Genomic DNA, 230686 nt, shown 5'->3' with positions numbered 1-230686 from the left:
CTGGTGATCTATGCCGGCGTGATGGGCCTGCAGTTCAAGCAAGCCATGCACGAACAAGCCGACGCCCTGGGTCAGAGCCTGACCACCCAGACCGCCACCTCGGCCACCGAGCTGCTGGTGTCCAACGACATCCTCAGCCTCAATGTCCTGCTCAACAATCTGACCAAGAACCCGCTGGTGGCCCACGCGGCCATCTACAGCGTGGACAACCGCATCCTCGCCGAGGCCGGCCAGCGCCCCAAGAGCAGCCTGCTGGGTGAAACCGAGGGCGTGTACCAGACCAAGATCACCTTCCAGGACGTGACCGCGGGCAACCTGCGAATCAGCCTGGACATGGCGCAATTCCAGCAGCCGATGACCATCAGCCTGCAAAGCATGGGCATCCTCAGCGCCATCCTGCTGGCCCTGGCCCTGGCCTTGAGCCTGCGCCTGGGGCGGCACATCTCGACTCCGCTGCTGCAACTGCGAGTCTGGCTGCGTGACCTGGACGAACACACTCCCGCCACCCAGCGCCAGGACGAAATCGGCGATCTGGCGCGTCAGCTGCATGCCCGCCTGGTGCCGGAAAAACCCGAACCGGCACCGCAGCCCGAGGCTGAAGTGCAAGACGACGAGGACGATGAGCCGGCATTCGAAGTGCGCAACCTGCGGGACCCGAGCTTCGACGAAAGCGCTCCGGTAGCAGGCCTGAAGCCTGCACCCCGGCACCTGGTTCACGCCGAAGAAGATGAACTGGACGAGGAAGACCCCTTCGCCGACCTGCGGGACAGCTCATCGACGCCTGCTGCCAAGCCACAACCGCAACCACAGGTTCCGGCCCAGCCCCAGCACAGTGCGGTACTCGCGGTGCAACTCGGTGCCCAGGAGCAACTGCGACGCCTGCCCCGCGCCCGCCTGATGGAACTGCTGGAACGCTACCGCGATTGCCTCGACCAGGCCGCCTCGCTGTACCAGAGCGAACTGCATACCCTGAACGATGGCAGCACGCTGATGCTGTTCCACAGCGAAGACAGCGGTGACGACTACCTGACCAACGCCATCTGCTGCGGCGAGTTGCTGCGCGCCCTGGGCCATGCCCTGCAGATCGAAGTGGCGGACAGCGGCATCACCCTGCAACTGCAACTGGGCCTGACCCTGGGCGACGAACTGTTCGGCCTGAGCCAGATCGACCTGCTGCTCACCGAAACCGCTCAGGATGCCCTGGCCCTGTCCCAGCACAGCCGCAACCTGCTGCTGGTGGAGCGCAAGGTCAATGACGACCCGCTGCTGCGCCAGCGGGCACGTATTCGCCCGATCGCCAGCCCGGAAGGTGCCTGCTGCGTGGAACGCCTGATGGAGCCCTACCCGTCGATGCTGGAGCGGCAACTGGCACGCATGCATGAAACACGGGCCAAGCTGTAAGGCTGACCCGCACAAAAAGAAGCCCGCCCAGTGCGGGCTTTTTCATGAGCTTTGTGTAGCCGCTGGCGCAGCCTGCGACAAGCCCCGCAGGGGCTTCAACGCTGGTGATATCGCTGCGTGCCTGCGGCCTGCTCGCAGCCTTCGGCAGCGGCTACAGGAGATTGCGTTGGCCAGAGCCAGAAACGACAAGGCCCGCTGTTGGGCGGGCCTTGTCTCGCGGCGTGTCAACTCAGAACCTGAACACTTCCATATCCGTGCGGATCGGCGTGGCCATCGGGATCTTCGGTTGCTTTTCCTGCCCGGCAGGCTTGGGCGCAGGAGCCGGGGCCGCCTTGCGTGGCACCTCCGCCACCGCCGGCTGATTGGCCAGAGGCTTGAGGGCACCCGACAACTGTTCCGCCAGACGCTGCAACAGCACGCCCTGGGCCTGGACCTGGGACGCCGTGGTTCCCGCGTGCTGCTCCTGCAGATGAACGATGCGGTTGTCCCGCACCTGGCCACGACGGTCGATCAGGCGCCATTGCGCATCCAGCACCGCCGGCTGCGACTTGCCTGAATCCAGGCGAGTGATCGACAGCAGCACCTGGACATCCGGAGTGAAGCCGCTGGTGGCCGGAGCCAATACAACCCGCTGGCTGTCGAGATGACCGGCCACCTGGCGCAACAGCAACTGGTCGATGTCCGAAGACAGGCTGCCGGCCCAGCGACCATCAGTGGAGGCCTGCAGGCTGCCATCATCCTGACGCTGCAGGAGGGTTTCACGTTGCAGGTAGTCGGCGATCAGCACCGGCCCCAGCAATACCGACATGCCGGCACTGGCCGGCTGAGCTGGACTTCCGCTGTCCAGCTGATACAGCGACACCGGCTGGTGTACGCTGCAACCCGCCAGGCCAAGAACGCCGGCGAGCAAGAAAACAAGAGGAAGGCGCAGAGCAGTCATCATCCCATCCAGGTGGCGGCCACAAGGCTAGCCACAGTGTAAATACTCAAAAAAACCTGAATAACGCCCGGCCACGCCAGCGTTTGAAAGCGCATATCATCCGTGAATATGCGCCCTGACTCCAGTGTTGTAGCGTCGATCCTGCGCTTAAATCGCAGATCGAACGCTCTAGCCCGCCCTTAACTGAGAGGCTCTACCAACAACGCATCCACCCGCTGGAAGCCGCGAGGCAGTTTGTTGCCACGGCGCCCGCGCTCGCCTTTGTAGTGCTCCAGATCGTCAGCCTTGAGCGACAAGGTGCGCTTGCCAGCCTGCAGCACCAGGGTCGCGCCGTCCGGCAGCACCGCGATATCGGTGACGTACTCTTCGCGGCTGGCCACGCGCTCACCGGGAATGCCGATGATCTTGTTGCCCTTGCCCTTGCCCAGCTGCGGCAGGTCGCTGATCTTGAACACCAGCAGGCGCCCTTCGGTGGTCACCGAAGCCAGCCAGTTCTGTTCGCGATCGGCCACTGGCCGCGGCGCCAGCACCTTGGCATTGTTCGGCAGGCTCAACAGCGCCTTGCCCGCCTTGTTCTTGGCCTGCAGGTCCTCGCCCTTGACCACGAAGCCGTAGCCGGCGTCAGAAGCGATCACATACAAGGCATCGTCATCCGGCAGCAGCACGCATTCGAACGTCGCACCCGGCGGCGGTGTCAGACGGCCGGTCAGCGGCTCGCCCTGACCCCGGGCCGATGGCAGCGTATGGGCCGCCACCGAGTAACTGCGCCCGGTGGAGTCGATGAACACCGCGAACTGGTTGGAACGCCCGGGCGCGGCGGTCTTGTAGCCATCGCCGGCCTTGTAGGACAGACCAGTGGCGTCAATATCATGCCCCTTGGCGCAACGCACCCAGCCTTTTTCCGACAGAACGATAGTCACCGGCTCGGTAGGCATCAGCTCGTTTTCCGACAGCGCCTTGGCCTCGGCCCGGGCGACGATCGGCGAACGGCGGTCATCGCCGTAGGTTTCTGCGTCTTGCAGCAACTCGGTGCGCACCAGCTTCTTCAGTTTGGCTTCGCTGTTGAGCAAGGCTTGCAGCTTGGCCTGCTCCTTGAGCAACTCATCCTGTTCGGCCCGCAGCTTCATCTCTTCCAGACGCGCCAATTGGCGCAGGCGCGTGTCGAGGATGTAGTCGGCCTGGATTTCACTCAGGGCGAAACGCTCGATCAGCTTGGCCCGTGGATGCTCCTCGGTACGGATGATGTGGATCACTTCATCCAGGTTGAGGTAGGCAATCAGCAAACCGTCCAACAGATGCAGGCGACGCTCGACCTTGTCCAGGCGGAACTGCAGCCGGCGACGCACGGTGGTGACCCGGAACTCCAGCCACTCCACCAGCAGGGCCCGCAGGTTCTTCAACTGCGGCTTGCCGTCCAGGCCAATGATGTTGATGTTGACCCGGTAGGTGGATTCCAGCTCGGTGGTGGCGAACAGGTGCTGCATCAACTCATCGGCGTCGACCCGGTTGGAGCGCGGGATGATCACGATGCGGCACGGGTTCTCATGGTCCGACTCGTCACGCAGGTCGGCCACCATCGGCAGCTTCTTGGCCTGCATCTGGCCGGCGATCTGTTCCAGCACCTTGGCCCCGGAGACCTGGTGCGGCAGCGCGGTGACGATGATGTCGCCGTCCTCGACCCGGTACACGGCGCGCATGCGCACCGAGCCACGGCCGGTTTCGTAGATCTTCAGCAGGTCGGCACGCGGGGTGATGATCTCGGCTTCGGTGGGGTAGTCCGGCCCCTGGATATGCTCGCAGAGCTGCTCGACCGTGGCCTTGGGCTCATCCAGCAGGCGCACGCAGGCCGAAGCCACTTCCCGCAGGTTGTGCGGCGGCACGTCGGTGGCCATGCCCACGGCGATGCCGGTGGTGCCGTTGAGCAGGATGTTCGGCAGGCGTGCCGGCAGTACCAGCGGCTCCTGTAGCGTGCCGTCGAAGTTCGGCCCCCAGTCCGCAGTGCCCTGGCCCAGTTCGCTGAGCAGCACTTCGGAATAGCGCGACAGGCGCGCCTCGGTGTAACGCATGGCAGCGAAGGACTTGGGATCGTCCGGCGCACCCCAGTTGCCCTGGCCGTCCACCAGCGTGTAGCGGTAGCTGAACGGCTGGGCCATCAGCACCATGGCCTCATAACAGGCCGAATCGCCGTGCGGGTGGAACTTGCCGAGCACGTCACCCACGGTACGCGCGGATTTCTTGTGCTTGGAATCGGCATCCAGCCCCAGCTCACTCATGGCGTAGACGATACGCCGCTGTACCGGTTTCAGGCCGTCGCCGATATGCGGCAGAGCACGGTCCATGATCACGTACATGGAGTAGTTGAGGTAGGCATTTTCGGTGAAGTCAGCCAGTGACCGGCGTTCTACGCCATCCAGGCTGAGATCAAGGGAGTCGCTCATGCGGGCCTCATTGGTTCGTAGTCTGGCGCAGCAGCATGCTGCCGCCGCGCTGAGTAAATTCAAGTTTTTTCAAAGCGCTCATGCCCAGCAGAACCTGGTCGCCGTCGAGCCCCGGCGCCACCAGGGCGGCCACGTCCCGCAGCACGATATCCCCCAGCTGCAGGAGTTCGATACGGGTCCGATAACCTTCGCTGCGCCCATTGGCCGTGCTCAGGGTGACCGGCGCACCGCGCTCCAGGCCCAGACGTTCAGCGAGATCCGCAGGTACCGAGACATCGGTGGCCCCGGTGTCGAGCATGAATTGCACCAGCCGCCCGTTGATATGGCCGCTGGCGACGAAATGCCCCTGGCGATTGCCCGCCAGTTGCACTTCGATGTAACCCTCATGTTGTTGCGAACTGACGACAGTGTTGGGGTTCTCCTGGTGCGCTTCCCAGTCGGCAAAGAACCGCGTGGCCAGGAACAGCGCCGCCGCCCAGGCCATGATCAGCATCACCCGCCCGGCACTCTTGCCCGGTTGATGGCTCACGGCTTGGCACTCCAGCCGCCTTCGGGAGCTGCAAAACGCCAGACGATCGGTCGGGCCTCGCCGTCGGCGCGAGCACCGTTGTTGTTGTCCAGGCCAATCCAGGCGCCCTTGGCGTCCACCACCAGGGCTTCCGCCAACCCGTAGGGCTGTGGATAACGCCGATGCTCCACCAGTGCTTCGCCAGCATACGACCAGCACTGCTCGACCTTGGCGCTCAGCGCGTCCCGGCGACAGATCTGATAGGCGTTGCGCTCCAGGGTGAACAGCTTGCCGTCGAACAGCGACAGGTCGGCGAAGTCACGGGATACGGCCTTGGCGTTGGGCACCTGCTCAGGCTGCATTAGCGCCCCTGCTTCACTGAGCAGCACGCAACCGCCATCGCAGTCCCAGGTGGTCTGGCCACGCTTGATCAACAGCAGCCCGCGCCGCTCGCGTTCCGCCGCCAGCCAGATCCGATCCCCGGCAGGGTTGACCGCCAGCCCTTCGAACAGGGCATTGAAGTGCAGCAGCATGCCGCTGGCACGGGCTTCGCGCACCATGATCGGGGAAATCTTCAACCAGGCCGGCGCGCCTTGCGCCGGAACCTGCAGCACCGCGGCATGGGCTTCGCTGACCACATATTTGTTGCCGGCGGCATCACAGGTGATGCCCTCGAAGTCCAGGTCGCCGCCACGCACGAAGGACGCCGTCCAGGTCCGCACCTTCAAGCCCCAGGGCAAGCCGGAATCCGGCACCGCAGGCACCTCGATCCCGACGGTCTCGGCCTGCCAGACAGGGTTACGGGTATCGAGCCTGTAGATCTGCTCGTCGTCGCGATCGGAGACGGTCCAGAGCTCCTGACCACACAGCGCCAGCCCGGACAGATTGCCGCCGCGCATGCCTTCCACAGGATGCTCGGACAGCAGTTTCAGTTCGGGCGCCGGCGCGGCCACCACCGAGGTTGCCAATAGCGCCAGGGCCAGGGCAAAACCTCTGTGCATCAGGCCAGCACCTCGGCCAGGTTGCCCTTGGACTCCAGCCAGGACTTGCGATCACCGGCGCGCTTCTTGGCCAGCAGCATGTCCATGATTTCCGCGGTGGCCTCGACATCGTCCAGGGTCAACTGCACCAGACGCCGGGTGTTCGGGTCCATGGTGGTCTCGCGCAGTTGCGGCGGGTTCATTTCACCCAGCCCCTTGAATCGGGTGACCTGTGGCTTGCCGCGCTTCTTCTCGGCCACCAGGCGGTCGAGAATGCCGTCGCGCTCGGCTTCATCCAGGGCGTAGTAGATCTCCTTGCCCAGGTCGATGCGGTACAGCGGCGGCATGGCCACGTAGACGTGACCGGCATCCACCAGCGGACGGAAATGCTGGACGAACAAGGCACACAGCAAGGTAGCGATGTGCAAGCCGTCGGAGTCGGCGTCGGCGAGGATGCAGATCTTGCCGTAGCGCAGCTGGCTCATGTCCTCGGCGCCCGGATCGACCCCGATGGCCACGGCGATGTTGTGCACTTCCTGGCTGGCCAGGACTTCGCTGCCGTCCACTTCCCAGGTGTTGAGGATCTTGCCGCGCAGCGGCAGGATCGCCTGGAACTCCTTGTCCCGCGCCTGTTTGGCCGAACCACCGGCGGAGTCACCTTCCACCAGGAACAGTTCGGAACGCATCGGGTCCTGGCCGGCGCAGTCCGCCAGCTTGCCTGGCAGCGCCGGGCCCTGGGTAATGCGCTTGCGCTCGACCTTCTTGCTGGCCTTCAAGCGGCGCCCGGCGTTGCTGATGGCCAGCTCCGCCAGTTGCATGCCCAGCTCGGGATTGGCGTTGAGCCACAGGCTGAAGGCGTCCTTGACCACACCGGAAACGAACGCCGCCGCCTCGCGGGATGACAGGCGCTCCTTGGTCTGGCCGGAGAACTGCGCATCCTGCATTTTCATCGACAGGACAAAGGCAATGCGCTCCCAGACGTCTTCCGGGGCCAGCTTCAGGCCGCGGGGCAGCAGGTTGCGGAACTCGCAGAACTCGCGCATGGCATCCAGCAGGCCCTGGCGCAGGCCGTTGACATGGGTGCCGCCCTGGGCCGTGGGGATCAGGTTGACGTAGCTTTCCTGGACGCTGTCGCCGCCTTCGGGCAGCCACAACAGGGCCCAGTCCACCGCTTCCTTGTTCCCTGCCAGGCTGCCGCAGAACGGCTCGGCCGGCAGGCGTTCGAATTCACTGACCGCATCCACCAGGTAGGAGCGCAGGCCATCTTCGTAGTGCCACTCGACCTTCTCGCCGCTGGACTTGTCCTCGAAGCTCACCAGCAGCCCCGGGCAGAGTACGGCCTTGGCCTTGAGCACGTGCTTGAGACGGCTGACGGAGAATTTCGGCGAGTCGAAGTATTTTGGGTCCGGAGCGAAGTACACGCTGGTGCCGGTGTTGCGCTTGCCCACGGTGCCGACCACTTCCAGCTCGGTGGCCTTGTAGCCGTCGGCGAAAGTCATCTGGTATTCGTTGCCGTCGCGCTTGACCCGCACCCGCACCTGGTTCGACAAGGCGTTGACCACGGAGATGCCCACCCCGTGCAGACCGCCGGAGAACTGGTAGTTCTTGTTGGAGAACTTGCCGCCGGCGTGGAGCTTGGTGAGGATCAGCTCGATCCCGGACACGCCTTCTTCCGGGTGGATGTCCACGGGCATGCCGCGGCCGTCGTCGGACACTTCCAGGGAATGGTCGGCGTGCAGGATGACCTGTATCGACTTCGCATGGCCGGCCAGGGCTTCGTCGACGCTGTTGTCGATGACTTCCTGGGCCAAATGGTTGGGCCGCGTGGTGTCGGTGTACATGCCCGGGCGTTTGCGCACCGGGTCGAGTCCCGAGAGGACTTCGATGGCGTCTGCGTTATAAGAGCTAGCGCTGGGAGTGGCCATGGGTTCTCGTCGTTAGTCGTTCAATGAATATGGGGCGAAGGCTCACAGTGCAGTGAAGTCGATCGCCTGGTACTGATCGGCAGTGATGCCGGCAAAATTCAACATCGCCGGCAATTGTCCGGCAAAACCTTGGAAACTATGATCGCCGCCGGCCTGTATGCGCAAGGCACAGGCGCGGTAGTAGCGCTCGGCGCTGCGATAGTCCAGCGTCTCGTCCCCGGTCTGCAACCACACCTGATAACGCTCAGGGTCCTGGGGTGGCGCCACTTCCAGCGCTGCCAGGGCCGCGACATGGTCGTGGGTCAGCTCCCAGGTCTCGTCGGTGTACAGGTTCTTCTGCGTGCCCAGATAACCGTCGAACATCCGATGCGGGCTGACAGCAGGGTTGATCAGCAGGGCCTTCAGACCATAGCGCTCGGCAAGGTGAGTCGCATAGTAGCCGCCGAGCGAGCTGCCGACCAGCAATGGACGACCGAGTTCGGCAATCGCCTGTTCCAGCTGGCCAATGGCCTGGCGCGGATGGTGATGCAGGGCCGGCACCCGCAGTTGCCCGGCCAGGCCGAGCTGCTCCATGACCTGGCGCAACTGGGAGGCCTTGGTCGATGCCGGAGCACTGTTGAAGCCGTGGATATAGAGGATCGAACCGGACATGCGAGCTCCCTGTGCACCTGGGCAAAAGCCGCAGTTTACAGGGATGGGGCCAGGTTACGCAGCCGCTTCAGTAGCCTTCGCTACCGTAGTCGATGGTGAATTCATAGCCTTCGACCCGCTGCACGCCGGTTTCCAGCCGTCCATCGGGCAGCAGCCGCAACCAACGGTAGCCCGGCACCTGCTCCTCGACCTTGAAGTCGTCGCTCAAGGGCTCGAACTGGATGCAGGTGGAAGGTGAGGCCAATAGCCGCACGTCGCCCCGCAGGCGATCGATCTCCTGGTGAACATGCCCCCAGAGCACGGCGCGCACCTGGGGGAAAGCGTCGATCACGGCAAACAGCGCCTGGGCATTGCGCAGGCCGATGGGCTCCATCCAGGCGCAATCGATGGACACCGGATGGTGATGCAGGCAGACCAGGTGGTGCCGCTCTGGTGCTTCGCGCAGGGAGCGGGTCAGCAGTTGCAACTGCTCATCCTGCAGATAACCCGGTACCGAACCCGGCACCGCCGAGTCCAGCAGGGTGATGCGCCAGTTGCCGATGTCCACCACCGGGTCCAGCAAGTCACTGCCGCTGGCGGCCTGCTCCATGACCTGCGGTTCGTCGTGGTTGCCCGGCAGCCAGCGGCCTGGGGCGGCAATCTGTCGGGTCAGCTGACGAAAGCGCTGATAGGACTCCAGCGTGCCGTCCTGGGAGAGGTCGCCGGTGGCCAGCATCAGGTCGATCCTTGGCTGCTGCGCCAACACCAGGTCGATGACCCGTTGCAGGCTGTCGGCGGTGTTCATGCCCAAGAGCGTGCCGTCCGTCTCGGCAAACAGATGGCTATCGGACAGCTGCACCAGCAACACGGGGTCGGCGGCAGTCAGTGCGGATACGCTTGGCACGGCGTTCTCCCGGAGCAAGATCACAAAGCGTGAAGAAGGGGGCAATTATGCTGGGGGAAGTGAAAAAGAGGAAACATGGGAAGCGGACCCAGTTCACATCTAGCGCACGGCTTCGAACTCGTGGCCGCAGGCCAGGCAGTGGCTCAGCCACTCGCCGAGGAACACGTTCAGCTGGGCCTTTTCATCAGGCTGGTGCATGAAGGCATTGGGATAGGGATAGATGCTGCGAAAACGCCGGGCATGTTCGGCACTGATGACTTCCGCCATGCGCGCGTCGTGATAGACCTGCACTTCCAGCTGCGGCACAGGCAGCCAGGGCAGGCTGTGCTCCTGGCGCACCTGCAAGGTGGTGGTATACGGGCAGGCCAGTACCACCTCCAGGGCCAGTACGCCGAGCATCTGGTCGCCCTGGGTCACGGCGATGCGCCGGGCCACGGGCTGGTTGCGCATGTCGGGCAGCAGTCGCATCAGCCGGGCGTAGTTGGCCTCGCAGGAAGCTTGCAGCCCCGCGAGATCCACCCGATAGCGGTCGCGTACCTTGTTTACGACCATAACCCCCTCACTTCCGCGCGATTGAGCGCCAGCCACTGCAAGGCAATGATGCTGGCGGCATTGCAAATCCGCCCGTCGCGCATGGCCTGCAAGGCATCCTCATAGGCCATCACGCACACCCGAATGTCTTCCGCCTCTTCCTCCAGCCCATGCAGCCCACCGGCGGCGCTGCTGTCGCAACGCCCCAGGTACAGATGGACGAATTCGGTGCTGCCACCGGGCGACGGGAAGTACTGGGTCATCGGCCACAGCGCCGAGATGTCCAGGCCAGCTTCCTCCTGCGCCTCGCGGCGGGCAACCTGTTCCGGCTGCTCGTCCTTGTCGATCAGCCCGGCCACCAGTTCCACCAGCCAGGGCGAAGCCGTCTTGCCCATGGCACCGACGCGGAACTGTTCGATCAGCACCACCTCATCGCGCTGCGGGTCGTACGGCAGTACGCAGACCGCATCGTGACGGACAAAGACTTCACGATTGATTTCACGCCCCATGCCACCGGCGAACAGCTCATGACGCAGTTGCAGGCGATCGAGCCGGTAGAAACCCTGGAAACAGTTTTCGCGCCGGATAATCTCGACGGCACTCGGCGTGGAGTTGGCAAAGTCAGTCATAACAATCCTCGTGTACAGCGTGTTCAATCCGAGGATCCCCCTCGACTTCGCGCCATCCTAACGCGCTCGCAGCTGATCATGCAGCCCCTTTACCCTCAGCGGGATAGACGGCGAGGGGCTAAACCTACTCTAATTGCCTCTATTGAGCTTAGTGGCGAACCGACTGCCTCGCAGGCAGTCGAAGCCGGTAACTTTTGCCTCCCCCTGGTTTATGAAGGACGCCCATGTCGCTTGTCAAAATCGCCTCCGTGGCCTGTATCGCCCTGACCCTGGGTGCCTGCCAAAGCCTGTTTCAACCCAGCTACATGACCCCGCTGGAAACCACCCGGGACAAGTCCGAACAACTCAAGCCCGGCTGCAGCGGCGCCGACTGCCCGCTGGTCAACCTCGACACCGTGCACTTCCCCGCCGAACCGCAGCTGGATGCCATCATTGAAAAGCGCCTGCTGCAAATGACCCGCACCAGCCCCGATGCTGCGCTGCCGGCCAGCCTTGCGGCCTATCGCGAGCAGTTCCTGCGCAGCGCGCCGGACCGCCACGGCATGTACCTGCAATCCAAGCTACGCGAGCAGCATGACGGCCTGGTGATCATCGAACTGGCCAGTTACCTGGACACCGGCGCCGCCAACGGCACCCCGGGCCGTGGCTTCGTCAACTACTCACGCCAACAGCACAAGGCCCTGAACCTGGCGGACATGCTCCTGCCCGGCCAGGAAGAGATGTTCTGGAAGGCCGCGCGGGTCGCCCACAACAACTGGCTGATCAGCACTCACCTGGATCGCGAGGCCGAGTTCGTGAAGACCTGGCCCTTCCAGAAGACCCAGAACGTAGCGCTGACCCGCAACGCCGTGACCCTCAAGTACGACGTCACCACCATCGCGCCGCAGGTTTTGGGCCACATCGAACTGCAGATCCCCTACGACCGCCTCAAGGGCGTGCTCAAGCCCGAGCTGTTTCCTGGCGGTAACTGAAAGCCCGGCCCAACAGCCATTGCAGCAGCCCTGCCAGTACCAGTGACGGCAGGGTTGCGCCGATATCCGGGTACAGATTGGCCAACAGATGATAGGTGCTCACCCCACCCAGCCAGGCCAGGAGCGCCGGCCAGCGCAAGGCTGACGCCGGGTTCTGCCCCGAGCGCCGACGCAGGATGAAGTGATCCACCAGCACCACGCCAAACAGCGGCGCGAATACCGAACCGATCAGCAATAGGAAGTTCTGGTACTGGGCCAATGGCGCCAGGCAGGCGATCAGGGTGCAGAGCACGCCTATGGCCAGCGCCAGGTGCTCGACCTTGAGGCGCAGCAGGATGCCGCTGGAAACCGCCGCCGAATGGATATCGGCAAAGGCATTCTCCGATTCGTCCAGCAGAATCAGCAGCAACGGAATCCCCAGCCCGGCCCCGGCCAGCGCCAGCAACAAGGCATTCACTTCACCACTGGGAGCGAAGGCCAGGGTGTAGGCGACGCCCAGGCTCATCAACCAGAAATTGCCGATGAAAAAGCCCAGGGCCGTGCCGCCGAACACGCTCTTGGCGCGCTTGCCGAACCGCGAGTAGTCGGCGATCAGCGGCAACCAGGACAAGGGCATGGCGATGGCGATATCGAAACCCACGGCGAACGGCATCGAGCCGTCCCCGGCCTGGGCCCAGAGCGCCGCCAGGTCGGCTCGGGCGAAGAGGTTCCAGGTCAGCCACAGGCAGGCGGCCAACAACAACCAGATTCCCCATTTGCGCAGGATCTGCCGGACGAAGGTCAAGGGCCCGCTGACCGCCAGCAAGGTGGCCAGGGCACCGAAAAACAGGGTCCAGAGCAACGGGTTGGCCAGCAGGCTGCCTTCGCTGAAGGCCCGGCTGCCCAGGAGGCTCGCGGCATCGCGCATGACGATGATTTCAAACGAGCCCCAGCCCACCAGTTGTAAGAGGTTCAACAGTGCCGGCAGGCTGGCACCGCGCCGGCCCAGGCTGAGTTTGAGCGCAGCCATGGACGACAGGCCGGTGTCGCTGCCGATCACCCCCACCGCCGCCAGCAGCAGAACGCCGACCGCGGTGCCGAGCAGGATCGCCAGCAGCGAATGGGCCAGCCCCAGGCCTGGCGCCAGCAAGGCGCCGGTCTGCAGCACCATCAGGCCGATACCGAGGGAGAACCACAGGGAAAACAGATCGCGGGCGCCAAACACGCGCTTGTCGGCCGGTACCGCGAGATCGGGAGAGTAGGTACTGATTGGACTGCTCAAGGTTGATATCTCGAAGGAATAGGGTCTGCAGGAGCCGGATTGCCGGCGAAAGCGCCACCTTGTCGAGAGCGCGGCGCCCGGTTCGCGGGCAAGCCCGCTCCTACAGGAATGTTCACGGGGGCTATCTCGAACGCCCAGCCTCTGCAGGAGCCGGCTTGCCAGCGAAAGCGCCACCTTGACGAGAGCGCGGCGCCTGGTTCGCGGGCAAGCCCGCTCCTGCAGAGAGGGGTCAGACTTTCTTGTACAGCTGGCTGCCTTCCTGCTTGAAGCGCTCGGCCTGTTCCGCCAGGCCCTTGGCGACATCCACATCCACCGCTTCGATGCGCTGGTTGGCTGCGTACTCACGCACTTCCTGGGTGATCTTCATCGAGCAGAACTTCGGCCCGCACATGGAACAGAAATGCGCGACCTTGGCCGAATCCTTGGGCAGGGTCTCGTCGTGGTACGAGCGGGCGGTGTCCGGGTCCAGGCCGAGGTTGAACTGGTCTTCCCAGCGGAACTCGAAACGCGCCTTGGACAAGGCGTTGTCGCGGATCTGCGCGCCCGGATGACCTTTCGCCAGATCCGCAGCATGCGCGGCGATCTTGTAGGTGATGATCCCGGTCTTCACGTCATCCTTGTTCGGCAGGCCCAGGTGTTCCTTGGGCGTGACGTAGCAGAGCATGGCGCAGCCGAACCAGCCGATCATCGCCGCACCGATACCGGAGGTGATGTGGTCGTAGCCGGGGGCAATGTCGGTAGTCAGCGGGCCGAGGGTGTAGAACGGCGCCTCGTCGCAGCACTCCAGCTGTTTGTCCATGTTCTCCTTGATCAACTGCATCGGCACGTGGCCCGGGCCTTCGATCATGCACTGCACGTCATGCTTCCAGGCGATCTTGGTCAGCTCGCCGAGGGTTTCCAGTTCGCCGAACTGGGCTTCGTCGTTGGCGTCGGCAATCGACCCCGGGCGCAGGCCATCTCCCAGGGAGAAGCTGACGTCGTAGGCCTTCATGATTTCGCAGATTTCGTCGAAGTGGGTGTAGAGGAAGTTCTCCTTGTGGTGCGCCAGGCACCACTTGGCCATGATCGAGCCACCCCGGGACACGATGCCGGTGACCCGCTTGGCGGTCAGCGGCACGTAACGCAGCAAGACGCCTGCGTGGATGGTGAAGTAGTCCACGCCCTGCTCGGCCTGCTCGATCAGGGTGTCGCGGAACAGCTCCCAGGTCAGGTCCTCGGCCACGCCGTTGACCTTTTCCAGGGCCTGGTAGATCGGTACGGTACCGATCGGCACCGGCGAGTTGCGGATGATCCACTCGCGGGTTTCATGGATGTGCTTGCCGGTGGACAGGTCCATCACCGTGTCCGAACCCCAGCGGATGCCCCAGGTCAGTTTCGCCACTTCTTCCTCGATGGAGGAACCCAGGGCACTGTTGCCGATGTTGCCGTTGATCTTCACCAGGAAGTTGCGGCCGATGATCATCGGTTCCAGTTCGACGTGGTTGATGTTGGCCGGGATGATGGCGCGGCCACGGGCGATTTCCTCACGCACGAACTCGGCGGTGATTTCCTTGGGGATGCTGGCGCCGAAGCTGTGGCCGGCGTGTTGCTGCTTCAGCAGGCCGGCGGCACGGGCCTCTTGCAGCTTCATGTTTTCGCGGATGGCGACGTATTCCATCTCGGCGGTGATGATGCCTTTGCGCGCGTAGTGCATCTGGCTGACGTTGGCCCCGGCCTTGGCCCGGCGCGGGTTGTTGACGTGGGCGAAGCGCAGCTTGGTCAGCTCCGGGTCGGCCAGGCGCTGCTGGCCGAAGTTGGAGCTCAGGCCGGCCAGGCGCTCGGTGTCGCCACGGTCTTCGATCCAGGCCGAACGCACATCGCCCAGGCCCTTGCGCACATCGATCACCACGTTCGGATCGGTGTAGGGGCCGGAGGTGTCGTACACGGTCACCGGGGCGTTGATCTCGCCGCCGAAGTCGGTGGGGGTCACGTCCAGGGTGATTTCGCGCATGGGCACGCGGATGTCCGGGCGCGAACCCTGGACATAGACTTTTTGCGAGCGGGTAAAGGGCTGAACCGATTGTTGGTCGACTTGGGCCGACTCACTGAGGTTGCTAGCGTTTTTTAATTTTGTAGTCATCACGGGCTCTCCAGACAGCATCCAGGCAGTGGATTTTTGTCGGAGCGAACCTGTAACGGACGGACGCACCCTGGCTAGGCAACTAGTTGAGTGCAGTGCTTGGTACTCGAGGGGTGTTCGATTGTCGAACAACATCCCGGACGAAGCACAAGAGGACTCGCCGGGTGACGAGAAATCTTGTTCCCTACGCAGGCGCTAACCTGATCAGGTTCAACGGGATCCGGATTATCCGATCTCAGCCTCATAGCAAGGCACCCCGACAAGAACCGGGCCAGTCTAGACAAAGCCACAGCAGAACGCCAACCCCCGTACGATCAGCATGATGAATGGCGTAATTGCAGGATTGTTGCCACCCCCCAGCGCATCTACACTCGTTGCCCTGTGTCGAACCTTGACGCTCCGTGGGTCGCGCCTTAGCCTTGGCGCCTGAATTATTGCCGTAATATCAACTCTAGGGATCGCCGAATGCTGCGCAAACTCTCACTGGCTGTTGCCGTGTCTTGTGCGTCCAATGGAATGGCCTGGGCAGCAGAAGCGCCTTTGACCACCAAGACCGATCTGGTCAGCGTCTACCAGGAAGCGGTGGACAACAACGCCGATCTGGCCGCTGCGCGCGCCCAGTACGGTGCCCAGAAGGAAGTGGTGCCCCAGGCTCGTGCCGGGTTGCTGCCTAACCTTTCGGCCGGCGCGGACATGAACAACACCCGCACCAAGTTCGACGAACCGTCGATGACCTCTACCCGCAGCGGCAACGTCTACCAGGCGACCCTGGCCCAGCCACTGTTCCGGGCCGACCGCTGGTTCCAGCTGCAGGCGGCCAAGGACATCAACGAACAGGCTTCCCTGCAACTCTCGGCCACCGAGCAGAACCTGATCCTGCAGAGCGCAGAGAACTACTTCGCGGTGTTGCGCGCCCAGGACAACCTGGCCTCGACCAAGGCCGAGGAAGCGGCCTTCAAGCGTCAGCTGGACCAATCCAACGAACGCTTCGACGTGGGCCTGTCGGACAAGACCGACGTCCTGCAATCCCAGGCCAGCTACGATACCGCCCGGGCCAACCGGATCCTTGCCCAGCGCCAGGTGGATGATGCCTTCGAGGCCCTGATCACCCTGACCAACCGCGAGTACAACTCGATCCAGGGCATCGTCCATACCCTGCCAGTGCTGGCGCCGACCCCCAACGACGCCAAGGCCTGGGTGGACACCGCCGCCAAGCAGAACCTCAACCTGCTGGCCAGCAACTACGCAGTCAGCGCCGCCGAGGAAACCCTCAAGCAGCGCAAGGCCGGGCATGCGCCGACCCTGGACGCAGTGGCGCAGTACAAGAAAGGCGACAACGATGCTTTGGGCTTCAGCAACCCCAACCCGCTGACGCGCTATGGAAGCGACGTCGAACAGCGCTCCATCGGCCTGCAACTGAACATTCCGATCTACAGCGGCGGCCTGACCAGTTCCCAGGTGCGTGAATCCTACTCGCGCCTGAGCCAGACCGAGCAACAGCGTGAATCCCTGCGCCGCCAGGTGGTGGAAAACACCCGCAACCTGCACCGCGCGGTGAACACCGATGTCGAGCAGGTCCAGGCCCGGCGCCAGTCGATCATTTCCAACCAGAGCGCAGTGGAGGCCACGGAGATCGGCTACCAGGTGGGCACGCGCAATATCGTCGATGTGCTCGACGCCCAGCGCCAGCTGTACACCTCGGTGCGCAACTACAACAACAGCCGCTACGACTACATCCTCGACAACCTGCGCCTGAAACAGGCTGCCGGCACCCTCAACCCGGGGGACCTGCAGGACCTGTCGCGCTATCTCAAGGCCGACTACAACCCGGATCGCGACTTCCTGCCGCCAGACCTGGCCAAGGCCGCCCAGGAGCAGCTCAGGGCCCGCCCCTGAAGGTCGCAAGCATGAAAAAGGCCACCTTTGCGGGTGGCCTTTTTCATGGCGGTGTAACGGCCTTTTATGGCCACTGCGCAGCCTGCGGCAGCGGCTACAGAAGGCGACGATCAGTGCCTGCCCAGGAGGCGGCCAAGGCCATCGAGCAGCCGTTGCAAGGCGCCCTGGTTGGCCTTGAGCACCTTGAGCCCGGCATCGGCCATCTTGCGCGCATCCTGGGGTAGCTCGAACAGACGCTGCACCGCCACCGCGAGCCCCTCGGCATCGTCCACTTCCTGCAAGGCTCCGGCCTCACGCAGCATCGCGGCGATTTCCAGGAAATTGAACAGATGCGGCCCGCTGATCACCGGCTTGGCCAGGGCCGCCGGCTCCAGCAGGTTGTGCCCACCGTTGGGCACCAGGCTGCCGCCGACAAAGGCGCTGTCGGCCAGGGCATAGAGGAACAGCAATTCGCCCATGGTGTCCCCCAGCAGTACCGAGGTGGTGGCAAGCACCGGCTCGGCTGCAGAACGGCGTACCGTGGCAAAACCCTGCTGCCGGCACAGCTCATGCACCGAGTCGAAGCGCTCCGGGTGCCGCGGCACCAGGATCAGCAAGGCATTGGGGTAATTGCCCAGCAGTTGCCGGTGGGCATCGAGCACCACCGCGTCTTCGCCCTCGTGGGTACTCGCGGCGATCCACACCGGGCGCTCCATGGCCTGCCATTGCTGGCGCAGCTCAGTGGCCCGCTGCAGCAACTGCGGGTCGATGCTCAGGTCGAACTTGATCGATCCGGTCACTTGCACAGTCTCTGGCCGGGCCCCAAGCCGGAGGAAACGCTGGGCCTCGGCTTCGGTCTGCACCGCGAACAGGCTCATCTGCGCCAGCATCGGTGCGGTCAGCCGAGCAAAACGCCCATAGCCCTTGGCCGAACGCTCGGACAACCGGGCATTGGCCAGGGCTACCGGAATCCCGCGCCGGGCACACTGGTCGATATGGTTGGGCCACAGTTCGGTTTCCATGATCACCGCCAGCTTGGGCTGCACCCGATCGAGAAACCGCGCCGCGGCGCAAGGCAAGTCGTAGGGCAGGTAGCAGTGCTGGATCCGCGGCTCGTTGGCAAACAGCGCGTGGATGCGCTCGGAGCCGGTGGGAGTCATGCAGGTCACGGTAATCGGCAGCTGTGGATAACGCGCCAGCAGCGCCCGGATCATCGGCGCGGCAGCGATGCTCTCGCCCACCGACACCGCATGCACCCAGATGCCACCGGGTTGCATGCTCGGCAAGCCGAGAGAGAAACGCTCGCCAATGCGTTTGGCATAAGCCGGCGCCTTGCGCGAGCGCAGCCACAGGCGGATCGCTACCAATGGCAGCCCCAGGTAAAACAATGCGGTATAGAGAGTTCTATTCATGGCGGCGGAGTTTATCGGTTTTTTAGCCGATCGCCTTCAGGTGCACGGCAAAACGTTCTGCCAGCCAGTGCGCCGCGGGGCCCAGAGGTTCGTCACGGCGCCAGGCCAGTTCCACCACCAGTGCCGGGGGCGTCCATTGGCTGGCCAGCTCCACCATCTGGTTCTGATAGGCCGGGTACTGCACCACATGCCGTGGCAGCCAGGCCCAGCCCAGCCCGCGCATCAGCCATTCGGCCAGGACGTAGAAGCTGTCAGCCCGCCAGACCTGGGGGCTGACCTGCTCACCACCGGGGTAGCCACTGGCTTGCGGAGCGATGAGCAACTGCCGGTGTAGCGCCAGCAACTGGCGGTTGACCCTTTTTTCATGGGCCAGCGGATGCCCCACGGCGCAGACAGTGACCATCTCCACACTGCCCAGGGCCCGGCGCTCCAAAGTTTCCGGCATCTGCTCATGATGAAACAGCAACCCCAGGTCGGCCCGGCGCTCCACCAGTTTGCGCGCTACGTCGCCCTGGGCCCCGCTGGCCAGTTGCACCTCCAGGCTGGGAAAGTGTTCCGCCAAAGCCTCTAGGCTGTCGAGCACCGGCTGATAGGGCATCGCTTCGTCCTGGGCCAGGCGCAACCGCGCTTCCTGGCCGCGCATCAAGGCCAGCGCCCGGCCATTGAGGCGGTCGCACTGGCGCAGGATCTCCCGCGCTTCCTGCAACAGTGCGCTGCCCGCCTCCGTCAGCCTTGGCTGGCGGCCACTGCTGCGTTCGAACAGGCTGACTCCCAGGTCATCCTCCAGCTGGGCGATGGCACTGCTGATGGCCGATTGCGCCTTGCGCTGCTGGCGGGCCACGGCAGAAAACGAACGCAGTTCGGCGACCCCGACAAACAGGCGCAACTGCTCCAGGTTCCATTGCATGTTCATGGCACAACCTATCTATCATCCAGATAGGTAATGACTTTACCCCATCTGAACTTTCTCTAGAATGCCGACCTCACAAAGCAGTCCCAGCCCCGAGGAACCCTCCCATGAACGCTTACTACTACCTGGCTATCGCCATCTGCGCGGAAGTGATCGCCACTGTTTCAATGAAAGCGGTCAAGGGCCTGAGCACTCCGCTGCCCCTGGCATTGATCATCGTCGGCTACGGCGTGGCCTTCTGGATGCTGACCCTGGTGGTGCGTACGGTGCCGGTGGGCGTGGCCTACGCGGTATGGGCCGGCATGGGCATCGTCATGGTGAGCATCGCCGCGCTGTTTCTGTACGGCCAGAAGCTGGATATCCCGGCGATGCTGGGCATGGCGCTGATCGTCCTCGGCGTGGTGGTGATCCAGTTGTTCTCGAAAACCGCCGGGCACTAGAAAGCAGCCTCACGCCACACGCCTCAAACGGCCAGAGTGAGCGCCAAGCTTGCAGCTTGAGGCCTGAGGCTTGAAACTTGCGGCTTCGTTTTACTTACCGAGGTCGCTGCATGCCATCCGCTATTTCCACCGATGTGCTGATTGTCGGCGCAGGCGTCGCCGGTCTCTGGCTCAACGCTCGCCTGCAACGCCTGGGTTTTTCCACCGTGCTGGTGGAAAGCGCCAGCCTCGGCGGCGGACAGAGCGTGAAATCCCAGGGGATCATCCACGGCGGCGCCAAATACGCCCTGCACGGCGCCCTCACTGGCGCCTCCGAGGCCATTGCCGACATGCCACGGCGCTGGCGCGAAGCCCTGGCGGGCAATGGCGAGCTGGACCTGTCCGGCGTGCGCCTACTGTCCGAGGCCCACTACCTCTGGTCCCCCGGCACCCTGGCCGGCAACCTCACCAGCTTCTTCGCCAGCAAGGCGGTACGCGGGCGGGTCGATCAGGTCAAGGGCGAGCAACTGCCCCCGGCCCTGCAGGACAAGCGTTTCAAGGGCAAGGTTTACCGCCTCGCCGAACTGGTAGTGGATGTGCCGAGCCTGATCGAGCGCCTCGCGCACCTGGCGGGAGACAGCCTGCTGGCCGGGCAGAAGATCGAGCCCCTGCTGGAGAACGGCCAACTGCTGGGCCTGCGGGTCGACGGCCGGGAAATCCGCGCGCAACGCATTATTCTCAGCGCCGGAGCCGGCAACGCCGAGCTGCTGCAAGCGGCCGGCCTGAGCCAGCCCGCCATGCAAAGGCGACCATTGCACATGGTGCTGGTCAAGGGCCCGAGCCTGAAACCGCTGTACGCCCACTGCCTGGGCGGCGGGCCAAAACCACGGATCACCGTCACCACTCACCCGGCCGCCGACGGCCAGTGGGTCTGGTACCTGGGGGGCGATATCGCCGAAGCCGAGGGCGTGGCCCGGGAACCGGCAGCGCAGATTGCCGCAGCCCAGAAGGAACTGGGGCAACTGCTGCCCTGGATCGACCTGAGCCAGGCGCAATGGGCCACCCTGCGGGTCGACCGCGCCGAACCGGCACAGTCGGGCCTGGCCCGCCCGGACAACGCCTTCCTCGCCGAGCAGGATCGCCTGCTGGTGGGCTGGCCGACCAAGCTGGCCCTGGCACCGGACTTCGCCGACCGGGTCCTGGCTGCCCTGGAGCGCGACGGCATTCGCCCCGCCGCCGCCCAGGCCCTGCCCGAACTGCCCAAGCCGCCCCTGGCGCAACCAGCCTGGGAGCAACTGCTGCCATGAGCCAGCCAACCCTGCACGATCTGCATCGCCCCTTGGGCAGCACCGGCCTGCTGGTGTCGCCCCTGGGTCTGGGCACGGTGAAACTGGGCCGCGACCAGGGCGTGAAATACCCCAACGGCTTCCAGATCCCCGACGACCAGGAGGCCCGCATGCTGCTCAAGCTGACCCGCGACCTGGGCATCAACCTGATCGACACCGCTCCGGCCTACGGCCGCAGCGAAGAGCGCCTGGGCCCGCTACTGCGCGGCCAGCGCCAGGAATGGGTGATTGTCAGCAAGGTCGGCGAAGAGTTCGCCGATGGCCTGTCGCGGCACGATTTCAGCGCGGCCCATACCCGGATGTCCGTGGAGCGCAGCCTGCAACGCCTGGAAACCGACTTCATCGACCTGGTGCTGGTGCATTCCGACGGCAACGACCTGGCGATCCTCGAGCAGTGCGAGGTCTACCAGGCCCTGGCGCAGCTCAAGCAGGAGGGCAAGATCCGTGGCTTCGGCTTCTCCGGCAAGACCGTAGACGGCGGCCTGAAGGCCCTGGAGCAAGGCGATTGCGCCATGGTTACCTACAATCTGAACGAACAGGCCGAGCGGGCAGTCATTGACTACGCTACCGCTCACCACAAGGGCATCCTGGTGAAAAAGGCGCTTGCCAGCGGCCACGTCTGCCTGAGCCCGGGCATCGATCCCGTGCGGGCCAGCTTCGAGCTGCTGTTTGACCGGCCCGGTGTCGCCAGTGCTATTGTCGGGACCATCAATCCCTTGCACCTGGCCCATAACGTGTCGACTGTGGCGCAGGTCCTTGGCAAGAACTGATGCCGCCGACGCGGCCGACCCCGACGCAAGAAGGAGCCGAGATGTCGCGACCGCTCATTAGAAAGAACCCCAGCAACTTCAAGACCCTGCCCCTGTTCGTCGAAGCGACTCCCGAAGGCTTGAGCTACCAGAGCGTCGGAATGCCGCTGAACTTCGCCCAGACCCTGCAGCGCCGGCGCGCGGTGACGGTGGCCGACAATCAGCGCTTCGCCCTGGAGCTGGCCAACCTCGGGGTCTCGGTGCGCCTGACCCTGCACTGGCAGAACCGCGACTACTGGGTGCTGGTGCGCCAGCGCCGCCAGGATCGCGGCGATGTGGTGCTCAAGCTGATTTCCGGCTATGTCCCGGCTCACGAGCTCAACCTGCCACTGCATACCGCGATCCAGGAAATTGCCGAGGAATGCCTGCTGGAAACCCCCGAAGGCTGGCTCGGTGGGCGCTTCAACGACACCTGGCTGCCCGCGCCCTACGCCGGCGCCCTGCACTATCGCGAGGCCCTGCCCTTTCGCCTGACCCCGCTGTCCGGGGCGGCGCTGCCGGTGCGCTGTGGCAACCTGCAGTTGCTGGAGCGTCCCCGGGCCTATGTGCACCTGCCCACCGCCTCACTGCAGTTGATCTACGACCTGCGCCTGGACGTGCCGAGGGAAGCCAAGTCCCTGAGCCTGTTCCACGTCGACGAGCGCCTGGAGGGCGACCAACTGGTGGCACGGCTGGACCGCAAGCGCCCGGACCTGTACCTGATGCCCCTGGACAACGGCGAGCCCTGCGCCGAGCTCTACACCCTGAAGAAAGACCAGTTGCATCCGGCCAGCACCCGCGGCCTGTACCTGGCGGAAAGCTTCGCCCAGCAGGAAGGCTGGGTGGTGAGTGACGAGCGGATTCGCTGGAAGGACTGGCTCAGGCAGCGGGGCCTGGAGCCACCGCAAAAGGCGTCGAAGCTATCGCGGCTAACCGGCCGGGCCCGGCAGATCCTGCGCAAGATCGTCCCCGGCAAGGCCCGGCGCCAGGGCTGAGGCAAAAAAAAGGCGCCTGCAACAGGCGCCTTTTTTGCGGACCGCAAGGCCGTTACTCGGCCTTGTCGGTCTTGCGGATCTTCTCGACGATAGCCGTGGTCGAGCTGTTTTCCACCAGCCCCAGCACCTTAACGGTGCCGCCATAGGCACCGACTATATCGGCACCTACAACCTGGTCGATGGAATAGTCACCGCCCTTCACCAGCACGTCCGGCCGAACCTGGGACAGGAGGTTTTCCGGGGTGCCTTCGGGGAAACTGATCACCCAGTCCACCGCCCCCAGCCCCGCCAGCACCGCCATGCGCCGGTCGACGCTGTTGATCGGACGGCCTGGGCCCTTGAGGCGACTGACCGAAGCGTCATCGTTGATCGCCACGATCAACCGGTCGCCCTGGGCTCGCGCCTGTTCCAGGTAGGTCACGTGCCCGGCGTGCAGGATGTCAAAGCAGCCGTTGGTGAAGACGATCTTCTCGTTGTGGGCTCGGGCATCATCGATGGCCAGCAGCAACTGGTCGAGGCTCAGCACCCCGCGCTCGGAGCCTTCCTCGCGCTGGATCGCCCGGCGCAGTTCGGGAGCACTGATGGCGGCGGTACCCAGCTTGCCAACCACGATGCCGGCCGCCAGATTGGCCAGGCCCACTGCGTGGGGCAGCTCTTCGCCGGCGGCAATGGCGGCCGCCAGGGTGGAGATCACCGTATCCCCGGCACCGGTAACGTCGAACACTTCCCGGGCCCGGGCTGGCAAGTGCATGGCTGGGTGATCGGGGCGCAACAGGGTCATGCCATGTTCGCCACGGGTCACCAGCAACGCCCCCAGCTCCAGGTCATGCATCAACTGCGCGCCCTTGCTCACCAGTTCGTGCTCGTCGGCGCAGCCGCCGACGATGGTCTCGAACTCGCTGAGGTTCGGCGTGATCAGGCTGGCGCCGCGGTAGATGGAGAAATCCTTGCCCTTGGGGTCCGCCAGCACCGGAATGCCCCGGGCCCGCGCAGCGGCGATCAGCACTTGGTGATTGCGCAGTGCGCCCTTGCCGTAGTCGGACAACACCAGCACCTTGATCCCGTCGAGCAGGGCATCGACCTCGGCCGCCAGGGCCAGGGCGTCGGTGGCGAAGGGTTCTTCGAAATCGATACGCAACAACTGCTGGTGACGGCTCATGACCCGCAGCTTGACGATGGTCGGCTGGTGCTTGATGCGCTGGAACAGCGCACGCACGCCCGCGCCTTGCAGGCTGTTGGCCAGGCTGTCGGCGGCTTCATCGTCGCCGGTCACGCCCACCAGGGAGGCCGGCGCGCCGAGGGCAGCGATGTTCAGGGCAACGTTGGCGGCACCGCCGGGGCGATCCTCGATTTGCTCGACCTTGACCACCGGCACTGGCGCCTCAGGGGAAATCCGTGAGGTACCACCATGCCAGTAACGGTCGAGCATGACATCGCCGACCACCAAGACGGGGGCTTGATCGAATCGCGGCATGGACAACTTCATGGAGCATCCCACATACAAAATGAACAGGGGCGCGATATTAACACAGGGTTGGCGCCGCCTAGTTCTATGCCTTGAATGGGGCCGACGAAGAATTCTTGCCGCTTATTTACGGGGCAGGAGTTGCAGCAGGCGGCGGATCGCCTCCGGCAGTGCCACGGTCGCCGTGTCGATCTCGCAATCGGCCTGCAACGGCGCTTCATAGGGGCTGTCGAGCCCGGTGAAGTCCTTGATCCGCCCCTCCAGCGCAGCCTGGTACAACCCTTTGGGGTCACGCCGGGCACAGGTGTCAAAAGGTGTACTGACGTACACCTCGATGAATTCCCCCGGGCCGAACAGCGCGCGGGCGGCATCGCGCTCGGCGCGAAACGGCGAGATCGCCGACACTATGACCAGCAGGCCGGCGTCCACCATCAACCGCGCCACCTCGGCCATGCGGCGGATATTCTCCTTGCGCGCCTCGGCCCCCATTCCCAGGTCACTGCACAGGCCACTGCGAACGTTGTCGCCGTCGAGGACGAAGGTGTGCATACCCAACTCGTTGAGCCGCAACTCCAACAGATTGGCCAGGGTCGACTTGCCGGCCCCCGACAATCCGGTCAGCCAAAGACAGCAGGGTTGCTGCTGCTTGAGGGCGGCCCGGGCCTCGGTGGACAACGACAGGCTGTAGGGACGGATTTGCGGGCGCTCCAGCGGTACAAAGGCAAGCTTATTCATAACCGAGCATCTCGTAGTCGCGTTGATAGACCCGGCGCACCAGGCGCCGGGTGCGTACCGAACAGATATCCCTGACGGGGGTGCCATGGCGCTGCTGGGTGCTGTTGACATGGGGCAATCGGGTCTGGACCTGCAACTGCTCGCACAGCAGTTGGAAATCTCGCTGCAGGTGCTCCTGATAGCCGACGAAATCCAGGGCCAGGCGGCCCAGGGAGTCGGTGAGAAAATCGCTCTGGGCAGCAAAGTGCATCTGCTTGTGGATGGTTTCCGGGTGCAGCCAGCGGCCGATAAAGTCATCGAAGTCGCGGTAATGCCCTACCAGCGCCTGGGCTGCCTGGTCCCGTCGGCCGAGGCGATTGCCCCGCAGGAAAGCGTAGGCCGAGTAGGCGCGCTCCAGGGGGTCGCGCACGAAGGCAAACTTGAAGCTGCTGGAAAAGGCCTGGGGAAACTGCTGCTCGTACCAGTACAACGGCAGGTGCCCGGGCATCCAACCGTCGAACAATGCCGAACAGATGCTGCTGCCCGCGCACTTGGGGACATGAATGAACAGGCAGGAGTGCCGGGAGAAGGCATCAGGAAAGCGCACATTGGCCGACATGGACTTGTTCACCACTTGGCGATCCACCACCGACAGGCGCCCAAGCAGGAAATTGCGCTGGGTCTTGGGTAATAACTTCCACACAAAGCGTTGCAACATTCTGCTACCCACGCGAGAGGGATGGCCCCCTCGATCTGTTCAAAGATTCAGGCGGGAACCATAACAAGCGGGAAACGCAGAATTATTTAGGCTTGGTCAAGACTGTAAGGAAGCGGCTACAAATGATGCCGAGGTGCCTTGCACACCAAGGCCCCGAGGAGCGAGCCAGCTCGCTCCCCGGAACAGGTCAGGCGATTCCGCTGGGCGCGGGCTCTTCCAGGCCCATGGCATGCAGCCGCGAGTAGTAGCCGTTCTGTGCCAGCAGCTGGGTATGGCTGCCGCGCTCGACAATCCGCCCCTGGTCCATGACCAGGATCAGGTCGGCTTTCTCGATGGTCGACAGGCGGTGGGCAATCACCAGGGTGGTGCGGCCCTTCATGACCTTGTCCAGGGCGGCCTGGATGTGCCGCTCGGATTCGGTGTCCAGGGCCGAAGTGGCCTCGTCTAGAATCAGCAGCGGGGCGTTCTTCAGCAAGGCCCGGGCAATCGCCAGGCGCTGGCGCTGGCCACCTGAAAGCAGTACGCCGTTCTCCCCTACCTGGGTATCCAGGCCTTCGGGCAACTGGGCAATGAAGTCCATGGCATAGGCATCGGCGGCGGCCTTCTCGATGTCCTCACGCGGCGCACCGGCCAGGTCACCGTAGGCAATGTTGTTGGCCACGGTGTCACTGAACAGCGTGACGTGCTGGGTAACCTGAGCAATATGCCGACGCAGGTTCAGCAGGCGGAAGTCTTCGACCTCGGTGCCATCCAGAAGAATCTGGCCCTTGTCGTGGTGGTAGAACCGCGGAATCAGGTTGGCCAGGGTCGACTTGCCACTGCCGGAACGCCCCACCAGCGCCACCATTTTCCCGGGCTCGATACTGAAGCTGATGTCATCGAGCACCTGCCGTTCGGTTCCCGGGTAGGTGAAACTCAGGTTGCGCACCTCCAGGTGCCCATTGATGCTGGCGCGCTCGACGGTGCCGCGATCGACCTCGGGCTCGACGTCCAACTGCTCGAAGATGCTCTCCGCACCCGCCACGCCTTTCTGGATCGTTGAGCTGACTTCGGACAGTTGGCGGATCGGCTTGGGCAGCAGACCGGCCATGGTGATATAGGCCACCATTTCACCGGCAGAAGCATCACCGCGCAGATACAGCACCAGGAACATCAGCACCGCCATGGCGCTGTAGATCACCAGTTGCAACAGTGGGGTGTAGATGGCGCCGGTACGGGTCATGCGCAGTTGCTTGTCGGTGTTGCCCTGGCTGGCAGCAAGAAAACGCTGCTGCTCATAGGTCTCGCCGCCAAAGCTGCGAACCACGCGATAGCCCTGGATGGTTTCCGAGGCAACATGGGTCACATCACCCATGGCCACCTGGATCTTCTTGCTCTGCTTGCGGAATTTCTTGCTGGCGGTGCGGACCATGACCGCGATCAGCGGCAGGATGGCGATCATCACCAGGGTCAGGCGCCAGTTCATCCACAACAGCGAGGCGAACAGGAAGATCACGGTCATGCCTTCGCGGATCACCACCTTGATCGCGTCCGTCGCCGCCCCCGTGACCATGGTCACGTTGAAGGTGATACGCGAGATCAGGTGCCCGGAGTTGTGCTTGTCGAAGTAACGGTTGGGCAGGGTCAACAGGTTGTTGAACAGTTGCACCCGCAAATCGTGCACCAGCCCCAGGGATACCTTGGCCAGGAAGTAGTTGCCCAGGTAGGAGCCCAGGCCTTGCCAGGCAGCGATCAGCACGATCAGCAGCGGCACCGCTTGGAGCAACTGCATGTCGCGCAGATAAGGCACACCGGGAAACAGCACCGCCTGAGGGTTGGACAGGCCGTCGACGAAATACTTGAGGATGTAGCCGAGCATGGGCTGAGTCGAAGCGAAGATCAGGAACCCGACGATGCTGATGAGAAACAGACCAATATAGGGCCGCACATAGCCGAGCAGACGGAAGTAGATTTTCAAGCTCGAGGGGCTTGCGTCAGGACTGGAGTCGGTCATATCACGCGAATGTCGTCAAAAAGGAGGCTGACTTTAGCACAGCTTGTTCGCGGTACTGGCACTCCCATAGGCCCGAGATTGTTCAGCTGACCAACGACATCGCCAGCCATAAGTCGTTATGATTGCCAGCTTAACTTCCGGGATGAACGTTCAAGCATGCAACCCAATGCCCTTCACAACACGGCCAATCGAGTATTCGATTTCATTTGCCTGTGGATTCTGCCGATCGGTTATCTACTGCTTCTCTGTGCGATGTTCTTCCTGCCGGGGCGCAGTGGATTGCACAAGCTGTACTACGGACTGTTCAGCATCCCGACGCTTATTGCCCTGTGTACTCGCCCCAGTGAACTGAAAAGCCTTCTGCGCGAACCTGTCTTCATCGCCATGCTGCTGTTCTGCACCTGGGCCATTGTCAGCCTGGCCTGGAGCCCTCTGGTGGACAGCGTGCTGGGGGAAATCAAGACGCCTCTGCACACCCTGATGCTGTTCGCCGGCTGCATGCTACTGGTTCGCTACCGCGGCGAGGTGCTACAGCCGCTGGTCTTTTGTGCTGCGATCGTTGCTCTCATCGCCTCGATCTTCAACCTGTACGTCTTCGTTCGATACCACACCCCCGAACTGCGCATGATCGGTGCGGGCGCCTTTGACAACCCATTGCTGAGCTCCCATGTCTTTGGGTTCTTCTGTGTCTACTGGCTGTGCCTGAGCATGAACTGCCGTCGTTACCAGATACTCTGGCTGAGCGTTCCGGCGTTGGTCATCATGGTCGCCGCGCTGATCGCCACGGGCTCCAGAACGCCTCTGGTGGCATTGACCCTGGCGGCACTGTGGCTGAGCTTCATTAGTTGGAACCGTCGTTCGCTGATGCTGCTGGGCGGCATGCTGGCAGGCGGTATAGCCGTCGTTGCGCTGTTCTCGCAGATGCTTCTGGAACGGGGCAGCTCTTCGCGTTTCGATCTCTGGCGCCTGGCCCTGGAACAGATTGCCAACCACCCATGGATCGGCCACGGCTACAACGCCAGTCTGTCCCTGGACCCCGGCATCGGTTTCCTGCTGCAAGAGCCCCATAACTTCGCCCTGGGCGTGCTCTACTATGTGGGCATCATCGGCCTTCTGCCGTGGCTGTTCATGCAGGCCTGGGCCCTGTTCAAAAGCTGGCAACTGCGGGCCGAACCACTACTGATCCTGGCCTCGACCTGGCTGATGTTCGGCATTGGCGCAGGCCTGACCGAAGGCGGCGGGATTCTCTCTCGCCCCAAAGAGCACTGGTTCCTGCTGTGGATTCCCCTGGCCCTGATCGCTGCCCTGTGTATCAGCCAACGTGCGCGACGCTCACCCAGCCACAGGGTCGAGTCGCTCACCCAGGCCGACGCCGACAAGCTGATGGCCAATGCCCGGGTTATCGAAGCCGACGGCCTGGGCCCCAAGGTCCTGCGTCTTGACGACGGCAGCTTCCTCAAGCTGTTTCGCCCTCGCCGCTGGTACACCTCCGGAGGGTTCAACCCCTACTCCGCGCGGTTTGCCACCAATAGCGAGCAACTGCGCGAGCTGGGCATCACCACCCCGAAAATCCTCGGACTGTATCGTCTTGCCGACGGCAGCAACGCCGTCCGCTACCAACCGCTACCCGGCCAGACTCTGCGCCAGAGCCTGCAATTAGCCAGCTCTGGCGACGAGCGTTCCAAGTTGATCAAGCGCTTTGGCGCCTTCATGGCCAATCTGCATGAGCAAGGGGTGTATTTCCGCTCACTGCACCTGGCCAATGTGCTGGTACTGGAAAATGGCGAGTTCGGGCTGATCGATCTTGCAGACCTGCGGGTCTACCCCTCATCACTGAGAAAATCGCTGCGCCAACGCAATGTGCGCCATATGCAGCGCTATGCCGAGGATTGTGGCTGGCTGTTCCTGGAGCACCTGGACGCACTGCAGGCCGGTTACGCACTGGGCACCTCGATGCCCCTGGCCACCGGACTGTTGAAGCAGCTACCGGCGAATGACCTGCACCAGGTGGCTCGCTGATCCCTGCGCACGCACCTGTTCCATGACAGCTACACAGAGCTGCCTGGAACAGGTTCGGAAGGGATTAAACAGCGAGCGGTCAGGCTGAGCGCTGCCGGGCGTAGGCCAGGAAGCCGTCAATATCATCGCTGCAGAGCTTGTCGGCCAACCCGTGCAACTCAGCCTCCGGCCAGTCCCACCAGGCACTCTGCAAGAGTTGCTGGCGCTGCTCCTCGGGAAAGCGCCAGCGCAGGAAACGCGCCGGGTTGCCACCGACCACCGCATAAGGCTCGACGTCCTTGGTGACCAGCGCCCCCGCCGCGACAATCGCACCATGACCAATGGTCACACCGGATAACAGCGTGCTGTTGGAACACAGCCACACATCACTGCCCACCCGGACATCGCCATTGGTCCCGGCGTAGCCACTGATGTGCGCGGCCTGAGGCAGCATGGCCGGGAAGGGATAAGTGGTGACCCAATCCGCTCGGTGGTGGCCACCGAGGAATATCTGCACCCCTTCGGCAATCGAACAGTACGCCCCGATGCTCAGGGTCGAGCCCTCCTGCCAGTCATGCACCTCGGGCAAGCCATAGCTGCCACGCCCGATGCTGTAACCTGGATATCTCTGCTGGAAACGCACCACGCCGCGCTCGATTTTCGGCAACTTGCGGATCGCACGCTTGGCGCGCTTCTCCAGAAAACGTTGAATCCAGCCCATGCTCCGGCGTCTCTTCAGTCTTTTTCCAGTGGAGAAAAATAAAGGCGGCCCAATCCACGCCAGGTTTTCTTGTTCCAGGCCTTGAACGGAATCTGTGCCAGCAGCTCGCGTGCCAGTTTGCGATCCCGATTGGAGACTTTGAGGAACATCGAACTGAGGAACTTGTAGCGCACCTCGTCATACAGCGGGTGGTCGCTGAACAGGGCGTAGGAACGCAGGATGTTGTCGATCATGAACCTGTGGTTCTTGTAGGAGTTGGTGGCGTGCTTGCGATACCGCGCCATCAACACGTTCAAGCCATCGATGAAATAGCCGGCCCGGGTGATCTTCAGCTCGATCAGCAGGTCTTCAAGGCGGATATTCGGATCGAAACCGCCGACCTTTTCCAGGGCCTCACGACGAATCATCAGGGTCGGAGCCGGTGGATAGGGCTTGCGCTCAAGGAACATGTCGTCGAAGTCCAGGCGCCGGAACGGCACGTCACGGCGCTGGCGCTTCTCGGGAAACAGGTTGCCGTCGCTGTCGATCAGCTCGATATTGCCCGCGCAGATCCCCACCTCAGGCTTGCCATCCATGTAGGCCACCTGAGTCGCAATGCGCTCGGGCAGCATGATGTCGTCGGAGCCGAAAGGCACGATCAGGCTGCCCCTGGACCGTGCAATGGCACCATTGAGAGTGTTGGTCAGGCCCTGATTCTGCTGGACCCGGAAGTCGAAGCCATGCTGCTCCTGCAGGCGCCGGATACGCTCGACACTGTCATCGCTGGAACCGTCATCCACCACCAGCAGCTCGATGTTCGGATAGGTCTGGTTGAGCACACTGAGAATGCTTTGCTCAATGTAGGGCGCGTGGTTGTAGGAGGCGATAATCACCGTCACCACAGGTTGCTGGTCTGCCATTACTGCCTCTTGCCCGCTTGACTCAAGCCGGAGTCGATCAATTGCCGGTACTCCTCGCGGAACACCTCGATATCGTGTTCTTTCTGCAGATAGGCATAGGCCTGCTGGCCCTTGGCGGCCAGTTCCTCGTCGGACAGCCCGAGATAGGCATCCAGCGCGGTGACCAGCGCCGATACATTGGCCGGCTCCACGGCCAGGCCGCCAGCCCCCTCGATCAGGGGCAGCATGGCCGGCACGTTCGAGGCAATCACCGGCAACTGTCCGCTCATGCCTTCAAGCAAGGCCAGGCCCAGCCCCTCGGCCAGCGATGGCATGGTCCAGATATCGAAGGCCCGCACGTATTGCAGGGCGTTCTCCTTGAACCCCAGCAGGTGAGCCCGGCCCTGCAGCCCCAGGCGCTCGATTTCAGCACGCAGATTGGCTTCCTCGCGACCGGCACCAATGATTGCCAACTGAGTTTTCGGGTACTTGTCCTTGAGTTGAGCAAAGGCCTGCAGCAGATAGGTATGACCCTTGACCGGCACCAGGCGGCCCAAGGCACCAATCAGCCGCACATCGGGGGCCAGCCCCAGCAACTCTCGGGAGCGCTCGCGGGAATGCTGCAAGGCCTCTGCCTGTTCAATGTCGATGGCGTTGGTGATCGCCCAGGTGTTCTGGTCGGTGAAACCGCATTGGCAATCGAGCAGGTACTGCTTGACGGCCGGGGACACACCGACAAAGCGCCAATGCCGATCGATCAGACGCTGGGTCTGGCGGCGCCGGTAAAGCCGGTCGTACTCACCAAAACCGTGGGAAATTCCGATGCACAACGGCACCTTCAACCAGCGGTTGAGGGTCAGCATCATGTTCACCGGCTTGAAGCGATTGCAGATCACCACATCGAACTGTTCCTTGCGGCAGAACTGATACAGCCGCCACATGGCCCGCAGGCGCATGCCCTTGAGGGATTTGTCGGAAAACTCGAAATACACCGAATGCGCGGCGCGACTCACCGGATCGTTCGGCCCGGGGCGCCCCCGCAGGAACGCTGCGGTGACTTCGTAACGCTCAGCCGGCAAGGCCTTGACGATCTGCTCGGCGAGATCGGCGAAGTCGTGGGATTTGACGTTGTAGTCCGGCTGCAACTGCAGGACCTTGAAGCGCTGACTCATAACTATCCCCGGTGAAAACCTGTGGCATCGATGATCCAGGACGGCTCGCTGGCCAGGGCCCGAACCGACTGCGCATCAGGCTCTGGCAACTGCGACCACTCATTGCGCTTCCAGCACACAAAGTGGAAATACGGGAAACTGCGGTCGCCGTCGCGGTCATTGGTCAGATGCCCATCCTTCCAGTACCAGCGCGTCGGAAAATCACGGCTGCCGTCATGCCACTTGATGACTCCGCCCGGCGTGCTGAAGGCCTCGGTGAACTCACTGCGGCGGCGCCATGGATTGAACTTGCCCACCAGCTTGAACAGCGGCTCAGGAAAATTCTTGCGCCAGAGGAAAATCCGACTGAACGCCCCTTCATCCAGTGCGTGATGCTGCTGGTCGGTAAAGCGCGTCTGCCAATCCTTGATCTGCCTGAACAACTCAAGCTTGCGCGCAGTATTGCGTATCAGGCACAAGTGCCCGGCGACACGCCGTTCATGGGTGGAGAACAGGTCATACCCCGCCAGGCGATCCGCAGTGAAATAGGCCCGCAGGTCACCGTAGACCAGGTCGATATCGCCGAAGGCCCAGAAGTCGTAGCCCTCCAGACGATCAATATGGATGTACCCCATTGCCGGCCTGATATCACAGAGTTTGTAGGCAGCATTGGGCGCAAAGTCGATCTCCAGGCGCCGGGATACCAAAGCGCAGTACTCAGCAAAGCTCATGCTTTCTAGCTTGACGTTCGGCGGCAGATTGTCCGGGGTCCCGCAGTCGCTGAAAAAGAGCCAGTCGATATCCGGATTCCGGCGGCAGCTTTCGAGAAAAAACGGCATCCAGAATGGCCAACGCCCGAAGTAGGGCATGAGAAACAAGATTCGCGGGCGAGGATTGATCACAAAGGACTCACTGTCGGATTGGGGCTACAAAACGCCCCATGGTTATGTCGGTTTATCGCTGTTGCAATAGCCAGAACAGCTCGTGGCGTCTGACCGCCTTGCGAAAGAACTCATTCTCCCCAAGTGCTGAAGGCATCCTACTGGCCATAAGCCATTGTATCGACCTGCGCAGGCGTCGCTTGAACGGCATTTTCGGTTGCAGGTCATGCATCATGCCCAAGGCCATGGCCTTGTCATACTGCTCGCCCTGGGACAGTGACAAGCACCAGGGACGCAACACCGCCGTCGACTCGAACACCGGCGGCAACGCAATGCCTGCGCCCGAATCCCCCATGGGCCAGCGGTCGTTGTCATGCAGGTGATTGGCGTAGCCAAGGATAGTGGTCGGCTGCCAGGCCAGCCCTTCCAGGGCTTGCATGACCGCCTCGCGAGCACAGATGTGGTCGGGATGAGGGTCCAGCGTCGGGTGCGGCAGCACTATCACTTCAGGGCGCGCCTTGAGCAGCAGCTCACGCAGGTCGGCCAGGAGATTGTTCCAGGTCGGCAACCCGTCCTGGTCGGCGGGCAGCGGAAATGGATTGAACTGGCGGAACAAGCGGATATCGCTCAGTTGCGCCTCGCGAGAAGCCACCGGCTGTTCAGGGGAGGCCTGCATGGCAGGCAGCTGCAGGCAGAAATAGCCCAACTGCACGCAATGGGATTCAGGCACCCCGGCCCAGCGCGGCACAGTAATACTGTCCCAGGCCCGTAAGCGCCCCTTGATCCGCGCCGCCTCTGCCGGGTTCATGCCCATGGCCTGGTAATGCTCAGCCTCGATTTCGCCTGCGGTGAGGGTCACGATCCAGGCCTCGTCGGCCTGGCTGTACAGACCGAAGGCTGCCAACTCGGCATCGTCGGCATGGGGAGCGATCACCATCACCCTCTGGCGCCGGTAGTCGGGATCCCGCCAGGACATCAGTTGCGGCTGGATGCGGAGCCGACAGAAGCGCCCGCGCAACCTCAGCTCGCCACTGACCAGGGAACTGGCCAGGCCGCTGAGGTTGAGGTAGCGCAGGCCATTGACCCCGCGCTCGAACACCTGACGATCGGCAAGCGGACCGCCCGACACCTCAACAGCCGGGTCGAGAAAACGTCCCAGCCACGAGCTCTTGACGTGCACGCCCAGAACCAGGGTTTCATCCCCGGCCAGCGCCAGCGGCGCCTCCAGCAACAGGCGCCCCGCTTCAAGGCGCACAGCGGCCTGCTGGGCATCGCTGCCGAAGTCGTAGCAGTAATCATCCTTGGGCGAATAGAACAGATGATCGGCAAACCAGGCTTCATGGGCCAGCCAGGCCAATACCGCCAGCAATACCGGCACCCACCAGGCCACCAGGATGCCGACCACCAATAGCAGCACCAGCCCGATCAACAGAGCGATTCGTTTATTGCGCCGGTGACGCTTGAGCAGTTGTTGTTTGCGACTCATGGGCTGACTCACACCTGGAAAACCGGCACAGGATTGCACCAACGGTCCTTGTATTCACGGTCGGCACGACCGAAGGAGAAACGCAGTGGCTTGTTCAGGGCACGGGCCTGTTCCCAGGCACTCTGGGTGTTGAGAAAACTCAGCACGCTGCCAGGGCTGAACTCACGAGTCTCCGGGTCTACCCCACCGTTCACGTACTCGACGCTGATCCACTCCGGCGCTTCGACCCGGTAGATAAGTTGCACGGCAATCGGCGCGTCGTTGAGGAAGATCACCGAACCGATCAGCAGCTCGCGCAGGCGCTCCAGCACCTCGGCCATACGCTCGGCACCGGTGGCGGCAAAGCCCCAGCGGCGCTGGAACAAGTCGCAGTAGATTGCCGCCAGCTCGGGGCTGCTGAAATCACTGACCGGGCGTACAACCCCGCCCGCCTCTTCCAGCAGGCGCAGCTCACGACGCTGGTTGTAACGAAACTTCTTCGACAGCTCTTCCGGCGTCCTGGCCATGGCCAGCTGTTCGGCCTGGGGCTTGAGGCCGGTCAGGCGCCCCTCGTTCAATGCGGACAGGTAACGCCCACGATGACGCAACACCGCCTGAGCATCGGCAGCGGCGGGCAGGATCAGCTCGGCATTGCCGATATCGAACAGGCCCTTCTTGCCGGCCCGCTTGAGCACGTCCTTGGACAGCGCCAGGTCGCGCCCCCAGGTGGCAATGGCCGCCTGCAATTGGCCGTTGCGCTCCCAGGCCAGGTAGCGCACCGGGATCTGCGCCAGGTCCGCCAACTGCTCCACCACCAGGGGATGGGTTGCCACACTGCCACCGAACCGCTGCCAGGCATCGGCGTAGGTCGATGCGTCAATGACTGACCAGCCACGTTCGCGCCAGCCTTGAAATCGATTGAGCATCAGCCCCTCGCGGTCAGATCGGTGACTTGCGGCAAACGCCAGAATACGTCGCGTACAGCACGGTCGGAGAAGCGCTCACGCAGGCGATCGAGCATCAGCTCGGCACAGACCCGGCGCTGGTGATCGTCCATCGCGGCCAGATGCTGAAGCCCCTGGGCCATATGTTCAACGTCGCCCAGGGGGAAGAGGATGCCCACCCCCTCGACCACTTCCCGGGCACCGCCACAGGCGGTGGCCAGCAGCGGCACGCCGGCGGCCATGGCCTCCAGCAGGACCATGCCAAAAGGCTCGTGGTCGGAGCTCAAGGCAAACACATCGAAGGCGCGGAAATAGCGTCGGGCCTGAGGCACCTGCCCGAGGAACAGCACGCGATCGGCAATCCCCAGCTCGCGGGCCAGGGACTTCAGGTCTTTTTCCAGACGCCCGGTTCCGAGAATCGCCAGTTGGCTGTGCGGCGGCAATTGCGGCAAAGCCGCGGCAAAGCCACGCAGCAAGGTGGCCTGGTCCTTGTCCGGATGCAGGCGCCCGACGTTGCCGACAATCCAGGCATCGGCGGACAGGCCCAGCTCGCTGCGCGCCTGGGCAGCGCTCAGTTGCTCGGCCTGCAGTGCCTCAAGGTCGATACGGTTGTACAGGGTCTGAATGCGCTGCGCCGGCCATTTCGGTAGGCAGGCACGCATGTCGTCACGCACCGCATCGGACACCCCGAGCAGGCTCAGACGCTTACGGAACAGTTGGGCGAAGAGCTTGCGGCTGCCGCGCTTGTAATCGGAAAACGCATGATGGACACCGATCACCGGCAAGCCGGTACCGAGCAAGGCGATATAGATCGGCTTGAAGCGGTGAGCGATGCAGAAGCTGAAATTGCGTGACGCGGCGATCTTGCGCAGGTCGCGGATGGCGCCCAGCTTCAGGCCGCGGATGGCCTTGGAGCTGTATTCCATGAACAGCACTTCATCAGACGCGCAGCCCGCGGCGACATCGGCATCGGCGGCCCCGGTGAGAAACACCGTGGTCACTCGATAGCCGCTGCCCGCGAACAGGTTGGCGTATTGCCGGGCACAGTCCAGGAACGGCCCGTCATAGCCGTGGCAGAACTGCAGCACATGGCGTTCAGCCGAGCGTGTCATAAGGGTCCACGCCGTCTTTGACCACCAGAATGTCTTCCATGATCAGGTACTGCAGGTCGGACCCGTAGAACATGTTCAGGGCATCGGTAGGCGAACAGATCATCGGTTCGCCACGGCGGTTCAACGAGGTGTTCAGCGACACGCCGTTGCCGGTCAGTACTTCCAGGGCCTTCATCATGTCGTAGTAGCGCGGGTTGTATTCGCGCTTGAGCACCTGGGCCCGGGACGTGCCGTCCTCGTGGACCACTTCCGGCACCCGGGTCTTCCACTCTTCAGCCACTTCGAAGGTGAAGGTCATGAACGGCGCCGGGTGATCGACCTTGATCATCTGCGGGCCGACGGTGTCGAGCATCGACGGGCAGAAAGGCCTCCAGCGCTCGCGGAACTTGATCTGTTCGTTGATCCGGTCGGCCACGCCAGTGGCGCTCGGGCAACCGATGATCGAACGGCCGCCCAGGGCACGCGGACCGAACTCCATGCGGCCCTGGAACCAGGCCACCGGGTTGCCATCCACCATGATCTTGGCGATACGCTCCGGGGTGTTGTCGATCTGCCGCCAGGCTGGCTTGTTCGGGTGGCGGGCACAGGCCGCGATCACGTCTTCGTTGCTGTAGGACGGGCCGAGATAGACATGCTCCATCTTCTCTACCGGCACCCCACGGGCATGGGAAACGTAAGCCGCCGCACCAACGGCGGTACCGGCGTCGCCGGAAGCCGGCTGCACGAACAGCTCCTTGACCTCGGGACGGGCAATGATCTTCTGGTTCAGCTTGACGTTCAGCGCACAGCCGCCGGCGAAGGCCAGCTTGCCGGTTTCCTTGAGGATGTCGCCCAGGTAATGGTCGATCATCTGCAGGGCCAGCTTCTCGAACAGCGCCTGCATGCTCGCCGCGTAGTGGATGTACGGCTCGTCGGCGATGTCGCCTTCGCGCTTGGGACCCAGCCACTCGATGAGTTTTGGCGAGAAGTAGAAACCCTTGCCCTTCTCTTTGTAGCGACGCAGGCCGATGACGTTGGCGTAATCGGTGTTGATCACCAGCTCGCCGTTTTCAAAACTGGCCAGGCGCGAGAAATCGTATTTGCTGGCATCGCCGTACGGCGCCATGCCCATGACCTTGAACTCGCCGTCGAGCATCTCGAAGCCGAGGAACTCGGTGATCGCGCCATAGAGGCCGCCCAGGGAGTCCGGGTCGAAGAATTCCTTGATCTTGTGGATCTTGCCGTTTTCGCCGTAGCCGAAGAAGGTGGTGGCGTACTCACCCTTGCCGTCGATCCCGAGGATCGCGGTCTTCTCCTTGAAGCCCGAGCAGTGGTAGGCACTGGAGGCGTGGGCCAGGTGGTGCTCCACCGGCTCGATCTTGACCTTTTTCGGGTCGAAGCCCAGTTGCTCCAGGCACCAGACGATCTTATTGCGGTAGCGCTTGTAGCGACGGTTACCCATCAGGATCGCGTCCAGGGCGCGGTCCGGGGCGTACCAGTAGCGCTTGGCGTAGTGCCAGCGAGCCTTGCCGAAGAGGCTGATCGGGGCAAACGGAATCGCGACTACGTCAACGTCGGAAGGCTTGATCCCGGCCTGCTCCAGGCAGAATTTCGCCGACTCGTAGGGCATGCGGTTCTTTGCATGTTTGTCGCGCACGAAACGCTCTTCTTCAGCGGCGGCAATCAGCTTGCCGTCGATATACAGGGCCGCTGAAGGATCATGGCTAAGGGCGCCGGACAGGCCAAGAATCGTCAATGCCACAGGGGTCTAGCCTCGTTTAGTCTGCATGCGGGCGCGATGCGCCTTGAAAATGAAGTGTGCTCGCAAGGGGCGAGAAACAACGAAAGGGCGGGATTATAACGTAAAAGCAGGTGCAAGCCTCTAGCGGCGAGCGCCAAGCCTGGGTTGGCACCCGCCGCGCGCCGTGGCCGCGGCGCAGGCAGCGGCCATGGGTCGCAGGTCAGGCCTCGGTGCCCTGGGCCGTCTTGGGCAGGCGCTGGTCAATCACTTGATACAAATTGCTGTCTTGTGGCCAATTGCGCATGAATCGCGCGCGATCACGGGCATAAGCCGGGGCAAAGCTGCTCAGGCTGGAGTGCTGGCACATGGAGTCGAGGTCTATCAGCGCCCAGCGACCCTCTTGCCAGAACAGGTTGTGGCCCTTGAAGTCACCATGGCTGATGCGCTCCTTGATCAGCTCGGCAAACAGCTGGTCCAGCGCCAGCAATTCCGGCTCCGGGGCTTGCCCGCTGTCCACGAAGGGTGCAAAGCGCTCGATGATGTCCGGCCCTGGCAGATGCTCGGTCACCAGGTAGGCGCTGCGCCGCAGCCACAGGAAACGCCGCTCCAGCAAGGCCAGAGGCTTGGGCGTGGCAATGCCCAGGAACGCCAGGCGATTGCCTTCGCGCCAGGAATGCCAGGCCCGGCTCGGGCGCCAAAAGCGCTTGAGCCAGTGAGCAAAGCCCTTGATGTTGTAGCGCTTGATCACCAGCGGCCGGCCCGCAACCTCGACCCGCCCCACACTGGCCGCGCCACCGGTCTTGTACAGATGGCCCTGATCCAGCAGGGCGTCGGCCTGCTCCAGCACCGGCAGCATCGCCGCCTCTTCCTCACGGCGGATCGCGCGCAAGGCGAACGGGCCGCGCTGCACGCTGAACAGCGTGCACTCGCGGCCGACCTTGTTGAGAAAGTCCCGCAGGCGCCAGCCCCGGACCTTGTTCACCTGCTTCTGCAGGGCTTCCAGGGGCAAGGCATGCTCGGCGTTGCTCAACAGGTAGTGCACCAGCAACTCTTCGGTGAACGGCTCCAGGCTCTTGGGCAACTGGGCGAAGAATACCCCGAGGTTCTCCAGGACCTTCTGCCGGGACAGGGGCTTGCCCGCCTCTTCGACACAGATCCCCGCCCCATCGATCAAATACAGCCGGTTGTCGTGGCGCAGCAGATTGTCCAGGTGCAGGTCCGATTGCCACAGGCCCTTGGCGTGCAACTGGCCGATAGCCCCGAGGGCCTCGGCCAGTACCTCAGCCTGCTCGTCGGCCAGCACTGGCAGAGCTTCCACCTGCTTCCAGGCGTCGCCCAGGCTTTGTGCGCCCTGCAGTAACTCGAACAGCAGCCAGCCGCCCTCGCCTTCCTGCAAACCGTCCGCCAGCAGCAAGGGCGTCGTCAGCCCTTGTCCTGCCAGCAGGCGCACACCCTGCAATTCTCGCTGGAAATGCCGAGCGGCCTTGGAGCCCACCAGCAGCTTGGCCAGCACCGGACGCCCGCGCCAGACCCCGGCCCCCACGTAACGCTGCCCCGGCAGCACCCGCAGCAGGCTCAGCAACTGCAACTGTGCCGGGCCGGCGGCGTCCGCCAACTCAAGGCTCAAGGGCAGCGTCGGGCTGCGCCCGCTGTTCTTCAGTTCGGACAGACGCATCAGCGTGCCCCCTTGTGGCTGCGCCGAGCACTGAGCCGCGCCACCCAGGCATCCACCAGGGAGCTGTCCCGAGGCTGGCCCACATAGGCCGCCAGCAGGCTGCGCACCTCATCGCCGCTCCACACCGCAGCCCGGCGTAGCAAGGGCTCCAGATCCTTGACCCGATCACGCTGGCCAAACAGCAGGGGCCGGGTCTTTTCCAGGTCGATCAACTGCGCCTGATACCCATCGCCCTCGGCCCGCAGGAAAATATGCTTGGGATAGAAACAGCCATGCACCTGGCGCAAGCCGTGCAGCTGCCGGGCCAGTTGCCCGCAAGCCTGGAGCACCGCCTGCCGCTGATGCTCGCTGAGCCGGTCCCACTGCAACAGCAGCGCATCCAGGTCATCCCAGCCATCCAGGGCCCGGGTCAACAGGATCGCCCGGGACTCGCCATCGACCTTGCGCATACCGAAGAACACCGCTTGCAAGGCCGGAATGCCCAACTGCTGGTAGCGGCGGATATTGCGAAATTCACGGGCGAAACTCGGCTCGCCAAAGGGCCGGTGCAGGGTCCGGGTCAGGTAGTTGGTCTGGCGCTTGAGGTAGAACCCCTGCCCTTCCACATCCAGGCGAAACACACTGCTGCTGCCGCCACGACCGGTATTGGGTTCATCCACCGCTTCCAATTGGGTGGCCCACAGCTGGTCGAAAGTGCCGAGGCCATTGCGCTCCAGCAGCGCACGCTCCTCGGACGCCAGAAAATCAGTCATTCACGCCCCTCGAAAAATCTCACCACGTGGCGAATACGCTCCTTGTCGGCGGCACTCAAGTGATCACGCTGACGGTATTGCAGGTAGAAACGCAGGCGCTGGGTGGCCGACAGATGGTATTTGGCCACCTTATCCAGACAGGCCAGGTCCTTGGTGATCCGGTACTTGAGCCAGAAACCACGCCAGAAATCGCCGTTCGGGCAATCGATCAGGTACAACCGGTCCTGGTCGTCGACCAGCAGGTTGCGCCACTTCAAATCATTGTGGGTAAAGCGGTGGTCATGCATGACCCGGGTGTAAGCGGCCAACTGACGGCTGACGCCATCCACCCAACGACGGTCCTGCAGACGCGGGTCGTTGCGTTCGGCCAGCACCGAGAGATCCTCGGTACGCGGCAGCTCCCGAGTGATCATCGCCCCCCGGGAATAGGCCAGGCAGCGACGCTCCAGGCCCCAGGCCACCACATCGGCGGTGGGAATGCCCCATTTGGCGAAGCGCTTGAGGTTCTGCCACTCGAACTTGACCCGGGGCTTGCCCAGGTAGCGCCGCAGATTCTTGCCGGCGCCGGTATAGCGCTTGACGTAATAGTTGACGCCACCACGCTCGACGCGGATGACTTCGGACAACGGATCCCGGGTCAGGTGCTCGCCCTGCAGGGCAAACACCGCTTCCAGACTGCCGAAATCCTCCGCCAACGCCTGATAGGCCGGGTCCAGGTTCCAGCTCGCCATCAGAGTGCATCTCCGTACCGTTGCTTGCGGGCGTAGAGCTTTTCCGCCTTGCCTTCGAGCCAGGCCAGCAGCGCGCCCTCCTCGGCCAGAATCTGCCGCAACGGCTGCTGGAAGTAGCCCTTGAGAAAGCGCAGCTTGTCGCGGCGCGTCAGGCCGATATCCAGGGCCGAGAAATACAGCGCCGCCAGATCCTTGTTGCGCCAGCGCTGAGTGATCTTCGGCCGGGTCTGGGCCCGGTGCAGGTCGATCACCGAGAGCTTGAGCCCTTCGGGAGTGACAGGCCGATCGGTGTGCAGCAGGAAGTGGCAGATATAGCAGTCGCGGTGGTTGACCCCGGCGCGATGCATCATGCCGGTCATGCGCGCTACCTCGGCGATCAGCGCGCGCTTGAGCGCAGGCGCCGGCGGCTGCTTGACCCAGCCGATGCTGAAATCTTCGAGGCTGACGGTCGGCGCCAGCTCCTCGGTGACGATGAACGAATGCTGGTCTGCCGGATTGGCCCCACGCTCGCCGTAGGCCACGGCGGTCATGGTGGGCACGCCCACCTGATGCAGGCGCTCCAGGGCGCGCCATTCCTGGCCGGCGCCGAGCACCGGCAGTTTGGCGGTGACCAGGTTCTTGACGATCTCGCCCCAGCCGATCCCACGATGGATCTTCACGAAATAACCGCGGCCGTCGACTTCCGTACGCAAGGTACGGCGCGCTTCCAGCTCACGGTAGACCTGGCCCTTCAGGCCCTCGACAGCGTCGAACGCATCGCGTCCGGCCCAGAGGCTCTTGAAGGGTTCGGCAAGCATCAACTTCATCGGTGTTGCTCCGCCAGAATCACATCCGCAGCGTGCTGCGGCATGCTGTAAAGGTCGGCCGTCTCGGCGAACGCCAGGCCATTTCGGCTCCAGGTCGCGCGTGCAGCGTCGTCGGTCAACATGGTGGTGAGGTATTGATTGAGCTGCGCCTGTTCCAGCGGCTCATCCAGCACCAGGCCGCTCTGGGCCTCGGCAATGTAATGGGCATAACCGCAGACCGCGCTGACCAGCACCGGCAGGCCGGCCACCAGGGCCTCCAGCAATACGGTGCCGGTGTTTTCGTTGTAGGCCGGGTGAATCAGCAGGTCGGCGCCCAGCAGGAACCGCAGGATATCGCTGCGGCCCTTCATGAACTGCACCTGGTCGCTCAACCCCAGCGCAGCACTTTGCACCTGGAATACCTTGGGGTCGTCCTGGCCGATTACAAACAGCCGGGTGCGTTTTTTCAGCGCCGAGGGCAATGCCGCCAGGGCCTTGAGGCTGCGGTCCACACCCTTGGTCTTGAACCCGGAACCGATCTGCACCAGCAGCAGGTCGTCATCCTTGAGCTTGAATTCGCGACGAAAATCCGCCCGGATCTCGGTGGCGTTGGCCGGTGCCCGGCGGTCCTGGGCGATCCCCGGCGGCAGCAGATGGAAGCGCTCCAGCGGGGTGTCGTAGTGCTTGATGAACAGCGGCTGCTGGACCTCGGAGATCATCAGGATCTCGGTCTTGGCGTCCTTGGCAAACACCGCGCGCTCGTACTCGGCAAAGTGCCGGTAACGGCCCCAGCGCCGGTACAGGGAGTGCCGCAGGTTCTGTGCCTTGTCCTCGAAACAGCCATCGGCGGCGTAGTACACGTCCAGCCCCGGCATCTTGTTGAAACCCACCAGCCGGTCCACCGGGCGCTTGGCCAGGTCGGCCTCCATCCAGGCGCTGAGCTTTTCATTGCGACGATGGTTGAACAGCGCCTTGACCGGCGCCACCAGCACTTCGAAACCGGGAGGGACATCGCCTTCCCAGATCAGGGTGTAGACACGGATCTGATGCCCGCGCCGCTGGCACTCCAGGGCGATGCGCATGAAATCGCGCTGCAGGCCGCCGAAGGGGAAATACTTATAAAGGACAAAAGCCAATTGCATCAGCGCGGCTCCTCAGCCAGTAACAGGGTGCTCAGTCGGCTGGCGACACGCTCGGGATTCAGGCGAGTGAAGCACAGCGGCCACTCGCGTTTGAGGTCATAACGCTGCTGGTCCACAGCGGTGGGCTGATAGGTGCATTTCTTCTGCAGGCACGGTGCGCACGGGAAGTTGCTGCCCAGGTGGATCTGCACACGGCCATAGGCGCCGGTCAGCCCCGGGTTGGTCGGCCCGAACAGTGAGATGGTCGGTACATCCAGTGCCGCGGCGAGGTGGCCCAGCCCGGTGTCCACGGCCACGCAGGCCTGGGCATCGGCCAGCACCTTGGCAACCCCGGCCAGGTTCAGCTTCGGCAGCACCGTGGCGTTTTTCAGGCCGCTGGCGATGCGCTCGGCTCGAGCCTTTTCCGCGGGGTTGCCCCAGGGCAGCTTGACCTCGACGCCGAGCATGCCCATGCGTTCGGTCAGCTCGCGCCAGTAGGCCTCGGGCCAGTGCTTGGTGTCCCAGGTGGTGCCATGCAGGAACAGCACGAAAGGCTTCTTGCGCGGCAACTCCACGAGTTTTTCGACGTTCAGGCCATAGTCGCCCAGGCCCTGGGGCAGGTCGTAGCCCAAGGCCACGGCGAACAGTTGGCGCACGCGCTCCACCGCGTGCTGCCCACGGGCCACCGCCAGGCGCCGGGAATAGAAGCGTGAAGCCAGAGGCTCGCGGGCCGAGTTCTTGTCCAGCCCAGCCACCGGGGCACGCACGTAACGGGTCAGCCAGGCACTCTTGAGCAGGCCCTGGGCATCGATCACCAGGTCGTACTTGGTCGAGCGCACGCTCTGCTTGAAGCGCCGCCACTCGCCACTCTTGATGGTCTGCCAGATGTTCTTGCGCCAGCGACGGATCGCCACCGGTATCACCTTGCCCACCGCCGGATGCCAGGTGGGAATTTCGGCAAAGCCCTCTTCCACCACCCAGTCGAACTTGATCCCGGGGATCGCCCGCGCAGCATCGGTAAGGGCCGGCAATGCATGGATCACATCACCCAGGGAGGATGTCTTGATCAACAGTACCCGCAACTTATTGAACCTCGACCGGGGAGCCCTGCAAGCGCTGCAGGGCTTCATTCACCGGCTGCGGCAACAACTGGCGCAGGCAGTTGTAATGGCCGAAGCGGCAGGTGCGGTCAAAGCACGGGCTGCATTCGATCCCCAGCCGTACTACCTCGACCCGATCGGCCAGGGGCGGGGTGAAGCCCGGCGAAGTGGAGCCGTACACCGCCACCAGCGGGCGATTGAGCGCCGCAGCCACGTGCATCAACCCGGAATCGTTGGACACCACCGAATCGGCGCAGGACAGCAGATCGATGGCCTCGGCCAGGGACGTTTCGCCACTGAGGTTGCTCGATTCCTCGCGCAGGCCGGGAATCAGCCGCCCGCGAATCTCTTCACCCACGGCATGATCGTTCTTCGAACCGAACAGCCACACCTGCCAGCCCTCGCGGATCTTGGCCTCGGCGACCTGGGCGTAATGCTCGGACGGCCAGCGCTTGGCCTCGCCGAACTCCGCCCCTGGGCACAGCGCCAGCACCGGGCGGTCCAGGCTCAGGCCGAACTTGGCCAGGGCCGCGTCCCGGCTTTGCGGATCGATCTGCAGGCTCGGCCGCGGATAAGGCTTGGGCAGCTCGGCCCCCGGCTCATAGGCCAGGGCCATGAAGCGCTCGATCATCAGCGGGTAGCGCTCCTTGTCGAGCTTGCGCACGTCATTGAGCAGGCCGTAGCGGAACTCGCCGCGCCAGCCGGTGCGCTTGGGAATGCCGGCAAAAAACGGCACCAGCGCCGACTTCAGCGAGTTGGGCAGCAGGATCGCCTGATCGTACTGGCCAGCCAGGGACTTGCCGATCCGCCGGCGGGTCGCCAGTTCCAGGGCGCCATGGCCCAGGGGAAAGCTCAGGGCCCGACGCACCTGGGGCATGCGTTCGAGGATCGGCCGGCTCCACTCGGGGGCCAGCACGTCGATCTCGCATTGTGGATGACGCTGTTTCAGGCACTCGAAGAGTGTCTGCGCCATCACCATGTCACCGACCCAACTGGGCCCAACGATCAGAATATTCATGTGGTTTCCATAAACGAACCGGGGAGGCATACGCCTCCCCGCCTCGAGAATCCAGCACCGCGGCCTTCACCGCCGGTTCAGTTTGGGCGAGCCGGCAAGGCCCGCCGAATACATGGTTGGCCTTCTCAGGCCGCTTAGCTTAGCCCCAGCTCGCGCCAAATTCGTAACACTTCCCGTCGCTCGGTCACAAATTGATCGCCGGTAATGATTCCGGCCTCATTCTGCAACGCCTGCCGGTGAGCTGCGGAACGGTAGGCCTTGTAGACCTCGCGCAGCAGGCTGGCATCGCTCGCGGGCATCAGCCCGACTTGCTCCAGACCTTCCAGGATGCGGATGTTATCGGTATAGCGCAGCAGTGACGGGTGCTCTTCGGACCACGCCAGGGCCGCGTATTGCACCATAAATTCGATATCGACGATACCTCCGGCGTCCTGCTTGAGGTCGAACGGCGCCGTGGCTTCGAAGGCATTGGCTGCGGTTCCGGCGGCGGTCAGGCGGCTGCCCAGGTTGTCGCGCATCTTGGCCCGCATCTCGCTGACTTCCTGGCGCAGCTTGGGCAGGTCGCGTTTTTTCCCCAGCACCGCGGCCCTGACCTTTTCAAAGGCCTGGCCCACATCCTGGCTGCCCACCAGCACCCGCGCCCGCACCAGCGCCTGGTGCTCCCAGGTCCAGGCCTCGTTTTCCTGATAGCGGGCAAAGGCCCCCAGGGAGCTCACCAGCAACCCCGAAGCGCCGGAAGGCCGCAGGCGCATATCCACTTCATAGAGCTGGCCGGAGTTGGTCTGGGTGGTCAGCAGGTGAATGATGCGCTGCCCCAGCCGGGTGAAGAACTGCGCACCGTCTATGGGTTTGGGCCCGTCGGTTTCCGCCTGGGGGTCGCCATCATGGATGAACACCAGGTCCAGGTCGGAACCGTGGCCCAGCTCGATGCCGCCGACCTTGCCGTAACCGACAATGATGAAGCCCGGGTCGCACAAGGTGCCGTCGGTACGCAGCGGTGCACCGTGCTTGGACACCGTCTGGCGCCAGGCCAGGGCCAGCACCTGCTCCAGGATCGCTTCGGCGAGCCAGGTCAGGTAATCGCTGACTTTCATTAAAGGCAGGCTGCCGGCGATCTCCGAGGCGGCCACTCGCAGGCGGTGGGCCAGCTTGAAGTGGCGCAGGGCTTCCATCTGCTGCTCCAGGTCATCCTCGGGAATGCGCGTCAGGCGCTCGCGCAACTCGGCAGCCAGTTCCGGCGCCAGGGGCGGCTTGAACAGGCGCCCTTCGTTGAGCAGTTCATCCAGCAGCAGGGGGAAGCGGGTGATCTGCTCGGCGATCCACGGGCTGGCGGCGCACAAGGTCAGCAGACGACGTAGAGCCCCCGGGTTCTCGGTGAGCAGCACCAGATAGGCCGAACGCCGCGCCACGGCTTCCACCAGCGGCAGCACTCGCTCCAGCACCAGGTCCGGATTGGCGTGCTCCACCGCCTGGGCCAGCAACCGCGGAATAAAGGCATCCAGACGTTCGCGTCCCAGGCGCTGCATGGCACGTAGCTGCGGGCTGCCCCGCAGACCGGCCAGGGCACGCAGGGCCTTGGGCGCATCGACGAAGCCGCCCTCCTGCAACTGGCGGCAGGCGGCCTCCTCGTCCTGGGCTTCCTCCCACAACGGCAGCCATTCGCCACCCACCACCACTTCGCTTTCGGCGCCTTCATCCTCATCCGGGTCGGCGATGACCTGACGGAAGTGCCAATCTACCCGGCCGCGCCAGTGCATCAACTGTTCGTGGAAGGCGTTCCAGTCGGCAAAGCCCAGCATGAAGGCGATCCGCGCCTGATCCTGGGGATTGTCCGGAAGCATCTGCGTCTGGCGATCGGCGATGGCCTGGATCGCGTGCTCGGTATAGCGCAGGAACTCATAGCCTTCGCGCAGCTCGCTGATCACGGCAGGCGGCAGGTAGCCCTGCCCTTCCAGAGTGCCCAGCACCTTTAATAGAGGACGCTGCTGCAGGCTCAGGTCGCGTCCGCCATGGATCAGCTGGAAAGCCTGGGCGATGAACTCGACCTCGCGGATCCCCCCCGAGCCCAGCTTGATATTGTCGGCCATGCCCTTGCGCCGGACTTCCTGCTGGATCAGCTGCTTCATGGTGCGCAGCGCCTCGATGGCGGAAAAGTCCAGGTAACGGCGATAGACGAAAGGCCGCAGCATGTCCAGCAACTGCGCACCGGCGGCCTGATCCCCTGCCACCACCCGGGCCTTGATCATGGCGTAGCGTTCCCAGTCGCGCCCCTGATCCTGGTAGTACTGCTCCAGCGCATTGAAGCTCAGCACCAGGGCACCGGCAGAACCATAGGGCCGCAGGCGCATGTCGACGCGGAACACGAACCCGTCGACGGTCATCGGGTCCAGAGCCTTGATCAGGCGCTGCCCGAGGCGAATGAAGAACTCCTGATTATCCAGGGGCCGCTTGACGCCGACGGTCTCGCCGCCTTCGGGGTAGGCGAAGATCAGGTCGATGTCCGACGACAGGTTGAGTTCCACCGCCCCCAGCTTGCCCATGCCGAGGATCACCATCTGCTGCGGCTCGCCGCTACGCCCGCCGGTGGGCACGCCGAACTGCTGGGTGTGACGCAGATACAACCATTGATAGGCCTGGTCGATGCAGGCGTCGGCCAGATCGGAAAGGTCGCGGCAGGTCTGCACCAGATCCGCCTGGCGGGTCAGGTCGCGCCAGATGATCCGCACCTGCTGACGGGTGCGCTGGCGCCGCAGCACGCGCCCCAATTGATCCTCGCTCTCGGCCGCCTGCACCGCGGCGGCGATTTGCGCGCACAACTCCCCAGGCGCGAATGGGCGGTCCAGCTCGCCGCTGCGCACCAGCTCCAGCAACATCAAAGGGTCACGCAGGCTCTGTTCAATGACAAAGTCGCTGGCGGCGCCCACCCGGGCGAACTCCGCCCAGCGTTCGGCGCTCCAGTCGGCCAACCCGGGATCGCCTTCCAGGGCCGCGACGGCGCCACGCAACGACTGCTCTGCGCGGCTGACCAATGGCAAGAGAATCGCGGGGACGGGGGCAAGCGCGGGCAGGCTCATGGGCTATCCTTGATCGGCGTGGAAAATGCGGGCGGGGACGGATGTCGCGGGCAGGCCGCCTGATGGACTGTCGAACAAAAGTTAGAAATAGCTGAAAATAGGTTTTTTTTAGCAGCCGGCATTAATTTATTACCTATTCCCGTTAGTCATCGACCAACAGTAACGATTATTCTCACAACGCAGCAGGAGGCCACAAGCCGCTCTTCTGTAGTTTTACTACTCGTATATACATTCGAAAGGCTGAAATGGCCGACGATTTGTAGTAAAACTACACGCCGCTGGATCAACCTCCGGCAATCCAAGAATTTATAATCGTCTGCCCAAAAGGCCAGTCGCAAACTCAGGCAACCGATTCTGGAAGCCTTTCCGCCCTGGAGCAAGCCATGCAAGACCTCGATCCCGTCGAAACCCAGGAATGGCTGGACGCCCTGGAATCGGTTCTCGACAAAGAAGGCGAAGACCGTGCTCACTATCTGATGACCCGTATGGGCGAACTCGCGACCCGCAGCGGCTCGCAACTGCCCTACGCCATCACCACGCCGTACCGCAACACGATTCCCGTCACCCACGAAGCACGCATGCCTGGCGACCTGTTCATGGAACGCCGCATTCGCTCGCTGGTACGTTGGAACGCGTTGGCCATGGTCATGCGTACGAACCTGAAAGATTCTGACCTGGGCGGTCACATCTCCAGCTTCGCCTCCAGCGCCACCTTGTATGACATCGGCTTCAACTACTTCTTCCAGGCCCCGACCGACGAACACGGCGGCGACCTGATCTACTTCCAGGGTCACGCATCGCCTGGCGTCTACGCCCGTGCGTTCATGGAAGGCCGCATCACCGAAGACCAGATGAACAACTTCCGCCAGGAAGTCGATGGCAATGGCCTGTCGTCCTACCCGCACCCTTGGCTGATGCCTGATTTCTGGCAGTTCCCGACCGTTTCCATGGGTCTGGGCCCGATCCAGGCGATCTACCAGGCGCGCTTCATGAAGTACCTGGAAGCCCGTGGCTTCATCCCTGCCGGCAAACAGAAAGTCTGGTGCTTCATGGGCGACGGCGAGTGCGACGAGCCGGAATCCCTGGGCGCGATCTCCCTGGCCGGCCGCGAGAAGCTGGACAACCTGATCTTCGTCATCAACTGCAACCTGCAGCGCCTCGACGGCCCGGTTCGCGGCAACGGCAAGATCATCCAGGAACTCGAAGGCGTGTTCCGTGGCGCCCAGTGGAACGTCAACAAGGTGGTCTGGGGCCGTTTCTGGGACCCACTGCTGGCCAAGGACGTCGACGGCATCCTGCAGCGCCGCATGGACGAAGTCATCGACGGCGAGTACCAGAACTACAAGGCCAAGGACGGTGCGTTCGTCCGTGAGCACTTCTTCAATACCCCTGAACTCAAGGCGATGGTTGCCGATCTGTCCGACGACGAGATCTGGAAACTCAACCGTGGCGGCCACGACCCGTACAAGGTCTATGCGGCCTACCACGAGGCGGTCAACCACAAAGAGCAGCCGACCGTCATCCTGGCCAAGACCATCAAGGGTTATGGCACCGGCGCCGGCGAAGCGAAGAACACCGCGCACAACACCAAGAAAGTCGACGTCGACAGCCTGAAGCTGTTCCGCGACCGTTTCGACATTCCGGTGAAAGACGACGACATCGAGAACCTGCCGTTCTTCAAGCCAGAAGAAGGCAGCGCCGAAGCCCGCTACCTGAGCGAGCGTCGTGCCGCACTGGGCGGTTTCGTGCCGCAGCGTCGCGCCAAGAGCTTCAGCGTCCCGACTCCGCCACTGGATACCCTCAAGGCCATCCTCGACGGCTCGGGCGACCGTGAAATCTCCACCACCATGGCCTTCGTGCGGATCCTCGCGCAGCTGGTCAAGGACAAGGAAATCGGCCAGCGCATCGTGCCGATCATCCCGGACGAAGCCCGTACCTTCGGTATGGAAGGCATGTTCCGCCAGTTGGGCATCTACTCCTCCGTCGGCCAGCTCTACGAGCCAGTCGATAAAGACCAGGTGATGTTCTACCGCGAAGACAAGAAGGGCCAGATCCTCGAAGAAGGCATCAACGAAGCGGGCGCCATGAGCTCCTTCATCGCTGCCGGTACTTCGTACTCCAGCCACAACCAGCCAATGCTGCCGTTCTACATCTTCTATTCGATGTTCGGCTTCCAGCGTATCGGCGACCTGGCCTGGGCTGCCGGCGACAGCCGTACCCGCGGCTTCCTGATCGGCGGTACTGCCGGGCGCACCACCCTCAACGGGGAAGGCCTGCAGCACGAAGACGGTCACAGCCACATGCTGGCCGGGACCATCCCGAACTGCCGCACCTTTGATCCGACCTACGGCTACGAGCTGGCGGTGATCATCCAGGACGGCATGAAGAAGATGACCGAAGAGCAACAGGACGTCTTCTACTACATCACCGTGATGAACGAGTCCTACCAGCAGCCAGCCATGCCGGCCGGTGTCGAGGAAGGCATCATCAAGGGCATGTACCTGCTGGAAGAAGACACCCGCGAGGCCGCGCACCACGTGCAACTGATGGGCTCCGGCACCATCCTGCGCGAAGTTCGCGAAGCCGCGAAGATCCTGCGTGACGAGTTCAACGTCGCTGCCGACGTCTGGAGCGTGACCAGCTTCAACGAACTGCGCCGCGACGGCCTGGCCGTGGAACGCAGCAACCGCCTGCACCCTGGCCAGAAGCCGAAGCTGAGCTATGTCGAAGAGTGCCTGAACGGCCGCAAGGGTCCGGTCATCGCCTCCACCGACTACATGAAGCTGTTCGCCGAACAGATCCGCCAGTGGGTCCCATCCAAGGAGTTCAAAGTCCTGGGCACCGACGGTTTCGGCCGCAGCGACAGCCGCAAGAAACTGCGTCACTTCTTCGAAGTAGACCGTCATTTCGTGGTGTTGGCAGCCCTGGAAGCCTTGGCTGACCGTGGTGACATCGAACCTAAGGTCGTGGCTGAAGCCATCACCAAGTTCGGTATCAACCCGGAAAAACGCAACCCACTGGACTGCTGAGGAGACTTTCTGTGAGCGAACTCATTCGCGTACCTGACATCGGCAGCGGTGAAGGTGAAGTAATCGAACTGTTTGTGAAGGTCGGCGACCGTATCGAAGCCGACCAGAGCATCCTGACCCTGGAATCGGACAAGGCCAGCATGGAAGTGCCGGCCCCGAAAGCCGGCGTCATCAAGAGCCTCAAGGTGAAGCTGGGCGACCGTCTGAAAGAAGGCGACGAACTGCTCGAGCTGGAAGTCGAGGGCGCCGCTGCTGCGACCCCGGCGGCTGCTCCTGCGGCAAAAGCTGAAGCCAAACCGGCGGCTGCTCCTGCCGCAGCGCCAGCCCCAGCCGCAGCCCCTGCTGCCGCTTCGGTTCAGCAAGTGCACGTGCCGGACATCGGTTCGTCGGGCAAGGCCCAGATCATCGAGATCCAGGTCAAGGTCGGCGACAAGGTCGAGGCTGATCAATCGCTGATCACCCTGGAATCCGACAAGGCAAGCATGGAAATCCCGTCGCCTGCCGCTGGCGTGGTCAAGGCCATCAGCGTCAAGCTCAACGACGAAGTCGGCACCGGCGACCTGATCCTGGACCTGGAAGTGGCGGGTGCTGCGGCTCCTGCTGCCGCTCCGGCCCAGGCTGCTGCTCCGGCCACTGCCGCTGCGCCTGCTCCTGCAGCAGCCCCGGCTGCTCCAGTGGCTGACAGTGTTCAGGACATCCACGTTCCGGACATCGGTTCGGCCGGCAAGGCCAAGATCATCGAAGTGCTGGTCAAGGCTGGCGACAGCGTTGAAGCCGACCAGTCGCTGATTACCCTGGAATCCGACAAGGCGAGCATGGAAATTCCATCGCCTGCCGCTGGCGTGGTGGAAAGCGTTTCCATCAAACTGGACGACGAAGTCGGCACCGGCGATCTGATCCTCAAGCTGAAAGTCAAAGGCGCAGCGCCTGCTGCTGCCCCGGCTCCGGCTGCGGCGCCAAGCGCTCCGGCTCCAGCCGCCGCTGCTGCCCCGGCTGCCGCTGCACCTGCTGCCGCCCCGGCCGCCGCACCTGCCAAGCCAGGCGCGAAAGTTCATGCTGGCCCGGCTGTGCGTCAACTGGCCCGTGAATTCGGCGTCGAGCTGAGCGCTGTCGGCGCCAGCGGCCCGCACGGTCGCATCCTGAAAGAAGACGTGCAGGTCTACGTCAAGGCCATGATGCAGAAGGCCAAGGAAGCGCCAGCTGCTGGCGGCGCAACCGGTGGCGCGGGCATCCCGCCGATTCCGGTCGTGGACTTCAGCCGCTTCGGTGAAATCGAAGAAGTGCCGATGACCCGCCTGATGCAGGCCGGCGCCGCCAACCTGCACCGCAGCTGGCTGAACGTGCCACACGTGACTCAATTCGACTCGGCCGACATCACCGAGCTGGAAGCTTTCCGCGTTGCACAGAAGGCCGTGGCCGAGAAGGCCGGCGTCAAGCTGACCATCCTGCCGCTGCTGCTCAAGTCCTGTGCCCACCTGCTCAAGGAACTGCCGGACTTCAACAGCTCCCTGGCGCCAAGCGGCAAGGCGATCATCCGCAAGAAGTACGTGAACATCGGCTTCGCCGTGGACACTCCGGATGGCCTGCTGGTACCGGTGATCAAGAACGTCGACCAGAAGAGCCTGCTGCAACTGGCGGCCGAGGCAGCTTCCCTGGCAGAAAAAGCCCGCACCAAGAAGCTCTCCGCGGACGAGATGCAAGGCGCCTGCTTCACCATCTCCAGCCTCGGGCACATTGGCGGCACCGGTTTCACGCCGATCGTCAACGCGCCGGAAGTGGCGATCCTCGGTGTTTCCAAGGCCACCATCCAGCCAGTCTGGGACGGCAAGGCCTTCCAGCCGAAACTGATGCTGCCACTGTCCCTGTCCTACGATCACCGTGTGATCAACGGCGCGGCCGCCGCACGCTTCACCAAGCGCCTGAGCGACCTGCTGGCGGACATCCGCACCATTCTGCTGTAACCCGCGTACCGGCCCTCCTGTCATGGGCGGGCCGGTAACGCACGCTTTCCGAGCGCCACGCTCGTACCTCAACCCCGTCAATTTGGCGGGGCTTTTTTTGCCAGAAAAACGTCGCCAATTGCCCGTCAGTGCACGACGTTAAACAGCGAAAAAGTTACTTTGCAGAAATCCTTCTGCCTGCCGATACAGGTTTATAGCACTTAGCCTTCATCTTACTTGTCAGTCGATGCGCCATGATGCAACCTTGCCGCAGGCAACAGTAAAGAGGGCGTGAGCCCGGCGCGATCAGCAATTTCGAAGCGAGTTTCCCCATGAAAAGCCAACCCGATGCCGCCAGCCGTATGGCGGCCGAGGTAGTGACGCAGTTGCCTGTGCCCTCGCGGCTCGGCATGTTGCGTTTCGAACGGCTGAATGAAGCGAGCTGGGCGCTGCTGTTTCTCGATCCCAATTGCGAACGCCAGTTCGGCCTCCCCGCCGTCGAACTCTGCGCCCTGGTCGGCTCGCCCTATGCCAGCCTGATGGAGCCCGAAGCCCGCTATCAGTTGCACGACACCATCCAGCAGCAACTGAGCAACAGCTCCCATTACCTGATCCGCTATACCCTGCACACCGCCCAGGGGCCCTTGAGCATCCTCGAGCTGGGCGAAGCCTACAAACAGCACAACCGGCACCTGCTGCGCGGCTACCTGTTGGTGGTCGAAGGGCTGTTCAGCGATGCTTCGGCGCTGCCGGCACTGGATCTGGAAACCCAGAACACCCGCCTGCAGATCGCCCTGGAACTCAACCAGCGGGCCCAGCAGGAGCAATTGCAGCACCTGGAACGGGTGCGTGCGCAGCAGGATTTGATCCTGCTCCTGACCCGCCAGCGCTACAGCACCGGCAATTCGTTGAAGGAAGCTGCCGAACTGATTACCCGCAGCGCCTGCGACATCTACCAGATCGACTGCGCCAGCATCTGGAACCTGGAAGACCAGCAACTGGTGCCGATTGCCGCCTATCACCGCGGCCCCCAGGAATACCGCATGCCGGAGTCCATCGACGCCAGCAGCTTTCCCGACTACCTGGAAGCCCTGCACAGCTGCCGCGCCATCGACGCGCAGAACGCCATGCGCGACCCGCGAACCCGGGAGATGGCCGAAAGCCTGCGCCCGCGGGACGTCAACGCCATGCTCGACGCCAGCATCCGCATCGACGGCCAGGTGGTCGGGGTGCTGTGCCTGGAACAGACCGGCATGACCCGGGCCTGGCAGTCCGACGAGATCGCCTTCGCCGGCGAACTGGCAGACCAGTTCGCCCAGGTCATCAACAATCACAACCGGCGGGCCGCCACCAGCGCCCTGCACTTGTTCCAGCGCGCCGTGGAACAGAGCGCCAACGCCTTCCTGCTGGTCAATTGCGACGGCGTGGTGGAGTACGTCAACCCCAGCTTCACGGCGATCACCCAATACAGCACCGAAGAGGTCCATGGCCACCGCCTGTCCGAACTGCCGGCCCTGGAAAACCTCAGCGAGCTGCTGTTCGACGCTCCGTCCAGCCTGGCCAAGAGCAACAGCTGGCAGGGCGAGTTCAAGAGCCGGCGCAAGAACCTGGAGCCTTATTGGGGCCAGCTGTCGATCTCCAAGGTGTATGGCGACAACCGCGAGCTGACCCACTACATCGGCATCTATGAAGACATCACCCAGACCAAGCTCGCCCAGCAGCGCATCGAGCGCCTGGCCTACACCGACAACCTGACCAACCTGGGCAACCGCCCCGCCTTCATCCGCAACCTCGATGAACGCTTTGCCCGAGACAGCGATACCCCGATCAGCCTGCTGCTGGTGGACATCGACAATTTCAAGCGGATCAACGACAGCCTCGGCCACCAGACGGGCGACAAACTGCTGATCAGCCTGGCCCGGCGCCTGCGCAACAGCCTGAGCCCCAGCGGTAGCCTGGCGCGCTTCGCCAGCAACGAATTCGCCGTGCTGCTGGACAACACCGACCTGGAAACCGGGCAACAGATCGCCAGCCAGTTGCTGATGACCCTGGACAAGCCGATGTTCGTCGACAACCAGTTGATCAGCGTCACCGGCTCCGTGGGCCTGGCCAGTGCGCCGCTGCACGGCCGTGACCCGCAGACCCTGATGCGCAACGCCGGCCTGGCGCTGCACAAGGCCAAGGCCAACGGCAAGCACCAGGTGCAGGTCTTCACCGAAGCCCTCAACGCCGAAGCCAGCTACAAGCTGTTCGTCGAGAACAACCTGCGCCGGGCCCTGACCCAGAACGAACTGGACGTGTTCTACCAGCCCAAGCTGTGCCTGCGCAGCGGTCGCCTGCTGGGCATGGAAGCGCTGCTGCGCTGGAACCACCCGGAAAAGGGCATGATCCGCCCGGACCAGTTCATCAGCGTGGCGGAAGAAACCGGCCTGATCATCCCCATCGGCAAGTGGATAGCCCGCCAGGCCTGCCGCATGAGCAAGCAACTGACCGCCGCCGGCATGGGCAACCTGCACGTGGCCATCAACCTGTCGCCCAAGCAGTTTTCCGATCCGGACCTGGTGGCCTCCATCGCCAGCATCCTCAAGGAAGAACAGCTGCCCTCCTCGCTGCTGGAGCTTGAGCTAACAGAGGGCCTGCTGCTGGAAGCCACCGACGACACCCACCAGCAGCTGGAACAACTGAAAAAACTCGGCCTGACCCTGGCCATGGACGACTTCGGCACCGGCTATTCGTCCCTGAGTTACCTGAAGAAATTCCCCATCGATATCATCAAGATCGATCGCAGCTTCATCCACGAGATCCCCGACAACCAGGACGACATGGAAATCACCTCCGCGGTGATCGCCATGGCCCACAACCTGAAGATCAAGGTGGTCGCCGAAGGCATCGAGACCGCCGAGCAACTGGCCTTCCTGCGCCGCCACCGCTGCGACGTGGGCCAGGGCTACCTGTTCGACCGGCCGATTCCCGGCTCCGAGCTAATTGCCAAGCTCAAGCGTTATCCTCGTGGCCCGATTGCCTGACAGCGCTGTAACACTCGGGCAAACTGCGTGTCTGATTAATTACTCGATCCCACCCTGACTGAGAGGACTGATCATGGTTCTGCGCTCGGAAATTCTGGTGAACAAAAACGTGCTACCGACCAAAGAACAAGCTCTGCCTGGCCGCGAAACCCCGATGACTCTGCCTGAAAAGCACTTTGTCTTCGAAGACACCCCGCTGCTTGGCCCGTTCTTCCAGGACGTCGACTTCGCGATCTTCGGCCTGGGCTGTTTCTGGGGCGCCGAACGCCGCTTCTGGCAGCGCGAGGGCGTGGTCAGCACCGTGGTCGGTTACGCCGGCGGCTTCACCCCGAACCCGACCTATGAAGAGGTCTGCTCGGGCTTAACCGGCCACACCGAAGTGGTGCTCGTGGTGTATGACAAGGCCAAGGTCAGCTACAAAGAACTGCTGGCAATGTTCTGGGAGCTGCACAACCCGACCCAGGGCATGCGCCAGGGCAATGATATCGGCACCCAGTACCGCTCGGTGATCTACGCCACCAATCCGACCCAGCTGGAGCAGGCGCTGCACAGCAGGGACGTGTTCCAGGCGGAGCTGACCAAGGCCGGCCTGGGCACCATCACCACGGAAATCGAAGAAGCGCCGACCGTGTACTTCGCCGAGGCTTACCACCAGCAGTACCTGGCGAAGAACCCTGAAGGCTATTGCGGGATCGGCGGCACCGGCGTGACCTGCCCGATCTGAGTCCATGCGCCGGCCTGCCGGCTCCTGCAACCTTCCGCAGGAGCAGGCTGGCCAGCGACCCCTTACTCCGCGATCAACCAGTCCATCTGCCAGCCGCCCTGGGTCTGGCCCAGCTTCTTCGACAGCCAGGGCAGCAGCTCGCGCAACTCCTCTTCCAGGCCCCAAGGCGGGTTGGCGATCGCCAGGCCCGAACCGTTGAGGCTGTTGGGCGTATCCAGCGGATGCACCAGCAACTCCACCCGCAGCAGCTTCGGCGCACCGGTACCGGCCAGGTCCTGGTAGAAACGTCGCAGGGCGCGCTGGTCCTTGACCGGGTACCAGATGGCCGCCACGGTCTGGCGCATGCGGCCAATGGCTTCCTTCAGCGAGGCCGCACAGCGCTGCATCTCGTCCAGTTGCTCGAAAGGCGGGTCGATGAGCATCACCGCGCGTTTTTCCGCCACCGGCAGCAGGGCCCGGGCCACGTGCCAGCCCTCGCCCAGGTGCACCGCTACCCGCCGGTCACCCTTCATGTTGTCCTTGAGCAGCAGGCCGTCTTCCGGGTGTTTCTCGTTGAGCAGCACCCGATCCTGGGAACGGGTCAGGCGCCGAGCCAGTTCCGGCGAGCCCGGGTAGTAACGCAACTCGCCATCGGGGTTCATCTTGTGCAGCACCTGCATGTAATCGGCGGTCAGCGCCGGCAGGTCCTCGTCGCCCCACAGGCGGGCGATGCCTTCCAGGTACTCGCCGGTGCGCGTGGCCTGGTCGCCCTTGAGGTCATACAGGCCGATACCGGCGTGGCTGTCGAGGTAGGCGAACGGCTGCTCCTTGCGCGACATCAGGGCGATGAGGCGGGTCAGGGTCAGGTGTTTGAAGACGTCGGCGTGATTGCCGGCGTGGAAGGCGTGACGATAGTTCATGGTTGCTCCTGCGCAGGGGGGCAAGTTTACCCTGTGCGCAGGCTGTCGTCAGTTCAGAGCGGGGCCGTACCCGGCGCAGGCGACGACGGGCACGGCCAGGGTTTCAGACAAACTCGTGGCTGACTTGCGACCACAGGCTGACCCGCCGTCCGGACGTTTCGAACACCTCGATCTCGCGCTTGATCCCGCCGCTGTCCTTCCAGCCCGGCAGGTCGAGCACGATCAGCTCCTCCATCATCGCCATGTACAGCGCATCCACCGGCGCCCAGAGCTTGCCGATGGCGGCATTGTCCTTGCCCGCCAGGCACAGGTTGATCGGGTGGGACATGCTCACCTGGCTGAACACCGCATGGCCGGCTTCCAGTATCTGCGCCGCGACCTGGTTGCATTGGAGAAAACGCTCGTTGATGACGGCCGGCTCGGAATGGCTGTAGGGGCAGGCCAGGAAAATCTTGCGCATCGTTACCTCGATTTCAGGGATAGGTGATGCGGGCCGTCAGGCCCGCGCAGGTTGCAGGGCAAAGGCGGCCGCCTGTTCCTGCTCTTGCAGCTCATAGCGCTGGGCAGCCGGCACCGAGATGCGGATGGCGATCGCCACCGCCAGCAGGCCGCCAAACAGTTTGCCGAGCAGAATCGGCAGGATCAGGCTTGGCTGGAAGTTCGCAGTGAAGGCCAGGTGGTCGCCGATCAGTGCCTGGGCGCAGACCCCCAGGGCCACGCACAGCACCTTGTCGCGGGCGGTCATGTGCTTGAACAGGTGGAAGGTGGCGATGATGTTGGCAAACACCATGATGAACCCCGCGGCACCGGTGCTGGACAGGTTCAGATGGCGTCCCAGCAGCTCCATGGGCTTCTTGCAGTAGCGCTGGAACAGGTAGCAGATGGGGAAGGTACCGGCGAGCATGATGCCGATGTAGCCGGCGATCTCGATCGCCCGGAACAGCTCCTTTTCGTCGGCGAACATCGGGTCGAAGCCCCAGCCGCCGAAGTTGATGCTGAAGAACTTGGTGAAGTGCTCGACGATGCTCAGGGCCAGGATCAGCTTGATCGCCGCGTCCATGATCTTGCCGAACACCAGGAAGCCCCTGACCATCATCTGCGGCCGGTAGCGCAGCCCCGCCGCCAGCAGGAAGCAGAACACGAACAGCGGCGCCAGCAGCTTGAGCATGTCGACGAAGCCCAGGGACAGGTAGTACAACGCCTCGGAGTTGGTGGAAACGATGTCCCGCACCGGCAGGTGGGTAGCGGTGATGATCAGCAGCGACATCAGCACCGCGAACGGAATGCTGATCAGCCCGGCCATGGCACCCAGGGCCAGGTACTTGTGGTCCTTGCGCTCGAGCATGGTCAGGCCCACCGGGATCAGGTAGACGATGGTCGCCCCGGAGGTGTAGCCCACCAGCATTGCGGTAATCCACAGGTCACGGTTGGCGGTCAGGGCGTTGGCCAGCTGGTAGCCGCCCATGTCCACGGCAATGATCGACAGCGCCGCGATGGAGACATCCGAACCCAGGGCGTTGAAGAACGGCCCCAGGGCGTGGGAAATGCCCTGGGACAGGTAGGGAATCGCCACCATGATCCCGGCCTGGGCCAGGAACACCGGGCCGATGGAGTGGATACCGTTGACGAACTCCTTACCCAGCCCGCTCTCGGGCTTGATGATGGATGACAGGGCGCCGATCACGGCGCCGAGCATGATCAGGTAAATGACGTAGTTTCCAAATTCAGCCATGTGGGTTCATCTCTCTGAGCGTCATTTATAGGTTTCCCCCGCCGGGGAAGTTCTTGTCGAGGCCAGCTCTGGTCACTCATCGCCAAGGAGAACGATGAACCAGGTGATGAAACACAGGGCACATCCCGTGCCACAATGTGTATTAGTTGTGGTTTTTACTTTAAAACAACCATATTTCGGTCAATACACTTTCGCAACATTGGCTCGACCTGCCGTGGGTCATGAGCCAACCCCATGACTGCAGGCCATTGTGAAACGTGCAAGTAAATGCTTAACTTTTCCATCGAATTTGACCGAATAAGCACATTCCTGAACCAGGAGTGTGCGTAAGTAACAAAAAATGCCCATTTGTGTGGCGAAGTACCACTAAACGGAAAACACCATGCGCCCCAACGAACGACGACAGCACATTCTCGAACTCCTGCGGCAACGGGAGCGGATTTCTGTGGAAGAGCTGGCGCGCATCACTGCCACGTCCCAGGAAACCATCCGCCGCGACCTCAGCGACCTGGCGGAAAGCGGCCTGGTCACCAAGTTCCACGGTGGCGCGGCCCTGCCCCCTACCGGCGAGCACGAAAACACCTTCCAGACCCGCATGAACGAACACGCCCAGGAGAAGCGCGCCATCGGCCGCTACGCCGCCGGCCTGTTCTGCGCGGGCGACAGCATCTTCATCGATACCGGCACCACCACCCTGTTCTTCGCTCGGGAACTGGCGCAGCACACCCGCCTGACGGTGATCACCAACTCCCTGCCGATTGCCGGCTGCATTGGCGAGTCGGGCAATCGGGTGTTCATGATCGGTGGTGAATATCGCCCCGACTCGACACAGAACGTCGGCACCCTGGCCCTAGAACAGATCACCCGTTTCAACGCCGAGCACGCGGTGATCACCATTGGCGCGCTGAATGAAGACGGCGCCATGGACTTCTCCATCGAAGAAGCCGAAGTGGCCCGCGCGATGATTGCCCAGGCCCGCCAGCTGACGGTGATCGCCGATTCCTCGAAGCTGGAACGCCGCGGCCTGTTCAAGGTGTTCCCGCTGGAGCGCATAGACCGCCTGGTGATCGACCGCCAGCCCGGCCCGGAGCTGCTGGCGGCCCTGGAGAAAGCGGGCGTGGAGGTGCATCTGGTGCCACAGCCCTGAACCAGGGCCGTTGCCACAGGTGATGGCCACCACCAAAAACCACAACCAAATGACCGATATATGACCGAATAGAAAATAAAAACAACAATCATGGCCCGCATTATGCTTTGATTCCTGCACAGATCCTTGGGTGTTACCGCAGGAAACAGGCATTTATATGACCGAACTTTATCCGAACAATGTGACTTTCGATGTGGCCATCGTCGGTGGCGGGGTCGTCGGTTGCGCCATGGCCCGGCGCTTCGCCCTCGAAGGCGCACGGGTGGTGCTGCTGGAAAAGGGCAGCGACATTCTCTCCGGCGCCAGCAAGGCCAACAGCGCCATCCTGCACACCGGCTTCGACGCCCCCAGTGGCAGCCTGGAACTGCAGTGCATGCAGGCCGGCTACCAGGAATACCTGGAAATCCACTCGGCCATGAACCTGCCACTGCTCAAGAGTGGCGCGCTGGTAGTGGCCTGGAACGCCGAGGACCAGGCCAGGCTGCCGGGGATCCTCGCCCAGGCCCAGGCCAATGGGGTAGACAACGTACGCCTGCTGGAACGCAGCGAGATCCTCGCCCTGGAGCCGCACCTGGCCAATCACGCTGTGGGCGCGGTACTGGTCCCCGACGAGCACCTGATCGACCCCTGGTCCGCCCCCCTGGGTTACCTGCAGCAGGCCATGGCCCATGGCGCCCGCGTACAGTTGCAATGCGAGGTGCAGCAAGGCCAGTTCGATGGCGACGCCTGGACCCTGCACACCAACCGGGGCACCCTGCGCAGCGCCCAGGTGATCAACTGCGCCGGGCTATTCGGCGACACCCTGGAACACAACCTGCTGGGCCACAGCGAATTTCGCATCATGCCGCGCAAGGGCCAGTTCGTGGTCTTCGACAAGGCCGCGGCCACACTGCTGGAGCGCATCGTCCTGCCGGTACCCAACGAGCGCACCAAGGGCATAGTCCTGACCCGCACGGTGTACGGCAACCTGCTGGTGGGCCCCACCGCCGAAGAACAGGAGGACCGCGTGCATGCGGGGCTCGACGGCCCGACCCTGCAAAGCCTGATCGATGCCGCCGTGGAGCGGATTCCCGCCCTCGCCGGGATGCCGGTCACCGCCACCTACGCCGGGCTGCGCCCCGCCAGCGAAAAGAAGGAGTACCGGATCCAGGCCGACCACGCCCGGCACTGGATCACCGTCGGCGGCATCCGCTCCACCGGGCTCACCGCCGCCCTGGGTATTGCCCGGCATGTCTACGGCCTGTACAGCCAGCGCCGCCAGCACCAGCCGGTGCGCGAACCGGTCTGGCCACAGATGCCCAATCTGGCGGAGCACTTGCCCCGCGACTGGCAGCGCCCCGGCTATGGCGAAATCGTCTGCCATTGCGAACTGGTGACCCGGCGCGAAATAGAAAGCGCCCTGCACAGCCCCCTGCCACCTGGCGACCTGGGCGGGCTCAAGCGCCGCACCCGCGCCTGCATGGGCCGCTGCCAGGGTTTCTATTGCTCGGCCCAGGTCGCCGAACTCAGCGCCAGCCAACTGGCCGTCCCTCTTGCCACAGGTCGTTGCCATGAACAGCACTGAACTTCTTCAGGCCGAAGCGGCCATTATCGGCAGCGGCCCGGCGGGCCTGGCCGCGGCCATCGAACTGCGGCGCCAGGGTATCGGCCCGGTGATTGTCATCGAACGTGAAAGCGAAGCCGGCGGCATTCCCCGGCACTGTGCCCACCCGCCCTTCGGCATGCGCGAGTACCAGCGCCTTCTCAGCGGCCCGGCCTATTCCCGGCGCAATGTCGAAGCCGCGCTGAAAGCCGGCGTGATCCTGCTGCTGCGACACACGGTGGTCAGCCTGGAACCCGGCGGCCTGTTGCGCCTGGCCACTCCAGACGGGCCACGGCAGATCCAGGCACAGAAGGTGCTGATCGCCACCGGCGCCCGGGAAACCCCGCGCTCGGCACGCCTGCTGTCCGGCGACCGCCCGGTGGGGGTGATCAACACCGGGGCCTTGCAGAACTTCCTCTATGTGCAGCACCTCAAGCCTTTCGAGCGGCCCCTGATCATCGGCACCGAACTGGTCAGCCTGTCTGCCGTACTCAGTTGCCGACGCGCCGGTATCCGTCCGGTGGCGGTGCTGGAAGCCAATAAACGAGCCACCACCCGCTGGCCGCTGTCGGTGTTCCCAAGGTTGCTGGGCATCCCCATGCACTTTGGCGCCGAGCTGCTGGCGATCAATGGGTGTGGCCGGGTGGAGTCGGCCCGGGTGCGCCTGGCCGATGGCCAGGTTCGCGACATTTCCTGCGACGGCGTGCTGCTCACCGGCCAGTTCACCCCGGAGTCGAGCCTGGTGCGCCTGAGCCACCTGCAACTGGACAATGGCAGCGGGGGGCCGAAGATCGACCAGTACGGCCGCTGTTCGGACCCGGCCTACTTTGCCGCCGGCAACCTGCTGCGGCCGATCGAGACGGCCGGCTGGTCCTACCGCGAAGGGCGGCGCATCGGCAGCCTGATGGCCCTGGCCCTGAGCGGCCAGCTACCCGATGCCAATGACGCCCTGACCCTGAAGTACGCCGCCCCGATCAAGCTCGGCGTGCCGGGCCGCCTGGTGCGCGGCGAACTGGCGGGCCTGGCGCACATCCAGTTGCGGGTCAGCCAGGCGGTCAGTGGCACCCTGCGGGTCCGCGCCCAGGGCCTGGAGCTCTGGAGCCGACCGGTCTCGGTACTGCCGGAACGGCGCCTGCTGATCCCCATCAAGGACCTGCACCTGCCGGAACATTTCGACCAACTGGACATCTGCATCGACCAGGCCGTCCCACAACAAGAGAAATGACCATGCGAATAGCCGCACTTGACCAGGGCACCACCAGCACCCGCGTACTGGTCGTGGACATGCAAGGCCGTGCCGATATCCAACTGGCGCTGCGCCACCAGCAGCATCACCCGCGCCCGGGCTGGGTCGAACACGACCCGCTGGAGCTGCTGGCCAACCTGCAACGCTGCCTGGAAGCCACCGGCCGGGTCGACGCCATCGGCCTGGCCAACCAGGGTGAAAGTTGCCTGGCCTGGGACGCCGTCAGTGGCGCGCCGCTGTCGCCGGTGATCGTCTGGCAGGACAACCGCAGCGCCGCGCGCATCGAAGAACTGCGCGCCAGCGGCGCCGAAGCCCTGACCCTGGAGCGGGCCGGGCTGCCCCTGGATGCCTACTTCTCCGCCAGCAAGCTGGCCTGGATCGTCGACAACCTGCCGGCGGCACAGGCCGCCCTGAGTGCCGGCCGCCTGCGCCTAGGCACCACCGATGCCTACTTTCTCGATCGCCTGACCGGGGTCTACGCCACAGACATCACCACCGCCTCGCGCACCTCGCTGATGAATCTCGCCACCGGCCAGTGGGACCCGCAGTTGTGCCAGCTGTTCGGCGTGCCCATGCAGGCCCTGCCGGAAATCCGCGCCACGGTCGGCGACTTCGGACGCATCGGCCAGACCCCCATCAGCGCCTCGGTGGTCGACCAGCAAGCCTCGCTGTACGGTCACGGCTGCCGGGAGCCGGGGGACGCCAAGATCACCTTCGGCACCGGCGCCTTCGCCCTGACAGTCACAGGCGAACAGATCATTCGCGCCCCGGAGAAAGGCCTGCTGGCCACCGTCGCCTGGCAGGCCGACGGCAAACCGGTGTATGCCATGGACGGTGGCGTGTACGACGCCAGCGCCGCAGTGGAATGGGCCGGGCGCCTGGGCCTGTTCAGCGATTTCTCGGAACTGGCAGCCTTCGATCAGCCACCGGCGATTTCCCGCGAGCTGGCGTTTGTCCCGGCCTTGTCCGGGCTTGCCTGCCCGCACTGGGACCGCAGTGCCGGGGCGGTATGGATCGGCATGAACGCCGCCACCACTCGCCAGGACCTGTGCCAGGCGGTACTGGAAGGCGTGGCCCTGCGCAGCGCCGAAGTGATCACGGCGATGGACGATCACCTCAACGTCACCGACCAGTTGTCGATTGACGGCGGCCTGGCCCGCAGCCCGTATTTCGCCCAGTTCCTGGCCGATATCCTGCAACGCACCATCGTCACCCAGCGCTTCGACGAACTCACCGCCCTGGGCTGCGCCGCCCTTGCCGCCCGCGGCCTGGGGCTGGAGTTGCCAGAGCTGGACAACACCCGCACCGACTACCGGCCGCGTATCGACCGGGCCACGGCAGACGCCTGGCGTGGCACCTTCAGCGCCGCGGTCAAGCGCTCCCAGGGCTGGTCCCAGCCGCACTGAAACAGCCCGCCGGCCATGGATGGCCGGCCCTTTCCTGCCGCACCTCGGGACCCTTGCCCATCCGCCGCGCCTATTGGACACTGACGCGCCTGCCCGCGGCCAAGCGGCGGGCACATCAAGCGGTTGCTGGCGACTCAGACACACGGGACCACTGACTGCTGCGCGGGCACACGACCTGCCTGGCTGTGCTCATTAATGGATTAGCCAGGGTCTGTTACCGCTTGGTGACAAGCCCTTAGTCGAGGATTTATGAAAGACGCAACGATTGCGCTACACCATGGATTCAAGTCGGACCCGACCACCAAGGCCGTGGCCGTGCCCATCTACCAGAACGTCGCCTTCGAATTCGACAACGCCCAGCACGGCGCTGACCTGTTCAACCTCGATGTGCCCGGCAACATCTACACCCGCATCATGAACCCCACCAACGATGTGCTGGAACAGCGTATGGCCGCCCTGGAAGGCGGGATCGCCGGGCTGGCGGTGGCCGCCGGCAGTGCCGCCATCCACTACGCGATCCAGACCCTGACCCAGGCCGGCGACAACGTCGTGTCCACCCCGCAGCTCTATGGCGGCACCTACACCCTGTTCGCCCACCTGCTGCCAAGCTTCGGGGTTGAAGTACGCTTCGCCCGGGACGACTCCCCCGAGGCCATTGCCGAACTGATCGACGACAAGACCAAGCTGGTGTACTGCGAGAGCATCGGCAACCCCGCGGGCAACATCGTCGATATCGAGGGCCTGGCCCAGGCCGCCCACGCCCGTAACGTGCCACTGATGGTGGACAACACCGTGGCCACGCCGATCCTGTGCAAGCCGATCCAGTTCGGCGCCGACATCGTGGTGCACTCGGTGACCAAGTACGTCGGTGGCCATGGCAACTCCCTGGGCGGGGTGATCGTCGACAGCGGCAACTTCCCCTGGGCCGACCACCCGCAGAAGTTCGCCAGCCTCAACACCCCGGAGCCGGCCTACCACGGCGTGGTCTACACCGAGAAGTTCGGCCCCGCCGCCTTTATCGCCCGGGCCCGCACCGTGCCGCTGCGCAACACCGGCGCGGCATTGGCGCCGATGAACGCCTTCCTGTTGCTGCAAGGCCTGGAAACCCTGGCCCTGCGCATGGAACGCCACACCGACAACGCCCTCAAGGTGGCGCAGTTCCTCCAGAACCATCCCCTGGTGGCCTGGGTCAGCTACGCCGGCCTGCCCGACCACCCGCACCATGAACTGGCGCGCAAATACATGCAGGGCAAGCCATCGGCGATCCTCTCCTTCGGCCTCAAGGGCGGCTATGCCGCGGGCGTGCGCTTCTACGATGCGCTGCAGATCTTCAAGCGCCTGGTGAACATCGGCGACGCCAAGTCCCTGGCTTGCCATCCGGCGTCCACCACCCACCGGCAGATGAACGAAGAAGAGCAGGCCAAGGCCGGGGTCAAGCCGGAGATGATCCGTCTCTCGGTGGGCATCGAGGCCATCGAAGACCTGCTCGAAGACCTGGACCAGGCACTGCAACAAGCCTGATCCCCGGCCCTGGCGTTCTGCGCCAGGGCCATTGCCTAGCGCGTTGGCACCCACGCCTCTCCCCTCTCCAGCCCCCAGGACCCTTGATCACCCGCAAAGGAACCCGACATGATTGTGCGTTACGTCAAGATCACCATGACCCTGGCAGTGGCGGCTTTCGCCCTGCTGGTGGCCTACAACAACATCAGCGACTACGGTTCCAACTTCGCCTTTGTCCAGCACGTGCTGAGCATGGACAGCGTCTTCCCCGGCAACAGCGCCACCGACCGCGCCCTGACCTTGCCGCTGCTGTGGAATGCCGGTTACTGGCTGATCATCGCCGGCGAAGCCCTGACCGGCGCGCTGCTGGTGTTTGGCGCCCTGCACCTGTGGCTGGCCCGGCACGGTGTCGCCAGCGACTTCAACCGCGCCAAGCGCTGGGCCATTGCCGGCTTCTGCCTGGGCTTCTGCGTCTGGTTCTTCGGTTTCATGGTGGTCGGCGGCGAGTGGTTCATGATGTGGCAGTCCAAGGCCTGGAACGGCCAGGACGCGGCGTTCAAGTTCTACATGGCGATCCTGGGCGTACTGATATTCCTCAACCAGCCCGACACCGAGCTGCACTGACCCTGTAGCCGCAGCCGAGCCATGGCGAGGCTGCGCAAAGGCCCGCAGGGCCTTGCGGTCCCTCCTAGCGCCCCTCGTTAGCAGCCTGCGGCAGCGGCTACGGGACGCAAAAAAAAACGGCCCGCTGCGGTGACGCAGCGGGCCGTTCTTCAGCGCCCCGGGGAATCAGGGCAGGATTTACGCACTCAGTGGTTGAGCTTGAAATCCTTCTCGGCCGCTTCGAAGCGCTGGACCATGCCGGCGCTCGGCGTGCCCATCTTGCTCACCAGCAGGATTGCCAGGCTGGCGAAGATGAAGCCCGGGATGATTTCGTACAGGCCCAGCAGAGCGAAATGCTTCCACAGGATCACGGTGACGGCACCGACGATGATGCCGGCCAGCGCGCCGTCACGGGTCATGCCTTTCCAGATCACCGAAATCAGTACCACGGGGCCGAAGGCCGCGCCGAACCCGGCCCAGGCATAGCTCACCAGGCCCAGCACGCGGTTTTCCGGGTTGGCGGCCATGGCAATGGCGATCAGCGCCACCACCAGCACCATGGCGCGGCCGACCCACACCAGTTCCAGCTGGGAAGCGTGCTTGCGCAGGAAGGCTTTGTAGAAGTCTTCGGTCAGGGCACTGGAGCACACCAGCAGCTGGCAGCTCAGGGTACTCATGACTGCCGCCAGGATGGCCGACAGCAGCACACCCGCGATCCACGGGTTGAACAGCAGCTTGGCCAGTTCGATGAACACCCGCTCAGGGTTTTCGGTCACAGGGCCGGCCACCTCAGGGTGCGCCGAGAAATAGGCGATACCGAAGAAGCCCACCGCCACGGTGCCGCCCAGGCACAGGATCATCCAGGTCATGGAGATGCGACGGGCCTTGGCAATCGACTTCACCGAATCGGCGGCCATGAAGCGCGCCAGGATATGCGGCTGGCCGAAGTAGCCCAGGCCCCAGCCCATCAGCGAGATGACGCCGATGAAGGTGGTGTTCTTGAGCATGTCGAAATTGGTCGGGTCCTTGGCTTCGATGGCCAGGAAGGTGGTGTCCACGCCACCGGTCGCCAACAGCACGATGATCGGCGTCAGGATCAGAGCGAAGATCATCAGCGTGGCCTGGACGGTATCGGTCCAGCTCACTGCCAGGAAACCACCCACGAAGGTGTAGGCAATGGTTGCCGCCGCACCGGCCCACAGCGCTGTCTCGTAGGGCATGCCGAAAGTGCTTTCGAACAGGCGGGCACCGGCGACGATGCCGGAGGCGCAGTAGATGGTGAAGAACACCAGGATCACCACCGCAGAGATGATCCGCAGCAGGCCGCTCTTGTCTTCAAAGCGGCTGGAGAAGTAGTCCGGCAGGGTCAGCGCGTCACCGTTGTGTTCGGTCTGCACCCGCAGGCGGCCGGCCACGAACAGCCAGTTGAGGTAGGCACCGACGATCAGGCCGATGGCGATCCAGCTTTCCGAAAGACCGGACATGTAGATGGCGCCCGGCAGGCCCATCAGCAGCCAGCCACTCATGTCGGAAGCACCGGCGGAAAGCGCGGTGACCACGCTGCCGAGGCTGCGGCCGCCAAGAATGTAGTCGGAAAGGTTGTTGGTGGAGCGATAGGCCATGAAGCCGATCAGCACCATTGCCGCGATGTAGATCACGAAGGTGATCAAGGTTGGATTGCTTGCACTCATTGAGTTACGCCCTGGCTTTGTTTTTATGGTGCGGCGGCCACTGCCACCCGCCGCCAAACGATGACGCTTGGGAGACGATCAGGCGGGCCGCGCATTTATGACTGATGTTTCCCCAGGAAAGCCATCAGCCGATGAACCAGTCCTGCAGGACGGTTGCACCTTGGCCGCGAATCCTATGCAACAAGACGAACAAGGTGCAACCAATTTGCGCCGAATCAGTTGCACCTTGTCAAAAAACTGGTCGTTGACGACGCTTTTGCTCCTTTTTGGAGCAAAAAATGGCGTTTTCAGAAGTAAAGGCACCAGTAGGAGGCAAGCCACTCCATGCAGGAATTTTATTCCTGACAAGCTGCTTCTTTTTCCAGCTAAAAATGGGTTGCACCCGGTTGCACCTATTGCGGTGCGCGGATAATCTTGCCGCCAGCTGATGCCACACGTGCGTGGCAAACATGAGGATAAAAATATGGCTACCACCACCCTCGGGGTCAAACTCGACGACCCTACCCGCGAGCGCCTCAAGGCCGCCGCGGCCTCGATCGATCGTACGCCGCACTGGCTGATCAAGCAGGCGATTTTCAATTACCTGGAAAAACTCGAGGGTGGTGCAACCCTGACCGAGCTGAGCAGTGCCACCGCCAAAGACGGCGAGGATGCCGGCGAGGTACAGACCGATCACGCTCACCAATGCTTCCTGGAGTTCGCCGAAAGCATTCTCCCGCAGTCGGTGCTGCGCGCCTCGATCACCGCCGCCTACCGCCGCCCGGAACCGGAAGTGGTGCCGATGCTGCTGGAGCAGGCGCGCTTGCCGGCCGCCACCGCCGAAGCCGCGAACAAGCTGGCCGCCTCGATCGCCGAGAAGCTGCGCAACCAGAAGAGCGCCGGCGGCCGTGCCGGTATCGTCCAGGGCCTGCTGCAGGAGTTCTCCCTGTCGTCCCAGGAAGGCGTGGCGCTGATGTGCCTGGCCGAAGCCCTGCTGCGCATCCCCGACAAGGGCACCCGTGACGCGCTGATCCGCGACAAGATCAGCACCGGCAACTGGCAGCCGCACCTGGGCAACAGCCCATCGCTGTTCGTCAACGCCGCCACCTGGGGCCTGCTGCTTACCGGCAAGCTGGTGTCGACCCACAACGAGGCCGGCCTGACCTCCTCCCTGAGCCGCATCATCGGCAAGAGCGGCGAGCCGATGATCCGCAAGGGCGTGGACATGGCCATGCGCTTGATGGGCGAACAGTTCGTCACCGGCGAAACCATCGCCGAAGCCCTGGCCAACGCCAGCAAGTTCGAAGCCAAGGGCTTCCGCTATTCCTACGACATGCTCGGCGAAGCCGCACTGACCGAGCACGACGCACAGAAGTACCTCGCGTCCTACGAGCAGGCCATCCACTCCATCGGCAAGGCCTCCCACGGTCGCGGCATCTATGAAGGCCCGGGCATCTCCATCAAGCTCTCGGCCCTGCACCCGCGCTACAGCCGCGCCCAGTACGAGCGCGTGATGGAAGAGCTGTACCCGCGCCTGCTGTCCCTGACCCTGCTGGCCAAGCAGTACGACATCGGCCTGAACATCGACGCCGAGGAAGCCGACCGCCTGGAGCTGTCCCTGGACCTGCTGGAGCGCCTGTGCTTCGAGCCGCAACTGACCGGCTGGAACGGTATCGGCTTCGTGATCCAGGCCTACCAGAAGCGCTGCCCGTACGTGATCGACTATGTCATCGATCTGGCCCGTCGCAGCCGTCACCGCCTGATGATCCGCCTGGTGAAAGGCGCCTACTGGGACAGCGAGATCAAGCGCGCCCAGGTCGAAGGCCTGGAAGGCTATCCGGTCTACACCCGTAAGGTGTACACCGACGTTTCCTACATCGCCTGCGCACGCAAGCTGCTGTCGGTGCCGGAAGTCATCTACCCGCAGTTCGCCACCCACAACGCCCACACCCTGTCGGCGATCTACCACATTGCCGGTCAGAACTATTACCCCGGCCAGTACGAGTTCCAGTGCCTGCACGGCATGGGCGAACCGCTGTACGAGCAAGTGGTGGGCAAGGTTGCCGAGGGCAAGCTGAACCGTCCATGCCGCGTCTATGCACCGGTGGGCACCCACGAAACCCTGCTGGCCTACCTGGTACGCCGGCTGCTGGAAAACGGCGCCAACACCTCGTTCGTCAACCGTATCGCCGACCAGTCGATCTCGATCCAGGAACTGGTGGCCGATCCGGTGACCCAGATCGAACAGATGGCCACCCTGGAAGGCGGCTTCGGCCTGCCGCACCCGCGCATTCCATTGCCGCGTGACCTGTATGGCGCCGAGCGGGCCAACTCCGCCGGCATCGACATGGCCAACGAACACCGCCTGGCGTCGCTGTCCTGCGCCCTGCTGGCCACCGCCCACAACAACTGGAAAGCCGCACCGATGCTCGGTTGCGCCGCCAGCAGCGAAACCCCGGCGCCGGTACTCAACCCGTCGGATCATCGCGACGTGGTGGGCCATGTCCAGGAAGCCACGGTGGAAGACGTCGACAACGCCATCCAGTGCGCCCTCAACGCCGCACCGATCTGGCAGGCCACGCCGCCGGCCGAACGCGCGGCGATCCTGGAACGCGCCGCCGACCTGATGGAAGGCGAGATCCAGCCACTGATGGGCCTGCTGGCCCGGGAAGCCGGCAAGACCTTCGCCAACGCCATCGCCGAAGTGCGTGAAGCCGTGGACTTCCTGCGCTACTACGCGGTGCAGGCCCGCAACGACTTCAGTAACGACGCCCACCGCCCACTGGGCCCGGTGGTTTGCATCAGCCCGTGGAACTTCCCGCTGGCGATCTTCAGTGGCCAGGTCGCCGCGGCCCTCGCCGCCGGTAACCCGGTACTGGCCAAGCCGGCCGAACAGACCCCGCTGGTGGCGGCCCAGGCCGTGCGCCTGCTGCTCGAAGCCGGGATTCCCGAAGGCGTGCTGCAACTGCTGCCGGGCCAGGGCGAAAGCGTCGGTGCCCGCCTGGTGGGTGACGAGCGCGTCAAGGGCGTGATGTTCACCGGCTCCACTGAAGTTGCGCGCCTGCTGCAACGCAACATCGCCGGGCGCCTGGACAACCAGGGCCGGCCGATCCCGCTGATCGCCGAAACCGGTGGCCAGAACGCCATGATCGTCGATTCCTCGGCCCTGACCGAACAGGTGGTCATCGACGTGGTGTCCTCGGCCTTCGACAGTGCCGGCCAGCGTTGCTCGGCCCTGCGCGTGCTGTGCCTGCAGGAAGATTCCGCCGACCGCGTGATCGAAATGCTCAAGGGCGCCATGGCCGAAAACCGCCTGGGCAACCCTGAGCGCCTGTCGGTGGACATCGGCCCGGTGATCGACGCCGAAGCCAAGGCCGGCATCGAGAAGCACATCCAGGCCATGCGCGACAAAGGTCGCAACGTGTACCAGATGGCCATCGCCGACGGCGAAGAATGCAAGCGCGGCACCTTTGTCATGCCGACCCTGATCGAGCTGGAAAGCTTCGACGAGCTGCAGCGCGAGATCTTCGGTCCGGTGCTGCACGTGGTGCGCTACAAGCGCAAGGAAATCGACCAGCTGATCGCCCAGATCAACGCTTCCGGCTACGGCCTGACCCTGGGCGTGCACACCCGGATCGACGAGACCATCGCCAAGGTGGTGGACAACGTCCACGCCGGTAACGTCTACGTCAACCGCAACATCGTCGGTGCCGTGGTCGGCGTGCAGCCGTTCGGCGGCGAAGGCCTGTCGGGCACCGGCCCGAAAGCCGGCGGCCCCCTGTACCTGTACCGCCTGCTGTCGACCCGCCCGGTGGATGCCATCGAGCAGTCCTTTGCCCGTGGCGACGCCGAGAACGCCCCGGACCTGCGCCTGCGCGAAGTCCTCAGCAAGCCGTTGAACGCCCTGCAAGCCTGGGCCGAGAGCAGCAAGCTGGCGGAACTGGCGATCCTGTGCAAACAGTTCGCCGGCCAGTCCCAGAGCGGCATCACCCGGCAGTTGACCGGCCCTACCGGCGAGCGCAACAGCTACGCCATCCTGCCCCGCGAGCACGTCCTGTGCCTGGCGGAGGTCGAGGGTGACCTGCTGACCCAACTGGCAGCCGTGCTGGCCGTCGGTGGCTCGGCGGTGTGGCCGGAAAGCGAGATCAGCAAGGCGCTGTTCGCCCGCTTGCCGAAGGAAGTCCAGGCACGCATCCAGCGCGTGGCCGACTGGAGCAAGGACGAAGTGGTATTCGACGCCGTCCTGCACCACGGTGATTCCGACCAGCTGCGCAGCGTATGCCAGCAGGTGGCCCAGCGTACCGGTGCCATCGTCGGCGTCCAGGGTCTGTCCCAGGGCGAGACCGCGATTGCCCTGGAGCGCCTGGTGATCGAGCGCGCCCTGAGCGTCAACACCGCAGCGGCCGGCGGCAACGCCAGCCTGATGACCATCGGCTGAAGCCGATAGTCGGCACCATGGAAAAGAGCGCCCTCAGCGGCGCTCTTTTTTTTGCCCGACGCCATTTCCTGTAGCCGCTGCCGCAGGCTGCGATCGGCCGGAACGGCCGTAGCGATTTCATTGCCGCCGAAGTTCCTGCGGGACTAATCCCAGCCTTCGGCAGCGGCGACAGGGGCTGTGCCTGTTTGGCATCTTTATCACCCACATCAATCTTGCTATCCAGCCTTCATTCACGCGCCTAGACTCGGCCCATTCCCTATCCCACAGGTATGCCGCCATGTCCGAGACGCTGCTCAGTTCCCGCAATCTGGCCTTCGAACTGTATGAGGTACTCGACGCCGAGGGCCTGACCCAGCGCGAGCGGTTTGCCGAGCACAACCGGGAAACCTTCGACGCCGCCCTGGGCACCGCCCGCAGCATCGCCGAGAAGTTCTTCGCCCCGCACAACCGCAAGGGCGATGAGCACGAGCCACGCTACGAAGACGGCCAGGCGGTGCTGATCCCCGAAGTGAAACCGGCGGTGGATGCGTTCCTCGAAGCCGGCTTCCTGAATGCCGCCCGCAGTTTCGAGGCCGGCGGCATGCAACTGCCAACCCTGCTGTCCCAGGCCTGCTTCGCCCACTTCCAGGCGGCCAACGCGGCCTCGACCTCCTACCCGTTCCTGACCATGGGCGCCGCCAACCTGATCGAGAGCTTCGGCACCGAAGAACAGAAACAACGCTTCCTGCAGCCGATGATCGACGGTCGCTTCTTCGGCACCATGGCCCTGACCGAGCCCCATGCCGGCTCGTCGCTATCGGATATCCGCACCCGTGCCGAACCGGCCGCCGACGGCAGCTACCGGCTCAAGGGCAACAAGATCTTCATTTCCGGCGGCGACCACCCGCTGTCGGAAAACATCGTGCACATGGTCCTGGCCAAGCTGCCGGACGCGCCGCCCGGGGTGAAGGGCATTTCGCTGTTTATCGTGCCCAAGTTCCTGGTCAACGACGACGGCAGCCTGGGGCCGCGCAACGATGTGCTGCTGGCCGGGCTGTTCCACAAGATGGGCTGGCGCGGCACCACCTCCACCGCACTGAACTTCGGCGATAACGGCCAGTGCGTGGGGTATCTGGTGGGCAAGCCCCATCACGGCCTGAGCTACATGTTCCAGATGATGAACGAGGCACGGATCGGCGTCGGCATGGGGGCGGTGATGCTCGGCTACGCCGGCTACCTGTACTCCCTGGAATACGCCCGCGAACGCCCGCAAGGTCGCCTGCCGGACAGCAAGGACCCGAGCACCGCGCCGGTGGCGATCATCCAGCACGCCGATGTGCGGCGCATGTTGCTGACCCAGAAGGCCTACGTCGAAGGCGCCTTCGACCTGGGGCTATACTCGGCGCGGCTGTTCGACGACACCACCACCCTGGCCGATGCGGCCGAGCGCCAGCAGGCCCACGAACTGCTGGACTTGCTGACCCCGATCGTCAAGTCCTGGCCTTCAGAGTTCTGCCTGAAGGCCAACGAACTGGCGATCCAGATTCTCGGCGGCCACGGCTATACCCGGGAGTACCCGGTGGAGCAGTACTACCGCGACAACCGCCTGAACCCGATTCACGAAGGCACCCACGGCATCCAGTCCCTGGACCTGCTGGGACGCAAGCTGGCGCAGAACGGCGGCGCCGGGCTCAAGCGCCTGGTACGGCTGATTGCCGAGACCGGCGAGCGGGCCCGCGCCCATCAATCACTGGACGCCCTGCGCCTGCCCCTGGAACAACTGGTAACGCGCCTGCAAAGCGTGACGCTGGGGTTGCTGGGTGACCTGGCCAGCGGCAAGGTCACCGGCACCCTGGCCAACTCGGCGCTGTATCTGAAAGCCTTCGGCCATGCGGTGATCGGCTGGCGCTGGCTGGAACAGGCCATCCGGGCCGAGGAAGGACTGGCGCGAGCAGTGGCGGCGGATCGGGATTTCTACCTGGGCAAGTTGCAGGCCGCGCGCTACTTCCTGACCTGGGAAGTGCCAGGCTGCCAGCACGAGCTGGCACTGCTGGAAGCGCGGGACGATACCTGCCTGAGCATGCAGGACGCCTGGTTCTGAGGCCACCCAGGAGCGGGCTGCCGACGAAAGCGCCCGGCCTGACGCACCGCGGCGCATGGCTCGCTGGCAAGCCAGCTCCTACACCAGGCGCCATTGCTCCCCGTAGGAGCCGGCTTGCCGGCGAAGGCGCCCGGCCTGACGCACCGCGGCGGGTGGTCAGTGCAGCTTGAAGCCGCCCACCTGTCGGGCCAGGTCCTCGGAGAGGCGCTGCAGGGTCCGGCAGTCTTCACGACAGGCCTGGACTTCGGCCGCGGTGGCCCGGGCCAGATCGGAGATGCCCTGGACATTGCGGTTGATCTCTTCGGTCACCGCCGACTGCTCCTCGGTGGCGGTGGCCACTTGCTGGTTCATGTCGCTGATGTGCTCAACCTGCCCGGTAATCGCTGTCAGCGAAGCCCCGGTCTGCTGGCTGGACTGCACCCCGGTACCCGTGGCCGACTGCCCGGCATGCATGGAGGCCACGGCATTCTCCGCGCCCTGCTTGAGGCTCTGGATCATCTGCTGGATCTCGTCGGTGGAAGCCTGGGTGCGCTGGGCCAGGGTCCGCACTTCGTCCGCCACCACGGCAAAGCCTCGGCCCATTTCCCCGGCACGGGCTGCCTCGATAGCCGCATTGAGGGCCAGCAGGTTGGTCTGCTCGGAGACCCCGCGGATCACCGCCAATACCTGATCGATGGAGGCCACCTGATGCGCCAGTTCACTGACAGCGCTGGCGGCCAGGGCAATTTCCCCGGACATGCTTTCGATGTGCCGGATCGAGCCGTCCACCACCCCCTGGGCCAGCTGGGCCTCATCCCGGGCCGCCTGGGACGCATCGGCCGCCTGCCCGGCATTGCGCGCGATGTCCTGGACGGTCAGCCCCATCTGGTGCACGGCCGTGGCCACCATGTCGGTCATTTCCTGCTGCCGCCCCGAGCGCTCGGCAGTGTTCTCCACCACCGCCGCCACCTGCCCCACGGATGAGCGCAGACGCTCGGTGGTGGCCAGCACTTCGCCGATCATGCCGTGCTGGCTGTCGAGAAAACGATTGAAGCCCCGGGCCAGGTCCCCCAGCTCGTCGGCCCGGCTGGCATCCAGGCGCAGGGTCAGGTCGCCACCACCGCTGCCGATGGCTACCAGCCCGGCGGTCACCTGACGCACCGGCCGCACCAGGCCGCGAGCCAGCCAGATCACCAGCAACAGGCAGACCAGGGCGATAGCCAGGCCGATGCCGGTGGTCAGCCACAAGGTTTGCCGGGCATCGGCGTAGATCTGCGCTTCGGGCACCTCGGCCACCAGCGACCACCCCATGCCCCGCAGTGGCAGGCTCAGGGCCACAAAGTCTTCGCCGTCGCGCACGAACCGGCTGCTGGCCAGCCCCTCGTGCCCCATGACCGCCTGGGCGGCCGACTCGCCGATCTGCTCGGACAGGTGCCGCTTGCCGCTGAACTGCGCCTCGGGGTGAACCTGGATCAATCCGTCGGCGCGCACCAGATAGACCTTGCCGCGCTCGCCGAAGCTGAAGTCATGGATCAATTGCGACAGCGCCTGCATCTTCAGCCCGAGCCCGGCCACCCCCACCAGCTTGCCGTCCTTCTTTACCCGCATGTCGATGAACATCGCCAACTCGCCGGTGGCCACATCGGTGTCGATGTTGAGCAGCCGCGGCTTGTCGCTGTCGATGAAGCTGTAGAACCAGGCGTCCTTGGGATTGGAACGGCTGAGGGTGCGATCCAGCCCCTTCTCGTTGTAGTAGTGGTTGGTCGCGGTGCCCACCATCAAGGTGGTGAAGGCCTGATTTTCGGCGCGGATGCCTTCCAGGTAGTCGACGAACACCTGGGCCTGGGCCGGATCCTCGCCGCCTGCCAGCCAATCGCGCAGCATGCCGTTGCTGGCAATGTCCCGGGCGACCGTCAGCGGCTGGGCGAGGATGCGCTCGATATCGTTGCGCATGGCTTCGATGCTCGAAGGCAGCGCCTTGTCCACCAGGTAGTTCTGGGTCAGGTGGTTGATCACCACGGTGTAGACCGCCACCACCACCAGCAGGCTGACCAGCAGGGCCGAGCCCATGCTGAGGACCAGTTGCCATTGAATACTGCGTCGCCAGAATTGCATGGAACACCTCTTTCTTATTGGTATAAGAGGCTGAAATGTCGCGCCAGCCGCGGAAGGTTGTATACAAACATTAGTTATGTTTGTCCAACATATAACCCTGCGGCTGTGTGCAGTTCCGTCAGTTCTGTTGAATGGTCTTGGCGATGACCTCGACAGTGGCGCTCACTTGCTCTTGATAGCGCTCCAGTTCCTGGGCATGGCGCTTCTGCATCTCGATCTGCTGCGAGCACAGGTTCATCGCCGCCAGCACCAGCAGGCGCTCGCCGATCAGCGTCGGGTACTTCTTCTTGGTGTCGGCCAGGGCCGCCTTGAGCATCAGCGCAGCGTCCATCAGGGTCTGTTCTTCCCCGGCCGGCGCCTTGATCGAGTAATCCTCCCCCAGGATCGAAACGACCTTCACTCCATCGATGTGATGTCTCATGGATTGGCCGGGCTCGCGCTGACACGCTCAACCAGCGCCTGGATGCGGGCAGCGGTGGCGCCTTGCTTTTCTTCCTGCTCCATCAGGCTCAGTTGCAGGCTTTCGTTTTCATCCTTGGCCTGGTCCAGTTGTTCCTTGAGGGCTGCGTTCGTACCGAGCAGTTCCTGGTTCTGTACCACCAGGTCGCTGACCAGCTGTTCCAATTGGCTGAGGGATGCTTCCAACATTTTGATCTTCCGGGCTTTTTGCAAAGGGCGCGTACGATAAAGAAAAGTCACCCTGGATGCCAGGGTTATCCAGGCGCAAAGCCTTGATTTTACTGGCGATGACCCTTCCGCGAGAGCTGTTAGAGACTGTCATTCTGCGCTCCGGTTCCTGACGCCTCGTCGGAGTCTCGGACTTTTATGAACTTTCCCAGTTACGCATAAGAAATTTCTGAAACTGCATCCGCCGGTTCAAGAAGCCATTGTTCAACGCGATAGACAGGTACGTCCCTGATCCTGCCAGCGCAATAAAGCGCTCACCCGAGGTAATGTCCATGTCCCTGCGCTCCCTGAATATTGCCCCGAGGGCCTTCCTCGGATTTGCCCTGATCGGCTGCCTGATGCTGTTTCTCGGGGTGTTCGCCCTGAATCAGATGGGCAAGATCCGCTCAGCCACCGAGCGCATGAGCCAGGACACCATCCCGAGCATCAAGAGCGTCGATGAATTCACCCAGCTCAGCCTGCGCCAACGGGTCCAGGCCTACCGGCTGCTGCTCAACCGCGAACCCCAGGCCCAGCAGCAGACCCTGGATGCCATCGACCAGCGCAACCAGAAGATCGAAGAAGCCCGGGCCCAGTACCTGAAGCTCATCAGCAGCCCCGAGGAGCGCCTTGCCTACGAGCAATACAGCACGCTGCTGAGCCACCACCGGCAGTTGGAGAGCCAACTGATCGAGCTGTCGCACAACAACCAGCTTGAGGCCATGCAACAACTGCTCAATACCGACCTGATGGACAGCGCCGAAAAGATCAACGCGGTCCTCAACCAACTGGTGGAGATCAACAGCCATTACGCCACCGTCGCCGACGATGATGCTGCCGCTCAGTACCGCAGAGCCTTCAATCTGGTGGTGGGGCTGCTGGTGCTGGCCAGCGCCCTGACCCTGCTGTTCGCCTGGCGCCTGATCCGCAGCATCACCCAGCCCATCGCCAATGCCCTGAGGGCCGCCGAAGAGATCGCCGAAGGCAACCTGACCCGCCCCATCACGGTCGATGGCAGCGACGAAGCCGGGCGCCTGCTGCAAGCCATGGTCACGATGCAGGAAAAGCTGCGCGACACCCTGCAGAGTATTTCCGGCTCCGCCCATCAGTTGGCGTCGGCGGCCGAAGAGCTCAACAGCGTCACCGAGGAAGGCGCCCGCGGCCTGACCCAGCAGAACAACGAGATCGAACAGGCCGCCACCGCGGTCAATGAAATGACCAGCGCCGTGGAGGAAGTGGCGCGCAATGCGGTGAGCACCTCCGAAGCCTCGAAGAGCGCCACCACTTCCGCCGGCGACGGCCGCGACCTGGTGCGCGAAACCGTGTCGGCCATCGAGCGCATGAGCTCCGACGTGCAAGGCACCGCCAGCCTGATCGGCGACCTGGCCAACGAGTCCCGGGACATCGGCAAGGTACTGGACGTGATTCGCGGCCTGGCCGACCAGACCAACCTGCTGGCACTCAATGCCGCCATCGAGGCTGCCCGGGCCGGTGAGGCCGGTCGCGGTTTTGCCGTGGTCGCCGACGAAGTCCGCGCCCTGGCACACCGCACCCAGCAGTCCACCAGCGAAATCGAACGCATGATCGGCAGCATCCAGAGCGGCACCGAGCACGCCGTGGACTCCATGCGCAACAGCACCGAACGCGCCGAATCGACCCTGAGCATCGCCCGGGGTGCCGGCCTGTCCCTGGACACCATCAACAGCGCCATCAGCGAAATCAACGAACGCAACCTGGTGATCGCCAGCGCCGCCGAAGAACAGGCCCAGGTGGCCCGGGAAGTGGACCGCAACCTGGTGAACATCCGCGACCTGTCGGTACAGTCCACCACCGGCGCCAACCAGACCCAGGCCGCCAGCAACGAGCTGTCACGCCTGGCGGTCGACCTGAGCAACCTGGTCACCCGATTCAAGCTCTGAAGCCCTTGCGCCCTGCTCCAGCTCCCGCCGTTGAGCGGTGGGGCTGGTAAGGTGGCGCTCAAGGAACTCCAGCAGGCAGGTACCGGACAGGCTTAATCCACGGCAAGACTCAAGACTTTAGTCGTACGACCGATAAGTCACGGTAGAGTCAGTCTCAAGCCCCGCACGGATGCGCCCTTTTTGGTACCTACCATGTCCCTTCGTAATATGAATATCGCTCCGCGGGCCTTCCTCGGCTTCGCCATGATCGGCGGCTTGATGCTGATCCTCGGGGTGTTCGCCCTGAACCAGATGAGCAAGATCCGCGGTGCCGCCGAAGACATCACCCTGAGCAGCGTGCCGAGCATCAAGAGCCTCGACGAATTCACCCAACTGACCCTGCGCCTGCGGGTGCTGTCCTACCGTTTGCTGGTCAACCGCGAACCGGACGTACAACAAAAGACCGTGGAACTGCTGGAGATGCGCAACCAGCAGATCCGCACAGCCCAGGCGACCTATGAAAAGCTGATCAGCAGCCCGGCGGAAAAAGCCGCCTACGACCAGTACGTGCAGTTGCTGGGCCAGTACCGGCAGATCGAAGAGCGGATGAAGAGCCTGTCGCGCAACAATCAGGTGGATGAGCTGCGCAACTTGCTCAACACCGAACTGCTGAACAACTCCGAAGCCATGAACACCGTGCTCAACCGGCTGCTGGAGATCAACACCCAGCAGACCGTGGACACCAACCAGAAAGCCGCCGAGCAGTACTCCTCGGCCTTCAACCTGGTGGTGGCGCTGCTGGTACTGGCTACTGGCCTGACCTTCCTCTTCGCCTGGCTGCTGACCCGCAGCATCACCCTGCCCATCGCCAACGCCCTGGGCGCCGCCGAGGAAATCGCCGAGGGCAACCTGACCCGGCCGATCAAGGTCGATGGCAGTGACGAGGCCGGGCGCCTGTTGCAGGCCATGGCCAAGATGCAGGAAAAACTGCGCGACACCCTGCAGCGCATCTCCGGTTCCGCCACCCAGTTGGCTTCGGCGGCTGAAGAGCTCAACAGCGTCACCGAGGAAAGCGCCCGCGGCCTGACCCAGCAGAACAACGAGATCGAGCAGGCCGCCACCGCGGTCAATGAAATGACCAGCGCCGTGGAAGAAGTGGCGCGCAATGCGGTGAGCACCTCCGAAGCCTCGAAGAATGCCACCGCCTCCGCCGGCGACGGCCGCGACCTGGTGCAGGAAACCGTGTCGGCCATCGAGCGCATGAGTTCCGACGTGCAGGGCACCGCCAGCCTGATCGGCGATCTGGCCAACGAGTCCCGGGACATCGGCAAGGTACTGGACGTGATTCGCGGCCTGGCCGACCAGACCAACCTGCTGGCCCTCAATGCCGCCATCGAGGCCGCCCGTGCCGGTGAGGCCGGTCGCGGTTTTGCCGTGGTCGCCGACGAAGTCCGCGCCCTGGCCCACCGCACCCAGCAGTCCACCAGCGAAATCGAACGCATGATCGGCAGCATCCAGAGCGGCACCGAGCACGCCGTGGATTCCATGCGCAACAGCACCGAACGCGCCGAATCGACCCTGAATATCGCCCGGGGTGCCGGCCTGTCCCTGGACACCATCAACAGCGCCATCATCGAGATCAACGAACGCAACCTGGTGATCGCCAGCGCCGCTGAAGAACAGGCCCAGGTGGCCCGGGAAGTGGACCGCAACCTGGTGAACATCCGCGACTTGTCGGTGCAGTCCTCCACCGGTGCCAACCAGACCAGTGCAGCCAGCAACGAGCTGTCGCGCCTGGCCGTGGACCTCAACGGCATGGTTGCCCGCTTCCGCCTCTGAAACACCCCGCCAGCCCTGGATGGCGCCGGTAAAACGGCGCCGGAATTCGCACCTGGGGAATCCGCCACTGTCGCCAAAAGCTTTTTGACAGTGGCGTATTTCAACAGGTTAGAATCGCTGGCACGCAGACTGCATGGTCAGCCTGCGCCCGCCTTTTTCGCCCTGGAGTACTGCCTTTGAATGCGACGACCATCAACAGCCTGTTCTTGATCGGCGCGTTGCTGGTAGGTGCGAGCATTCTGGTGAGTTCACTTTCATCGCGCCTGGGCATCCCGATCCTGGTGATCATCCTGGCCGTGGGCATGACCGCCGGGGTGGACGGTGGCGGCATCATCTTCGACAACTACCCGACCGCCTACCTGGTGGGCAACCTGGCCCTGGCCGTGATCCTGCTGGACGGCGGCCTGCGTACCCGGGTCGCGAGCTTCCGCGTGGCCCTGTGGCCGGCGCTGTCCCTGGCCACGGTGGGGGTGCTGATCACCACTGGCCTGACCGGCATGGCAGCCGCCTGGCTGTTCGACCTCAACCTGATCCAGGGCCTGCTGATCGGCGCCATCGTCGGCTCCACCGACGCCGCCGCGGTGTTCTCGCTGCTGGGGGGCAAGGGCCTCAACGAGCGGGTCACCGCCAGCCTGGAGATCGAATCCGGCAGCAACGACCCGATGGCGGTGTTCCTCACCGTGACCCTGATCGACATGCTCGCCAGCGGCCACACCGGCCTGCACTGGAGCCTGCTGACGGACCTGATCCGCGAGTTCGGCATCGGGGCGGTGATCGGCCTGGGCGGTGGCTGGCTGATGTTGCAACTGGTCAACCGCATCCACCTGGCCACCGGCCTGTACCCGATCCTGGTGGTGGCCGGCGGCCTGGTGGTGTTCGCCCTGACCAACGCCCTGCACGGCAGCGGCTTCCTCGCCGTGTACCTGTGCGGCCTGGTGATCGGCAACCGCCCGGTACGCAGCCGCCACGGCATCCTGCACATGCTCGACGGCATGGCCTGGCTGGCACAGATCGGCATGTTCCTGGTGCTGGGGCTGCTGGTCACCCCCCACGACTTGCTGCCCATCGCCCTGCCGGCCCTGGGCCTGGCGCTGTGGATGATCCTGTTCGCCCGACCGCTGTCGGTGCTGGTGGGCCTGGCGCCGTTCAAGGCCTTCCATGGCCGGGAAAAGGCCTTCATTTCCTGGGTCGGGCTGCGCGGTGCGGTACCGATCATTCTCGCGGTGTTCCCGCTGATGGCCGGGCTGCCCAATGCCCAGCTGTACTTCAACCTGGCGTTCTTCATCGTCCTGATCTCGCTGCTGGTGCAGGGCACCAGCCTGCCGTGGGTGGCCAAGTGGCTGAAGGTGACGGTTCCACCGGAGCCGGCACCGATCTCCCGGGCGGCCCTGGAGGTCCACGTCACCAGCGAGTGGGAGCTGTTCGTCTACCGCCTGGGGGCGGAGAAATGGTGCATCGGCGCCGCCCTGCGGGAGCTGAAAATGCCCGAGGGCACGCGCATCGCCGCACTGTTTCGTGGCCAGCAACTGCTCCATCCGTCGGGTAGTACGGTGCTCGAAGCCGACGATCTGCTGTGCGTGATCGGCCATGAACACAACCTCCCGGCCCTGGGCAAACTCTTCAGCCAGGCTCCGGAACGCGGCCTGGACCTGCGCTTCTTCGGTGACTTCGTGCTCGAGGGCGATGCCCAGCTGGGCGCGGTCTCGGCGCTCTACGGGCTCAAGCTCGACGGCCAGGACGCAGACATGCCGCTGGGCGCCTTCATCGCCCAGAAGGTCGGTGGTGCACCGGTGGTCGGCGACCAGGTGGAATGGAACAACACCATCTGGACCGTGGCCGTGATGGACGGGAACAAGATCGGCAAGGTCGGCGTCAGATTCCCCGAAGGAAGTCGCCCCGGCCCCGGACTCTTCCTCTAAACTGCGGAACGCGTCAGCCCCCGGCATGGCGCCCCCTATTCCTACTTGCTTGACCGACCTCTATGCCTATCCTGCGTAAATTTTTCGCTGTTGCCCTGCTGGGCCTGAGCCTCTCTGTCGGCGCGGTACAGGGCGGTGACCCGCCCAGCGTCGAGGCGGTCCAGCAGAGCCTGGACAAGATCGCCGAGCGCAAACTGCCGGAGGCCGACCAGAAGGCCCTGCAGACCCTGCTGCAGAACACCCTGAACCAGCTGGCCAACAAGCAGAACTATGAGCAGCGCCTGAGCGATCTCAAGCAGCAATTGAGCAATGCCCCGCGCCAGACATCGGAAAACCAGCGCGAACTGGCCCGCCTGAAAGCCAGCAAAGTGGTCCCGGTGATCCAGCGCTACGGCTCATTGCCGGTATCGCAGCTCGAACAGCTGCTGACCGAGCGCACCAGCCTGCAGGGCGACCTGCAAAAGGCCCTGGCCGACGCCAATACCCTGGACATCACCGCCCAGACCCGCCCCGAGCGCGCCCAGGCGGAGATCAGCAGCAGCCAGACGCGCATCCTGCAGATCAACGCCGCACTCAAATCCGGCAAGGACGGCGGCAAGCTGCTCAGCGCCGACCAGCGCAACCTGCTCAACGCCGAGCTGGCAGCGATCAACGCGCTGATCCCCCTGCGCCGCCAGGAACTGGCCGGCAACAGCCAATTGCAGGATCTGGGCAGTAGCCAGCATGACCTGCTGATGGAAAAGACCGCGCGCCTGGAGCAGGAAATCCAGGACCTGCAGACCCTGATCAACCAGAAGCGCCTGGCCCAGTCCCAGGAAACCGTGACCCAGCAGTCCATCGAGGCGCAGAAGGCCGGGAGCAGCAGCCTGCTGGCCACCGAGAGCGCCAGCAACCTCAGGCTCTCCGACTACCTGCTCAAAAGCACCGACCGCCTCAACGAACTGACCCAGCAGAACCTGCTGACCAAGCAGCAGCTGGACAGCGTGACCCAGAGCGATGCGGCCCTGGACGAGCAGATCAACGTGCTCAAGGGCAGCCTGCTGCTGTCGAAGATCCTCTATAAACAGAAGCAGGCCCTGCCGCGCCTGAAACTGGACCGCGACCTGGCGGACGAAATCGCCGATATCCGCCTCTATCAGTTCGAAGTCAATCAACAGCGCGAGCTGCTGGGCAGCCCCAGCACCTACGTCGACAACCTGCTCAAGAACCAACCCCCGGAACAGGTCACGCCACAACTGCGCCGGACCCTGATCGATCTCGCCATCACCCGCGCCGACCTGCTGGAACGCCTGAACCGCGAGCTGAGCGCGCTGCTCAATGAATCCATCACCCTGCAGTTGAACCAGAAGCAGCTGCTCAGCACCTCCCAGAGCCTGCGAGCGACCCTCGACGAGCAGATGTTCTGGATCCCCAGCAACAAGCCGCTGGACGCCGAGTGGCTGCAAAGCGTCCCCGTGCGCCTGGAGCGCCAGGTCACTACCCTGCCCTGGGCCTCCAGCCTCAGCGAACTGACCGACGGCCTGGCCCAGCGGCCACTGCTGTTCCTGCCCCTGGCGCTGCTGTTCGGCGCCCTGCTGTGGCGGCGCAAGGCCCTGTATGCGCGCCTGAACAAGGTGCACAGGGACATCGGCCATTTCAAACGCGACAGCCAGTGGCACACACCGCTGGCGATCCTGGTGAACATCCTCCTGGCGATGCCGGTGACCCTGGTCCTGGCCCTGTGCGGCTACGCCCTGCAGATCGACGCCCGTGGGCAGAACGCCAACCTCGGCGCCGCGCTGCTGCAGATCGCCCAGGCCTGGCTGGTGTTCTATACCGCCTATCGGATCCTCGCCCCCGGCGGCGTGGCGGAACTGCATTTCCGCTGGGAAAAACCCCAGGTGGAATTCCTCCAGGGCTGGGTCCGCCGCCTGGGGCTGGTGGTCCTGGCACTGGTGGCCGTGGTGGCGGTGGCCGAGCACCAACCCGCGGCCCTGGCCGAGGACGTGCTGGGCATCGCCGTGGTGCTGACCTGCTATGCACTGATGGCCTGGCTGCTGAGCCGCCTGCTGCTGAGCAGCCCGACCCACCAGAACACCTCGCTGTTCCGCAAGGCCGTGGGCGTGCTCTTCACCCTGCTGCCGATCGCCCTGTTCATCGCCGTGTGCTTCGGCTACTACTACACCGCCCTGAAACTCAGCGACCGGCTGATCAACACCCTGTACCTGCTGATGTTCTGGCTGGTGATCGAGGCCACCTTCGTCCGCGGCCTGAGCGTGGCGGCCCGGCGCCTGGCCTACCAGCGCGCGCTGAGCAAGCGCCAGGCCGCCAAGGAAGCCGGGGAAAGCGGCGAGGCGGTGGTGGAAGAGCCGACCCTGGATATCGAGAAGGTCAACGAGCAATCCCTGCGCCTGATCCGCCTGGCCCTGCTGGGCGGCTTCATGGCGGCGCTGTACTGGGTATGGGCAGACCTGATCACGGTGTTCTCCTACCTGGACAACGTCACCCTCTACGAATACACCAGCGGCACCGGCGCCAACATGAGCATGGTGCCCATCAGCATCGGCGACGTCATCGGCGCGCTGATCATCGTCGGCATCACCTTCGCCCTGGCGCGCAACCTGCCTGGCCTGCTGGAGGTACTGGTGCTGTCCAAGCTGGACCTGGCCCAGGGCAGCGCCTATGCCACCACCACCCTGCTGTCCTACGCCATCGCCGGGATAGGTTTCGTCGCCACCCTGTCGACCCTGGGGGTCAGCTGGGACAAGCTGCAATGGCTGGTGGCCGCCTTGTCCGTGGGCCTGGGCTTCGGCATGCAGGCGATCTTCGCCAACTTCATCTCCGGCATCATCATCCTGTTCGAGCGCCCGGTACGGATCGGCGACACCATCACCATCGGCAACCTGTCGGGCACCGTGAGCAAGATCCGCATCCGCGCCACCACCATCACCGACTTCGACCGCAAGGACATCATCGTCCCCAACCAGACCTTCATCACCGGGCAGTTGATCAACTGGTCGCTGACCGACACCATCACCCGGGTGACCCTCAAGCTCGGTGTCGACTACGGTTCGGACCTGGACCTGGTCAAGGAACTGCTGCTCAAGGCCGCCCGGGAGAACCCGCGGGTCCTCAAGGAGCCGGAACCCCATGTGTACTTCCTGAACTTCGGTGAAAGCACCCTGGACCATGAGCTGCGCATGCACGTGCGCGAGCTGGGGGACCGCAACCCGGTGGTCGACGAAGTCAACCGCTTCATCAACCGCGAGTTCAAGAAACAGCACATCAACATCTCGTTCCGGCAGATGGAGGTCTACCTGAAGAACCTCCACGGCCAGGAATACAAGATGGTGCCCATCGAACCCGAGGCCAAGACCATAGTCCCGGTGGCCGAGGGCAAGCCGCTGCAGGAACCGCCGGCCAGCAAACTCGACTAAGGCCTCTTTCCCCAGCAGAATACTCGGACATTCTGCTGGGAGATGGCCGTTGAAAGCCCTCGACGAACTGACCTTCGACAACCGCTTCGCCCGCCTGGGCGACGCCTTCTCGACCCACGTACTGCCCGAACCCCTCGACCACCCGCGGCTGGTGGCCGCCAGCCCTGGCGCCATGGCGCTGCTGGACCTGGACCCGGCCGTGGCCGAAACCCCGGTGTTCGCCGAACTGTTCGGCGGGCACAAGCTGTGGGCCGAGGCCGAGCCCCGGGCGATGGTCTATTCCGGGCATCAGTTCGGCTCCTACAACCCGCAATTGGGGGACGGCCGCGGGCTGCTGCTGGGCGAGGTCTACAACCAGGCGGGAGAACACTGGGACCTGCACCTGAAGGGCGCCGGCCAGACGCCCTATTCGCGCATGGGCGATGGCCGCGCGGTGCTGCGCTCGTCGATCCGCGAATTCCTTGCCTCCGAGGCCCTGCATGCCCTGGGCATTCCCAGCAGCCGCGCACTGTGCGTGATCGGCTCGGACACTCCGGTATGGCGCGAGAAGCAGGAGCGCGGGGCCATGGTCCTGCGCCTGGCACCGAGCCATATCCGCTTCGGCCATTTCGAGTATTTCTACTACACCAAGAAACCCGAGCAGCAGAAGCAGTTGGGGGAGCATGTACTGGCCCTGCATTTCCCCGAGTGCCAAGAGCTGCCTGAACCCTATCTGGCGATGTTTCGCGAGATCGTCGAGCGCAATGCCGAGCTGATTGCCAAATGGCAGGCCTATGGCTTCTGCCACGGGGTGATGAACACCGACAACATGTCGATCCTGGGCATCACCTTCGACTTCGGCCCCTTCGCCTTCCTCGACGATTTCGACGCCCACTTCATCTGCAACCACTCGGACGATCAGGGGCGCTACTCCTTCAGCAACCAGGTACCCATCGGCCAGTGGAACCTCAGCGCCCTGGCCCAGGCCCTGACCCCGTTCATCAGTGTCGAGGCGCTGCGCGAAAGCCTGGGCCTGTTCCTGCCGCTGTACCAGGCCCACTACCTGGACCTGATGCGCCGGCGCCTGGGCTTCACCCAGGCCGAGGACGACGACCAGAAGCTCGTGGAACGCCTGCTGCAACTGATGCAGAACAGCGGCGTCGACTACAGCCTGTTCTTCCGCCGGCTGGGGGAGCACGCCCCGGAGCAGGCGCTGGCACGGCTGCGGGACGACTTCGTCGATCGCAACGGCTTCGACGCCTGGGCCGGGCTGTACCGGGAACGGGTCGCCCGCGATCCGATCCAGGGCCAGGACCTGCGCCGCGCGCGCATGCACGCGGTCAACCCGCTGTACATCCTGCGCAACTATTTAGCGCAGAAGGCCATCGACGCCGCAGAAGCCGGGGACTACAGCGAAGTGCGCCGCCTGCATCAGGTGCTGAGCCGGCCTTTCGAGGAACAGCCCGGCATGAACAGCTACGCCGAACGCCCGCCGGAGTGGGGCAAGCACCTGGAAATCAGCTGTTCGTCCTGAGTCGGGCGAAGCTGTCCATCGATACCTTCAAGCCCTAGGCCAACCTGCGGACCTGCCGCAGGTTGAGCCGGCACTTGCCGTCCAGCGCTGGCTCAACCTGGGATTGCGCATGGACCCGCCACTGACGGGCAGGGATAATGCGCGCCCTGATTTCCAGTACCTGCAAGGATGCACATGAACCTGTTCTTCACCCTGGCCACCCTCGCCCTGGCCGTCTTCAGCCTGGTGTCGATCGTCATCTACCTGAGCCGCCGCGCCAAGTACCGCATGAACCTGCAGGACCTGCACCTGCACGGTAAGGCGCACCGCAGCATTACCCAGGCCGAACTGGACGAGCTGGCCAAACAGACCGCCAGCCTGCAACGCATCCAGGGCAGCGGCGGTATGTCCTACAAGCCGATCAGCGACAGCGTCTATCTGATTAGCGGCGGCACCGCGAGCGACGGGCTGGAACTGCAGGTCCAGTCGGTGAAACACATGTCGATCGCCGGTATTCCCGTGGAATTTCCCTTCCCGATGGAAAGCTTCCTGGCCGACAACAACCAGGCCGAAGTGGTGATCGCCAAGAAGTTCGCCGTGGTCATCGGCCTCAACGGACATCGCCTGGCCCAATGACGCACTGGCGGCCTGGCTGCCACCTTCACCGCTCGCCCATGCCCCGAGCCCTGCCACCATCGCTGCCCTGCAAGAGTCCGCCATGAAACGTCGCTACCTGCTGCTGTTGCCCCTGCTGCTGTCGCTGGCCGGGTGCAAGGAAGACTTCGCCACCCTGCACTTCCAGGAGTCGGTGCGCTCCGACCCCAAGGCCGGCCCGCAATACTCCGACCAGTTGGTGCACGAGGCGTACAAACACAGCATTTACACCGCGCTCGGCGCCCAGGGCCTGGACCCGGACGCCATCGCCCTGGAGCGGGACCAGGAGGACGACAAGGTCATTCACCTGCGCCTGGTGGACTACTCCCTGAGCCCGGAACAACGGGGCAGCCTCAAGGCCATCCTCGAACAGGTCGTCAGCGCGCGAAATGCCAGCTCGATGAACCTGCGCCTGGAGCTGGACAACGCCCATGCCAAGGTCACCCCTTCCGGCACCAGCGACCTGCCGGACAACATCGACGCCACCCTGGCGTTCGAGCCGGAGTTCGGCATGCTGCTGGACCGCAGCTACGAAGACAGCATGCAGGCCATCGTCAACGCGAGCGAAATCGAAGGCCCGGTCAGTTGCAAGATCACCGCGCGCCTGGCCATGCCCAGGCCCTTGAAACTGATCGCCTACGAAGCCCTTGAACAGGACAACAGCGAGCGCGGCCTGATCTCCTTGCTGACCCGCGGCGGCAGCATTGCCAAGGTGCCACTCAAGGTGCATTTCGATGACCCGGACCTGAACCGGCTCCTGCAGCACAAAACCGTCCAGGCCTGGCCATCCAGCTCGAAGATCACCCGGCCCGCCCCGGTGCCCCTTGACGAATTCGCCATCGTCATCGGCTCCATCGGCGTCCAGACCCTGACCTCGGCCCTGGCCTTCGACACCCGCAAGGACGAGCTGCAAGCGCTGTGCGAGCAGAAGATGCAGACCCTGGGCCGGCCGTTCACCTTTCACATGGGCCGGACCCTGGATCGCCTGACCAGCGTCGACTACCGCTAACAGCCACTATGCGACCAGGATTTCCATTGAACCGACGTCTCTCCACTGCCGCCCTGTTGCTGATGCTGCTGACCGGCTGCAAGCAGACCTACCTCACCCTGCATTTCCAGGAAGAAGTGGGTAACCCCCAGCAGGCCCGGATAGTGCCGTACTTCGCAGAGGCCATCACTCAGATGGCCGCCGGGATCGGCATCGAACCCGACGCCATCGGCCTGGAAATGGACCGCAAGGACGACAAGACCCTGCATATCAGCCTGGACAGCAGCGTGCCCGAACCCCAGCGCCAGCGCCTGCAAGCGCTGTTCAGCGAAATTGTCGAGGCACGCGCAGCCGGCACCTTCGAAGCCGTTCTGGAGATCGCCCCGCAAACCGGGAGATACACCACCCCCGAGTACCGCAAAAGGGCCATGGCCTTGCCGCGACGCTTCTCCCTGGCGCTGGAGCCGGTGAAATACGCCGACGTGCTGTTTCATTACTCGATGGAGGAGTTGATCAGCGGCAAGCTCGCGGCCACCGGCACGCCCAACGAGGCGTTCTGCCAATACCAGGCCACCCTCCAGGCGCCGGGCATGCCGTTCAGCCAGATGGGCAGCAAGGCCGGTAGCGGCACAGGGGATTACAACGTGTATCTGGAGTGGAAAGACGGCAAGCGCGAACCGGCGCAATACTTGTTCGGCAACATCACTTTCGCCAACCCCACGCTCAACCAGATGCTGTTCGACAACCGCATCCAGCTGTCCGCGATCAAGACCTCCTGGGACACGCGAGCGGACCGCCGGGCCGACCGCGTCGGTTTCAGCGTCGGCTCCCTGGGCCTGCAGTACCACGAGGACGGGGAGATTTCCCCGTTGCAACACATCGGCTTCATGGGCAGGTGCGAGGGCATGGCCATGGCGCTGGGGCGGCCCTTTACCTTCTACATCGGCCGCTCCATGGACCGCCTGGTCAGCGTCGAACTGGCCCCGCCCAGCGCATGAGCCCTGGAGCCGCAACGGCTCCAGGCCGACCGCTGCGACTTGATATTGCCCCCGGGCGCCGCCATCTAAGGCGCTCTACCCTGTTTGCGGAGCCCGACCATGTCCGACCCACTGCTGATCCCCTGCCCGCACTGCAACGGCCTCAACCGCATTCCCGCCGAGCGCCTGGGGGACCACCCCAAGTGCGGGCGCTGCAAGGCCGAGGTCTTGCTGAGCAAACCCTTTGACTTGAAACAGGGCGACTACGCCAGCCAGATCAAGGGCGACCTGCCGTTGCTGGTGGATGTATGGGCAGACTGGTGCGGGCCGTGCAAATCCTTTGCGCCGGTCTTCCAGCAAGCCGCCGTGCAGCTCAGCGGCAAGTGCCGCCTGGCCAAGCTGGACAGTGAAGCCAACCCGCAGCTGGCGGGGCAATTGGGGATTCGCTCGATCCCCAGCCTGATTCTGTTCAAGAACGGTCGGGAAGTAGCCCGGCAAAGCGGCGCCTTGCCACTGCCGCAATTGTTGAGCTGGCTGCGCAGCCAGGGGATTTGACGCAGCGCCAAGAGCCGCAGGCCAAACCCTGCGCTCATGGCCTCTTGAGGGTCAGGCGTTTTCCAGCAGGTTGTGCAGGTCGACGAATTGCTGGGTCAGCTTGTGTCGTGGGTCCAGGTGGATCAGCGGCATGCTGGCCTGGTGGGATTCACGCATGCGCACCGAGCTGCCCAGGTACACCGGCAGCACTGGCAGGCCCTCGCTGATCAGTTCGTCGAGCATCTGCTGCGGCAGGCTGGCCCGGGCCTGGAACTGATTGACCACGATGCCCTCGACCTCCAGCCCCTCGTTGTGGTCTTCCTTCAGCTCTTCGATCTCCGCCAGCAGGCCGTACAGGGCCTGACGGGAAAAACTGTCGCAATCGAAGGGTATCAGCACACGATCAGCGGCGATCAGCGCCGATACCGCGTAGAAATTCAGGGCCGGCGGGGTATCGAGGTAGATCCGGTCGTAATCCTCGGCCAGTTCGTCCAGCAATTTGCGCAGCTTGTTGATCTTGTGCTTGGCCTCAAGCTTGGGCTGCAGGTCCGCCAGCTCGGCGGTGGCCGTGATCACGTGCAGGTTGTCGAAGGGGGTCTCGTAGATATCCACCTGGTTTTTCTTGGCGAACGGTCCGGACGACAGGGTTTGCTTGAAAAAATCGGCAATGCCCATGGGAATGTCCTCGCCGGTCAGGCCGGTGAGGTACTGGGTCGAGTTGGCCTGGGCATCCAGGTCCACCAGCAAGGTGCGATAGCCCTCGCTGGCGCTGACCGCCGCCAGATTGCAGGCAATACTGGATTTGCCCACGCCACCTTTCTGATTGAACACCACACGCCGCATGTCTAGACCTCCCTGTATCAAAGATCACCGAGTGTAGTAGGCCACACGGCCCCTTAGCTACCTTGCTGTCACACAGATTTTCCTTGCCCGCAGCCCTGGCACAAACACCGGGCAATGTCGGCCCCGAGGCCGACCTGGGACTGAAAGACTTCAGATAGTGGCAAAAAGACACCTCGCATCGCGTCGGATTTTTCGCTTTTGCGACCAACAGGCCAAGGAGCATTTGCTACAAGCCAGTCGCACCGGGATAATGCGCGCCACTGACGCCTTCGCGTCACTCAGGCCAATCGCCGATCGAAGCGATATGCCGCGTCAAGGAAGCCCGCAGGGGCGGGATGAAATCAAGTGATCAAGTTCAACATCGCTCAATGGCGTGCGTGGGCCCCTGGGCTCGAAAGCGTGGACGCCTGGCAGGCCTGGAGCCGTCAACCGGCCCTGCCTGAAAACAGCGATGCCGCCCCCGATGTGTCCTTTCTCCCCGCCATGCAGCGGCGCCGTCTCAGCCGCCTGGCGCGCATGGCGTTCAGCGTCGGCTGGCCCCTGGCCGAGGGCCTGGAACAACTGCCGCTGGTGTTCATCTCCCGGCATGGCGAAACCCCGCGCACCTTCGAGATTCTCAGCGACCTGGCCGCCGAGCAACCGTTGTCGCCCACCCAGTTCAGCCTCTCGGTACACAACGCAGTGATCGGCCTGTGGTCGATCATGCGCGGCGAAACCAGCGAAATGACGGCCCTGGCCGCTGCCGGCGATGGCCTTGAGCATGGCCTGCTGGAGGCGGCCACGCTGCTGGCCGACGGCGCCCCCCATGTACTGCTGGTGATCACCGAGGAACAACCGCCCGAGGCCTATGCCAGCTGGATCGACGACGTGCCGTTTCCCTATGCCCTGGGCCTGCTGCTGACCCCCGGCGACGACTGGCAGTTGTCCCTGGGCAGCCATGACGGTCAAACGCCCAGGGCCCAATGGCCCCACGCCCTGAATCTGCTGCGTACCCTGCTGGGCGCGCAGACCTTTTGCCAACATGCCTGGATGAATCGCGTATGGACCTGGCAACGCAACCACTGAGCGCCAAGGGCCGCAATGCCTACTACTGGCGCCTGACGGCCACGGCGCTGAGCTTTGCACTGTTCGGAATAGGTGGTTTGTGCCTGCGCCTGGTGATTTTCCCCCTGCTCGCCTGCCTGCCCGGCGACGCCCAGCGCCAGCGCCAGCGGGCGCGCAAGACCGTCAGCCGGCTGTTCTGGCTGTTTATCCGCTTCATGGCCAGGAGCGGCGTGCTCACCTATGAGGTCCAGGGCGCCGAGCGGCTCGGGCGACCGGGGCAGATGATCATCGCCAACCACCCCTCGCTGATCGACGTGGTGTTCCTCATCGGCCTGGTCCGCGACGCCAACTGCGTGGTGAAGCAGAGCCTGTGGAACAACCCCTTCACCCGCGGCCCGGTGCGCGCCACCCAGTACATCAGCAACGACGGCAGCATGGACATGCTCGACAGTGCCTGCGGGGCGCTGCAAGCAGGCCAGACCCTGATCGTCTTTCCCGAGGGCACCCGCACCCAGCCGGGTGCCGCTCCGGCCTTTCATCGGGGAGCGGCGGCCATTGCCCTGCGCGGTGCGAAGATCATCACCCCGGTGGTGATCCGGGTCAGCCCCAGCACCCTGACCAAGGCCGAACCCTGGTACCGCATCCCGCAACGCCGTGTGCACTTCAGTTTTCACGTCGGTGCCGATATAGACCCACAGACCTTTGCAGCCCAGGGCCCGGCGCCCCAGGCTTCGCGCAAGCTCAATGAGCACTTGCACCATTTTTTCATTAAGGAGCTCGCCAGAGATGAGCGATACACACCCGGACCTGATGCTTGAAATCAAACTGCTGATCATCGACGCCCTGGGCCTCGAAGACATCAGTGCCCAGGACATCGGCAACGACCAGACGCTGTTCGGCGAAGGCCTCGGCCTGGACTCGGTGGATGCCCTGGAGCTGGGCCTGGCGATCCAGAAGAAGTACGGCATCAAGATCGACGCCGACGCCAAGGACACCCGCAACCACTTCAGCAACGTGGCGAGCCTTGCGGCGTTCGTCACTGCAAAACAGGCAGCTTGAGAACCGACCATGCAAACCCGTGACGATATCTTCAACACCCTGCGCGATGCCCTGGTCGAGCTCTTCGAACTGGAGCCCGAGCGCGTCAGCCTCGAGTCCAACCTGTACGAAGACCTGGAAATCGACAGCATCGATGCGGTCGACCTGATCGACCACATCAAGCGCCAGACCGGCAAGAAAATCGCCGCCGAGGAATTCAAGTCGGTGCGCACCGTCAACGACGTGGTCGAGGCGGTCTACCGTCTGGTCCAGCCGGCCGCATGAGCCGGCTGATCGGCCTGGGCTTGTTGCTGGCCGGCCTGCTCTACCCCTTCGCGGTGTACTTCGGCATGGAGCATTTCGCTCCGTGGCAGTTCGGCCTGCTGCTGGGCGGCCTGTGGCTGGCCCGGGCGCTGACCGGCGAACGCCGCCCCGGCAGCCTGTGGATGGCCATTGCGGCGATCGCGTTCTGCCTGCTGCTGGCCTGGTTCGACAACCCGGCGCTGCTGCGCTGGTACCCGGTGCTGATCAGCGCCTTCATGCTCGGCCTGTTCGGCCTGAGCCTGAAATACGGCCCCCCGGTGGCAGAGCGCCTGGCCCGCATCAGCGAGCCGCAATTGCCGGAAAAGGCCATACGTTATACGCGCCAGGTGACCGTCGCCTGGAGCGTGTTTTTCCTCTGTAACGGAATGCTCGCCGCGGCCCTGACCCTGTGGGCGCCGCTGAGCTGGTGGACGTTGTACAACGGCCTGATCGCCTACGGGCTGATGGGCCTGCTGTTTGCCATTGAATGGCTGTTACGACAACGGGTAAGAGGCCGTAGATGAACTGGATTCCCCTTGAGCAGCTGTTGCTCAAGCTACATACGCCGCGAGCGGTCAGCGCCGCGCCGGCCATCGACCTGGGGGCCGTGCAGGAACAGGCCCTGAGCCTGGCCGCTGCCCTGCAAGCCCGTGGCGTACGGCGCCTGGCGGTGCACCTGGAAGACGCCGTGGAACTGGCGGTGGCCCTGCTCGGCGCCTGGCGTGCCGGGGCCAGCGTGCTGTTGCCCGCCGACCTGCAAGCCCAGACCCGCCAGCGCTGGTCGAGCGAAGTCGACCTGTGGCTGACCGACCAGGACACGCCCCTGCACCAGTTGCAGGCCAGCCCCCTGGCCCCGGCCGAGCTGGACCCGGACACCTGCCAGTTGAGCCTGTGCACCTCCGGCTCCAGCGGCGAACCCAAGCGCATCGAGAAGAACCTGCGGCAACTGGCCAACGAGGTCGTCGCCCTGGAACACCTGTGGGGCGCCGACCTGGGCCAGGCCTGGATCATCGGCAGCGTCGCCACCCAGCACATCTACGGCCTGCTGTTCCGCGTGCTCTGGCCACTGTGCGCCGGGCGGCCTTTTGTACGCCGCCAGTTGCCATTTCCCGAAGACCTGCAACGGGCCAGCCGCGAGTGCCCGGCGTTTGCCTGGGTGGCGAGCCCGGCCCTGCTCAAGCGCATGGGCGACAACCTCGACTGGCCGGCCCTGAGCCAGGTACGGCGGGTATTCTCCTCCGGCGGAGCCTTGCCCGCCGAAGCGGCCAGCGGCCTGCACCAGCGCCTGCAGCAATGGCCGACGGAAATCCTCGGCAGCTCGGAAACCGGCGGCATCGCCTGGCGCCAGGGGCCAGGCCTGTGGCAGCCCTTCGCCGATGTACGGCTGAGCCAGGATGCCGACGGCGCGCTGTTGATCGCCTCGCCCTACCTGCCGGCCGGGCATGTGGAACACACGGCCGACGCCGCGCGGATCGCCGCCGACGGGCGCTTCGAACTGCTGGGGCGCCTGGATCGCATCGTCAAGCTGGAAGAAAAACGCATTTCCCTGCCCATGCTTGAGCAGGCCCTGGCCAGCCACGAATGGGTGGCGGAAGCGCGGCTCGGGGTGATCGAAGACAACCGCGCCTACCTCGGCGCCCTGCTGGTGCTCAGCGAGCCCGGCCTGCATGCCCTGCGCAACCAGGGCCGGCGCCACCTGACCCAGGCCCTGCGCCAGCACCTGGCCGGGCATTGCGAAGCCCTGGCCCTGCCCCGGCGCTGGCGCCTGGTGCGGCAACTGCCGCTGAACAGCCAGGGCAAGCTGCCCCAGGCGCAAGTCCAGGCCCTGCTGCTGGCTCCACGCCCGCAAGCCCCGGAAGTGCTGGAGCAACGGCAGCACGAGGAGGAGTGGCAGCTGCAACTGGCCATTCCGCCGGACCTGGCGTACTTCAGCGGGCACTTCCCCCAGACCCCGGTGCTGCCGGGGGTGGTGCAGGTGGACTGGGCCCTGGCCCTGGGCCAGCAACTGCTGGAGCTGCCGGGCCGCTTCGCCGGCATGGAAGTGCTGAAGTTCCAGCAACTGGTACGCCCCGGCGACCGCATCCAGCTGAACCTGCGTTTCGATGCCCAGCGCCAGAAACTGTATTTCGCCTACCTCAATGACGGGGCTCCCTGCTCCAGCGGGCGGATCGTCCTGGAGGCCAGCTGTGGATAAGTTGTACGGCGTCGCGCCCAGGACTCGCTGGCAAGCCAGCGCTTACGCTGAAGGGGCCCGCTGCCATGCATAAGCCTTGCGCGGTGATCCCGGTCTACAACCATGAAACCGCCGTGCCGGCGGTGGTCGAGGCGCTCCTGGCCCGCGGCCTGCCCTGTGTCCTGGTGGACGACGCCAGCAGCCCCCAATGCGCGGCGGTGCTGGAGCAACTGGCCGGCCGAGACCAGGTGTTCCTGATCCGCCTGGCGATCAACCAGGGCAAGGGCGGCGCGGTCATGGCCGGCCTGCGCGAAGCCGCGCAGCTGGGCTTCAGCCATGCCCTGCAAGTCGATGCCGATGGCCAGCACGACCTCACGGATGTGGATAACTTCATCCAGCACTCCCAGGCACACCCCGAGGCGCTGGTCTGCGGTTATCCACAGTACGACGCCAGCGTGCCCAAGGGGCGCCTGTATGCCCGCTACCTGACCCACGTGTGGGTCTGGATCAACAGCCTGTCACTGCAGATTCCCGATTCCATGTGCGGCTTCCGGGTCTACCCCTTGCCACCGACCCTGGCCCTGCTGGACTCGGTGCAACTGGGCCGGCGCATGGACTTCGATCCGGAGATCCTGGTGCGCCTGGCCTGGCGCAACCAGCCCATGCGCTGGCTGCCGACCCGGGTCCACTATCCCCAGGACGGCCTCTCGCACTTTCGCCTGTTCCATGACAACGCGCTGATCTCGAAGATGCACGCCAAGCTGTTCTTCGGCATGTTGGCGCGCCTGCCGCTGATCCTCTGGCGCCGGTGGCGTCCATGAGCCAGGAGCAACCCAAGGAGCCCGGCAACGAACACTGGGCCGACCATCAGGAGCGCGGCAGCTTCTGGCTGATGAAGCTCACCGCCCTGGGCGTGCGGGTGCTGGGGCGCCGGCTGCTGAGCCCGGTGCTGTACGCCGTCGTGTTCTACTTCTTCCTGTTCGGCCGCCGGGCCCGGCGCAGCATCTGGCAGTACCAGCAGCATCTGGCCCAATGGAGCGGGCGCGACGAGTTGCGCCCCAGCCACTGGCGGGTGTTCGGCCAGTTCATGGCCTTTGCCGATGCCCTGCTGGACAAGCTCGACGTGTGGAACGGCAAACTGCGCATCGAACAGATCGAGATCGTCGACCCGGCGCAACTGCGCCACCAGTTGCGCGGCGAACGCGGGCAGATGCTGGTGGGCGCGCACCTGGGCAACCTGGAAGTGTGCCGGGCCCTGGCCGAGCTGGGGGAGCAGGTGACCATGAACGTGCTGGTGCACACCAAGCACGCCGAACGCTTCAACCGCCTGCTGGGCGAAGCCGGGGCCAGTAACCTGCGGCTGATCCAGGTCAGCGAGCTGGACCCGGCGATCATGCTGCAACTGAGCCAGCGCCTGGATCGCGGCGAATGGCTGGCGATTGCCGGGGACCGCGTGCCGCTGCACGGCGGGCGCAACGTGCGGGTGGATTTCCTCGGCCACCCGGCCGCCTTCCCCCAGGGCCCCTGGCTGCTGGCCGGGCTGCTCAAGTGCCCGGTCAACCTGCTGCTGTGCCTGAAACAGCAAGGCCGCTACCAGGTGATCCTCGAGCCCTTCGCCGACGCCGTGCAGTGGAAACGCAATGACCGCCAGCAGGTGATCGCCCAGTGGACCGCCCGCTACGCCGAGCGCCTGGGCCAGTACTGCCTGCAAGCCCCGCAACAATGGTTCAACTTTTACCCATTCTGGAAGACCGATGACGACCTCGACCCATGAGCCGGTAACCTTCGGCGAACACCCCCTGCGCATCGAAGACGTGCTGGCCCTGGCCAACCGCCAGGTGCCGACGCGCCTGCAAGGCGACGCCGCCTGGCGCCAGCGGATCGCCAAGGGCGCGCAGTTCCTCGACTCCCTGCTGGACAAGGAAGGGGTGATCTACGGCGTGACCACCGGCTACGGCGACTCTTGCGTGGTGGCGGTGCCGCTGCAGCACGTCGAGGCGCTGCCGCGCCATCTGTACACCTTCCACGGTTGCGGCCTGGGCAAGCTGCTGGACGCCCAGGCTACCCGCGCGGTGCTGGCGGCGCGCTTGCAGTCGCTGTGCCACGGGGTTTCCGGGGTGCGCGTGGAACTGCTGGAGCGCCTGCAGGCCTTCCTCGACCAGGACATCCTGCCGCTGATCCCGGAAGAGGGCTCGGTGGGCGCCAGCGGCGACCTGACGCCGCTGTCCTATGTGGCGGCCACCCTGTCCGGGGAACGCGAGGTGATGTTCCGCGGCGAGCGGCGTGAGTCCGCCGACGTGCACCGCGAGCTGGGCTGGGAACCCCTGGTGCTGCGGCCCAAGGAAGCCCTGGCGCTGATGAACGGCACCGCGGTAATGACCGGGCTGGCCTGCCTGGCCTTTGCCCGGGCCGACTACCTGCTGCGCCTGGCGACCCGCATCACCGCCCTCAACGTGGTGGCCCTGCAGGGCAATCCGGAACACTTCGACGAACGCCTGTTCGCCGCCAAGCCGCACCCGGGGCAGATGCAAGTGGCCGCCTGGCTGCGCCAGGACCTGGCGATCGACGCGCCGACCGCGCCCCTGCATCGCCTGCAGGACCGCTACTCGCTGCGCTGCGCCCCCCATGTGCTGGGGGTGCTGGCCGACAGCCTGAACTGGCTGCGCGGTTTCATCGAGACCGAGCTCAACAGCGCCAACGACAACCCCATCATCGACGCCGAGGCCGAGCGCGTGCTGCACGGCGGGCACTTCTATGGCGGGCACATCGCCTTCGCCATGGACAGCCTGAAGAACCTGGTGGCCAACGTCGCCGACCTGCTGGACCGGCAACTGGCCCTGCTGGTGGACGTGCGCTACAACCACGGCCTGCCGAGCAACCTTTCCGGCGCCAGCGCCGAGCGCGCCATGCTCAACCACGGCTTCAAGGCGGTGCAGATCGGCGCCAGCGCCTGGACCGCCGAGGCCCTGAAAAACACCATGCCGGCCAGCGTGTTCTCGCGCTCCACCGAGTGCCACAACCAGGACAAGGTGAGCATGGGCACCATCGCCGCCCGGGACGCGATCCGCGTGCTGGAGCTCACCGAACAAGTGGCCGCCGCCACCTTGCTGGCGGCCAACCAGGGGGTCTGGCTGCGCAGCCAGGAAGCCGATGCCCGGCCTCTGCCACCAGCCCTGGATGCCATGCACCGGCAACTGGCCGCAGACTTCCCACCGGTGATCGAAGACCGCGCCCTGGAGCACGAGCTGCGCCTGTGCCTGCAACGCATCGCCGAACAACACTGGAGGCTGCATGCGTAGCAAGGGAGTGATCCACGCCGACACCCAGATCCAGGTGCCCTTCTTCGACGTCGACACCATGCACGTCGTCTGGCACGGGCATTACGTCAAATACCTGGAGGTCGCCCGCTGCGCCCTGCTGGACAAGCTCGGCCACAACTACCAGCAGATGCTCGAATCCGGCTACGCCTGGCCGGTGATCGACCTGCAACTGCGCTACGTGCGCGGCGCGGTGTTCGGCCAGACCCTGAACGTGCGCGCCAGCCTGGTGGAGTGGGAAAGCCGGCTGAAGATCAATTACCTGATCACCGACCAGGCCACGGGCGAGCGCATGACCCGCGCCAGCTCGGTGCAGGTGGCCGTGGAGATCGCCAGCCGGGAAATGCAACTGGCCTCGCCCAAGGTCTTCACCGATGCCGTCGCGAGGGCCTTGCCATGAAGGTAGGAGCAAGCTTGCTCGCCAAGAGGGTCGGTCTGCCTGCCAGCTGCATGAGGCTGCGTACCGTGGTGCGGCGGTTCGCGAGCAAGCTCGCGCCCACGCTCTTGGTGCTCTGGTGTGTGCCGGGGCTGGCCCAGGCCTTCGACCTGCAACAGTTGAGCGATCAACTGTCGCGGCCGGAAGTGATCCACGGTCGTTTCATCCAGGAAAAACACCTGCGGGCCCTGCCCCAGCCATTGACCAGCAAGGGTCACTTCGTGCTGGCGAAAAACCATGGCCTGCTGTGGCTGCTGCAGACCCCGTTGCAACAGGACTACCGCATCACTGCCCAGGGCATCGCCCGGCGCGATGGCGGCGGCTGGCAGATGCTTCCCGGCAAGAGCGCCGGGGCCGAGCAGAACCGCCTGTTCCTCGCTGTGCTGCAAGGCGACAGCAGCGGCCTGCAGCGGGACTTCGAACTCAAGCTGCAAGGCAGCGCGCAGAACTGGCAGTTGCAACTGATCCCCCGCTCCCTGCTGCTGAAACAGATCTTCAACCAGATCAACATCGACGGCGGCGAGCTGGTGCAGCGCATCGAACTGCTGGAAGCCCAGGGCGACCGCACCTTGCTGATCATGCAGGACAGCAGCAGCGCCCAGCCGCTCAGTGAAACGGAGCAACATGACTTTGCCGAGTGAACGCTGGCTGCCGCGTTTTTTCCTGATTCTGCTGACCCTGGTCCTGGCCCTCGGTGCCTGGCAATGGCGCCATGGCGCGCCGCTGTCGGCCAACCTCATGGAACTGGTACCCGGCACCGCCCCGGATGCCCTGGAGCAACAGGCCGAGCAACGCATGCAGGAACCGCTGAACCGGGAAATCCTGGTGCTGGTGGGGCATGCCGAACGTCAGCAGGCAGTGGCCATGGCCCGGCAACTGGCCGAGCAATGGCAGGCCAGCGGGTTGTTCGAGAAGGTCCAGTGGAACCTCCAGGCCGACCTGCCGGCGCTGCGCCAGCAACTGTTGCAGGGCCGCCTGGCGATGCTCGGGGCCAAGGATCGCGAGCAACTGGCCCAGCAGCCCCAGGCGTTTATCCAGCAACGGGTGCAGAGCCTGTTCGACCCGTTCGGCGGCTTTACCCTGGTGCCCAGCCAGGATGACTGGCTGGGCCTGACCGGACGCATCCAGAACAGCCAGCCGCAACACGGCGCGGTGCAGCTGGACATCGGCAGCGGCGCCCTGGTGGCCGAGGTCGACGGCCAGCACTGGGTATTGCTGCGGGCCCGCACCGGCGGCAACGCCTTCGACATGCAACTGCCTCTGCAAGTGGCTGACCTGCTGCGCCACAGCCGTGAGCAGGCCAGCCAGCAACAGGTACAACTGTTGGCCGCCAGCGGCTTGCTGTACGCCGCCAACGGCCAGCAACAGGCCACCCGGGAAATCACCTGGGTCGGCGGCGGCGCCACCCTGGGCATCCTTTTGCTGTTGCTGCTGGCCTTCCGCCGCTGGCGTGCCCTGCTGGCCTTCGTCCCGGTGCTGGTGGGCATGCTGTTCGGCGCCGTGGCCTGCGTGGCGCTGTTCGGCCGCATGCACGTAATGACCCTGGTGCTGGGGTCGAGCCTGATCGGCGTGGCCGTCGACTACCCCCTGCACTACCTGTCCAAGAGCTGGAGCCTGAAACCCTGGCGCAGCTGGCCGGCCCTGCGCCTGACCCTGCCGGGGCTGAGCCTGAGCCTGGCCACCAGTTGCATCGGCTACCTGGCCCTGGCCTGGACCCCGTTCCCGGCCCTGACCCAGATCGCCGTCTTCTCCGCCGCCGGCCTGGTGGGCGCCTACCTGGCGGCGGTGTGCCTGCTGCCGGCACTGCTCAAGGGGGTGCAACTGCGCCCGGCGCAATGGCCGCTGCAAGTGGCCCAAGCCCTGCTGCAGGCCCGCGCGGCCTTGCTCAAGCGGGTGCCCAGCCCGGTGCTGCTGGTATTGCTGGCGCTGTTCTGCGCCGCCGGCCTGTGGCAGCTCGAGAGCAAGAACGACATCCGCCAATGGGTCGGTGCACCGCCGCAGTTGCTGCAGGAAGCCCAGGCCATTGCGCGGATCACCGGCTATCAGCCCACCAGCCAGTTCTTCCTGGTGCGCGCCACCGATCAGCAGCAACTGCTGGAGCGCCTGGAGGCCCTGGACCTGCGCCTGCAACAGTTGGTGAACCTGGGCAAGCTCAAGGGCTACCTGTCGCTGAACCAGTTGCTCAGCCAACCGACCGAACAACAGCAGGTGCGCGAAGCCCTCAAGCAGCTGCCGCGTTTCTGGCAGCCGCTGCTGGACCTGGGGGTACCCCTGGCCGCCCTGCAAGCGGAGCTGGAACAGCTGCAGCAATTGCCGGTGGAAGACCTCGACGCCGCGCTTTCCGGGCCGCTGGCCGAGCCCTATCGCCCGCTGTGGCTGGGAGCCAACGCCAACGGCGTGGCCGCCATGGTCAGCCTGCAGGGGCTGAACGACGCCGCCCTGCTGCGAATCCAGGCCGATGATCTGCCAGGGGTGCAACTGGTGGACCGCCTGGGTGAGCTGAACCGGGTATTCGCCGCCACCCAGGTCAGCGCCGCCGAACTCAAGCTGGCCTCCTGCGTGCTGATCGTGCTGCTGTTGATCCTGCCCTTCGGCCTCGGCGGCGCCTTGCGCCTGGTGGCCCTGCCCCTGCTGGCAGCCCTGTGCAGCCTGGCCAGCCTCGGCTGGCTGGGCCAGCCCCTGACCCTGTTCAGCCTGTTCGGCCTGCTGCTGGTGACGGCCATCAGCGTCGACTACGCGATCCTCATGCGCGAGCAGATCGGCGGCGCCGCGGCGAGCCTGCTGGGCACGCTGCTGGCGGCACTGACCACCTGGCTGTCGTTCGGCCTGCTGGCCATTTCCAGCACCCCGGCGGTGAGCAACTTCGGTCTGGCGGTCAGCCTGGGGCTGGCCTTCAGCTTCATCCTCGCGCCCTGGGCCGGCCACAGGCCGCACCCGGCGCCCGACGCAGAGCGTGCAGCATGCTGACCCTGCTGTTCTGGCTACTGGCCCTGGCGCTGTTTGCCCTGGCCACCCACATCGGCCGGCGCCTGGGCCTGATCCCGATTGTCAGCCAGCTGCTGCTGGCGACCTTCGGCCTGCCGCTGCTGATGCTGCTGTGGATCGAACCGCACTGGCAGCTAAGTGGTGCGCAGCTGGTTTCGCCGCACTGGCTCAAGCATCTGTACAGCCTGAGCTTTGCCTTGCTGCTGGGGCATATCCTCAGTGACGTGATCGACTTGCGCCTGGACCGCCAGAGCCTGAAGATCGCCGTGCCGAGCTTCGGCATTCCCTTCGCCTGCGGCCTGGCCACCGCCTTCTGGCTGCTGCCGGCGCAACCCTGGATCAGCTCCCTGGCGGTCGGCCTGCTGTTCGCCATCACCGCGATCCCGGTGCTCTACCTGTACCTGCGGCACATCCAGTACCCGCCCGCCGCCACCCGGCGCCTGGTGCAGACCGCGATCCTCATCGACCTGGCCTGCTGGAGCCTGTTCGCCCTGGCCCAGGGCAGCCTGCACCTGAGCAGCCTGCTGCTGCCCCTGGCCGGCGCCTGCCTGCCCCTGGTGCTGCGCGGCCTGGGCCTGCGCCAGCCGCTGCTCTACAGCCTGGGCTTTTTCGGCCTGCTGGTGGTGGCCGAGCATTACCGGCTCAATGCGCTGATCTTCGGCATCGGCTACCTGCTGTGCATGGCCGCCCTCAAGCTGGCGCTGGTGCTGCCGTTACAGGCTGCCTGGATGAACCGCTTGCAGACCTACATCGCCATCCCGCTGATCCTGACCTTCGGCATCGTGCAGATCGATGTGCACAGCGCCATGGGCAGCCTCGGCTGGGTGCAACTGGCGGCCCTGCTGCTGTTGCCGATTGCCAGCAAGCTGCTGGGCAACTGGCTGGGCCTGGGCTGGGCCGGCGCTTCCTTTACCGGCGCCAGCCGCTGGCGGGAAAGCCTGCTGCTGAACATTCGCGGCTTGAGCGAGATCGTCTTTCTCAACCTGCTGCTGCAACAACAGTTGATCAGCCCGGCGCTGTACTTCGCGCTGATGCTCATGGGCCTGATCGCCACCCTGCTGCCGGCCCTGGCCGGAATGCACCGAACTCCCCAGGCGGCGCCCCACGCTGCCCCCTTGAACCTGAACATCGCCAAACCGGCAAGGAGCCCCAGTGCCAACAGTTGAAATGGAACGTCGCCAAGTCGTGGTGATCGGTGCCGGCCCCTCGGGGGCCATCGCGGCCGCGCTACTCAAGCGCCAGGGCCACGACGTGCTGATCGTCGAGCGGCAACATTTCCCGCGTTTCTCCATCGGTGAAAGCCTGCTCTCCCACTGCCTGGATTTCGTCGAGGAAGCCGGGATGCTGGAGGCCGTGCAAGCCGCCGGCTTCCAGCTCAAGAACGGCGCGGCCTTCGCCTGGGGCGAGCACTACAGCACCTTCGATTTCGGCGACACCTTCAGCAATGGCAAGCCCACCACCTTCCAGGTGCAGCGCGCCGACTTCGACAAGCTGCTGGCCGACCAGGCCGCCCTGCAAGGGGTGGAGATCCGCTACGGCGAAGAGATTGTCGCGGTGGAAGTGGAGCGGCCCTTGCCGCAACTCGACTGCCGCCGTGAAGACGGCAGCCAGTACCGCATCGAAGCCGACTTCATCCTCGACGCCAGCGGCTACGGCCGGGTCCTGCCGCGCCTGCTGGAACTGGAAGCGCCGTCGAACTTTCCGGTACGCCGAGCGGTGTTCACTCATGTCGAAGACCGCATCGACTGCGAGCACTTCGACCGCAACAAGATCCTCATCACCACCCACCCCGAGCACCGCGACATCTGGTTCTGGAGCATCCCCTTCAGCAACGGCCGCTGCTCGGTAGGGGTGGTGGCCGCCCAAGAGCATTTCGCCGGGCGCGATGGCGACCTGGACGCCTGCCTGCGGGGCTTCATCAGCGAAACCCCGAGCCTGGCCAAGGTGCTGCAATACGCCGAGTGGGACACCCCGGCGCGGACCATCGGCGGCTACTCGGCCAACGTCAGCACCCTGCATGGCCCGGGCTTCGCCCTGCTGGGCAACGCCGCGGAATTCCTCGACCCGGTGTTCTCTTCCGGGGTGACCATCGCCATGCGTTCCGCGAGCATGGCCGCCGCCGTGTTGCACCGGCAGTTGCAGGGCCAGGGCGTCGACTGGGCGACGGAGTTCGCCAAACCGCTGAAACGCGGCGTGGACACCTTCCGCTGCTACGTCGAGGGCTGGTACGCCGGCACTTTCCAGGACGTGATCTACCATCCGGGCAGCTCCCCGGAAATCCGCCGCATGATCAGCTCGATCCTCGCCGGTTATGCCTGGGATGAACGCAACCCTTTCGTCAGCGAGCCCAAGCGCCGGCTCAAGGCCCTCTCGGAAGTCTGTGCGAGGGACCGCGCATGAGTGAGCAAACCAGCCAGTACCTGAGTGACAGCTACGTCGAGGAAACCCGCTTCGGCTTCTGGTTCCTGCGCAGCCACACCTGGCAGCACCATGTGCTGCGGGTGGCGATCAATGACCTGCGCTCGCTGTTCGATGGCGAGCTGCCCCGGCATCCGGTGTTGCTGGACGCCGGTTGCGGCCAGGGCAAGTCGTTCCAGTACCTGCGCCAGGTGTTCGCCCCGCAGCGCCTGATCGGCCTGGACGCCGACCCCCACAGCCTCAAGCTCAGCGCCGAGGAAGCCCGGCGCCAGCAGATGCAGGTGGAGTTGATCGGCAGCGACTGCGCGACCCTGGAACTGGCCGACGCCAGCGTCGACCTGCTGTTCTGCCACCAGACCTTCCACCACCTGGTGGAACAGGAAAAAGCCCTGGCCGAGTTCTACCGGGTGCTCAAGCCCGGGGGTTACCTGCTGTTTGCCGAATCCACCGAGGCCTATATCGATACCTGGGTGATCCGCTGGCTGTTCCGCCATCCGATGCATGTGCAGAAAAGCGCCGCCCAGTACCTGCAGATGATTCGTCAGCAGGGCTTTGAATTCGGCCCGCAGAACGTGTCTTATCCCTACCTGTGGTGGAGTCGCGCCAAAGACTTCGGCCTGCTGGAGCGCTTCGGCCTGCGCCAGCCGCCGCCGGTGGGCCAGCGCGAGGAAACCCTGGTCAATGTGGTGGCCCGCAAGCCGCTCGCTCCCCCTGTTGCCGAGGAAGGTCCGTCCGAATGATCCGTGCCCTGCTGCTCGGTTGTGTCCTGTTGCTGAGCGCTTGCGTCAGTCAGGCTCCGCTGCCCGAGCGCACGCCCTCGCTGGTGCTGCCGTTGCAGCTCCACGTACAGCGCCAGCTTCAGGACCAGCGCCAGGACTGGCTGCTGGTGATCCAGGCCGAAGGCCCGGACCTGCGCTGGTCGCTGATGGACCCGCTGGGCATTCCCCAGGCCCGTCAGCGCCTGGTGGGCGGACACTGGCAGGCCGACGGCCTGCTGCCACCCAACCCGGAGGCCCGAGAGCTGTTCGCGGCCCTGCTGTTCGCCCTGACGCCTGTGGCCGAACTGCAGGCCAATTATCCGCACGCCCGGCAACAGGGCGCCCAACGTACCCTCGGCCCGCGCTGGCGAGTCGACTATCAACACGCTCTGGATTTCACCTTGAACCTGCCCCAAGGCCCGCACTACCACATCACGGCTCTGAGCACCGAGGCCACGCCATGACGGCTTACCTCAACGCCCTCGGGGTGATCTGCGCCCTGGGCCGCAATCGCCAGGAAGTCGCCCGCAGCCTGTTTGCCGGCGACTGTTCGGGCATGCGCGACGAAAGCCACTGGGTGCCCGAGCGCACCTTGCCGGTGGCGGCAGTGCGCAGCCCGCTGGCGGGCATGCCGGCGGGCCTCGAAGCCCAGAACAGCCGCAACAATCAGCTGCTGCTGGAGGCCACCCGGCAGATCGAAGACGACATCCAGCAGGCCATCCAGCGCTACGGCCATGGCCGCATCGGCATCGTCCTGGGCACCAGCACGTCGGGCATCGACGAGGCCAGCCGGGGCATCGCCCGTTACCTGCAGGACCGGCAATTCCCGGCGGGCTACGACTACCGTCAGCAGGAGCTCAGCGCCCCGGCGAACTTCCTCGCCCAATGGCTGCAACTCTGCGGCCCGGCCTATGTGATTTCCACCGCCTGTACCTCCAGCGCCCGGGCCCTGATCAGTGCCCGGCGCCTGCTCGATCTGGGCCTGTGCGACGCCGTGCTGTGCGGCGGGGTCGACAGCCTGTGCAAGCTGACCCTCAATGGTTTCACAGCCCTGGAGGCGGTCTCCGGGCAACGCTGCAACCCGTTTTCCCGCAACCGCGACGGGATCAACATCGGTGAAGCGGCGGTGCTGTTCCTCATGAGCCGGGAGCCTGCCGGCGACGCCCCTGTTGCCCTGCTGGGCGGTGGCGCCAGCTCCGACGCCTACCATATTTCCGCCCCGGCCCCCGATGGCCGCGGCGCCCTGCAGGCCATGAGCCTGGCCTTGCGCGGCGCCGGCCTGCAGCCGCAGCAGATTGGCTACCTGAACCTGCACGGCACCGCCACCCAGCACAACGACGCGATGGAAAGCCTGGCCGTGGCCCAGCTGTTCCCCGAAGGCGTGCCCTGCTCTTCGACCAAACCCATGAGCGGCCATACCCTGGGGGCCGCCGGGGCCCTGGAGGCGGCGTTCTGCTGGCTGGCCCTGAGTACCGACAACCCCGGCCTGGCGCTGCCGCCCCATGTCTGGGATGCCCAGGCCGACCCGGCTTTGCCGCCACTGCGCTGGGTCACCCCGGACGATCGCCTGGCCCCCCACGCACCGCGCCGCCTGATGAGCAATTCCTTCGCCTTCGGCGGCAACAACGTCAGCCTGATTATCGGAGACGCCCCATGATTGACTGGCCGCTCGCCGAGTTGCTGCCCCACGCCGGGGACATGATCCTCATCGATCAGGTCCTGGCCTTTGATGAAGAACAGATCCGCACCCGCCTCGAAGTTCGCCCCGGTGGCCTGTTCAACCGCCCCGACGGCAGCCTGCCGGCCTGGGTCGGCGTCGAGCTGATGGCCCAGAGCGTGGCCGCCTACGCCGGTTGCCGCGCCCGCCAGCAAGGCTTGCCGGTGGAGCTGGGCTTTCTTCTGGGCACCCGCAAATTCGAATGCAATGTCGAGCACTTCCCCCTCGGCAGCACCCTGGAAATCCATGCCCTGCGCTCTCTGGAAGACGACAACGGCATGGGCGTGTTCGAGTGCCACCTCAGTGGCCCCGGCATCACCGCCAGCGCGCGCCTGAACGTGTTCCGTCCGCCCCAGGCCGCCGACTACCTGCATGAAACACCTGCCTCTTCTACAGGAACACCGTCATGACTGACTCCGTACTGGTCACCGGCTCCAGCCGTGGCATCGGCCGTGCCATCGCCCTGCGTCTGGCCCGGGCCGGGTATGACCTGGTGCTGCACTGCCGCAGCGGCCGCACCGAAGCCGAAGCCGTCAGGGGCGAAGTCCAGGCCCTGGGCCGCAGCGCCCGCGTCCTGCAATTCGATGTATCGGACCGGGAGGCCTGCCGGGCTGCCCTGGAGGCCGATGTCGAAGCCCATGGCGCCTATTACGGCGTGGTGCTCAACGCCGGCCTGACCCGCGACGGCGCCTTCCCGGCCCTCAGCGAAGAGGACTGGGACCAGGTGCTGCGCACCAACCTCGACGGTTTCTACAATGTCCTGCACCCGGTGATGATGCCCATGATCCGCCGCCGCGCAGCCGGGCGCATCGTCTGCATCACCTCGGTCTCGGGGCTGATCGGCAACCGTGGCCAGGTCAACTACAGCGCCTCCAAGGCCGGCGTGATCGGCGCCGCCAAGGCCCTGGCCATCGAGCTGGGCAAGCGCAAGATCACCGTCAACTGCGTGGCCCCGGGGCTGATCGACACCGCCATGCTGGATGAAAACGTGCCGGTGGAAGAACTGCTGAAAATGATTCCCGCGCAGCGCATGGGCACCCCGGAAGAGGTGGCTGGCGCGGTGAATTTCCTGATGTCCGCCGAAGCGTCCTACATCACTCGCCAGGTGCTGTCGGTGAACGGGGGCCTGTGCTGATGAAACGTGTGGTCGTCACCGGCATGGCCGGCATCACCTCCCTGGGCAGCGACTGGGCCAGCATCGCCGAGCGCTTTGCCGCCAACCGCAGCGGCATCCGGCGCATGGACGAGTGGGACAGGTTCAGCGAACTCAACACCCGCCTGGCCGGCCCCATCGATGACTTCCAGGTGCCCGGGCACTGGACCCGCAAGCAGCTGCGCAGCATGGGCCGGGTTTCGCGCCTGGCCGTGGGCGCCGCCGAGCAGGCCCTGGCCGACGCCGGGCTGCTGGGCGACCCGTCGATCAAGGACGGGCGCATGGGCGTGGCCTGTGGTTCTTCCACCGGCAGCACCGACGAGATCAAGGCCTTCGGCAACATGCTGCTCAACTCGGTGGCCGAGGGGCTCAACGCCAACTCCTACGTGCGCATGATGCCCCACACCACCGCCGCCAATATCAGCATCTTCTTCGGCCTGACCGGGCGCCTGATCCCTACCTCCAGCGCCTGCACCAGCGGTAGCCAGGGCATCGGCTACGCCTATGAGGCGATCAAGTTCGGCCGCCTGCCGCTGATGCTCGCCGGCGGCGCCGAGGAACTGTGCCCCACCGAAGCCATGGTGTTCGACGCGCTGTATGCCACCAGCCTGAAGAACGATGCGCCGCACACCAGCCCGCGCCCCTACGACAGCGGCCGTGACGGCCTGGTGATCGGCGAAGGTGGCGGCATGCTGGTGCTCGAGGAGCTGGAGCACGCCCTGGCCCGTGGCGCGCGCATCCACGCGGAAATCGTCGGCTTCGGCAGCAACGCCGACGGCCAGCACACCACCCGCCCCGAACAGAGCACCATGCGCCGGGCCATGGAGCTGGCGCTGGAGGATGGGGCCCTGGCCCCGGAGGCCATCGGCTACGTCAACGGCCATGGCACCGCCACCGAGCAGGGCGACATCGCCGAGACCCTGGCCACCAGCAGCCTGTTCGGCAGCCGCATGCCCATCAGTTCGCAGAAGAGTTTCCTCGGCCACACCCTGGGCGCCTGCGGCGCACTGGAATCCTGGTTCAGCATCGAGATGCTCAACCGCGACCTCTATGTGCACACCTGCAACCTGGATCAGGTCGATCCCCGCTGCGGCGAGCTGGACTACCTGCAGGGAGGCTTTCGCGCCATGAGCCACGAATACGTGATGAACAACAACTTTGCCTTTGGCGGCGTCAACACCTCGTTGGTCTTCCGCCGCTGGTCCTGATGCCTCACCTCACTGGAGAAATGGAATGTCTTCCCTGTTTCGCGCCACCCTCATCGTCCTTGCCCTGCTGAGCGTCACCGCCTGTACCAGCAAGCGCATGTACACCCCCAACCGGGTGCTCCCGGCCACCATCCAGGCCGACCAGGAGCAGGTCAAGCAGGCGATCCTGAAGAACCTCGTAGCCCGCAAGTGGACCGTGCAGCGCATCAGCCCGGAGCTGATCCAGGCCGAGATCACCGTGCGTCAACAGTTCCACGCGGAGATCGATATCCAGTACTCCGCCAGCTACTACAAGATCGTCTACCGCGACAGCCGCGACATGGACTACAAGGACGGCAAGATCCACAAGAACTACATCCGCTGGGTGCGCCTGCTGGACAAGGGAATCCTGCGCGAACTGCGGGACAACCAGAACGAGCGGGCCGCGCAACAGCTGTCGGATGCCGCGGCCAAGAGCTTCCCGGCCGCACAATGAGCCCTTCCCTGTGACCCCGGTCACAGGGCTGCTTCACCCCCTTTGATGTCATGGAGAATGCGATGCGTTTGAAGACACTGGCGGCCACCGCCACCCTGCTGCTGTGCACCCTGCCCGGCGTCAGCCAGGCCCGCGATACCACCCTGTACCTGCCCTTCGACAAGGTGGTGGCCGAGGCCATCAGCACCGGCAAGATCGACGGCAGCGTGAAGTTCTACCTGGCGGGCAACAAGCCGGCCGGCAAGGTCAGCGTGCTGAGCCCCGGCGCCGTGACCAACAAGAAGACCAATGCCTTCGGCAAGGCCGACCAGGTGGCCTGCGAGTGGGCCTTGCAGTCGGCACTGATCACCCTGCATGAAGCGGCGAAGAAAGTCGGCGCCAACGCCGTGACCGACATTGCCAGCTTCTACAAGAGCCACGAGCGCAAGGACGCCACCACCTATGAGTGCCATGCCGGCGCCATCATGGCTGGCGTCGCGCTGCGCGGGGATCTGTCCAAGGTCCAGTGACCTGCGACTGACAACGCAAAGGGCGCCTGGGTCGCCCTTTGCGTTTCCGGTTTTTTTCCGGAAGCGCGCCAATCGCCGTCTACACTCGCAACAGCAGGCCGGGTCACCGCCGCCTGCGGGAGCCAAGTGGCGCGATCGGGCATCGGCCGGCGTGACAGTGGCGCCCCTTTCACGTCCGTCAAGGAGCCGACCATGCAAGTGAAAGCACTGATTGCCCTGGCCCTGCTAACGGCCCTGAGCCCCGCCAGCCAGGCCACCAACCTGATGTACATGCCCTTCGAGAAAGTCGTGGCCGACGCCGAGCGCGCCGGGCGCCTGGATGGCAGCGTGAGCTTCCATCTGGCCGGCAACCCGCTTGCGCCGGTGCTCCAGGTGCGGCTCACCGAAGTCACCACCAACAAGAAGACCAACGCTTTCAACAAGAGCGATATCGCCGCCTGCGAATGGGCCCTGCAGTCGGCCCTGATCACCCTGCAAGCCGCGGCCAAGCGGGTCGGCGCCAACGCGGTGACCAATATCGTCAGCTACTACAAGCACCACGTGCGCAAGGACCTCAACACCTACGAATGCCATGCCGGGGTACTGATGGCCGGAGTGGCCCTGCGCGGCGACCTAGTGAACCTGCAGGCCCCGGTGCGGCCCAACAGCCCCTCAGGGCGTAGCCCCGGTCTTGCGCGTCAGTAGCTCGACAAAGGCCTTGGCCATGGGCGAAGCCTGATCCTTGCGCTGCACCAGCCACACCGCCGACATCGCCGCCGGGTCCAGCAGGCGGCGATAGACCACGCCGTCGATGCGCATGCGCTGGTAGGACGCCGGCAGCACCGACACCCCCAACCCCGCCGCCACCAGGCCAATGATGGTCATGGCTTCCGCCGCCTCCTGAGCGAAATGCGGGGTAAAGCCGGCATCCCGGGACAGGCTCAGCAACTGCGCATACAGGCCGCTGCCATAGCTGCGGGGGAAAAACACAAAGGGCTCATGGGCCAGCTCCGCCAGGTGCAGCCCCTCTTCGCTGCCACTGGCCAGCGGGTGCTTGGAACTGAGCACCGCCACCAGCGGCTCGCGCAGCAGCTCCACCACCGACAGCGAATCCGGCAGGGGCAAGGGCCGCATGATGCCGACCTGGATCGCCTGGTCCACCAGGGCCTCGGCCACCTGGGTGCTGCTCATTTCCTTGAGCTTGAGGTGTACCGCGGGAAAGCGCTGGCGAAAGGCGAAGATCGCCTGGGGAATGGTCGAATTGAAGGGCGCCGACGAGGTGAAGCCGATCTTCAGTTCCCCCAGCTCGCCCAGCTGCGCACGCCGCGCCACGTCCGCCGCCTTGTCCACCTGGGCCAATACCAGCCGCGCCTCTTCCAGGAACAGGCGCCCGGCCTCGCTGAGCTCGACCCGACGATTGGTGCGTTCGAACAGGCGCGCCCCCACCTCCTGCTCCAGCGCCTGGATCTGCTGGCTCAGGGGCGGTTGGGAGATGCCCAGCACCTGGGCTGCACGGCCAAAATGCAGTTCTTCGGCGACAGCGATGAAGTAGCGCAGGTGACGCAGTTCCATGAGGGCCTCATTAAGTCTTAAAACCTATCAAACAGGTCGAACAATATATTGGAAAGAATCATTAGCCAGCTATATGCTTTTTCCATTGCCTGACCGGCTGCGTTCCCCCGAGGTCCCCCGTGAAATCCGCTGTTGCCGCTGTTGCCCCCTCCGCCCACGAACCCCCTGCCACGCCCCTGGACGAGGTGGTCGCCCAGCTCAACGAGGTCTATATCGAAAAAGGCACGCCGATGTTCATGCGCACCGTGCTGGCGCTGTTCTCCGGCGGTTTTGCCACCTTCGCCCTGCTGTATTGCGTACAGCCGATGATGCCGCTGCTGTCCCGGGACTTTTCCATCAATGCCGCCCAGAGCAGCCTGATCCTCTCGGTCGCCACCGGCATGCTGGCCATCGGGTTGTTGATCACCGGGCCGGTTTCCGACCGCATCGGTCGCAAGCCGGTGATGGTTGCCGCCTTGCTGGCCGCCGCCCTGTGCACCATCGCCAGTGCGCTGATGCCGAGCTGGCACGGGGTGCTGCTGATGCGCGCGCTGGTGGGCCTGTCCCTGAGCGGGCTGGCAGCGGTGGCCATGACTTACCTGAGCGAGGAGATCCACCCCCAGCACATCGGCCTGGCCATGGGCCTGTACATCGGTGGCAACGCCATCGGCGGCATGAGCGGGCGACTGATCACCGGGGTGCTGATCGACTTCGTCAGCTGGCACACGGCGATGCTGGTGATCGGCGGCCTGGCACTGATCGCTGCCGCGGTGTTCTGGCGCATCCTTCCCGAATCACGCAATTTCCGCCCCCGTTCGCTGCACCCGCGCAGCCTGCTGGACGGCTTTGCCATGCACTTTCGCGATGCCGGCCTGCCCTGGCTGTTCCTCGAAGGTTTCCTGCTGATGGGGGCATTCGTCACCCTGTTCAACTACATCGGCTACCGCCTGCTGGCCGAGCCCTATCAACTGAGCCAGGCCTGGGTCGGGATGCTGTCGGTGGTGTACCTCTCGGGCATCTACAGCTCGGCGAAGATCGGCGCCCTGGCCGACCAGCTGGGCCGGCGCCGGGTGCTCTGGGGCACCATCGTGCTGATGCTGGCGGGGATCGCCCTGACCCTGCTGACCCCGCTGTCCCTGGTGCTGATCGGCATGCTGCTGTTCACCTTCGGCTTCTTCGGTGCCCACTCGGTGGCCAGCAGCTGGATCGGCCGTCGCGCCACCAAGGCCAAGGGCCAGGCGTCGTCGCTGTACCTGTTCAGCTACTACGCCGGCTCGAGCATTGCCGGCACCGCCGGCGGGGTGTTCTGGCACCTGGCGGGTTGGAACGGCATCGGCCTGTTTATCGGCGCCTTGCTGATCGGAGCCCTGTTGATCGCCATGAAACTCGCCAAACTCCCCCCTTTGTAGGAACAGGCTTGCCGGCGAAGTGCTCCGCCAGGCAGGCGCAGGTCTTGGGGGCCCTTTCGCCAGCAAGCTGGCTCCTACACCGAGCGAACCTGGCTGGCCGCCCCCTGTAGGAGCTGGCTTGCCAGCGAAGGCGTGCGCCAGGCAGGCGCAGGTCTTGAGGGCCCTTTCGCCAGCAAGCTGGCTCCTACACCGAGCGAACCTGGCTGGCCGCCCCCTGTAGGAGCTGGCTTGCCAGCGAAGGCGTGCGCCAGGCAGGCGCAGGCCTTGAGGGCCCTTTCGTCAGCAAGCTGGCTCCTACACCGAGCGAACCTGGCTGGCCGCCCCCTGTAGGAGCTGGCTTGCCAGCGAAGGCGTGCGCCAGGCAGGCGCAGGTCTTGAGGGCCCTTTCGCCAGCAAGCTGGCTCCTACACCGAGCGTATCTGGCTGGCCGCCCCCTGTAGGAGCTGGCTTGCCAGCGAAGGCGTGCGCCAGGCAGGCGCAAGTCTTGAGGGCCCTTTCGCCAGCAAGCTGGCTCCTGCAAAAAGTGTCCGCCAATGAAAACGCCCGGCAGGTGCCGGGCGTTTTTTAGGGGGGCGCTTATTCGTGGTATTGCGCCGACAACTCGTGCACCGCTTCCAGGAAGGCTCCGGCGTGCTCCGGTTTCACTTCCGGAGTGATGCCGTGGCCCAGGTTGAACACGTGGCCGCTGCCCTTGCCGTAGCTGGCGAGGATGCGCGCAACTTCGCTGTGGATCGCCTGCGGGTTGGCGTAGAGCACGGTAGGGTCCATGTTGCCTTGCAGCGATACCTTGCTGCCGACCCGGCGGCGGGCTTCGCCGATGTCACAGGTCCAGTCCAGGCCCAGGCTGTCCGCGCCGGCATCGGCAATGCTTTCCAGCCACAGGCCGCCGCCCTTGGTGAAGAGGATCACCGGAACCTTGCGCCCGTCGTGTTCGCGGATCAGGCCACTGACGATCTTGCGCATGTAGGCCAGGGAGAACTCCTGGTAGGCCGCCGCCGAGAGGCTGCCGCCCCAGCTGTCGAAGATCTGCACCGCCTGCGCGCCGGCACGGATCTGCCCGTTCAGGTACGCGGTGACCGACTGGGCCAGCTTGTCCAGCAGCAGGTGCATGGCTTGCGGGTTGTCGTAGAGCATGGCCTTGGACTTGCGGAAGTCCTTGGAGGAGCCGCCTTCGACCATGTAGGTGGCCAGGGTCCAGGGGCTGCCGGCAAAACCGATCAGCGGCACCCGGCCATTGAGTTCGCGACGAATGGTGCTGACCGCATCCATCACATAGCCCAGGTCCTTGTGCGGATCGGGGATCGGCAGGGCTTCGATGTCGGCCAGGGTGCTGACCACTTTCTTGAAGCGCGGGCCTTCGCCGGTTTCAAAGTACAGGCCTTGGCCCATGGCATCGGGGACGGTCAGGATGTCGGAGAAGAGGATCGCCGCATCCAGCTGTGGATAGCGGTCCAGAGGCTGCAGCGTGACTTCGCAAGCGAACGCCGGGTTCATGCACAGGCTCATGAAGTCACCGGCGTTGGCACGGCTGGCGCGGTATTCAGGCAAGTAGCGCCCAGCCTGACGCATCATCCACACCGGGGTGACGTCTACGGGTTGCTTGAGCAGGGCACGAAGGAAACGGTCGTTCTTCAGGGCAGTCATGTCGGCATCCGGAAAAAAAGTGGGGGCATTTTCTCAGAGCGCGACACAAAAGGCACGGCAAGAGCCGTTTCTTTATGTCTATGGGGGCAATTTGTCACGGGACGGGCACAGATCCCGTAGGAGCCAGCTTGCTGGCGAAGCGATCGACGCGGTGCATCAACAGCACCGCGTTATCGTTGTTCGCCGGCCAGCCGGCTCCTGCAAGGTGGGTCAGACGCCCAGGTAGTCGAGGATGCCTTCGGCGGCGTTGCGCCCTTCGAAGATCGCCGTCACCACAAGATCAGAACCGCGCACCATGTCACCACCGGCAAAGATCTTCGGGTTGCTGGTCTGGTGCTTGAACTGGCCCTGTTCCGGGGCCACGACACGGCCCTGGCTGTCGGTCTGGATGCTGAACTGCTCGAACCATGGCGCCGGGCTTGGACGGAAACCGAAGGCGATGACCACGGCGTCGGCCGGGATGATCTCTTCAGAACCCGGGATCGGCTCGGGGCTGCGGCGGCCACGGGCGTCCGGCTCGCCGAGACGGGTCTCGACCACCTTCACGCCTTCGACGCGGTCTTCACCGACGATGGCGATCGGCTGGCGGTTGTAGAGGAATTTCACGCCTTCTTCCTTGGCGTTCTTCACCTCTTTGCGCGAGCCGGGCATGTTGGCTTCGTCACGACGATAGGCGCAGGTCACCGACTTGGCGCCCTGGCGGATCGAGGTGCGGTTGCAGTCCATCGCGGTGTCGCCACCGCCCAGCACCACCACCTTCTTGCCTTTCATGTCGACGAAGTCTTCCGGCGACTTTTCAAAGCCCAGGTTTCGGTTGACGTTGGCGATCAGGAAATCCAGCGCGTCATAGACGCCCGGCAGGTCCTCACCGGCAAAGCCGCCCTTCATGTAGGTGTAGGTGCCCATGCCCATGAACACCGCATCGTATTCGGCGAGCAGTTGCTCCATGGTCACGTCCTTGCCCACCTCGGTGTTCAGGCGGAACTCGATGCCCATGCCGCTGAAGACTTCGCGACGATTGCTCAGCACGGTCTTTTCCAGCTTGAACTCGGGGATACCGAAGGTCAGCAGACCGCCGATTTCCGGGTTCTTGTCGAACACCACCGGGGTCACGCCGCCACGCACCAGCACGTCGGCACAGCCCAGGCCTGCCGGGCCCGCGCCAATGATCGCCACGCGTTTGCCGGTGGGCTTGACCTTGGACATGTCCGGGCGCCAGCCCATGGCGAAGGCGGTGTCGGTGATGTACTTCTCCACCGAACCGATGGTCACCGCGCCAAACCCGTCGTTGAGGGTGCAGGCACCCTCGCACAGGCGATCCTGCGGGCACACCCGGCCACAGACTTCCGGCAGGGTGTTGGTCTGGTGCGACAGCTCGGCGGCGGCGAGGATGTTGCCCTCGGCCACCAGCTTGAGCCAGTTGGGAATGAAGTTGTGCACCGGGCACTTCCATTCGCAGTACGGGTTGCCACAACCCAGGCAACGGTGGGCCTGGTCGGCCGACTGCTGGGGTTTGAAGGGTTCGTAGATTTCCACGAACTCTTTCTTGCGTTGACGCAACAGTTTCTTCTTCGGATCCTTGCGCCCGACATCGATGAACTGGAAGTCGTTATTCAGACGTTCAGCCATTATCAAAACCTCATCACACTCTTCAGGCGCATATCACTGCGGGTTGGCACGGGTGCTGGAAAGCAACGACTTCAAGCTGGCAGCCTTGGGCTTGACCAGCCAGAAACGGCGCAGGTAGTCGTCGAGGTTCTCGGCGAGGTTACGGCCCCATTCGCTGTCGGTTTCCTCGACGTACTCGTTCAGCACGCGCTGCAGGTGGCTGCGATAGGCTTCCATCGCTTCGCCGCTGATCCGTTGGATTTCCACCAGTTCGTGGTTGACCCGGTCAACGAAGGTGTTGTCCTGGTCCAGCACATAGGCGAAACCGCCGGTCATGCCTGAGCCGAAGTTGTAACCGGTCTTGCCCAGGACGCAGACGAAACCACCGGTCATGTACTCGCAGCAGTGATCGCCAGTGCCTTCCACCACGGTGTGGGCACCGGAGTTGCGCACGGCGAAACGCTCACCCGCGGTGCCAGCGGCGAACAGCTTGCCGCCGGTGGCGCCGTACAGGCAGGTGTTGCCGATAATGGCGCTGTCCTGGGTCTTGTAGACGCTGCCCTTGGGCGGAACGATCACCAGCTTGCCGCCGGTCATGCCCTTGCCCACGTAGTCGTTGGCGTCGCCTTCCAGGTAGAGGTTCAGGCCGCCGGCGTTCCACACGCCGAAGCTCTGCCCCGCAGTGCCCTTGAAGCGGAACGTGATAGGCGCCTGGGCCATGCCCTGGTTGCCGTGGAGCCTGGCGATCTCGCCGGAGATCCGTGCGCCGATGGAGCGGTCGCAGTTGCAGATATCCAGGGCGAAATCGGCGCCGCTCTTGTCATTGATCGCCGAGCGGGCCATCTCGACCATTTTCTCGGCCAGCAGGCCCTTGTCGAACGGCGGGTTGCGGTCCACCTGGCAGAACTGCGGCTTGTCCGCCGGAATGTGGTCACTGCCCAGCAACGGGGTCAGGTCCAGGTGATGCTGCTTGGCGGTCTGGCCTTCCAGCACCTCCAGCAGGTCGGTCCGGCCGATCAGTTGCTCCAGGGAACGCACGCCAAGCTTGGCCAGCCACTCACGGGTTTCCTCGGCGACGTAGGTGAAGAAGTTCACCACCATGTCGACGGTGCCGATGTAGTGATCCTTGCGCAGCTTCTCGTTCTGGGTCGCCACGCCGGTGGCGCAGTTGTTCAGGTGGCAGATGCGCAGGTACTTGCAGCCCAGGGCGATCATCGGCGCGGTGCCGAAGCCGAAGCTCTCGGCGCCGAGGATGGCTGCCTTGATCACGTCGAGGCCGGTTTTCAGGCCGCCGTCGGTCTGCACCCGGACCTTGCCGCGCAGGTCGTTGCCGCGCAGGGTCTGGTGGGTTTCCGCCAGGCCCAGTTCCCACGGTGCACCGGCGTACTTGATCGAGGTCAGCGGCGAAGCGCCAGTGCCGCCGTCGTAGCCGGAGATGGTGATCAGGTCGGCATAGGCTTTGGCCACACCGGCAGCGATGGTGCCAACGCCGGCCTCCGCCACCAGTTTCACCGAGACCAGGGCCTGAGGGTTGACCTGCTTGAGGTCGAAGATCAGCTGCGACAAGTCTTCAATCGAATAGATGTCGTGGTGCGGCGGTGGCGAGATCAGGGTCACGCCGGGGACTGCGTAGCGCAGCTTGGCGATCAGGCCGTTGACCTTGCCACCGGGCAGCTGGCCGCCCTCACCGGGCTTGGCACCCTGAGCGACTTTGATCTGCAGTACTTCGGCGTTGACCAGGTACTCCGGGGTCACGCCGAAACGGCCAGTGGCCACTTGCTTGATCTTCGAGCTCTTGATGGTGCCGTAGCGCGCCGGGTCTTCGCCGCCTTCACCGGAGTTGGAACGCGCGCCAAGGCGGTTCATGGCTTCGGCCAGGGCTTCGTGAGCTTCCGGCGACAGGGCGCCGAGAGAGATACCGGCAGAGTCGAAGCGCTTGAGGATCGATTCCAGGGGCTCGACTTCGCTGATGTCCATCGGCGTGTCCAGGGTCTTCACCTGGAACAGGTCGCGGATCATCGACACCGGACGGTTGTCCACCAGCGCGGTGTATTCCTTGAACTTGGCGTAGTCGCCCTGCTGCACAGCGGCTTGCAGGGTGTTGACCACGTCCGGGTTGTAGGCGTGGTATTCGCCGCCGTGGACGAACTTCAGCAGGCCGCCTTGCTGGATCGGCTTGCGCGGGCTCCAGGCCTCGGTCGCCAGGGCTTTCTGCTCGGCTTCGATGTCGACGAAACGTGCGCCCTTGATCCGGCTCGGCACGCCACGGAAGCTCAGGTTGCAGACCTCCTCGGACAGGCCGATGGCTTCGAACAGCTGCGCGCCACGGTAAGAGGCGATGGTGGAGATGCCCATCTTCGACAGGATCTTCAACAGGCCCTTGGTGATGCCCTTGCGGTAGTTCTTGAACACCTCGTAGAGGTCGCCCAGCACTTCACCGGTACGGATCAGGTCGCCCAGCACTTCGTAGGCCAGGAACGGATAGACCGCCGAAGCGCCGAACCCGATCAGCACCGCGAAGTGGTGCGGATCGCGGGCGGTGGCGGTTTCCACGAGAATGTTGGAGTCGCAGCGCAGGCCCTTTTCAGTCAGGCGGTGGTGCACCGCGCCGGTGGCCAGGGAGGCGTGGATCGGCAACTTGCCCGGAGCGATATGGCGGTCGCTGAGGACGATCTGGGTGCGGCCGGCGCGAGCGGCTTCTTCAGCCTGGTCGGCGACATTGCGGATCGCGGCTTCCAGGCCGACGCTCTCGTCGTAGTTGAGGTCGATGACCTGGCGCTCGAAGCCCGGGCGGTCGAGGTTCATCAACGAACGCCACTTGGCCGGGGAGATCACTGGCGAGCTGAGGATCACTCGCGAAGCGTGCTCGGGCGACTCCTGGAAGATGTTGCGCTCGGCACCGAGGCAGATCTCCAGGGACATGACGATGGCTTCGCGCAGCGGGTCGATCGGCGGGTTGGTGACCTGGGCGAACTGCTGGCGGAAATAGTCGTAGGGGGTACGCACGCGCTGGGACAGCACCGCCATCGGCGTGTCGTCGCCCATCGAGCCCACTGCTTCGTAGCCCTGCTCGCCCAGCGGGCGCAGGACCTGGTCACGCTCTTCGAAGGTGACCTGGTACATCTTCATGTACTGCTTGAGCTGGTCGACGTCGTAGAAGGCCGAACCGTGGTCGTTGTCTTCCATGGTGGCCTGGATGCGCAGGGCATTCTTGCGCAGCCATTGCTTGTACGGATGACGGGACTTCAGACGGTTGTCGATGGCGTCGGTGTCGAGGATCTGCCCGGTCTCGGTGTCCACGGCAAAGATCTGGCCCGGGCCGACCCGGCCCTTGGCGATCACGTCCTCGGGCTGGTAGTTCCACACGCCGATTTCCGAAGCCAGGGTGATGAAGCCGTTCTGGGTGGTGACCCAGCGCGCCGGGCGCAGGCCGTTGCGGTCCAGCAGGCAGACGGCGTAGCGGCCGTCGGTCATGACCACGCCGGCCGGGCCGTCCCACGGTTCCATGTGCATCGAGTTGTATTCGTAGAACGCGCGCAGGTCGGCGTCCATGGTCTCGACGTTCTGCCACGCTGGCGGAATGATCATGCGCACGCCGCGGAACAGGTCGATGCCGCCGGTGACCATCAACTCCAGCATGTTGTCCATGCTCGAGGAGTCGGAACCCACACGGTTGACCAGCGGGCCGAGCTCTTCCAGGTCCGGGATCAGGTCGTTGGCGAACTTGGTGCGCCGGGCCACGGCCCAGTTGCGGTTGCCGGTGATGGTGTTGATCTCGCCGTTGTGGGCGAGGAAGCGGAATGGCTGGGCCAGCGGCCATTTCGGCAGGGTGTTGGTGGAGAAGCGCTGGTGAAACACGCAGATCGCGGTTTGCAGGCGCTCGTCACCCAGGTCCGGATAGAAGGCGGCGAGGTCCGCCGGCATCATCAGGCCCTTATAGATGATGGTCTTGTGGGAAAAGCTGCAGATGTAGTGGTCGGTGTCGGCGGCGTTGGCCACCGAGGAGCGGCGACGGGAACTGAACAGCTTGATGGCGAAATCCTGGTCGCTCAGGCCCTGGCCGCCGATGAACACTTGTTCGATCTGTGGCAGGCGCTCCAGGGCCAGACGCCCGAGCACACTGGTATCGATCGGTACTTTGCGCCAGCCCACCAGTTGCAGGCCGGCGGCGAGGATCTCGCGGTTCATGTTTTCGCGAGCGGCTTCGGCTTTCACCGGATCCTGGTTGAAGAACACCATGCCCACCGCATATTGCTTGGGCAGCTCGATGCCGAAGTGCTCCGTGGCGACTGCGCGCAGGAACAGGTCGGGCTTTTGCATCAGCAGACCGCAACCGTCGCCGGTCTTGCCGTCCGCGTTGATCCCACCGCGGTGGGTCATGCAGGTCAGGGCCTCAATGGCCGTTTTCAACAGGGTATGACTGGGTTCGCCCTGCATGTGGGCTATCAGGCCGAAACCACAGTTATCCTTAAATTCATCTGGTTGGTACAGACCTGCTTTCATAGACACTTTCTCACCAGGCTGCCTCTTTTAGAGGCAAATTTCTTTTCAATTCAACCACTTGCATTCCGCGCCGAACGTACGCCAGCTTTGCGGGGGCAAAAGGGAGGTCATTGTACACACCGACACAAAGCCCCACAAATTTAGCGACGATCTGTCGTAAATTCATGTCGCATTTATGAACGTTTTAAAGCGATATGCTGTGCTAGTCAAAAAGTTTTGCTTTTGACTGCCGCGACTCAAAAACTACTGTGACGCAGACACCACAAGGCACGCGGCCTGTAAGGCAGCATGCCGATGCGGAAATTTGAGGTTGCCGGGAGAGGCGGCCTGGGTAAGGCCGCCGAATCTTCAGCGAGTTGTTGCCAGTTCTTGTTGAACGCTAGCGACAGTGCGAGGCCAAGGTTTACCAGCCTGAACCTTCGCTGGCAAGGATTTGATGGCGCTGACCGCTGCATCGCGGCTTGCGAAGTTGCCGTAGGTGATCACATACAGCGGCTTGCCGTTGAGGACTTTCTTGAAGTAGCGGTATTCGCCGCCCTGTTCCTTGACGAAGTTCTGCGCGGTGGCTTCCGAGCTGGTGCCGAGGATCTGCACCACGTAGTTGCCTGGCGCCTGGCCAGCGTACCAGCTGCCACCGGCGGCCTTGGCCACGGTGACCGGCTTCTCGGCCGGCTTGGCCGGAGCAGGCTTGGCTGCCACTGGTTTCTCTGCCGGCTTGGCGGCAGGCGCAGGCTTGGCCGTGGCCACCTGGGTCGGTGCCGGGGTTGGACGCGCTGCCGGAGTCGGCGCCGGGCCAGCCGTAGCCCCAGCAGGCGGCGCGGTGGTGGTTACGGTCGGTGGAACGGCGCTGGAGCCTTCAACCGGTACCCCGTCGTCACCCTCACTGATACCCCCTGCGGCTTCGGCCAGAGGACCGCGCATCACGGGCTGCGACTGGCCGACCAACGGCAGCGGCATTGGCTGTGACGAACCGGCGAACTCTACTGATGGGCTGCCATTGGCATTGGGTGTCGGTGTTTGCCCCAAAGGCAGTTGCGCTTGCTCATTGGCCGGAGCGCCGGTGGTTGGAGCCTTGCTGCGGCCCGGCATCAACCAGGCCGCGGCCACGGCCACCACCACGACAGCGGAGATGGCCAATACGTGTTTCTTCGGCATGTTGAACCCCATACTTGGACGCTTGACCGCAGAGCGGCTGGCGATCATTGCTTCGATCATTGCATCCCTGGCGACCTGGTTGATGTTGCCCGGCCAGCCATCGGAGCCTTCGTGAATATCACTGATCTGATCTGCGGAGAAAAGTTCGATGCCCTGCCCCGCACCTTCAAGCCGCTGGGCCAGATATTCGCGGGTTTCCTCTTCGGTATAAGGCTGCAACTCGATGACGTGGAAGCGCTCTTCCTCGGTATTGAGCTGGTCCAGTGCGGCGATCAGCGACGACTCGCCGAACAGGAACACATGGGGGCGCCCTTCCGGAGCGCCGGCCGCCAGGGCCAGCAGGGCCTCGAGGGCGGACTCGTCGAGCTGCTCGGCATCATCCACCAGCAGATAGACTTCCTGACCGGTCAGGGCCAGCTGCACTATCTGGGCGAGGATCGCGCCGATTTCAGCCTCGGCCACGTTCAGCGCCTGGGCCACCTGGCGCAGCACGCCGGCAGCGTCGCCGGCGCCGCGGGCCGACACCACCACGCTCTGCACCGATTGCTTGTTGGTACTGGCTACCAGCGCCTGGCGCAGCAGGGTCTTGCCGCTGCCCTGAGGCCCGGTGACCACCAGCAGCAACTGGCTGTAGCGGGCCAGGTGATGCAGTTGCCCCAGCACGGGCTTGCGCTGGGCAGGAAAGAACTTGAAGCCAGGGACCCGGGGAGCGAAAGGATCGTGGCTCAACTGGTAATGGCCGAGGAAAGCCTCGTCGGCGTGCAAACTAGTCATCGGGATCTTATTAACCTTTAAGCTGAGCCAGGGCGCGGTAGTCCGCTCCCAGCGTGGCCTGTAAAACCTCTTTCGGATAATCGTCGGTCACTACGGCTTCGCCCATGCGGCGCAACAGCACCAGACGCAAACGACCGTCGATCACTTTCTTGTCAATTGCCATGTGTTCGAGAAAATCCGCTTCGCTCATTTCCTCTGGCGGGATGACCGGCAAGCCCGCGCGCTGGAACAGGCGAATACCGCGGTCACGCTCCTGGCTGGTGATCCAGCCCAGGCGCGCGGACATTTCCAGGGCCATTACGGTGCCAGCAGCCACCGCCTCCCCATGCAGCCACACACCGTACCCCATGTGGGTTTCGATGGCGTGGCCGAAGGTATGCCCCAGGTTGAGGGTGGCCCGCACTCCCGATTCACGTTCGTCGGCACCCACTACCGCGGCCTTGGCCGCACAGGAGCGCTCGATGGCGTAAGTCAGGGCCTGCTGGTCCAGGGCCCGCAGGCGGTCGACGTTCTCTTCCAGCCAGGTGAGGAAGGGCTCGTCGCAGATCAGGCCGTACTTGATCACTTCCGCCAGACCGGCCGACAGCTCGCGGCTGGGCAGGGTGTTAAGGCTGGTGGTATCGATCAGCACCACGTTGGGCTGGTAGAAGGCGCCGACCATGTTCTTGCCCAGCGGGTGGTTGATACCGGTCTTGCCACCGACCGAAGAGTCCACCTGGGACAGGAGGGTGGTAGGAATCTGGATGAAATCCACGCCCCGCTGGTAGCAGGCCGCGGCAAAGCCGGCCATATCACCGATCACGCCGCCACCGAGGGCGATGATGGTAGTGCGTCGATCGTGGCGCGCAGTGAGCAGGCCATCGAAGATCAACTGCAGGGTTTCCCAGTTCTTGTAGGCCTCGCCATCGGGCAGGACCACCGAGATCACCGAGAACTGCCCCAGGCTGCGGGTCAGACGCTCAAGGTAAAGCGGCGCGACGGTCTCATTGGAAATGATCGCCACTTGCCGCCCGGCGATATGCGGCACCAGCAGCTCGGGCTGGTCCAACAGACCTTCACCAATGTGAATCGGGTAGCTGCGCTCGCCTAGATCGACCTTAAGTGTCTGCATGTGTCCCCACAGTGAAGATGGAAGCAGGCATTGTGCCCTGCATTGACGATGGGCCTCGTCTGGTCTTCTGACGCGGCCCGATAGCTCTGCGCCACACCTTGGCGGTCTGGCGCGACGCCGAGAATAGCGCATTTCGCTCGACGCATTAACGGGGTGGCAGCTGCTGCAGGCGCTCCAGTATGTCCAGCACCACCATTCGTGGCGGCCGCTCATCGGTTTCCACCACCAGATCGGCGATTTCCCGATAAAGCGGGTCGCGGATTTCCAGCAGGTCGCGCAGGGTCTTGGCCGGATCGGCGGTGCGCAGCAGGGGACGATTGCGGTCCCGGGCGGTGCGCCCCACCTGTTGCTCGACCGAGGCGTGCAGATAGACCACTCGTCCGCCAGCGTGCAGCGCCCGACGATTGGCCTCGCGCATCACTGCACCACCGCCAGTGGCCAGGACCACGCCGTCAGTGCCACAGAGCTCGGCGATCATCGCCTGTTCGCGATCACGAAAGCCCGGTTCGCCTTCCTTATCGAAGATCCACGGGATATTCGCGCCTGTACGCAGTTCAATTTCCTTATCGGAATCTTTGAATGGCAGGCGCAGCTCTTTGGCCAGTAAGCGACCGATGGTGCTTTTTCCAGCCCCCATCGGCCCAACAAGAATCAAATTTCGCACAGAATCAACGACTCACAGCAATCGCCTGGTTGTTCATGATACGCGGAGTGAGAAATACCAGCAGCTCGGATTTTTTCTCCGACACCACGTCACGCCGGAAAAGGCGGCCAAGATACGGCACATCGCCAAGAAATGGCACTTTATCTACAACCTTGCTCTGGGTATTCGAGAAAACCCCGCCGATGACGATGGTCGCCCCGTCGTTGACCAGTACCTTGGCATTGACCTCGTTCTTCTTGATCGGCGGTACATCCTGGACCTTGTTCAGGTAGTCAGGCTCATCCTTGGTGACCTTGACCTCCATGATGATGCGGTTGTCCGGGGTGATCTGCGGCGTCACTTCAAGCGACAGCGACGCCTCCTTGAAGGACACCGAGGTAGCGCCGCTGGAACTGGCTTCCTGGTAGGGGATCTCGGTGCCCTTGAGGATCTTTGCGGTTTCCTTGTCGGAGGTGACCACCTTGGGCTGGGAAACGATCTCGCCGTTGCCGGTCTTCTCCATGGCGGTCAACTCCAGGTCCAGCAGCACGTTGTCGGTGATGTAGGCGATACCGATGCCCGAGGTATGGGCGCTAGCCCCCAGATCGACAAAGGGCGAGTTGCTGCCGCCGCTGCCCGGAGCGCCGATGCTGCTGGAACTGCTGGCAGCGTTCTGCACCCCGCTGGCGCTCCAGTTGCCCTGGTTCTGCACCGAGCCGCCCCAGCGCACGCCCAGGCTCTTGTCGTAGTCAACGTTGGCCTCGACGATGCGTGCTTCGATCATCACCTGGCGCACCGGAACATCCAGTTGGGCGACGATGCGCCGAAGTTCGTCGAGGCGCTCCTGGCTCTGGTAGGCAATGATGCTGTTGGTGCGCTCATCCACGGTGATCGAGCCACGCTCATCGGCTTTTTCCTCGGCACGGGTCACCGACTGGAACAGCTTGGCGATGTCCGCCGCCTTGGCGTAGTTGACCTGCAACAGCTCCCGACGCAACGGCGCCAGGTCCTCCAACTGCTTCTGTGACTCCAGCTCCTGACGCTCCCGGGCGGCAATCTCATCCGCCGGAGCCACCAGCAGCACATTGCCGATCTTGCGTGAATCAAGGCCCTTGGTCCGTAGCACCAGATCCAGGGCCTGATCCCAGGGCACGTTCTGCAAGCGCAGGGTGATGCCGCCCTGCACCGTGTCGCTGGCCACCAGGTTGAGGCCCGTGAAATCGGCGATCAGTTGCAGCACCGAGCGCACCTCGATGTCCTGAAAGTTCAGCGAGAGCTTTTCCCCCTTGTAGGCAGGTCGGGCCGCAGCCGCCCTGCTGCTGGTCTCGGCCAGGGGGCGGACACTGACCGTCAGGCGGTTGTCGGTCTGGAAGGTGGAATAGTCGAAGGCGCCCTTGGGCTCCAGGGTGACGGTGGTACGCCCGGCAGCCGTATCCGCAGTGATGTACTGCACCGAGGTGGCGAAATCCTTGACGTCCAGGCGAACCCGCAGCGCCTCGGGCAATTGGGTACGGGCAAAATCGAGGACGATCCGGCCCTCGCGCCGCTGGACATCGACAGCGATGCGCGGGTCGGACAGGTCGATCAGCACATTGCCTTCGCCCTCCTCGCCGCGCTGAAAATCCACGCCGCGTATCGACCCGGCCACTGCCTGCGGCTTTGCAGGCGCCCGAGCTGCCGTCCCCGGAGCAGCGGGCTTGGGCTCGGCGGCGCCGACCAGCGGTGCCTGCAGCGCTATCCATAGCGCTACACCGAGGGCTGAAACAGTCCTGTTCATTTTCCAGATTCCACTTAAGAGTGTTTTTTCAGCGCCAGTGTTCGCGGCCGCTCCAGCCAGGCTCCCGCTCCATCGGGAACAATTTCCACCACCTCGATCTGCGATTCGCTGATGGTCACAACCCGGCCTTCGTTGCGCCCCAGGTAGTCGCCCACCTGCAAGCGGTGGATGCCACCTGCGCCGCGCAACAGGGCAAAGCTCCCGGAGGCGTTGGACAGGGTCCCGACCATTTGCAACTGCTCGATATCGAACCCCTCCAGGTATTGCCGGGCTCGCTGCGGGTCGGGCCGGACCGCACTGGCCCCTTGCCGACGGGCCGCCAGGTCAAGCCTTTGCGGCGGCTGGAACGGACTACGCAATGCACTGGCGTCATAGGTGAACGAGGGGTAAGACCGGATTACCGGCATTGGTTCAATCGGCCCGGGCGCTTGCAGGCGCATCTGGTTCATGTAGGCGTCCAGGTCGGCAAAGTCGTCATCGGCGCCACCACACCCCCACAGCCCGGCACAAAGGCAGCCAAGCACCGCCCAGCGCAGGCGCCTCATGAGTGCGGCTCCGGAGCGTCGTACCTGTAGGTGCGCGCCTCGATGCTCATGCGCAACAGCGCCGGATTGCCCACCGCCACAGGCTGAATGCGAAAATCATGCAAGGTGACGATGCGCGGCAGGCCGGCGACGCCACTGACGAAGCTCGCCAGGTCGTGATAGGCCCCGGTGACAGTAATCTGGATCGGCAACTCGACGTAGAACTGCCTGGCCACCTCCGGTTGCAGCCTGATTTCCTCGAAGGCCAGGCCACTGCCCAGCCCCACGCGACTGATGTCCTCCAACAGGCCGGGGACCTCGGTGTCGCTGGGCAACTGACGCAACAGCAGGTCGAAGCTGTTGCGTATGACGACCAACTGCTCCTGGTAGCGCGGCAAATTGGCTCCCTGGCGCGCCTTGCCGGCAAACTCCTGCCGGAGACGAGTTTCCTCCTGGCGCTGGCGCTCCAGTTGCTCCAGGTGCGGGCTCAGGTAAAAGCCGTAGCCCACTAGCAGAACCAGCAGCAGAAGCAGGGCCGCCACCAGACTCCTGGCCGGCCCGGGCCAGGAGCCCAGGTTGGCCAGCTCCAACTCCCGCAGATCGATACGCCGCAACTCTGCCAGCCATTGTCGGGGGGTCATTGCCGAAGCTCCCCGGTTGGTCCGGGCGTCTGCCCGACATTCAGCCGGAACAGGTTGTTCAGCCCTTGCTGGGCGTCCACCGCGTTCTTCACCTCGGTCAGGCTGGGGGCAGCAAAACCCTCGGCAGCCTGCAGATTGCGCATCAGGTCGGACACCCTGTTGTTTGACTCGGCTGCACCGCTGATTCCAAGGTTCTGCCCCTGCAGATCCACCTCGGTGAAGTACACGCCATCAGGCAGGCTGCGGGCCAACTGCTGAAAAATCCGCACACTGTTGGAGCGGTTGCCCTGCAGCTCTTCGATGATGCCCATGCGTTCGAGCAACTGCTGTCGTTGCGCCTTGAGCCCCTGGATGCTGGCGATCTGCTCATCCAGGCGTGCCGTCGCCTGGCCCAGATACTGGTTGCGCAAATGCTGGCGCTCGATCACCCGGCTTATATAGGCGTCGGCCAACAGAATGACCCCGGCCCCGAGCACGACCATCATCGCCAGCATCTGCAGGAAACGTCGACGCCTCAGTTCGCGCGAGGCCTCGCGCCAGGGCAACAGGTTGATCCGCGCCATCAGTCGAACCCTCGCAGGGCCAGGCCACAGGCCAGGAGCAGGTTCGGCGCCTGTTCATTCAATACCTGGGGGTCGACTCGAGACCCCATCGGCATGGCCCGGAAAGGATTGGCCAGCGACGTATCGATGCCTGTCTCGCCCTCCACCCGCCGCTCCAGGCCGGCCAGGCCGCTACCGTCTCCGGCCAGCAGCAGTTGCACCAGGGGCTGTTGCTGAGGCGAGGTGGCGAACTGCTGCAGGGAACGGCTGACCTGTTGCAGCACCTCCTGCTCGAAGGGTTGCAGCAACTCTTCGGCGCAACCCTGTGGCAAACGGCCCTGGCTCTGCGCCAGCAATGCCTGCTCCAGTGTCAGCCCGTATCGACGCTGGAGCGCTTCCATCAGCAGCCCGCTACCGAAAAGCTGCTCACGGCTATAGATCACTCGCTGGCCGTGCAGGACGCTGAAACGGCTGAGGGCCGGGCCTATATCCAGCAACGCCACGGCGCCAGGAGTCGCCAGCGGCAGGTGCGCCGCCAGCAGCAACAGGCAGCGCTCCAGAGCCAGGGGCTGGGTATCCACCACCCGGGCTGTCAGGCCGGCCAGGCCCAATACCGTTTCCAGAGCTTCTACCCGCTCGTTGCGACAGGCTACCAGCAGCACCTGAACCCGCTGCGGATTACCGGGCACCGGCCCCTGCACTTCAAAATCCAGGGCCACGTCTTCCAGGGGATAGGGAATGTACTGGCCGGCTTCCAGCCGGACCTGCTGCTCCAGTTCGTCGGTGTGCAGGCCCGCCGGCATCTCGATCAGTTTGCTGATCACCGCCTCGCCGGCCACCGCTACCGCCGCCCCCTTGAGCCGGCTGCCCGTCTTGAGCCAGGCGCGGGACAGGGCCGCGGCCAGGGCCTCGGGGTCGGCAATGTGTTGGTCAAGCACAGTATTGGGCGCCAGGGGCTCCCTGGCGTAGGCCTCGACCCGGTACCCCTGCCCCTGGCGCCCCAGGGCCAGAAGCGTGATCGATGTCGCATTGATATCGATCCCCATAAGGGAACTCGGCTTTTTGCTGAAGAGTCCAAGCACGACCAATTCCCTATGACTATCCGTGACTTACGGACTGCTTAAGCTGCATTGCGTTCAATGGTCACGTCTTGACAGACGGGCAAATGACGCTCTCGGCGGAAAATGCTTATAATGCCCAGCGTTTTTTTCCGCTTTTACCTGCTGCGTGGGCCGGCCCCTGATGTCCGTGAATGCCCTGACGCCTAATTCATTCCTTTCTCTGGAAATCCAAAAGCCTTGATTCGTCTGCTGAAGTTTTTCGGGTGGTCCATCGTCGCGGTGTTCTGCGGGCTCCTCCTCGCCCTCTCCGGTGCGTTTCTCTATCTTAGTCCCGGCTTGCCGTCGGTTGAGGCCCTGAGAAGCATCCAGTTGCAGATTCCCCTGCGGGTGTACAGCAGCGACGGCAAACTGATCGCTGAATTCGGTGAAATGCGCCGTACCCCCATACGTTTCGCCGACATTCCGCCCAACTTCATCAATGCGTTACTAAGTGCTGAAGACGACAACTTCGCTAACCATTACGGGGTTGACCCCAGCAGCCTGATGCGTGCCGCAACCCAGCTGGTCAAGAGCGGACACATCCAGTCCGGCGGCAGCACCATCACCATGCAAGTGGCGAAGAACTTCTTCCTGACCAGCGAGCGCAGCTTCTCGCGCAAGACCACCGAGATCCTCCTGGCTCTGCAGATCGAACGGCAGCTGACCAAGGACGAGATCCTCGAGCTGTACGTCAACAAGATCTACCTGGGCAACCGTGCCTACGGAATCGAGGCAGCGGCCCAGGTGTATTACGGCAAGTCCATCCGTGACGTGAGCCTGGCGCAGATGGCGATGATCGCCGGCCTGCCCAAGGCGCCTTCGCGCTTCAACCCCCTGGCCAACCCGGCACGCAGCAAGGAACGTCGCGACTGGATCCTGGGGCGCATGTACAAGCTCGGCAAGATCACCGAAGCGGCCTATACCGAGGCAATCAACGAACCGTTGAACGCCAGCTATCACGTACCGACTCCGGAAGTGAACGCCCCGTACATCGCCGAGATGGCCCGGGCCGAAATGGTCGGCCGCTATGGCAGCGATGCCTACACCGAAGGTTTCCGGGTCACCACCACGGTGCCCAGCGATCTGCAGGAAATGGCCAACACCGCGGTCCATGAAGGCCTGATGACCTACGACCAGCGCCACGGCTATCGCGGCCCGGAATCGCGCCTGCCAGGCAAGACCCAGGCGGCCTGGGCCAGCGAACTGACCAAGCAGCGGACCATCAGCGGCCTGGAACCGGCGATCGTCACCCTGGTAGAGAAGAATGGCCTCCAGGTGCTGACCCGCAACGGCGAAGAACATGTGGCCTGGGACAGCATGAAATGGGCCCGGCCGTTCCTCAATACCAACAGCATGGGCCCGGTCCCGCGCCAACCGGCGGACGTGGCCCAGGTCGGCGACCTGATCCGCGTGCAGCGCCAGGCGGACAACTCGTTGAAGTTCAGCCAGATCCCGGTCGCCCAGGGCGCCCTGGTGACGCTGGACCCGCAGAACGGTGCGATCCGCGCCCTGGTGGGCGGCTTCGCCTTCGAGCAGAGCAACTACAACCGTGCGATGCAGGCCAAGCGCCAGCCCGGCTCCAGCTTCAAGCCGTTCATCTATAGCGCCGCCCTGGATAACGGCTACACCCCGGCCAGCCTGGTGAACGACGCACCTATCGTGTTCGTCGACGAATACCTGGACAAGGTCTGGCGCCCGAAGAACGACACCAACACCTTCCTCGGCCCGATCCGCATGCGCGAGGCGCTGTACAAGTCGCGCAACCTGGTGTCGATCCGCCTGCTGCAGAGCATGGGCGTGGACCGCACCATCGACTACATCAGCAAGTTCGGCTTCAACAAGCAGGACCTGCCGCGCAACCTGTCCCTGGCCCTGGGTACCGCAACCCTGACGCCGATGGAAATCGCCACCGGCTGGAGCACCTTTGCCAACGGCGGCTACAAGATCACCCCGTACATCATCGACAAGATCGAAAGCCGCAACGGCGAGCTGCTGTTCAGCGCCAACCCGCCAAGCGCCCCCACCGGCAATACGGCCACCAGCGGCATCGCCGCCCCTGAGCACAACTTCACGATCAACAACGTGGCCGGTGAAACCTCAGCTCCGGCAGCGACGCAAGCCCCGGCGGTTGCCGAGCGGATCATCGATGGCCGTACCACCTACATCCTCAACAGCATGCTCCAGGACGTGATCAAGCTGGGTACCGGACGCCGCGCACTGGCCTTGGGCCGTACCGACCTGGCGGGCAAGACCGGTACCACCAACGAGTCCAAGGATGCCTGGTTCTCCGGCTACAACGCCGACTACGTGACCACCGTATGGACCGGTTTCGACCAGCCGGAAAGCCTCGGGCGCCGCGAATACGGCGGCACCGTGGCACTGCCGATCTGGATGAGCTTCATGGGCGCCGCCCTCAAGGACAAGCCGCCACACACCCAGCCAGAGCCAGAAGGCATTCTCAGCCTGCGGGTAGACCCGGTCAGCGGCCGCGCCGCCACACCCGGCACGCCCAATGCCTACTTCGAACTGTTCAAGAGCGAAGACACTCCGCCCTCGGTCAATGAACTGGGCAATGGCGCCGTACCAGGCAGCCCGCTGCCGGCGGACGAAGCGGCGCCGATCGATCTGTTCTAGCGCCAGGGGAGCCGCGAACGCGGCAACCTTCGCCGGCTTGCCCGCTCCTACAGCGGGCAAGCGCCCACAAAAAAGCCCCGGCTCTCGCGAGCCGGGGCTTTTTGCATGACGCTACGAACGCTTAACCGTTGAACACATCATCCACGCTCTTGAGCGGGTAGTTCTTCGGGTACGGCAGGGTAGCCACGCCGGTCTCGATGGCGGCCTTGGCCACGGCATCGGAGATCACGGTGATCAGGCGGGCATCCATTGGCTTGGGAATGATGTACTCACGGCCGAATTCCAGCTTGATGCCACCGTAGGCGTCGCACACTTCCTGAGGAACCGGCAGCTTGGCCAGGTCACGCAGGGCGTTGGCCGCGGCGATCTTCATTTCTTCGTTGATGCGCTTGGCGCGTACGTCCAGGGCACCACGGAAGATGAACGGGAAGCCCAGGACGTTGTTCACCTGGTTCGGGTAGTCCGAACGGCCGGTAGCCATGATCACGTCGTCGCGGGTGGCGTGCGCCAGTTCCGGGGCGATTTCCGGATCAGGGTTGGAGCAGGCGAACACGATCGGGTTCGGCGCCATGGATTTCAGGCCTTCAGCACTCAGCAGGTTCGGGCCGGACAGACCGACGAACACGTCGGCGCCTTGCAGGGCGTCGGCCAGGGTGCGCTTGTCAGTGGCGTGGGCGAACACCGCCTTGTACTGGTTCAGGTCATCGCGGCCGGAGTGGATCACGCCGGTACGGTCGACCATGAAGATGTTTTCGATCTGTGCACCCATGCTCACCAGCAACTTCATGCAGGAGATGGCGGCAGCACCGGCACCCAGGCAGACGATCTTGGCGTCGGCCAGGGTTTTGCCAGCGATTTCCAGGGCGTTGATCATGCCGGCGGCGGTAACGATCGCGGTGCCGTGCTGGTCATCGTGGAACACCGGAATGTCGCACTGCTCGATCAGAGCGCGCTCGATCTCAAAGCACTCGGGTGCCTTGATGTCTTCCAGGTTGATGCCACCGAAGGTGATGGAAATGCGCTTGACGGTGTCGATGAAAGCCTGCGGGCTTTCGGAGTCGACTTCGATGTCGAATACATCGATGCCGGCGAAACGCTTGAACAGCACGCCCTTGCCTTCCATCACTGGCTTGGAGGCCAGTGGGCCGAGGTTACCCAGGCCGAGAATCGCGGTGCCATCGGAAATGACGGCAACCAGGTTGCCTTTGCCGGTGTACTTGTAGGCCAGTTCCGGATCGCGAGCGATTTCGCGTACCGGCTCGGCTACGCCGGGGCTGTAGGCCAACGCCAGATCACGAGCGGTAGCAGTGGCCTTGGTGAGCTCGACACTCAGCTTTCCTGGACGAGGATTGGCATGGTATTCGAGAGCGGCAGTTTTCAAATCAGACATGTGGGCATTCCGCTTTTTGCTGTTGGACAGACGGACCGCCGAGGATACTCGTGTCGCATAGTCCCCACAAGACTGCCCAGTCACCCCTGTCAAGGCCCCTAGCGTACGACTTTGGGCCAAGAGCCGCGGGGTACAAGGCTTTCAACTGTTCACAATCCATTAAAAAAATGTCTACAATTTTTCTTTATCAGATAAGTCCGAGCATGGAAGGGTCAGTCACGGACAACATCCAGCGTGGATGTGCAGATTGCCGGCCAGGCTGACGCGAGCGATCGACAACCCAGCCGCGAGCCTCGATCCGGCGCCCCGAAAGGCGACTGAGCAGCCGACGATCGAAGCGCCGCAGGACATTGGGTGCAATGCGCAATACAACCTGCCCCTGCAATGTGATCCAAAGACCACCGCGATTGCGCTGCACCCTGCTCACTCGCCCTTCGAACAGGGCAAAGCCCGCGCGATGGATCTGCTGCGCCTTGAGTACAGGTGAACGTCGCCAAAGCCCCAGCCCGGCTCGGCGCGCATGGTTCTCGGCAGCCTTCTGGCAGCTCGCCAGGGCGACGTTTGGCAGCACGGCAATCCGATAGGCCAAGCCTTCCGCGATCAACCGGGCTTCGAAGTTGATACCAGTGACGCCATAGACATGGGCCAGGACACGACCGTAGCGATCCTGCCTTTCACGCCCCGGCAGCAGGCCGACCCGCCCACCACTCTGTGCCACCAGTTGTCGCAGGCGCTGCCGCGCCGCCTCGGCGAAGGGCTCGGCAGGGCGCCCCTTGCCCGCCAGCTCCGGGGCATTGAGGCCGATCATGCGCAACCTGCGGCCATCCTTGAGGTGCAGGGTGTCGCCGTCCACCACCCGGAGCACCGTTGCCGGCAACAGCCCCTTGGGCGCCGGGCAAAACGCCTCGGCCGCTGTCAGCCAAATCGCGCCCACAAAAAAGGCGCCCACTAGGGACGCCTTTTTCATCAGCGAGGAAAGTCGGTATCGGCTTTCCAGAACGATCAGCCTCAGGCCTTCTTCGTTGCGCCGAAAGCACCGAAGCGCGACTTGAACTTGTCGACACGACCGCCAACGTCCAGAGTCTTTTGCTTGCCGGTGTAGAACGGGTGGCACTCGTTGCACACGTCCAGGCTCAGAGGCTTGGCCAGGGTGGAGCGAGTTTCGATGACGTTACCGCAGCTGCAGGTAGCGGTAATGGCTTCGTATACTGGATGGATATCGGCTTTCATGGTGTATTCCTCAGGCTAGCGTGCCGCCACCCAACACTATTGTTGAATACCGCACGAATTAGGGCGCGAATTCTACCAGACCGCGTCAAACGCGCAAGCGATCCTGAGTGCAGCCCATCAGAAAAAGCCGGTGCAACCTTGACAGCCCAGGCTTTGCCACCCCCTGAACTGAAAAACCGGCTCCATGCCCGGGCAGACCCCGCAGGTACAGGGGCCACGCACGCTTATACAGGACACTCCACCGCTGCTCTGTTAGGCTCCGGGGCCTATTTACCCTCTGCTCAACGAGATTGTCCCGCGTGCCCGACGCCATCCTGCGCCTCGCCCTGCCCTCGCCTCTGCGCCGCCTGTTCGACTACCGTGCTCCGGCCGGGGTGCTGCGTGCCCAGTTGCACCCCGGCATGCGCCTGCGGGTGCCATTCGGCCGCCGGGAAATGATCGGCATCCTGGTGGAGGTGGCGGATCACAGCGAGGTCCCGGCGGAAAAACTCAAGCCGGCCCTGGCCCTGCTGGATCCCACGCCTCCGCTACCGCCGGCCCTGTTCAAGCTGTGCCTGTGGACCGCCCAGTACTACCAGCACAGCCTGGGAGACACCCTGAGCTGGGCATTGCCAGTGCTGTTGCGCCAGGGCGAGCTGGCCGAGGCCCGCCAGGAGCGTTTCTGGTCGATAGCCCCCGGGGCCCGGCTCGACGACCCGCGCATCGCTCGCGCCCCACGCCAGCGCGAAGCCCTGGCAACCCTGGCCCAGCACCCACACGGCGTGCCACATACCCTGCTGAGCAAGTTGATGCTGAGCAAGGACAGCCTCGACCTGCTGCGGGCCAAGGACCTGGTGCAGGTGGAGGTGCGCAAGCACGCGCCGGGCGTGCGCCACGAACACTGGCTGGCCCAGCCCGAACTGCCGCTCAACAGCGAGCAGCGCGCCGCCTATGAAGCCATCCGCGCCGGGTTCGACAGCTATCACGCGTTTCTCCTGGCCGGGGTCACCGGGAGCGGCAAGACCGAGGTCTACCTGCAACTGATCCGCGAAACCCTGGAAGCCGGCAAGCAGGCCCTGGTGCTGATTCCGGAGATCAACCTCGGCCCGCAGACCCTGGCGCGCTTCGAGCAACGCTTCAACGCCCGCATCGCCCTGCTGCACTCGGCGGTCAATGACCGCGAACGCCTGGACGCCTGGCTGGCTGCCCGGGACGGCGAGGCCGACATCATCATCGGCACCCGCTCGGCCCTGTTCACGCCGATGAAGAACCCTGGCCTGATCATCATCGACGAGGAGCACGACGGGTCCTATAAACAGCAGGAAGGCCTGCGTTACCACGCCCGCGACCTGGCTCTGGTGCGTGCGCGCCAGGAAAACATTCCCATCGTCCTGGGCTCGGCCACGCCGTCCCTGGAAAGCCTGCACAACGCCTACACCGGCCGATACGGCCTGCTGCGCCTGAACGAGCGGGCCGGCGGCGCCAAGCAGCCGCGTTTCCTGCGCCTGGACGTGAAGAGCCGCCCGCTGGACAGCGGCATTTCCGGCCCCATGCAGCAAGCCATCGGCCAGACCCTGGCCGCCGGCCAGCAGGTCCTGGTGTTCCTCAACCGCCGCGGCTTCGCCCCGACCCTGCTCTGCCACGACTGCGGCTGGATGTCCGAATGCCAGCGCTGCGATGCACGCATGACCGTGCACCAGCGTTCCGGCGAGCTGCGCTGCCACCACTGCGGCCATGTGGAGCGGGTTCCGCGCCATTGCCCGCAATGCGGCAAGGTCGACCTGCGCCCCGTGGGCGCCGGCACCGAGCGGGCGGAAGAGCGCCTGGGCATCTTGTTTCCCGACTACCCGGTGCTGCGGGTGGACCGCGACAGCACCTCGCGCAAGGATGCGATGAACCAGCTGTTCGCCACTATCCAGAAAGGCCAGCCGTGCATCCTCGTGGGCACCCAGATGCTGGCCAAGGGTCATCACTTTCCCCGGGTGACCCTGGTGTCGATCCTCGATGCCGATGGCGGCCTGTTCTCCGGCGACTTCCGCGCCAGCGAGCGCATGGCGCAACTGATTGTCCAGGTCGCCGGGCGGGCCGGCCGGGCCGAAGAGCCGGGCAAGGTGATCATCCAGACCCACCTCGCCGACCACCCGTTGCTGGTGCAGTTGACCGAGCAGGGCTACTTCGCCTTCGCCGAACAGGCCCTGAGCGAGCGCCGCGCCGCCGGCCTGCCACCTTTCGCCCACCTGGCGCTGCTGCGGGCCGAAGCCCACAAACCGGGCCAGGCCGAGGGGTTCCTCGATGAAGCCTGCAGCGAGGCCGAGCGCCTGCTGGCGGAACAGAACCTGGGGGGCATCGAACTATTGGGCCCGGTGCCGGCTCCGATGGAGCGGCGCGCCGGACGTTATCGCGCGCAATTGCTGCTGCAGGCCAATGCCAGAGCGCCCTTGCATCGTTTGCTCAGCAGTTGGCTGCTGGTGCTGGAACAGATGCCCAGCGGGCGGCAGGTCCGCTGGTCGCTGGATGTGGATCCCGTGGATCTGTATTGATCGAGGTCGTGCTTTCGCGGGCAAGCCCGCTCCTACAATGGGCAGCATCAAACCTGCAAGAGCCGGCTTGCCGGCGAAGGCAATCGAATGCCGCCATCGATCCCCAAGCAGTCCTCTATAGTTGGCAAGCCCGTTCCAGCAACGGATAATGCCCAGTTTTTCCACCTGCGCACCGAAGCGCCGCCGCACCAGCGGTCGAAAGAGAAGACCATGAAAGACACCATTCGCCAGCTCATCCAGCAAGCCATCACCCAACTCGTCACCGAAGGTGTGTTGCCAGAAGGCCTGACGCCGGCGATCCAGGTCGAAAACACCCGCGACAAGACCCACGGCGACTTCGCCAGCAACATCGCCATGATGCTGGCCAAGCCGGCCGGCATGAAGCCGCGCGACCTGGCGGAGAAAATCATCGCCGCCCTGCCGGCCCATGAAGACCTGAGCAAGGCGGAAATCGCCGGCCCCGGCTTCATCAACTTCTTCCAGAACACCCAGGCCCTGGCCGCGCGCCTGGACGCCGCTCTTGGCGACGCCCACCTGGGCGTACGCAAGGCCGGCCCGGCGCAGCGCACCGTGATCGACATGTCGGCGCCCAACCTGGCCAAGGAAATGCACGTTGGCCACCTGCGCTCCACCATCATTGGCGACGGCGTGGCCCGGGTCCTGGAGTTCCTCGGCGACACCGTGATCCGCCAGAACCACGTGGGCGACTGGGGCACCCAGTTCGGCATGCTGATGGCCTACTTGGAAGAAAACCCCATCACCAGTGACGAGCTGTCGGACCTGGAGAACTTCTACCGCGCCGCCAAGCAGCGCTTCGACGAGTCCGAAGCCTTCGCCGACCGCGCCCGCGGCCTGGTGGTCAAGCTGCAGGCCGGCGACCCGGACTGCCTGGAGCTGTGGACCAAGTTCAAGGACATCTCCCTGTCCCACTGCCAGAAGATCTACGAGCTGCTCAACGTCAAGCTGACCATGGCCGACGTGATGGGCGAGAGCGCCTACAACGACGACCTGATCAACGTGGTCAACGACCTCAAGGCCCAGGGCCTGCTGGTGGAGAGCAACGGCGCCCAGTGCGTGTTCCTCGACGAGTTCAAGAACGCCGAAGGCGAGCCGCTGCCGGTGATCATCGTCAAGGCTGACGGCGGCTACCTGTACGCCACCACCGACCTGGCGGCCGTGCGCTACCGCAGCGGCAAGCTCAAGGCCGATCGCGCCCTGTACTTCGTCGACCAGCGCCAGGCCCTGCACTTCCAGCAAGTGTTCGCCGTGGCCCGCAAGGCCGGTTTCGTGACCCATCCGATGGAAATGGAGCACATGGGCTTCGGCACCATGAACGGCGCCGACGGCCGTCCGTTCAAGACCCGCGACGGCGGCACCGTGAAGCTCATCGACCTGCTGACCGAAGCCGAAGAACGTGCCTACGCCCTGGTGAAGGAAAAGAACCCGCAACTGCCGGAAGCCGACCTGCGCAGCATCGCCAAGGTGGTGGGCATCGACTCGGTGAAGTACGCCGACCTGTCCAAGCACCGCACCAGCGACTACAGCTTCAACTTCGACCTGATGCTCAACTTCGAAGGCAACACCGCGCCGTACCTGCTGTACGCCTACACCCGCGCCGCCGGTGTGTTCCGCAAGCTGGGCAAGGACTTCAGCGAAGTCGGCGGGCAGATCGAACTGCACGCGGCCCAGGAACTGGAGCTGGCGGCCAAGCTGGCGCAGTTCGGCGAGATTCTCAACAACGTCGCCGAGAAGGGCACGCCACACATCCTCTGCACCTACCTGTACGACGTGGCCGGGCTGTTCTCCAGCTTCTATGAAAACTGCCCGATCCTGGCAGCCGAGACGCCGACCCAGATGCACAGCCGTCTGCGCCTCACCGAGCTGACCCGGCGCACCCTCAAGCAAGGTCTGGAACTGCTGGGCCTCAAAGTCCTGGAGCAAATGTAAGTTGGCTGCCAAGAAAAAACCTGCACCCAAGCGTGGCGCCAGCCGTTACCAGGCCCCGGCCAAGAAGCCGATTCCGGGCTGGTTGTGGCTGGCCATCGGCCTGACCATCGGTGCCTTCATCGTGTTCCTGATGAAGCTCGAGCCCGGCAAGGGCGGTGACAGCGTCAAGCGCGAGAAGATCGAACAGCAGAAAGCCACCAAGATCGCCGAGGCCAACAAGACCCCGCCGAGCCCCCAGCAACCGGTGAAGCCGAAATACGACTTCTACACCCTGCTGCCGGAATCGGAGGTCATCGTGCCGCCGGAAGCGGTGCCGGAAAAAACCCTGCCGACGCCACAGGTGCCGCCGGTGCCGACCACCCCGGTAACCCCGGCGGAAGCGGCCAAGATCGACACCGCCCGTGCCCAGGCAGCCCTGGCCGGGATCACCCCGCCACCAGCGCCACCCGTGGCCAAGGCGGCGCCGGTGACCAAGTTCTTCCTCCAGGCCGGTTCGTTCCGCAAGGAAGCCGATGCCGACAAGGTCCGGGCGCAGATCATCCTGCTGGGCCAGTCGGTCTCGGTGGAATCCGGCACGGTGAAGGATGAAACCTGGTACCGGGTATTGGTAGGCCCGTTCAGCAACCGCGAACAGCTGACCGTGGCGCAGAAACAACTGGCCGGCGCCGGCTTCAGCAACCTGCTGTTACAACAGCGCCAGAGCCGCTAAGCCGACCGCTACGCGATTGATCGCGGGCAAGCCCACTCCTACATGGCCCCCCGTAGGAGCGGGCCTGCCCGCGAAGCGCTTGCAGCATGCAACAATGACCGCCGGTCCCTCGCTGCAGCCTCCGGTTGAAAAACGCCCGACCACCCCCATATGAGTTTCCATCAGGGCACTTTCGCCCCGCTGTGTGGAGACTCCCCCCTTGACCACCATCGTTTCAGTCCGCCGCCACGGCAAAGTCGTCATGGGCGGCGACGGCCAGGTTTCTCTCGGCAACACCGTGATGAAAGGCAACGCGAAAAAAGTCCGCCGCCTCTATCACGGCCAGGTCATCGCCGGCTTTGCCGGGGCCACCGCCGACGCCTTCACCCTGTTCGAGCGCTTTGAAGGCCAACTGGAGAAACACCAGGGCCATCTGGTCCGTGCCGCCGTAGAGCTGGCCAAGGAATGGCGCACCGATCGCTCCCTGAGCCGCCTGGAAGCCATGCTGGCCGTGGCCAACAAGGATGCGTCCTTGATCATCACCGGCAATGGCGACGTGGTTGAACCCGAGGACGGGCTGATCGCCATGGGTTCCGGTGGCGCCTACGCCCAGGCCGCTGCCAGCGCCCTGCTGAAAAAGACCGACCTGTCGGCCCGTGAAATCGTCGAGACCGCACTCGGCATCGCCGGCGACATCTGTGTATTCACCAACCACACTCAAACCATCGAGGAGCAGGATCTCGCGGAATAAGCCTGTTGCGGCGCTTGCGCCACGGCATTCATTCTTGCTTGAGGACCGCCAACTACTATGTCCATGACACCCCGCGAAATCGTCCACGAACTCAATCGCCATATCATCGGCCAGGACGATGCCAAGCGCGCCGTCGCTATCGCCCTGCGCAACCGCTGGCGCCGCATGCAACTGCCGGCCGAGCTGCGCGTTGAAGTGACCCCCAAGAACATCCTGATGATCGGCCCGACCGGCGTCGGCAAGACCGAGATCGCCCGCCGCCTGGCCAAGCTGGCCAATGCGCCCTTCATCAAGGTCGAGGCCACCAAGTTCACCGAAGTCGGCTATGTGGGCCGCGACGTTGAATCCATCATCCGCGACCTGGCCGACGCGGCGATCAAGATGTTCCGCGAACAGGAAATGATCCGAGTTCGCCATCGCGCCGAAGACGCCGCCGAAGAACGCATCCTCGATGCCCTGCTGCCCCAGGCACGCACCGGTTTCAACAGCGACGACGCGGCTCCGGCCCAGGACTCCAATACCCGCCAGCTGTTCCGCAAGCGCCTGCGCGAAGGCCAGCTGGATGACAAGGAAATCGAGATCGAAGTGGCGGAAGCTGCAGGCGTCGACATTTCCGCGCCACCGGGCATGGAAGAAATGACCAACCAGCTGCAGAGCCTGTTCGCCAACATGGGCAAGGGCAAGCGCAAGAACCGCAAGCTCAAGGTCAAGGAAGCGCTGAAACTGGTACGCGACGAAGAAGCCAGCCGCCTGGTCAACGACGAAGAACTCAAGGCCAAGGCCCTGGAAGCCGTCGAGCAGCACGGCATCGTGTTCATCGACGAGATCGACAAGGTGGCCAAGCGCGGCAACGCCGGCGGTGTGGACGTCTCCCGCGAGGGCGTGCAGCGTGACCTGCTGCCGCTGATCGAAGGCTGCACCGTCAACACCAAGCTGGGCATGGTCAAGACCGACCACATCCTGTTCATTGCCTCCGGTGCCTTCCACCTGAGCAAGCCCAGCGACCTGGTACCGGAGCTGCAAGGCCGTCTGCCGATCCGCGTGGAACTCAAGGCGCTGTCGCCGGAAGACTTCGAGCGCATCCTCAGCGAGCCGCACGCTTCGCTGACCGAGCAATATCGCGAGCTGCTGAAGACTGAAGGCCTGAACATCGAGTTCCTGCCCGAAGGCATCAAGCGCCTGGCGGAAATCGCCTGGCAGGTCAACGAGAAGACCGAGAACATCGGTGCCCGTCGCCTGCACACCCTGCTCGAGCGCCTGCTGGAAGAGGTGTCGTTCAGTGCCGGTGACCTGGCCAGCGCCCACAGCGAAGAGCCGATCCGCATCGACGCCGCCTACGTCAACAGCCACCTGGGCGAATTGGCGCAGAACGAAGACCTTTCCCGTTATATCCTGTAAACCTTCGCCACCCATGCAGGGACTGGCTTGCCAGCGATAGGGCCTCCCCCGATCGCCGGCAAGCCGGCTCCTGCCGGAAGGACTACAGGTCATGAGCAAACTTCCCACCGGTATCAACCTGCACAAAGCCTCGAAAACCCTGACCCTGACTTACGGGCCGGACGAGGTCTATCACCTGCCTGCAGAACTCCTGCGGGTGCATTCCCCCTCCGCCGAGGTCCAGGGCCACGGCAAACCCATCCTGCAATTCGGCAAGCTCGGCGTCGGCCTGACCAAGGTTGAACCGGCGGGCCAGTACGCACTGAAATTGACCTTCGACGACGGTCATGACAGCGGATTGTTCACCTGGGACTACCTCTACCAACTGGCGCTGCGCCAGGACGAGCTGTGGAACGACTATCTGGCGGAGCTCAAGGCTGCCGGAAAATCCCGCGATCCGAACGAGTCCATCGTCAAGCTGATGCTCTAGCTCAAGGCTCCGATGGTTTAGAGGGCATTTTCTAATTTCATCTGTTTGAATGCTTGGCTGTATGGCCAATGAATGGCCTGCTTGCGGAAAAAATTAAACTCGGGTAACCAATGGAGCTGGCAAGTTCCCTGCAGAGCTTTAGGAACAAAAAAGCAGCGGTGCGCAATCAACGGTCACCCGAGCAGTAGTACCTGGCATCGTGCTGTGTGACTGCACAGCAGGTCCGGTACTCGTCTCAGGACAATGGAGCGTCGTAGATGAGTAACAAGAATAACGATGACCTGAAACGCCAAGCCTCGGAAAACACCCTGGGGCTCAATCCGGTCATTGGCTTGCGTAGAAAGGACCTGCTTACTTCCGCTCGAATGGTGCTTGCCCAGGCCATCAAACAACCCATCCACAGCGTCAAGCACGTCGCCCATTTCGGCATCGAACTTAAGAACGTGATGTTCGGCAAATCCACCCTGCAGCCGGAGAGCGACGACCGTCGCTTCAACGACCCCGCGTGGAGCCAGAACCCGTTGTACAGACGCTACCTGCAAACCTACCTGGCGTGGCGCAAGGAACTCCACGACTGGATCGACGACAGCAGCCTGTCCGAGCAGGACATCAGCCGCGGCCACTTCGTGATCAACCTGATGACCGAAGCCATGGCCCCGACCAACAGCGCGGCCAACCCCGCAGCGGTAAAGCGCTTCTTCGAAACCGGCGGCAAGAGCCTGCTGGACGGTCTGTCCCATCTGGCCAAGGACCTGGTGCACAACGGCGGCATGCCCAGCCAGGTCAACATGGACGCCTTCGAAGTGGGCAAGAACCTGGGCACCAGTGAAGGCGCGGTGGTGTTTCGCAATGACGTGCTGGAGCTGATCCAGTACCGGCCGATCACCGAGCAGGTGCATGAGCGCCCGCTGCTGGTGGTGCCACCGCAGATCAACAAGTTCTATGTCTTCGACCTCAGCCCGGACAAGAGCCTGGCGCGCTTCTGCCTGCGCAACAACGTGCAGACCTTTATCGTCAGCTGGCGCAACCCCACCAAGGCCCAGCGCGAATGGGGCCTGTCCACCTACATCGAAGCCCTGAAAGAAGCGGTCGATGTAGTGACCGCGATCACCGGCAGCAAGGACGTGAACATGCTCGGTGCCTGCTCCGGCGGCATCACCTGCACCGCGCTGCTGGGCCACTACGCGGCGCTGGGGCAGAAGAAGGTCAACGCCCTGACCCTGCTGGTCAGCGTACTCGACACCACCCTGGACACCCAGGTAGCGCTGTTCGTCGACGAGCAGACCCTGGAAGCGGCCAAGCGCCACTCCTATCAGGCCGGAGTCCTGGAAGGCCGCGACATGGCCAAGGTGTTCGCCTGGATGCGCCCCAACGACCTGATCTGGAACTACTGGGTCAACAACTACCTGCTGGGCAACGAGCCGCCGGTGTTCGACATCCTGTTCTGGAACAACGACACCACCCGCCTGCCCGCCGCCTTCCACGGCGACCTGATCGAAATGTTCAAGAACAACCCGCTGGTGCGCGCCAATGCACTGGAAGTGTGCGGCACGCCGATCGACCTCAAGCAGGTGACCGCCGATATCTTCTCCCTGGCCGGCACCAACGACCACATCACCCCGTGGAAGTCCTGCTACAAGTCGGCGCAGCTGTTTGGCGGCAACGTCGAGTTCGTGCTCTCCAGCAGCGGCCATATCCAGAGCATCCTCAACCCGCCTGGCAACCCCAAGGCGCGCTACATGACCAGCACCGACATTCCGGCCTGCCCCGACCAGTGGCAGGAAAACTCGATCAAGCACACCGATTCCTGGTGGCTGCATTGGCAGGCCTGGCAGGCGGAACGCTCAGGTGACCTGAAGCCGGCGCCCACCAGCCTGGGTAACAAGAAGTACGCAGCCGCCGAGGCGGCGCCCGGGACCTACGTCCACGAGCGCTGAGCCCCGGCCATCGACACGGCGGCGCCAGGAGGCTCCGTCAAGCCCTATTCTTGACAAGAGGCTCGGCCTCAGGAAATCCGCAGGACGCCCGGGATGGCGGCTGCGACGGTTTAATTCACAGGGCTACGGCATGCCACACTCATTCATATTCCGCACCGTCGACCTGGATGGCCAGACCATCCGCACCGCGGTACGCCCAGGCAAGCCGCACTTGACGCCGCTGCTGATCTTCAACGGCATCGGCGCCAACCTGGAGCTGGTGTTTCCCTTTGTCCAGGCCCTGGATCCGGACCTCGAGGTGATCGCCTTCGATGTCCCCGGTGTCGGCGGCTCCTCCACGCCGAGCCGGCCCTACCGCTTTCCCGGGCTGGCCAAGCTGACCGCGCGGATGCTCGACTACCTGGACTACGGCCAGGTCAATGCAGTGGGTGTGTCCTGGGGCGGCGCGCTGGCCCAGCAGTTCGCCTACGACTACCCCGAGCGCTGCAAGAAGCTGGTGCTGGCCGCCACCGCGGCCGGGGCGTTCATGGTCCCGGGCAAACCCAAGGTGCTGTGGATGATGGCCAGCCCACGGCGCTACGTGCAGCCCTCCCATGTGATGCGCATCGCGCCGCTGATCTATGGCGGCTCCTTCCGCCGCGACCCGAGCCTGGCAGCGGAACACGCAGCCAAGGTGCGCTCGGCCGGCAAGCTCGGCTACTACTGGCAGCTGTTCGCGGGCCTGGGCTGGACCAGCATTCACTGGCTGCACAAGATCCATCAGCCGACCCTGGTGCTGGCCGGCGATGACGACCCGCTGATTCCCCTGATCAACATGCGCATGCTGGCCTGGCGCATACCCAATGCCCAGTTGCACATCATCGATGATGGCCACCTGTTCCTGATCACCCGGGCCGAGGCCGTCGCCCCGATCATCATGAAGTTCCTCCAGGAAGAACGCCAAAGGGCGGTGATGCACCCGCATCCCGAACCTGTGCGCCCTACCAAGTAAAAGATACCTGTCGACAGGATCGTCGCGCGCAAGAAGGGCCAGGACCGACTATGTTGTCTGTCTTGGATTGGTCTGCTTGTTAGTGGTTTGACGAAGGAGTGTTGACTCATGCAAGACAAACCTGCGACGGGCTCATTGCCGTCACCCGCCGCGTATATCAATGCGCAGAGCGCGATCACCGGCCTGCGCGGCCGGGACCTGTTCTCCACCTTGCGCAGCCTGGCGGCCCACAGCCTGCGCAATCCGTTGCACAGTGCCCGGCATACCCTGGCCCTGGGCGGCCAGCTGGGGCGTGTGCTGCTGGGGGAAACCCTGCACAAGACCAACCCCAAGGACAACCGCTTCGCCGACCCGGCCTGGAGCCTCAACCCCTTCTACCGGCGCGGCCTGCAGGCCTACCTGAGCTGGCAGAAGCAGGTGCGCCACTGGATCGACGACAGTGGCATGAGCGAGGACGACCGGGCGCGGGCACACTTTGCCTTTTCCCTGCTCAATGATGCCGTTGCGCCTTCCAATACCCTGCTCAACCCCCTGGCCCTCAAGGAGATCTTCAACACCGGGGGCAACAGCGTGGTGCGGGGCATCGGCAACCTGCTGGATGACCTGCTGCACAACAACGGGTTGCCCAGCCAGGTGACCAAGCACGCCTTCGAGGTGGGCAAGAACCTGGCGGTCACCCCGGGCTCAGTGGTGTTTCGCAATGAATTGCTGGAGCTGATCCAGTACAGCCCCATGAGCGAAAAACAGTACGCCAAGCCGCTGCTGATCGTGCCGCCACAAATCAACAAGTACTACATTTTCGACCTGAGCCCGACCAACAGCTTCGTCCAGTACGCGCTGAAAAACGGCCTGCAGGTGTTCATGGTCAGCTGGCGCAACCCGGATGTGCGGCACCGCGAGTGGGGCCTGTCGACCTACGTCGAGGCGGCCGAAGAAGCGCTGAACGTCACCCGGGCGATTACCGGCAGTCGCGAAGTCAACCTGGTGGGAGCCTGTGCCGGAGGGCTGACCATCGCCGCCCTGCAAGGCCATCTGCAGGCCAAGCGCCAGCTGCGCCGGGTATCCAGCGCGACCTACATGGTGAGCCTGCTGGACAGCCAGATGGACAGCCCGGCAACGCTGTTCGCCGACGAGAAGACCCTCGAAGCGGCCAAGCGTCGCTCCTATCAGCAAGGGGTACTGGACGGTCGCGACATGGCCAAGGTGTTCGCCTGGATGCGCCCCAACGACCTGATCTGGAACTACTGGGTCAACAACTACCTGCTGGGCAAGGAGCCGCCGGTCTTCGACATTCTCTACTGGAACAACGACAGCACCCGGTTGCCGGCCGCGCTGCACGGCGATCTGCTGGACTTCTTCAAGCACAACCCCCTGAGCCATGTCGGCGGGCTGGAAGTCTGCGGCACGCCGATCGACTTGCAGAAGGTCACGGTGGACAGCTTCAGCGTGGCCGGGATCAACGACCACATCACGCCCTGGGACGCGGTCTACCGCTCGACCCTGCTGCTGGGCGGCGAACGGCGCTTCGTGCTGTCCAACAGCGGCCACGTGCAGAGCATCCTCAACCCGCCGAGCAATCCCAAGGCCAATTACGTGGAGAACCGCAAGCTCAGCAGCGACCCGCGGGCCTGGTACTACGATGCCGAGCATGTGGACGGCAGCTGGTGGAGCCAGTGGCTGACCTGGGTCCAGGAGCGTTCGGGGGCGCAGCGGGAAACCCTCACCACCCTGGGCAACCAGAACTATCCGCCGATGGAGGCTGCGCCCGGCACCTACGTGCGCGTGCGCTGAAGACACTTTGCACCACGGTTCCACGCCGGAGCCGTGCCCCTTCAATGGACCGACAAGAAGTCAGGATGAAGACCCGCGACCGGATACTCGAATGTGCCCTGCAACTGTTCAATCAAAAGGGCGAGCCCAATGTCTCCACCATGGAGGTGGCCAATGAAATGGGGATCAGCCCCGGCAACCTCTACTACCACTTCCATGGCAAGGAGCCGCTGGTGCTCGGCCTGTTCGAGCGCTTTCAGAACGAACTGACGCCATTGCTGGACCCACCGTCCGACGTCCAGCTGGCGGCGGAAGACTACTGGCTGTTCCTGCACCTGATCGTCGAGCGCCTGGCCCACTACCGCTTTCTATTTCAGGACCTGTCCAACCTGGCCGGGCGCCTGCCAAAACTGGCCAAGGGCATTCGCAACCTGCTCAATGCCTTGAAACGCACCCTGGCCTCGTTGCTGGCCCGGCTCAAGGCTCAGGGGCAACTGGTCAGCGGCACCCAGGCCCTGGGGCAGCTGGTGGAACAGATCACCATGACCCTGCTGTTCTCTCTGGATTACCAGCGGATTCTCGATCGCGAAGGCGAAGTTCGGCTGGTGGTCTACCAGATCATGATGCTGGTGGCGCCACACCTGCTGCCGCCGGCAAAGATGGCCACCGAACAGATGGCGCTGTGCTACCTGGATGAGCAGGGCTAGAACGCCTCAATAAAAAACGCCCGGCCTTCCCAGGCCGGGCGTTTTTTATTCCTGATGCGATCAGGACTGGCTGCTTGGCGTCGCTGGAGCTGGCGCGGCAGTCGGGGTTGCAGCCGGGCTCGGGGCTGCGGCGGAGTTCGCCGAGCTGGCCGGAGCCGGGGCTGCAGGCTTGGCCGCAACAGCGGGCTTGGCTGCTGGTTTGGCCGCTGGCTTGGCAGCCACAGGCTTCTTGGCCACAGGCTTTTTCGCCACTGCAGGCTTGGCGGCCGGTTTGGCCGCTGGCTTGGCCGCTGCGGTTTTCGCCGCGGGCTTGGCTGCTGGCTTGGCAGCGGGCTTGGCCGCTACAGGCTTGGCAGCCGGTTTGGCCGCTGGTTTGGCGGCTGCGGTTTTCGCGGCCGGCTTGGCTGCGGGTTTAGCGGCGGCCTTGGCGACAGGCTTAGCGGCAGGCTTGGCCAGAGGCTTGGCTGCGGGTTTTGCAGCAGGCTTGGCAGCTGCAGTTTTGGCTGCAACCGGCGCAACCTTGGCACCTGTGAGTTTTTCAATCTGCTTGGTCAGGGTATCGACCTTGTCGTGCAGGGCCTTGACTTCGTTGCGGCTAGGCACGCCCAGACGCGAGATGGCGCTGTTCAAGCGCTTGTCGAAAGCGCCTTCCAGTTCATCCCACTTACCCAGGGCGCGATCCTTGACGTCGCTGATACGCGACTTGGCCGAAGTTGCGGAATCTTTGGCCGCATCAACTTTCTTGCCGACTACGCTCTTAGTCAGTTTCTCGGCTTTCTCACCATCTTTGACCAATGTCTCGAAAAGCTTGCTGCCGTCAGAGTCGATTTTCGAGTACACGCCTAAACCAGCAAGCCAAATTTTACGGGAGTACTCTTCGACTTTCCCGATCCACGAGCTGCCTTCTTTTTCAGTATTCTTTTTACCAGCCATCCCGTTCTCCTTAATGTTTACGCGCGACACGTTCGAGCAACGCCGTCAGCTCATCGAGCTTAGCAGAGAGTGTCTCAACGTCATGTTTAGACGGAATGCCGATACGATTCAAGGCACTGGCGACGCGCGTGTCAAAAGCCTTCTCGACCTTGTCCAGTTGCACTTCGACTTTGCCTTTAAGAGTGCTGACATCCCCTTTAACGCCATCTATCTGACTGTTGGCTGCTTCAAGTTGTTCAGTGACAACTTTTTTGCCTTTCTTTTCAACGGATTGACCAGCCTTGATCAACTCCTGGAAGTACTCGCTGCCTTCCTGACCGACTTTGGCGTAGGCCCCCAGGCCTGCCAGCCAGATCTTGCGGGCATAGGATTTGACTTCACTCAGAGCAGTCGATTGGGCATCAACTTTTTTCTTCAGAATTACTTTGGCCATGGTGCACCTCACGCGCAGAAGGTTTGAGGAACTGCCCTCGGAAAGAGGACCTGAGGCACAACCTAGAGAGAAAAATTAGAATCGGCACCCTAACGACTGTCATGAATTCATGTAGGAGCCGGTTCAGACCAGAGCCTTGTCCAGAGCCTTTTCGATTTCCGACTTGATGGTGCCGCTCATGGCCGACATCAACATCCCCAGTTCCACGTCGATGCGGATCGACTCTTCACCCACATGCACCGCGCCTTTGACGCCCGAGCGCTTGAGGTTCAGGGTATCGCCTGCCCACTGCGGCTCCAGGCCATATTGATCGGCGAGTTTCTGCGCCAGTTTGTCGGCCTTTTCACGGGCTGCCTGCTTGCCCAGGCCATGGGCACGTTCAACACTAATACGGGCCATTGAAGGTCTCCTGCTGTTTCGGGACTTGCCTGAAGCATCTTGACCCTGCGTGCGTCAAAACGTCCCGGCGGATCGCTATCTTACATTCAGCCTTGCCAAGACAAAGACCGCCACCGGCATTAGAATGTCCCGCATTCTCTTTTGGTGACAGCGATATGACTGATCAGCGCAAAGGCAGCGATGCCGAACCCACCACTCACTTCGGCTTCAAGAATGTTCCTGAAAGCCAGAAAGCGGAAAAAGTCGCTGAGGTGTTCCACTCGGTAGCGGCCAAGTACGACTTGATGAACGACGTGCTGTCCGGTGGCATGCACCGCCTGTGGAAACGCTTCACGATCGAGCTGTCCGGCGTGCGCGCCGGCAATCGCGTACTGGACATCGCCGGCGGCACGGGTGACTTGACCAAGCGTTTCTCCCACCTGGTGGGCCCGACCGGCCAAGTGGTACTGGCCGACATCAACGAATCCATGCTCAAGGTCGGTCGTGACCGCCTGCTGGACCTGGGTGTGGCCGGCAACGTCGAGTTCGTCCAGGCCGATGCGGAAAAACTGCCGTTCCCGGACAACCATTTCGACTGCGTGACCATTGCCTTCGGCCTGCGCAACGTGACCCACAAGGAAGACGCCCTGCGCTCCATGCTGCGGGTGCTCAAGCCCGGTGGTCGCCTGCTGGTGCTGGAGTTCTCCAAGCCCACCAACGCGCTGATGTCCAAGGTCTACGACGCCTACTCGTTCGCCTTCATGCCCCTGGCCGGTAAGCTGATCACCAACGACTCGGAAAGCTACCGCTACCTGGCCGAATCGATCCGCATGCACCCCAACCAGGAAACCCTGAAGTCGATGATGGTCGAGGCCGGTTTCGACCGCGTGACCTATCACAACATGACCGCAGGCATCGTCGCCCTGCACCGCGGCATCAAGCCCTGATGTTGCTCAGCGGCCTGCTCGCCAGCGTCGAGACCGGCATCAATCGGGTGCTGCGTCTGGACAGCACGGCGCTGCCGCGCCTGCAGCACCTCAATGGCAAGGTGATCGCCGTGGAATGCCGCAACCCGGCGCTGCAGCTGTTCATCCTGCCCAGCGATGAAGGCCTGATGCTCGCCAGCCAGTGGGCCGCGGACCCGGACTGCACCCTGCGCGCACCGGCCTCGAGCCTGCTGCGCCTGGCCCTGAGCAAGGACAAGACCGCGGTCCTGCACGGCCCCGAAGTGGAGCTGGAAGGCGATAGCGGCGTGCTGCTGGACCTGGCAGCAACCCTTCAGGACCTGGAGCTGGACTGGGAGTACGAGCTCTCGCGCTGGCTGGGCCCCGTGGCCACCCAGCTGTTCAGTGGCCATGTGCGCAGCCGCGCCCGCTGGTATCAGCAAGGATTTGCCAGCCTCAACCAGAACCTCGCCGAATTCCTCGCCGAAGAATCGCGGACCCTGGTGGGTCAGCGCGAAGCCGAAGCGCGCTTTCGCGAGCTGGATCAGGCCAAACTCGACCTGGAACGTCTCGAGGCGCGCTTGGAGCGCCTTTCCCGATCCCTTGACCCAAGCGATAACGCATGAAGCTGCTTGCCGTCCGCCGTCTGTTGCGCATCCAGCGCGTCGTGATCCGCTACCGCCTCGATGACCTGCTGTTCGACCTGCCCCTGCCCTGGTTCCTCCTGGCCCTGCGCTTCGCCCTGCCCTGGCGCTGGTTCCCGCGCAAGCCGCTGGACCTGAGCCGCGGTGCACGCCTGCGCCTGGCGTTGCAGGACCTGGGGCCGATCTTCATCAAGTTCGGGCAGATCCTCTCGACCCGCCGCGACCTGCTGCCGGAAGACATTGCCGACGAGCTGATGCTGCTGCAGGACCGGGTGCCGCCGTTCGACTCGCAAAAGTCCGTGGCCCTGATCGAAGCGCAGCTGGGCAAGAAGATCAGCGACGTGTTCAGCCGCTTCGACATCGAGCCCCTGGCGTCGGCGTCGGTGGCCCAGGTGCACGCCGCCAAGCTCAAGACCGGCGAAGAAGTGGTGGTCAAGGTGATCCGCCCCGGGCTCAAGCCGATCATCGCCCAGGACCTGGCGTGGCTGTTCATCCTCGCCCGTGCCGCGGAAAAGCTCTCCGCCGACGCGCGCCTGCTGCACCCGGTGGACGTGGTCAGCGACTACGAAAAAACCATCTACGACGAGCTCGACCTGCTGCGCGAGGCGGCCAACGCCAGCCAGCTCAAGCGCAACTTCGAAGGCTCGCCGCTGCTCTATGTACCCCAGGTCTACTGGGACTGGTGCCGGCCCAAAGTGCTGGTGATGGAGCGCATCTACGGCATTCAGGTCACCGACCTGGCCACCCTGGCCGACCAGCGTACCGACATGAAGATGCTCGCCGAGCGTGGCGTGGAGATCTTCTTCACCCAGGTGTTCCGCGACAGCTTCTTCCACGCCGACATGCACCCGGGCAACATCTTCGTCAGCACCGTGCAGCCCTGGAGCCCGCAGTACATCGCCATCGACTGCGGCATCGTCGGCAGTCTGACCCCGGAAGACCAGGACTACCTGGCCCGCAACCTGTTTGCCTTCTTCAAGCGCGACTACCGCCGCGTGGCCCAGTTGCACATTGATTCCGGCTGGGTCCCGGCGGAAACCAAGCTCAACGAATTCGAGGCGGCGATCCGCACCGTGTGCGAGCCGATCTTCGAAAAACCGCTGAAGGACATTTCCTTCGGCCAGGTGCTGATGCGCCTGTTCCAGACCGCTCGGCGCTTCAACATGGAAGTGCAGCCGCAACTGGTGCTGCTGCAGAAGACCCTGCTCAACATCGAGGGCCTGGGCCGCCAGCTGTACCCGGACCTGGACCTGTGGAACACCGCGCAACCCTTCCTCGAACGCTGGATGCGCGAACGGGTCAGCCCCAAGGCCGTGCTCGGCAACATCCACAGCCAGATCGAACAGTTGCCGCACCTGGCCAACATGACCCGCGACCTGCTGGAGCGCATGTCCCAGCCCCATGCCGCCGATCCGCCGGCGCCCTGGCACAAGCGCAAGGACGACTGGTTTCTGCGCCTGCTGGGCACTGCCCACCTGGGCGGTGGCGCGGTCCTGGCCGCCGGCGGTCCATTGCATGAGCTGGGGCACTGGCCTGCTGGCATCATGATTGCGGTCGGTTTGTATCTGATCGTTCGCCGATAGCCAGTGGCGCGACCTGCTGGCAAACTGTCGAAATCGCCGAGGCGTCACCAGCGGGTAGAGCCCGGTTGTCGGAGTCGAAAATGAAAGATTGGCTGGACCAGATCAAATGGGATGCGGACGGCCTGGTGCCGGCCATCGCCCAGGATCACAAGACCGGGCGCGTACTGATGATGGCCTGGATGAACCGCGAGGCCCTGAGCCTGACCGCTGCCGAGAATCGCGCCATCTACTGGTCACGTTCCCGTGGCAAGCTGTGGCGCAAGGGCGAAGAATCCGGGCACGTGCAGAAGCTTCATGAAATGCGCCTGGACTGCGACGCCGATGTGATCATCCTGATGGTTGAGCAGATCGGCGACATCGCCTGCCATACCGGCCGCCACAGCTGTTTCTACCGCGTCTATGAAGATGGCGAGTGGAAAACCGTCGAACCGGTCCTCAAGGACCCGCACGCGATCTATTCTGCAGGACACTGACATGAGCGATACCCTCACCCGTCTGGCCCAGGTGCTGGAAGAGCGTAAAGACGCCGCAGCCGACAGCTCCTACGTCGCCAGCCTGTACCACAAGGGCCTGAACAAGATTCTGGAAAAAGTCGGCGAAGAATCGGTGGAAACCATCATCGCCGCCAAGGACGCCGCCATCAGCGGCGACTGCAGCGATGTGATCTACGAAACCGCGGACCTGTGGTTCCACACCCTGGTCATGCTGGCGCAGCTGGGGCAGCATCCCCAGGCCGTGCTCGATGAGCTGGACCGCCGCTTCGGTTTGTCCGGACACGCCGAGAAAGCCTCGCGTCCGTCCGCCTGAACAACTTTCTAAGAGGAAACGCAGCATGGGCATTTTTGACTGGAAACACTGGATCGTCATCCTGGTGGTCGTGGTACTGGTATTCGGCACCAAGAAGCTCAAGAACCTGGGCACCGACGTCGGCGAATCGATCAAGGGCTTTCGCAAGGCCATGAATGACGACGAAAAGCCTGCCGAACCCGTGGTCCCGCCAGCAGCGCAGCCTGTGCCACCGGTTCAGCCGCAGCAGAGCGCGCCGTTGAGCCAGCCGCACACCATCGATGTGCAGGCGCAGAAAGTCGAAGAGCCGACCCGCAAAGACTCGTGAGCACTGACTAATGTTTGGTATCAGCTTCTCTGAACTGCTGCTGGTGGGCCTGGTGGCCCTGCTGGTGCTCGGCCCCGAGCGCCTGCCCGGCGCTGCGCGCACCGCTGGCCTGTGGGTCGGGCGCCTCAAGCGCAGCTTCAACGCGATAAAACAGGAAGTTGAACGTGAAATCGGTGCCGACGAAATCCGCCGGCAACTGCACAACGAGCACATTCTGTCCCTGGAGCAGGAAGCGCGGAAAATCCTCGCCCCGATCCAGCAGCAACCGACTCCGGTAGAGCCTGTGGCCGAGCAGACGATTCACGCGCCAGGCGCCGCTACGGTCGCCGAAGCGCCGCCAGCCAGCGAAGTGCCCGCGCCTCTGCCATCGACACCAGCACCGGCACCGACCGCAGCGCCCGCAGCCCCAGTGGCAACACCCGCCACCACGGCCCCCCACGACTCCACCTTGCCGCCGCGAGCACCATGAGCGATATCCCAGAGAACGACCAACACATGCCGCTGGTGTCGCACCTCACCGAGCTGCGCACCCGCCTGCTGCGCTGCGTAGCGGCGATCTTCATCATCTTCGCCGGGCTGTTCGCCTTCACCCAGCAGATCTACACCATCGTCTCCACACCGCTGCGCCAGTACCTGCCGGTCGGCGCGACGATGATCGCCACCGACGTCGCCTCGCCGTTCCTCACGCCGCTGAAGCTGACCATGATGGTCTCGCTGTTCCTGGCGATCCCGGTGATCCTGCACCAGATCTGGGGCTTTATCGCCCCCGGCCTGTACAAGCATGAAAAGCGCATTGCCGTGCCCTTGCTGGTGTCGAGCATCCTGCTGTTCTACATCGGCATGGCGTTCGCCTACTTCCTGGTGTTCCCGCTGATCTTCAAGTTCTTCGCCGCCGCCACCCCGGCCGGCGTGGAGATGATGACCGATATCACCAGCTACCTCGATTTCGTCATGACCCTGTTCTTCGCCTTCGGCGTGGCCTTCGAGATCCCGGTGGCCGTGGTCCTGCTGGTGTGGATAGGCGTGGTCAACGTGGCGTACCTGCGCAAGATCCGCCCTTACGTGATCATCGGCTGCTTCGTGGTGGGCATGATCCTCACCCCGCCGGACATTTTCTCCCAGACCCTGCTGGCCGTGCCCATGTGGCTGCTGTTCGAGATCGGCGTGCTGTTCGGCGGGCTGATCAGCAAACGTGGCGAGCACCCGGACGATGAACCGGCCGACGACCACAACGACCAGCCGCCAGCGACCCAAGCGTGAACCTGCTGCTTCTGGAAGAGGCCGATTTCATTGCGGCCGACCGCGTAGTGCTGCGCGACCGACGCCTGACCCACATGCAGGACGTGCATCGGGTGGCGGTCGGCGACAGCCTGCGGGTCGGGCGCATTGGCGGCTTGATGGGCAGTGCCCAGGTACTGCGCCTGGAGCCTGCTGAAGCCGAACTGCAAGTGACCCTCGATCAGCCGCCACCGGCCAAGCTGCCGTTGACCCTGGTGCTGGCCCTGCCGCGCCCGAAAATGCTTCGCCGGGTGTTCCAGACCATAGCAACCATGGGCGTGCCGCGGCTGGTGCTGGTGAACAGCTACCGGGTAGAAAAGAGCTTCTGGCAGACCCCGTTCCTGGAACCCGAAACGATTCGCGAACACCTGGTGCTCGGCCTGGAACAGGCCCGTGACACCGTGCTGCCCGACGTCCTGATCGAAAAACGCTTCAAGCCCTTCGTCGAAGACCGCCTGCCGGCCCTCAGTGCTGGCACCCTGGGGCTGGTGGGCCACCCTGGCCCATATCCGCCCTGCCCTCGCGGGCTGGACCAGGCCGTCACCCTGGCCATTGGCCCGGAAGGCGGCTGGATTCCCTACGAGATCGATCTTCTGGGCAAGGCCGGCCTGCAACCGGTGCAACTGGGCGAACGCATCCTGCGGGTCGAAACCGCGGTCACCGCCCTGCTTTCGCGCCTGTTCTGAGCCCCCACGTGCGTGCTGGCCAAGTGGCCAGCCGGACCTCACGGTCGTAATGGCAACTAGCCAGTCAAGCTACAGAATCCCCCACTCCCGCCGATAGCCTATGGTTAAGCGCACATTGCTAAAAGGGAGTTCGCAGAATGTACCGTTGGCTAGCCAGAAACCTGGGAAACGTAAGCGTCAGCCTCAAGCTGGGTATCGGCTTCGGCCTGGTACTGCTCCTGACCCTGCTGATCACCGCCACCGGCTGGACCGGCCTGAGCCGGGTGATCGACCGGGGCGACAAACTGGGCAATATTTCCGTTATCTACGCCCTGACCAAGGACCTGCGCATCGCCCGCCTCAACTACGAGATGAGCCGCGGTGAACACGGCCCGGCAGCGGTCAACGACTTCCTCAAGCAACTCGACGACGGCCTGCAGGACGCTCGCGCGCAACTGCAGCAACCGGAAAGCATCACCATGGTCGACCGGCAACTGGACGCCGTGGCCGAATACCAGAAGGCCTTTGCCGACATGACTCGCGCCACCGCCAACCGCGAGGCCGCGAGGTCCCAGCTTGGCGCCACCGCGGACAATGCCGTGGCCCGGGTCGCGGAGGTTGAAAACTCACTGCTGCAAGGCGACAGCGTGGCGCAGTTCAATAGCGTGATCGACCTGTCCAAGCTGATCCAGCAGGCACGCTTCCAGGTACGCGGCTACACCTACAGCGCCAAGCCTGAGGCCAAGCAGCCGGCGCTGGACGCCATCGACAACGCCCTGAACAACCTCACCAGCCTGCCTTCGCGCCTGCCCGAGCAGCACGTTGCCAACCTGCAACAGGCCAGCGACTCGCTGAAGGCCTACCGGATGGCCGTCAGCGCCTACAGCGACGCCGAAGAAGCCAGCGCGGCTGCGCTCAAGCGCATGGCCGCCCAGGGCGACCGGCTGATGGACCTGAGCAAGCAGCTGACCGTGGCCCAAACCACCAAGCGTGACAGCGACGCCGCGCAGGCCAAGAGCACCCTGCTGATCGCCACCTTGCTGGCCATGCTGTTCGGCCTGATCGCCGCCTGGGCCATCACCCGGCAGATCACCCAGCCGCTGCAGCAGACCCTCAAGGCCGCCGAGCGCGTGGCTTCCGGGGACCTGAGCCAGAACCTCGCCGTGGAGCGCCGCGACGAACTGGGCCAACTGCAGAAAGCCATGCAGCGCATGACGGTGAGCCTGCGGGAACTGATCGGCGGCATCAGCGACGGGGTGACCCAGATCGCCAGCGCCGCCGAGCAACTGTCCGCGGTGACCGAGCAGACCAGCGCCGGGGTCAACAGCCAGAAAGTCGAGACCGACCAGGTGGCCACGGCCATGAACGAAATGGCCGCCACCGTGCAGGAAGTGGCGCGCAACGCCGAGGAGGCCTCCGAGGCCGCTGTGGCGGCCGACCAGCAGGCCCGCGAGGGTGACCGGGTGGTGAACGAAGCCATCGCCCAGATCGAGCGCCTGGCCAGCGAGGTGGGCCATTCCACCGAGGCCATGGGCCATCTCAAGCAGGAAAGCGACAAGATCGGCAGCGTCCTGGATGTGATCAAGTCGGTGGCCCAGCAGACCAACCTGCTGGCCCTGAACGCCGCCATCGAGGCCGCCCGGGCCGGTGAAGCCGGGCGGGGTTTTGCCGTGGTGGCGGATGAAGTCCGCAGCCTGGCGCAACGTACCCAGCAATCCACCGAAGAAATCGCTGAACTCATCGTTGGCCTGCAAAGCGGCACCCAGCAGGTGGCCAGCACCCTGGATACCAGCCGCAGCCTGACCGACAGCAGTGTCGAGCTGACACGCCGGGCTGGTGGTTCCCTGGAAAACATCACCCGTACCGTGTCGGCGATCCAGGCGATGAACCAGCAGATCGCCGCGGCAGCAGAGCAGCAGAGCGCGGTGGCGGAAGAGATCAACCGCAGCGTGTTGAATGTGCGGGATGTGTCTGAACAGACGTCATCGGCCAGCGAGGAAACCGCCGCGTCCAGCGCCGAGCTGGCGCGGCTGGGGATTCACCTGCAAAGCCTGGTGGGGCGTTTCCGGGTCTGAGCCGCTTCGCCGGCAAGCCGGCTCCTACCGGGAAATGCAGGAGCCGGCCTTACAGCACCTGGCGCAGGAAAGCCTGGGCCCGCGGGTCTTGCGGCGCGTCGAAGAACACCTGCGGCGCCGCGTCTTCCAGTAGTTTGCCGTGATCGAAGAACAGCACCCGATCCGCCACTTCCCGGGCAAAGCCCATTTCGTGGGTCACGCAGACCATGGTCATGCCTTCCAGGGCCAGGGTCTTCATCACATCCAGCACCTCGCCGACCATTTCCGGGTCCAGGGCCGAGGTCGGCTCGTCGAACAGCATCACCTTGGGTTCCATGGCCAGGGCCCGGGCGATGGCCACACGCTGCTGCTGGCCACCGGAAAGCCGCGAAGGAAACTCGTGGGCCTTCTGGGCGATCCCGACCTTTTCCAGCAACGCCAGGGCCTTGGCCTCGCGCTCCTGCTTGCCGCGCTTGCGTACCACCTTCTGCGCCAGGCAGAGGTTTTCCAGCACGGTCATGTGCGGGAACAGGTTGAAGTGCTGGAACACCATGCCGACTTCCCGGCGGTAGGCGTTCACATCGGTCCTCGGGTCGGCCAGTTGCAGGCCGTCGATGCTCACCGAGCCGGAATCGAACTCTTCAAGGCCATTGAGGCAACGCAGGAAGGTCGACTTGCCGGAGCCGGACGGGCCGATCACCACCAGCACCTCGCCCTTGGCCACCTGGGTGGTGACGTTATCCACCGCGCGCACCACCTGGCCGCGGGTGTCGAAGACTTTTACCAGATCGCGGACTTCAATCACTTTGCGCGAGCCTCCGCTCAAGCCGGCTGGCCATCTTCGACAGCGGCAGGTTGATCAACAAATACAGGCCTGCCACGCAGAACAGGATCTCGAATGGCGAGAACGACGTGGTGATGACTTCCCGGCCGCTCTTGAGCAGTTCGGTAATGGCGATCACCGACACCAGGGAGGTGTCCTTGACCAGGCTGATGAACTGCCCGGCCAGCGGCGGCAGCACCCGCTTGAAGGCCTGGGGCAGCACCACATGGCGCATCGACTGGCCGGCGCTGAGCCCCAGGGAGCGAGCGGCTTCGTTCTGCCCGCGGGCGATGGACTGCACCCCGGCGCGAACGATTTCCGCCACATAGGCCCCGGTAAACAGCGACAGCGCGGCGATCCCGGCGAACTCCCGGGACAGATTGAGCACCGTGCCAATAAAGAAATAGAAGATGAAGATCTGCACCAGCAGCGGCGTGCCCCGCACCAGTTCGACATAGATCGTCGACAGGTCGCGCAGGGTCGGGTTGCTGGACAACCGGCACAGGCCGGTACCCAGGCCGATCAGCAGCCCCAGCACGCCGGACACCACCGACAGCCACAAGGTGGTCCACAGGCCCCACAACAGCGGGCCCGCGGCCCAGTGCCGGGTCACGCCGATGACATCGCCTTCGGCAACGTCATCGCCGCTAGCCACCTGCAAGCTGCTTTCATCGACGCTCAGATGCTGCTCGGCACCCGAGTCACCGCGCAGCGTGACTTGTGCCTTGCCGCCCTGGCGCACCACCTCGGCGACGGTGGAGATTTCCGCCGCCCGCTGGGACTCTTCGGCCTGATAGGCGAAGTACTGGGGGACACGGTTCCAGCGCCACTCGTAGGACATCAACGAGGTGGCGTAGTACAGCGCGCCAGCCAGACCGATCAGCACCAGCACGGTCAGCACGTGCCAGGGCCATTGGGCTTTCTTGTGTTTGTTCACTTTGCAGGTTCCAGCGGTTTGCAGCGGGGAGGTTCGGCAGAGCCCGGGTGGGCATCGTCGCGAGCAGGCTCGCTCCTACAAAAACGCTATGCGCCCTGTAGGAGCGAGCTTGCTCGCGATCAACCACAAGTCAGTTGCCTGACACCTATTCCATGTCCTTGAGCCACTCGGTGCTCTTGAACCACTTGTCATGGATGCGATCGTAGGTGCCGTCTTCGTGGATCTGGTGCAGGAAGTTGTTGATGAAGTTGATGCTGTCGTAATCGCCCTTCTTCAAACCGAAGGCCAGGGGCTCGTAGGTGAACGGCTTGTCGAGGAATACCAGCTTGCCATTGCCCACTTTGTTGACGGCCACCACGTTGTACGGAGCGTCGTAGATGAAGGCGTCGGCCTTGCCGTTGACCACGTCCAGCACCGCTTCCTGCTCGTTGTCGTAGCCGTGGTACTTGGCCTTGGCGATCAGCTTCTTGGCGACCATCTCACCGGTGGTGCCCAGCTTGGAGGTGATGCGGTAGTCGGCGCTGTTCAGGTCCTTGTAGGACTTGATGGTGCCTTCCAGGTCCTTGCGGATCAGCAGGGTCTGGCCGACCACGATGAAGGGTTCGCTGAAGTTCAGGCGCAGGTTGCGTTCCTGGGTCAGGGTCATGCCGCTGCCGATCATGTCGAACTTGTCGGTCAGCAGGGCCGGGATGATGCCGTCGTAGCCAGTGGAAACCATCTCCAGCTTGACCCCCATGGACTTGGCCATGGCCTTGAGCAGGTCGACTTCGAAACCGATGATTTCGCCACGCTTGTTGGTCATCTCGAACGGCATGTAGGTCGGGTCCATGCCGACTTTCAGCGTGCCGCGCTTGACCGCGTCGTCGATTGCGCCGGCCTGGGCCGTGTTGACCGCCAGCAGGGCTGCGGCACCCGCCAGCAGCAGCGAAAGATACTTCTTCATCTCAAGTCCCCTGAAGCCATTTTATTGTGGTGTCTGCGCACGGCGGTCATCTGCTTGAGTGCTTCGAATGGCAGGCCGTTGTCGATTGCGCGCAGAAATTTGCGGGTGCGATGCTAACGCACTCGGCCATTTGCACAAGGATTTTTGTTGTTTCAGGGGGAGCGACCGGTAGCCGCTGCCACAGCCTCCCGCAAGGCGTAGGCGGCCATTGGCGCCATAAAGCAAAACGCCCTTGAGCAAGAGCTCAAGGGCGTTGGCTTCAGGCCGGTTGCGGCGCCGCGTTCAACGGCTGCAACGGCAGCAGCGGTGCATGGGGATCGGCATCCACCGACTGGCGCCAGGCGCTCAGCCATTCGCTGTGCCCCTCGCTCCAGACCTGCTCGTGCAGGCGCCCCAGGGCTACCGGGTCGCTCAACAGCGCCAGCCGCTCGCTGTTGTTCAGGGCCGCCGGGCCGACTTTCAGGGCATGCCGTACACGCTCCTGGCGCAGCCACTCGATGGGCTCGGCCTGGGTGTGGCGCGAGGTCGCCAGGGCACAGGCCAGGGCGTTCTGCTGCGGATCCACCACGGCCCGGACAAAGCCGTCGTTGAGCGCATGCCAGCGGTTTTCATGGGTGTACTGGTCGGTTGCCAGCAGCGCCTGTGGCGGAGCGTATTCCTCGGGGATCAGGAACAGGCTTTCGTCACGGGACTTCAGGCCCAGGCCCACGCGGCTGGAGATCACCGACACCGGGATCGACAGCATCAACGAACCGACGATCGGTACCAGCCACCAGAGGAAGCTCGGGTTCAACCAGATCACCAGCAGCGCCCAGCAGAAGCCCAGCAGGGTCTGCGGACCGTGGCGCTTGACCGCTTCACTCCACGGCGTGGAGTCGTCGTCACGCTGTGGCGAGTTCCAGGTCGCGGCCCAGCCCAGGAATGCGGCCAGTACGAAACGGGTGTGGAAAATCATCCGCACCGGCGCCAGCAGCATGGAGAACAGCATCTCCAGGAGCATCGACAGGGTCACCTTGAACTTGCCACCGAACTCTTTCGCCCCCTTGGCCCAGATCAGGATGATGCTCAAGAGCTTGGGCAGGAACAGCAGCACGATGGTGGTGGAGAACAGCGCGATGGCCTTGTCCGGATGCCACTGCGGCCACAGCGGATACAGCTGCCGCGGCTCGAGGAAGTACTGCGGCTCCATCAGGGTGTTGACCGCCAGCAGGGCCGTGGACAGCACCAGGAAGAAGAACCACAGCGGCGCCGACAGGTAGGACATCACCCCGGTGAGGAACACCGCGCGGTGCACCGGGTGCATGCCCTTGACCAGGAACAGGCGGAAGTTCATCAGGTTGCCGTGGCACCAGCGCCGGTCACGCTTGAGTTCGTCCAGCAGGTTCGGCGGCAGCTCTTCGTAGCTGCCCGGCAGGTCGTAGGCAATCCACACGCCCCAGCCGGCACGGCGCATCAGCGCTGCTTCGACGAAGTCGTGGGAGAGGATCGCACCGGCGAAGGCACCCTTGCCCGGCAACGGCGCCAGGGCACAGTGCTCGATGAACGGCTGCATGCGGATGATCGCGTTGTGCCCCCAGTAGTGGGATTCCCCCAACTGCCAGAAGTGCAGGCCGGCGGTGAACAGCGGGCCGTAGACCCGGGTGGCGAACTGCTGCATGCGCGCATACAGGGTGTCCATGCCCGAGGCCCGTGGCGCGGTCTGGATGATCCCCGCGTCCGGCGTGGCTTCCATCAGGCGTACCAGGCTGGTCAGGCATTCGCCGCTCATCACGCTGTCAGCGTCGAGCACGACCATGTACTTGTAGTCACCGCCCCAGCGACGGCAGAAGTCGTCGAGGTTGCCGCTCTTGCGTTTCACTCGGCGGCGACGGCGGCGATAGAAGATCTTGCCGAAGCCTTTGGCTTCGCGGCAGACATCCAGCCAGGCCTGCTGCTCGGCCACGCAGATATCGCTGTCGTTGCTGTCGCTGAGGACGAAGAAGTCGAAACGGTCCAGGTCACCGGTGGCCGCCACCGACTCGAAGGTTGCGCGCAGGCCGGCAAACACCCGGGGCACGTCTTCGTTGCAGATCGGCATCACCAGTGCGGTGCGCGCATCCTTGGGAATCGGCTCGTTGCCGGCGCTGGCCCCGGAGATGCGGTACTTGTCGTGGCCGGTCAGCAGTTCCAGGAAGCCCATCAGGGCGGTCCAGAAACCTGCCGAGACCCAGCAGAACAGGATCCCGAACAGAATCAGGATGCTGGTCTGCAGGGCATAGGGCAGCACTTGCTGGGCGGTCTGCATCAGCGGCTGGTGCATGACCTCTTCCAGGTCGACGAAGGACCAGCCCTGGTACGGCATGATGCCTTTCATGTACCAGCCGGCGACGATGGTCTGGCCGAGCATCAGCACCAGCAGGATGTAGCGGCGGATAGAACCGACGGTACGCCAGCGAGCGGCCGGCAGTACCCGTTCGTCCTTCTTCGGCGCTGGCGGGTTGGTACGCCCGGTCAGGCGCCGCCAGCCGCGCACCAGGATATTGGTGCGCCACGGCTCAGGGACCACCTTGGTGCGGCGGATCGGTGGCGTGGCCTTGAGGCAGACCCGGCCCTCGGCGTCCACCGCGAGCATTTCCGCTTCTTCCAGCTCAGCGGCGGTGCTCAGGGTCAGGCGCTGGCCCACCGAGGCCTGGGCGGCATCGGTGGGGCCATCGAAGGTGCTGGACGACAGGCGTTGGTGCAATTCGCTGAAGGACTGGCAGCCCGCGAGTTCCGCGCGCTGCTGGTCCGACATCGGCAAATGCGCCAGGTACTCGGCAAGAGACTCTGGCTGTAGTTGAGAGTTACTCATCGGCAGGCAACTGATAGCTCCAGGTCTCGGTCAGGACTTGCTCCGTTTTAACCGGTTCCGGTGTGGCTGGGGCCGCGTCCGCAGCAGCAGGCTGCTTGGCGTCTTTGTGGTCCTTGTCCTTGGCGTTCTTGGCGTCTTTAGCCTCTTTGCCCGGCTGGGCTTGCGCCTGCTTGGCGGCTGCCGCTGCGGCTTCCTTCTCTTTCTTCTCCTGCTGCTTGGCGGCGATCTTGTCGGCCTTGGCGATGGAGGAGTTGGAGTTCGGCGTCGAGGCCTTGGCCGGCTCGGGCTGCGCAATGTCGCGGACCAGAGCGGCACGCATCTCGGTGGACTTGCTCGCGTCCTTGATCTTCATCCGCAGGGTCAGGCGCCAGCCCTTGGTTTCCGGGTTGTAGCGAACGCTGTTTTCCACCAGCTCGGCGTTGTCACCCACGCTGACCTGGCTGCGAACGTCGGCGTTTTCCGGCAATGCCGCCAGGGACGGGCCTTCGAAGTCCACCAGGTAGGCCACGCTGCCGTCGGGCTGACGGATCAGGTTGGACTGCTTGACGTCACCAGTGGAGCGCAGGGTTTGCTGTACCCAGGCGCTGTCAGGGGAATGCAGGGCGGCTTCGTCGATGGTCCAGTGCAGGCGATAGGCGAAATCCAGCGGCTGGCCTGGCTCAGGCTGCTTTTCCGGGTTCCAGAACGCCACGATGTTGTCGTTGGTTTCGTCCGCGGTCGGGATCTCTACCAGGTCGACGGTGCCCTTGCCCCAGTCGCCCTTGGGCTCGATCCAGGCGCTTGGGCGCTTGTCGTAGCGGTCGTCGAGGTCTTCATAGTGGCTGAAGTCGCGGCCACGCTGGAGCAGGCCGAAACCACGCGGGTTCTCCACCGAGAAGTTGCTCACGGCCAGATGTTTCGGGTTGTTCAGCGGGCGCCAGATCCACTCGCCATTGCCGGCGTGGATCGACAGGCCGCTGGAGTCATGCAGTTCGCGACGGTAGTTGAGGACCTTCGACGGCTGGTTGGCGCCGAACAGGTACATGCTGGTCAGCGGGGCCAGGCCCAGCTTGCCGACCTTGTCACGCAGGAACACCCGGGCCTTGACGTCGACAATGGTGTCGGCGCCCGGCCGCAGGGTCAGGCGATAGGCGCCGGTGGCCCGTGGCGAATCCAGCAGGGCGTAGATCACCAGGTGCTTGTCGGTAGCCTTGGGCTGCTGGATCCAGAACTCGCTGAAACGCGGGAATTCCTCGCCGGATGGCAGGGCGGTGTCGATTGCCAGGCCCCGGGCGGACAGGCCATAGGTATGGCCCTTGCCAACGACGCGGAAATAGCTCGCGCCGAGCATGGTCATGATCTCGTCTTGCTTGTCAGCCTTGTTGATCGGGTACAGCACGCGGAAACCGGCGTAGCCGAGCTTCTCGGTGGCATTGGGATCGAACTTCACGTCGCCGAAATCGAAACGGTTCGGGTCGTACTTGATCTCGGTAACGGTGTTGGCGCTGATCTCGTTGATCTTCACCGGCGTGTCGAAGTGCATGCCCTGGTGGTAGAACGACAGCTTGAACGGGGTCTTCTGGTCGGCCCATTCGGCTTTTTCGGTGAGGAAGCGGATTTTTTGGTAATCCGCGAACTTCATCTCACGGAACTCGTTCGGCAGGTTACTGCGCGGGGCCTCGTACTTCTGCCCGGCCAGGTCCTTGGCCTTGACCGATACATCATCCAGATTGAATGCCATGAGTTGACCGGCGCCGAGCAGGCAGACCAGCGCAGAGCCCGTCACCAGTGCGTTTCGTAACCGTTTGGCAAACAAGTTTGGTGCATTACAGGGACTAACAATCACGAGCAACCCTCGCCGAAAACAGATCAAAAAACCAACGGCCAGCTATCTATATGCCAGGTTGGCGAGCATTGTTCCGACTCCGATGGGGCTAAATGATTCCCCAAACGGCCGTGGACAAGTCTCTACTTAAGTCAAAATGGACCAACGAACGCTGATCCCCGTAGCGCGCGATTATCTAGTAGCCCGCGTTACAACGCATCAGGGGTAACAAAGTATTTATCGCGAAAAACAGCAGTTTCCGGCCCAAATCGGTGGAAAAAGCTGTTTCAGGCGTTTTCAGGTCTGTAACAGGAAGGTTACCGGGCCATCATTGACCAGGTGCACCTGCATGTCCGCGCCAAAACGCCCTGATGCCACTTTGCCATGCAACTGTTGCGCCTTCACTACCAGGTAGTCAAAAAGCTCTTCGCCAAGGGCCGGCGGCGCGGCTGTGGAAAAGCTCGGGCGCAGCCCGCTCTTGGTGTCTGCCGCCAGGGTGAATTGCGACACCAGCAGCAAGCCGCCCTGCACATCCGCCAGGGACAGGTTCATCTTGCCCTCGGCATCACTGAACACCCGATAGTTAAGCAGCTTATGCAGGAGTTTGTCGGCACTGGCCCGGGTGTCCTCGGGCTCCACCGCCACCAGTACCAGCAATCCCTGGTCCACCGCGCCGACTATTTCCCCGGCGACTTCCACCCGCGCGCCACGCACGCGCTGCAACAGGCCCTTCATGCTTCTTCGGGCGGCAGGTCGAGCAGACGGCGCGCCATCTGGTCGGTGGCGCGTACCAGAGCATCGGTGATGCCCGGCTCGGAGGCGGCGTGGCCAGCGTCGCGGATCACCTGCAGCTCGCTGTTGGGCCAGGCCTGATGCAGCTCCCAGGCGTTGTCCAGCGGGCAGATCACATCGTAGCGGCCATGGACGATGACCCCGGGCAGATGGGCGATCTTGCCCATGTCGCGGATCAGCTGGTCAGGTTCGAGGAAGGCGTTGTTGGTGAAGTAATGGCATTCGATCCGGGCAATCGACAGCGCCCGCTGCGGCTCGGAGAAACGGTCCACCACCAACGGGTTGGGGCGCAGGGTCGCGGTGCGCCCTTCCCAGCCCGACCAGGCCTTGGCCGCATGCATCTGGGCGATCTGGTCGGTGCCGGTCAGGCGCTTGTGGAAGGCGCTGACCAGGTCATGCCGCTCTTCCAGGGGAATCGGCGCCACATAGTCCTGCCAGTAGTCGGGGAACAGGCGGCTGGCGCCACACTGGTAGTACCACTGGATCTCCTGGGGCCGGGCAAGGAAGATGCCCCGCACGATCAGGCCGAGCACGCGCTCCGGGTGGGTCTGGGCATAGGCCAGGGCCAGGGTCGAACCCCAGGAGCCGCCAAACAGCACCCACTTGTCGATGCCCAGGTGCTGGCGAATGCGCTCAAGGTCCGCCACCAGGTCCCAGGTGGTGTTGTTTTCCAGGCTGGCGTGGGGGGTGGAACGCCCGCAACCGCGCTGGTCGAACGTGACGATGCGGTACAGATTCGGGTCGAAGTAGCAGCGGCTGGCCCCATCGCAGCCCGCCCCCGGCCCGCCATGAATGAACACCACCGGCAAACCTTCCGGTGAACCACTTTCGTCGACATACAGCACGTGCGGCTCGTCGACGGCCAGATCGTGCCGGGCATAGGGTTTGATCTGCGGGTACAAAGTCTGCATTACGCGCTCCGTGGAGGTCGGGTTCATCCCTGGCGGGGACTACATTTATTCTGCCGTCCGGCATCATAAACCCGAATTACGCAATGAGCATGTCCTTGGAGAAAACAGGGTTGTTTGCAGGTTTTGCGCGGGGGTCGAAGGCGCTTCGCGAGCAAGCGCGCTCCTACACAAAGGCGTGTACCCGCTGTAGGAGCGCTTGCGGTCAGGCGTAACGTTCCTGCCCCCAGGCCAGCAGCCCCTGGAGCAATTCCTTGAGCACCACCTGGGTCGGTGCTGCCAGGTCCTCGCGATAGCGGAACGGTTCGAACTCTTCCATGTAGGCGCTCTGTGCCAGTTCCAGTTGCACGGCATGGATATGCTCGGCCGGGTTGCCGTAGTGGCGGGTGATATGCCCACCCTTGAAGCGCCCGTTGAGCACATGGGTGTAGCCGCCGTGGCCGGCGCAGATCGCCTCCAGCCGGCTGGCCAGTTGCGGATCGCAGCTGGCGCCATTGAAAGTGCCGAGGTTGAAGTCCGGCAGCTTGCCTTCGAACAGGTGCGGGATCAGCGAGCGGATGGAGTGGGCATCGAACAGCAGGGCATAGCCGAATTCGGCCTTGAGCCGCGCCAGCTCTTCCTGGAGGGTGCGGTGGTAAGGCCCCCACACCTCGTGCAGGTACTGCTCGCGCTCCTCACTGGACGGCGCCTGACCTTCGACGAACAAGGGCTCGCCGTCGAACAGGGTGGCCGGGTACAGGCCAGTGGTGGCCCCCACGTACAGGGGCTTGTCATCGGACGGGCGGTTCAGGTCGATGACAAAACGCGAATATTCGGCCGCCAGGGTACTGGCCCCCAGCTCCTGGGCGAACTGGTACAGCCGTGGAATGTGCCAGTCGGTGTCCGGCAGGCTCTGCGCCTGGGGCACCAGCCCGGCCGCCACCGCCGGGGTCAGGCGCGTACCGGCGTGGGGCATGCTGATCAGCAGCGGCACCCGGCCTTGTTTGAAATTCAGAACCTTATCCACAACCCTTCTCCTACACAGTCACTTCAACGCCGTGTCGCACGACGCGCTTTTCCAGATCGCCGCCCAGCCAGTAGGCCAGGTCGGCAGGACGATCGATCTGCCAGGCGACGAAGTCCGCCACCTTGCCCACCTCCAGCGAACCATGGGTCTTTTCCATGCCCAGGGCCTGGGCCGCATGCAGGGTAACCCCGGCCAGGGCCTCCTCGGGGGTCATACGGAAACAGGTACAGGCCATGTTCAGCATCAGCCGCAGCGACAACGCCGGTGACGTACCGGGATTGAGGTCGCTGGCCACGGCGATCTTCACCCCGTGCTTGCGCAGGGCTTCCATTGGCGGCAGCTGGGTTTCCCGGAGGAAATAGAAGGCCCCCGGCAGCAACACCGCCACGGTCCCGGACGCCGCCATGGCTATTGCATCCTCCTCGGTCATGAACTCCAGGTGATCGGCGGACAGCGCATGGTAGCGGGCCGCCAGGCTCGAACCATGCAGCGACGACAGTTGCTCGGCGTGCAGCTTGACCGGCAGGCCGAGCTGTTGCGCGGCAATGAACACCCGCTCCACCTGCTCCGGGGAGAACGCCAGGTATTCACAGAAGGCATCCACCGCGTCCACCAGCCCCTCGGCCGCCAGGGCCGGGAGCATCTCGCTGCAGATATGCTCGATGTAGGCATCGCTGCGCTCGGCGTATTCCGGCGGCAGGGCGTGGGCCGCCAGGCAGGTGCTGCGCACGCTGACCGGCAACTCTTCGCCCAGGCGACGGATCACCCGCAGGATCTTGCGCTCGCTGGCCAGGTCCAGGCCGTAGCCGGACTTGATCTCGACGCTGGTCACGCCATCGCGCAACAGGCTCAGCAGACGCTTGCGGGCGCTGCTGAACAGTTCCTCCTCGGTGGCGGCCCGAGTAGCCCGTACGGTACTGGCGATACCACCGCCGGCAGCGGCGATCTCGGCATAGCTCACCCCTTGCAGGCGCTGCTCGAACTCACCACTGCGGTTGCCGCCAAATACCGTGTGGGTGTGGCAATCGATAAAGCCCGGGGTTACCCAGGCTCCAGCCAGGTCATTGACCTGGGCGTAGTCGCCGGCCGGCGCCTCCGAGCGCCGGCCGATCCACTCGATGTGCGCCCCTGACGTCACCATGGCCGCATCCTCGATGATCGAGTAAACACCCGAGGCCATGCTGGCGACGTTGCAGTGTTGCCAAAGAGTTTTCATCCAACCTCCATTAATGGTCAGTAGGTAAAGGAGCGTCGCTCATGATCGCCTGGGCCTGCCCCGCCATGGGCTTGACCCACAGCATATAGGCCACGATCAGTAGAGCGATCCACACTACGCCGACGATCAGCGCTCCCTGGGTTTTCGGGAAATAGCCCAGCACGCCGAAGATGAACAGCATGAAGGCAATGGCCGCCGCCGGGGCCCAAGGCCAGAATGGCACCTTGAACTGCAACTGGGCCACCTGCTCGGCGGTCATCGAACGGCGCATGGCCACGTGAGTCAGGAGAATCATCAGCCACACCCAGACCGTGGCGAACGTGGCCAGGGACGCGATCAGCAGGAAGATGTTTTCCGGGATCAGGTAGTTCAGCACCACCCCGATCAACAGAGTCACGGCCATCACCACCACGGTCATCCACGGCACCCCGTGCTTGGACACCTGGGCAAAGCCCTTGGGCGCCTGCCCTTGCCGGGCCAGGCCATACATCATCCGGCCGGCGCCGAAGATGTCGCTGTTGATGGCCGATACCGCCGCCGAAATCACCACGATATTGAGGATAGTGGCGGCCGAGCTGATGCCCAGGCTGTCAAAGATCTGCACGAACGGGCTGCCCTGGGTACCGATCTGCGGCCAGGGGAAAATCGACATCAGCACGAACAGGGTCAGCACGTAGAACAGCAGGATACGCAGTGGCACGGCATTGATCGCCTTGGGAATGACCCGCTTCGGGTCCTGGGCCTCGCCCGCAGTGACCCCGATGATCTCGATGCCGCCAAAGGCAAACATCACCACTGCAAACGAGGCGATCACCCCACTGATGCCATTGGGCATGAAGCCGCCGTGGGCCCAGAGGTTGGCGGCGCCAGTGGCCTGGTCCTGCGCGGCGCTGCTGATACCGAAGAGCATGATGCCCAAGCCCCCCAGGATCATCGCGACGATCGCCCCGACCTTGAGCAGCGACAGCCAGAACTCCATCTCGCCGAACACCTTGACGTTGCACAGGTTCAGGCCGCCGATGAACAGCACGATGCCCAGCACCCAGATCCAGCGCGCCACTTCGGGAAACCAGAAGCCCATGTAGATGCCAAAGGCAGTCACGTCCGCCAGGCACACGATCAACATCTCGAAGGCGTAGGTCCACCCCAGGATGAAGCCCGGCAACGGCCCCAGGTACTGGCTGGCGTAATGCCCGAACGAACCGGACACCGGGTTGTGCACGGCCATCTCCCCGAGGGCGCGCATCACCATGAAAACCGCCGCGCCACCGATCAGGTAGGCCAGCAACACAGCGGGCCCGGCCATCTGGATGGCCGAGGCCGAACCGTAGAACAATCCTGTACCGATGGCCGACCCCAAGGCCATGAAGCGTATATGGCGGGCTGTCAGCCCTCGGCGTAGTCCACTGTCTTGCGATTGCATGTCATCGTCCCTTTTATTGTTATCGGACAAGTCCGCCCCGCGCAGGGGTGCGGGGCGGAGGAAGCAGACGCTCCGCGCCTGTCTTGCAGGTAAAGCCAACCAGCACGGGCCGCAGCTCCACGCCGAGCGCGAAGCTGCCTGGCGGCCCGGCGTGCATTACAGGCTCGGCAACAACCGGGCTGGCAGCAGCCCGTTCAGGCAACGCGAAGCCAGCAACTCACTGGCGGCGTTGATGTCCGGTGCAAAGAAGCGGTCCTTCTCGTAGTACGCCACTTTCTCGCGCAAGGTGGCACGGGCCTTTTCCAGGGTCGGCGAGGTTTTCAGGCCTTCGCGCAGGTCCAGCCCCTGGCAGGCCGCCAGCCATTCCACAGCCAGGACACCACGGGTGTTCTCGGCCATTTCCCACAAGCGCTTGCCGGCGGCCGGGGCCATGGAGACGTGGTCTTCCTGGTTGGCAGAGGTAGGGATGCTGTCCACCGAGTGCGGGTGGGCCAGGGCTTTGTTCTCGCTGGCCAGGGCCGCGGCGGTGACCTGGGCGATCATGAAGCCGGAGTTGACCCCGCCATTGGCCACCAGGAACGGCGGCAGCTGGGACATGTGCTTGTCCATCATCAGCGAGATCCGCCGTTCGCTCAGGGAGGCGATCTCGGCGATGGCCAGGGCCATGTTGTCGGCGGCCATGGCCACCGGCTCGGCGTGGAAGTTGCCACCGGAAATCACGTCACCTTCGGCGGCGAACACCAGCGGGTTGTCCGACACAGCGTTGGCTTCCACCACCAGCACTTCGGCAGCCTGGCGCAACTGGGTCAGGCAGGCGCCCATCACTTGTGGCTGGCAACGCAGGGAATACGGGTCCTGGACCTTGTCGCAGTTCTTGTGCGACGCGGATACCTCGGTGCTGTCCCCCAGCAACGCGCGATAGGCCGCGGCGGTATCGATCTGCCCGCGCTGACCACGAGCGGCGTGAATCCGCGGGTCGAATGGCGAGCGCGAACCCAGCACCGCTTCCACGGTCAGGCCGCCGCACACCAGGGCGCCGGCGAACAGGTCTTCGCCCTCGAACAGACCGCGCAAGGCGTATGCGGTGGAAACCTGGGTGCCGTTGAGCAGCGCCAGGCCTTCCTTGGCGGCCAGGGTCAACGGCTTGAGGCCGGCCACTTCCAGGGCCGCTGTCGCTTCCAGCCACTGCCCCTTGTAGCGCGCCTTGCCCTCGCCCAGCAGCACCAGGGACATGTGGGCCAAAGGCGCCAGGTCGCCGGAAGCACCCACCGAGCCCTTGAGCGGGATGTGCGGGTAGACCTCGGCGTTGATCAGGGCGATCAAGGCGTCGATCACCTGGCGGCGGATCCCGGAGAAGCCACGGCTCAGGCTGTTGACCTTGAGCACCATGATCAGGCGTACCAGGTCATCGCTGATAGGCTCGCCAACACCGGCGGCGTGGGACAGCACCAGCGAGCGCTGGAGGTTTTCCAGGTCGGCGCTGGCAATGCGGGTCGAGGCCAGCAGGCCAAAACCGGTGTTGATGCCATAGGCAGTACGATTCTCGGCGAGGATCTGCTCGACACAGGCGACGCTGGCGTCGATCTGCGCCGAGGCGCTGCCATCCAGGGTCAGGGTCAGCGGCTGCTGATAGATGGCCCGCAGTTGGGCCAGGGTCAGTTGGCCGGGAATCAGGTTTAGCGCAGTCACATTCATGCTCCTTTTGAGAGTTTTGTAATAACTAGCCAGTCGCTCCGGAAGCTTCCGTTGTCCGTCGCCACCCGCAGCTTGAGCAGGTGGCGCCTTGGCACGCTGGCGATGGGGAAATCCGTTTTATTGCACCTTGGAAAAGCGTTTGTTGAGCAATCGCGGGTCCTTGAGCAAGGCCGCCACGCTGGCGATATCCGGGGCCAGCCAGCGGTCCTGGTCGTAGGCCGGAACCCGCTCGCGCAGCAGGCACCAGGCAATGCCGGTGCCGGTGCCGAAGCGCTGCTCCTTGAGAAATTCGAATGCCTGGGCCGCCAGCAGGTACTCGATGGCGAGGATCTGGGTGCAGTTTTCCAGCACCTGCAGCAGCTTCAGGGCGGCGTTGGTGCCCAGGCTCAGGTGGTCTTCCTGCAGGCCCGAGGTGACGAAGTTGTCGAGCACCGCCGGCTGTGCCAGCTGGCGGTTCTGCGCGCACAGCGAGGCCGCCACGTACTGCACGATCATCATCCCGGAGTTGACCCCGGGCTCGGCCACCAGGAACGCCGGCAGGCCACTGACATGGGGGTTGATCAGGCGGTCCAGGCGGCGCTCGGCGATGGAGCCTATCTCGGCCATGGCAATCGCCAGCACGTCCGCCGCCAGGGCCACCGATTGGCCGTGGGGGTTGGCCTGGGACACCACCCGATAGTTGTCCGGGGTGCCCAGCAGCAACGGATTGTCGGTGGCGGCATTGAGCTCGGTTTCCACCTGCCTGGCCGCGTGGGCCAGTTGATCCCGGGCAGCACCGTGCACCTGGGGAATCGAGCGAATGCTCAGGGCGTCCTGGGTACGGATGCCCTTGCTGGAAGCGATCACCTCGCTGCGGTCGAGCAAGGCCCGCAGGTTGCTGCCCACCACCTGCATGCCGGGGTGCGCCTTGAGGGCGATGATCTCGGCATCAAAGGCGGCGATCTGGCCGCGCAGGGCCTCGAAGCTCATGGCGCCGATCACGTCGGCCCACTGCAACAGGCGGCTGGCATCGGCCAGGGCCAGGCAACCGAGGCCGGTCATGCACGGCGTGCCGTTGACCAGGCACAGACCATCCTTGGCCCCCAGTTGCACCGCTTGCAGCCCTTCCTCGGCCAGGGCCTGCTCGGCGCTGACGATGTGCCCGCGATAGCTGACCTGACCGACGCCGAGCAGCGCCACGCCGATATGGGCCATGTGGGTCAGGTAGCCCACCGAACCCTGCGACGGCACCTGCGGGGTGATCCCGCGATTGAGCAGCGCCAGCAGCGCCTGGACCACCTGCCGGTGGATCCCGGACTTGCCGTGGCTGTAGTTGATGATGGCCGCACAGATGATCGCCCGGGTCTGTTCGTCGGCCAGCACCGGGCCAACTCCGCAGGCATGGCTGAGCAGGGTATTGCGCGACAGCTGGCTGAGCTGCTCGCCGGCCAGCAACACATTGCACAAGGCCCCAAGGCCGGTGCTGATGCCATAGGCGCGCTCGCCGCTGTCCACCACTTTGCGCACGATGGCCTGGGCGTTGTCGATCCGCGCCCAGGCCTGCTCCGAGAGTTCGAGCTCAGCACCGTGGCGGGCGACGGCGACAACATCCTGCCAACCCAGGGGGGCGTCGGCGATTACGATCTTTTCAGCCTGGAACATCGTTAACCTCGTGGTGAAATCCGGGGGCCTCTTCGCTGGCAAGCCAGCTCCTACGGGCCCGGGGCTTGTGGGCTGTTGAACTACACCGTCGCGGCACGACGCTGGACGAAACGGTCGACGTACTCATCCGCCGGTGAATGCAGGATCTCCCTGGGCGTGCCCACCTGGATCAGGCGGCCGTCCTTGAGGATCGCGATGCGGTTGCCGATGCGCACGGCCTCGTCCAGGTCATGGGTGATGAAGACGATGGTCTTGTGCAGCGTCTTCTGCAGCTCCAGCAACTGGTCCTGCATTTCTGCGCGGATCAGCGGGTCGAGGGCGCTGAAGGCCTCGTCCATGAGAATGATGTCGGTGTCCGCCGCCAGGGCCCGGGCCAGGCCGACCCGCTGGCGCATGCCGCCGGACAGCTGGTGCGGGTACTTGTTCTCGTAGCCCTTGAGGCCCACGGTGTTGATCCAGTGCAAGGCACGCTCGGCACACAGTGCCTTGCTCTCGCCGCGCACCTTGAGGCCGTAGGCAACATTGTCCTGCACGTTGCGGTGGGGCAGCAGGCCGAAGCTCTGGAACACCATGCTGATCTTGTGCCGGCGAAACTGGCGCAGGGCCTCCATGTCGTATTGCAGGATGTCCTCGCCGTCCACCAGGATCGCGCCGCTGGTGGGGTCGATCAGGCGGTTGAAGTGGCGCACCAGGGTCGACTTGCCAGAGCCGGACAGGCCCATGATGACGAAGATCTCGCCGGTGCCGATGCTCAGGGACAGGTCGTTGACCCCGACCACACAGCCGGTCTCGGCCAGCACCTGGTCCTTGCCCTTGCCTTGGCGGATCATCGCCAGGGCATCGGCAGGGCGACTGCCGAAAATCTTGAAGACGTTCCTCACTTCGATCTTGCTGATGGCAGCGCTGCTCATTTGCTCACCTCATGGCGCGGACGACCGTAGGCCTGGGTAATGCGGTCGATCACCACCGCCAGAATCACGATCGCCAGCCCCGCTTCCAGGCCGCGCCCGACGTTGAGGGTCTGGATCCCCACCAGCACATCCTCGCCCAGGCCACGGGCACCGATCATCGAGGCGATCACCACCATCGACAGGGCCATCATCGTGGTCTGGTTGATCCCGGCCATGATGCTCGGCAGGGCCAGGGGCAGTTGCACACCGAACAGCTGCTGCCAGCGGTTGGCGCCGAAGGCGTTGATCGCCTCCATCACCTCGCCGTCCACCTGGCGGATCCCCAGGTCGGTGAGGCGGATCAAGGGCGGCGCGGCGTAGATCACCGTAGCGAAGATCGCCGGCACCTTGCCCAGGCCGAACAGCATCAGCACCGGGATCAGGTACACGAAGCTGGGCATGGTCTGCATGATGTCCAAGAGCGGCATCAGCACTGAGCGCAGGCGGTTGCTGCGGGCCGAGAGGATCCCCAGGGGGATGCCGATCAGCACCGAGATCAGGGTGGCCACCAGCATCAGCGCCAGGGTCTGCATCAGCTTGTCCCACAGCCCCACCGCGCCCACCAGGAACAGCAGGCCGACGATCACCGCGGTGGTCAGCAGCTTGCGGGTGGCGTGCCAGGCGATACCGCCGACAATCGCCAGCATCAGCCACCAGGGCGCCATGCGCAGCAGGCCTTCGAGGTTGACGATGGCCCACAGCAGGGTGTCGGAAATGTGCCGGAACACATCGCCATAATGGGTCACCAGGGCGTCGACCCAGCCGTTGACCCAATCGGCGATGGAAAACGTGAAGCTTTCTGGAAACATAGGAAACTCTCGCTCAAAGGAGGTTGCTGTCCGGTTGCCGACGGCCCTTGGAGCCGCCGGAAAAGCCCGGGCTACAGGGCCGCGTCGATTTTCCCGGCGGCCTCTTCACTGACCCATGGGTGCCAGACTTCAGGATGTTCCTTGAGAAAGAGTTTCGCCAGTTTCGGCGACTCGATGCGCTCGCGGCTCATGCGCGCCAGATTCTGGTTGAGCAGGTCGATCGGCAGGTTGACCTTTTCCAGTACCGCCACCAGCTCCGGGGCCTCGTCGTGGAAGACTCTGGACAAGCCGACCTTGATGCTCACGCTCTTGTCGACGCCAGGTTTCTCATCGAGCTTGACCAGGTCCACCTGGCCCATCAGCGGGGTCGGCGACCAGTAGTAGAAGAGGATCGGCTCGCCGCGCTTGTAGCTCGACAGTACCGCCGCATCCAGGGCCGGGCCGGTGCCCGGGCGGAAGTTGGTGTAGCTGCTTTCCAGGCCGTAGCTCTTGAGCATCTCGCTGTTGTCCAGCTCGCAGGTCCAGCCCGCCGGGCAGTTGTAGAAACGCCCCTTGCTCGGTTCTTCCGGGTCCTTGAACACGCTGGCGTACTTGCCCAGGTCGGCAATGTTCTTCAGGTCCGGGGCCTTGGCTTCGAGCTTGCGCTTGGCGTCGCCTTCGATCACGTAGCGCGGGACGTACCAGCCTTCGACAGCACCCACCACCGGCGCGCCGACGCCCACCACCTTGCCGGCCTTCTCGGCCTTGTTCCACACCTCGCTGCGGCCCACCCACTCTTCGGCGAAGATCTGGATGTCATTGCTGCCCAGAGCGTTTTCCATGGTGATGGAGTTGCCCGGCAGGCTGTCGGTCTTGCAGCCGTAGCCCTTCTCCAGGACCAGCTGCAGCACGTCGGTCAGCAACATGCCGCTTTCCCAGTTCAGGCCGGCGAACTTCACCGCCTTGCCCGACTCGCACCAGCCCGCGGCCTGGGCGCCGGAAGCGGCCAGCAGGCCCATGGACAGCAACGTGGTCAGCAGGGTCTTATGCATTTTCATTGTGTGACGCTCCTAATCATGAGTTGGCTTACGGCAGTTAAGAGGCATCCAGCCCTGTCCACGTCCAATCAAGACTCATACCGCTGCAGCGCGGGTGGTCCCACTCGTTTTTTGTTCGGTGGGCGCGCCCTGCTCTATTGGCAGGATCAGGTGCTCGGGCACCGCGCCATGCCACTTCTTCGCACAGGCGTAGTACAACGCCGCGGGCACCACCAGGCCGATGATCCAGGAGATGTCGGTATCTCCGAGGCTCGCCACCAGGGGGCCGGTGTAGAAGTGGGTGGAAATGAACGGCATCTGAATCAGCACGCCGAACACATAGATACTGATGCCCATGACATTCCAGCGGCCGTAGCGACCGTCCGGATTGGACAGCGCGGGGATGTCATAGCGCTCCTTGGTAATGCAGTAGAAATCCACCAGGTTGATCGCACTCCAGGGCGTGAAGAACGCCAGCAGGAACAGGATGAAGGCGGAGAAATCCTTGAGGAACGAATCCTTGCCCAACAGTGCCAGGGTGGCGGCAAGCGAGACCATGATGAAGATGTAGAACAGGCGCACACCGCTGCCGATATGCCGGCTGCCGCGAAAGCCGCTGATGATGGTGGCGATCGACATGAAGCTGCCGTAGGCATTCAACGTGGTCACCGTGACCTTGCCGAAGGCCACGGCGAAATACAGCAGGCCGGCGACGATACCGGTACCGCCGAGGCTGACGATGAACGACACCTCGTGGTGGGCGAACTGGGACCCGGCCAGGGCCGCCGCGAAGACCCCGAAGACCATCGCGGCCTGGGCCCCGATCACCGAACCCAGGCCTACGGCCCAGAAGGTTTTCGCCGCCGAGGTGCTGCGCGGCAGGTAACGCGAGTAGTCCGCCACATAAGGGCCGAAGGCGATCTGCCAGGAAGCCGACAGCGATACCGCCAGCAGGAAGCTGGCCAGGGAAAAATGCTTGTTGCCGAGCAGGGCCGCGATGTCGTTGCCTGCCAGCAGCTTGTAGAACAGGTAGATGAAGGCCACCACGCCAAGCACGCTGGCGATCCGCCCGATGCCGTGGATGACCCGGTAGCCGAAAATGGTGAAGACCATGATCGAGCCGGCGAACAGCAAGATGCCGGCCCAGTCTTCGACGTGCAGCAGTTGCGCCACAGCCTGCCCCGCCAGCAGCGAACCGCTGGCGGAAAAGCCGACGTACATCAGGCACACCAGCACCAGGGGAATCACCGCACCGTACACGCCGAACTGCACGCGGCTGGAGATCATCTGCGGCAGCCCCAGTTGCGGGCCCTGGGCGGCATGCAGGGCCATGACCCCGCCCCCCAGCAACTGACCGACCAGCAAGCCGATCAGCGACCAGAACACATCACCGCCCAGGACCACTGCCAGGGCGCCGGTGACAATGGCGGTGATCTGCAGGTTGGCGCCCAACCACAGGGTGAATTGACTCAAGAGACGACCGTGTCTTTCCGCTTCCGGGATGTAGTCGATCGAACGCCTTTCGATCAACGGTTTGTTGCTTGCACGATCATTCGCTAAAGCCATGGACGTCGAACCTCTAGTGGGCACTGCAGACGATTTCCCCTGTAGGAGCGAGCGGGCTTGCGAGGCGGTGTGCCTGATGCACCGCGGTGCATGCTTGGCCAGCAAGCTGGCTCCTACAGAGAGCGGTGGTTACTTGCCGGTGATCATCGGCAGATTCAGGCCCTGTTCCTTGGCGCAATCGATGGCGATCTGGTAGCCGGCATCGGCGTGACGCATCACCCCGGTGGCCGGGTCGTTGTGCAGCACCCGGGCAATACGCTCGGCCGCTTCATCGGTGCCGTCGCAGACGATCACCATCCCCGAATGCTGGGAGAAGCCCATGCCGACGCCGCCGCCGTGGTGCAGGGAAACCCAGGTCGCGCCACTGGCGGTGTTCAACAGGGCATTGAGCAGCGGCCAGTCGGATACGGCATCGGAACCGTCCTGCATGGATTCGGTTTCACGGTTCGGGCTGGCCACGGAACCGGAGTCCAGGTGGTCGCGACCGATGACGATCGGTGCCGACAGCTCGCCGCTGCGGACCATTTCGTTGAAGGCCAGGCCGAGCTTGGCGCGCAGGCCCAGGCCAACCCAGCAGATCCGTGCCGGCAAGCCCTGGAAGCTGATGCGCTCGCGCGCCATGTCCAGCCAGTTGTGCAGGTGGGCGTCGTCGGGGATCAGTTCCTTGACCTTGGCGTCGGTCTTGTAGATGTCCTGCGGGTCGCCGGACAGCGCCGCCCAGCGGAACGGGCCGATGCCACGGCAGAACAGCGGACGGATATAGGCCGGGACGAAGCCGGGGAAGTCGAAAGCGTTTTCCACGCCCTCTTCCTGGGCCATCTGGCGGATGTTGTTGCCGTAGTCGAAGGTCGGAACCCCCATTTTCTGGAAGTCCAGCATGGCTTGGACGTGCACGGCCATGGACTGCTTGGCCGCCTTGATCACCGCCGCCGGCTCGGTCTGGGCGCGGTCACGGTACTGCTCCCAGGTCCAGCCCTTGGGCAGGTAGCCGTTCAGCGGGTCGTGGGCGCTGGTCTGGTCGGTGACCATGTCCGGGCGCACGCCGCGGCGTACCAGTTCCGGCAGGATCTCGGCAGCGTTGCCGCACAGGGCAATGGAGATGGCACGGCCTTCGGCGGTGTATTTCTTGATCCGCGCCAGGGCGTCGTCCAGGTCGGTGGCCTGCTCGTCGACGTAGCGGGTCTTGAGGCGGAAGTCGATGCTGGTCTGCTGGCACTCGATGTTCAGCGAGCAGGCTCCGGCCAGGGTCGCGGCCAGTGGCTGGGCACCGCCCATGCCACCCAGACCGGCAGTCAGCACCCAACGGCCCTTGAGGTTGGAATCGTAATGCTGGCGGCCGGCTTCGACGAAGGTTTCATAGGTGCCCTGGACGATGCCCTGGCTGCCGATGTAGATCCAGCTGCCGGCGGTCATCTGGCCGTACATGGCCAGGCCCTTGGCATCCAGTTCGTTGAAGTGTTCCCAGCTGGCCCAGTGCGGCACCAGGTTGGAGTTGGCGATCAGTACCCGCGGGGCGTTGCTGTGGGTCTTGAACACGCCCACCGGCTTGCCGGACTGCACCAGCAGGGTTTCGTCGTCATTCAGATGGGTCAGGGCCTCGACGATCTTGTCGTAGCACTCCCAGTTGCGCGCCGCGCGGCCGATGCCGCCGTACACCACCAGCTCCTTGGGGTTCTCGGCAACTTCCGGGTCGAGGTTGTTCATCAACATGCGCAGCGGCGCTTCGGTCAGCCAGCTCTTGGCGGTCAGCTTGTTGCCGCGTGCAGCACGGATTTCGACGTTACGGTATTTAGTTGGCTTGCTGTCGGTCACGGAAAAACTCCTCGGCGATGAGTCCAAGGTGCGAAGAGGATTCCATCGACTCTTACGCACACATATTTACTTGTACATACAAGCATATGCAATCAAGCGGCCAACTCCCTTGAGATCATTCTCATAAACCTGACGAACACATCGCAGGCCTTGTAGAACGGGGCTTTCAACCAAAGATAAATTTTCAGCGAAGGTTTTTTGCCACGCACGCGGCTGTTACCAGGATGGGCTTTTGCGCCGAGCTGGGGCGTTCGGTAACAAATGAGTGCGCGCAAGAAACAGCAGGCGCGCCGGCGCAGGCACGCAGGACCCCGCACGAAGCCGAGGGCAACCAAGCACGAATAAAGAAAGGAGGTTTGCAGCATCCGCAGGCCGTATCCCGGCCTGCGGCAAGATGTGATGAATCAGCGGGCGGTGAGTTCGATCACGCAGCACAGCCCGTCCAGGGCGACTTCCAGCAGCCCGCGATTGCCTTCCAGGCGCAGGCAGTCATAACGCCCCAGTGCTTGCACCGGTGCGCTACCGGTATCCACCCAGGCTTGCTCGGCAGCACTGAACAGCAACAAGGTGTGCGCCTGGGTGAAAAACCGCTGCTGGCCATCGAGCCACTGCAAACGGGCGACGTAGCGCTGTGGGCAATAGATCAGGTTGAAGTCGCGAATCGCCCCCTCCAGCAGTGTGCAATCGACCTGGCTGGCGCCGCTGAAGGCAAAGGCGTCCAGAGGCAACAGCGGCCGCACATCCTCGCCATCGATGGTCAGTTGCATGCCCGCCCCCTGGAGCACGGTGATGACCCGCTGGTAACCGGCAAAACTGGAAAACCCGCCGGACTCGGCGATATCGGCAATCGACAGGCGCCAGCCGAAACCGTCCAGGCCGTCACCGGTATCCCGGGCAATCTCTTCGGTGCTGCCTCCACCGTTTTTCCAGGGCATGCGTGGGTAGTCGGCGGCACGCAGATGGGTGAGCTGGATCATTTGTGAAAGCGCCCTTCCAGACGATGACGGGAACCGGGGTGGATCAGCCGCGCGGCGGTCACCGGCTGGCGCCCGGACCAGGTGCGACGGCGAATCAGCAGGCAAGGCTCGCCCCGCTCGATCTGCAGCAGCCGGCATTCTTCGGCTTCGGCGAGAATCGCCTCCACCACATGCTCGCCCTCGGTCAGGGGCGCGACCTGGGACAGATAGGCGTAGGGAGTCTGCAGGGTGAAGTCCTGCTTGAGGTACTCCGGCGCCACCAGGGCGTTGACGAAACGGTCCTCGATCTGCACCGGGATGTCGTTCTCGAAATGCACGATCAGCGAGTGGAAGACCTTCTGCCCTTCACGCATGTCCAGGGCCAGGGCACGCTCGGAACCGGCGGCCTCCTCGCCCAGGGTGATCACCTGGCAGGTGTGGCGATGACCACGGGACGCGATCTCGTCGGCAATGTTGTGCACTTCGAACAGGGCGGACTGGCTCTTGGGTTCGGCGACGAACGTGCCCACGCCCTGCATCCGCACCAGCATGCCTTCGGCCGTCATCTCGCGCAGCGCGCGGTTGATGGTCATGCGGCTGAAACCCAGCTGATTGACCAGCTCGCTTTCCGAGGGAACACGGTAGTGCGGCGGCCAGTTTCCGCTCTCGATCTGCTGGGTGATCATCTGTTTGACGCGGGCGTACAAGGGCGCCGGACTATCGCCCAAGTGGGCAGCCAGCGGCGATTTGGCAGGCGGAGTCGGCACAGGAAATCCTTGTTGATCGATAAAGGTGGCTAGCTTGCCGGAGTTTACCGGGCAGGCAAACGTCTGTATATGTATATACAAATAACAAACGATAGGGTGCTTGAACCATGTCCGCCTTTTTCGCCGAACGTGCACTGCTGCCTGATGGCTGGGCCAACCATGTACGCCTTGAAGTCAGCGCTAACGGCCAACTGACACAGATCCAGGCCAACGCCAGCGCAGACGGCGCGGAACGGCTCAAGGGCCCGCTGCTGCCGGGCATGCCCAACCTGCACTCCCATGCATTCCAGCGGGCCATGGCCGGGCTGGCGGAAGTGGCCGGCAACCCCAATGACAGCTTCTGGACCTGGCGCGACCTGATGTACCGCCTGGTGGGCAAGATCAATCCCGAGCAGTTGGAAGTCATCGCCCGGCAGCTGTATATCGAAATGCTCAAGGCCGGCTACACCTCGGTAGCTGAATTCCACTACGTGCATCACGACAGCGACGGCAAGCCCTACGCCGACCCCGCCGAACTGTCCCGCCGCATCAGCCAGGCCGCCGCCGGCAGCGGTATCGGCCTGACCCTGCTGCCAGTGCTCTACAGCCACGCAGGCTTTGGTGGCCAGGCACCGAATGACGGCCAGCGCCGCTTCATCAACAGCACCGAAAACTACCTCAAGCTGCAACAGCACTTGCAGCCGCTGCTGGCGCAGCAGGCCAACCAGCAACTGGGCCTGTGCTTTCACTCGTTGCGAGCGGTCACGCCACAGCAGATCAGCGAAGTGCTGGCTGCCAGTGATCGCCATTGCCCGGTGCATATCCACATCGCCGAGCAGCAGAAGGAAGTCGACGACTGCCTGAGCTGGAGCGGCCGGCGTCCATTGCAGTGGCTGTATGAAAACGTCGCGGTGGATCAGCGCTGGTGCCTGGTCCACGCCACCCACGCCAACCCCGAGGAAGTCAGCCTCATGGCCAGAAGCCGGGCCATCGCCGGCCTGTGCCTGACCACCGAGGCCAACCTGGGCGACGGTATTTTCCCGGCGGTGGACTTCCTGGCCCAGGGCGGGCGCCTGGGCATCGGCTCCGACAGCCATGTGTCCTTGAGCGTGGTGGAAGAACTGCGCTGGCTGGAGTACGGCCAGCGCCTGCGGGACCAGCGCCGCAACCGCCTGTACCGCGCCGACCAGCCCATGGTCGGCCGGACCCTGTACGACGCCGCGCTGGATGGCGGGGCCCAGGCCCTGGGACAAGGCATTGGCGCCCTGGCCGTGGGTACCCGCGCCGACTGGCTGGTGCTGGATGGCAACGACCCCTACCTGGCCACCGCCGACGGCGACGGGATTCTCAACCGCTGGCTGTTCGCCGGCGGCGACCGTCAGGTGCGCGATGTGATGGTGGGTGGGCAGTGGGTCGTGCGCGACGGGCGTCACGCCGCCGAAGAAGACAGCAGCCGGGCCTTCACCCAGGTCCTGCGTGACCTGCTCAACTAACCCCGACCTGTAGGAGCCGGCTGGCCGGCGAAAGCATTCTCACGAGCGCCTTCGCCGGCCAGCCGGCTCCTGCGGATGAGCTTATTTCGAGGTCTTGGCCATGGCCGAGTCCGACACCCGCCAGATCAGCCGCGTGGTGTCATACCCCTGCTGGCGAGCCTTGCTCAGCAGCTCCTCGCGCACCGTTTCGTTGACCTCCTTGGTCCGCGACAGCAGCCACAGGTAACGGCGGTTCGGGTTGCCGACAATCGCGGTCTTGTAGTCATCGCTGACGTACAACACCCAGTAGTCGCCCTTGGTAGCGCCCGGCAGCAGCCGCGAGAACCAGTTATCGAACTCCACCCACAGCTTGTCGGTCTTGCCCGGCACTTGAGGCGTGGCCGTACCACGGGCCTCTTCCCATTTCCATTCCGGCGTCAGGCAGCGATTGAGCACCGCCACGTTGCCCTCCGGCAGCAGGGTATAGCGAGCCTCGGATTGCGCACAGTTGCGCTGGAAGTACATGGGCAACCGCGCCAGCTCGTACCAGGTGCCCTGATAACGCTTGAGATCGACGTGGTTGACGGTCTTGGGCGCCAGCGAATCGTCCCGGGACGTGGCGCAGCCGGCCAAGAGCAGGCCGACCAGAAGAGTGACAGCAAAACGCATCATTATTTTTCTCCCGTGGGCCCGAAGCCCCGGTTTTTTTACTTCAGGCCTTGCCCGGAAAACATCAGAACCTTGTCACCGGCGTACTGCACGCTGATAAAGCTGTTCTTGTCACCCCAGGTGCAGCTGGACATGCCCAGCGCGCCCGAACAGTCAGTCGGCTTGCCCAGGAGTTGTTCGACCTCGGCCTTGGGCATACCCGCCGACAGCTTGGAATAGTTTTCCTGATTGACCTTGCTGCACGCGGCCAGCAGCACGCAGAACGACAACAGAGCGAGAGAACGCAGGGACATGGTGAACTCCTGAACAAAAGGGGGAAGGCCTGTCAGCCAACCAGAAGCTTAGAAGAGAAAACCCCCTTCTGGTTCCCCGGGGAGACGGGTATTTCTTGCCTGGCAAACCGGGCAATTGCCTCGTAAATCAAGGACCTTTTTGCCGCACCTGACAGTTCGTCGGCTTTGTGTATCTGCCCCTCATTTTCAGTGGTGGCCAGTCGACATAAGATGCAGCGCAAAGCCCTCCACTGTGGCAAATTGACGCCCCTCGTTGACCAGCCCCTCGCGGTAGTTCATTTAATGACCAGAAATATGAAGTTCAGCCACAAGATCCTGCTCGCCGCCGCCCTTGTGGTTGCCGTTGCGTTCGCCTGTTTTATTCTGTTCAACGACTATCGACAGCGAGAGGCCCTGCGCAGCAGCACCGAAGCCTCGATGCAGGAACTGGGCAGCCTGACCACCAGCAACATCCAGACCTGGCTGGAGAGCCGCATCCAGCTCCTGCAAACCCTGGCCCAGCAGATCGCCGTGGACGGCAGCGGCGCCGATAGCCTGAAACGCAGCGTCGGCCTGCCCGCCTACACCGGCAACTTCCAGCTCAGCTACTTCGGGGGCCAGGACGGCGTGATGTTCTCGGTACCGGCCGGCAACCGCGCCGCCGATTACGACCCCCGTGCCCGCGGCTGGTACAAGGCAGCCACCGGCGCCCAGCGGACCATCGTCACCGAACCCTACATCGCCGCCTCGTCGGGCAAGCTGGTGATCACCGTCGCCACCCCGGTACAGCACCAGAACCAGATGATCGGTGTGGCCGGTGCCGACATCGACCTGTCGAGCGTCAGCGCCATCATCAACTCACTGAACTTCGGCGGTCACGGCCATGCCTTCATCGTCAGTGCCGAGGGCAAGATCCTCATCCACCCTGACAGCAAGCTGGTGCTCAAGAACCTGAGCGAGGCCTACCCCAACGCAGCGCCGAACGTCAGCCCGGGCCTGAAAGAAGTACAGCAGGGCGGCAAGACCCAGTTCATTTCCTTCACCCACGTCAATGGCGTGCCCTCGGCCGATTGGTACGTGGCCCTGGTCCTGGACCAGGACACCGCCTTCGCCATGCTCAGCGAGTTCCGCACCTCGGCCATCATCGCCATGGCCATTGCCGTGGTGATCATCATCAGCCTGCTGGGCATGCTGATCCGCATGCTGATGCAGCCCCTGCACCTGATGGGCCGGGCCATGCACGATATCGCCGAAGGTGAAGGCGACCTGACCAAACGCCTGGTGATCCACGGCCACGACGAATTCGGCACCCTGGGAGTGTCGTTCAACCGTTTCGTCGAACGCATCCACAGCTCGATCCGCGAAGTGTCCTCGGCCACCGGCCAGGTCAACGAAGTGGCCCTGCGGGTCGTGGCTGCCTCCAATTCGTCGATGTTCAACTCCGACCAGCAGGCCTCGCGCACCAGCAGCGTGGCCGCAGCCATCAACCAGCTGGGCGCCGCCGCCCAGGAAATCGCCCAGAACGCAGCCCTGGCCTCGCAGCACTCCAGCGACGCCCGCAGCCTGGCGGAAGACGGCCAGCAGGTAGTGGACAAGACCATCGCCGCGATGCACCAGCTGTCGGCCAAGATCAGCAGTTCCTGCGACAACATCGAAACCCTCAACAGCAGCACGGTGAACATCGGGCAGATTCTGGAAGTGATCACCAGCATCTCCCAGCAGACCAACCTGCTGGCCCTCAACGCCGCCATCGAAGCCGCCCGCGCCGGTGAAGCCGGCCGCGGCTTCGCAGTGGTAGCGGACGAAGTGCGCAACCTCGCCCACCGCACCCAGGATTCGGCGCAGCAAGTGCAGAAGATGATCGAGGAACTGCAGGTAGGCGCCCGTGAAGCGGTGGGCACCATGACCGAAAGCCAGCGCGAGAGCGAGAACAGCGTGGGCATTGCCAACCAGGCCGGCGAGCGCCTGGGCAGCGTGACCCAGCGCATCGGCGAGATCGACGGCATGAACCAGTCGGTGGCCACCGCCACCGAGGAGCAGACCGCCGTGGTGGAGTCGATCAACGTCGACATCACCGAGATCAACACCCTCAACCAGGAAGGCGTGGAAAACCTCCAGGCCACCTTGCGCGCCTGCGCCGACCTGGAGCAGCAGGCCAAGCGCCTGCAGCATCTGGTGGGCAGTTTCCGAATCTGAGTAACAGCTTCGCCGGCTTGCCGACGAAAGTGCCCTTAAAAACGCGAACCGGGCTCGCGCAGGAAAGCCAGTTCCTCGGCCGTGGATTCGCGGCCCAGGATGGCATTGCGATGGGGGAAGCGCCCAAAGCGGGCAATGACTTTCTGGTGCCGTTCGGCGTAGTCCAGGTTGTCGGCAAACACTGCACGCTCGTCCGCTGGCTGTTCATCGTGCAGGGCGGTAAAGCGTGAAACGCTCTCGTTCTGCACCGCCAGGTTTTCGCAGTGCTCAAACACCAGGTAGATGAAGCAGCGCTGCATGGCCGGCAGGCGCCGGTCAAAATCCGCGGCGATACCCTGGGCCACCAGTGCCTGGGCACGCAGGTCGCCGGCAAATGCCTTGGGAGTGTCGCGATAGATCATCCGTGGCAGTTGGTCGAGCAACAGCACCATGGCCAGCCAACCTTGGGGGCTTTGCGCCCATTCGGTCAAACCGCCAGCCAGGGCCTGCTCCACCAGGCCGGCGAAACGCTGACGCGCTTCGAGGTCCTGGCTGTCGCGCTTGCCGAACCACAACCGGCCCTTGGCAGCGACAATCTCCGCCGGCTTTTCGGCTGAACCGAACCACCAATCAAGCAGAGGCTGCCAGGGCGCGCTCATGGTTTATTCCTTGTGGTAGCCGGTCACGCGGGCCACTTCTTCCTTCGAGCCGAGGAACACCGCCACACGCTGGTGCAGGCCTTCAGGCTGAATGTCGAGAATGCGCTTGTGACCATCGGTGGACGCGCCGCCGGCCTGTTCCACCAGGAACGACATCGGGTTGGCTTCGTACATCAGGCGCAGCTTGCCCGGTTTTTCCGGCTCGCGGCTGTCCCGTGGGTACATGAACAGGCCGCCCCGGGTCAGGATACGGTGCACGTCAGCCACCATCGCCGCGACCCAGCGCATGTTGTAGTTCTTTTTCAGCGGGCCGGTGTCGCCCGCCAGCAGTTCTTCCACGTAGCGCTTGACCGGGGCTTCCCAGTGACGCTCGTTGGACATGTTGATGGCGAATTCCTGGGTGGATTCCGGAATCTTGATGTCTTCGTGGGTCAGGACGAAGCTGCCCATTTCGCGGTCCAGGGTGAAGCCTTTGACGCCGTCGCCCAGGGTCAGCACCAGCATGGTCTGCGGGCCGTAGATGGCGTAACCGGCGGCGACCTGCTGGGTGCCCGGCTGCAGGAAGGCCTTTTCATTCAGGGCTTCGTTCTGGCTCAGGTACTCGTTCGGGCAGCGCAGTACCGAGAAAATGGTGCCGACCGGTGCGTTGATATCGATGTTCGAGGAGCCGTCCAGCGGGTCGAATACCAGCAGGTAGGCGCCTTTGGGGTACTTGCCCGGGATCTGGTAGGCATTGTCCATTTCCTCGGACGCCATGCCGGCCAGGTGGCCGCCCCATTCGTTGGCTTCGAGCAGGATCTCGTTGGAGATCACGTCGAGCTTCTTCTGCACTTCGCCCTGCACGTTTTCCGTGCCCATGCTGCCCAGGACACCGCCCAGGGCGCCCTTGGAAACGGCGTGGCTGATCTCCTTGCAAGCACGCGCCACCACTTCGATCAGGAAGCGCAGATCGGCAGGAGTGTTGTTGCTGCGGGTCTGCTCAATCAAATAGCGACTCAGGGTAACGCGGGACATGGAAGGCTCCGGAGGAATGGGGGGCTAAAAACCCGCGCAGTTTAACGCGAGTCGAGGCGCATTTCCTCCTCTCAGACAGGGAACCGCCAGTTAGAGTTCAGGCGCCGGTTCCAGCGTAGTCAAAAACCCCGGGCACGATGGACCTTGGTGGCGAGGGAGCTTGGTCCCTCGCCACACCTGCCCGCCTCAGGCCGCGGGTTTGCGCAACATGCTGAAGGCCATGCCGGCCAGGGCCAGCACCCCGAGAAGCAATACGGCCCACAGGCCGATCTTCTTCCAGTCCGGCCCGCCTGCCGCCACGGCAGCGGCAGGAGCGACAGTGGCCGAGGCCAGTTGCGCCGCACCCTCGACCTTGGCCTGGCCCAACTGCTTGAGGCGTTGCGCACTGTAGTCGGGGATCAGGGTCGCCAGCGGCAGGTTGGCCGCGCTCGCGGTGGGGTTGCCCAGGGCCAGGGTGTAAGGGCCGGCTCCCCGAGCCAGGAACACCAGTTGGGTGCCACGCACGGCGAACTCCAGGCTCGGGGCCTCGGCGCCCAGGCCGCCACCACGTTCATCCACCACCAGCCTGAGTTGCTGCACGGTCTGCCCCGGCAGTTGCAGTTCGTTCTGCTGTACGTCCTGGCCATTCTGGGTCAGGCGGTACAGCAGGCCATTGCCCAGTGGCTGCCACGGCAGGCTGCTTTCTCGGCGCCCATAAAGCGTGGCCGGAGCCAGGCTGTTGGCCTGGGTCAGGGCAATGCGCACCCGTTCCAGGTTCAAACCCATAGGCAGCTGCCAGGTGTACTCGCCGGCCTTGGCACTGCTGCCCTTCAGGGGCTGCGACCACACCAGCGGCGATGGCAGGCTGCTGGTGGTACTGCTTTGCAATTGCGCCGAAGTCAGCACCGGCGCCGTTTGCGGGGTGTTCCATAACAGGCGCAGGTAGCGCGCCGTCTGCCCGGGCAAGGCCACTTCATGCTGTTCGACCCGTTCGTCGGCGAACGACAGGCGCGCCACCTGGCCTTCGCCCCAGGGCTGCCAGTGCTGCAGGTCGTCGCTGGCTTCGATGCTGAACCGCTGGAAGCCGTCGCGTTCGCTGGTCCAGTCCAGCACCAGTTGCTGCAACGGTGCCTTGATTGCGCTGGCATCCAGCAACCAGCCACGCAGGACCTCCTCGCCGGCCTCCAGTTGAGTGGAGGGCTGAACCTCCACCAGCGTGCCATTGGTGGTGGATTGCACCCGCACGCTGGGGGTGCTGTCGGCGGCATCTGCCGAGCTGTACAACGGGAACCACTTCACATCGCTGAGCGTGTGCTGCTCGGTGGTCTGCGCCTGCTGGCGCGCCAGGGCATAGGCCTGGGGCTCACCGGCAGCGTTGAACACACGGATATCCCGCAGGTCGGTCTGGCTGGCGTGCAGTTGCACCGCCAACGGCAGTTCCAGGCGATACCAGGGCCCCTCGCCGCTCAGGCTCAGGGGTGCCAGGGACTTGAAGTCCCCCGGTTTGTCCTGGGCCACGGCGGACAACGCCACACACAGGCCCACAGCCCCCAACCAGCCCAGGCTCAGCTTCACACTCACGATGACACTCCTTCATTCAACGGTTTGCCAGGCTCGGCTTGCGCCTCGGCGCGCTTGGGCGGCAATGGGGCGAAATAGCCCACCACCAGCAGCAATACTCCCACCCCGATGAACGAGACGATCCGCGCCAGCCCGCCACGGTTGCTCAACTCCACCAGGAACAGCTTGGCCACCACCACGGCAATCAGCACTGCGCCGATCAGCCAGACTTCACGGCGATGACGCAGGTGGCCGCCGATCATCAGGCTCAGGGCAATCAGGGTCCAGACGATGGACAGCCCGGCCTGGACCATCATCGATTCCAGCAACGCATCCGCCTGGAACGGCACGCCGCTCCAATGGTGGGCCGCCCGCATCACCAGCACGGTGAAGAAGGCGAACAGCGACAGCCCCGCCACCAGTTGCGTGGCACGCTCGGCGTAGTCGGCACGGATCGCCAGTTCCCGCACCGCGCTGCGCGACCAGACATAGACGCCGAACAGCGCGAACAGCAGCCCCAGTTCCAGCGGGTTGAGCAGCGGCAGGTAAGGCAGTGGTTCGGCCCGGCCATCGCTGAAGATATTCGCCAGCCAGAACCAGCCGAGCATCAGCACCGCCAGGGGCAGCGCGGCATACAGGCGGTACTCGCGGGAATGGGCAGAAACCGGCCACGGCCAGGCGCGCGGCGCGGCCATCGCCACCAGGTACAGGCTCGGCAGGATCGCCCAGCCCAGCCAGCGCCAGGCGTTGTACTGCTCCGACAACAGCAGCAGGCCATAACGCAGCTCCAGCGCCAGCACGCCGATCAGCAACCAGCAGCCCAGCACATGGGCGATGCTCGCCACCCGTGCCGGCAGCTGCGACACCAGGCGCCGCTGACTGAAGAAGTGCACGGCGAACAACAGGGCCCAGGCCAGCCAGCCGAAATCCGCCGCCGGGTGATAGCGCGGAGCCCAGGAAGCCAGGAGCACCAGGCCCGCGGCCGGTATCAACAGGCTGCACAACAGGCCCAGGGACGACCATTTCAAACGTACCGCCAGCAGCGCCCAGAGCAACACGCTAGCCGCGCTGATCAGCAACAGCAGGTTGGCCTGCCAATGGGCCGGGGCGAAGCGCAGCACTTCCTTGAGCCAGGTAAAGGCCCACCAGCAGGCGCCCCAGGCCAGCAACAGATCGGACAGATGGCCCAGGCTCAAGGTATCGAAGGCCGAACCATGGTTGCCCCGCTGCAGGCGCCAGGCGCCCACCAGGGCCGCCAGGGCCAGGACCATCGGCGTCCAGAAATCGCCATTGGCCAGAGGCCGCGCAGCGTCCGCCGCGACGAAATACCAACCCGAACCGGCCAGCAGGAAAGTGCTGCCGCCAATCACCTGGAGCACCAGGCCGAAGACAAAGCTGGCCCGCTGCTGCAGATACAGGCTGAGCCAGATGATCAGCAGGCCACTGGCGGCCCAGACGCCACTGGCCGTGCTCCAGGGTAGGACGAACAGCACCGCCAGGTTGATCATCATCAGGCCGGCCAGCAGTACCAGGGACAAGCCCCGCAGCAGCCGCGGATCGCTGCGCACCATGTCATTGCGGGCTGCCAGGAGCATGCCGCCGATCAGCGCCAGGCCAATCAGCGAAGCGCTCATCAGCCCGCTCCAGCCGGCGTTGAACACCGCACCGGCATCGCCGTCCGCACCTTGCAGGCGCATCAGGAACAGCGCACCGCCCAACAGCTGCACGGCGAAGGCGGTGAACAGGAACGTCCGCGATTGCAGGCGCAGGCCGACAAACAGCGTCGCCAACCCGGCCACCGCCCAGCTGATGGCGGTGCCCTGGGTGAACAGGTACAACGGCGCCAGCAGGTACAGGAAAGCCAGCCCGGCCACCGCCAGGATCGGCGCAATGCCCTGCTCCCAGCTCGCTACCTGGGTCTTCTGCGCCCGCCGCAACTGGTCGAAGCTGAACAGCAGAGCGACGCCCAGCAGCAACGCCCCCAGCGGCGCGCCATCCAGCAGGCTGGTAGCGCCAGGCTGCAGCTTACTGAGGAAGGCCAGGGCCGACCCCAGTTGCAGCAGCAGGGCGAACGCCCGGGCCAGCGGCCGTTGCTGGCGCAGGCCGAGCCAGAAGATTCCTGCCCCTTCCACGGCCCAGGCAGCGCAGGTCCAGCGCGCATCCAGGCCTAGAGGGATCGCCAGGCTGGCGAAGATCACGCCCAGGGCCAGGCAGGTTTCACCCAGCAACAGGGCGCGGCCGCCCATCAGTAGCCGGGCCAGGACCATGTAGGTCAGGCCCAGGGCCAGGGCACTGAAGGAAGCGGCGAACTCCAGGTGCTGGACCAGCGCCAGTTGCAGGCCGAAGCCCACCAGGGGCGGGCCGAAGAGCATGCTGCCGTCGACGTAGTCACCCTTGCGCGCAGACCAGTGCAGCAGCGCCTGGCGGCTGTCATCCGCCGGTGCGTCGGGCATTTCCAGCAGCTTGCGCCGGGTGAACAGCAGGCCGATGGCCAGGTACATGACAAAGAACAGGATCAGGAAGGGCTCGGTGCTCCACAGCAGCTCCGGCGTGTAGGAGCGCAGGCCCCAGGCAAAGCCGATACCGAAGGTGCCGACAAAGCCGATCAGGTTCAGCAGGCGCCAGGCCTTGAACCAGGCAATGGCCAGGATGCCGGCATTGAGCAGGGCGAAGTAACTGAACAGTGCCACATGGCTGCCGGCGCCGGTGGACGTCAGGATCGGTGCGGCAAAGCCGCCCAGGGCTGCAGCGGCCGCCAGACTGAGGGCGTCCTGGGTAATGGCCAGGATCGCCGAAAACACCGTGACCGCCACCAACAGGCCAAGGGCCGCGGAAGGGTCGAGCAACGGATGCAGGCGCATCGCCGCGAACACCGTCAGGTACAGCACGGCGATACCGGTGCCCTGGAGCATCAGGGCGTAGTTGCTGTTGCGCCGCCGCAACCACCAGCCCAGGCCCAGGAGGCCCAGGGAGCAGGCCGCAACCCCGGCGTAGCGCAGCTCCAGCGGCACCACCATGCCTTCGGTGGCGTAGCGCAGAAGGAAAGCCAGGCCAAGGAACAACAGCACCACGCCGACCCGCAGCACAGTGTTGCCGCCAAACAGCCAGTTGCGCGCGCCGCTCAGGGCGCGCTCGATCAGGTTGGGTTCCCGAGGCGCAGCTACGGACTCACGGGCCGGCGCCTGGGGCTGGGGTTGCCACACCGACTCCGGCACCGGCTGGCTGGCCTCCACGGAGGCGGCAGGGCTCGCTGCCGCGGGCAACTCCCAGACCAGCTCGGGGGCAGCCGGCGCCGGCTCCACGGGCTGGACTTCCTCAAGAATGAATTCGGGAAGGTCTGCAAGTTCCGGCGCGGCGCTCATGCCGCTGCCTGCCTCGGCCAGCGGGGCGCTGGCCTGGGGTTCTGAGGCGGGCTCGGCAGCGGGGCCGCCGGTGCTTTCCAGCAGGGCAAGGCGCTGGCCCAGGGTAGCGAGGGCCTTCTTTGCCTTCTCCAGCTCACGATGCTGGTCGACAACTTGTCGATGCAAGGCGTCGGAACGAATCGCCAGGCCGATGGCCAAGCCCGAGACCGCGCCAATCAGGGCGTCGCTGAAGGACTCGTCAAGGAGCCAGCCCAGTCCCCCTCCCAGCAGCATGAATATCCATTGCATGTGTCGATATCCCTAAGCAGTCCATTGACGGACGGGTGCAACCGTATGGGTGCCCGCGCCGGCAAACCGGTAAAGGCCCCTCCCCGCTTGGAAGCCGGACACCAGCCAAAAGACACCGCCGGGGAGGCAAAACGCTGCCCAGTATATCGGCAAGGCCCAACAAACGCTGGGCCTTGTACACACTTCTAGAATTTTCTCAGGGGCCTCATTCCAGGGCCTTCCAGATCTCCGTAGCGTATTCACGGATGGTCCGGTCCGAAGAGAACCAGCCCATGCGCGCAGTGTTGAGCACCGCCGAACGCCACCATTCCTTGGAGTCGTGCCAGCGCTCCTCGACCCGAGCCTGGGCGTTCCAGTAAGCGTCGAAATCGGCGCAGACCAGGAACCGGTCGTAATCGATCAGCGAATCGATCAGCGCGGTATAGCGCGACGGATCGTCCGGGGAGAACACCCCGCCGCGAATCGCCTGCAGCACATCGTTCAGCCGATGGGAGGCGGCGATGTCCGGCACCGCGCTGAACTCGCCATTGCGTTTGCGCGCCTCCACCTGCTGGGCACTGAGGCCGAAGATGAACATGTGCTCCGCGCCGACCTGCTCGCACATCTCCACGTTGGCGCCGTCCAGGGTGCCGATGGTCAACGCGCCATTGAGGCCGAACTTCATGTTGCTGGTGCCCGAGGCCTCGAACCCGGCGGTGGAGATCTGCTCCGACAGGTCGGCGGCAGGAATGATGCTTTCCGCCAGGCTGACGTTGTAGTTGGGCAAGAACACCACCTTGAGCAAACCGCGCACCGTGGGGTCATTGTTCACCGTACGGGCGATGTCGTTGGTCAGCTTGATGATCAGCTTGGCCTGGTGATAGCTGGCGGCAGCCTTGCCGGCGAAGATCTTCACCCGCGGCACCCAGTCGGTTTCCGGCTCGGCGCGGATCGCCTGGTACAACGCCACGGTGTGCAACAGGTTGAGCAACTGGCGCTTGTATTCGTGGATGCGCTTGACCTGCACATCGAACATTGCCGCCGGATTGATCGCGATTCCCAGGCGCTCATGGATGATCGCCGCGAGGGCGCGCTTGCTGTGCAGGCGCTGCTCGGCGAACTGTTTGCGAAAGGCCGGTTTCTCGGCAAAGGGTTCGAGCCCCCTGAGCAGTTCCTCGGGGCTGTCCAGCAGCTCGGGGCCCAGGGCCTCCACCAGCATTTCAGTGAGTTGCGGGTTGGCCTGGTACAGCCAGCGGCGGAAGGTGATGCCGTTGGTCTTGTTGTTGATGCGCTCGGGGTACAGCTTGTGCAGCTCGGAGAACACCGTGCTGCGCATCAACTGGGTGTGCAGCCCGGACACGCCGTTGACGCTGTGGGAGCCGAGAAACGCCAGGTTGCCCATGCGCACCCGGCGGCCGTTGTCTTCCTCGATCAGCGACACCGCCCGCAGCACGTCGAAATCGTGCAGGCCCTTGGCCCGCAGCGAGTCGATGTGCTGGGCGTTGATCAGGTAGATGATCTGCATGTGCCGCGGCAGCATGCGCTCCATCAGGCCCACCGGCCAGGTTTCCAGGGCTTCGGGCAGCAAGGTGTGGTTGGTGTAGGAGAGGGTTTCCACGGTGATCTGCCACGCCGCGTCCCAGGCGATGCCGTGCAGGTCGACCAGTTGGCGCATCAGCTCGGCCACGGCGATCGACGGGTGGGTGTCATTGAGCTGGATCGCCGCGTGCTCGCCGAGGCTGAGCACCGAGTCGTGCATGTTCTTGTGGCGGCGCAGCAGGTCCTGCAGCGACGCCGAGACGAAGAAATATTCCTGGCGCAGGCGCAGCTCCTGGCCGGCCTCGGTGCTGTCGGCCGGGTACAGCACCCGGGAAATGCTCTCGGCCCGGGCCACTTCGGCTACCGCGCCCAGGTGGTCACCGGCATTGAAGCGCTCCAGGTGCAGGTCTTCCATGGCCCGTGCCCGCCACAGGCGCAAGGTGTTGACGCTGGCCCCGCGCCAGCCCACCACCGGGGTGTCGTAGGCCACCGCGCGCACCGTTTCCGCCGGCCACCAGACCTGCCGGGTGTTGCCCGCCTCGTCGGTCACGGTGTCGACACTGCCGCCAAAGCCGATGGAGTAGATCACCTCGGGGCGCTCGAACTCCCAGGGGTTGCCGAAATCCAGCCAGTGCTCGGTCTGCTCCTGCTGCCAGCCATCGACGATGGCCTGGCGGAACAGGCCGTGTTCGTAGCGGATGCCGTAGCCGTGGCCGGCGATGCCCAGGGTCGACATGCTTTCCATGAAGCACGCCGCCAGGCGCCCCAGGCCACCGTTGCCCAAAGCCGCATCGGGCTCCAGCAGGCGGATGCGCTCCAGGTCCACCCCCAGGTCGGTGAGGGCCTCGCGGGCCACCTCCAGCAGCCCGAGGTTGCTCAGGCTGTCGAACAGCAGGCGGCCGATAAGGAACTCCAGGGACAGGTAGTACACCCGCTTCTGGCCCTTGCGGTAGATCTGCCGCGTGTGATCCATCCAGTGGTCGACCATGTGGTCCCGCGCGGCCAGGGCAATGGCTTCGAACCAGTCGTGGTCGAAGGCGTGATCCGGGTCTTTGCCTACCGCGTAGGTGAGTTTGGTCAAGACGGCTTCGCGAAAAGCGGCCACCTCAGCGTCGCGAACAAGGGGTTCCTGAGTCATCGATACGACCTCTGACGAGATACACAGTGAGCATGGAATTGTCTGAGCCTAGTCGGTCTGACACGAGGCGAAGGCTCTGGTTCGGCGCTATTTCAAATGGCTCGGCTAAACAGGGAGTCTTCTGCGCCAGCGGGAGAAAAGGATGCAGTTGCCGTGCCGCCAGGTATTGTTCGGCGCCACATGAAGAAAAATCCGACCTAAAGTCGTTCAAAAATCCACCAGTCCCGGTATGATCGCGCGCCCTGGAACACCTGCCGGAAATGACCTTGATGAAGTCCAACCTGATCGCCGCCGCGGAAATCGATCGTCTCGATACCTGGGCCAAGTACACCGCCCCCATGTGCGGCTCCTGCATGTCCAGCTGCTGCACACTGCCGGTGGAAGTGAAGATCAAGGACCTGATCCGCATCGGCATCGTCGATGAATTCGAACGCGGCGAGCCGGCGAAGAACATCGCCAAGCGCCTGCAGAAGGAAGGCATCGTCGAGCGCTACAACCAGAAGTCGGAAATCTTCACCCTGCAGCGCATGAGCAACAACGACTGCCTGTATCTGGATCGTAAAAGCCGCCTGTGCACCATTTATGACAAGCGCCCGGACACCTGCCGCAACCATCCGAAGATCGGCCCGCGCCCGGGTTATTGCGCCTACAAGCCCAAGCCTCAGGTGCGCCCGACCAATACCAGCAGCCGGACCCTGGAACGCTTCTGAGCCCCGGCCTGCGCCTGCAACCCCGTTCCCCATGTAACCCTGCCGCCCTGTAGCCGCTGCCGAGCCTTGGCGAGGCTGCGAACGGCTGCAAAGCCGCCGCAGTACGGGCCACTGCAGAGTTTCAGATACACCGTTTTACGACCGCTACGCGGTCGAGCGCAGCCTCGCAGGCTCGGCAGCGGCGACAGGACCCGAGCTTTTTCACAGATCAAAAAAAACGCCCCCGGCCGCAAGGCCGGGGGCGTTTTCATTCAGCCGGAACTAAAGACTCAGTTCTTGGCTTTCTTGGCAGCGCGAGTACGCTCGCCTTCGTCCAGGATCTTCTTGCGAAGACGGATGGACTTAGGAGTCACTTCACACAGCTCGTCGTCCTGGATGAATTCCAGAGCCTGTTCCAGGGTGAAACGGACCGGTGGAACCAGGGCGATGGTTTCGTCCTTGCCCGAAGCACGCATGTTGTCGAGCTTCTTGCCTTTGGTTGGGTTCACACCCAGGTCGTTGTCACGGCTGTTCAGACCAACGATCTGACCGTTGTAGATTTCCTGGCCGTGCTCGACGAACAGCTTGCCGCGCGCCTGCAGGGTTTCCAGGGAGTAGGTCAGGGCCTTGCCGGTTTCTACCGATACCAGTACGCCGTTCTGACGGCCGGACATGTGGCCGGACTTCATCGGAGCGTAGCGATCGAAGATCGAGGTCAGGATGCCTGCACCGTTGGTCAGGGTCAGGAACTGGTTACGGAAACCGATCAGACCACGGGCTGGAATGTTGTATTCCAGGCGTACACGGCCCTTGCCATCCGGAACCATGTTGCTCAGGTCGCCCTTACGCAGGCCCATTTCTTCCATGACCTTGCCCTGGGAATCTTCAGGGATGTCGATGGTGACGTTTTCGAACGGTTCCTGCTTCACGCCGTCAACTTCACGGATGATCACTTCAGGACGGCCAACGCCCATTTCGAAACCTTCGCGACGCATGGTTTCGATCAGTACCGACAGGTGCAGCTCACCACGGCCGGAAACCTTGAACTTGTCGGCCGAGTCGCCTTCTTCGACACGCAGAGCAACGTTGTACAGCAGCTCCTTGTCCAGACGCTCCTTGATGTTACGGGAGGTCACGAACTTGCCTTCTTTACCGCAGAATGGCGAGTCGTTGACCTGGAAGGTCATGGAAACGGTTGGCTCGTCGACGGTCAGCGGCTTCATCGCTTCAACAGCGGTCGGGTCGCACAGGGTGTCGGAGATGAACAGCTCGTCGAAACCGCTGATGCAGACGATGTCGCCGGCAGCGGCTTCTTCAACGTCTACGCGGTGCAGACCGTGGTGGCCCATCAGCTTGAGGATACGACCGTTGCGGCGCTTGCCGTCGACGTCGATGGCCACCACCGGGGTGTTGGGCTTGACGCGACCGCGAGCGATACGGCCAACGCCGATCACACCCAGGAAGCTGTTGTAGTCCAGAGCGGAGATCTGCATCTGGAACGGACCGTCACGGTCAACGCTTGGCGCTGGCACGTTGTCGACGATCGACTGGTACAGCGGGGTCATGTCTTCGGCCATTTCGGTGTGGTCCAGACCGGCGATGCCGTTCAGGGCCGAGGCGTAGACGACTTTGAAGTCCAGCTGTTCTTCGGTGGCGCCCAGGTTGTCGAACAGGTCGAAGATCTGGTCCAGAACCCAGTCAGGACGCGCGCCCGGACGGTCGACCTTGTTGATCACCACGATTGGACGCAGGCCGGCTTCGAAAGCCTTCTTGGTCACGAAACGGGTTTGCGGCATAGGGCCGTCTTGAGCGTCGACCAGCAGCAGCACGGAGTCGACCATGGACATTACGCGCTCAACTTCGCCGCCGAAGTCGGCGTGGCCCGGGGTGTCCACGATGTTGATGTGGTAGCCGTTCCAGTTGATGGCGGTGTTTTTCGCCAGGATGGTAATGCCGCGCTCTTTTTCCTGGTCGTTGGAGTCCATCACGCGCTCGTCGTTGAGCTCGTTGCGCTCCAGGGTGCCGGATTGACGCAGGAGTTTGTCTACCAGGGTGGTCTTACCATGGTCAACGTGGGCAATGATGGCGATGTTGCGTAGATTTTCGATCACTTGTGTATCTCGATCAGAGGATTCGGTGTGCTGACAAATGCTGGCAGCGATTAACAATAGATTCAGGCCTGGCCGTTACAGCTGGACGGCGGCGTCGGGGGGCCGGTGACGCAAGCCACAGGCGAACATCCCCGGGCACTTAGCTCGGTCTATAAACGCGCACATTGGCATGTCCCTCACTGAGCAGATGGTGAGCATGCAGGCGACTCATGACGCCTTTGTCGCAATACAGCAGGTACTGGCGCGTAGGGTCCAGTTCCTTGAAGCGGGCGTTCAATGCATAGAACGGCAGCGCTTTTACTTCGATGCCTGCGAGCTCCAGCGGCTGGTCTTCCTCGGCATCCGGATGACGGATGTCGATGACGATCTGACCGGCCAGCGCCTCACTGACTTCTTCAATCTGTACATCCTGGCCCAACTCGTCGATCACCCGATCGATCGGCACCAGTTTGGCCCGCTCGATCGCACGCTCGAGCACCGCCATATCGAATTCTTTCTCTTCATGCTCGACGCGATGGCGCTTGGCATGGGTCTTGGGGTTCACCGAAATGACCCCGCAGTACTCCGGCATGTGCTTGGCGAAGTCGGCCGTGCCGATCTCCACGGCCAGGTCGATGATGTCCTGCTTGTGGCTGGCGATCAGGGGGCGCAGTACCAGTTTCTCGGTCACGCAGTCGATCACCGACAGGTTCGGCAGGGTCTGGCTGGACACCTGGGAAATCGCCTCGCCGGTCACCAGCGCATCGATGTGCAGGCGGTCGGCGATGCTCGACGCGGCACGCAACATCATACGCTTCAAAATGACGCCCATATGACTGTTGTCGACTTTGCCGAGGATTTCCCCGAGCACTTCCTCGAACGGCACGCTGACGAACAGCACGCGCTGGGAGCTGCCGTACTTCTTCCATATATAGTGCGCGACTTCCATCACGCCCAGTTCATGGGCACGCCCGCCCAGGTTGAAGAAGCAGAAATGCCCCATCAGGCCGCGGCGCATGATCTGGTAGGCCGCCACCGTGGAATCGAAACCGCCGGACATCAGGACCAGGGTCTGTTCCAGGGCGCCCAGCGGGTAGCCGCCGATGCCGTTGTGCTGGCTGTGGATCACGAACAACCGTTGGTCGCGAATTTCCATCCGCACTTCGATTTCAGGCTCTTTCAGGGAAATTCCGGCGGCGCCGCACTGCCGACGCAGTTGGCTGCCGACGTATTTTTCCACGTCCATGGAGCTGAATTCATGCTTGCCGGCACGCTTGCAGCGCACGGCAAAAACCTTCCCCGGGAGGGCTTCGCCAAAGTGCTGCTTGCACTTGGCGACGATGTCGTCGAAGTCGCCCAGAGGGTACTCGTCGACCTGCAGGAAATGCGCGATGCCGGGCATGCAGCTCAGGCGCTCGGTCATGTCCTTCAGGGCCTTGGGCTCGCTGACGGCGGTTTCCAGCTCGAGGTTGTCCCACACACCATTGACCACCACGGCCGGGTCCAGGTCGCGGAGCACGGCACGGATGTTCTTCGCCAACTGACGGATGAAACGCGTCCGAACCGGGCGGCTCTTGATGGTGATTTCCGGGAAAACTTTAACGATTAGTTTCATGAAAACAGCGCGCGCTGGGCCAGCCGAAAAAGGGGGGCGCGGATTATAGCGGAAATTGCTCAAGGTTTAACCAGTTTATGTGCAGAAGGTTTTCGATGCACCAAAACGGGTCATTTATTAGCAAAGACGCTACATTGCAGTGCGCCGAATGCCGGCATTCAACCCAATACGTCGCAGAAAGCGTGATTTTGGGGCAGAAAACCCATCTCGGGGCACTGGCATGCAATTTGCTCCCTTGTGAGGCAGGTTGCCATGGCAGAGTATTCGCGCCGGCATCACCCACATTCTAAGGGCACTCCAACACCAAGCCCGAAGCCACCCGGAGGACACTATGTCGAAGTCGGTTCAACTCATCAAAGATCATGACGTCAAATGGATTGATCTGCGCTTCACTGACACCAAGGGCACTCAACATCACGTGACCATGCCGGCTCGTGATGCGCTGGATGAAGACTTCTTCGAAGCTGGCAAGATGTTCGACGGCTCCTCCATCGCTGGCTGGAAAGGCATCGAAGCCTCCGACATGATCCTGATGCCGGACGACGAAACCGCCGTACTGGACCCGTTCACCGAAGAACCGACCCTGATCCTGGTGTGCGACATCATCGAACCTTCGAGCATGCAGGGTTACGATCGTGACCCACGTGCCATCGCCAAGCGCGCCGAAGAGCACCTGAAAGCCACCGGTATCGGCGACACCGTATTCGCCGGCCCAGAGCCAGAGTTCTTCATCTTCGACCAAGTGAAATTCAAGTCCGACATCTCCGGTTCGATGTTCAAGATCTACTCCGAACAAGGTTCCTGGATGTCCGACCAGGACATCGAAGGCGGTAACAAGGGCCACCGTCCAGGCGTCAAGGGCGGCTACTTCCCGGTTCCACCGTTCGACCACGACCACGAAATCCGTACCTCCATGTGCAACGCACTGGAAGAAATGGGCCTGACCGTCGAAGTTCACCACCACGAAGTGGCGACTGCCGGCCAGAACGAAATCGGCGTCAAGTTCAACACCCTGGTGAAGAAGGCCGACGAAACCCAGACCCTGAAGTACGTGGTGCACAACGTGGCTGACGCCTACGGCCGCACTGCCACCTTCATGCCCAAGCCTCTGTACGGCGACAACGGCTCGGGCATGCACGTCCACATGTCGATCTGGAAAGACGGCAAGAACACCTTCGCAGGTGAAGGCTATGCCGGCCTGTCCGATACCGCCCTGTACTTCATCGGCGGCATCATCAAGCACGGTAAGGCCCTGAACGGCTTCACCAACCCGGCGACCAACTCCTACAAGCGTCTGGTGCCAGGCTTCGAAGCCCCGGTCATGCTGGCCTACTCGGCGCGCAACCGCTCCGCTTCGATCCGTATTCCTTACGTGTCGAGCCCTAAGGCCCGCCGTATCGAAGCCCGTTTCCCGGACCCGGCTGCCAACCCGTACCTGGCCTTCGCTGCCCTGCTGATGGCCGGCCTGGACGGCATCCAGAACAAGATCCACCCTGGCGACGCTGCTGACAAAAACCTGTACGACCTGCCGCCTGAAGAGGCCAAAGAGATCCCACAAGTTTGCGGCAGCCTGAAGGAAGCCCTGGAAGAGCTGGACAAAGGTCGTGCGTTCCTGACCAAAGGCGGCGTTTTCAGCGACGACTTCATCGACGCCTACATCGCCCTGAAAAGCGAAGAAGAAATCAAGGTACGTACCTTCGTACACCCACTGGAATACGAGCTGTACTACAGCTGCTGATCCGGTAACGCCGGCGCAAGCCGCGTGATCAAGGGGCCTCCTTCGGGAGGCCTTTTTTTATGCCCGCGCATTTGCCCTGCCCGGGGTGGTTGCGTGCATCATGGGCGCCGTCTCCCCATCAGCAGCCGAGCCCGCCCATGACTTCGCGCCTCAACCTGTGCCTCGCCCTGACTTGCAGCCTGTTCGCCACCGCCGCCTGCGCCAGTGACGCCCCGCCCGCCCTCGCCCCGCTGCTGCAGAGCATCGGCGAACGCCTGGCGATTGCCGATCAGGTGGCCCTGAGCAAATGGGACAGCCACAAGGCCGTGGAAGACCGCCCGCGGGAACAACAGGTGATCGCCGGGGCAACCGCCCAGGCCGCAACCTATCACTTGAGCGAAGAAACGGTTGGGCAGTTCTTCGCCGCCCAGATCGAAGCCAACAAGCTGGTGCAATACGCCCGACTCTCGACCTGGCACTTGCAAGGCCGGGCACCGGACACTCCGCGCCAGGACCTGGCCGGGCAGATCCGCCCCCAACTTGATCAGTTACAAAAACGCCTGCTGCAGCAACTGGCCGACTTCAGCCCGCAGCGCACCGACCGCCAATGCCCGCAATGGCTGGCCCGGGCCAATCAGGCCAGCAGCAGCGACCCACTGCGACGACTGGCGATGGTTCGTGCCACGGCAGAGTTATGTGTGTTCAAAGGTTAACCACGCCTGTGCCACGCGCAGCAGCACCCTATGCTGGAGCCTTTCAGGCACCCGCCAGGATCAGCGAGATGCACCTCGTCATTGCTTGCCTGCTGTGGATCAGCGCATTGCCAGCCGGCGCGCAGATCTACCAGTACACCGACTCGGCCGGTAATCGCGCCTATAGCGACCAGCCGCCGGGAACCTCGTACCGGCAGATTGAAACGCCCGCGCCGAATCGCCTCCCCAGCCCGGCCACACCGGCGCCACATACGCCGGCAGCACAACCTGCCAGCACCCTTCTGGCCTACGAACGGCTGCAACTGAGCGGCGTACCGGAGCACGGTGCCTTGCGCGCCAACAACGGCAGTTTCAGCGTGCAGGTGGAGTTGCAGCCCAGCCTGCGGCCCGGCCACCGTCTGCGCCTGCTGCTGGATGGCCAGCCCTATGGCCAGGCCGGCCAGGGGCCCGAGCTGCAACTGGTGAATATCGACCGTGGCCAGCACCGGTTGGCGGTGCAGGTGCTGGCTGGCGACAAGGTCCTGCAACAGAGCCCGGCCATCAGCTTCACTCTGCTGCGGGCCCGCCGCCCCTGAGCCTCAACCGTGCACCACGCCGCTGGCCAGCAGTGCGGCGATGGTCGGTTCATCCAGGCCCAGCCCCTGCAATACCGCCCGGGTGTCCTGCCCCAGGCTCGGCGGCGCCGTACGGTAGCTGGCCGGCGTGCGCGACAACTTCACCGGCGAACCTATGCCCCGGTAGCCATCGAGTTCCACCAGCAACCCGCGATGCCGGGTGTGGGGATGAGCCACCACCTGGTCGACGGTGGCGATCGAACCACAAGGCACCCCCAGGCCGATCAGCCGCGGGGCCAGCAACGCGCCGTCGTGTGCCGACAGGTAATGCTCCAGTTGCTGCTTCAAGGCCTCGCGGTTGACCGAGCGCTGGCCGTTGTCGGTAAAGCGCGGGTCCTCCAGCAACGCGCCGGCCCCCAGTTCCTGGCACAGCCGGGTGAACTGGCGGTCGTTGCCCACCGCCAGGAAAATCGGCTCGCCAGCAGTGCGGTAGCTGTCGTAGGGAGCAATGTTGGGATGGGCGTTGCCCGTGCGTTTGGGCGTCTTGCCGGCGGCGAAGTAGTTCGGCAGGTGCGGGTGCAGCAGGGACACGCCGCAGTCGTACAGGGAGATGTCCAGTGACTGCCCGAGGCCGCTGCGCTGGCGCTCGTTGAGGGCCAGGAGAATCCCCGCCAGGGCATTAAGGCCGGTGACCATATCGACAATCGGCAGGCCGATGCGCAACGGCCCGCCGTCGCCTTCGCCGTTGACGCTCATCAGCCCGGCCATGGCCTGGATCACCGCGTCGTAACCCGGTAGCCCGCCCAGCGGGCCATCGGCGCCAAAGCCGGAAATCCCGCAGTGGATCAACGCCGGAAAACGCTGACTCAGCACCTCCTGGTAACCGATGCCCCAACGCTGCAGGGTGCCCGGCTTGAAGTTCTCGATCAGCACGTCGGCGCCTTCCAGCAACTGCATCAGCAGGGCCAGGCCTTCGGGGCGCGACAGGTCGACGGCGATCCCCTGCTTGTTACGGTTGATGCCGCGAAAATACGCCGCGTCGTCACCTTCGAAAGGCGGCCCCCAGCCCCGGGTCTCATCACCACTCAAAGGTTCCAGCTTGATCACCTCGGCGCCGTGGTCGGCCAGGGCCTGGGAGCAGTAGGGGCCGCCCAGCACACGGCTGAGATCGATGATTTTCACGCCCGCCAGGGCGCCTTGGGCAAACGTCATGGATGTACTCCGGCAGATCGGACAAGGACGGCCATTCAGGCCGGCAGCAATTGCATGGCTTGGGCCTGGGACAGCGGGCTTTCATTGGCCAGGCGCACCAGCAGCTCGGCATCGATCACCGGCTCCAGGCCCAACGGATCGCGCGGCAACACCTTGTGCACCAGCACCAGGTGAGCCAGGGCCAGGCGCCGACGGTCCGCACCCTGGCGCGCGGCCTCCCAGGCCATGAAGATGGCGCTGGCCAGGTGATAGAGAACGCTGCCCACCTGCCGTACGTGCTCGTCCCGGCGCTGCTGCGCCACAGCATGGAAGCCGGTCACAGTGCGCAACAGGGCCGAATCGAACAGCCGGCGGCTCGCCGGTGGCAAATCGGCCTCGGCCAGCAGCCCGGCCAGATAGCCCTGCAATGGCTCCAGCGCCTGCTCCCGAGTCACCGCCCGGGCAATGTCCAGGGCGACGATGTTGCTGGTGCCCTCCCAGATCGACCCCAGGTGCGCATCGCGCACCAGCCGGGCATCGCTCCACTCCTCGATATAGCCAACCCCACCGCGCACTTCCATGGCATCGCCGGTCACCCGGCGGGCATCACGGCAGGCGCGGAACTTGATCAGCGGCGTGAGGATCCGCACGCACTTGCGCGCCGTCTCATCGCCGCCATCGGCCCGGGGCAGCAAGCTGGCGATCTGCATGAACATCGAGCGCGCCTGTTCGGTGGGCAGCATCATCTTCAGCAACTGGCGCTGCATCAGCGGCATTTCGATCAAGTGCTTGCCGAAGGCCCGGCGCTGGCGGGCGATGTACAACGCCTCGCTCAGCCCCCGGCGCATCAGCCCCGCCGCGCGCACGCCATTGGACAGGCGCGACATGTTGATCATGTCGGCCATCTGCTGAAAACCGCGGCCGACCTCACCGATCAGGTAGGCCGTGGCGCCTTCCAGGGTGATCTCGCCACTGGCCATCGAGCGGCTGCCCAGCTTGTCCTTCAGGCGCTGGATCCGGTAGTGGTTGCGCGAGCCGTCGGGCAGCACCTTGGGCAACAGGAACAGGGTCACCCCGGCCATGCCCGGTGGTGCGTCTTCCGGGCGCGCCAGGACCATGGCCAGGTCGGCATCCGGGTTGGAGCAGAACCACTTCTCACCGAACAGGCGCCATTGGCCATCTTCCAGCCGGGCCCGGGTTTCGGTGCGCGAAACGTCGGAACCGGCGGCCTGTTCGGTCATGAACATCGCCCCCTGGGACAGCGTCTCGAAATCCTGGGACTGCAACTGCGGCAGGTAGCGCGCCACCAGTTCCGGCGTACCGAACTTGCACAGGGTGCGGGTCAGGGAGTCGGTCATGCTCACCGGGCAGCACAGGCCGAACTCGGCCTGGACGAACAGGTAGGTCAGGGCGTACTTGATCAGCGGCGGCGGGCCTCCGGGCTGGTGGCTCATGGCAGCCAGCCCCAGTTCGGCAAAGGCCACCCGTTCCAGGGTGACGTAGTCCGGATGCTTGGCGATGCTTTGCAGGTTCTCGCCGCGGCGGGTACGCGGTTGCAGCACCGGGGGATTCTTGTCGGCGCTCAGGGCCAGCACATCCAGCTCGCCACCGGCCCGGGCGCCCAGGTGCTGCAAGGTGGGCAACCACTGCTGGTAGACCGCCGAGGGCAGGTAGACCTGGAGCAGCGCGGCCAGGCCGGCGTCGCACTCGAACAGGTTGATGCCGCGGCTGTCGGGGATGTTGAGGCTGTCTTCAATGGGGCGGGGCTCGGCGGTCATGGCGCGTCTCCTGTTTTTTGTAGGCCGAGACTAGAGCCGCCATCGATAAGTATCTAATACAAAATTAATCAACTACGATAAGAAATCCATATCGTAGAACCGGAGTCGCCATGGACCTCAAACAGTTGCGCTACTTCGTCGCGGTAGCCGAAGAACTGCATTTCGGGCGGGCCGCGAACCGTCTGTGCATTTCCCAGCCGGCCCTGAGTTTCGACATCAAGAAGCTTGAGGGGCAACTGGAAGTCCAACTGCTCAATCGCAACAACAAATCCGTGAGCCTGACCAACGCCGGCCAGGTTCTGCTGGACGAGGCCCGCTACCTGCTGCTGCGTGCCGACCAGGCGCGGCACCTGACCCAGCGCTCGGCAGAAGGCTTTGCCGGGCGCCTGAGCCTGGGTTTCGTCAATTCGATCCTGCACCGCGGGCTGCCCGAGGCGGTCAAGGCCTTCGAACAGCAATACCCGGAAACCGAAGTGGTGCTGATGGAAATGAACAGTGCCGACCAGACCCAGGCCCTGCAACGCGGCCAGATCGACATCGGTTTCGTCCATGGCAGCACCTTCGCCGCCGGCATCCACAGCGAACCGCTGCTGGCCGAGCCGTTCCTCTGCTGCCTGCCCCAGAGCCACTCGCTGGCCACCCAGGCGCGGATCGACCTGGCGCAACTGGCCAATGACGATTTCATCCTGTTTCCGCGGGCGGTCTCGCCGCACTACCACGACCTGATCATTTCCCGCTGCGTGGCGGCCGGGTTCAGCCCGCGCATTCGCCACGAGACGCGGCTATGGCAAACGGTGGTGGCAATGGTGGCCCACGAGATGGGCGTGGCGCTGGTGCCACAGACCCTGGCCATGCTCGGCCAGCCGGGCGTGCATTACGGCGAGCTCGAAGGCTCCGGCGCGCCTTCGCAGATCCAGGCGATCCGCCTGGAGGACAAGCCTTCGGCGGCGGCCGAAAGCTTTCTCGGGCTGCTCAAGTCCCTGATCAAACCGGCCGCCGGAGGGCGCTGAGCGTTGGGGCGCGATACGCAATCACGTATCAAACCATAAGATTTAATCATTATATTTTTCGATTCCTGCCTGTATAGGCTCCCAGCGGTCGGACCTTGCCAGAGGTCCATGCGCCCGATCAGGGGCGCATATAACAATAAAAACGCAGGAATTGAACATGAACGCTGCCCAGGATGCCGCTGCCCACAAGAAAGCCCGCAAGGCGGGTATCGCCTCATTCATCGGCACCACCATCGAGTGGTATGACTTCTACGCCTACGGCATCGCCGCCGCCCTGGTGTTCGGCAAGGTGTTCTTTCCCGCCGACCTGCCCCCCGGCACGGCCACCCTGCTGTCCTTCCTGACCCTGTGGGCCGGGTTCATCGCCCGCCCCGTCGGCGGCATCATCTTCGGCCACATGGGCGACAAGATCGGCCGCAAGACCACCCTGGTGATCACCCTGATCATGATGGGCCTGGCCACCACCTGCATCGGCCTGCTGCCCAGCTACCTGCAGATCGGCGTCTGGGCCCCCATCGCCCTGGTGACCCTGCGCATCATCCAGGGCATCGCGGTGGGCGGCGAATGGGGCGGGGCGATCCTCATCGCCAGCGAAAGCGCGCCCAAGGGCAAGGGCATTCTCTATGCCGCCTTCGCCCAGCAGGGTTCGCCGGCCGGCAACCTGCTGGCAACCCTGGTGTTCTTCGGCCTCAGCGCCCTGCCGACTCCGGACTTTCTGCTCTGGGGCTGGCGCATTCCGTTCCTGCTGTCGGCGGTGCTGGTGATCATCGGCATGGTCATCCGCCTCAAGCTGGAAGAATCCGATGACATGAAGCGCCTGATGGAGCAGAAAAAGACCGTCAAGCTGCCGATTCTCGAAGTCCTGCGCGACCACTGGCGCCTGGTACTGCTGGGGGCCGGGGTGCTGCCGATCATCCACGTCACCTATTTCAAGAGCACCTTCGCCCTGTCCTGGGCCACCAAGGAGCTGGGCTACAGCCAGGGCAGCTTCCTCAGCGTGATCGTCATCGCCCTGGTGGTGCAGTTCATCACCCAGCCCCTGGGTGCGGTGCTGGTTTCACGCATGGACATGCGCAAGGCCATGGTGCTGATGGTGGTGCCCGAGCTGCTGCTGATGCCGGCGATGTTCTTCGCCGTGGAGACCGGTCACTACTGGATCGCGGTGCTGGGCATGTGCCTGGCCACGGTGCCGCACTCGATGTTCTATGGCGCGGTGGGCGGCATCCTGGCGCGGGCGTTTCCGACCCGGGTGCGCTACAGCGGACTGTCGATCTCCTATCAGCTGTGTTCACTGCTGGTGGGCGGCGCCACGCCGGTGCTGGCCCAGAGCATCCTCAATGGCACCGGCAGCATCATCGGCGTGGCCATCGCCTCGGCCTGCTACGCCCTGGTCTCGCTGGCATGCATGCTGGCCCTGCTCAAGCGCATCGGCCATAACGCCGCCGAACTGTCCACGGCGGAACAGGCGGATGCCGACGAACTGGCGCGCCAGACTGGCGCCCAGCCACCTGTGGATAAGGTTTCCCGGCCCGACCCGGTGCCCGGCAGCGAGCTACAGCCCGCTCGCTGATGCACCCTGCAAGTGGTGCAGGCGCCGCTCATGTTCCAGCAGCCAGCGCTTGCGCCACAGACCACCGCCATAGCCGGTCAGGGAGCCATCGGCGCCAATCACCCGGTGGCAGGCAATGACAATGGAAATCTGGTTGGCGGCATTGGCCCGGGCCACCGCGCGCACCGCTGAGGGCGAGCCAACCTGCCGCGCCACCTCGGCGTAGCTGCAGGTGGTACCCAGGGGAATGGCCCGCAACGCCTGCCAGACGGTACGGGTAAAGGGCGAGGCGCTCATCGCCAGCGGTGTGGCGAAGTGCACCGCCTCGCCGGCGAAGTAACGCTGCAGTTCGGCCTCGATCTGGTCGATGGGGGCAAAACGCCCGAAACCTATGCTCGAACCGCTGCTCTTCTGCAGGTTCTGCAACTCATTGGCCAGTGCCGGGCGGTCGAAGAATTCCAGCAGATGCAGGACCTGGGCGTCGGCCACCGCCAGCATCACGCCGATCGGGGTCTGCAACCAATCGACCTTGAGCAGTTCCCGCCCCCGCAAGTTGGACGGCGGCTGGCCCGCCAGGCGGCTGAAGGCGTGGCGAAAGCCGCTGTCGGAGTCGAAGCCGGCGCTGATCTGCGCCTCGATCACCGGCTCTCCCGAGGCCAGTTGCTGCATGCCCTGGCCCATGCGACGCAGGCGCGCCATTTCCAGGAAGGTGACGCCGAAATAGCGCTTGAACGCACGGCGCACGGTGGATGGGTCCAGCCCCTGGACGACCAGGTCGTCCTCGTACCAACGGCGTTCCGGGTCGCGGCCCAACTGCTCGAGCAAGGTCTGCACCCAGGGCTCCTGGACCCCGGCCCGCTCCAGCGGACGACAGCGCAGGCAGGCGCGGAACCCTGCTTCGACACAACCCTTGATGGAGCCGAAGAACACCGTGTTCTCGCGCTTGGGCTTGCGTGCAGCGCAGGTCAGGCGGCAGAACACGCCGGTGCTCTTCACCCCGACAAAGGCAAAGCCTTCATAGGCCGGGTCCCGGGCCAGCAGCGCCTGGTACAGGGTGTCGTCATCGGGAAGCTGGAACAGCAGAGGGGCATTTTCCATGGCCGCATCCTAAACCTTGAAGCATCGGGTTCGAGCACTCTAAACCCGCCCTTTGCCCCGCGCCGCTGAAAAACGGGCGTTGATTCTTCTATCAAGGCACGCCCATCGAGCGCCGCTCAGATTCATGCACTATATTGGTGCAATGCCTTGCACTCAGGTGCCAATACCAGCCCATTTTGGTTCGAAAATACCCGCCAGAGCTGGCAAAACGCCACAGAACCAGGCTTCAAACGCCTGTTTCAGGGCATGCGCGCTTCTTTTCGGAGCCTTGGTTTGGTTTTTGCATTTTCTCCACCACAGCGCCTTAGCCGCGCGCGCACTTCGGGACCGGCCCCGGATTGTCTTGCTTCAAAAGAGGTCACCATCTACCCATGACCATCAGCGACCCACTGCACCGCCTGCTTCTGGACAACCTGACCACCGCCACCATCCTGCTCAATGCCGACCTGCGCCTTGAGTACATGAACCCGGCGGCGGAAATGCTCCTGGCCATCAGCGGCCAGCGCAGCCATGGGCAATTCATCAGCGAGCTGTTCACCGAATCCGCCGAGGCCCTGAGCTCCCTGCGCCAGGCGGTGGAGCAGGCGCACCCCTTCACCAAGCGCGAAGCCATGCTCACCGCACTGACCGGCCAGACCCTGACCGTCGACTACGCGGTGACGCCGATCCTCAGCAACGGCGACACCTTGCTGCTGCTGGAAGTCCACCCCCGGGACCGGCTGCTGCGGATCACCAAGGAAGAGGCCCAGTTGTCCAAGCAGGAAACCAGCAAGATGCTGGTGCGCGGCCTGGCCCATGAAATCAAGAACCCCTTGGGGGGCATTCGCGGCGCCGCACAGTTGCTGGCCCGGGAGCTGCCCGAGGAAAGCCTCAAGGACTACACCAACGTCATCATCGAAGAAGCCGACCGCCTGAGGAACCTGGTGGACCGCATGCTCGGCTCGAACAAGCTGCCATCCCTGGCCCTGACCAACATCCATGAAGTGCTGGAGCGGGTCAGCAGCCTGGTGGAAGCCGAAAGCCAGGGCTGTATCACCCTGGTGCGCGATTACGACCCGAGCATTCCCGACGTGCTGATCGACCGCGAACAGATGATCCAGGCGGTGCTCAACATCGTGCGCAACGCCATGCAGGCCATCAGCAGCCAGAATGAAATGCGCCTGGGGCGCATCACCCTGCGCAGCCGCACCATGCGCCAGTTCACCATCGGCCACGTGCGCCATCGCCTGGTGAGCAAGATCGAGATCATCGACAACGGCCCGGGCATCCCCGCGGAACTGCAGGACACCCTCTTCTTCCCCATGGTCAGCGGCCGCCCGGACGGTACCGGGCTGGGCCTGGCCATCACCCAGAACATCATCAGCCAGCACCAGGGTCTGATCGAATGTGACAGCCATCCCGGCCACACCACGTTCTCGATCTTTCTGCCACTGGAACAAGGAGCCCCATCGACATGAGCCGTAGTGAAACCGTGTGGATCGTCGATGACGACCGTTCTATCCGTTGGGTCCTGGAAAAAGCCTTGCAGCAGGAAGGGATGACCACCCAGAGCTTCGACAGCGCCGACGGGGTGATGAGCCGCCTGGCCCGCCAGGCCCCGGACGTGATCATTTCCGACATTCGCATGCCCGGCGCCAGTGGCCTGGACCTGCTGGCACGGATTCGCGAGCAGCACCCGCGCCTGCCAGTGATCATCATGACCGCGCATTCGGACCTGGATAGCGCTGTCGCCTCCTACCAGGGCGGTGCCTTCGAATACCTGCCCAAGCCGTTCGATGTCGATGAAGCGGTGTCGCTGGTCAAGCGCGCCAATCAGCACGCCCAGGAACAGCAAGGCCTGGAAGTGGCCCCGACCCTGGCTCGCACCCCGGAGATCATCGGCGAAGCGCCGGCGATGCAGGAGGTGTTCCGCGCCATCGGGCGCCTGAGCCACTCCAACATCACAGTGCTGATCAACGGCGAGTCCGGCACCGGCAAGGAGCTGGTAGCCCATGCCCTGCATCGCCACAGCCCGCGGGCGGCTTCGCCGTTCATCGCCCTGAACATGGCGGCGATCCCCAAGGACCTGATGGAATCCGAGCTGTTCGGCCATGAAAAGGGCGCGTTCACCGGCGCGGCCAACCTGCGGCGCGGGCGCTTCGAGCAGGCCGACGGCGGCACTCTGTTCCTCGACGAGATCGGCGACATGCCAGCCGACACCCAGACCCGCCTGCTGCGGGTCCTGGCCGATGGCGAGTTCTATCGGGTCGGTGGCCATACCCCGGTCAAGGTCGATGTACGCATCATCGCCGCGACCCACCAGAACCTGGAAACCCTGGTGCACGCCGGCAAGTTCCGTGAGGACCTGTTCCACCGCCTCAACGTGATCCGCATCCATATCCCGCGCCTGTCGGACCGTCGCGAAGACATCCCGACCCTGGCCAGGCACTTCCTCAGCCGCGCCGCCCAGGAGCTGGCGGTGGAACCCAAGTTGCTGAAAAACGAAACCGAGGAATACCTGAAGAACCTGCCGTGGCCGGGCAACGTGCGCCAGCTGGAGAACACCTGCCGCTGGATCACCGTCATGGCCTCGGGTCGCGAGGTGCATATCAGCGACCTGCCACCGGAGTTGCTGAGCCTGCCCCAGGATTCAGCGCCGGTCACCAACTGGGAACAGGCCCTGCGCCAATGGGCCGACCAGGCCCTGGCCCGCGGGCAATCGAACCTGCTGGACAGCGCGGTACCGAGTTTCGAGCGGATCATGATCGAGACCGCCCTCAAGCACACCGCCGGCCGCCGCCGCGATGCCGCGGTCCTGTTGGGCTGGGGGCGCAATACCCTGACCCGCAAGATCAAGGAGCTGGGGATGAAGGTCGACGGTGGCGACGAGGATGAAGGCGAGGAAGGCTGAAGCCCCGGCCGCGGCATGTAGGAGCTGGCTTGCCAGCGAAGAGGCCCTTGAGCCTTGCAGTGCGCCCACAGGCGCTTTCGCCGGCAAGCCGGCTCCTACGATGAGGATGTGCGTGCACCAGGATGGGGTGCATGCACTGCCCGAAGGCGCGCTGCAGTGCCATCCAGCCCGGGTACAACCCGGGCCTCAGCTCTGAAAAGCCCTCCGTCGAAAACGCAAAAGCCCCGGATTACGGGGCTTTCGGCTTTTTATCCCAGCAATCAACGCCTCTGCAGCCAAAACTGGCACGCCACCTGCAATAACCCAGTCACTACCCAGTTTCGGGGACCTTGGTACAGGCAGGCCGGGGATTCCCCTCTTTAACACCAGGCTCGGCACGCACATCGCGACGGCCAATGGTTTCGGGAACCCCAGTACAGGCAGGCTGGGACTTCCCTCTTTAACACCAGGCCCACCCCGCTCACAGCGACGGGCCAGGCTTTCGGGAACCCCGGTACAGGCAGGCCGGGACTTCCCTCTTTAATACCCGGCCCATCCCGCGCATCGCGACGGGCCACGCTTTTGGGGACCCTGGTACAGGCAGGCCGGGAATCCCCTTCTTTACACCGGGACTCATCGCCCTCGTGGCGCTCAGCCCCTCCCGCTTTTGGGGGCCTTGGTACAGGCAGGCCGGGGTTTCCCTCTTTTATTCCTCCCGCAAGTGGATCGCCAGGCGCCAGCGCCCCTCCACCTCGCTCCCGTCCCACTGGCCCCGCAGCGGCCGCGCGGCCACCAGGTTCAGCAGCAGACCCTGGTCCGCCCGGCGCACCCGCCAGTTCACATTGCGCTGATTGACCTGCAACTGGCCCTTCTGTGCCTGCCCCTGGGCATCGAACAGCAGCGCCACGGTGCCATCGATGTGCTCCCCATGGAGCTTGGGCTCATGGTTGAACCACAGCACCAGCCCATCGGGCGCCACCTCGACCTGCTGCAACGCCACCGGATCAGGCTGGGTCAGGCGGCCGATCATCAGCCCTACCATCACCCCGACAATCGCCAGGGAGCCGAACACCCGCAGCATTAGCTTCGGTCGCGAGTACGCTTCAGGCGTAGAATGCAGTCTGTCTTTCTCTTCGGAGCCGTGCATGTTTCACGTCATCCTCTTTCAACCAGAAATTCCGCCGAATACCGGCAACGTTATCAGGCTGTGCGCCAACAGCGGCTGCCACCTGCATTTGATCGAGCCGCTGGGTTTCGAAATGGACGACAAGCGCCTGCGCCGCGCCGGCCTCGACTATCACGAATACGCCACCCTGCAACGCCATGCCGACCTTGCCAGTTGCCTGGAAAGCCTCGGCCACCCGCGCCTGTTCGCCTTCACCACCAAGGGCTCGCGCCCCTTCCATGACGCCAGCTTCCAGGAGGGCGACGCCTTCCTGTTCGGCCCCGAGAGCCGGGGCCTGCCGGCGGACGTGCTGGACGCCCTGCCCGGCGAACAGCGCCTGCGCCTGCCCATGCGCGAAGGCTGCCGCAGCCTGAACCTGTCCAACACCGTGGCCGTGGCGGTCTATGAAGGCTGGAGACAGTTGGGGTTCAAGTAGGGCCAGGGGTTCGCGGGCAAGCCCGCTCCTACAGGTTTTGCCCGAGCATGAAAAAAGCGCCGTTACAGGCGCTTTTTTCGTACCGCAACCAGCACTTACTGAACGGTGTTTTCGCCAGCGGACTGCAGGCGTTGCAGCTCTTGGGCATACAGCGCATCGAAGTTCACCGGGGCCAGCATCAGCGCCGGGAACGAACCGCGGGTCACCAGGCTGTCCAGCGCTTCACGAGCGTAAGGGAACAGGATGTTCGGGCAGAAAGCACCCAGGGTGTGGCTCATGGAAGCCTCATCCAGGTTCTTGATCAGGAAGATACCGGCCTGCTGGACTTCAGCGATGAAGGCCACTTCGTCGCCGTTCTTCACGGTCACGGACAGGGTCAGCACCACTTCGTGGAAGTCGGCTTCCAACGCTGTCTGGCGGGTATTGAGGTCCAGGCCGACGCTAGGTTCCCATTGCTGACGGAAGATCGCCGGGCTTTTCGGCGCTTCGAAGGACAGGTCACGCACGTAGATACGCTGCAGGGAGAATTGCGGTGCGCTTTCGTCGTCGGCAACGGTGTTCTGTTGGTCAGTCATCTCATGATCCTTCTTGATCTTGGGTCTATAGGGTTAGGTTCTGTACGCAAACTGCCTGCGCTTCGACCATGCTGCGTTAAAAACAGGCTCGGCGAGTTTCCATACGAACCTAGGAATTTCAGGCCGCTAGCAGCGCGTCGAGCTTGCCGGCACGCTCCAGGGCGAACAAATCATCACAGCCACCTACGTGGGTGGCGCCGATCCAGATCTGCGGCACGGACGTACGCCCGGCCTTCTGGGCCATCTCGGCGCGTACCTGGGGCTTGCCATCGACCTTGATCTCTTCGAAGGCTACGCCTTTGCTCGCCAGCAGATGCTTGGCGCGCGAGCAGTAAGGGCAGTAATCACTGGAGTAGACGATGACCTTGGACATTACTTCACCAATGGCAGGTTATCGGCCTTCCAGCTGGCCACGCCGCCGGACAGCTTGGCCGCGGTGAAACCGGACTTGAGCAGCTCGCGGGCGTGAGTGCCGGCGTGCTGGCCCTGGGCGTCCACCAGGATGATGGTCTTGGCCTTGTGCTTCTCCAGCTCGCCGACACGGGCGGCCAGCTTGTCCTGGGGAATGTTCAGTGCACCGACGATATGGCCGGCGGCATAGTCCTTGGATGGACGGATATCGATCACGACGCCCTGCTCGCTGTTGACCAGCGCGGTCAGTTCACGGGTGCTGAGGCTGCGGCCACCGCGGCTCAATTCATGAGCGATCAACAGAGCCAGCAGGATGGCGAAGGCGCCGACGAGCAAGTAGTGTTCAGTGGCGAATTGAATCAGGTGAGCAACCATCTAAGGAGGTTCCAGGGCGTTAAAATGTCGGCCAGTATACACAGCCCTCCGGGTCGACCAAACCCCGCCCGGCGGTGACTCCACCGGAACTTCGCTTTAAACTGCCACTCCCTTTTTCAACACCTCCCTTTCATCTCTTTCCTATCCAGCCACGAGTGGACGCCATGACTACCACGCCTAAACCTTTGGTCCTGATGATTCTGGATGGCTTCGGTCACAGCGAAAGCCACGAATCCAACGCCGTCTATGCGGCCAAGAAGCCGGTCCTGGACCGCTTGTGCGCCAGCATGCCCAACGGCCTGATCTCGGGTTCGGGCATGGATGTCGGCCTGCCGGACGGGCAGATGGGCAACTCCGAAGTCGGCCACATGAACCTCGGCGCCGGTCGCGTGGTGTATCAGGACTTCACCCGGGTGACCAAGGCCATCCGTGACGGTGAGTTCTTCGAGAACCCGACCATTTGCGCGGCCGTGGACAAGGCCGTGGCCGCCGACAAGGCCGTACACATCCTCGGCCTGCTGTCCGACGGCGGCGTACACAGCCACCAGGACCACCTGATCGCCATGGCCGAACTGGCCTTCAAGCGCGGCGCCGAGAAGATCTACCTGCACGCCTTCCTCGACGGTCGCGATACGCCGCCCAAAAGCGCCCAATCGTCCATCGAACTGCTGGACGAAACCTTCAAGACCCTGGGCAAGGGCCGCATCGCCAGCCTGATCGGCCGTTACTTCGCCATGGACCGCGACAATCGCTGGGACCGTGTGGCCCAGGCCTACAACCTGATCGTCGACGGCCAGGGCCAGTTCAACGCCGCCACCGCCCAGGAAGGCCTGCAAGCCGCCTACGCCCGCGAAGAGAGCGATGAATTCGTCAAGGCCACCACCATCGGCGAACCGGTCAAGGTCGAAGACGGCGATGCCGTGGTGTTCATGAACTTCCGCGCCGACCGGGCCCGCGAGCTGACCCGGGTCTTCGTCGAGGACGACTTCAAGGACTTCGAACGTGCGCGCCAGCCAAAGCTGGCCGGCTTTGTCATGCTCACCCAGTACGCCGCCAGCATCCCCGCGCCGTCGGCCTTCGCTCCGGGCAGCCTGGAAAACGTGCTGGGCGACTATTTGGCGAAAAACGGCAAGACCCAACTGCGCATCGCCGAGACCGAGAAGTATGCCCACGTCACCTTCTTCTTCTCCGGTGGCCGCGAAGAGCCGTTCCCGGGCGAGGAGCGCATCCTGATCCCGTCGCCGAAAGTCGCCACCTACGACCTGCAGCCGGAAATGAGTGCCCCGGAAGTCACCGACAAGATCGTCGACGCCATCGAGCACCAGCGTTATGACGTGATCATCGTCAACTACGCCAACGGCGACATGGTCGGTCACAGCGGCGTGTTCGAGGCGGCGGTCAAAGCCGTGGAATGCCTGGACCTGTGCGTCGGACGTATCGTCGACGCCCTGGAAAAGGTCGGCGGCGAAGCCCTGATCACCGCCGACCACGGCAACGTCGAGCAGATGTCCGACGAATCCACCGGCCAGGCCCACACCGCCCACACCACCGAGCCGGTGCCATTCATCTATGTCGGCAAACGCGCCTTGAAAGTCCGTGAAGGCGGGGTTCTGGCGGACGTGGCGCCCACCATGCTCAAGCTGCTGGGCCTGCCCAAGCCCGCGGAAATGACCGGCACGTCGATCCTGGTGGACCCAGCGCACTGATCCCTCCAGCTCGCCATTGCAGGCAAAAACGCCCGATGCAACCGTCGGGCGTTTTTCATGGTGGCCTTGCACAGGGCGAATCAGGGCCATGGAAGTAAAAGCAGACAAGCGCCGGGCACTTATTGAATAATGATTATCGTTATCAATAACAGCAGGGAGAATCTCCATGAACAAGACGGCTACGCTGCTTCTGGCCTCCCTCCTGTCAGGCTGTGCAAGCCAGATTCCTGCTCAACAGCCGGTGGATGCCAGTGCCCTCGCACAGCAACACAGCCCGGTGGAAATGGATGCTCAGACCGCCGATAAATTGAAAGCACTGCTGAAGATCCAGCCTCCTCGGGGCTCTACCGACATAGGCCAGATGAACGACCTGATTTCCCGGGAGTTCCTGCACACGCCTTACGCGGCGAACCGGCTGCACGGCTCCGCAACCCTGGCCGAGAAGCTGGTGGTCGACTTCAGGGGCCTGGACTGCTTCACCTACCTGGATTACGTCGAGGCCTTGCGCCAGTCCAGCGACGAGGCCGGCTTCATTAACAACCTGGTGCAGATTCGCTACGTGAACGGCGATATCAACTTCCTCAACCGCCGCCACTTCTTCACCGATTGGGCCCATGCCGGGCAACCCATGGCCGAGGATGTGACCGCCCAGCTGAGTGCGAACGCGGTGACCGTGGCCAAGCGCCTCAATCAAAAGGCCGATGGCGGCCGCTACCTGCCCGGCCTGCCCGTGGCCGAACGCGACATCACCTACATTCCCAGCGCATTGATTGACCAGCATCTGCTCAGCCACCTGCGAACCGGCGACTACATCGGCATCTATACCCACCTCTCGGGCCTGGACGTCACCCATACCGGGCTGTTCATTCAGACGGCCCAGGGCCCGGTCCTGCGCAACGCCTCCTCGAAAAAGGACCAGGGCGCGGTCATCGACTCACCCTTCATGGAGTACGTTCACAACGTCCCGGGAATCGTGGTCCTGCGGGCCCGGCAAGACAGCCAGGCCGGCCAGGATGCCTCGGCCGCGAAGGCCGGCACCCAGGCGCTGCAGCATCAGGCTCGTTCGCCCGCACAAGGTTGATCGGCGCCGCCGCCCCAGGCCACGGCGGCGGCACGCTGATAGCAAATGGCCCAATAACGGCCCGGAAACGGCTTTTTATGACGAACGCCTCAAAGCAGTTGGCTTTGAGGCGTTTTTTTTGCAGCGATGGGCGGGCATACTAGGCCGTCCCTTTCCCTGGTGTCGCCCGCCTCTATGCTTCGCGCCCTGATTACCCTTGCTCTGATCTGCCTGCTCCAACCGGCTTTCGCCGACGAGCGCGCGCAAACCCAACAACAGTTGGACGCCACGCGTCAGGACATTGCCGAGCTGAAAAAGCTGCTGGGCAAGCTGCAGGAAGAGAAGTCCGGCGTGCAGAAAGACCTGCGCGGCACCGAGACCGAGATGGGCAAGCTGGAGAAGCAGGTCGAAGCCCTGCAGAAAGAGCTGAAAAAAAGCGAATCCGAGCTGCAGCGACTCGATGAGGAGAAAAAAAAACTCCAGAGCGCGCGCACTGAACAGCAGCGACTGATCGCCATCCAGGCCCGCGCGGCCTACCAGAACGGGCGCCAGGAGTACCTCAAGCTGCTGCTCAACCAGCAGAATCCGGAAAAATTCGCCCGCACCCTGACCTATTACGACTACCTGAGCCAGGCCCGCCTGGAGCAGTTGAAGAATTTCAACGAAACCCTGCGTCAGCTGGCCAATGTGGAAAAGGACATCTCCCTGCAACAGGCCCAGTTGCTGGTGCAGAAGAGCAGCCTCGACACCCAGCGTGAAGAACTCGACAAGGTCCGCAAAGAGCGGCAGTTGGCCCTGGCCAAGCTGAACAACGACGTGAAGGCCCGGGACGACAAGCTCAAGGCCCGTGAACAGGACCAGGCCGACCTGGCCAAGGTCCTGAAAACCATTGAAGAAACCCTGGCCCGCCAGGCCCGCGAGGCAGAAGAAGCGCGCCAGAAAGCGCTGATCGCCCAGCAGGAAGCCGAAAAAAAGCGCTTGCGTGAGGCTCAGGCCGACGCCAGCGATGAGCCGCGCAAACCCGCAAGATCAAGCCCTGGAGCCCTGGTTTCCAGCGCCGGCCCTTCCTATGGCGGGGCATTTGCTTCAGCCCGGGGAAAACTTCCATGGCCCGTTGATGGTCGACTACTGGCACGCTTTGGTGAAACCCGTGGCGACGACTCCCGCTCCAAGTGGGACGGCGTGATGATCAGCGCCGCCGCCGGCAGCCAGGTGCACGCCGTGCACGGTGGCCGGGTAGTGTTCGCCGACTGGCTGCGCGGCGCCGGCCTGCTGGTGATCCTCGATCACGGCAACGGTTACCTGAGCCTCTACGGACACAACCAGACGCTGCTCAAGGAAGCCGGCGACGTGGTCAAGGCCGGAGAGTCCATCTCCACCGTCGGTAATAGTGGCGGACAGGACACTCCTGCGCTGTACTTTGCAATTCGTCAGCAGGGCCGCCCCAGCGACCCGGCACAGTGGTGCCACGCGCAAGGATAAGCGCTGCATCTAAATTAGGAGTTCGTTCGACATGCTGCATTTGTCCCGCCTTACCTCGCTGGCCCTGACGATCGCCCTGGTGATCGGAGCGCCTCAGGCGTTTGCCGCCGAAACCGCTCAAGCAGCAACCGCCGCGACCACCAAGGCGCCCTTGCCGCTGGAAGAGCTGCGCACCTTCGCCGAGGTCATGGACCGCATCAAGGCAGCGTATGTCGAACCCGTAGACGACAAGACCCTGCTGGAGAATGCCATCAAGGGCATGCTCAGCAACCTCGACCCGCACTCTGCCTATCTGGGCCCGGAAGACTTCGCCGAACTGCAGGAAAGCACCAGCGGCGAATTCGGCGGCCTGGGCATCGAAGTCGGCGCCGAGGACGGCTTCATCAAGGTGGTCTCGCCCATCGACGACACCCCGGCATCCAAGGCCGGGATCCAGGCCGGCGACCTGATCGTCAAGATCAACGGCCAGCCGACCCGTGGCCAGACCATGACCGAAGCCGTGGACAAGATGCGCGGCAAGATCGGCCAGAAGATCACCCTGACCCTGGTGCGCGACGGCGGCACGCCGTTCGACGTGACCCTGGCCCGCGCCACCATCCAGGTGAAAAGCGTGAAGAGCCAGCTGCTGGAGTCGGGCTACGGCTACATCCGCATCACCCAGTTCCAGGTCAAGACCGGCGAGGAAGTCTCCAAGGCCCTGGCCAAGCTGCGCAAGGACAACGGCAAGAAGCTCAACGGCATCATCCTCGACCTGCGCAACAACCCGGGCGGCGTGCTGCAAGCCGCGGTGGAGGTGGTCGACCACTTCATCACCAAGGGCCTGATCGTCTACACCAAGGGCCGCATCGCCAACTCCGAGCTGCGCTTCTCCGCCACCGGCAAGGACGAAAGCGAAGCCGTGCCGATGGTGGTGCTGATCAACGGCGGCAGCGCCTCGGCTTCGGAGATCGTCGCCGGTGCCCTGCAGGATCAGAAGCGCGCAGTACTGATGGGCACTACCAGCTTCGGCAAGGGCTCGGTGCAGACCGTGCTGCCGCTGAACAACGACCGGGCGCTGAAGATCACCACCGCGCTGTACTTCACCCCCAACGGCCGCTCGATTCAGGCCCAGGGCATCGTTCCGGACATCGAAGTGCGCCGCGCCAAGATCACCAGCGAATCCCAGGACGGCGAGTACTTCAAGGAAGCCGACCTGCAGGGTCACCTGGGCAATGGCAACGGCGGCGCCGACAAGCCCAGTGGTGCAGCGAGCAAGGCCAAGCCAATGCCGCAGGACGACGACTACCAGTTGGCCCAGGCCCTGAGCCTGCTCAAGGGGCTGAGCATCACCCGCGGCAAATGATTGAACCCTTCGCCGGCAAGCCGGCTCCTACAGGAGCCGGCTTGCGTAGGAGCTGGCTCGCCAGCCAAGCGCCCGCCAGGGTGCCCATTCCCCTAAAGGCCTGATCCCGATCCCCATGATTTCCCGCTGCTCACTGCTGTTGCGCTCGCTCCAGGCCCCGCTGCTCACCCTGCTGTGCCTCTTGCCCCTCGCGACCCAAGCCGCCGAACCCACAGCCGTTGCGCCCAAGGCCTACCTGAGCCTGATCATCGACGACCTCGGCCAGAACCTGCCCCGGGACCGCCGCGTACTGGCCCTGCCCGGCCCGGTCACCACGGCGATCATGCCCGACACGCCCCACGCTGCCGAATTCGCTCGCGAGGCCCATCGCGCCGGCAAGATCGTCATCCTGCACATGCCCATGGACCCGGCCACCGGGCCGTTTGCCTGGCACCCCGAGTTGCCCATCGAAGAGCTGCAAAAACGCCTGGAAGCCGCCTTCCAGGCCGTGCCCTACACCAGCGGCATCAACAATCACATGGGCAGCCGCATGACCGCCCAGCCCCAGGCCATGGCCTGGCTGATGGGCGACTTGCAGCGGCGACACAAATTCTTCGTCGACAGCCGCACCAGCGCCCAGACGGTGGCCGCCGCCGAAGCGCAGAAGATCGGCCTGGCCAGTGTTTCCCGGGATGTGTTCCTGGATGACGAACGTACCGAAGCGGCGATCAGCCAACAGTTGCAGACCGCGATCAAACTGGCGCGCAAACAGGGTTCGGCGGTGATGATCGGCCACCCTTATCCACAGACCCTGGCAGTGCTCGAACGTGAGCTGCCCAGGCTCAAGGCCCAGGGCATCGAGTGGATCGATATCAAGTCGATGATCAGCCTGCGCAGTAACAAGGCCATGGCCGGGCATGGCAAGAACGGGGTTTATCGCTAGAGGCCTTCGCCACAGGAGCTGGCTTGCCAGCGAAGCGCCTACAGGTAACGCCCCATGATCTCCTCCACCAGCCCCTCTTGGCGCATCTGGTCCAGGGCCGCCTGGAGCTTGGCCACCACCTCATCGGAGACGTCCTTGTTCAGGGCCAGGTATAGCTCGGCGCTGTTGAAGCGCAGCACGGTCTTGAGGCCGCTGATGCCCTCCTGCTTGGCCAGGTAGCGCCCGGCCGGGTCGCCGGTGGCCCAGAGGTCGATCTGCCCCGCCACCAGCTTCCTGGCGTTGTCCTGGTCACGCAGTACCACTTGGGGCGCCAGGCCTTGCTTGGTCAGGGTCTCGGCAATGGCATCGCCCTTGTAGGCGCCGATCTTGTACTTGCGCGCCTGCTCCAGGGATTCGAGGCTGATGGTGCTGCCGGCCTTGGCCAGCATGATCCAGTCATCCGGGCCGATGGGGCCGACCCACTTGAAGAGCGGCTCGCGGTCCGGCAGGCGCGCCATGACGAACACACCATAGCCCGGCTGCTCCAGCGCCATCTTGTAGATACGCTCCCAGGGGAAACGCAGGGTCAGGCTGTAATTGATTCCGGCGCGCTTGAACATTTCACGGACGATATCCACGGCGATGCCGTCGATATTCTCGCCCTGGGCGAAGTTCTTGCCGTTCTTGGCCATGTTGTAGGGAGGGAAGTTTTCCGTCAGCAACACCAGGGAGGTGTCGGCGGGTTCATCAGCGCGGGCGAGGCCGCAAAGAACAAGCGAAGCGCTGGCGACAACCACTAGAAGACGTTTGAACATGACGGGCTACCGGAATCCATGGCGTGCTCAAGAGTGCCGTGAGCACGCCATGCTGTCCAGTGGCTACCGCACAACAATCCCGCGCTGAGCCATATAGGCCTTGGCCTCGGGAACCGTGTATTCGCCGAAGTGGAAAATGCTCGCCGCCAGCACTGCGCTGGCATGGCCTTCGATGATGCCGTCGGCCAGGTGCTGGAGGTTGCCGACGCCACCGGACGCGATCACCGGAATCCCCAGCGCATCGCTGATGGCCCGGGTCACGCCCAGGTCGAAGCCGTTTTTCATGCCGTCCTGATCCATGCTGGTGAGCAGGATCTCGCCGGCACCCAGGCCTTCCATCTTCTTCGCCCACTCCACCGCGTCCAGCCCGGTGGGCTTGCGCCCGCCATGGGTGAAGATCTCCCAGCGCGGGGTTTCACCCGGGCCGGAGACTTTCTTCGCGTCAATGGCGACCACGATGCACTGGGAGCCGAAGTGCTGCGCCGCTTCGCCGACGAACTCGGGATTGAACACTGCTGCGGTGTTGATCGAAACCTTGTCCGCACCGGCATTGAGCAGGTTGCGGATGTCCTGCACGGTGCGCACGCCACCGCCCACGGTCAGCGGGATGAACACCTGGCTGGCCATGCGCTCGACGGTATGGAGGGTGGTATCACGCCCATCGACGCTGGCGGTGATGTCGAGGAAGGTGATCTCGTCGGCGCCCTGCTCGTCGTAGCGACGGGCGATTTCCACCGGGTCACCGGCGTCGCGGATGTTCTCGAACTTGACGCCCTTGACCACCCGGCCGTTGTCCACGTCCAGGCAAGGGATGATGCGTTTGGCCAGTGCCATGGCGAATCCTCAGCCTTGGTACGAATCGCAGAAAGCCTGGGCTTCTGCAACATCGAGGGTGCCTTCATAGATCGCGCGGCCAGTGATGGCGCCGATGATTCCTGGCGCCTTGGCGTCCAGCAGGGCCTTGATGTCGCCCAGGTTGTGGATACCGCCGGAAGCGATCACCGGGATCCGGGTAGCGGCCGCCAAGGCTGCGGTGAACGGCACGTTGCAGCCCTGCATCATGCCGTCTTTGGCGATGTCGGTATAAACGATGGCGGACACGCCGTCGGCTTCGAAGCGCTTGGCCAGGTCGATGACCTGCACGCTGCTGACTTCAGCCCAGCCGTCGGTGGCGACGAAACCGTCCTTGGCGTCCAGGCCGACAATCACCTTGCCGGGGAACGCGCGACAGGCCTCGGCGACGAACTCCGGCTCCTTGACCGCCTTGGTGCCGATGATCACGTAGCTCACGCCAGCCTTGACGTAGTGCTCGATGGTTTCCAGGGAACGGATGCCGCCGCCGATCTGGATCGGCAGGTTCGGGTAGCGCTTGGCGATTGCGGTGACCACCTCGCCGTTGACCGGCTGGCCTTCGAAGGCACCGTTCAGGTCCACCAGATGCAAGCGCCGGCAACCCCCTTCAACCCATTTGGCGGCCATGCTCACCGGGTCATCGGAGAACACCGTGGAGTCTTCCATGCGGCCTTGGCGCAGACGCACACAGGCGCCGTCCTTGAGATCGATAGCGGGAATAATCAGCATCTGGCAAACCTTCAAGTTCGATTGTTCAGCTTCACTCGGAAATCAGTTTTTCTCGAGCGCCCACAGGTCGCTTTCGATGCTTTCGAACCTCTCCTTGAGGTGCGCCTGCACATCGAAAATCGCCCGGTTGTAATAGTGCGGAGCAATTTCGCGGGTAAACAGTTCAAGAACCTCCGCCGCTTCGAACGAGCCCAGCTCGAGCTCGAACCGATCCTCCAGGAAACGCTTGATCTTGTGCGTCGCCTCGCTCTCCTGTTCGGCAGTGAGGCTCAGGATCGGCGGCTTGGGTTTCTTGATCGCCATTTACCAGCGACCGTCCCAGGCGGCGAAATTCTGCAACAGCTGCAGGCCGTGGGTATGGCTTTTCTCCGGGTGGAACTGCACGGCGAAACGCGAGCCGTCGGCCAGCGCCGCGGCGAAATCCACGCCATAGTGACCGCTGCCCACCACCTGCCGCGCGTTACCGGCATTGATGTAGTAGCTGTGCACGAAGTAGAAGCGCGCCAGGTCCGCAATGTTGTGCCATAGCGGGTGGTCCACCGCCTGCTTCACTTCGTTCCAGCCCATGTGCGGCACCTTCAGGTGCTCGCCATCCTCGATCAGGCCCTTGCCGAAGAACTTCACCTGGCCGGGAAACAGGCCGATGCAGTCCACGCCTTCGTTCTCTTCACTGTGGTCGAGCAGCGCCTGCATGCCCACGCAGATACCGAGGAACGGACGGTCCTGGCTGACCTCGCGCACCAGGGCATCGAAGCCCAGGCGGCGGATCTCGGCCATGCAGTCACGGATCGCGCCCACTCCGGGGAACACCACCCGGTCGGCTTCGCGAATCACGCTGGCATCGCTGGTGATCAGCACCTTGCCGGCGCCCACGTGCTCCAGGGCCTTGGCCACCGAGTGCAGGTTGCCCATGCCGTAGTCGATGACGGCGACGGTCTGCATTACAGCACGCCCTTGGTCGACGGCATCTGGCCGGCCATGCGCTCGTCCAGCTCCACCGCCATGCGCAGCGCGCGGCCGAAGGCCTTGAACACGGTCTCGATCTGGTGGTGCGTGTTGGTGCCGCGCAGGGTGTCGATGTGCAGGGTCACGTTGGCGTGGTTGACGAAGCCCTGGAAGAACTCCTGGAACAGGTCGACATCGAAACCACCGACGGTGGCGCGGGTGAACGGTACATGCATCTGCAGGCCAGGGCGGCCGGAGAAGTCGATCACCACGCGGGACAGGGCTTCATCCAGCGGCACATAGGCATGGCCGTAGCGACGGATGCCTTTCTTGTCGCCGATGGCCTTGCTGAATGCCTGGCCGAGGGTGATACCGACATCCTCCACGGTGTGGTGGTCGTCGATATGCAGGTCGCCCTTGCTTTCGATGTCCAGGTCGATCAGCCCGTGCCGGGCGATCTGGTCCAGCATGTGCTCAAGGAAGGGCACGCCGATATCGAATCGGGCCTTTCCGGTGCCATCCAGGTTGATCGAGGCTTTGATCTGGGTTTCCAGAGTGTCGCGCTCGACAGATGCCTTACGTTCGGCCATCACCAGCTCCGCAAAATCATTGGGCGAAAAAGGCGAATAGTATAGGCCCCACGGCGGCTAAACAGAAACACGATGGACAATATCCTGACGGGCGCCAGCCAATGGCTGCGGGGCTGTACCTGTCATGACAACTGTAGAAACTGACTTGCTGGTGAAGGTGCCAGGCCTACAAGACCGAGGCACCTTGTGCACCGGCAAGCCGGCTCCTGAGCAGGAGCGGGCTTGCCGGCGAAGCCATCAATGGAACAGCACCGCCGTCTTCTGCAAGGTCACCCACACACCCCAGGCCAGGGGAATGCCCACCACCAGCCAGGCAGCGATCACCACCGGCAGACTGGCGGACGAAGCTTTCCACTCCAGCACGACACTGCTGTCAGCGCCCTTGTCATGACCCAGGGCCTGCTCGGCCGCCAGTTGCTCATCGGTCATGAAGTACTTGTCGGCCACCGGGCGCACCAGCAGGTTGCACAAAAAGCCCAGCACCAGCAGGCCGGCGAGGATGTACAGGGTGATGTCGTAAGCCGCAGCGCGCTCGACGCCGATGCTCAGCTGGTACTCGCGCAGGTAGTTCACCAGCACCGGGCCCAGCACGCCCGCCGCGGCCCAGGCGGTCAGCAGGCGACCGTGGATAGCGCCCACCATCTGGGTGCCGAACAGGTCCGCCAGGTAGGCCGGCACCGTGGCGAAACCGCCGCCGTACATCGACAGGATGATGCAGAACGCCGCCACGAACAGGGCGATATTGCCCAGGTGGCCGAGGTTCGGGATCAGCGCATAAAGGGCAAAGCCCAGGGCAAAGAACACGAAATAGGTGTTCTTGCGGCCCAGGTAGTCGGAGAACGACGCCCAGAAGAACCGCCCGCCGATGTTGAACAGGCTCAGCAAACCGGTGAAGCCGGCGGCAATCGCGGCAATCTGCGCCAGTTGCCCGGCGTCCAGCTGGCTGAAGGTCAGGCCATTGCCCAGCAGCTTGCCGGCAAACACTTCCTGCAGCAGGGGCGAGGCCATGCCGAGGATGCCGATACCGGCCGAAACGTTGAGGCACAGCACCAGCCACACCAGGCGGAACTGCGGGGTCTTCCAGGCCACGTTCACGTGCACGTGGCGGTGGGTGATCATCGCATTGGCGGCTTTCTTCGCCGGTGCGGTCCAGCCCTCAGGCTTCCAGCCGGTAGGCGGAACCCGGTAGGCCAGGGCGCCACCGATCATGAACACGAAGTAGATGGCCGCCATCACCAGGAAGCTCTGCCACACGCCAACGCTGGTCGGCGTTGCAAAGTGGCCCATCAGGGCCGCCGCCAGGGGCGCACCGACCATGGCGCCGCCGCCAAAGCCCATGATCGCCATGCCGGTGGCCATGCCGCGCTTGTCCGGGAACCACTTGATCAGGGTCGACACCGGGGAGATATAGCCCAGGCCCAGGCCGATACCGCCGATGACCCCGGAGCCTATCCACATCAGCCAGATCTGGTGGGTGTAGATCCCCAGCGCCGAGATCAGCAGGCCGCCGCACCAGCACAGTGCCGAAACCACACCGGCCTTGCGCGGGCCGGCATGTTCCAGCCAGCCGCCCCAGATCGCCGCCGAGCACCCCAGGAAGATGAAGAACAGGGTGTAGATCCAGCCGAGCATGGAGATCGGCCAGTCACATTGGGACGAAAAGATCTGCGCGATGAAGCCCATGCCGGGCTCGCAAGCCACGGGCGCACTGACGCCCAGGGCCTTGGACAGCGGCAGCCAGAACACCGAAAAGCCATAGGCCATGCCGATGCACAGGTGGATGGCCAGAGCGGCCGGTGGAACCAGCCAGCGGTTGAAACCGGGCTTGGCGATGATGCGTTCTTTGGACAAGAACGCTGGCTGAGCGGACGGACTGGCCGCCGCGTTGCTAGTGCTCATGGATGTTTCCCCCAATTATTAGAATTGTTCATCGGCCACTCTTCTGCGACGACCTTGGCACACCGGCGCGGTCGTTTTATTGAGTAAAGCTCCATTTGGGCAGACGCGACATTAAGTCGCACAAGGGCGGACGAACCGCGAGAGGTTACCATTTGCGACAAACTAAAAAACCAAACTGACATCACCTTTTTTCCCGCAGCTGCTTTGCCCACAGGCCAGGCCGCTGGCCAAAAAAAACCGCTACAACGAAAAAACCTCT

The 230686-nt window shown here is 63.9% G+C and carries 191 protein-coding genes, 6 pseudogenes and 1 riboswitch (1 of these 198 only partly in view); of the genes and pseudogenes, 95 read left to right on the top strand and 102 right to left on the bottom strand.

Annotated elements, in window-relative coordinates; genetic code table 11:
- A protein-coding gene (locus tag A9971_RS13290; protein WP_015633930.1) for an AhpA/YtjB family protein crosses the window boundary here: on the top strand, window positions 1-1401 show its 3' portion. Its footprint begins 126 nt before the window's first position; only the last 1401 of its 1527 coding nucleotides appear in the window; its start codon lies off the left edge, out of view; the stop codon is at window positions 1399-1401.
- 229 nt (window positions 1402-1630) lie between these two features.
- Here A9971_RS13290 and A9971_RS13285 read toward each other — a convergent pair whose 3' ends face one another.
- The 9 genes from A9971_RS13285 to A9971_RS13245 all read right to left on the bottom strand — a co-directional run bounded on the left by A9971_RS13285 (window position 1631) and on the right by A9971_RS13245 (window position 10886).
- Window positions 1631-2341, bottom strand: a complete 711-nt coding sequence (locus A9971_RS13285) for a membrane integrity-associated transporter subunit PqiC (RefSeq protein ID WP_041115443.1) — start codon at window positions 2339-2341, stop codon at window positions 1631-1633.
- Window positions 2342-2520: 179 nt separating this feature from the next.
- Entirely contained in the window at window positions 2521-4779 is a 2259-nt protein-coding gene (gene parC, locus A9971_RS13280; protein ID WP_011058921.1) for a DNA topoisomerase IV subunit A, read from the bottom strand.
- 7 nt (window positions 4780-4786) lie between these two features.
- A complete protein-coding gene (locus tag A9971_RS13275) occupies window positions 4787-5308 on the bottom strand; it encodes a TIGR02281 family clan AA aspartic protease (protein ID WP_183000696.1) in 522 nt (173 codons plus the stop codon).
- Window positions 5305-6288: an esterase-like activity of phytase family protein gene (locus A9971_RS13270; RefSeq protein ID WP_183000695.1), complete on the bottom strand. Its 984-nt coding sequence runs from the start codon at window positions 6286-6288 to the stop codon at window positions 5305-5307. The genes A9971_RS13275 and A9971_RS13270 overlap by 4 nt, the downstream gene beginning before the upstream one ends.
- Window positions 6288-8192, bottom strand: a complete 1905-nt coding sequence (gene parE / locus A9971_RS13265; RefSeq protein ID WP_011058918.1) for a DNA topoisomerase IV subunit B — start codon at window positions 8190-8192, stop codon at window positions 6288-6290. The genes A9971_RS13270 and parE overlap by 1 nt, the downstream gene beginning before the upstream one ends.
- A 42-nt stretch (window positions 8193-8234) precedes the next feature.
- On the bottom strand, window positions 8235-8843 hold the full coding sequence (locus A9971_RS13260) for a YqiA/YcfP family alpha/beta fold hydrolase (RefSeq protein WP_015633927.1): 609 nt from the start codon (window positions 8841-8843) through the stop codon (window positions 8235-8237).
- Window positions 8844-8910: 67 nt separating this feature from the next.
- Window positions 8911-9726, bottom strand: coding sequence for a 3',5'-cyclic-AMP phosphodiesterase (cpdA, locus tag A9971_RS13255; RefSeq protein WP_041115433.1), 816 nt, complete (start codon window positions 9724-9726; stop codon window positions 8911-8913).
- Window positions 9727-9825: 99 nt separating this feature from the next.
- A complete protein-coding gene (locus tag A9971_RS13250) occupies window positions 9826-10278 on the bottom strand; it encodes a DUF1249 domain-containing protein (protein ID WP_011058915.1) in 453 nt (150 codons plus the stop codon).
- On the bottom strand, window positions 10269-10886 hold the full coding sequence (locus A9971_RS13245; RefSeq protein WP_011058914.1) for an NUDIX domain-containing protein: 618 nt from the start codon (window positions 10884-10886) through the stop codon (window positions 10269-10271). Before A9971_RS13245 ends, A9971_RS13250 begins: the two co-directional genes overlap by 10 nt.
- Window positions 10887-11110: 224 nt before the next feature.
- On the opposite strand from A9971_RS13245, the gene A9971_RS13240 reads away from it, so the two are divergent.
- Complete coding sequence (locus tag A9971_RS13240) at window positions 11111-11857, top strand: RsiV family protein (RefSeq protein WP_053148755.1); 747 nt, start codon at window positions 11111-11113, stop codon at window positions 11855-11857.
- On the opposite strand, the gene cytX is transcribed toward A9971_RS13240, so the two are convergent.
- Both cytX and thiC read right to left on the bottom strand, forming a co-directional pair.
- Window positions 11826-13118 (bottom strand): putative hydroxymethylpyrimidine transporter CytX, encoded by a 1293-nt coding sequence (gene cytX / locus A9971_RS13235; RefSeq protein WP_019093041.1) that lies wholly within the window; start codon window positions 13116-13118, stop codon window positions 11826-11828. The two genes, A9971_RS13240 and cytX, sit on opposite strands and share 32 nt — an antisense overlap.
- Window positions 13119-13347: 229 nt before the next feature.
- A complete protein-coding gene (gene thiC / locus A9971_RS13230; protein WP_015633923.1) occupies window positions 13348-15237 on the bottom strand; it encodes a phosphomethylpyrimidine synthase ThiC in 1890 nt (629 codons plus the stop codon).
- Window positions 15238-15401: 164 nt separating this feature from the next.
- Window positions 15402-15506: riboswitch (TPP riboswitch) on the bottom strand.
- A 196-nt stretch (window positions 15507-15702) separates the two neighbouring features.
- Between thiC and A9971_RS13225 the strand changes: the two genes are divergently transcribed.
- Entirely contained in the window at window positions 15703-17133 is a 1431-nt protein-coding gene (locus tag A9971_RS13225; protein ID WP_011058910.1) for a TolC family outer membrane protein, read from the top strand.
- A 110-nt stretch (window positions 17134-17243) separates the two neighbouring features.
- Here A9971_RS13225 and waaA read toward each other — a convergent pair whose 3' ends face one another.
- Both waaA and A9971_RS13215 read right to left on the bottom strand, forming a co-directional pair.
- Window positions 17244-18524: a lipid IV(A) 3-deoxy-D-manno-octulosonic acid transferase gene (waaA, locus tag A9971_RS13220; RefSeq protein ID WP_011058909.1), complete on the bottom strand. Its 1281-nt coding sequence runs from the start codon at window positions 18522-18524 to the stop codon at window positions 17244-17246.
- A gap of 22 nt (window positions 18525-18546) precedes the next feature.
- Window positions 18547-19431 carry a LysR family transcriptional regulator gene (locus A9971_RS13215; RefSeq protein ID WP_015633922.1) on the bottom strand — a complete coding sequence of 295 codons (885 nt, stop codon included), beginning with the start codon at window positions 19429-19431 and terminating at the stop codon, window positions 18547-18549.
- A gap of 110 nt (window positions 19432-19541) precedes the next feature.
- Between A9971_RS13215 and A9971_RS13210 the strand changes: the two genes are divergently transcribed.
- The 4 genes from A9971_RS13210 (at window position 19542) to A9971_RS13195 (ending at window position 22982) form a co-directional block, all read left to right on the top strand.
- Complete coding sequence (locus tag A9971_RS13210) at window positions 19542-19874, top strand: multidrug efflux SMR transporter (protein ID WP_011058907.1); 333 nt, start codon at window positions 19542-19544, stop codon at window positions 19872-19874.
- Window positions 19875-19984: 110 nt separating this feature from the next.
- On the top strand, window positions 19985-21160 hold the full coding sequence (locus tag A9971_RS13205) for an FAD-binding oxidoreductase (RefSeq protein ID WP_183000694.1): 1176 nt from the start codon (window positions 19985-19987) through the stop codon (window positions 21158-21160).
- The gene (locus A9971_RS13200) at window positions 21157-21969 is read left to right on the top strand and encodes an aldo/keto reductase (RefSeq protein WP_015633920.1); all 813 of its coding nucleotides are present in this window, start codon (window positions 21157-21159) and stop codon (window positions 21967-21969) included. The genes A9971_RS13205 and A9971_RS13200 overlap by 4 nt, the downstream gene beginning before the upstream one ends.
- A 41-nt stretch (window positions 21970-22010) precedes the next feature.
- Window positions 22011-22982 carry a hypothetical protein gene (locus A9971_RS13195; RefSeq protein ID WP_019093038.1) on the top strand — a complete coding sequence of 324 codons (972 nt, stop codon included), beginning with the start codon at window positions 22011-22013 and terminating at the stop codon, window positions 22980-22982.
- 52 nt (window positions 22983-23034) lie between these two features.
- Here A9971_RS13195 and hldE read toward each other — a convergent pair whose 3' ends face one another.
- The 4 genes from hldE to msbA form a co-directional block, all read right to left on the bottom strand.
- Window positions 23035-24468 (bottom strand): bifunctional D-glycero-beta-D-manno-heptose-7-phosphate kinase/D-glycero-beta-D-manno-heptose 1-phosphate adenylyltransferase HldE, encoded by a 1434-nt coding sequence (gene hldE, locus A9971_RS13190; protein ID WP_011058903.1) that lies wholly within the window; start codon window positions 24466-24468, stop codon window positions 23035-23037.
- Between the two features lie 102 nt (window positions 24469-24570).
- Window positions 24571-25182 carry an adenylyl-sulfate kinase gene (cysC, locus tag A9971_RS13185; RefSeq protein WP_183000693.1) on the bottom strand — a complete coding sequence of 204 codons (612 nt, stop codon included), beginning with the start codon at window positions 25180-25182 and terminating at the stop codon, window positions 24571-24573.
- A complete protein-coding gene (locus tag A9971_RS13180; RefSeq protein ID WP_053156063.1) occupies window positions 25175-25879 on the bottom strand; it encodes a sulfotransferase family 2 domain-containing protein in 705 nt (234 codons plus the stop codon). Before A9971_RS13180 ends, cysC begins: the two co-directional genes overlap by 8 nt.
- A 187-nt stretch (window positions 25880-26066) precedes the next feature.
- Window positions 26067-27872 (bottom strand): lipid A export permease/ATP-binding protein MsbA, encoded by a 1806-nt coding sequence (gene msbA / locus A9971_RS13175; protein WP_183000692.1) that lies wholly within the window; start codon window positions 27870-27872, stop codon window positions 26067-26069.
- A 156-nt stretch (window positions 27873-28028) separates the two neighbouring features.
- Here msbA and A9971_RS13170 point away from each other — a divergent pair, with 156 nt between their 5' ends.
- Window positions 28029-29891 (top strand): O-antigen ligase family protein, encoded by a 1863-nt coding sequence (locus A9971_RS13170; protein ID WP_183000691.1) that lies wholly within the window; start codon window positions 28029-28031, stop codon window positions 29889-29891.
- Between the two features lie 79 nt (window positions 29892-29970).
- Here the strand turns inward: A9971_RS13170 and A9971_RS13165 are convergent, their stop codons facing one another.
- The 16 genes from A9971_RS13165 to glnE all read right to left on the bottom strand — a co-directional run bounded on the left by A9971_RS13165 (window position 29971) and on the right by glnE (window position 48998).
- Window positions 29971-30591 carry a CatB-related O-acetyltransferase gene (locus A9971_RS13165; protein WP_011058898.1) on the bottom strand — a complete coding sequence of 207 codons (621 nt, stop codon included), beginning with the start codon at window positions 30589-30591 and terminating at the stop codon, window positions 29971-29973.
- Between the two features lie 14 nt (window positions 30592-30605).
- Window positions 30606-31490 carry a glycosyltransferase gene (locus tag A9971_RS13160; protein ID WP_015633916.1) on the bottom strand — a complete coding sequence of 295 codons (885 nt, stop codon included), beginning with the start codon at window positions 31488-31490 and terminating at the stop codon, window positions 30606-30608.
- Complete coding sequence (locus A9971_RS13155) at window positions 31490-32641, bottom strand: glycosyltransferase (RefSeq protein ID WP_015633915.1); 1152 nt, start codon at window positions 32639-32641, stop codon at window positions 31490-31492. The genes A9971_RS13160 and A9971_RS13155 overlap by 1 nt, the downstream gene beginning before the upstream one ends.
- 2 nt (window positions 32642-32643) lie before the next feature.
- The gene (locus tag A9971_RS13150) at window positions 32644-33522 is read right to left on the bottom strand and encodes a DUF6625 family protein (RefSeq protein WP_161466568.1); all 879 of its coding nucleotides are present in this window, start codon (window positions 33520-33522) and stop codon (window positions 32644-32646) included.
- A 52-nt stretch (window positions 33523-33574) separates the two neighbouring features.
- Window positions 33575-34987, bottom strand: coding sequence for a PIG-L deacetylase family protein (locus A9971_RS13145; protein ID WP_103290461.1), 1413 nt, complete (start codon window positions 34985-34987; stop codon window positions 33575-33577).
- 8 nt (window positions 34988-34995) lie between these two features.
- Window positions 34996-35892: an antimicrobial resistance protein Mig-14 gene (locus tag A9971_RS13140; protein WP_011058893.1), complete on the bottom strand. Its 897-nt coding sequence runs from the start codon at window positions 35890-35892 to the stop codon at window positions 34996-34998.
- On the bottom strand, window positions 35892-37022 hold the full coding sequence (locus A9971_RS13135; RefSeq protein WP_011058892.1) for a glycosyltransferase: 1131 nt from the start codon (window positions 37020-37022) through the stop codon (window positions 35892-35894). The genes A9971_RS13140 and A9971_RS13135 overlap by 1 nt, the downstream gene beginning before the upstream one ends.
- Window positions 37006-38763: a carbamoyltransferase gene (locus A9971_RS13130; protein ID WP_015633912.1), complete on the bottom strand. Its 1758-nt coding sequence runs from the start codon at window positions 38761-38763 to the stop codon at window positions 37006-37008. The genes A9971_RS13135 and A9971_RS13130 overlap by 17 nt, the downstream gene beginning before the upstream one ends.
- Before the next feature lie 199 nt (window positions 38764-38962).
- Window positions 38963-40417, bottom strand: coding sequence for a lipopolysaccharide kinase InaA family protein (locus A9971_RS13125; protein WP_183000690.1), 1455 nt, complete (start codon window positions 40415-40417; stop codon window positions 38963-38965).
- Window positions 40417-41169, bottom strand: a complete 753-nt coding sequence (locus tag A9971_RS13120) for a lipopolysaccharide kinase InaA family protein (RefSeq protein WP_011058889.1) — start codon at window positions 41167-41169, stop codon at window positions 40417-40419. Before A9971_RS13120 ends, A9971_RS13125 begins: the two co-directional genes overlap by 1 nt.
- Window positions 41166-41900 carry a lipopolysaccharide kinase InaA family protein gene (locus A9971_RS13115; protein ID WP_011058888.1) on the bottom strand — a complete coding sequence of 245 codons (735 nt, stop codon included), beginning with the start codon at window positions 41898-41900 and terminating at the stop codon, window positions 41166-41168. Before A9971_RS13115 ends, A9971_RS13120 begins: the two co-directional genes overlap by 4 nt.
- On the bottom strand, window positions 41900-42706 hold the full coding sequence (gene rfaP, locus A9971_RS13110; protein WP_183000689.1) for a lipopolysaccharide core heptose(I) kinase RfaP: 807 nt from the start codon (window positions 42704-42706) through the stop codon (window positions 41900-41902). The genes A9971_RS13115 and rfaP overlap by 1 nt, the downstream gene beginning before the upstream one ends.
- A complete protein-coding gene (locus A9971_RS13105; protein WP_183000688.1) occupies window positions 42703-43827 on the bottom strand; it encodes a glycosyltransferase family 4 protein in 1125 nt (374 codons plus the stop codon). Before A9971_RS13105 ends, rfaP begins: the two co-directional genes overlap by 4 nt.
- Entirely contained in the window at window positions 43827-44888 is a 1062-nt protein-coding gene (waaC, locus tag A9971_RS13100) for a lipopolysaccharide heptosyltransferase I (protein WP_011058885.1), read from the bottom strand. The genes A9971_RS13105 and waaC overlap by 1 nt, the downstream gene beginning before the upstream one ends.
- Before the next feature lies 1 nt (window position 44889).
- Window positions 44890-45924 carry a lipopolysaccharide heptosyltransferase II gene (gene waaF, locus A9971_RS13095; protein WP_183000687.1) on the bottom strand — a complete coding sequence of 345 codons (1035 nt, stop codon included), beginning with the start codon at window positions 45922-45924 and terminating at the stop codon, window positions 44890-44892.
- Window positions 45925-46058: 134 nt separating this feature from the next.
- Complete coding sequence (gene glnE / locus A9971_RS13090) at window positions 46059-48998, bottom strand: bifunctional [glutamate--ammonia ligase]-adenylyl-L-tyrosine phosphorylase/[glutamate--ammonia-ligase] adenylyltransferase (RefSeq protein ID WP_019093029.1); 2940 nt, start codon at window positions 48996-48998, stop codon at window positions 46059-46061.
- A 383-nt stretch (window positions 48999-49381) separates the two neighbouring features.
- Here glnE and aceE point away from each other — a divergent pair, with 383 nt between their 5' ends.
- From aceE to msrA, 4 genes are all read left to right on the top strand, one after another.
- On the top strand, window positions 49382-52027 hold the full coding sequence (gene aceE / locus A9971_RS13085) for a pyruvate dehydrogenase (acetyl-transferring), homodimeric type (protein ID WP_011058882.1): 2646 nt from the start codon (window positions 49382-49384) through the stop codon (window positions 52025-52027).
- A gap of 11 nt (window positions 52028-52038) precedes the next feature.
- Window positions 52039-53988: a dihydrolipoyllysine-residue acetyltransferase gene (aceF, locus tag A9971_RS13080; protein ID WP_183000686.1), complete on the top strand. Its 1950-nt coding sequence runs from the start codon at window positions 52039-52041 to the stop codon at window positions 53986-53988.
- A gap of 311 nt (window positions 53989-54299) precedes the next feature.
- On the top strand, window positions 54300-56993 hold the full coding sequence (locus A9971_RS13075) for a GGDEF and EAL domain-containing protein (protein WP_011058880.1): 2694 nt from the start codon (window positions 54300-54302) through the stop codon (window positions 56991-56993).
- Between the two features lie 73 nt (window positions 56994-57066).
- Window positions 57067-57717, top strand: coding sequence for a peptide-methionine (S)-S-oxide reductase MsrA (gene msrA, locus A9971_RS13070; RefSeq protein ID WP_041115396.1), 651 nt, complete (start codon window positions 57067-57069; stop codon window positions 57715-57717).
- 62 nt (window positions 57718-57779) lie between these two features.
- Here msrA and A9971_RS13065 read toward each other — a convergent pair whose 3' ends face one another.
- From A9971_RS13065 to eutH, 3 genes are all read right to left on the bottom strand, one after another.
- Complete coding sequence (locus A9971_RS13065; RefSeq protein WP_011058878.1) at window positions 57780-58616, bottom strand: 23S rRNA (adenine(2030)-N(6))-methyltransferase RlmJ; 837 nt, start codon at window positions 58614-58616, stop codon at window positions 57780-57782.
- Between the two features lie 103 nt (window positions 58617-58719).
- On the bottom strand, window positions 58720-59076 hold the full coding sequence (locus tag A9971_RS13060) for a DUF1937 family protein (RefSeq protein WP_011058877.1): 357 nt from the start codon (window positions 59074-59076) through the stop codon (window positions 58720-58722).
- A 36-nt stretch (window positions 59077-59112) separates the two neighbouring features.
- The gene (gene eutH / locus A9971_RS13055) at window positions 59113-60348 is read right to left on the bottom strand and encodes an ethanolamine utilization protein EutH (protein WP_011058876.1); all 1236 of its coding nucleotides are present in this window, start codon (window positions 60346-60348) and stop codon (window positions 59113-59115) included.
- Between the two features lie 382 nt (window positions 60349-60730).
- On the opposite strand from eutH, the gene A9971_RS13050 reads away from it, so the two are divergent.
- From A9971_RS13050 to A9971_RS13025, 6 genes are all read left to right on the top strand, one after another.
- On the top strand, window positions 60731-61495 hold the full coding sequence (locus A9971_RS13050; protein ID WP_011058875.1) for a DeoR/GlpR family DNA-binding transcription regulator: 765 nt from the start codon (window positions 60731-60733) through the stop codon (window positions 61493-61495).
- Window positions 61496-61652: 157 nt separating this feature from the next.
- Window positions 61653-63059, top strand: a complete 1407-nt coding sequence (locus tag A9971_RS13045; RefSeq protein ID WP_015633904.1) for an NAD(P)/FAD-dependent oxidoreductase — start codon at window positions 61653-61655, stop codon at window positions 63057-63059.
- Complete coding sequence (locus tag A9971_RS13040; RefSeq protein WP_183000685.1) at window positions 63046-64302, top strand: NAD(P)/FAD-dependent oxidoreductase; 1257 nt, start codon at window positions 63046-63048, stop codon at window positions 64300-64302. The genes A9971_RS13045 and A9971_RS13040 overlap by 14 nt, the downstream gene beginning before the upstream one ends.
- 2 nt (window positions 64303-64304) lie before the next feature.
- Window positions 64305-65729, top strand: coding sequence for a glycerol kinase (locus A9971_RS13035; protein ID WP_183000684.1), 1425 nt, complete (start codon window positions 64305-64307; stop codon window positions 65727-65729).
- A gap of 249 nt (window positions 65730-65978) precedes the next feature.
- Window positions 65979-67250 (top strand): O-acetylhomoserine aminocarboxypropyltransferase/cysteine synthase family protein, encoded by a 1272-nt coding sequence (locus A9971_RS13030; protein ID WP_041115388.1) that lies wholly within the window; start codon window positions 65979-65981, stop codon window positions 67248-67250.
- A gap of 108 nt (window positions 67251-67358) precedes the next feature.
- On the top strand, window positions 67359-67853 hold the full coding sequence (locus A9971_RS13025; protein ID WP_123431206.1) for a DUF2165 family protein: 495 nt from the start codon (window positions 67359-67361) through the stop codon (window positions 67851-67853).
- Window positions 67854-68038: 185 nt separating this feature from the next.
- Here the strand turns inward: A9971_RS13025 and putP are convergent, their stop codons facing one another.
- Window positions 68039-69523 (bottom strand): sodium/proline symporter PutP, encoded by a 1485-nt coding sequence (putP, locus tag A9971_RS13020; protein ID WP_011058869.1) that lies wholly within the window; start codon window positions 69521-69523, stop codon window positions 68039-68041.
- A 97-nt stretch (window positions 69524-69620) separates the two neighbouring features.
- On the opposite strand from putP, the gene A9971_RS13015 reads away from it, so the two are divergent.
- The 3 genes from A9971_RS13015 to A9971_RS13005 all read left to right on the top strand — a co-directional run bounded on the left by A9971_RS13015 (window position 69621) and on the right by A9971_RS13005 (window position 76020).
- Entirely contained in the window at window positions 69621-69935 is a 315-nt protein-coding gene (locus A9971_RS13015) for a hypothetical protein (protein WP_145713717.1), read from the top strand.
- 51 nt (window positions 69936-69986) lie between these two features.
- Window positions 69987-73940 carry a trifunctional transcriptional regulator/proline dehydrogenase/L-glutamate gamma-semialdehyde dehydrogenase gene (putA, locus tag A9971_RS13010; protein ID WP_183000683.1) on the top strand — a complete coding sequence of 1318 codons (3954 nt, stop codon included), beginning with the start codon at window positions 69987-69989 and terminating at the stop codon, window positions 73938-73940.
- Window positions 73941-74217: 277 nt separating this feature from the next.
- A complete protein-coding gene (locus tag A9971_RS13005) occupies window positions 74218-76020 on the top strand; it encodes an acyl-CoA dehydrogenase (protein ID WP_183000682.1) in 1803 nt (600 codons plus the stop codon).
- Between the two features lie 156 nt (window positions 76021-76176).
- Here the strand turns inward: A9971_RS13005 and A9971_RS33180 are convergent, their stop codons facing one another.
- The 4 genes and pseudogenes from A9971_RS33180 to A9971_RS12990 all read right to left on the bottom strand — a co-directional run bounded on the left by A9971_RS33180 (window position 76177) and on the right by A9971_RS12990 (window position 78762).
- The gene (locus A9971_RS33180) at window positions 76177-76908 is read right to left on the bottom strand and encodes a methyl-accepting chemotaxis protein (RefSeq protein ID WP_370059465.1); all 732 of its coding nucleotides are present in this window, start codon (window positions 76906-76908) and stop codon (window positions 76177-76179) included.
- Between the two features lie 135 nt (window positions 76909-77043).
- A pseudogene (locus A9971_RS33175) lies at window positions 77044-78069 on the bottom strand (cache domain-containing protein); the annotation flags it as partial.
- 163 nt (window positions 78070-78232) lie between these two features.
- On the bottom strand, window positions 78233-78535 hold the full coding sequence (locus A9971_RS12995; protein ID WP_011058865.1) for a cell division protein ZapA: 303 nt from the start codon (window positions 78533-78535) through the stop codon (window positions 78233-78235).
- The gene (locus A9971_RS12990) at window positions 78532-78762 is read right to left on the bottom strand and encodes a hypothetical protein (protein WP_015633896.1); all 231 of its coding nucleotides are present in this window, start codon (window positions 78760-78762) and stop codon (window positions 78532-78534) included. The genes A9971_RS12995 and A9971_RS12990 overlap by 4 nt, the downstream gene beginning before the upstream one ends.
- 305 nt (window positions 78763-79067) lie before the next feature.
- Here A9971_RS12990 and A9971_RS33170 point away from each other — a divergent pair.
- The 11 genes and pseudogenes from A9971_RS33170 to trxC all read left to right on the top strand — a co-directional run.
- A pseudogene (locus A9971_RS33170) lies at window positions 79068-79844 on the top strand (MCP four helix bundle domain-containing protein); the annotation flags it as partial.
- Window positions 79827-80699, top strand: a complete 873-nt coding sequence (locus A9971_RS33165; protein ID WP_404944721.1) for a methyl-accepting chemotaxis protein — start codon at window positions 79827-79829, stop codon at window positions 80697-80699. The pseudogene A9971_RS33170 and the gene A9971_RS33165, both read left to right, overlap by 18 nt.
- 192 nt (window positions 80700-80891) lie before the next feature.
- Window positions 80892-81614: pseudogene (locus tag A9971_RS33160) on the top strand (MCP four helix bundle domain-containing protein); the annotation flags it as partial.
- A gap of 30 nt (window positions 81615-81644) precedes the next feature.
- The gene (locus tag A9971_RS33155) at window positions 81645-82517 is read left to right on the top strand and encodes a methyl-accepting chemotaxis protein (protein WP_370059463.1); all 873 of its coding nucleotides are present in this window, start codon (window positions 81645-81647) and stop codon (window positions 82515-82517) included.
- Window positions 82518-82693: 176 nt separating this feature from the next.
- Complete coding sequence (locus tag A9971_RS12975) at window positions 82694-84436, top strand: potassium/proton antiporter (protein ID WP_011058861.1); 1743 nt, start codon at window positions 82694-82696, stop codon at window positions 84434-84436.
- Window positions 84437-84498: 62 nt separating this feature from the next.
- Window positions 84499-87852 carry a mechanosensitive channel MscK gene (gene mscK, locus A9971_RS12970; RefSeq protein ID WP_183000679.1) on the top strand — a complete coding sequence of 1118 codons (3354 nt, stop codon included), beginning with the start codon at window positions 84499-84501 and terminating at the stop codon, window positions 87850-87852.
- Window positions 87853-87901: 49 nt separating this feature from the next.
- Window positions 87902-89365 (top strand): protein adenylyltransferase SelO, encoded by a 1464-nt coding sequence (gene selO / locus A9971_RS12965; protein WP_183000678.1) that lies wholly within the window; start codon window positions 87902-87904, stop codon window positions 89363-89365.
- 174 nt (window positions 89366-89539) lie between these two features.
- Complete coding sequence (locus tag A9971_RS12960; protein WP_183000677.1) at window positions 89540-89980, top strand: IgaA/UmoB family intracellular growth attenuator; 441 nt, start codon at window positions 89540-89542, stop codon at window positions 89978-89980.
- Window positions 89981-90062: 82 nt separating this feature from the next.
- Entirely contained in the window at window positions 90063-91007 is a 945-nt protein-coding gene (locus tag A9971_RS12955; protein WP_019095201.1) for a hypothetical protein, read from the top strand.
- Between the two features lie 26 nt (window positions 91008-91033).
- Window positions 91034-91984, top strand: coding sequence for a hypothetical protein (locus A9971_RS12950; RefSeq protein ID WP_230493584.1), 951 nt, complete (start codon window positions 91034-91036; stop codon window positions 91982-91984).
- A gap of 99 nt (window positions 91985-92083) precedes the next feature.
- Window positions 92084-92518 carry a thioredoxin TrxC gene (trxC, locus tag A9971_RS12945; RefSeq protein WP_169892997.1) on the top strand — a complete coding sequence of 145 codons (435 nt, stop codon included), beginning with the start codon at window positions 92084-92086 and terminating at the stop codon, window positions 92516-92518.
- A gap of 51 nt (window positions 92519-92569) precedes the next feature.
- On the opposite strand, the gene A9971_RS12940 is transcribed toward trxC, so the two are convergent.
- The gene (locus A9971_RS12940) at window positions 92570-93340 is read right to left on the bottom strand and encodes a ParA family protein (protein ID WP_011058854.1); all 771 of its coding nucleotides are present in this window, start codon (window positions 93338-93340) and stop codon (window positions 92570-92572) included.
- A 345-nt stretch (window positions 93341-93685) separates the two neighbouring features.
- Here A9971_RS12940 and A9971_RS12935 point away from each other — a divergent pair, with 345 nt between their 5' ends.
- The 23 genes from A9971_RS12935 to A9971_RS12825 all read left to right on the top strand — a co-directional run bounded on the left by A9971_RS12935 (window position 93686) and on the right by A9971_RS12825 (window position 113558).
- Window positions 93686-94405, top strand: coding sequence for a beta-ketoacyl synthase chain length factor (locus A9971_RS12935; protein ID WP_011058853.1), 720 nt, complete (start codon window positions 93686-93688; stop codon window positions 94403-94405).
- Entirely contained in the window at window positions 94381-95202 is an 822-nt protein-coding gene (locus A9971_RS12930; protein ID WP_011058852.1) for a 1-acyl-sn-glycerol-3-phosphate acyltransferase, read from the top strand. The genes A9971_RS12935 and A9971_RS12930 overlap by 25 nt, the downstream gene beginning before the upstream one ends.
- Window positions 95171-95443 carry a phosphopantetheine-binding protein gene (locus A9971_RS12925; RefSeq protein WP_011058851.1) on the top strand — a complete coding sequence of 91 codons (273 nt, stop codon included), beginning with the start codon at window positions 95171-95173 and terminating at the stop codon, window positions 95441-95443. The genes A9971_RS12930 and A9971_RS12925 overlap by 32 nt, the downstream gene beginning before the upstream one ends.
- A gap of 9 nt (window positions 95444-95452) precedes the next feature.
- A complete protein-coding gene (locus A9971_RS12920) occupies window positions 95453-95707 on the top strand; it encodes an acyl carrier protein (RefSeq protein ID WP_011058850.1) in 255 nt (84 codons plus the stop codon).
- On the top strand, window positions 95704-96249 hold the full coding sequence (locus A9971_RS12915; protein ID WP_011058849.1) for a membrane protein: 546 nt from the start codon (window positions 95704-95706) through the stop codon (window positions 96247-96249). The genes A9971_RS12920 and A9971_RS12915 overlap by 4 nt, the downstream gene beginning before the upstream one ends.
- Window positions 96246-97919 (top strand): AMP-binding protein, encoded by a 1674-nt coding sequence (locus tag A9971_RS12910; protein WP_053148695.1) that lies wholly within the window; start codon window positions 96246-96248, stop codon window positions 97917-97919. Before A9971_RS12915 ends, A9971_RS12910 begins: the two co-directional genes overlap by 4 nt.
- Window positions 97920-97984: 65 nt before the next feature.
- Window positions 97985-98719, top strand: coding sequence for a glycosyltransferase family 2 protein (locus A9971_RS12905; protein ID WP_065364853.1), 735 nt, complete (start codon window positions 97985-97987; stop codon window positions 98717-98719).
- Window positions 98716-99672, top strand: coding sequence for a glycosyl transferase (locus A9971_RS12900; protein WP_183000675.1), 957 nt, complete (start codon window positions 98716-98718; stop codon window positions 99670-99672). The genes A9971_RS12905 and A9971_RS12900 overlap by 4 nt, the downstream gene beginning before the upstream one ends.
- Window positions 99653-101197, top strand: a complete 1545-nt coding sequence (hutH, locus tag A9971_RS12895) for a histidine ammonia-lyase (protein WP_011058846.1) — start codon at window positions 99653-99655, stop codon at window positions 101195-101197. The genes A9971_RS12900 and hutH (A9971_RS12895) overlap by 20 nt, the downstream gene beginning before the upstream one ends.
- Entirely contained in the window at window positions 101190-101615 is a 426-nt protein-coding gene (locus A9971_RS12890) for a thioesterase family protein (RefSeq protein WP_011058845.1), read from the top strand. The genes hutH (A9971_RS12895) and A9971_RS12890 overlap by 8 nt, the downstream gene beginning before the upstream one ends.
- Complete coding sequence (locus tag A9971_RS12885; RefSeq protein WP_019095194.1) at window positions 101612-102292, top strand: outer membrane lipoprotein carrier protein LolA; 681 nt, start codon at window positions 101612-101614, stop codon at window positions 102290-102292. The genes A9971_RS12890 and A9971_RS12885 overlap by 4 nt, the downstream gene beginning before the upstream one ends.
- Window positions 102276-104618, top strand: a complete 2343-nt coding sequence (locus A9971_RS12880; protein ID WP_183000674.1) for an MMPL family transporter — start codon at window positions 102276-102278, stop codon at window positions 104616-104618. Before A9971_RS12885 ends, A9971_RS12880 begins: the two co-directional genes overlap by 17 nt.
- A complete protein-coding gene (locus A9971_RS12875) occupies window positions 104612-105802 on the top strand; it encodes a hypothetical protein (protein ID WP_015633881.1) in 1191 nt (396 codons plus the stop codon). The genes A9971_RS12880 and A9971_RS12875 overlap by 7 nt, the downstream gene beginning before the upstream one ends.
- Complete coding sequence (locus tag A9971_RS12870) at window positions 105789-107036, top strand: NAD(P)/FAD-dependent oxidoreductase (protein ID WP_123431215.1); 1248 nt, start codon at window positions 105789-105791, stop codon at window positions 107034-107036. The genes A9971_RS12875 and A9971_RS12870 overlap by 14 nt, the downstream gene beginning before the upstream one ends.
- On the top strand, window positions 107033-107794 hold the full coding sequence (locus A9971_RS12865; protein WP_019095190.1) for a class I SAM-dependent methyltransferase: 762 nt from the start codon (window positions 107033-107035) through the stop codon (window positions 107792-107794). Before A9971_RS12870 ends, A9971_RS12865 begins: the two co-directional genes overlap by 4 nt.
- Window positions 107791-108276: a hypothetical protein gene (locus A9971_RS12860; RefSeq protein ID WP_015633878.1), complete on the top strand. Its 486-nt coding sequence runs from the start codon at window positions 107791-107793 to the stop codon at window positions 108274-108276. Before A9971_RS12865 ends, A9971_RS12860 begins: the two co-directional genes overlap by 4 nt.
- Window positions 108273-109469 (top strand): beta-ketoacyl-[acyl-carrier-protein] synthase family protein, encoded by a 1197-nt coding sequence (locus tag A9971_RS12855; protein ID WP_183000673.1) that lies wholly within the window; start codon window positions 108273-108275, stop codon window positions 109467-109469. The genes A9971_RS12860 and A9971_RS12855 overlap by 4 nt, the downstream gene beginning before the upstream one ends.
- Window positions 109466-109939 carry a hotdog family protein gene (locus A9971_RS12850; protein WP_011058837.1) on the top strand — a complete coding sequence of 158 codons (474 nt, stop codon included), beginning with the start codon at window positions 109466-109468 and terminating at the stop codon, window positions 109937-109939. The genes A9971_RS12855 and A9971_RS12850 overlap by 4 nt, the downstream gene beginning before the upstream one ends.
- Window positions 109936-110664: a 3-oxoacyl-ACP reductase FabG gene (fabG, locus tag A9971_RS12845; protein WP_011058836.1), complete on the top strand. Its 729-nt coding sequence runs from the start codon at window positions 109936-109938 to the stop codon at window positions 110662-110664. The genes A9971_RS12850 and fabG overlap by 4 nt, the downstream gene beginning before the upstream one ends.
- Window positions 110664-111890 carry a beta-ketoacyl-ACP synthase gene (locus tag A9971_RS12840; RefSeq protein WP_123473075.1) on the top strand — a complete coding sequence of 409 codons (1227 nt, stop codon included), beginning with the start codon at window positions 110664-110666 and terminating at the stop codon, window positions 111888-111890. The genes fabG and A9971_RS12840 overlap by 1 nt, the downstream gene beginning before the upstream one ends.
- Before the next feature lie 25 nt (window positions 111891-111915).
- Window positions 111916-112365, top strand: a complete 450-nt coding sequence (locus A9971_RS12835; RefSeq protein WP_011058834.1) for a hypothetical protein — start codon at window positions 111916-111918, stop codon at window positions 112363-112365.
- A 62-nt stretch (window positions 112366-112427) separates the two neighbouring features.
- Window positions 112428-112874 carry a hypothetical protein gene (locus tag A9971_RS12830; RefSeq protein WP_015633874.1) on the top strand — a complete coding sequence of 149 codons (447 nt, stop codon included), beginning with the start codon at window positions 112428-112430 and terminating at the stop codon, window positions 112872-112874.
- 192 nt (window positions 112875-113066) lie between these two features.
- Entirely contained in the window at window positions 113067-113558 is a 492-nt protein-coding gene (locus tag A9971_RS12825) for a hypothetical protein (RefSeq protein ID WP_053156030.1), read from the top strand.
- Here the strand turns inward: A9971_RS12825 and A9971_RS12820 are convergent.
- Window positions 113526-114425 carry a LysR family transcriptional regulator gene (locus A9971_RS12820; RefSeq protein ID WP_011058831.1) on the bottom strand — a complete coding sequence of 300 codons (900 nt, stop codon included), beginning with the start codon at window positions 114423-114425 and terminating at the stop codon, window positions 113526-113528. The genes A9971_RS12825 and A9971_RS12820 overlap by 33 nt on opposite strands.
- A 119-nt stretch (window positions 114426-114544) precedes the next feature.
- Between A9971_RS12820 and A9971_RS12815 the strand changes: the two genes are divergently transcribed.
- Entirely contained in the window at window positions 114545-115813 is a 1269-nt protein-coding gene (locus tag A9971_RS12815) for an MFS transporter (protein ID WP_047283611.1), read from the top strand.
- A gap of 576 nt (window positions 115814-116389) precedes the next feature.
- On the opposite strand, the gene hemE is transcribed toward A9971_RS12815, so the two are convergent.
- From hemE to pilM, 11 genes and pseudogenes are all read right to left on the bottom strand, one after another.
- Window positions 116390-117457 (bottom strand): uroporphyrinogen decarboxylase, encoded by a 1068-nt coding sequence (gene hemE, locus A9971_RS12810; RefSeq protein ID WP_183000671.1) that lies wholly within the window; start codon window positions 117455-117457, stop codon window positions 116390-116392.
- A 210-nt stretch (window positions 117458-117667) separates the two neighbouring features.
- A complete protein-coding gene (locus tag A9971_RS12805; RefSeq protein ID WP_011058828.1) occupies window positions 117668-119086 on the bottom strand; it encodes an FAD-dependent oxidoreductase in 1419 nt (472 codons plus the stop codon).
- 33 nt (window positions 119087-119119) lie between these two features.
- Entirely contained in the window at window positions 119120-123568 is a 4449-nt protein-coding gene (gltB, locus tag A9971_RS12800) for a glutamate synthase large subunit (protein WP_011058827.1), read from the bottom strand.
- Between the two features lie 348 nt (window positions 123569-123916).
- Entirely contained in the window at window positions 123917-125497 is a 1581-nt protein-coding gene (locus tag A9971_RS12795; protein ID WP_183000670.1) for an SPOR domain-containing protein, read from the bottom strand.
- Window positions 125498-125507: 10 nt separating this feature from the next.
- On the bottom strand, window positions 125508-126608 hold the full coding sequence (gene aroB, locus A9971_RS12790) for a 3-dehydroquinate synthase (RefSeq protein ID WP_011058825.1): 1101 nt from the start codon (window positions 126606-126608) through the stop codon (window positions 125508-125510).
- A 145-nt stretch (window positions 126609-126753) separates the two neighbouring features.
- Window positions 126754-127272: a shikimate kinase AroK gene (gene aroK, locus A9971_RS12785; RefSeq protein ID WP_011058824.1), complete on the bottom strand. Its 519-nt coding sequence runs from the start codon at window positions 127270-127272 to the stop codon at window positions 126754-126756.
- 4 nt (window positions 127273-127276) lie between these two features.
- Window positions 127277-128932: pseudogene (locus A9971_RS12780) on the bottom strand (type IV pilus secretin PilQ); the annotation flags it as partial.
- A 110-nt stretch (window positions 128933-129042) separates the two neighbouring features.
- Window positions 129043-129573 carry a pilus assembly protein PilP gene (locus tag A9971_RS12775; protein WP_011058822.1) on the bottom strand — a complete coding sequence of 177 codons (531 nt, stop codon included), beginning with the start codon at window positions 129571-129573 and terminating at the stop codon, window positions 129043-129045.
- Window positions 129570-130193: a type 4a pilus biogenesis protein PilO gene (locus A9971_RS12770; RefSeq protein WP_183000669.1), complete on the bottom strand. Its 624-nt coding sequence runs from the start codon at window positions 130191-130193 to the stop codon at window positions 129570-129572. The genes A9971_RS12775 and A9971_RS12770 overlap by 4 nt, the downstream gene beginning before the upstream one ends.
- Window positions 130190-130756, bottom strand: a complete 567-nt coding sequence (locus tag A9971_RS12765; RefSeq protein WP_019095185.1) for a PilN domain-containing protein — start codon at window positions 130754-130756, stop codon at window positions 130190-130192. Before A9971_RS12765 ends, A9971_RS12770 begins: the two co-directional genes overlap by 4 nt.
- Window positions 130756-131817: a type IV pilus assembly protein PilM gene (pilM, locus tag A9971_RS12760; protein ID WP_183000668.1), complete on the bottom strand. Its 1062-nt coding sequence runs from the start codon at window positions 131815-131817 to the stop codon at window positions 130756-130758. The genes A9971_RS12765 and pilM overlap by 1 nt, the downstream gene beginning before the upstream one ends.
- Before the next feature lie 219 nt (window positions 131818-132036).
- On the opposite strand from pilM, the gene A9971_RS12755 reads away from it, so the two are divergent.
- Window positions 132037-134469: a penicillin-binding protein 1A gene (locus A9971_RS12755; RefSeq protein WP_373365351.1), complete on the top strand. Its 2433-nt coding sequence runs from the start codon at window positions 132037-132039 to the stop codon at window positions 134467-134469.
- A gap of 121 nt (window positions 134470-134590) precedes the next feature.
- On the opposite strand, the gene A9971_RS12750 is transcribed toward A9971_RS12755, so the two are convergent.
- The 3 genes from A9971_RS12750 to rpmE all read right to left on the bottom strand — a co-directional run bounded on the left by A9971_RS12750 (window position 134591) and on the right by rpmE (window position 137089).
- Entirely contained in the window at window positions 134591-135859 is a 1269-nt protein-coding gene (locus A9971_RS12750; protein ID WP_011058817.1) for a malic enzyme-like NAD(P)-binding protein, read from the bottom strand.
- Between the two features lie 187 nt (window positions 135860-136046).
- Window positions 136047-136826: a thermonuclease family protein gene (locus A9971_RS12745; protein ID WP_077933230.1), complete on the bottom strand. Its 780-nt coding sequence runs from the start codon at window positions 136824-136826 to the stop codon at window positions 136047-136049.
- Between the two features lie 41 nt (window positions 136827-136867).
- Window positions 136868-137089: a 50S ribosomal protein L31 gene (rpmE, locus tag A9971_RS12740; RefSeq protein ID WP_011058815.1), complete on the bottom strand. Its 222-nt coding sequence runs from the start codon at window positions 137087-137089 to the stop codon at window positions 136868-136870.
- A gap of 299 nt (window positions 137090-137388) precedes the next feature.
- On the opposite strand from rpmE, the gene A9971_RS12735 reads away from it, so the two are divergent.
- From A9971_RS12735 to A9971_RS12690, 10 genes are all read left to right on the top strand, one after another.
- Window positions 137389-139608, top strand: a complete 2220-nt coding sequence (locus tag A9971_RS12735; protein ID WP_041115330.1) for a primosomal protein N' — start codon at window positions 137389-137391, stop codon at window positions 139606-139608.
- Between the two features lie 210 nt (window positions 139609-139818).
- Window positions 139819-141555, top strand: a complete 1737-nt coding sequence (argS, locus tag A9971_RS12730) for an arginine--tRNA ligase (protein ID WP_072452088.1) — start codon at window positions 139819-139821, stop codon at window positions 141553-141555.
- Between the two features lies 1 nt (window position 141556).
- The gene (locus A9971_RS12725; RefSeq protein ID WP_011058812.1) at window positions 141557-142264 is read left to right on the top strand and encodes an SPOR domain-containing protein; all 708 of its coding nucleotides are present in this window, start codon (window positions 141557-141559) and stop codon (window positions 142262-142264) included.
- Between the two features lie 199 nt (window positions 142265-142463).
- On the top strand, window positions 142464-142994 hold the full coding sequence (hslV, locus tag A9971_RS12720) for an ATP-dependent protease subunit HslV (RefSeq protein WP_003186641.1): 531 nt from the start codon (window positions 142464-142466) through the stop codon (window positions 142992-142994).
- Window positions 142995-143051: 57 nt separating this feature from the next.
- Complete coding sequence (hslU, locus tag A9971_RS12715; RefSeq protein WP_077933229.1) at window positions 143052-144392, top strand: ATP-dependent protease ATPase subunit HslU; 1341 nt, start codon at window positions 143052-143054, stop codon at window positions 144390-144392.
- A gap of 91 nt (window positions 144393-144483) precedes the next feature.
- A complete protein-coding gene (locus tag A9971_RS12710) occupies window positions 144484-144861 on the top strand; it encodes a gamma-butyrobetaine hydroxylase-like domain-containing protein (protein WP_011058810.1) in 378 nt (125 codons plus the stop codon).
- Window positions 144862-145118: 257 nt separating this feature from the next.
- Window positions 145119-146798 (top strand): class II poly(R)-hydroxyalkanoic acid synthase, encoded by a 1680-nt coding sequence (gene phaC / locus A9971_RS12705; RefSeq protein ID WP_077933228.1) that lies wholly within the window; start codon window positions 145119-145121, stop codon window positions 146796-146798.
- A 130-nt stretch (window positions 146799-146928) separates the two neighbouring features.
- Complete coding sequence (gene phaZ, locus A9971_RS12700) at window positions 146929-147789, top strand: poly(3-hydroxyalkanoate) depolymerase (protein ID WP_011058808.1); 861 nt, start codon at window positions 146929-146931, stop codon at window positions 147787-147789.
- A gap of 108 nt (window positions 147790-147897) precedes the next feature.
- Complete coding sequence (phaC, locus tag A9971_RS12695) at window positions 147898-149580, top strand: class II poly(R)-hydroxyalkanoic acid synthase (protein WP_011058807.1); 1683 nt, start codon at window positions 147898-147900, stop codon at window positions 149578-149580.
- Between the two features lie 65 nt (window positions 149581-149645).
- Window positions 149646-150266 carry a TetR/AcrR family transcriptional regulator gene (locus tag A9971_RS12690; RefSeq protein ID WP_183000667.1) on the top strand — a complete coding sequence of 207 codons (621 nt, stop codon included), beginning with the start codon at window positions 149646-149648 and terminating at the stop codon, window positions 150264-150266.
- Window positions 150267-150326: 60 nt separating this feature from the next.
- On the opposite strand, the gene A9971_RS12685 is transcribed toward A9971_RS12690, so the two are convergent.
- From A9971_RS12685 to A9971_RS12675, 3 genes are all read right to left on the bottom strand, one after another.
- Window positions 150327-151199: a phasin family protein gene (locus tag A9971_RS12685; protein WP_011058805.1), complete on the bottom strand. Its 873-nt coding sequence runs from the start codon at window positions 151197-151199 to the stop codon at window positions 150327-150329.
- 10 nt (window positions 151200-151209) lie between these two features.
- Window positions 151210-151632: a phasin family protein gene (locus tag A9971_RS12680; protein WP_011058804.1), complete on the bottom strand. Its 423-nt coding sequence runs from the start codon at window positions 151630-151632 to the stop codon at window positions 151210-151212.
- A 123-nt stretch (window positions 151633-151755) separates the two neighbouring features.
- Window positions 151756-152031: a polyhydroxyalkanoic acid system family protein gene (locus A9971_RS12675; protein ID WP_011058803.1), complete on the bottom strand. Its 276-nt coding sequence runs from the start codon at window positions 152029-152031 to the stop codon at window positions 151756-151758.
- 155 nt (window positions 152032-152186) lie between these two features.
- On the opposite strand from A9971_RS12675, the gene ubiE reads away from it, so the two are divergent.
- The 11 genes and pseudogenes from ubiE to A9971_RS33145 all read left to right on the top strand — a co-directional run bounded on the left by ubiE (window position 152187) and on the right by A9971_RS33145 (window position 160313).
- Window positions 152187-152957 carry a bifunctional demethylmenaquinone methyltransferase/2-methoxy-6-polyprenyl-1,4-benzoquinol methylase UbiE gene (ubiE, locus tag A9971_RS12670; protein ID WP_011058802.1) on the top strand — a complete coding sequence of 257 codons (771 nt, stop codon included), beginning with the start codon at window positions 152187-152189 and terminating at the stop codon, window positions 152955-152957.
- Window positions 152957-153580: an SCP2 domain-containing protein gene (locus A9971_RS12665; protein ID WP_015633857.1), complete on the top strand. Its 624-nt coding sequence runs from the start codon at window positions 152957-152959 to the stop codon at window positions 153578-153580. The genes ubiE and A9971_RS12665 overlap by 1 nt, the downstream gene beginning before the upstream one ends.
- Window positions 153577-155181, top strand: a complete 1605-nt coding sequence (gene ubiB, locus A9971_RS12660; protein WP_011058800.1) for a ubiquinone biosynthesis regulatory protein kinase UbiB — start codon at window positions 153577-153579, stop codon at window positions 155179-155181. The genes A9971_RS12665 and ubiB overlap by 4 nt, the downstream gene beginning before the upstream one ends.
- 80 nt (window positions 155182-155261) lie before the next feature.
- Window positions 155262-155654 (top strand): phosphoribosyl-AMP cyclohydrolase, encoded by a 393-nt coding sequence (gene hisI, locus A9971_RS12655; protein WP_011058799.1) that lies wholly within the window; start codon window positions 155262-155264, stop codon window positions 155652-155654.
- Between the two features lies 1 nt (window position 155655).
- Window positions 155656-155988 (top strand): phosphoribosyl-ATP diphosphatase, encoded by a 333-nt coding sequence (locus A9971_RS12650; protein WP_011058798.1) that lies wholly within the window; start codon window positions 155656-155658, stop codon window positions 155986-155988.
- Between the two features lie 25 nt (window positions 155989-156013).
- Window positions 156014-156295, top strand: coding sequence for a twin-arginine translocase TatA/TatE family subunit (locus A9971_RS12645; RefSeq protein ID WP_077933226.1), 282 nt, complete (start codon window positions 156014-156016; stop codon window positions 156293-156295).
- Window positions 156296-156305: 10 nt separating this feature from the next.
- Window positions 156306-156764: a Sec-independent protein translocase protein TatB gene (gene tatB, locus A9971_RS12640; RefSeq protein ID WP_183000666.1), complete on the top strand. Its 459-nt coding sequence runs from the start codon at window positions 156306-156308 to the stop codon at window positions 156762-156764.
- Window positions 156761-157555, top strand: a complete 795-nt coding sequence (tatC, locus tag A9971_RS12635; RefSeq protein WP_011058795.1) for a twin-arginine translocase subunit TatC — start codon at window positions 156761-156763, stop codon at window positions 157553-157555. The genes tatB and tatC overlap by 4 nt, the downstream gene beginning before the upstream one ends.
- Complete coding sequence (locus A9971_RS12630) at window positions 157552-158259, top strand: 16S rRNA (uracil(1498)-N(3))-methyltransferase (RefSeq protein WP_011058794.1); 708 nt, start codon at window positions 157552-157554, stop codon at window positions 158257-158259. The genes tatC and A9971_RS12630 overlap by 4 nt, the downstream gene beginning before the upstream one ends.
- A gap of 137 nt (window positions 158260-158396) precedes the next feature.
- Window positions 158397-159458 (top strand): annotated as a pseudogene (locus A9971_RS33150) (methyl-accepting chemotaxis protein); the annotation flags it as partial.
- Entirely contained in the window at window positions 159441-160313 is an 873-nt protein-coding gene (locus A9971_RS33145; protein WP_370059461.1) for a methyl-accepting chemotaxis protein, read from the top strand. The pseudogene A9971_RS33150 and the gene A9971_RS33145, both read left to right, overlap by 18 nt.
- Window positions 160314-160362: 49 nt before the next feature.
- On the opposite strand, the gene A9971_RS12620 is transcribed toward A9971_RS33145, so the two are convergent.
- From A9971_RS12620 to hutC, 19 genes are all read right to left on the bottom strand, one after another.
- The gene (locus tag A9971_RS12620; protein WP_011058792.1) at window positions 160363-161097 is read right to left on the bottom strand and encodes an amino acid ABC transporter ATP-binding protein; all 735 of its coding nucleotides are present in this window, start codon (window positions 161095-161097) and stop codon (window positions 160363-160365) included.
- On the bottom strand, window positions 161090-162052 hold the full coding sequence (locus A9971_RS12615; RefSeq protein ID WP_011058791.1) for an amino acid ABC transporter permease: 963 nt from the start codon (window positions 162050-162052) through the stop codon (window positions 161090-161092). Before A9971_RS12615 ends, A9971_RS12620 begins: the two co-directional genes overlap by 8 nt.
- A gap of 145 nt (window positions 162053-162197) precedes the next feature.
- Window positions 162198-162995 (bottom strand): transporter substrate-binding domain-containing protein, encoded by a 798-nt coding sequence (locus A9971_RS12610; protein ID WP_019095754.1) that lies wholly within the window; start codon window positions 162993-162995, stop codon window positions 162198-162200.
- Window positions 162996-163254: 259 nt separating this feature from the next.
- Complete coding sequence (mdoH, locus tag A9971_RS12605) at window positions 163255-165825, bottom strand: glucans biosynthesis glucosyltransferase MdoH (RefSeq protein ID WP_011058789.1); 2571 nt, start codon at window positions 165823-165825, stop codon at window positions 163255-163257.
- Entirely contained in the window at window positions 165818-167650 is a 1833-nt protein-coding gene (locus A9971_RS12600) for a glucan biosynthesis protein G (RefSeq protein ID WP_183000664.1), read from the bottom strand. The genes mdoH and A9971_RS12600 overlap by 8 nt, the downstream gene beginning before the upstream one ends.
- Window positions 167651-167926: 276 nt before the next feature.
- On the bottom strand, window positions 167927-168364 hold the full coding sequence (dtd, locus tag A9971_RS12595; protein WP_015633852.1) for a D-aminoacyl-tRNA deacylase: 438 nt from the start codon (window positions 168362-168364) through the stop codon (window positions 167927-167929).
- Window positions 168361-169332, bottom strand: a complete 972-nt coding sequence (gene pip / locus A9971_RS12590) for a prolyl aminopeptidase (protein WP_011058786.1) — start codon at window positions 169330-169332, stop codon at window positions 168361-168363. Before pip ends, dtd begins: the two co-directional genes overlap by 4 nt.
- 202 nt (window positions 169333-169534) lie before the next feature.
- Window positions 169535-170335 (bottom strand): N-formylglutamate deformylase, encoded by an 801-nt coding sequence (hutG, locus tag A9971_RS12585; RefSeq protein ID WP_019095427.1) that lies wholly within the window; start codon window positions 170333-170335, stop codon window positions 169535-169537.
- 10 nt (window positions 170336-170345) lie between these two features.
- On the bottom strand, window positions 170346-171551 hold the full coding sequence (hutI, locus tag A9971_RS12580; RefSeq protein WP_152685890.1) for an imidazolonepropionase: 1206 nt from the start codon (window positions 171549-171551) through the stop codon (window positions 170346-170348).
- A 10-nt stretch (window positions 171552-171561) separates the two neighbouring features.
- Window positions 171562-172974 carry an amino acid permease gene (locus A9971_RS12575; RefSeq protein ID WP_015633849.1) on the bottom strand — a complete coding sequence of 471 codons (1413 nt, stop codon included), beginning with the start codon at window positions 172972-172974 and terminating at the stop codon, window positions 171562-171564.
- A gap of 156 nt (window positions 172975-173130) precedes the next feature.
- Window positions 173131-174669 carry a histidine ammonia-lyase gene (hutH, locus tag A9971_RS12570; RefSeq protein ID WP_019095429.1) on the bottom strand — a complete coding sequence of 513 codons (1539 nt, stop codon included), beginning with the start codon at window positions 174667-174669 and terminating at the stop codon, window positions 173131-173133.
- A gap of 117 nt (window positions 174670-174786) precedes the next feature.
- Entirely contained in the window at window positions 174787-176310 is a 1524-nt protein-coding gene (hutH, locus tag A9971_RS12565; RefSeq protein WP_011058781.1) for a histidine ammonia-lyase, read from the bottom strand.
- Between the two features lie 80 nt (window positions 176311-176390).
- Entirely contained in the window at window positions 176391-177221 is an 831-nt protein-coding gene (locus A9971_RS12560; RefSeq protein ID WP_011058780.1) for a glycine betaine/L-proline ABC transporter ATP-binding protein, read from the bottom strand.
- On the bottom strand, window positions 177218-178069 hold the full coding sequence (locus A9971_RS12555; RefSeq protein WP_011058779.1) for a proline/glycine betaine ABC transporter permease: 852 nt from the start codon (window positions 178067-178069) through the stop codon (window positions 177218-177220). The genes A9971_RS12560 and A9971_RS12555 overlap by 4 nt, the downstream gene beginning before the upstream one ends.
- A gap of 71 nt (window positions 178070-178140) precedes the next feature.
- Window positions 178141-179106 carry an ABC transporter substrate-binding protein gene (locus A9971_RS12550; RefSeq protein ID WP_011058778.1) on the bottom strand — a complete coding sequence of 322 codons (966 nt, stop codon included), beginning with the start codon at window positions 179104-179106 and terminating at the stop codon, window positions 178141-178143.
- A 75-nt stretch (window positions 179107-179181) separates the two neighbouring features.
- Window positions 179182-180651 (bottom strand): cytosine permease, encoded by a 1470-nt coding sequence (locus A9971_RS12545; RefSeq protein WP_015633845.1) that lies wholly within the window; start codon window positions 180649-180651, stop codon window positions 179182-179184.
- 129 nt (window positions 180652-180780) lie between these two features.
- The gene (hutU, locus tag A9971_RS12540; protein ID WP_011058776.1) at window positions 180781-182463 is read right to left on the bottom strand and encodes a urocanate hydratase; all 1683 of its coding nucleotides are present in this window, start codon (window positions 182461-182463) and stop codon (window positions 180781-180783) included.
- A gap of 404 nt (window positions 182464-182867) precedes the next feature.
- Entirely contained in the window at window positions 182868-183440 is a 573-nt protein-coding gene (locus A9971_RS12535; RefSeq protein WP_011058775.1) for a HutD family protein, read from the bottom strand.
- Entirely contained in the window at window positions 183437-184186 is a 750-nt protein-coding gene (hutC, locus tag A9971_RS12530) for a histidine utilization repressor (RefSeq protein WP_011058774.1), read from the bottom strand. The genes A9971_RS12535 and hutC overlap by 4 nt, the downstream gene beginning before the upstream one ends.
- A gap of 107 nt (window positions 184187-184293) precedes the next feature.
- Here hutC and A9971_RS12525 point away from each other — a divergent pair, with 107 nt between their 5' ends.
- Window positions 184294-185658 carry a formimidoylglutamate deiminase gene (locus tag A9971_RS12525; RefSeq protein ID WP_011058773.1) on the top strand — a complete coding sequence of 455 codons (1365 nt, stop codon included), beginning with the start codon at window positions 184294-184296 and terminating at the stop codon, window positions 185656-185658.
- An 81-nt stretch (window positions 185659-185739) separates the two neighbouring features.
- Here A9971_RS12525 and A9971_RS12520 read toward each other — a convergent pair whose 3' ends face one another.
- Together A9971_RS12520 and A9971_RS12515 are read right to left on the bottom strand one after the other, a co-directional pair.
- Complete coding sequence (locus tag A9971_RS12520) at window positions 185740-186309, bottom strand: lipocalin family protein (RefSeq protein WP_011058772.1); 570 nt, start codon at window positions 186307-186309, stop codon at window positions 185740-185742.
- 35 nt (window positions 186310-186344) lie between these two features.
- Window positions 186345-186599 carry a hypothetical protein gene (locus A9971_RS12515; RefSeq protein ID WP_011058771.1) on the bottom strand — a complete coding sequence of 85 codons (255 nt, stop codon included), beginning with the start codon at window positions 186597-186599 and terminating at the stop codon, window positions 186345-186347.
- Between the two features lie 210 nt (window positions 186600-186809).
- Here A9971_RS12515 and A9971_RS33140 point away from each other — a divergent pair.
- Window positions 186810-187916: pseudogene (locus A9971_RS33140) on the top strand (cache and HAMP domain-containing protein); the annotation flags it as partial.
- Window positions 187917-188009: 93 nt separating this feature from the next.
- Complete coding sequence (locus A9971_RS33135) at window positions 188010-188774, top strand: methyl-accepting chemotaxis protein (RefSeq protein WP_370059460.1); 765 nt, start codon at window positions 188010-188012, stop codon at window positions 188772-188774.
- A gap of 35 nt (window positions 188775-188809) precedes the next feature.
- Here the strand turns inward: A9971_RS33135 and A9971_RS12505 are convergent, their stop codons facing one another.
- The 5 genes from A9971_RS12505 to A9971_RS12485 form a co-directional block, all read right to left on the bottom strand.
- Window positions 188810-189412, bottom strand: a complete 603-nt coding sequence (locus A9971_RS12505; protein ID WP_011058769.1) for a DUF924 family protein — start codon at window positions 189410-189412, stop codon at window positions 188810-188812.
- A gap of 3 nt (window positions 189413-189415) precedes the next feature.
- Window positions 189416-190426: a class 1 fructose-bisphosphatase gene (locus A9971_RS12500; protein ID WP_011058768.1), complete on the bottom strand. Its 1011-nt coding sequence runs from the start codon at window positions 190424-190426 to the stop codon at window positions 189416-189418.
- A gap of 186 nt (window positions 190427-190612) precedes the next feature.
- Window positions 190613-191986 (bottom strand): DUF3999 domain-containing protein, encoded by a 1374-nt coding sequence (locus A9971_RS12495; protein ID WP_011058767.1) that lies wholly within the window; start codon window positions 191984-191986, stop codon window positions 190613-190615.
- Window positions 191983-195615 carry a DUF2339 domain-containing protein gene (locus A9971_RS12490; protein WP_183000663.1) on the bottom strand — a complete coding sequence of 1211 codons (3633 nt, stop codon included), beginning with the start codon at window positions 195613-195615 and terminating at the stop codon, window positions 191983-191985. Before A9971_RS12490 ends, A9971_RS12495 begins: the two co-directional genes overlap by 4 nt.
- Before the next feature lie 205 nt (window positions 195616-195820).
- On the bottom strand, window positions 195821-198271 hold the full coding sequence (locus tag A9971_RS12485) for a glycogen/starch/alpha-glucan phosphorylase (RefSeq protein WP_041115300.1): 2451 nt from the start codon (window positions 198269-198271) through the stop codon (window positions 195821-195823).
- Window positions 198272-198540: 269 nt separating this feature from the next.
- Here A9971_RS12485 and A9971_RS12480 point away from each other — a divergent pair, with 269 nt between their 5' ends.
- A complete protein-coding gene (locus A9971_RS12480; RefSeq protein ID WP_026020056.1) occupies window positions 198541-198981 on the top strand; it encodes a YkgJ family cysteine cluster protein in 441 nt (146 codons plus the stop codon).
- Window positions 198982-199250: 269 nt separating this feature from the next.
- Here A9971_RS12480 and typA read toward each other — a convergent pair whose 3' ends face one another.
- Both typA and thiI read right to left on the bottom strand, forming a co-directional pair.
- Entirely contained in the window at window positions 199251-201071 is a 1821-nt protein-coding gene (gene typA / locus A9971_RS12475) for a translational GTPase TypA (RefSeq protein WP_019093868.1), read from the bottom strand.
- 139 nt (window positions 201072-201210) lie between these two features.
- The gene (gene thiI, locus A9971_RS12470) at window positions 201211-202665 is read right to left on the bottom strand and encodes a tRNA uracil 4-sulfurtransferase ThiI (protein WP_011058762.1); all 1455 of its coding nucleotides are present in this window, start codon (window positions 202663-202665) and stop codon (window positions 201211-201213) included.
- A 331-nt stretch (window positions 202666-202996) separates the two neighbouring features.
- Here thiI and glnA point away from each other — a divergent pair, with 331 nt between their 5' ends.
- The 3 genes from glnA to A9971_RS12455 all read left to right on the top strand — a co-directional run bounded on the left by glnA (window position 202997) and on the right by A9971_RS12455 (window position 205670).
- A complete protein-coding gene (gene glnA, locus A9971_RS12465; protein WP_011058761.1) occupies window positions 202997-204403 on the top strand; it encodes a glutamate--ammonia ligase in 1407 nt (468 codons plus the stop codon).
- 137 nt (window positions 204404-204540) lie between these two features.
- Window positions 204541-205095: a chorismate mutase gene (locus tag A9971_RS12460; RefSeq protein WP_011058760.1), complete on the top strand. Its 555-nt coding sequence runs from the start codon at window positions 204541-204543 to the stop codon at window positions 205093-205095.
- Between the two features lie 68 nt (window positions 205096-205163).
- Window positions 205164-205670, top strand: a complete 507-nt coding sequence (locus tag A9971_RS12455; protein ID WP_015633837.1) for a DUF4124 domain-containing protein — start codon at window positions 205164-205166, stop codon at window positions 205668-205670.
- A gap of 3 nt (window positions 205671-205673) precedes the next feature.
- Here A9971_RS12455 and A9971_RS12450 read toward each other — a convergent pair whose 3' ends face one another.
- Window positions 205674-206861 (bottom strand): CaiB/BaiF CoA-transferase family protein, encoded by a 1188-nt coding sequence (locus A9971_RS12450; protein WP_183000662.1) that lies wholly within the window; start codon window positions 206859-206861, stop codon window positions 205674-205676.
- Between the two features lie 35 nt (window positions 206862-206896).
- A complete protein-coding gene (locus tag A9971_RS12445; RefSeq protein ID WP_183000661.1) occupies window positions 206897-208618 on the bottom strand; it encodes an acyl-CoA dehydrogenase family protein in 1722 nt (573 codons plus the stop codon).
- Window positions 208619-208728: 110 nt separating this feature from the next.
- On the opposite strand from A9971_RS12445, the gene A9971_RS12440 reads away from it, so the two are divergent.
- Window positions 208729-209628, top strand: a complete 900-nt coding sequence (locus A9971_RS12440; RefSeq protein WP_011058756.1) for a LysR family transcriptional regulator — start codon at window positions 208729-208731, stop codon at window positions 209626-209628.
- 157 nt (window positions 209629-209785) lie between these two features.
- Entirely contained in the window at window positions 209786-211198 is a 1413-nt protein-coding gene (locus A9971_RS12435; RefSeq protein WP_015633834.1) for an MFS transporter, read from the top strand.
- Here A9971_RS12435 and A9971_RS12430 read toward each other — a convergent pair.
- Entirely contained in the window at window positions 211181-212275 is a 1095-nt protein-coding gene (locus A9971_RS12430; RefSeq protein WP_183000660.1) for a bifunctional transcriptional activator/DNA repair enzyme AdaA, read from the bottom strand. The two genes, A9971_RS12435 and A9971_RS12430, sit on opposite strands and share 18 nt — an antisense overlap.
- A 371-nt stretch (window positions 212276-212646) precedes the next feature.
- On the opposite strand from A9971_RS12430, the gene glnL reads away from it, so the two are divergent.
- Window positions 212647-213732 (top strand): nitrogen regulation protein NR(II), encoded by a 1086-nt coding sequence (glnL, locus tag A9971_RS12425; RefSeq protein ID WP_011058753.1) that lies wholly within the window; start codon window positions 212647-212649, stop codon window positions 213730-213732.
- Complete coding sequence (gene ntrC / locus A9971_RS12420; RefSeq protein WP_011058752.1) at window positions 213729-215165, top strand: nitrogen regulation protein NR(I); 1437 nt, start codon at window positions 213729-213731, stop codon at window positions 215163-215165. Before glnL ends, ntrC begins: the two co-directional genes overlap by 4 nt.
- A 685-nt stretch (window positions 215166-215850) precedes the next feature.
- On the opposite strand, the gene A9971_RS12415 is transcribed toward ntrC, so the two are convergent.
- Entirely contained in the window at window positions 215851-216291 is a 441-nt protein-coding gene (locus tag A9971_RS12415; RefSeq protein ID WP_011058751.1) for a hypothetical protein, read from the bottom strand.
- On the opposite strand from A9971_RS12415, the gene trmL reads away from it, so the two are divergent.
- Window positions 216290-216745, top strand: a complete 456-nt coding sequence (gene trmL / locus A9971_RS12410; RefSeq protein WP_011058750.1) for a tRNA (uridine(34)/cytosine(34)/5-carboxymethylaminomethyluridine(34)-2'-O)-methyltransferase TrmL — start codon at window positions 216290-216292, stop codon at window positions 216743-216745. The two genes, A9971_RS12415 and trmL, sit on opposite strands and share 2 nt — an antisense overlap.
- 95 nt (window positions 216746-216840) lie before the next feature.
- Here the strand turns inward: trmL and secB are convergent, their stop codons facing one another.
- The 3 genes from secB to A9971_RS12395 all read right to left on the bottom strand — a co-directional run bounded on the left by secB (window position 216841) and on the right by A9971_RS12395 (window position 218106).
- Complete coding sequence (gene secB / locus A9971_RS12405) at window positions 216841-217320, bottom strand: protein-export chaperone SecB (protein ID WP_011058749.1); 480 nt, start codon at window positions 217318-217320, stop codon at window positions 216841-216843.
- Window positions 217321-217438: 118 nt separating this feature from the next.
- Window positions 217439-217693, bottom strand: a complete 255-nt coding sequence (gene grxC, locus A9971_RS12400; protein WP_011058748.1) for a glutaredoxin 3 — start codon at window positions 217691-217693, stop codon at window positions 217439-217441.
- Window positions 217693-218106, bottom strand: coding sequence for a rhodanese-like domain-containing protein (locus A9971_RS12395; protein WP_047283556.1), 414 nt, complete (start codon window positions 218104-218106; stop codon window positions 217693-217695). Before A9971_RS12395 ends, grxC begins: the two co-directional genes overlap by 1 nt.
- 164 nt (window positions 218107-218270) lie before the next feature.
- On the opposite strand from A9971_RS12395, the gene gpmI reads away from it, so the two are divergent.
- From gpmI to A9971_RS12370, 5 genes are all read left to right on the top strand, one after another.
- On the top strand, window positions 218271-219812 hold the full coding sequence (gpmI, locus tag A9971_RS12390) for a 2,3-bisphosphoglycerate-independent phosphoglycerate mutase (RefSeq protein WP_015633832.1): 1542 nt from the start codon (window positions 218271-218273) through the stop codon (window positions 219810-219812).
- A 166-nt stretch (window positions 219813-219978) separates the two neighbouring features.
- Window positions 219979-220893 (top strand): DUF1460 domain-containing protein, encoded by a 915-nt coding sequence (locus A9971_RS12385; RefSeq protein WP_015633831.1) that lies wholly within the window; start codon window positions 219979-219981, stop codon window positions 220891-220893.
- Between the two features lie 174 nt (window positions 220894-221067).
- Window positions 221068-222354 (top strand): murein hydrolase activator EnvC, encoded by a 1287-nt coding sequence (locus A9971_RS12380; RefSeq protein WP_015633830.1) that lies wholly within the window; start codon window positions 221068-221070, stop codon window positions 222352-222354.
- Between the two features lie 31 nt (window positions 222355-222385).
- The gene (locus A9971_RS12375; protein WP_011058743.1) at window positions 222386-223696 is read left to right on the top strand and encodes a S41 family peptidase; all 1311 of its coding nucleotides are present in this window, start codon (window positions 222386-222388) and stop codon (window positions 223694-223696) included.
- A gap of 115 nt (window positions 223697-223811) precedes the next feature.
- Window positions 223812-224618 (top strand): divergent polysaccharide deacetylase family protein, encoded by an 807-nt coding sequence (locus tag A9971_RS12370; RefSeq protein ID WP_077933220.1) that lies wholly within the window; start codon window positions 223812-223814, stop codon window positions 224616-224618.
- A 38-nt stretch (window positions 224619-224656) separates the two neighbouring features.
- Here A9971_RS12370 and A9971_RS12365 read toward each other — a convergent pair whose 3' ends face one another.
- The 7 genes from A9971_RS12365 to A9971_RS12335 form a co-directional block, all read right to left on the bottom strand.
- A complete protein-coding gene (locus tag A9971_RS12365; protein WP_053155988.1) occupies window positions 224657-225412 on the bottom strand; it encodes an ABC transporter substrate-binding protein in 756 nt (251 codons plus the stop codon).
- Window positions 225413-225475: 63 nt separating this feature from the next.
- A complete protein-coding gene (gene hisF, locus A9971_RS12360) occupies window positions 225476-226246 on the bottom strand; it encodes an imidazole glycerol phosphate synthase subunit HisF (RefSeq protein ID WP_015633827.1) in 771 nt (256 codons plus the stop codon).
- A 9-nt stretch (window positions 226247-226255) separates the two neighbouring features.
- Entirely contained in the window at window positions 226256-226993 is a 738-nt protein-coding gene (gene hisA, locus A9971_RS12355; RefSeq protein WP_011058739.1) for a 1-(5-phosphoribosyl)-5-[(5-phosphoribosylamino)methylideneamino]imidazole-4-carboxamide isomerase, read from the bottom strand.
- Between the two features lie 42 nt (window positions 226994-227035).
- On the bottom strand, window positions 227036-227296 hold the full coding sequence (locus A9971_RS12350; protein ID WP_011058738.1) for a DUF2164 domain-containing protein: 261 nt from the start codon (window positions 227294-227296) through the stop codon (window positions 227036-227038).
- Window positions 227297-227935, bottom strand: coding sequence for an imidazole glycerol phosphate synthase subunit HisH (gene hisH / locus A9971_RS12345; protein ID WP_019093880.1), 639 nt, complete (start codon window positions 227933-227935; stop codon window positions 227297-227299). It abuts the gene before it with no gap.
- Complete coding sequence (gene hisB / locus A9971_RS12340) at window positions 227935-228528, bottom strand: imidazoleglycerol-phosphate dehydratase HisB (protein WP_011058736.1); 594 nt, start codon at window positions 228526-228528, stop codon at window positions 227935-227937. The genes hisH and hisB overlap by 1 nt, the downstream gene beginning before the upstream one ends.
- A 237-nt stretch (window positions 228529-228765) precedes the next feature.
- Complete coding sequence (locus A9971_RS12335) at window positions 228766-230427, bottom strand: OFA family MFS transporter (protein WP_015633826.1); 1662 nt, start codon at window positions 230425-230427, stop codon at window positions 228766-228768.
- Window positions 230428-230686 lie beyond the last annotated feature (259 nt).

It is taken from the genome of Pseudomonas sp. UME65, from assembly GCF_014170225.1.
GTDB classification, from domain to species: Bacteria; Pseudomonadota; Gammaproteobacteria; order Pseudomonadales; family Pseudomonadaceae; genus Aquipseudomonas; species Aquipseudomonas protegens.
This window is presented reverse-complemented; position numbering and strand designations above follow the sequence as displayed.

Coding starts and splice junctions, on each gene's coding strand:
- A9971_RS12430 (WP_183000660.1), bottom strand. CDS start 212,275: ATGGAAAATGCCCCTCTGCTGTTCCAGCTTCCCGATGACGACACCCTG.
- A9971_RS12820 (WP_011058831.1), bottom strand. CDS start 114,425: ATGGAACTGCGTCACCTGCGCTACTTCATCGCTGTCGCCGAAGAACTG.
- A9971_RS12865 (WP_019095190.1), top strand. CDS start 107,033: ATGAGTGAGCAAACCAGCCAGTACCTGAGTGACAGCTACGTCGAGGAA.
- hldE (WP_011058903.1), bottom strand. CDS start 24,468: ATGAAGTTGTCCATGCCGCGATTCGATCAAGCCCCCGTCTTGGTGGTC.
- tatC (WP_011058795.1), top strand. CDS start 156,761: ATGAGCGATATCCCAGAGAACGACCAACACATGCCGCTGGTGTCGCAC.
- hslU (WP_077933229.1), top strand. CDS start 143,052: ATGTCCATGACACCCCGCGAAATCGTCCACGAACTCAATCGCCATATC.
- A9971_RS13205 (WP_183000694.1), top strand. CDS start 19,985: ATGCCATCCGCTATTTCCACCGATGTGCTGATTGTCGGCGCAGGCGTC.
- aceE (WP_011058882.1), top strand. CDS start 49,382: ATGCAAGACCTCGATCCCGTCGAAACCCAGGAATGGCTGGACGCCCTG.
- A9971_RS12575 (WP_015633849.1), bottom strand. CDS start 172,974: ATGCAATCGCAAGACAGTGGACTACGCCGAGGGCTGACAGCCCGCCAT.
- A9971_RS12840 (WP_123473075.1), top strand. CDS start 110,664: ATGAAACGTGTGGTCGTCACCGGCATGGCCGGCATCACCTCCCTGGGC.
- secB (WP_011058749.1), bottom strand. CDS start 217,320: ATGACTGACCAACAGAACACCGTTGCCGACGACGAAAGCGCACCGCAA.
- A9971_RS12535 (WP_011058775.1), bottom strand. CDS start 183,440: ATGATCCAGCTCACCCATCTGCGTGCCGCCGACTACCCACGCATGCCC.
- A9971_RS13060 (WP_011058877.1), bottom strand. CDS start 59,076: ATGCGCAAGATTTTCCTGGCCTGCCCCTACAGCCATTCCGAGCCGGCC.
- A9971_RS13170 (WP_183000691.1), top strand. CDS start 28,029: ATGCAACCCAATGCCCTTCACAACACGGCCAATCGAGTATTCGATTTC.
- A9971_RS12680 (WP_011058804.1), bottom strand. CDS start 151,632: ATGGCCAAAGTAATTCTGAAGAAAAAAGTTGATGCCCAATCGACTGCT.
- A9971_RS13040 (WP_183000685.1), top strand. CDS start 63,046: ATGAACAGCACTGAACTTCTTCAGGCCGAAGCGGCCATTATCGGCAGC.
- A9971_RS12555 (WP_011058779.1), bottom strand. CDS start 178,069: ATGTTTCCAGAAAGCTTCACGTTTTCCATCGCCGATTGGGTCAACGGC.
- A9971_RS13210 (WP_011058907.1), top strand. CDS start 19,542: ATGAACGCTTACTACTACCTGGCTATCGCCATCTGCGCGGAAGTGATC.
- phaC (WP_077933228.1), top strand. CDS start 145,119: ATGAGTAACAAGAATAACGATGACCTGAAACGCCAAGCCTCGGAAAAC.
- A9971_RS13125 (WP_183000690.1), bottom strand. CDS start 40,417: ATGCGTCTGTCCGAACTGAAGAACAGCGGGCGCAGCCCGACGCTGCCC.
- parE (WP_011058918.1), bottom strand. CDS start 8,192: ATGGCCACTCCCAGCGCTAGCTCTTATAACGCAGACGCCATCGAAGTC.
- A9971_RS13050 (WP_011058875.1), top strand. CDS start 60,731: ATGCGCCCCAACGAACGACGACAGCACATTCTCGAACTCCTGCGGCAA.
- A9971_RS13140 (WP_011058893.1), bottom strand. CDS start 35,892: ATGCTCAATCGATTTCAAGGCTGGCGCGAACGTGGCTGGTCAGTCATT.
- A9971_RS12485 (WP_041115300.1), bottom strand. CDS start 198,271: ATGACTCAGGAACCCCTTGTTCGCGACGCTGAGGTGGCCGCTTTTCGC.
- A9971_RS12525 (WP_011058773.1), top strand. CDS start 184,294: ATGTCCGCCTTTTTCGCCGAACGTGCACTGCTGCCTGATGGCTGGGCC.
- ubiE (WP_011058802.1), top strand. CDS start 152,187: ATGACTGATCAGCGCAAAGGCAGCGATGCCGAACCCACCACTCACTTC.
- grxC (WP_011058748.1), bottom strand. CDS start 217,693: ATGTCCAAGGTCATCGTCTACTCCAGTGATTACTGCCCTTACTGCTCG.
- msbA (WP_183000692.1), bottom strand. CDS start 27,872: ATGACCGACTCCAGTCCTGACGCAAGCCCCTCGAGCTTGAAAATCTAC.
- trmL (WP_011058750.1), top strand. CDS start 216,290: ATGTTTCACGTCATCCTCTTTCAACCAGAAATTCCGCCGAATACCGGC.
- A9971_RS33155 (WP_370059463.1), top strand. CDS start 81,645: ATGGCCAAGATGCAGGAAAAACTGCGCGACACCCTGCAGCGCATCTCC.
- A9971_RS12860 (WP_015633878.1), top strand. CDS start 107,791: ATGATCCGTGCCCTGCTGCTCGGTTGTGTCCTGTTGCTGAGCGCTTGC.
- A9971_RS12450 (WP_183000662.1), bottom strand. CDS start 206,861: ATGACGTTTGCCCAAGGCGCCCTGGCGGGCGTGAAAATCATCGATCTC.
- hisA (WP_011058739.1), bottom strand. CDS start 226,993: ATGCTGATTATTCCCGCTATCGATCTCAAGGACGGCGCCTGTGTGCGT.
- A9971_RS13025 (WP_123431206.1), top strand. CDS start 67,359: ATGATTGTGCGTTACGTCAAGATCACCATGACCCTGGCAGTGGCGGCT.
- A9971_RS12500 (WP_011058768.1), bottom strand. CDS start 190,426: ATGTCCCGCGTTACCCTGAGTCGCTATTTGATTGAGCAGACCCGCAGC.
- A9971_RS13120 (WP_011058889.1), bottom strand. CDS start 41,169: ATGACTGATTTTCTGGCGTCCGAGGAGCGTGCGCTGCTGGAGCGCAAT.
- glnE (WP_019093029.1), bottom strand. CDS start 48,998: ATGAGCCTGCCCGCGCTTGCCCCCGTCCCCGCGATTCTCTTGCCATTG.
- rfaP (WP_183000689.1), bottom strand. CDS start 42,706: ATGAAGTTGATGCTTGCCGAACCCTTCAAGAGCCTCTGGGCCGGACGC.
- fabG (WP_011058836.1), top strand. CDS start 109,936: ATGACTGACTCCGTACTGGTCACCGGCTCCAGCCGTGGCATCGGCCGT.
- A9971_RS12765 (WP_019095185.1), bottom strand. CDS start 130,756: ATGGCGCGGATCAACCTGTTGCCCTGGCGCGAGGCCTCGCGCGAACTG.
- A9971_RS12880 (WP_183000674.1), top strand. CDS start 102,276: ATGACTTTGCCGAGTGAACGCTGGCTGCCGCGTTTTTTCCTGATTCTG.
- A9971_RS12685 (WP_011058805.1), bottom strand. CDS start 151,199: ATGGCTGGTAAAAAGAATACTGAAAAAGAAGGCAGCTCGTGGATCGGG.
- A9971_RS12455 (WP_015633837.1), top strand. CDS start 205,164: ATGCACCTCGTCATTGCTTGCCTGCTGTGGATCAGCGCATTGCCAGCC.
- A9971_RS12955 (WP_019095201.1), top strand. CDS start 90,063: ATGAAACGTCGCTACCTGCTGCTGTTGCCCCTGCTGCTGTCGCTGGCC.
- phaC (WP_011058807.1), top strand. CDS start 147,898: ATGCAAGACAAACCTGCGACGGGCTCATTGCCGTCACCCGCCGCGTAT.
- gpmI (WP_015633832.1), top strand. CDS start 218,271: ATGACTACCACGCCTAAACCTTTGGTCCTGATGATTCTGGATGGCTTC.
- A9971_RS12520 (WP_011058772.1), bottom strand. CDS start 186,309: ATGATGCGTTTTGCTGTCACTCTTCTGGTCGGCCTGCTCTTGGCCGGC.
- A9971_RS12875 (WP_015633881.1), top strand. CDS start 104,612: ATGCTGACCCTGCTGTTCTGGCTACTGGCCCTGGCGCTGTTTGCCCTG.
- A9971_RS12835 (WP_011058834.1), top strand. CDS start 111,916: ATGTCTTCCCTGTTTCGCGCCACCCTCATCGTCCTTGCCCTGCTGAGC.
- A9971_RS33180 (WP_370059465.1), bottom strand. CDS start 76,908: ATGGTGGCCACGGCCGTGCACCAGATGGGGCTGACCGTCCAGGACATC.
- glnA (WP_011058761.1), top strand. CDS start 202,997: ATGTCGAAGTCGGTTCAACTCATCAAAGATCATGACGTCAAATGGATT.
- A9971_RS12490 (WP_183000663.1), bottom strand. CDS start 195,615: ATGCAATGGATATTCATGCTGCTGGGAGGGGGACTGGGCTGGCTCCTT.
- hutH (WP_019095429.1), bottom strand. CDS start 174,669: ATGAATGTGACTGCGCTAAACCTGATTCCCGGCCAACTGACCCTGGCC.
- A9971_RS12560 (WP_011058780.1), bottom strand. CDS start 177,221: ATGAGCAGCGCTGCCATCAGCAAGATCGAAGTGAGGAACGTCTTCAAG.
- ubiB (WP_011058800.1), top strand. CDS start 153,577: ATGAAGCTGCTTGCCGTCCGCCGTCTGTTGCGCATCCAGCGCGTCGTG.
- A9971_RS12805 (WP_011058828.1), bottom strand. CDS start 119,086: ATGGCTGAACGTCTGAATAACGACTTCCAGTTCATCGATGTCGGGCGC.
- A9971_RS12415 (WP_011058751.1), bottom strand. CDS start 216,291: ATGCACGGCTCCGAAGAGAAAGACAGACTGCATTCTACGCCTGAAGCG.
- A9971_RS12480 (WP_026020056.1), top strand. CDS start 198,541: ATGAAGTCCAACCTGATCGCCGCCGCGGAAATCGATCGTCTCGATACC.
- hisH (WP_019093880.1), bottom strand. CDS start 227,935: ATGCAGACCGTCGCCGTCATCGACTACGGCATGGGCAACCTGCACTCG.
- thiC (WP_015633923.1), bottom strand. CDS start 15,237: ATGACTACAAAATTAAAAAACGCTAGCAACCTCAGTGAGTCGGCCCAA.
- A9971_RS13015 (WP_145713717.1), top strand. CDS start 69,621: ATGACTGATGTTTCCCCAGGAAAGCCATCAGCCGATGAACCAGTCCTG.
- A9971_RS13115 (WP_011058888.1), bottom strand. CDS start 41,900: ATGGCGAGCTGGAACCTGGACCCGGCCTATCAGGCGTTGGCGGAGGAT.
- trxC (WP_169892997.1), top strand. CDS start 92,084: ATGTCCGACCCACTGCTGATCCCCTGCCCGCACTGCAACGGCCTCAAC.
- hisF (WP_015633827.1), bottom strand. CDS start 226,246: ATGGCACTGGCCAAACGCATCATCCCTTGCCTGGACGTGGACAACGGC.
- waaA (WP_011058909.1), bottom strand. CDS start 18,524: ATGAATAGAACTCTCTATACCGCATTGTTTTACCTGGGGCTGCCATTG.
- A9971_RS12690 (WP_183000667.1), top strand. CDS start 149,646: ATGAAGACCCGCGACCGGATACTCGAATGTGCCCTGCAACTGTTCAAT.
- A9971_RS12940 (WP_011058854.1), bottom strand. CDS start 93,340: ATGCGGCGTGTGGTGTTCAATCAGAAAGGTGGCGTGGGCAAATCCAGT.
- rpmE (WP_011058815.1), bottom strand. CDS start 137,089: ATGAAAGCCGATATCCATCCAGTATACGAAGCCATTACCGCTACCTGC.
- A9971_RS12750 (WP_011058817.1), bottom strand. CDS start 135,859: ATGTCTGATTTGAAAACTGCCGCTCTCGAATACCATGCCAATCCTCGT.
- A9971_RS12885 (WP_019095194.1), top strand. CDS start 101,612: ATGAAGGTAGGAGCAAGCTTGCTCGCCAAGAGGGTCGGTCTGCCTGCC.
- A9971_RS13250 (WP_011058915.1), bottom strand. CDS start 10,278: ATGGTCGTAAACAAGGTACGCGACCGCTATCGGGTGGATCTCGCGGGG.
- A9971_RS13065 (WP_011058878.1), bottom strand. CDS start 58,616: ATGAACTATCGTCACGCCTTCCACGCCGGCAATCACGCCGACGTCTTC.
- parC (WP_011058921.1), bottom strand. CDS start 4,779: ATGAGCGACTCCCTTGATCTCAGCCTGGATGGCGTAGAACGCCGGTCA.
- mdoH (WP_011058789.1), bottom strand. CDS start 165,825: ATGAGTAACTCTCAACTACAGCCAGAGTCTCTTGCCGAGTACCTGGCG.
- A9971_RS12995 (WP_011058865.1), bottom strand. CDS start 78,535: ATGAGACATCACATCGATGGAGTGAAGGTCGTTTCGATCCTGGGGGAG.
- hutI (WP_152685890.1), bottom strand. CDS start 171,551: ATGAAAACTCTTTGGCAACACTGCAACGTCGCCAGCATGGCCTCGGGT.
- A9971_RS13005 (WP_183000682.1), top strand. CDS start 74,218: ATGTCCGAGACGCTGCTCAGTTCCCGCAATCTGGCCTTCGAACTGTAT.
- A9971_RS13145 (WP_103290461.1), bottom strand. CDS start 34,987: ATGAGTCGCAAACAACAACTGCTCAAGCGTCACCGGCGCAATAAACGA.
- mscK (WP_183000679.1), top strand. CDS start 84,499: ATGCCTATCCTGCGTAAATTTTTCGCTGTTGCCCTGCTGGGCCTGAGC.
- A9971_RS12775 (WP_011058822.1), bottom strand. CDS start 129,573: ATGAGGCGCCTGCGCTGGGCGGTGCTTGGCTGCCTTTGTGCCGGGCTG.
- A9971_RS12960 (WP_183000677.1), top strand. CDS start 89,540: ATGAACCTGTTCTTCACCCTGGCCACCCTCGCCCTGGCCGTCTTCAGC.
- A9971_RS12990 (WP_015633896.1), bottom strand. CDS start 78,762: ATGTTGGAAGCATCCCTCAGCCAATTGGAACAGCTGGTCAGCGACCTG.
- thiI (WP_011058762.1), bottom strand. CDS start 202,665: ATGAAACTAATCGTTAAAGTTTTCCCGGAAATCACCATCAAGAGCCGC.
- A9971_RS13030 (WP_041115388.1), top strand. CDS start 65,979: ATGAAAGACGCAACGATTGCGCTACACCATGGATTCAAGTCGGACCCG.
- A9971_RS12665 (WP_015633857.1), top strand. CDS start 152,957: ATGTTGCTCAGCGGCCTGCTCGCCAGCGTCGAGACCGGCATCAATCGG.
- A9971_RS13075 (WP_011058880.1), top strand. CDS start 54,300: ATGAAAAGCCAACCCGATGCCGCCAGCCGTATGGCGGCCGAGGTAGTG.
- A9971_RS13155 (WP_015633915.1), bottom strand. CDS start 32,641: ATGAGTCAGCGCTTCAAGGTCCTGCAGTTGCAGCCGGACTACAACGTC.
- A9971_RS13105 (WP_183000688.1), bottom strand. CDS start 43,827: ATGCAATTGGCTTTTGTCCTTTATAAGTATTTCCCCTTCGGCGGCCTG.
- A9971_RS12825 (WP_053156030.1), top strand. CDS start 113,067: ATGCAAGTGAAAGCACTGATTGCCCTGGCCCTGCTAACGGCCCTGAGC.
- A9971_RS13270 (WP_183000695.1), bottom strand. CDS start 6,288: ATGCACAGAGGTTTTGCCCTGGCCCTGGCGCTATTGGCAACCTCGGTG.
- A9971_RS12855 (WP_183000673.1), top strand. CDS start 108,273: ATGACGGCTTACCTCAACGCCCTCGGGGTGATCTGCGCCCTGGGCCGC.
- hutH (WP_011058846.1), top strand. CDS start 99,653: ATGACGACCTCGACCCATGAGCCGGTAACCTTCGGCGAACACCCCCTG.
- A9971_RS12335 (WP_015633826.1), bottom strand. CDS start 230,427: ATGAGCACTAGCAACGCGGCGGCCAGTCCGTCCGCTCAGCCAGCGTTC.
- A9971_RS12545 (WP_015633845.1), bottom strand. CDS start 180,651: ATGGCTTTAGCGAATGATCGTGCAAGCAACAAACCGTTGATCGAAAGG.
- A9971_RS12920 (WP_011058850.1), top strand. CDS start 95,453: ATGCAAACCCGTGACGATATCTTCAACACCCTGCGCGATGCCCTGGTC.
- A9971_RS13285 (WP_041115443.1), bottom strand. CDS start 2,341: ATGACTGCTCTGCGCCTTCCTCTTGTTTTCTTGCTCGCCGGCGTTCTT.
- A9971_RS12645 (WP_077933226.1), top strand. CDS start 156,014: ATGGGCATTTTTGACTGGAAACACTGGATCGTCATCCTGGTGGTCGTG.
- A9971_RS13225 (WP_011058910.1), top strand. CDS start 15,703: ATGCTGCGCAAACTCTCACTGGCTGTTGCCGTGTCTTGTGCGTCCAAT.
- A9971_RS12900 (WP_183000675.1), top strand. CDS start 98,716: ATGAGCCAGGAGCAACCCAAGGAGCCCGGCAACGAACACTGGGCCGAC.
- A9971_RS13135 (WP_011058892.1), bottom strand. CDS start 37,022: ATGACACGCTCGGCTGAACGCCATGTGCTGCAGTTCTGCCACGGCTAT.
- A9971_RS13195 (WP_019093038.1), top strand. CDS start 22,011: ATGTCGCGACCGCTCATTAGAAAGAACCCCAGCAACTTCAAGACCCTG.
- A9971_RS13035 (WP_183000684.1), top strand. CDS start 64,305: ATGCGAATAGCCGCACTTGACCAGGGCACCACCAGCACCCGCGTACTG.
- A9971_RS12770 (WP_183000669.1), bottom strand. CDS start 130,193: ATGACCCCCCGACAATGGCTGGCAGAGTTGCGGCGTATCGATCTGCGG.
- tatB (WP_183000666.1), top strand. CDS start 156,306: ATGTTTGGTATCAGCTTCTCTGAACTGCTGCTGGTGGGCCTGGTGGCC.
- A9971_RS13245 (WP_011058914.1), bottom strand. CDS start 10,886: ATGACTGACTTTGCCAACTCCACGCCGAGTGCCGTCGAGATTATCCGG.
- msrA (WP_041115396.1), top strand. CDS start 57,067: ATGGTTCTGCGCTCGGAAATTCTGGTGAACAAAAACGTGCTACCGACC.
- A9971_RS12460 (WP_011058760.1), top strand. CDS start 204,541: ATGACTTCGCGCCTCAACCTGTGCCTCGCCCTGACTTGCAGCCTGTTC.
- waaF (WP_183000687.1), bottom strand. CDS start 45,924: ATGAATATTCTGATCGTTGGGCCCAGTTGGGTCGGTGACATGGTGATG.
- A9971_RS33145 (WP_370059461.1), top strand. CDS start 159,441: ATGCAGCGCATGACGGTGAGCCTGCGGGAACTGATCGGCGGCATCAGC.
- A9971_RS13165 (WP_011058898.1), bottom strand. CDS start 30,591: ATGGGCTGGATTCAACGTTTTCTGGAGAAGCGCGCCAAGCGTGCGATC.
- A9971_RS12710 (WP_011058810.1), top strand. CDS start 144,484: ATGAGCAAACTTCCCACCGGTATCAACCTGCACAAAGCCTCGAAAACC.
- A9971_RS13200 (WP_015633920.1), top strand. CDS start 21,157: ATGAGCCAGCCAACCCTGCACGATCTGCATCGCCCCTTGGGCAGCACC.
- hisI (WP_011058799.1), top strand. CDS start 155,262: ATGAAAGATTGGCTGGACCAGATCAAATGGGATGCGGACGGCCTGGTG.
- A9971_RS12515 (WP_011058771.1), bottom strand. CDS start 186,599: ATGTCCCTGCGTTCTCTCGCTCTGTTGTCGTTCTGCGTGCTGCTGGCC.
- A9971_RS12930 (WP_011058852.1), top strand. CDS start 94,381: ATGGACCTGGCAACGCAACCACTGAGCGCCAAGGGCCGCAATGCCTAC.
- A9971_RS12745 (WP_077933230.1), bottom strand. CDS start 136,826: ATGAAAAAGGCGTCCCTAGTGGGCGCCTTTTTTGTGGGCGCGATTTGG.
- A9971_RS12925 (WP_011058851.1), top strand. CDS start 95,171: ATGAGCGATACACACCCGGACCTGATGCTTGAAATCAAACTGCTGATC.
- aroB (WP_011058825.1), bottom strand. CDS start 126,608: ATGCAGACACTTAAGGTCGATCTAGGCGAGCGCAGCTACCCGATTCAC.
- argS (WP_072452088.1), top strand. CDS start 139,819: ATGAAAGACACCATTCGCCAGCTCATCCAGCAAGCCATCACCCAACTC.
- pip (WP_011058786.1), bottom strand. CDS start 169,332: ATGCAGACTTTGTACCCGCAGATCAAACCCTATGCCCGGCACGATCTG.
- A9971_RS12915 (WP_011058849.1), top strand. CDS start 95,704: ATGAGCCGGCTGATCGGCCTGGGCTTGTTGCTGGCCGGCCTGCTCTAC.
- A9971_RS12910 (WP_053148695.1), top strand. CDS start 96,246: ATGAACTGGATTCCCCTTGAGCAGCTGTTGCTCAAGCTACATACGCCG.
- A9971_RS33165 (WP_404944721.1), top strand. CDS start 79,827: ATGGTCACGATGCAGGAAAAGCTGCGCGACACCCTGCAGAGTATTTCC.
- A9971_RS13240 (WP_053148755.1), top strand. CDS start 11,111: ATGTCGCTTGTCAAAATCGCCTCCGTGGCCTGTATCGCCCTGACCCTG.
- cysC (WP_183000693.1), bottom strand. CDS start 25,182: ATGAATAAGCTTGCCTTTGTACCGCTGGAGCGCCCGCAAATCCGTCCC.
- ntrC (WP_011058752.1), top strand. CDS start 213,729: ATGAGCCGTAGTGAAACCGTGTGGATCGTCGATGACGACCGTTCTATC.
- A9971_RS12380 (WP_015633830.1), top strand. CDS start 221,068: ATGCTTCGCGCCCTGATTACCCTTGCTCTGATCTGCCTGCTCCAACCG.
- A9971_RS12795 (WP_183000670.1), bottom strand. CDS start 125,497: ATGACTAGTTTGCACGCCGACGAGGCTTTCCTCGGCCATTACCAGTTG.
- A9971_RS12435 (WP_015633834.1), top strand. CDS start 209,786: ATGAACGCTGCCCAGGATGCCGCTGCCCACAAGAAAGCCCGCAAGGCG.
- gltB (WP_011058827.1), bottom strand. CDS start 123,568: ATGAAAGCAGGTCTGTACCAACCAGATGAATTTAAGGATAACTGTGGT.
- A9971_RS12370 (WP_077933220.1), top strand. CDS start 223,812: ATGATTTCCCGCTGCTCACTGCTGTTGCGCTCGCTCCAGGCCCCGCTG.
- A9971_RS12365 (WP_053155988.1), bottom strand. CDS start 225,412: ATGTTCAAACGTCTTCTAGTGGTTGTCGCCAGCGCTTCGCTTGTTCTT.
- hutH (WP_011058781.1), bottom strand. CDS start 176,310: ATGTTCCAGGCTGAAAAGATCGTAATCGCCGACGCCCCCCTGGGTTGG.
- eutH (WP_011058876.1), bottom strand. CDS start 60,348: ATGGCTGAATTTGGAAACTACGTCATTTACCTGATCATGCTCGGCGCC.
- A9971_RS13160 (WP_015633916.1), bottom strand. CDS start 31,490: ATGGCAGACCAGCAACCTGTGGTGACGGTGATTATCGCCTCCTACAAC.
- A9971_RS12395 (WP_047283556.1), bottom strand. CDS start 218,106: ATGGTTGCTCACCTGATTCAATTCGCCACTGAACACTACTTGCTCGTC.
- A9971_RS12830 (WP_015633874.1), top strand. CDS start 112,428: ATGCGTTTGAAGACACTGGCGGCCACCGCCACCCTGCTGCTGTGCACC.
- A9971_RS12905 (WP_065364853.1), top strand. CDS start 97,985: ATGCATAAGCCTTGCGCGGTGATCCCGGTCTACAACCATGAAACCGCC.
- hisB (WP_011058736.1), bottom strand. CDS start 228,528: ATGGCCGAACGTAAGGCATCTGTCGAGCGCGACACTCTGGAAACCCAG.
- A9971_RS13215 (WP_015633922.1), bottom strand. CDS start 19,431: ATGCAATGGAACCTGGAGCAGTTGCGCCTGTTTGTCGGGGTCGCCGAA.
- A9971_RS12890 (WP_011058845.1), top strand. CDS start 101,190: ATGCGTAGCAAGGGAGTGATCCACGCCGACACCCAGATCCAGGTGCCC.
- A9971_RS12610 (WP_019095754.1), bottom strand. CDS start 162,995: ATGAAGAAGTATCTTTCGCTGCTGCTGGCGGGTGCCGCAGCCCTGCTG.
- putP (WP_011058869.1), bottom strand. CDS start 69,523: ATGAGTGCAAGCAATCCAACCTTGATCACCTTCGTGATCTACATCGCG.
- A9971_RS12375 (WP_011058743.1), top strand. CDS start 222,386: ATGCTGCATTTGTCCCGCCTTACCTCGCTGGCCCTGACGATCGCCCTG.
- A9971_RS13045 (WP_015633904.1), top strand. CDS start 61,653: ATGACCGAACTTTATCCGAACAATGTGACTTTCGATGTGGCCATCGTC.
- A9971_RS12385 (WP_015633831.1), top strand. CDS start 219,979: ATGAACAAGACGGCTACGCTGCTTCTGGCCTCCCTCCTGTCAGGCTGT.
- A9971_RS13180 (WP_053156063.1), bottom strand. CDS start 25,879: ATGTTGCAACGCTTTGTGTGGAAGTTATTACCCAAGACCCAGCGCAAT.
- A9971_RS12550 (WP_011058778.1), bottom strand. CDS start 179,106: ATGAAAATGCATAAGACCCTGCTGACCACGTTGCTGTCCATGGGCCTG.
- A9971_RS12440 (WP_011058756.1), top strand. CDS start 208,729: ATGGACCTCAAACAGTTGCGCTACTTCGTCGCGGTAGCCGAAGAACTG.
- A9971_RS12505 (WP_011058769.1), bottom strand. CDS start 189,412: ATGAGCGCGCCCTGGCAGCCTCTGCTTGATTGGTGGTTCGGTTCAGCC.
- dtd (WP_015633852.1), bottom strand. CDS start 168,364: ATGAAGGGCCTGTTGCAGCGCGTGCGTGGCGCGCGGGTGGAAGTCGCC.
- A9971_RS12445 (WP_183000661.1), bottom strand. CDS start 208,618: ATGACCGCCGAGCCCCGCCCCATTGAAGACAGCCTCAACATCCCCGAC.
- hemE (WP_183000671.1), bottom strand. CDS start 117,457: ATGACTGCCCTGAAGAACGACCGTTTCCTTCGTGCCCTGCTCAAGCAA.
- A9971_RS12650 (WP_011058798.1), top strand. CDS start 155,656: ATGAGCGATACCCTCACCCGTCTGGCCCAGGTGCTGGAAGAGCGTAAA.
- A9971_RS12675 (WP_011058803.1), bottom strand. CDS start 152,031: ATGGCCCGTATTAGTGTTGAACGTGCCCATGGCCTGGGCAAGCAGGCA.
- phaZ (WP_011058808.1), top strand. CDS start 146,929: ATGCCACACTCATTCATATTCCGCACCGTCGACCTGGATGGCCAGACC.
- putA (WP_183000683.1), top strand. CDS start 69,987: ATGGCTACCACCACCCTCGGGGTCAAACTCGACGACCCTACCCGCGAG.
- glnL (WP_011058753.1), top strand. CDS start 212,647: ATGACCATCAGCGACCCACTGCACCGCCTGCTTCTGGACAACCTGACC.
- A9971_RS33135 (WP_370059460.1), top strand. CDS start 188,010: ATGTTCAACTCCGACCAGCAGGCCTCGCGCACCAGCAGCGTGGCCGCA.
- A9971_RS12350 (WP_011058738.1), bottom strand. CDS start 227,296: ATGGCGATCAAGAAACCCAAGCCGCCGATCCTGAGCCTCACTGCCGAA.
- A9971_RS13260 (WP_015633927.1), bottom strand. CDS start 8,843: ATGTCCGGTTCGATCCTCTATATCCACGGCTTCAACAGTGCTCCGGCA.
- A9971_RS12850 (WP_011058837.1), top strand. CDS start 109,466: ATGATTGACTGGCCGCTCGCCGAGTTGCTGCCCCACGCCGGGGACATG.